226 protein-coding genes, 2 tRNA genes, 1 riboswitch and 5 other annotated features (2 of these 234 running past the window's edge) are annotated in these 230,686 nt (G+C 47.3%); of the genes, 50 read left to right on the top strand and 178 right to left on the bottom strand.

Annotated features, from left to right (window positions below):
- On the top strand, positions 1 to 678 hold the 3' portion of the coding sequence (locus AADZ70_RS08540; RefSeq protein ID WP_342007985.1) for an IscS subfamily cysteine desulfurase. 474 nt of this gene lie to the left of the window's left edge; only the last 678 of its 1,152 coding nucleotides appear in the window; its start codon lies off the left edge, out of view; its stop codon occupies positions 676 to 678.
- Complete coding sequence (locus tag AADZ70_RS08545) at positions 675 to 1,217, top strand: transcription repressor NadR (protein ID WP_016938792.1); 543 nt, start codon at positions 675 to 677, stop codon at positions 1,215 to 1,217. Before AADZ70_RS08540 ends, AADZ70_RS08545 begins: the two co-directional genes overlap by 4 nt.
- A 26-nt stretch (positions 1,218 to 1,243) precedes the next feature.
- Here AADZ70_RS08545 and pheA read toward each other — a convergent pair whose 3' ends face one another.
- From pheA to AADZ70_RS08645, 20 genes are all read right to left on the bottom strand, one after another.
- Positions 1,244 to 2,101 (bottom strand): prephenate dehydratase, encoded by an 858-nt coding sequence (pheA, locus tag AADZ70_RS08550; RefSeq protein ID WP_016938791.1) that lies wholly within the window; start codon positions 2,099 to 2,101, stop codon positions 1,244 to 1,246.
- A gap of 15 nt (positions 2,102 to 2,116) precedes the next feature.
- On the bottom strand, positions 2,117 to 2,560 hold the full coding sequence (gene thrR / locus AADZ70_RS08555; protein ID WP_016938790.1) for a transcriptional regulator ThrR: 444 nt from the start codon (positions 2,558 to 2,560) through the stop codon (positions 2,117 to 2,119).
- 53 nt (positions 2,561 to 2,613) lie between these two features.
- On the bottom strand, positions 2,614 to 3,900 hold the full coding sequence (gene obgE / locus AADZ70_RS08560) for a GTPase ObgE (protein ID WP_016938789.1): 1,287 nt from the start codon (positions 3,898 to 3,900) through the stop codon (positions 2,614 to 2,616).
- 31 nt (positions 3,901 to 3,931) lie between these two features.
- The gene (locus AADZ70_RS08565; RefSeq protein WP_003152664.1) at positions 3,932 to 4,510 is read right to left on the bottom strand and encodes a sporulation initiation phosphotransferase B; all 579 of its coding nucleotides are present in this window, start codon (positions 4,508 to 4,510) and stop codon (positions 3,932 to 3,934) included.
- Positions 4,511 to 4,827: 317 nt separating this feature from the next.
- A complete protein-coding gene (rpmA, locus tag AADZ70_RS08570; RefSeq protein ID WP_003152662.1) occupies positions 4,828 to 5,112 on the bottom strand; it encodes a 50S ribosomal protein L27 in 285 nt (94 codons plus the stop codon).
- A 12-nt stretch (positions 5,113 to 5,124) separates the two neighbouring features.
- Positions 5,125 to 5,466, bottom strand: coding sequence for a ribosomal-processing cysteine protease Prp (locus AADZ70_RS08575; RefSeq protein WP_045926477.1), 342 nt, complete (start codon positions 5,464 to 5,466; stop codon positions 5,125 to 5,127).
- A gap of 2 nt (positions 5,467 to 5,468) precedes the next feature.
- Entirely contained in the window at positions 5,469 to 5,777 is a 309-nt protein-coding gene (gene rplU, locus AADZ70_RS08580) for a 50S ribosomal protein L21 (protein WP_016938787.1), read from the bottom strand.
- Positions 5,778 to 5,790: 13 nt separating this feature from the next.
- Positions 5,791 to 5,864 (bottom strand) — a sequence feature (ribosomal protein L21 leader region).
- Positions 5,865 to 5,924: 60 nt separating this feature from the next.
- On the bottom strand, positions 5,925 to 6,791 hold the full coding sequence (locus AADZ70_RS08585) for a M50 family metallopeptidase (protein ID WP_342007986.1): 867 nt from the start codon (positions 6,789 to 6,791) through the stop codon (positions 5,925 to 5,927).
- Entirely contained in the window at positions 6,784 to 7,587 is an 804-nt protein-coding gene (locus AADZ70_RS08590) for a M23 family metallopeptidase (protein WP_016938785.1), read from the bottom strand. Before AADZ70_RS08590 ends, AADZ70_RS08585 begins: the two co-directional genes overlap by 8 nt.
- A gap of 126 nt (positions 7,588 to 7,713) precedes the next feature.
- Positions 7,714 to 8,517 (bottom strand): septum site-determining protein MinD, encoded by an 804-nt coding sequence (minD, locus tag AADZ70_RS08595; RefSeq protein WP_016938784.1) that lies wholly within the window; start codon positions 8,515 to 8,517, stop codon positions 7,714 to 7,716.
- A 2-nt stretch (positions 8,518 to 8,519) separates the two neighbouring features.
- Positions 8,520 to 9,200 carry a septum site-determining protein MinC gene (gene minC, locus AADZ70_RS08600; RefSeq protein WP_016938783.1) on the bottom strand — a complete coding sequence of 227 codons (681 nt, stop codon included), beginning with the start codon at positions 9,198 to 9,200 and terminating at the stop codon, positions 8,520 to 8,522.
- A 53-nt stretch (positions 9,201 to 9,253) separates the two neighbouring features.
- Positions 9,254 to 9,772, bottom strand: coding sequence for a rod shape-determining protein MreD (gene mreD / locus AADZ70_RS08605; protein WP_342007987.1), 519 nt, complete (start codon positions 9,770 to 9,772; stop codon positions 9,254 to 9,256).
- Positions 9,769 to 10,632, bottom strand: coding sequence for a rod shape-determining protein MreC (gene mreC, locus AADZ70_RS08610; RefSeq protein WP_007408166.1), 864 nt, complete (start codon positions 10,630 to 10,632; stop codon positions 9,769 to 9,771). The genes mreD and mreC overlap by 4 nt, the downstream gene beginning before the upstream one ends.
- Positions 10,633 to 10,662: 30 nt before the next feature.
- A complete protein-coding gene (gene mreB, locus AADZ70_RS08615; protein ID WP_003152647.1) occupies positions 10,663 to 11,676 on the bottom strand; it encodes a cell shape-determining protein MreB in 1,014 nt (337 codons plus the stop codon).
- A gap of 91 nt (positions 11,677 to 11,767) precedes the next feature.
- Complete coding sequence (gene radC, locus AADZ70_RS08620; protein WP_016938780.1) at positions 11,768 to 12,463, bottom strand: DNA repair protein RadC; 696 nt, start codon at positions 12,461 to 12,463, stop codon at positions 11,768 to 11,770.
- A 31-nt stretch (positions 12,464 to 12,494) separates the two neighbouring features.
- Positions 12,495 to 13,064: a Maf family protein gene (locus AADZ70_RS08625; protein WP_342007988.1), complete on the bottom strand. Its 570-nt coding sequence runs from the start codon at positions 13,062 to 13,064 to the stop codon at positions 12,495 to 12,497.
- Between the two features lie 143 nt (positions 13,065 to 13,207).
- Positions 13,208 to 14,209 carry an SPOR domain-containing protein gene (locus tag AADZ70_RS08630; RefSeq protein ID WP_342007989.1) on the bottom strand — a complete coding sequence of 334 codons (1,002 nt, stop codon included), beginning with the start codon at positions 14,207 to 14,209 and terminating at the stop codon, positions 13,208 to 13,210.
- Positions 14,210 to 14,335: 126 nt separating this feature from the next.
- Positions 14,336 to 15,088: a prepilin peptidase gene (locus AADZ70_RS08635; RefSeq protein ID WP_342007990.1), complete on the bottom strand. Its 753-nt coding sequence runs from the start codon at positions 15,086 to 15,088 to the stop codon at positions 14,336 to 14,338.
- Positions 15,089 to 15,227: 139 nt separating this feature from the next.
- Complete coding sequence (locus AADZ70_RS08640) at positions 15,228 to 16,520, bottom strand: folylpolyglutamate synthase/dihydrofolate synthase family protein (protein ID WP_342007991.1); 1,293 nt, start codon at positions 16,518 to 16,520, stop codon at positions 15,228 to 15,230.
- 58 nt (positions 16,521 to 16,578) lie between these two features.
- Positions 16,579 to 19,221 (bottom strand): valine--tRNA ligase, encoded by a 2,643-nt coding sequence (locus AADZ70_RS08645; RefSeq protein ID WP_016938775.1) that lies wholly within the window; start codon positions 19,219 to 19,221, stop codon positions 16,579 to 16,581.
- Positions 19,222 to 19,279: 58 nt separating this feature from the next.
- Positions 19,280 to 19,502: a binding site (T-box leader), on the bottom strand.
- A gap of 171 nt (positions 19,503 to 19,673) precedes the next feature.
- On the opposite strand from AADZ70_RS08645, the gene AADZ70_RS08650 reads away from it, so the two are divergent.
- Positions 19,674 to 19,865, top strand: coding sequence for a hypothetical protein (locus AADZ70_RS08650; RefSeq protein WP_016938774.1), 192 nt, complete (start codon positions 19,674 to 19,676; stop codon positions 19,863 to 19,865).
- Between the two features lie 14 nt (positions 19,866 to 19,879).
- Here AADZ70_RS08650 and ysxE read toward each other — a convergent pair whose 3' ends face one another.
- The 8 genes from ysxE to hemA all read right to left on the bottom strand — a co-directional run bounded on the left by ysxE (position 19,880) and on the right by hemA (position 28,859).
- Positions 19,880 to 20,902 carry a spore coat protein YsxE gene (gene ysxE / locus AADZ70_RS08655; protein WP_029575361.1) on the bottom strand — a complete coding sequence of 341 codons (1,023 nt, stop codon included), beginning with the start codon at positions 20,900 to 20,902 and terminating at the stop codon, positions 19,880 to 19,882.
- Positions 20,903 to 20,935: 33 nt separating this feature from the next.
- Positions 20,936 to 22,477, bottom strand: a complete 1,542-nt coding sequence (locus tag AADZ70_RS08660; RefSeq protein WP_342007992.1) for a LysM peptidoglycan-binding domain-containing protein — start codon at positions 22,475 to 22,477, stop codon at positions 20,936 to 20,938.
- Positions 22,478 to 22,609: 132 nt separating this feature from the next.
- On the bottom strand, positions 22,610 to 23,899 hold the full coding sequence (hemL, locus tag AADZ70_RS08665; RefSeq protein ID WP_016938771.1) for a glutamate-1-semialdehyde 2,1-aminomutase: 1,290 nt from the start codon (positions 23,897 to 23,899) through the stop codon (positions 22,610 to 22,612).
- A 28-nt stretch (positions 23,900 to 23,927) separates the two neighbouring features.
- Entirely contained in the window at positions 23,928 to 24,902 is a 975-nt protein-coding gene (gene hemB, locus AADZ70_RS08670) for a porphobilinogen synthase (RefSeq protein ID WP_029575360.1), read from the bottom strand.
- A 2-nt stretch (positions 24,903 to 24,904) separates the two neighbouring features.
- On the bottom strand, positions 24,905 to 25,687 hold the full coding sequence (locus AADZ70_RS08675; protein ID WP_064777688.1) for a uroporphyrinogen-III synthase: 783 nt from the start codon (positions 25,685 to 25,687) through the stop codon (positions 24,905 to 24,907).
- A complete protein-coding gene (gene hemC, locus AADZ70_RS08680) occupies positions 25,677 to 26,618 on the bottom strand; it encodes a hydroxymethylbilane synthase (protein ID WP_064777687.1) in 942 nt (313 codons plus the stop codon). The genes AADZ70_RS08675 and hemC overlap by 11 nt, the downstream gene beginning before the upstream one ends.
- Positions 26,619 to 26,653: 35 nt before the next feature.
- Positions 26,654 to 27,484 (bottom strand): cytochrome c biogenesis protein, encoded by an 831-nt coding sequence (locus tag AADZ70_RS08685; protein WP_060964634.1) that lies wholly within the window; start codon positions 27,482 to 27,484, stop codon positions 26,654 to 26,656.
- 7 nt (positions 27,485 to 27,491) lie between these two features.
- The gene (hemA, locus tag AADZ70_RS08690) at positions 27,492 to 28,859 is read right to left on the bottom strand and encodes a glutamyl-tRNA reductase (RefSeq protein ID WP_060964633.1); all 1,368 of its coding nucleotides are present in this window, start codon (positions 28,857 to 28,859) and stop codon (positions 27,492 to 27,494) included.
- 196 nt (positions 28,860 to 29,055) lie between these two features.
- Between hemA and AADZ70_RS08695 the strand changes: the two genes are divergently transcribed.
- Entirely contained in the window at positions 29,056 to 29,547 is a 492-nt protein-coding gene (locus tag AADZ70_RS08695; RefSeq protein WP_326351272.1) for a hypothetical protein, read from the top strand.
- 32 nt (positions 29,548 to 29,579) lie between these two features.
- Here the strand turns inward: AADZ70_RS08695 and yihA are convergent, their stop codons facing one another.
- From yihA to ilvB, 13 genes are all read right to left on the bottom strand, one after another.
- Positions 29,580 to 30,167 carry a ribosome biogenesis GTP-binding protein YihA/YsxC gene (gene yihA / locus AADZ70_RS08700; RefSeq protein WP_016938764.1) on the bottom strand — a complete coding sequence of 196 codons (588 nt, stop codon included), beginning with the start codon at positions 30,165 to 30,167 and terminating at the stop codon, positions 29,580 to 29,582.
- Positions 30,164 to 32,488 carry an endopeptidase La gene (gene lon / locus AADZ70_RS08705; protein WP_016938763.1) on the bottom strand — a complete coding sequence of 775 codons (2,325 nt, stop codon included), beginning with the start codon at positions 32,486 to 32,488 and terminating at the stop codon, positions 30,164 to 30,166. The genes yihA and lon overlap by 4 nt, the downstream gene beginning before the upstream one ends.
- 198 nt (positions 32,489 to 32,686) lie before the next feature.
- Positions 32,687 to 34,345: an ATP-dependent protease LonB gene (gene lonB / locus AADZ70_RS08710; protein ID WP_047475531.1), complete on the bottom strand. Its 1,659-nt coding sequence runs from the start codon at positions 34,343 to 34,345 to the stop codon at positions 32,687 to 32,689.
- Between the two features lie 148 nt (positions 34,346 to 34,493).
- On the bottom strand, positions 34,494 to 35,756 hold the full coding sequence (gene clpX, locus AADZ70_RS08715; RefSeq protein ID WP_016938761.1) for an ATP-dependent protease ATP-binding subunit ClpX: 1,263 nt from the start codon (positions 35,754 to 35,756) through the stop codon (positions 34,494 to 34,496).
- A 271-nt stretch (positions 35,757 to 36,027) separates the two neighbouring features.
- On the bottom strand, positions 36,028 to 37,302 hold the full coding sequence (tig, locus tag AADZ70_RS08720) for a trigger factor (RefSeq protein ID WP_016938760.1): 1,275 nt from the start codon (positions 37,300 to 37,302) through the stop codon (positions 36,028 to 36,030).
- A gap of 216 nt (positions 37,303 to 37,518) precedes the next feature.
- Positions 37,519 to 38,523 carry a DNA damage checkpoint antagonist DdcA gene (gene ddcA, locus AADZ70_RS08725; RefSeq protein WP_016938759.1) on the bottom strand — a complete coding sequence of 335 codons (1,005 nt, stop codon included), beginning with the start codon at positions 38,521 to 38,523 and terminating at the stop codon, positions 37,519 to 37,521.
- A gap of 118 nt (positions 38,524 to 38,641) precedes the next feature.
- Complete coding sequence (gene leuD, locus AADZ70_RS08730; RefSeq protein WP_016938757.1) at positions 38,642 to 39,241, bottom strand: 3-isopropylmalate dehydratase small subunit; 600 nt, start codon at positions 39,239 to 39,241, stop codon at positions 38,642 to 38,644.
- Between the two features lie 15 nt (positions 39,242 to 39,256).
- Positions 39,257 to 40,675 carry a 3-isopropylmalate dehydratase large subunit gene (leuC, locus tag AADZ70_RS08735; RefSeq protein WP_016938756.1) on the bottom strand — a complete coding sequence of 473 codons (1,419 nt, stop codon included), beginning with the start codon at positions 40,673 to 40,675 and terminating at the stop codon, positions 39,257 to 39,259.
- A gap of 49 nt (positions 40,676 to 40,724) precedes the next feature.
- Complete coding sequence (gene leuB, locus AADZ70_RS08740; protein WP_342007993.1) at positions 40,725 to 41,822, bottom strand: 3-isopropylmalate dehydrogenase; 1,098 nt, start codon at positions 41,820 to 41,822, stop codon at positions 40,725 to 40,727.
- Between the two features lie 20 nt (positions 41,823 to 41,842).
- Positions 41,843 to 43,399, bottom strand: coding sequence for a 2-isopropylmalate synthase (locus AADZ70_RS08745; protein WP_016938754.1), 1,557 nt, complete (start codon positions 43,397 to 43,399; stop codon positions 41,843 to 41,845).
- Positions 43,386 to 44,414: a ketol-acid reductoisomerase gene (gene ilvC, locus AADZ70_RS08750; RefSeq protein WP_045926463.1), complete on the bottom strand. Its 1,029-nt coding sequence runs from the start codon at positions 44,412 to 44,414 to the stop codon at positions 43,386 to 43,388. Before ilvC ends, AADZ70_RS08745 begins: the two co-directional genes overlap by 14 nt.
- Positions 44,415 to 44,436: 22 nt before the next feature.
- A complete protein-coding gene (gene ilvN / locus AADZ70_RS08755; RefSeq protein WP_016938753.1) occupies positions 44,437 to 44,955 on the bottom strand; it encodes an acetolactate synthase small subunit in 519 nt (172 codons plus the stop codon).
- Complete coding sequence (gene ilvB / locus AADZ70_RS08760) at positions 44,952 to 46,676, bottom strand: acetolactate synthase large subunit (RefSeq protein WP_099744805.1); 1,725 nt, start codon at positions 46,674 to 46,676, stop codon at positions 44,952 to 44,954. Before ilvB ends, ilvN begins: the two co-directional genes overlap by 4 nt.
- Before the next feature lie 119 nt (positions 46,677 to 46,795).
- Positions 46,796 to 47,048 (bottom strand) — a binding site (T-box leader).
- 425 nt (positions 47,049 to 47,473) lie between these two features.
- Here ilvB and AADZ70_RS08765 point away from each other — a divergent pair.
- Entirely contained in the window at positions 47,474 to 47,824 is a 351-nt protein-coding gene (locus AADZ70_RS08765) for a hypothetical protein (protein ID WP_045926460.1), read from the top strand.
- Between the two features lie 37 nt (positions 47,825 to 47,861).
- Here AADZ70_RS08765 and AADZ70_RS08770 read toward each other — a convergent pair whose 3' ends face one another.
- The 14 genes from AADZ70_RS08770 to sdhC all read right to left on the bottom strand — a co-directional run bounded on the left by AADZ70_RS08770 (position 47,862) and on the right by sdhC (position 57,323).
- Positions 47,862 to 48,047, bottom strand: a complete 186-nt coding sequence (locus AADZ70_RS08770; protein WP_045926459.1) for a hypothetical protein — start codon at positions 48,045 to 48,047, stop codon at positions 47,862 to 47,864.
- Between the two features lie 254 nt (positions 48,048 to 48,301).
- A tRNA-Arg gene (locus AADZ70_RS08775) sits at positions 48,302 to 48,375 on the bottom strand.
- Positions 48,376 to 48,499: 124 nt separating this feature from the next.
- Positions 48,500 to 48,573: transfer RNA gene (locus tag AADZ70_RS08780), tRNA-Arg, on the bottom strand.
- A 113-nt stretch (positions 48,574 to 48,686) separates the two neighbouring features.
- On the bottom strand, positions 48,687 to 49,196 hold the full coding sequence (locus tag AADZ70_RS08785; RefSeq protein ID WP_045925261.1) for a metallophosphoesterase: 510 nt from the start codon (positions 49,194 to 49,196) through the stop codon (positions 48,687 to 48,689).
- Positions 49,197 to 49,212: 16 nt separating this feature from the next.
- Positions 49,213 to 49,809: an XTP/dITP diphosphatase gene (locus tag AADZ70_RS08790; RefSeq protein ID WP_099744727.1), complete on the bottom strand. Its 597-nt coding sequence runs from the start codon at positions 49,807 to 49,809 to the stop codon at positions 49,213 to 49,215.
- A gap of 12 nt (positions 49,810 to 49,821) precedes the next feature.
- Positions 49,822 to 50,559: a ribonuclease PH gene (gene rph / locus AADZ70_RS08795; RefSeq protein WP_016938746.1), complete on the bottom strand. Its 738-nt coding sequence runs from the start codon at positions 50,557 to 50,559 to the stop codon at positions 49,822 to 49,824.
- Positions 50,560 to 50,669: 110 nt separating this feature from the next.
- On the bottom strand, positions 50,670 to 51,755 hold the full coding sequence (locus AADZ70_RS08800) for a GerMN domain-containing protein (protein ID WP_049627125.1): 1,086 nt from the start codon (positions 51,753 to 51,755) through the stop codon (positions 50,670 to 50,672).
- Between the two features lie 107 nt (positions 51,756 to 51,862).
- On the bottom strand, positions 51,863 to 52,681 hold the full coding sequence (racE, locus tag AADZ70_RS08805) for a glutamate racemase (RefSeq protein WP_099744728.1): 819 nt from the start codon (positions 52,679 to 52,681) through the stop codon (positions 51,863 to 51,865).
- 7 nt (positions 52,682 to 52,688) lie between these two features.
- Positions 52,689 to 53,129: a MarR family transcriptional regulator gene (locus AADZ70_RS08810; RefSeq protein ID WP_016938743.1), complete on the bottom strand. Its 441-nt coding sequence runs from the start codon at positions 53,127 to 53,129 to the stop codon at positions 52,689 to 52,691.
- Positions 53,130 to 53,317: 188 nt separating this feature from the next.
- Positions 53,318 to 53,542 carry a spore germination transcription factor GerE gene (gene gerE / locus AADZ70_RS08815; protein WP_003152579.1) on the bottom strand — a complete coding sequence of 75 codons (225 nt, stop codon included), beginning with the start codon at positions 53,540 to 53,542 and terminating at the stop codon, positions 53,318 to 53,320.
- 120 nt (positions 53,543 to 53,662) lie between these two features.
- The gene (locus AADZ70_RS08820; protein ID WP_342007994.1) at positions 53,663 to 54,100 is read right to left on the bottom strand and encodes a thioesterase family protein; all 438 of its coding nucleotides are present in this window, start codon (positions 54,098 to 54,100) and stop codon (positions 53,663 to 53,665) included.
- 59 nt (positions 54,101 to 54,159) lie between these two features.
- Positions 54,160 to 54,918 carry a succinate dehydrogenase iron-sulfur subunit gene (gene sdhB, locus AADZ70_RS08825; protein ID WP_045925255.1) on the bottom strand — a complete coding sequence of 253 codons (759 nt, stop codon included), beginning with the start codon at positions 54,916 to 54,918 and terminating at the stop codon, positions 54,160 to 54,162.
- Positions 54,919 to 54,920: 2 nt separating this feature from the next.
- Complete coding sequence (gene sdhA, locus AADZ70_RS08830; protein ID WP_016938664.1) at positions 54,921 to 56,681, bottom strand: succinate dehydrogenase flavoprotein subunit; 1,761 nt, start codon at positions 56,679 to 56,681, stop codon at positions 54,921 to 54,923.
- Positions 56,682 to 56,714: 33 nt separating this feature from the next.
- Entirely contained in the window at positions 56,715 to 57,323 is a 609-nt protein-coding gene (sdhC, locus tag AADZ70_RS08835; RefSeq protein ID WP_016938663.1) for a succinate dehydrogenase cytochrome B558, read from the bottom strand.
- Positions 57,324 to 57,619: 296 nt separating this feature from the next.
- Here sdhC and AADZ70_RS08840 point away from each other — a divergent pair, with 296 nt between their 5' ends.
- On the top strand, positions 57,620 to 58,066 hold the full coding sequence (locus AADZ70_RS08840; protein ID WP_045925253.1) for a YslB family protein: 447 nt from the start codon (positions 57,620 to 57,622) through the stop codon (positions 58,064 to 58,066).
- Between the two features lie 47 nt (positions 58,067 to 58,113).
- Here AADZ70_RS08840 and AADZ70_RS08845 read toward each other — a convergent pair whose 3' ends face one another.
- The 9 genes from AADZ70_RS08845 to AADZ70_RS08885 form a co-directional block, all read right to left on the bottom strand.
- Positions 58,114 to 59,343 (bottom strand): aspartate kinase, encoded by a 1,230-nt coding sequence (locus AADZ70_RS08845; RefSeq protein ID WP_342007995.1) that lies wholly within the window; start codon positions 59,341 to 59,343, stop codon positions 58,114 to 58,116.
- A 125-nt stretch (positions 59,344 to 59,468) separates the two neighbouring features.
- A riboswitch (Lysine riboswitch) is annotated at positions 59,469 to 59,647 on the bottom strand.
- 61 nt (positions 59,648 to 59,708) lie between these two features.
- Positions 59,709 to 61,481 carry an excinuclease ABC subunit UvrC gene (gene uvrC, locus AADZ70_RS08850; protein WP_016938660.1) on the bottom strand — a complete coding sequence of 591 codons (1,773 nt, stop codon included), beginning with the start codon at positions 61,479 to 61,481 and terminating at the stop codon, positions 59,709 to 59,711.
- A gap of 147 nt (positions 61,482 to 61,628) precedes the next feature.
- Complete coding sequence (gene trxA, locus AADZ70_RS08855) at positions 61,629 to 61,943, bottom strand: thioredoxin (protein WP_003152560.1); 315 nt, start codon at positions 61,941 to 61,943, stop codon at positions 61,629 to 61,631.
- 151 nt (positions 61,944 to 62,094) lie between these two features.
- On the bottom strand, positions 62,095 to 63,585 hold the full coding sequence (locus tag AADZ70_RS08860; RefSeq protein WP_342007996.1) for an alpha-N-arabinofuranosidase: 1,491 nt from the start codon (positions 63,583 to 63,585) through the stop codon (positions 62,095 to 62,097).
- Positions 63,586 to 63,799: 214 nt separating this feature from the next.
- A complete protein-coding gene (locus tag AADZ70_RS08865) occupies positions 63,800 to 64,777 on the bottom strand; it encodes an electron transfer flavoprotein subunit alpha/FixB family protein (protein ID WP_045925249.1) in 978 nt (325 codons plus the stop codon).
- A gap of 31 nt (positions 64,778 to 64,808) precedes the next feature.
- Positions 64,809 to 65,582 (bottom strand): electron transfer flavoprotein subunit beta/FixA family protein, encoded by a 774-nt coding sequence (locus AADZ70_RS08870; RefSeq protein WP_342007997.1) that lies wholly within the window; start codon positions 65,580 to 65,582, stop codon positions 64,809 to 64,811.
- A gap of 13 nt (positions 65,583 to 65,595) precedes the next feature.
- Positions 65,596 to 66,375 (bottom strand): enoyl-CoA hydratase, encoded by a 780-nt coding sequence (locus AADZ70_RS08875; protein ID WP_316098343.1) that lies wholly within the window; start codon positions 66,373 to 66,375, stop codon positions 65,596 to 65,598.
- A gap of 13 nt (positions 66,376 to 66,388) precedes the next feature.
- Positions 66,389 to 66,973 carry a TetR/AcrR family transcriptional regulator gene (locus tag AADZ70_RS08880; protein ID WP_014470798.1) on the bottom strand — a complete coding sequence of 195 codons (585 nt, stop codon included), beginning with the start codon at positions 66,971 to 66,973 and terminating at the stop codon, positions 66,389 to 66,391.
- 88 nt (positions 66,974 to 67,061) lie between these two features.
- A complete protein-coding gene (locus tag AADZ70_RS08885; RefSeq protein WP_342007998.1) occupies positions 67,062 to 68,750 on the bottom strand; it encodes an AMP-binding protein in 1,689 nt (562 codons plus the stop codon).
- Between the two features lie 103 nt (positions 68,751 to 68,853).
- Here AADZ70_RS08885 and AADZ70_RS08890 point away from each other — a divergent pair, with 103 nt between their 5' ends.
- Positions 68,854 to 69,531, top strand: a complete 678-nt coding sequence (locus AADZ70_RS08890) for a DUF2711 family protein (RefSeq protein WP_342007999.1) — start codon at positions 68,854 to 68,856, stop codon at positions 69,529 to 69,531.
- Between the two features lie 138 nt (positions 69,532 to 69,669).
- Here AADZ70_RS08890 and AADZ70_RS08895 read toward each other — a convergent pair whose 3' ends face one another.
- From AADZ70_RS08895 to zapA, 5 genes are all read right to left on the bottom strand, one after another.
- Complete coding sequence (locus AADZ70_RS08895; protein WP_003152541.1) at positions 69,670 to 70,074, bottom strand: DUF350 domain-containing protein; 405 nt, start codon at positions 70,072 to 70,074, stop codon at positions 69,670 to 69,672.
- Between the two features lie 16 nt (positions 70,075 to 70,090).
- Positions 70,091 to 72,448: an endonuclease MutS2 gene (locus AADZ70_RS08900; protein ID WP_342008000.1), complete on the bottom strand. Its 2,358-nt coding sequence runs from the start codon at positions 72,446 to 72,448 to the stop codon at positions 70,091 to 70,093.
- A 20-nt stretch (positions 72,449 to 72,468) separates the two neighbouring features.
- The gene (polX, locus tag AADZ70_RS08905) at positions 72,469 to 74,181 is read right to left on the bottom strand and encodes a DNA polymerase/3'-5' exonuclease PolX (RefSeq protein ID WP_016938652.1); all 1,713 of its coding nucleotides are present in this window, start codon (positions 74,179 to 74,181) and stop codon (positions 72,469 to 72,471) included.
- Positions 74,182 to 74,286: 105 nt separating this feature from the next.
- Positions 74,287 to 74,820 carry a CvpA family protein gene (locus AADZ70_RS08910; RefSeq protein ID WP_016938651.1) on the bottom strand — a complete coding sequence of 178 codons (534 nt, stop codon included), beginning with the start codon at positions 74,818 to 74,820 and terminating at the stop codon, positions 74,287 to 74,289.
- A gap of 7 nt (positions 74,821 to 74,827) precedes the next feature.
- Positions 74,828 to 75,085 (bottom strand): cell division protein ZapA, encoded by a 258-nt coding sequence (gene zapA, locus AADZ70_RS08915; RefSeq protein WP_016938650.1) that lies wholly within the window; start codon positions 75,083 to 75,085, stop codon positions 74,828 to 74,830.
- A gap of 133 nt (positions 75,086 to 75,218) precedes the next feature.
- On the opposite strand from zapA, the gene rnhC reads away from it, so the two are divergent.
- Positions 75,219 to 76,160: a ribonuclease HIII gene (rnhC, locus tag AADZ70_RS08920; protein ID WP_342008001.1), complete on the top strand. Its 942-nt coding sequence runs from the start codon at positions 75,219 to 75,221 to the stop codon at positions 76,158 to 76,160.
- Between the two features lie 36 nt (positions 76,161 to 76,196).
- Here the strand turns inward: rnhC and pheT are convergent, their stop codons facing one another.
- From pheT to AADZ70_RS08935, 3 genes are all read right to left on the bottom strand, one after another.
- Entirely contained in the window at positions 76,197 to 78,611 is a 2,415-nt protein-coding gene (pheT, locus tag AADZ70_RS08925; protein WP_342008002.1) for a phenylalanine--tRNA ligase subunit beta, read from the bottom strand.
- Positions 78,612 to 78,624: 13 nt separating this feature from the next.
- The gene (pheS, locus tag AADZ70_RS08930; protein ID WP_016938647.1) at positions 78,625 to 79,659 is read right to left on the bottom strand and encodes a phenylalanine--tRNA ligase subunit alpha; all 1,035 of its coding nucleotides are present in this window, start codon (positions 79,657 to 79,659) and stop codon (positions 78,625 to 78,627) included.
- A gap of 361 nt (positions 79,660 to 80,020) precedes the next feature.
- Positions 80,021 to 80,767 carry an RNA methyltransferase gene (locus AADZ70_RS08935; RefSeq protein ID WP_016938646.1) on the bottom strand — a complete coding sequence of 249 codons (747 nt, stop codon included), beginning with the start codon at positions 80,765 to 80,767 and terminating at the stop codon, positions 80,021 to 80,023.
- A 121-nt stretch (positions 80,768 to 80,888) separates the two neighbouring features.
- Here AADZ70_RS08935 and sspI point away from each other — a divergent pair, with 121 nt between their 5' ends.
- From sspI to AADZ70_RS08955, 4 genes are all read left to right on the top strand, one after another.
- Positions 80,889 to 81,104: a small acid-soluble spore protein SspI gene (gene sspI, locus AADZ70_RS08940; RefSeq protein ID WP_003152527.1), complete on the top strand. Its 216-nt coding sequence runs from the start codon at positions 80,889 to 80,891 to the stop codon at positions 81,102 to 81,104.
- Between the two features lie 62 nt (positions 81,105 to 81,166).
- Positions 81,167 to 82,252, top strand: a complete 1,086-nt coding sequence (locus tag AADZ70_RS08945) for a sugar diacid recognition domain-containing protein (protein ID WP_342008003.1) — start codon at positions 81,167 to 81,169, stop codon at positions 82,250 to 82,252.
- Between the two features lie 98 nt (positions 82,253 to 82,350).
- Positions 82,351 to 83,763, top strand: coding sequence for a glycolate oxidase subunit GlcD (gene glcD, locus AADZ70_RS08950; protein ID WP_342008004.1), 1,413 nt, complete (start codon positions 82,351 to 82,353; stop codon positions 83,761 to 83,763).
- Entirely contained in the window at positions 83,760 to 85,088 is a 1,329-nt protein-coding gene (locus tag AADZ70_RS08955) for a (Fe-S)-binding protein (protein ID WP_342008005.1), read from the top strand. Before glcD ends, AADZ70_RS08955 begins: the two co-directional genes overlap by 4 nt.
- Positions 85,089 to 85,159: 71 nt before the next feature.
- On the opposite strand, the gene cstA is transcribed toward AADZ70_RS08955, so the two are convergent.
- The 12 genes from cstA to AADZ70_RS09015 form a co-directional block, all read right to left on the bottom strand.
- Positions 85,160 to 86,956, bottom strand: a complete 1,797-nt coding sequence (gene cstA / locus AADZ70_RS08960) for a carbon starvation protein CstA (RefSeq protein ID WP_342008006.1) — start codon at positions 86,954 to 86,956, stop codon at positions 85,160 to 85,162.
- 109 nt (positions 86,957 to 87,065) lie between these two features.
- Positions 87,066 to 88,565, bottom strand: coding sequence for an alpha-N-arabinofuranosidase (locus AADZ70_RS08965; protein WP_045925235.1), 1,500 nt, complete (start codon positions 88,563 to 88,565; stop codon positions 87,066 to 87,068).
- Positions 88,566 to 88,583: 18 nt separating this feature from the next.
- Complete coding sequence (locus AADZ70_RS08970) at positions 88,584 to 89,429, bottom strand: carbohydrate ABC transporter permease (protein ID WP_342008007.1); 846 nt, start codon at positions 89,427 to 89,429, stop codon at positions 88,584 to 88,586.
- Positions 89,430 to 90,371, bottom strand: coding sequence for a sugar ABC transporter permease (locus AADZ70_RS08975; protein WP_342008008.1), 942 nt, complete (start codon positions 90,369 to 90,371; stop codon positions 89,430 to 89,432).
- Between the two features lie 39 nt (positions 90,372 to 90,410).
- The gene (locus tag AADZ70_RS08980) at positions 90,411 to 91,706 is read right to left on the bottom strand and encodes an ABC transporter substrate-binding protein (protein WP_342008009.1); all 1,296 of its coding nucleotides are present in this window, start codon (positions 91,704 to 91,706) and stop codon (positions 90,411 to 90,413) included.
- 1 nt (position 91,707) lies between these two features.
- Positions 91,708 to 92,913, bottom strand: coding sequence for a sn-glycerol-1-phosphate dehydrogenase (locus AADZ70_RS08985; RefSeq protein ID WP_342008010.1), 1,206 nt, complete (start codon positions 92,911 to 92,913; stop codon positions 91,708 to 91,710).
- Positions 92,910 to 93,707 (bottom strand): HAD-IIA family hydrolase, encoded by a 798-nt coding sequence (locus tag AADZ70_RS08990; RefSeq protein WP_064777659.1) that lies wholly within the window; start codon positions 93,705 to 93,707, stop codon positions 92,910 to 92,912. The genes AADZ70_RS08985 and AADZ70_RS08990 overlap by 4 nt, the downstream gene beginning before the upstream one ends.
- A complete protein-coding gene (gene araD, locus AADZ70_RS08995) occupies positions 93,694 to 94,383 on the bottom strand; it encodes an L-ribulose-5-phosphate 4-epimerase (protein WP_095241514.1) in 690 nt (229 codons plus the stop codon). Before araD ends, AADZ70_RS08990 begins: the two co-directional genes overlap by 14 nt.
- Positions 94,376 to 96,061, bottom strand: a complete 1,686-nt coding sequence (araB, locus tag AADZ70_RS09000) for a ribulokinase (RefSeq protein WP_099744755.1) — start codon at positions 96,059 to 96,061, stop codon at positions 94,376 to 94,378. Before araB ends, araD begins: the two co-directional genes overlap by 8 nt.
- Before the next feature lies 1 nt (position 96,062).
- Positions 96,063 to 97,556: an L-arabinose isomerase gene (gene araA / locus AADZ70_RS09005; RefSeq protein WP_099744806.1), complete on the bottom strand. Its 1,494-nt coding sequence runs from the start codon at positions 97,554 to 97,556 to the stop codon at positions 96,063 to 96,065.
- Between the two features lie 178 nt (positions 97,557 to 97,734).
- Complete coding sequence (locus AADZ70_RS09010; protein ID WP_099744756.1) at positions 97,735 to 98,700, bottom strand: glycoside hydrolase family 43 protein; 966 nt, start codon at positions 98,698 to 98,700, stop codon at positions 97,735 to 97,737.
- Between the two features lie 143 nt (positions 98,701 to 98,843).
- Complete coding sequence (locus AADZ70_RS09015) at positions 98,844 to 99,929, bottom strand: M42 family metallopeptidase (protein ID WP_016938631.1); 1,086 nt, start codon at positions 99,927 to 99,929, stop codon at positions 98,844 to 98,846.
- Between the two features lie 183 nt (positions 99,930 to 100,112).
- Between AADZ70_RS09015 and AADZ70_RS09020 the strand changes: the two genes are divergently transcribed.
- Positions 100,113 to 100,505, top strand: a complete 393-nt coding sequence (locus tag AADZ70_RS09020; protein ID WP_342008011.1) for a sigma-w pathway protein ysdB — start codon at positions 100,113 to 100,115, stop codon at positions 100,503 to 100,505.
- Between the two features lie 13 nt (positions 100,506 to 100,518).
- On the opposite strand, the gene AADZ70_RS09025 is transcribed toward AADZ70_RS09020, so the two are convergent.
- From AADZ70_RS09025 to AADZ70_RS09060, 8 genes are all read right to left on the bottom strand, one after another.
- On the bottom strand, positions 100,519 to 100,782 hold the full coding sequence (locus tag AADZ70_RS09025) for a DUF1294 domain-containing protein (RefSeq protein ID WP_016938629.1): 264 nt from the start codon (positions 100,780 to 100,782) through the stop codon (positions 100,519 to 100,521).
- A gap of 59 nt (positions 100,783 to 100,841) precedes the next feature.
- Positions 100,842 to 101,201, bottom strand: a complete 360-nt coding sequence (gene rplT, locus AADZ70_RS09030) for a 50S ribosomal protein L20 (RefSeq protein ID WP_007613019.1) — start codon at positions 101,199 to 101,201, stop codon at positions 100,842 to 100,844.
- Positions 101,202 to 101,232: 31 nt separating this feature from the next.
- Complete coding sequence (rpmI, locus tag AADZ70_RS09035) at positions 101,233 to 101,433, bottom strand: 50S ribosomal protein L35 (RefSeq protein ID WP_003152493.1); 201 nt, start codon at positions 101,431 to 101,433, stop codon at positions 101,233 to 101,235.
- 12 nt (positions 101,434 to 101,445) lie between these two features.
- Positions 101,446 to 101,967, bottom strand: coding sequence for a translation initiation factor IF-3 (infC, locus tag AADZ70_RS09040; RefSeq protein ID WP_071543361.1), 522 nt, complete (start codon positions 101,965 to 101,967; stop codon positions 101,446 to 101,448).
- A gap of 58 nt (positions 101,968 to 102,025) precedes the next feature.
- Positions 102,026 to 102,156, bottom strand: a sequence feature (ribosomal protein L20 leader region).
- A 181-nt stretch (positions 102,157 to 102,337) separates the two neighbouring features.
- Complete coding sequence (gene lrgB / locus AADZ70_RS09045; RefSeq protein ID WP_016938628.1) at positions 102,338 to 103,021, bottom strand: antiholin-like protein LrgB; 684 nt, start codon at positions 103,019 to 103,021, stop codon at positions 102,338 to 102,340.
- Positions 103,022 to 103,033: 12 nt separating this feature from the next.
- Positions 103,034 to 103,474, bottom strand: a complete 441-nt coding sequence (gene lrgA / locus AADZ70_RS09050; RefSeq protein WP_016938627.1) for an antiholin-like murein hydrolase modulator LrgA — start codon at positions 103,472 to 103,474, stop codon at positions 103,034 to 103,036.
- Between the two features lie 130 nt (positions 103,475 to 103,604).
- On the bottom strand, positions 103,605 to 104,339 hold the full coding sequence (locus tag AADZ70_RS09055; RefSeq protein WP_016938626.1) for a LytTR family DNA-binding domain-containing protein: 735 nt from the start codon (positions 104,337 to 104,339) through the stop codon (positions 103,605 to 103,607).
- Positions 104,317 to 106,098 carry a sensor histidine kinase gene (locus tag AADZ70_RS09060; RefSeq protein WP_099744761.1) on the bottom strand — a complete coding sequence of 594 codons (1,782 nt, stop codon included), beginning with the start codon at positions 106,096 to 106,098 and terminating at the stop codon, positions 104,317 to 104,319. Before AADZ70_RS09060 ends, AADZ70_RS09055 begins: the two co-directional genes overlap by 23 nt.
- 187 nt (positions 106,099 to 106,285) lie before the next feature.
- Between AADZ70_RS09060 and AADZ70_RS09065 the strand changes: the two genes are divergently transcribed.
- Positions 106,286 to 107,080: an HAD family hydrolase gene (locus tag AADZ70_RS09065; protein ID WP_198697995.1), complete on the top strand. Its 795-nt coding sequence runs from the start codon at positions 106,286 to 106,288 to the stop codon at positions 107,078 to 107,080.
- Positions 107,081 to 107,123: 43 nt separating this feature from the next.
- On the opposite strand, the gene thrS is transcribed toward AADZ70_RS09065, so the two are convergent.
- The 9 genes from thrS to AADZ70_RS09110 form a co-directional block, all read right to left on the bottom strand.
- Complete coding sequence (thrS, locus tag AADZ70_RS09070) at positions 107,124 to 109,055, bottom strand: threonine--tRNA ligase (protein ID WP_029575353.1); 1,932 nt, start codon at positions 109,053 to 109,055, stop codon at positions 107,124 to 107,126.
- Positions 109,056 to 109,465: 410 nt separating this feature from the next.
- Entirely contained in the window at positions 109,466 to 110,296 is an 831-nt protein-coding gene (gene ytxC / locus AADZ70_RS09075; RefSeq protein WP_016938621.1) for a putative sporulation protein YtxC, read from the bottom strand.
- Between the two features lie 65 nt (positions 110,297 to 110,361).
- Positions 110,362 to 111,003 (bottom strand): TVP38/TMEM64 family protein, encoded by a 642-nt coding sequence (locus tag AADZ70_RS09080; RefSeq protein ID WP_045925262.1) that lies wholly within the window; start codon positions 111,001 to 111,003, stop codon positions 110,362 to 110,364.
- A 31-nt stretch (positions 111,004 to 111,034) separates the two neighbouring features.
- Positions 111,035 to 111,970, bottom strand: a complete 936-nt coding sequence (dnaI, locus tag AADZ70_RS09085) for a primosomal protein DnaI (RefSeq protein ID WP_095241510.1) — start codon at positions 111,968 to 111,970, stop codon at positions 111,035 to 111,037.
- Positions 111,971 to 111,994: 24 nt separating this feature from the next.
- On the bottom strand, positions 111,995 to 113,407 hold the full coding sequence (locus tag AADZ70_RS09090) for a replication initiation and membrane attachment family protein (protein ID WP_016938618.1): 1,413 nt from the start codon (positions 113,405 to 113,407) through the stop codon (positions 111,995 to 111,997).
- Between the two features lie 110 nt (positions 113,408 to 113,517).
- Complete coding sequence (gene nrdR, locus AADZ70_RS09095) at positions 113,518 to 113,976, bottom strand: transcriptional regulator NrdR (protein WP_003152473.1); 459 nt, start codon at positions 113,974 to 113,976, stop codon at positions 113,518 to 113,520.
- A 249-nt stretch (positions 113,977 to 114,225) separates the two neighbouring features.
- Entirely contained in the window at positions 114,226 to 114,606 is a 381-nt protein-coding gene (gene speD / locus AADZ70_RS09100; RefSeq protein WP_003152471.1) for an adenosylmethionine decarboxylase, read from the bottom strand.
- 238 nt (positions 114,607 to 114,844) lie between these two features.
- Positions 114,845 to 115,867 carry a glyceraldehyde-3-phosphate dehydrogenase gene (locus AADZ70_RS09105; RefSeq protein ID WP_045925223.1) on the bottom strand — a complete coding sequence of 341 codons (1,023 nt, stop codon included), beginning with the start codon at positions 115,865 to 115,867 and terminating at the stop codon, positions 114,845 to 114,847.
- Between the two features lie 207 nt (positions 115,868 to 116,074).
- Positions 116,075 to 116,461 (bottom strand): winged helix-turn-helix transcriptional regulator, encoded by a 387-nt coding sequence (locus tag AADZ70_RS09110; RefSeq protein WP_045925222.1) that lies wholly within the window; start codon positions 116,459 to 116,461, stop codon positions 116,075 to 116,077.
- Positions 116,462 to 116,644: 183 nt separating this feature from the next.
- Between AADZ70_RS09110 and AADZ70_RS09115 the strand changes: the two genes are divergently transcribed.
- Both AADZ70_RS09115 and AADZ70_RS09120 read left to right on the top strand, forming a co-directional pair.
- Positions 116,645 to 117,844, top strand: a complete 1,200-nt coding sequence (locus AADZ70_RS09115) for an MFS transporter (protein WP_342008012.1) — start codon at positions 116,645 to 116,647, stop codon at positions 117,842 to 117,844.
- Between the two features lie 58 nt (positions 117,845 to 117,902).
- Positions 117,903 to 118,745: an aldo/keto reductase gene (locus tag AADZ70_RS09120; RefSeq protein ID WP_342008013.1), complete on the top strand. Its 843-nt coding sequence runs from the start codon at positions 117,903 to 117,905 to the stop codon at positions 118,743 to 118,745.
- A gap of 38 nt (positions 118,746 to 118,783) precedes the next feature.
- On the opposite strand, the gene coaE is transcribed toward AADZ70_RS09120, so the two are convergent.
- The 10 genes from coaE to AADZ70_RS09170 all read right to left on the bottom strand — a co-directional run bounded on the left by coaE (position 118,784) and on the right by AADZ70_RS09170 (position 130,908).
- The gene (gene coaE, locus AADZ70_RS09125) at positions 118,784 to 119,377 is read right to left on the bottom strand and encodes a dephospho-CoA kinase (protein ID WP_342008014.1); all 594 of its coding nucleotides are present in this window, start codon (positions 119,375 to 119,377) and stop codon (positions 118,784 to 118,786) included.
- Between the two features lie 15 nt (positions 119,378 to 119,392).
- Positions 119,393 to 120,025 carry a sporulation membrane protein YtaF gene (gene ytaF / locus AADZ70_RS09130; protein ID WP_016938612.1) on the bottom strand — a complete coding sequence of 211 codons (633 nt, stop codon included), beginning with the start codon at positions 120,023 to 120,025 and terminating at the stop codon, positions 119,393 to 119,395.
- Between the two features lie 136 nt (positions 120,026 to 120,161).
- Positions 120,162 to 120,992, bottom strand: coding sequence for a DNA-formamidopyrimidine glycosylase (gene mutM, locus AADZ70_RS09135; RefSeq protein WP_016938611.1), 831 nt, complete (start codon positions 120,990 to 120,992; stop codon positions 120,162 to 120,164).
- A 28-nt stretch (positions 120,993 to 121,020) separates the two neighbouring features.
- Positions 121,021 to 123,660 (bottom strand): DNA polymerase I, encoded by a 2,640-nt coding sequence (gene polA / locus AADZ70_RS09140; RefSeq protein WP_064777650.1) that lies wholly within the window; start codon positions 123,658 to 123,660, stop codon positions 121,021 to 121,023.
- 246 nt (positions 123,661 to 123,906) lie between these two features.
- Positions 123,907 to 125,646 carry an ATP-binding protein gene (locus AADZ70_RS09145; protein WP_342008015.1) on the bottom strand — a complete coding sequence of 580 codons (1,740 nt, stop codon included), beginning with the start codon at positions 125,644 to 125,646 and terminating at the stop codon, positions 123,907 to 123,909.
- On the bottom strand, positions 125,639 to 126,358 hold the full coding sequence (locus AADZ70_RS09150; RefSeq protein WP_016938608.1) for a response regulator transcription factor: 720 nt from the start codon (positions 126,356 to 126,358) through the stop codon (positions 125,639 to 125,641). Before AADZ70_RS09150 ends, AADZ70_RS09145 begins: the two co-directional genes overlap by 8 nt.
- Before the next feature lie 215 nt (positions 126,359 to 126,573).
- A complete protein-coding gene (gene mdh / locus AADZ70_RS09155) occupies positions 126,574 to 127,512 on the bottom strand; it encodes a malate dehydrogenase (protein ID WP_003152455.1) in 939 nt (312 codons plus the stop codon).
- 45 nt (positions 127,513 to 127,557) lie between these two features.
- The gene (gene icd / locus AADZ70_RS09160) at positions 127,558 to 128,829 is read right to left on the bottom strand and encodes an NADP-dependent isocitrate dehydrogenase (RefSeq protein WP_016938607.1); all 1,272 of its coding nucleotides are present in this window, start codon (positions 128,827 to 128,829) and stop codon (positions 127,558 to 127,560) included.
- Between the two features lie 160 nt (positions 128,830 to 128,989).
- Positions 128,990 to 130,108: a citrate synthase gene (citZ, locus tag AADZ70_RS09165; RefSeq protein ID WP_016938606.1), complete on the bottom strand. Its 1,119-nt coding sequence runs from the start codon at positions 130,106 to 130,108 to the stop codon at positions 128,990 to 128,992.
- Positions 130,109 to 130,443: 335 nt separating this feature from the next.
- Positions 130,444 to 130,908, bottom strand: coding sequence for a DUF441 domain-containing protein (locus AADZ70_RS09170; RefSeq protein ID WP_007408072.1), 465 nt, complete (start codon positions 130,906 to 130,908; stop codon positions 130,444 to 130,446).
- A gap of 97 nt (positions 130,909 to 131,005) precedes the next feature.
- Here AADZ70_RS09170 and ytvI point away from each other — a divergent pair, with 97 nt between their 5' ends.
- A complete protein-coding gene (gene ytvI / locus AADZ70_RS09175) occupies positions 131,006 to 132,121 on the top strand; it encodes a sporulation integral membrane protein YtvI (RefSeq protein ID WP_342008016.1) in 1,116 nt (371 codons plus the stop codon).
- A 31-nt stretch (positions 132,122 to 132,152) separates the two neighbouring features.
- Here ytvI and AADZ70_RS09180 read toward each other — a convergent pair whose 3' ends face one another.
- The 7 genes from AADZ70_RS09180 to dnaE form a co-directional block, all read right to left on the bottom strand.
- Entirely contained in the window at positions 132,153 to 132,536 is a 384-nt protein-coding gene (locus AADZ70_RS09180; protein ID WP_045926841.1) for an FxsA family protein, read from the bottom strand.
- Between the two features lie 109 nt (positions 132,537 to 132,645).
- Complete coding sequence (gene pyk, locus AADZ70_RS09185; protein ID WP_045926840.1) at positions 132,646 to 134,403, bottom strand: pyruvate kinase; 1,758 nt, start codon at positions 134,401 to 134,403, stop codon at positions 132,646 to 132,648.
- 39 nt (positions 134,404 to 134,442) lie between these two features.
- Complete coding sequence (gene pfkA / locus AADZ70_RS09190; RefSeq protein ID WP_016938601.1) at positions 134,443 to 135,402, bottom strand: 6-phosphofructokinase; 960 nt, start codon at positions 135,400 to 135,402, stop codon at positions 134,443 to 134,445.
- A gap of 191 nt (positions 135,403 to 135,593) precedes the next feature.
- Positions 135,594 to 136,571: an acetyl-CoA carboxylase carboxyl transferase subunit alpha gene (accA, locus tag AADZ70_RS09195; RefSeq protein ID WP_016938600.1), complete on the bottom strand. Its 978-nt coding sequence runs from the start codon at positions 136,569 to 136,571 to the stop codon at positions 135,594 to 135,596.
- Positions 136,556 to 137,428: an acetyl-CoA carboxylase, carboxyltransferase subunit beta gene (accD, locus tag AADZ70_RS09200; protein ID WP_016938599.1), complete on the bottom strand. Its 873-nt coding sequence runs from the start codon at positions 137,426 to 137,428 to the stop codon at positions 136,556 to 136,558. Before accD ends, accA begins: the two co-directional genes overlap by 16 nt.
- 326 nt (positions 137,429 to 137,754) lie before the next feature.
- Positions 137,755 to 138,987 carry a malic enzyme-like NAD(P)-binding protein gene (locus AADZ70_RS09205; RefSeq protein WP_198698009.1) on the bottom strand — a complete coding sequence of 411 codons (1,233 nt, stop codon included), beginning with the start codon at positions 138,985 to 138,987 and terminating at the stop codon, positions 137,755 to 137,757.
- Between the two features lie 139 nt (positions 138,988 to 139,126).
- A complete protein-coding gene (gene dnaE / locus AADZ70_RS09210; RefSeq protein ID WP_342008017.1) occupies positions 139,127 to 142,465 on the bottom strand; it encodes a DNA polymerase III subunit alpha in 3,339 nt (1,112 codons plus the stop codon).
- A 143-nt stretch (positions 142,466 to 142,608) separates the two neighbouring features.
- Between dnaE and AADZ70_RS09215 the strand changes: the two genes are divergently transcribed.
- From AADZ70_RS09215 to AADZ70_RS09225, 3 genes are all read left to right on the top strand, one after another.
- Positions 142,609 to 142,950, top strand: a complete 342-nt coding sequence (locus tag AADZ70_RS09215) for a YtrH family sporulation protein (RefSeq protein WP_016938596.1) — start codon at positions 142,609 to 142,611, stop codon at positions 142,948 to 142,950.
- Positions 142,947 to 143,450 carry a sporulation membrane protein YtrI gene (gene ytrI, locus AADZ70_RS09220; protein WP_016938595.1) on the top strand — a complete coding sequence of 168 codons (504 nt, stop codon included), beginning with the start codon at positions 142,947 to 142,949 and terminating at the stop codon, positions 143,448 to 143,450. The genes AADZ70_RS09215 and ytrI overlap by 4 nt, the downstream gene beginning before the upstream one ends.
- A 105-nt stretch (positions 143,451 to 143,555) precedes the next feature.
- Complete coding sequence (locus AADZ70_RS09225; RefSeq protein ID WP_013353167.1) at positions 143,556 to 143,747, top strand: hypothetical protein; 192 nt, start codon at positions 143,556 to 143,558, stop codon at positions 143,745 to 143,747.
- Positions 143,748 to 143,764: 17 nt separating this feature from the next.
- Here AADZ70_RS09225 and AADZ70_RS09230 read toward each other — a convergent pair whose 3' ends face one another.
- Positions 143,765 to 144,706, bottom strand: coding sequence for a bifunctional oligoribonuclease/PAP phosphatase NrnA (locus AADZ70_RS09230; RefSeq protein WP_016938594.1), 942 nt, complete (start codon positions 144,704 to 144,706; stop codon positions 143,765 to 143,767).
- 115 nt (positions 144,707 to 144,821) lie between these two features.
- Between AADZ70_RS09230 and AADZ70_RS09235 the strand changes: the two genes are divergently transcribed.
- Positions 144,822 to 145,124: a YtpI family protein gene (locus tag AADZ70_RS09235; RefSeq protein ID WP_003152434.1), complete on the top strand. Its 303-nt coding sequence runs from the start codon at positions 144,822 to 144,824 to the stop codon at positions 145,122 to 145,124.
- Positions 145,125 to 145,152: 28 nt separating this feature from the next.
- On the opposite strand, the gene AADZ70_RS09240 is transcribed toward AADZ70_RS09235, so the two are convergent.
- The 14 genes from AADZ70_RS09240 to sppA all read right to left on the bottom strand — a co-directional run bounded on the left by AADZ70_RS09240 (position 145,153) and on the right by sppA (position 157,707).
- Entirely contained in the window at positions 145,153 to 146,469 is a 1,317-nt protein-coding gene (locus AADZ70_RS09240; RefSeq protein ID WP_045926836.1) for a CBS domain-containing protein, read from the bottom strand.
- Positions 146,470 to 146,607: 138 nt separating this feature from the next.
- Positions 146,608 to 147,294, bottom strand: coding sequence for a metal-dependent hydrolase (locus AADZ70_RS09245; protein WP_016938592.1), 687 nt, complete (start codon positions 147,292 to 147,294; stop codon positions 146,608 to 146,610).
- Between the two features lie 60 nt (positions 147,295 to 147,354).
- Entirely contained in the window at positions 147,355 to 148,122 is a 768-nt protein-coding gene (locus AADZ70_RS09250; protein ID WP_342008018.1) for an SDR family oxidoreductase, read from the bottom strand.
- A gap of 135 nt (positions 148,123 to 148,257) precedes the next feature.
- Entirely contained in the window at positions 148,258 to 148,386 is a 129-nt protein-coding gene (locus tag AADZ70_RS09255; protein ID WP_014470818.1) for a hypothetical protein, read from the bottom strand.
- Positions 148,387 to 148,459: 73 nt separating this feature from the next.
- Positions 148,460 to 149,836, bottom strand: a complete 1,377-nt coding sequence (gene argH, locus AADZ70_RS09260) for an argininosuccinate lyase (RefSeq protein WP_016938590.1) — start codon at positions 149,834 to 149,836, stop codon at positions 148,460 to 148,462.
- The gene (locus AADZ70_RS09265) at positions 149,833 to 151,044 is read right to left on the bottom strand and encodes an argininosuccinate synthase (RefSeq protein WP_016938589.1); all 1,212 of its coding nucleotides are present in this window, start codon (positions 151,042 to 151,044) and stop codon (positions 149,833 to 149,835) included. Before AADZ70_RS09265 ends, argH begins: the two co-directional genes overlap by 4 nt.
- A 151-nt stretch (positions 151,045 to 151,195) precedes the next feature.
- On the bottom strand, positions 151,196 to 151,708 hold the full coding sequence (locus AADZ70_RS09270; RefSeq protein ID WP_198698011.1) for a molybdenum cofactor biosynthesis protein B: 513 nt from the start codon (positions 151,706 to 151,708) through the stop codon (positions 151,196 to 151,198).
- A 101-nt stretch (positions 151,709 to 151,809) separates the two neighbouring features.
- Positions 151,810 to 152,997, bottom strand: coding sequence for an acetate kinase (locus AADZ70_RS09275; protein WP_016938587.1), 1,188 nt, complete (start codon positions 152,995 to 152,997; stop codon positions 151,810 to 151,812).
- A 312-nt stretch (positions 152,998 to 153,309) separates the two neighbouring features.
- Positions 153,310 to 154,296 carry a class I SAM-dependent methyltransferase gene (locus AADZ70_RS09280; RefSeq protein ID WP_342008019.1) on the bottom strand — a complete coding sequence of 329 codons (987 nt, stop codon included), beginning with the start codon at positions 154,294 to 154,296 and terminating at the stop codon, positions 153,310 to 153,312.
- Between the two features lie 61 nt (positions 154,297 to 154,357).
- Positions 154,358 to 154,861 carry a thiol peroxidase gene (gene tpx, locus AADZ70_RS09285; RefSeq protein ID WP_007408050.1) on the bottom strand — a complete coding sequence of 168 codons (504 nt, stop codon included), beginning with the start codon at positions 154,859 to 154,861 and terminating at the stop codon, positions 154,358 to 154,360.
- 114 nt (positions 154,862 to 154,975) lie between these two features.
- Positions 154,976 to 155,416 carry a GerW family sporulation protein gene (gene ytfJ / locus AADZ70_RS09290; protein WP_016938584.1) on the bottom strand — a complete coding sequence of 147 codons (441 nt, stop codon included), beginning with the start codon at positions 155,414 to 155,416 and terminating at the stop codon, positions 154,976 to 154,978.
- A 12-nt stretch (positions 155,417 to 155,428) separates the two neighbouring features.
- Positions 155,429 to 156,118: a DUF2953 domain-containing protein gene (locus AADZ70_RS09295; RefSeq protein ID WP_342008020.1), complete on the bottom strand. Its 690-nt coding sequence runs from the start codon at positions 156,116 to 156,118 to the stop codon at positions 155,429 to 155,431.
- Between the two features lie 76 nt (positions 156,119 to 156,194).
- The gene (locus AADZ70_RS09300) at positions 156,195 to 156,686 is read right to left on the bottom strand and encodes an RDD family protein (RefSeq protein WP_045926831.1); all 492 of its coding nucleotides are present in this window, start codon (positions 156,684 to 156,686) and stop codon (positions 156,195 to 156,197) included.
- 13 nt (positions 156,687 to 156,699) lie between these two features.
- Positions 156,700 to 157,707 (bottom strand): signal peptide peptidase SppA, encoded by a 1,008-nt coding sequence (gene sppA / locus AADZ70_RS09305; RefSeq protein WP_342008021.1) that lies wholly within the window; start codon positions 157,705 to 157,707, stop codon positions 156,700 to 156,702.
- A gap of 182 nt (positions 157,708 to 157,889) precedes the next feature.
- Here sppA and AADZ70_RS09310 point away from each other — a divergent pair, with 182 nt between their 5' ends.
- On the top strand, positions 157,890 to 158,696 hold the full coding sequence (locus AADZ70_RS09310; RefSeq protein WP_016938580.1) for an NAD kinase: 807 nt from the start codon (positions 157,890 to 157,892) through the stop codon (positions 158,694 to 158,696).
- Between the two features lie 16 nt (positions 158,697 to 158,712).
- On the opposite strand, the gene AADZ70_RS09315 is transcribed toward AADZ70_RS09310, so the two are convergent.
- The 5 genes from AADZ70_RS09315 to AADZ70_RS09335 all read right to left on the bottom strand — a co-directional run bounded on the left by AADZ70_RS09315 (position 158,713) and on the right by AADZ70_RS09335 (position 164,722).
- Positions 158,713 to 160,308, bottom strand: coding sequence for an amidohydrolase (locus tag AADZ70_RS09315; protein WP_342008022.1), 1,596 nt, complete (start codon positions 160,306 to 160,308; stop codon positions 158,713 to 158,715).
- A gap of 22 nt (positions 160,309 to 160,330) precedes the next feature.
- On the bottom strand, positions 160,331 to 161,917 hold the full coding sequence (locus tag AADZ70_RS09320; RefSeq protein WP_047476885.1) for an acyl--CoA ligase: 1,587 nt from the start codon (positions 161,915 to 161,917) through the stop codon (positions 160,331 to 160,333).
- Positions 161,918 to 162,065: 148 nt separating this feature from the next.
- Entirely contained in the window at positions 162,066 to 162,287 is a 222-nt protein-coding gene (locus AADZ70_RS09325; protein WP_007408043.1) for an alpha/beta-type small acid-soluble spore protein, read from the bottom strand.
- A gap of 80 nt (positions 162,288 to 162,367) precedes the next feature.
- On the bottom strand, positions 162,368 to 163,573 hold the full coding sequence (thiI, locus tag AADZ70_RS09330; protein WP_016938577.1) for a tRNA uracil 4-sulfurtransferase ThiI: 1,206 nt from the start codon (positions 163,571 to 163,573) through the stop codon (positions 162,368 to 162,370).
- A gap of 3 nt (positions 163,574 to 163,576) precedes the next feature.
- Positions 163,577 to 164,722 (bottom strand): cysteine desulfurase family protein, encoded by a 1,146-nt coding sequence (locus tag AADZ70_RS09335; RefSeq protein WP_342008023.1) that lies wholly within the window; start codon positions 164,720 to 164,722, stop codon positions 163,577 to 163,579.
- 193 nt (positions 164,723 to 164,915) lie between these two features.
- Here AADZ70_RS09335 and brnQ point away from each other — a divergent pair, with 193 nt between their 5' ends.
- Positions 164,916 to 166,256 (top strand): branched-chain amino acid transport system II carrier protein, encoded by a 1,341-nt coding sequence (gene brnQ / locus AADZ70_RS09340; RefSeq protein WP_016938575.1) that lies wholly within the window; start codon positions 164,916 to 164,918, stop codon positions 166,254 to 166,256.
- A 112-nt stretch (positions 166,257 to 166,368) separates the two neighbouring features.
- Here the strand turns inward: brnQ and ezrA are convergent, their stop codons facing one another.
- Positions 166,369 to 168,060 carry a septation ring formation regulator EzrA gene (gene ezrA, locus AADZ70_RS09345; RefSeq protein WP_342008024.1) on the bottom strand — a complete coding sequence of 564 codons (1,692 nt, stop codon included), beginning with the start codon at positions 168,058 to 168,060 and terminating at the stop codon, positions 166,369 to 166,371.
- Positions 168,061 to 168,255: 195 nt separating this feature from the next.
- On the opposite strand from ezrA, the gene hisJ reads away from it, so the two are divergent.
- On the top strand, positions 168,256 to 169,068 hold the full coding sequence (gene hisJ / locus AADZ70_RS09350) for a histidinol-phosphatase HisJ (RefSeq protein WP_342008025.1): 813 nt from the start codon (positions 168,256 to 168,258) through the stop codon (positions 169,066 to 169,068).
- Here the strand turns inward: hisJ and refZ are convergent.
- Positions 169,058 to 169,681, bottom strand: a complete 624-nt coding sequence (gene refZ / locus AADZ70_RS09355) for a forespore capture DNA-binding protein RefZ (protein ID WP_016938572.1) — start codon at positions 169,679 to 169,681, stop codon at positions 169,058 to 169,060. The two genes, hisJ and refZ, sit on opposite strands and share 11 nt — an antisense overlap.
- A 126-nt stretch (positions 169,682 to 169,807) precedes the next feature.
- Between refZ and AADZ70_RS09360 the strand changes: the two genes are divergently transcribed.
- Positions 169,808 to 170,290: a GAF domain-containing protein gene (locus tag AADZ70_RS09360; protein WP_016938571.1), complete on the top strand. Its 483-nt coding sequence runs from the start codon at positions 169,808 to 169,810 to the stop codon at positions 170,288 to 170,290.
- A gap of 33 nt (positions 170,291 to 170,323) precedes the next feature.
- On the opposite strand, the gene AADZ70_RS09365 is transcribed toward AADZ70_RS09360, so the two are convergent.
- Complete coding sequence (locus AADZ70_RS09365) at positions 170,324 to 172,072, bottom strand: sensor domain-containing diguanylate cyclase (RefSeq protein ID WP_342008026.1); 1,749 nt, start codon at positions 172,070 to 172,072, stop codon at positions 170,324 to 170,326.
- A gap of 290 nt (positions 172,073 to 172,362) precedes the next feature.
- Here AADZ70_RS09365 and rpsD point away from each other — a divergent pair, with 290 nt between their 5' ends.
- Positions 172,363 to 172,965 carry a 30S ribosomal protein S4 gene (gene rpsD / locus AADZ70_RS09370; protein ID WP_003152406.1) on the top strand — a complete coding sequence of 201 codons (603 nt, stop codon included), beginning with the start codon at positions 172,363 to 172,365 and terminating at the stop codon, positions 172,963 to 172,965.
- 360 nt (positions 172,966 to 173,325) lie between these two features.
- Positions 173,326 to 174,696 carry an aldehyde dehydrogenase gene (locus AADZ70_RS09375; RefSeq protein ID WP_342008027.1) on the top strand — a complete coding sequence of 457 codons (1,371 nt, stop codon included), beginning with the start codon at positions 173,326 to 173,328 and terminating at the stop codon, positions 174,694 to 174,696.
- A gap of 24 nt (positions 174,697 to 174,720) precedes the next feature.
- Here AADZ70_RS09375 and AADZ70_RS09380 read toward each other — a convergent pair whose 3' ends face one another.
- The gene (locus tag AADZ70_RS09380; protein WP_316098219.1) at positions 174,721 to 174,885 is read right to left on the bottom strand and encodes an aspartate phosphatase; all 165 of its coding nucleotides are present in this window, start codon (positions 174,883 to 174,885) and stop codon (positions 174,721 to 174,723) included.
- Between the two features lie 304 nt (positions 174,886 to 175,189).
- Between AADZ70_RS09380 and AADZ70_RS09385 the strand changes: the two genes are divergently transcribed.
- The gene (locus tag AADZ70_RS09385) at positions 175,190 to 175,813 is read left to right on the top strand and encodes a hypothetical protein (RefSeq protein WP_342008028.1); all 624 of its coding nucleotides are present in this window, start codon (positions 175,190 to 175,192) and stop codon (positions 175,811 to 175,813) included.
- A gap of 496 nt (positions 175,814 to 176,309) precedes the next feature.
- Here the strand turns inward: AADZ70_RS09385 and hmpA are convergent, their stop codons facing one another.
- Positions 176,310 to 177,500 (bottom strand): NO-inducible flavohemoprotein, encoded by a 1,191-nt coding sequence (hmpA, locus tag AADZ70_RS09390; RefSeq protein WP_342008029.1) that lies wholly within the window; start codon positions 177,498 to 177,500, stop codon positions 176,310 to 176,312.
- A 231-nt stretch (positions 177,501 to 177,731) separates the two neighbouring features.
- On the opposite strand from hmpA, the gene AADZ70_RS09395 reads away from it, so the two are divergent.
- The 3 genes from AADZ70_RS09395 to AADZ70_RS09405 all read left to right on the top strand — a co-directional run bounded on the left by AADZ70_RS09395 (position 177,732) and on the right by AADZ70_RS09405 (position 178,869).
- Positions 177,732 to 177,905 carry a hypothetical protein gene (locus tag AADZ70_RS09395; protein WP_016938565.1) on the top strand — a complete coding sequence of 58 codons (174 nt, stop codon included), beginning with the start codon at positions 177,732 to 177,734 and terminating at the stop codon, positions 177,903 to 177,905.
- Positions 177,906 to 178,084: 179 nt separating this feature from the next.
- Positions 178,085 to 178,594 (top strand): type 1 glutamine amidotransferase domain-containing protein, encoded by a 510-nt coding sequence (locus AADZ70_RS09400; protein ID WP_016938563.1) that lies wholly within the window; start codon positions 178,085 to 178,087, stop codon positions 178,592 to 178,594.
- Between the two features lie 146 nt (positions 178,595 to 178,740).
- Positions 178,741 to 178,869, top strand: a complete 129-nt coding sequence (locus AADZ70_RS09405; RefSeq protein WP_255034232.1) for a hypothetical protein — start codon at positions 178,741 to 178,743, stop codon at positions 178,867 to 178,869.
- Between the two features lie 15 nt (positions 178,870 to 178,884).
- Here the strand turns inward: AADZ70_RS09405 and AADZ70_RS09410 are convergent, their stop codons facing one another.
- From AADZ70_RS09410 to AADZ70_RS09420, 3 genes are all read right to left on the bottom strand, one after another.
- The gene (locus tag AADZ70_RS09410) at positions 178,885 to 179,640 is read right to left on the bottom strand and encodes an SGNH/GDSL hydrolase family protein (protein WP_045926819.1); all 756 of its coding nucleotides are present in this window, start codon (positions 179,638 to 179,640) and stop codon (positions 178,885 to 178,887) included.
- A gap of 168 nt (positions 179,641 to 179,808) precedes the next feature.
- Positions 179,809 to 180,255 (bottom strand): spore gernimation protein GerQ, encoded by a 447-nt coding sequence (locus AADZ70_RS09415; protein WP_342008030.1) that lies wholly within the window; start codon positions 180,253 to 180,255, stop codon positions 179,809 to 179,811.
- Between the two features lie 159 nt (positions 180,256 to 180,414).
- Entirely contained in the window at positions 180,415 to 181,287 is an 873-nt protein-coding gene (locus tag AADZ70_RS09420; protein WP_045926818.1) for a cation diffusion facilitator family transporter, read from the bottom strand.
- A 220-nt stretch (positions 181,288 to 181,507) separates the two neighbouring features.
- Between AADZ70_RS09420 and AADZ70_RS09425 the strand changes: the two genes are divergently transcribed.
- The 3 genes from AADZ70_RS09425 to AADZ70_RS09435 all read left to right on the top strand — a co-directional run bounded on the left by AADZ70_RS09425 (position 181,508) and on the right by AADZ70_RS09435 (position 183,437).
- The gene (locus AADZ70_RS09425) at positions 181,508 to 182,314 is read left to right on the top strand and encodes a helix-turn-helix domain-containing protein (RefSeq protein WP_016938558.1); all 807 of its coding nucleotides are present in this window, start codon (positions 181,508 to 181,510) and stop codon (positions 182,312 to 182,314) included.
- Positions 182,315 to 182,385: 71 nt separating this feature from the next.
- The gene (locus tag AADZ70_RS09430) at positions 182,386 to 183,117 is read left to right on the top strand and encodes an AzlC family ABC transporter permease (protein WP_016938557.1); all 732 of its coding nucleotides are present in this window, start codon (positions 182,386 to 182,388) and stop codon (positions 183,115 to 183,117) included.
- Positions 183,114 to 183,437, top strand: coding sequence for an AzlD domain-containing protein (locus tag AADZ70_RS09435; RefSeq protein ID WP_016938556.1), 324 nt, complete (start codon positions 183,114 to 183,116; stop codon positions 183,435 to 183,437). Before AADZ70_RS09430 ends, AADZ70_RS09435 begins: the two co-directional genes overlap by 4 nt.
- Positions 183,438 to 183,478: 41 nt before the next feature.
- On the opposite strand, the gene AADZ70_RS09440 is transcribed toward AADZ70_RS09435, so the two are convergent.
- The 3 genes from AADZ70_RS09440 to acsA all read right to left on the bottom strand — a co-directional run bounded on the left by AADZ70_RS09440 (position 183,479) and on the right by acsA (position 187,044).
- A complete protein-coding gene (locus AADZ70_RS09440) occupies positions 183,479 to 183,604 on the bottom strand; it encodes a hypothetical protein (RefSeq protein WP_342008031.1) in 126 nt (41 codons plus the stop codon).
- A gap of 119 nt (positions 183,605 to 183,723) precedes the next feature.
- Positions 183,724 to 184,989 (bottom strand): tyrosine--tRNA ligase, encoded by a 1,266-nt coding sequence (gene tyrS, locus AADZ70_RS09445; RefSeq protein ID WP_016938554.1) that lies wholly within the window; start codon positions 184,987 to 184,989, stop codon positions 183,724 to 183,726.
- A gap of 48 nt (positions 184,990 to 185,037) precedes the next feature.
- Positions 185,038 to 185,270, bottom strand: a binding site (T-box leader).
- 55 nt (positions 185,271 to 185,325) lie between these two features.
- Positions 185,326 to 187,044 carry an acetate--CoA ligase gene (gene acsA / locus AADZ70_RS09450; protein WP_342008032.1) on the bottom strand — a complete coding sequence of 573 codons (1,719 nt, stop codon included), beginning with the start codon at positions 187,042 to 187,044 and terminating at the stop codon, positions 185,326 to 185,328.
- Between the two features lie 158 nt (positions 187,045 to 187,202).
- Between acsA and AADZ70_RS09455 the strand changes: the two genes are divergently transcribed.
- Genes AADZ70_RS09455 through AADZ70_RS09465 form a run of 3 tightly spaced genes read left to right on the top strand, consistent with a single transcriptional unit; the run spans position 187,203 to position 189,667 of the window.
- Entirely contained in the window at positions 187,203 to 187,835 is a 633-nt protein-coding gene (locus AADZ70_RS09455) for a GNAT family N-acetyltransferase (RefSeq protein ID WP_045926814.1), read from the top strand.
- A 24-nt stretch (positions 187,836 to 187,859) separates the two neighbouring features.
- Positions 187,860 to 188,504 (top strand): acetoin utilization AcuB family protein, encoded by a 645-nt coding sequence (locus tag AADZ70_RS09460; RefSeq protein WP_342006947.1) that lies wholly within the window; start codon positions 187,860 to 187,862, stop codon positions 188,502 to 188,504.
- Positions 188,501 to 189,667 (top strand): acetoin utilization protein AcuC, encoded by a 1,167-nt coding sequence (locus tag AADZ70_RS09465; RefSeq protein WP_016938550.1) that lies wholly within the window; start codon positions 188,501 to 188,503, stop codon positions 189,665 to 189,667. Before AADZ70_RS09460 ends, AADZ70_RS09465 begins: the two co-directional genes overlap by 4 nt.
- Before the next feature lie 11 nt (positions 189,668 to 189,678).
- Here the strand turns inward: AADZ70_RS09465 and motS are convergent, their stop codons facing one another.
- The 12 genes from motS to AADZ70_RS09525 all read right to left on the bottom strand — a co-directional run bounded on the left by motS (position 189,679) and on the right by AADZ70_RS09525 (position 201,281).
- Positions 189,679 to 190,368 carry a flagellar motor protein MotS gene (gene motS, locus AADZ70_RS09470; RefSeq protein WP_049627187.1) on the bottom strand — a complete coding sequence of 230 codons (690 nt, stop codon included), beginning with the start codon at positions 190,366 to 190,368 and terminating at the stop codon, positions 189,679 to 189,681.
- Positions 190,358 to 191,173 (bottom strand): flagellar motor protein MotP, encoded by an 816-nt coding sequence (motP, locus tag AADZ70_RS09475; RefSeq protein WP_016938548.1) that lies wholly within the window; start codon positions 191,171 to 191,173, stop codon positions 190,358 to 190,360. Before motP ends, motS begins: the two co-directional genes overlap by 11 nt.
- 68 nt (positions 191,174 to 191,241) lie before the next feature.
- Positions 191,242 to 192,246 (bottom strand): catabolite control protein A, encoded by a 1,005-nt coding sequence (gene ccpA / locus AADZ70_RS09480; RefSeq protein ID WP_342006948.1) that lies wholly within the window; start codon positions 192,244 to 192,246, stop codon positions 191,242 to 191,244.
- A gap of 278 nt (positions 192,247 to 192,524) precedes the next feature.
- The gene (locus tag AADZ70_RS09485; RefSeq protein WP_016938546.1) at positions 192,525 to 193,601 is read right to left on the bottom strand and encodes a bifunctional 3-deoxy-7-phosphoheptulonate synthase/chorismate mutase; all 1,077 of its coding nucleotides are present in this window, start codon (positions 193,599 to 193,601) and stop codon (positions 192,525 to 192,527) included.
- Between the two features lie 234 nt (positions 193,602 to 193,835).
- A complete protein-coding gene (gene ytxJ, locus AADZ70_RS09490) occupies positions 193,836 to 194,162 on the bottom strand; it encodes a bacillithiol system redox-active protein YtxJ (protein ID WP_064777628.1) in 327 nt (108 codons plus the stop codon).
- Positions 194,163 to 194,187: 25 nt separating this feature from the next.
- Positions 194,188 to 194,601 carry a YtxH domain-containing protein gene (locus tag AADZ70_RS09495; RefSeq protein ID WP_016938544.1) on the bottom strand — a complete coding sequence of 138 codons (414 nt, stop codon included), beginning with the start codon at positions 194,599 to 194,601 and terminating at the stop codon, positions 194,188 to 194,190.
- Positions 194,602 to 194,633: 32 nt separating this feature from the next.
- Positions 194,634 to 195,056 (bottom strand): DUF948 domain-containing protein, encoded by a 423-nt coding sequence (locus AADZ70_RS09500; protein ID WP_016938543.1) that lies wholly within the window; start codon positions 195,054 to 195,056, stop codon positions 194,634 to 194,636.
- A gap of 157 nt (positions 195,057 to 195,213) precedes the next feature.
- Positions 195,214 to 196,512, bottom strand: a complete 1,299-nt coding sequence (gene murC / locus AADZ70_RS09505) for a UDP-N-acetylmuramate--L-alanine ligase (protein ID WP_016938542.1) — start codon at positions 196,510 to 196,512, stop codon at positions 195,214 to 195,216.
- 238 nt (positions 196,513 to 196,750) lie between these two features.
- Entirely contained in the window at positions 196,751 to 199,345 is a 2,595-nt protein-coding gene (locus tag AADZ70_RS09510; RefSeq protein WP_342006949.1) for a DNA translocase FtsK, read from the bottom strand.
- A 167-nt stretch (positions 199,346 to 199,512) separates the two neighbouring features.
- Positions 199,513 to 200,118, bottom strand: coding sequence for a YtpR family tRNA-binding protein (gene ytpR, locus AADZ70_RS09515; protein ID WP_016938540.1), 606 nt, complete (start codon positions 200,116 to 200,118; stop codon positions 199,513 to 199,515).
- A gap of 14 nt (positions 200,119 to 200,132) precedes the next feature.
- On the bottom strand, positions 200,133 to 200,942 hold the full coding sequence (locus AADZ70_RS09520; protein WP_016938539.1) for a DUF1444 domain-containing protein: 810 nt from the start codon (positions 200,940 to 200,942) through the stop codon (positions 200,133 to 200,135).
- 15 nt (positions 200,943 to 200,957) lie between these two features.
- Positions 200,958 to 201,281 (bottom strand): thioredoxin family protein, encoded by a 324-nt coding sequence (locus tag AADZ70_RS09525; protein WP_003152373.1) that lies wholly within the window; start codon positions 201,279 to 201,281, stop codon positions 200,958 to 200,960.
- A 197-nt stretch (positions 201,282 to 201,478) separates the two neighbouring features.
- Between AADZ70_RS09525 and AADZ70_RS09530 the strand changes: the two genes are divergently transcribed.
- A complete protein-coding gene (locus AADZ70_RS09530; RefSeq protein WP_016938538.1) occupies positions 201,479 to 201,925 on the top strand; it encodes a YtoQ family protein in 447 nt (148 codons plus the stop codon).
- Positions 201,926 to 201,957: 32 nt separating this feature from the next.
- On the opposite strand, the gene AADZ70_RS09535 is transcribed toward AADZ70_RS09530, so the two are convergent.
- Entirely contained in the window at positions 201,958 to 203,031 is a 1,074-nt protein-coding gene (locus AADZ70_RS09535) for a M42 family metallopeptidase (protein ID WP_065982098.1), read from the bottom strand.
- A gap of 158 nt (positions 203,032 to 203,189) precedes the next feature.
- On the opposite strand from AADZ70_RS09535, the gene AADZ70_RS09540 reads away from it, so the two are divergent.
- Positions 203,190 to 203,507 carry a PepSY domain-containing protein gene (locus AADZ70_RS09540; protein WP_049627194.1) on the top strand — a complete coding sequence of 106 codons (318 nt, stop codon included), beginning with the start codon at positions 203,190 to 203,192 and terminating at the stop codon, positions 203,505 to 203,507.
- Positions 203,508 to 203,562: 55 nt separating this feature from the next.
- Here the strand turns inward: AADZ70_RS09540 and AADZ70_RS09545 are convergent, their stop codons facing one another.
- The 3 genes from AADZ70_RS09545 to trmB form a co-directional block, all read right to left on the bottom strand.
- Positions 203,563 to 205,260, bottom strand: coding sequence for an NAD-dependent malic enzyme (locus AADZ70_RS09545; protein ID WP_326352257.1), 1,698 nt, complete (start codon positions 205,258 to 205,260; stop codon positions 203,563 to 203,565).
- Positions 205,261 to 205,339: 79 nt separating this feature from the next.
- Positions 205,340 to 206,185, bottom strand: coding sequence for an MBL fold metallo-hydrolase (locus AADZ70_RS09550; protein ID WP_342006950.1), 846 nt, complete (start codon positions 206,183 to 206,185; stop codon positions 205,340 to 205,342).
- A 58-nt stretch (positions 206,186 to 206,243) separates the two neighbouring features.
- The gene (trmB, locus tag AADZ70_RS09555; RefSeq protein WP_099744788.1) at positions 206,244 to 206,897 is read right to left on the bottom strand and encodes a tRNA (guanosine(46)-N7)-methyltransferase TrmB; all 654 of its coding nucleotides are present in this window, start codon (positions 206,895 to 206,897) and stop codon (positions 206,244 to 206,246) included.
- A 185-nt stretch (positions 206,898 to 207,082) separates the two neighbouring features.
- Here trmB and AADZ70_RS09560 point away from each other — a divergent pair, with 185 nt between their 5' ends.
- Positions 207,083 to 207,361 carry a YtzH-like family protein gene (locus AADZ70_RS09560; RefSeq protein WP_003152357.1) on the top strand — a complete coding sequence of 93 codons (279 nt, stop codon included), beginning with the start codon at positions 207,083 to 207,085 and terminating at the stop codon, positions 207,359 to 207,361.
- On the opposite strand, the gene AADZ70_RS09565 is transcribed toward AADZ70_RS09560, so the two are convergent.
- The 4 genes from AADZ70_RS09565 to thpR form a co-directional block, all read right to left on the bottom strand.
- Positions 207,362 to 208,159 (bottom strand): phosphotransferase family protein, encoded by a 798-nt coding sequence (locus AADZ70_RS09565; protein ID WP_029575350.1) that lies wholly within the window; start codon positions 208,157 to 208,159, stop codon positions 207,362 to 207,364.
- A 268-nt stretch (positions 208,160 to 208,427) separates the two neighbouring features.
- Positions 208,428 to 209,348, bottom strand: coding sequence for a YegS/Rv2252/BmrU family lipid kinase (locus AADZ70_RS09570; protein WP_342006951.1), 921 nt, complete (start codon positions 209,346 to 209,348; stop codon positions 208,428 to 208,430).
- Between the two features lie 52 nt (positions 209,349 to 209,400).
- Positions 209,401 to 210,333: a hypothetical protein gene (locus tag AADZ70_RS09575; protein WP_099744791.1), complete on the bottom strand. Its 933-nt coding sequence runs from the start codon at positions 210,331 to 210,333 to the stop codon at positions 209,401 to 209,403.
- A gap of 26 nt (positions 210,334 to 210,359) precedes the next feature.
- Positions 210,360 to 210,911, bottom strand: a complete 552-nt coding sequence (gene thpR / locus AADZ70_RS09580; protein WP_342006952.1) for an RNA 2',3'-cyclic phosphodiesterase — start codon at positions 210,909 to 210,911, stop codon at positions 210,360 to 210,362.
- Positions 210,912 to 211,039: 128 nt separating this feature from the next.
- Between thpR and cysK the strand changes: the two genes are divergently transcribed.
- Positions 211,040 to 211,972, top strand: coding sequence for a cysteine synthase A (cysK, locus tag AADZ70_RS09585; RefSeq protein ID WP_047476924.1), 933 nt, complete (start codon positions 211,040 to 211,042; stop codon positions 211,970 to 211,972).
- Positions 211,973 to 212,010: 38 nt separating this feature from the next.
- On the opposite strand, the gene pepV is transcribed toward cysK, so the two are convergent.
- Positions 212,011 to 213,402, bottom strand: coding sequence for a dipeptidase PepV (pepV, locus tag AADZ70_RS09590; RefSeq protein ID WP_264819009.1), 1,392 nt, complete (start codon positions 213,400 to 213,402; stop codon positions 212,011 to 212,013).
- Between the two features lie 95 nt (positions 213,403 to 213,497).
- On the opposite strand from pepV, the gene AADZ70_RS09595 reads away from it, so the two are divergent.
- Complete coding sequence (locus AADZ70_RS09595) at positions 213,498 to 214,802, top strand: NCS2 family permease (RefSeq protein WP_045926428.1); 1,305 nt, start codon at positions 213,498 to 213,500, stop codon at positions 214,800 to 214,802.
- Between the two features lie 33 nt (positions 214,803 to 214,835).
- On the opposite strand, the gene AADZ70_RS09600 is transcribed toward AADZ70_RS09595, so the two are convergent.
- Positions 214,836 to 215,996 (bottom strand): ABC transporter permease, encoded by a 1,161-nt coding sequence (locus tag AADZ70_RS09600; protein ID WP_342006953.1) that lies wholly within the window; start codon positions 215,994 to 215,996, stop codon positions 214,836 to 214,838.
- Positions 215,993 to 216,697, bottom strand: coding sequence for an ABC transporter ATP-binding protein (locus AADZ70_RS09605; RefSeq protein ID WP_342006954.1), 705 nt, complete (start codon positions 216,695 to 216,697; stop codon positions 215,993 to 215,995). The genes AADZ70_RS09600 and AADZ70_RS09605 overlap by 4 nt, the downstream gene beginning before the upstream one ends.
- A 281-nt stretch (positions 216,698 to 216,978) precedes the next feature.
- Between AADZ70_RS09605 and AADZ70_RS09610 the strand changes: the two genes are divergently transcribed.
- Positions 216,979 to 217,200, top strand: coding sequence for a DeoR family transcriptional regulator (locus AADZ70_RS09610; RefSeq protein WP_003152337.1), 222 nt, complete (start codon positions 216,979 to 216,981; stop codon positions 217,198 to 217,200).
- 130 nt (positions 217,201 to 217,330) lie between these two features.
- On the opposite strand, the gene AADZ70_RS09615 is transcribed toward AADZ70_RS09610, so the two are convergent.
- Together AADZ70_RS09615 and AADZ70_RS09620 are read right to left on the bottom strand one after the other, a co-directional pair.
- Positions 217,331 to 218,050, bottom strand: a complete 720-nt coding sequence (locus tag AADZ70_RS09615) for a pseudouridine synthase (RefSeq protein WP_064777621.1) — start codon at positions 218,048 to 218,050, stop codon at positions 217,331 to 217,333.
- 56 nt (positions 218,051 to 218,106) lie between these two features.
- The gene (locus AADZ70_RS09620) at positions 218,107 to 219,744 is read right to left on the bottom strand and encodes a polysaccharide biosynthesis protein (protein WP_342006955.1); all 1,638 of its coding nucleotides are present in this window, start codon (positions 219,742 to 219,744) and stop codon (positions 218,107 to 218,109) included.
- A gap of 205 nt (positions 219,745 to 219,949) precedes the next feature.
- On the opposite strand from AADZ70_RS09620, the gene AADZ70_RS09625 reads away from it, so the two are divergent.
- Complete coding sequence (locus AADZ70_RS09625) at positions 219,950 to 221,215, top strand: NAD(P)/FAD-dependent oxidoreductase (RefSeq protein WP_016938522.1); 1,266 nt, start codon at positions 219,950 to 219,952, stop codon at positions 221,213 to 221,215.
- 167 nt (positions 221,216 to 221,382) lie between these two features.
- On the top strand, positions 221,383 to 222,921 hold the full coding sequence (locus AADZ70_RS09630) for a BCCT family transporter (protein WP_016938521.1): 1,539 nt from the start codon (positions 221,383 to 221,385) through the stop codon (positions 222,919 to 222,921).
- 35 nt (positions 222,922 to 222,956) lie between these two features.
- Here AADZ70_RS09630 and AADZ70_RS09635 read toward each other — a convergent pair whose 3' ends face one another.
- Positions 222,957 to 223,139: a sporulation protein Cse60 gene (locus tag AADZ70_RS09635; protein WP_013353238.1), complete on the bottom strand. Its 183-nt coding sequence runs from the start codon at positions 223,137 to 223,139 to the stop codon at positions 222,957 to 222,959.
- A 202-nt stretch (positions 223,140 to 223,341) separates the two neighbouring features.
- Between AADZ70_RS09635 and AADZ70_RS09640 the strand changes: the two genes are divergently transcribed.
- From AADZ70_RS09640 to melA, 5 genes are read left to right on the top strand one after another with little or no spacing between them, the layout of a single operon-like run.
- Entirely contained in the window at positions 223,342 to 224,367 is a 1,026-nt protein-coding gene (locus tag AADZ70_RS09640) for a LacI family DNA-binding transcriptional regulator (protein ID WP_342006956.1), read from the top strand.
- 41 nt (positions 224,368 to 224,408) lie between these two features.
- Entirely contained in the window at positions 224,409 to 225,686 is a 1,278-nt protein-coding gene (locus AADZ70_RS09645; RefSeq protein ID WP_342006957.1) for an ABC transporter substrate-binding protein, read from the top strand.
- Entirely contained in the window at positions 225,683 to 226,597 is a 915-nt protein-coding gene (locus AADZ70_RS09650) for a sugar ABC transporter permease (protein WP_342006958.1), read from the top strand. The genes AADZ70_RS09645 and AADZ70_RS09650 overlap by 4 nt, the downstream gene beginning before the upstream one ends.
- On the top strand, positions 226,594 to 227,415 hold the full coding sequence (locus AADZ70_RS09655) for a carbohydrate ABC transporter permease (RefSeq protein WP_342006959.1): 822 nt from the start codon (positions 226,594 to 226,596) through the stop codon (positions 227,413 to 227,415). The genes AADZ70_RS09650 and AADZ70_RS09655 overlap by 4 nt, the downstream gene beginning before the upstream one ends.
- Positions 227,416 to 227,437: 22 nt before the next feature.
- Positions 227,438 to 228,736 (top strand): alpha-galactosidase MelA, encoded by a 1,299-nt coding sequence (gene melA / locus AADZ70_RS09660; protein WP_342006960.1) that lies wholly within the window; start codon positions 227,438 to 227,440, stop codon positions 228,734 to 228,736.
- A gap of 36 nt (positions 228,737 to 228,772) precedes the next feature.
- Here melA and AADZ70_RS09665 read toward each other — a convergent pair whose 3' ends face one another.
- From AADZ70_RS09665 to leuS, 3 genes are all read right to left on the bottom strand, one after another.
- Entirely contained in the window at positions 228,773 to 229,261 is a 489-nt protein-coding gene (locus AADZ70_RS09665; protein ID WP_064777616.1) for a GNAT family N-acetyltransferase, read from the bottom strand.
- Between the two features lie 75 nt (positions 229,262 to 229,336).
- On the bottom strand, positions 229,337 to 229,648 hold the full coding sequence (locus AADZ70_RS09670; protein WP_007613212.1) for a rhodanese-like domain-containing protein: 312 nt from the start codon (positions 229,646 to 229,648) through the stop codon (positions 229,337 to 229,339).
- Positions 229,649 to 229,763: 115 nt separating this feature from the next.
- Positions 229,764 to 230,686, bottom strand: the end of a protein-coding gene (gene leuS, locus AADZ70_RS09675) for a leucine--tRNA ligase (RefSeq protein ID WP_342006961.1). The gene runs 1,492 nt beyond the window's last position; 923 of the gene's 2,415 nt are visible here — the last part of the coding sequence; its start codon lies beyond the right edge, outside the window; it ends in the stop codon at positions 229,764 to 229,766.

Genomic DNA, 230,686 nt, shown 5'->3' on the forward strand with positions numbered 1-230,686 from the left:
CGCCTGGCCGCTTTTCTTCACCATCGAAACATTTTGCTTCATTGCGATTGTGTTCAAAGTTTCGGCAAACTGCCGATTAATGCAGATCAGACGGGAATCGACGCCCTTTCCGTCTCCGGTCATAAAGTATACGGCCCGAAAGGCACCGGGGCTGTTTACATTCGGCCCGGCGTCAGCTGGAAGCCGGTTTATCCGCATACCGTGCATGAAAACGGGTTCAGGCCCGGTACCGTGAATGTACCGGCCATCGGCGCTTTTACCGCTGCTGCGGAGTATGCAGTGAAACACATGGCGGAACACCGTGAGCATGCAGAGAAGCTGAGGAAATATTTTTATGAACAAATTCGGCTTCAGGGCCTCCCTATTACATTTTCAGAGGAAGAAACCGGCGGTGAATGCCTGCCCCACATTGTCGGGTGTTTTTTTCACTCCTTTGAAGGACAATATGTTATGTTAGAATGTAATCGTAATGATATTTGCATCTCAACCGGGAGCGCATGTTCCGCCGGCAGTCACGGCCCTTCTTCAGCTATGAAGGCGCTGAGAAAAACCGAACGGGAAGCGCGGCAGTTTTTCCGGATCTCATTCGGAAATGAAACAACATGTGAACAGCTCGATATGCTGATACATACACTTACGGCGCTATGGGAGCAAAAGAAAGGAGAATCAGCAATTTGACAGAAGGAACGAAGCTTACGGGGGCGAAAAGACGCGACATGCTGCTTCAATGGCTGAAAGAAGCCGGCTCACCATTAACAGGGGGCGAATTGGCCAAAAAAGCAAATGTCTCAAGACAGGTGATCGTACAAGATATATCACTCTTGAAAGCAAAAAGCGAACCGATTATCGCAACGAGCCAAGGCTATTTATACATCAGCATGAATGCCGGCGGCGAAAAAAACGCCGAACGGATTGTCGCCTGCCTGCACGGCCCGGAGCGGACGGAAGAAGAGCTTGAACTCATCGTCGATGAAGGGGTCACCATAAAGGACGTCATCATTGAACACCCCGTATACGGCGATTTAACCGCTGCCATAAGAGTCAGCACACGGAAAGAAGTTAAACAATTCATGGATCACATTAACTCGACAAATGCCGCTTACCTTTCACAACTGACAGGAGGCGTGCATCTCCATACGTTAAGCGCACCGACGAAAGAGCGGATTGATCAAGCCTGCCAAGCCTTAGACGCCGCGGGTATATTAATAAAAGATTAAAAAAAAGCCCCCAGAAGGGCTTTTTTTTATATCGAATAGGATTGATATGTTCCCAGAAGCTTGACCCGGCAGCCGAGGGCTTCCATCTCTTGAACGGCTCCGGGAATGAGCACCTGATCCATCGCCTGTTCAATATCAATGATAAAGAAATAGTTGCCGAGACCCGTTTTTGTCGGGCGCGATTCGATCTTTGATAAATTCAGATTTCTCCATGAAAAAGCGGACAGCACCCTGTGCAGTGCGCCTGATTGGTCATCTTGGGGAAGCGTCACCATCATCGTCGTTTTCGATCTTGATGACAGTTTTGCATTCACTTCAAATGAGACGTCTTTTTCAGGCGAAAGAATGACGAATCTCGTGTGGTTATCCTGATAATCCTGAATATCCCGTTTCACGATGCTCAATCCGTATGTAGCAGCCGCCATTTCATTCGCAATCACGCCGATCGGAAGTTCCGGATGCTCACTCACATACTTAGCAGCCGCACCTGTTGACTTCGCATACTCATAAGGAACAGACGAAAAATGCCGATGAAGAAATTTGTGGCATTGCGCAATCGCATGTGAATGAGAAAAAATTTTCTCAAGCTTTTTCCACTCATTTTCTCTCGAAGGGTGAACGAGCAGGTGCTGGTAAATCGGCAGCGTCATTTCCCCCACAATCGCAAGAGGCTGCTCATGAATCAAATAGTCAATCGTTAAGTTAACCGATCCCTCCAGCGCGTTTTCCAAAGGAACAAATGCAAGATCCACTTCTCCCGCAACCGCCGCATCCATGCACGCCGGTATTGTATGATAAGGTGCTTGTGTCACGCTGTTTTGAAAGCAGGAACTGACTGCTAGATGTGTAAATGTGGCTTCTGGCCCTAAATAACCGACTCTCATGTTTCTCTTCTCTCCTTACGCGCCTGACCCTAAGATCTCAACTTTTTCTATAAAATCAAATTTTCTCAGTTTATTCATTAACGTATGAATGTTTTCTTCCATTGCGGATGTGCTGATTGAGAGCGTGACATTCGCCCTGCCCTGAAGCGGAATCGACTGGTGAATGGAAAGCACGTTGCTTCCTGAGTCAGCCACCGCCTGCAAAAGCTGGGACAACGCGCCTGACCGATCCTCCAAATGAAAGAAAAGTGTGATTATTTGTTCTTTAACCATCGTGTAAAAAGGGAAAACCGCATCTCGGTATTTGTAAAAAGCGCTTCTGCTTAAATCAACTTTCTGCACGGCATCTGCAACCGATTCAGCCTTTTTTCTGTCCAGCAGTTTTTTGACTTCAAGGGTTTTCCGCATCGCATCAGGCAGAACGTCTTCACGCACTAAATAAAATGTCTCTTCTTTCACCTGCACCCCTCCCTCTTACATCAGAGAGCCTGCATCGCAAGCTCTCCGTCTTTTTAATCAATAAATTCAAATTCAAATTCCAGAAGCCGGATGATATCGCCATCTTTAGCCCCGCGTTCTCTGAGCGCTTCATCAACGCCCATTCCGCGCATCTGTCTTGCAAAACGCTTGACGGATTCGTCACGGGAGAAGTCAGTCATTTTAAAGAGGCGTTCCAGACTGTCACCTGAAAGCACAAACGCACCGTCCGGATCACGGGTAATGTTAAATGGAATTTCTTCATCTTCCATCGTGTACATCACGCGGTTTTCCGCCAATTCTTCTTCATCATACAGCGGGAATTCAGGCGTTGTTTCCAGCTGGTTGGCGACTTCAAACAGAAGATCGCGGAGCCCTTCTCTCGTCACCGCGCTGATCGGGAAGACAGGATGGTCATCCTTAAGCTTTTCTTTAAACGCTTTAAGATTTTCAGCCGCTTCTGGCATGTCCATTTTATTCGCAACGATAATTTGCGGACGCTCCGTCAGCCGCAGATTGTATTCACTGAGCTCCTGATTAATGGTCACATAATCCTCATACGGATCACGGCCTTCCATCGCTGACATGTCAATGACATGAACGATGACGCGCGTCCGTTCGATATGGCGGAGAAATTGGTGGCCTAAGCCGACTCCTTCGTGCGCTCCTTCAATCAGGCCGGGCAGATCCGCCATGACGAAGCTTCTTCCGTCATCCGTTTCCACCATGCCCAGATTCGGAACAAGCGTTGTAAAATGATAATCGGCGATTTTCGGCTTTGCCGATGAAACGACAGACAGAAGCGTAGATTTTCCGACGCTCGGGAAGCCGACGAGACCTACGTCTGCAAGCACCTTCAGTTCAAGCACGATATAGCGCTCTTTTCCGGGCTCTCCGTGCTCTGACAGCTGCGGTGCCGGGTTAGCCGGTGTCGCAAAACGAGTATTCCCGCGTCCGCCGCGTCCGCCTTTTGCGATGACGGCGCGCTGTCCGTGTTCAGTCAGATCGGCAATGACCTGTTTTGTATCGTCATCCGTAACGACTGTGCCGGGCGGAACTTTAACAACCATATCGTCCGCGTTTCTGCCGTGCTGGTTTTTAGACATGCCGTGCTCGCCGCGTATCGCTTTGAAATGGCGCTGGTACCGGAAGTCCATAAGCGTGCGCAATCCTTCATCAACCTCAAAGACGACGTCGCCTCCATTCCCTCCGTCACCGCCGGCAGGACCGCCTTTCGGCACATATTTTTCACGGCGGAACGCAACCATTCCGTTACCGCCGTCGCCGCCTTTTACATATACTTTCACCTGATCTACAAACATAATATCCTCCGTTCTAAACCGTAAAAAACCGCTAGTTCATTCCAATTTCGGCCACACATTCATGGCCGGTCAGCTCAAATTGCATGACATCAAAGTCCTCATACCGCGATTTGCGAAATTCATCAAACACATCTGCATTCGCAATCGTTCCATGAAAATCGAGATATACAATAAGCTGTCTGTCAGGGTGATCCGTCTGCAGCGATACGGTCAGATGATTTTCACTTTCATTGCTTACCGCCAGACCGAACAGATGAAACAGTTTTCTCATCAGGTTCGACAGCTTTTGATCATATGCCGATAAATCTTTAATTTCTCCGAGCACTTCGTATTCGAGCCTCATATAACGGGACTTCCAATTAAATGTAAGAAAGTCAAACGCCAAGTGCGGGGTTTTCAGGTTTGAGAGCTTTGACTCGTGCTTTGCATCTATGACCATTTCGTCGATTATTTCAACGACCCTGTCATACTTCTGCAAACTTAAGTTTCCTTTTATCAGCTGCAGCTTATTCATCCAATCATGACGGAAATGGCCCATTAATTGGATCAGCTCATTAATCAGAGCCGCATCGCTTACAGGTTCTTCTTGTTTCTTCGATACATCCTTCATTTTCGCACTCCCAATCGTTTAATTTCTTTTTAGGAGTCTTGATAAGTGTGTACTATGAATTATAACAGAGAAGGCTTTGTTAGAAAAACACTTGTTTTTCCTGGTTCATCATGTTCCTTTTTCGGATCGCATGCACTGCGGATGCCAGGCAGAAACATTTTTGGTATCACTGCTTGGGGAACATATCCAGTGGGTATGAGAAGCTGCTGTCCTCATTCAAGGCGGGGTTCACTCACGCATCCTCTGCTTTTCATTCTTGATGTTACTCCGCTTACTGCAAAAAAAACTCCAGTCAACGACCGGAGTTTTTTGTGTCATTATTGAGCTACAGGATATACGCTCACTTTTTTGCGGTCACGGCCGAAACGTTCGAATTTAACAGTTCCGTCGATTTTAGCAAAAAGAGTGTCATCTCCTCCGCGGCCCACGTTTTCACCTGGGTAGATTTTCGTTCCGCGTTGACGGTAAAGGATAGATCCGCCTGTTACGAATTGACCGTCTGCACGTTTAGCGCCTAAACGTTTAGATTCAGAGTCACGTCCGTTCTTTGTAGAACCTACACCTTTTTTAGAAGCGAAAAACTGAAGATCTAATCTAAGCATGTAACTCACCTCCTATATTTGGTTTGCAGTCAACCGTAAGTGTTCACTGTAATCCCGCTCGATCGTTTCAAGAGAAACAATCATGCCTTCAATCAGCAGCTGCGCTTTTTGCAAAGCTTCCTGATCAGCAGCTTCAGGGAATTCAAAGTAGAAATAACCCCCGTCCTCGCCTATATCAAGAATCGGTTCGAGAGGAGCCAGCGCGATAACCGCATTGACCGCCCCGAAAACGACAGCCGTAACCCCGGCGCAAACGAGATCTCGTCCATGTTCAGCAAAATCGGCATGTCCCGTCATTTCAAAGGACAAAATGTCCCCGTCATTTCGGGATCTTCGAATTGTTGCCTCAATCATGCTTACGCGTTGATTTTTTCGATTGTCAATTTAGTATAAGGCTGACGATGACCTTGTTTTTTATGAACATTTTTCTTTGCCTTGTAACGGAAAACAGTGATTTTTTTCGCACGGCCTTGTTTTTCAACTTTAGCTGTAACTGTCGCGCCTGCAACTGTTGGGTTGCCGACTTTCACGCTGTCTCCGCCAACAAACAATACGTCTTCAAACGTCACTGTTTCACCTGCTTCAGCAGCAAGTTTTTCGATGTAAACAGTTTGACCTTCTTCAACTTTGATTTGTTTTCCGCCTGTTTTAATGATTGCGTACATTCTCTGCACCTCCTATTAGACTAAGACTCGCCAGCAACAGGGGGCTTTAAAGCTCTTATCACCTGTCCCGAGCGGTTGTAGCATTGGTGCTACATATCCATAACATTAAAAAATATATCAGACCTAAAGAGATATGTCAATCTATTTCTAGTAAGGCAGCAGCAGGTCTTCCATGGAGGAATCTGTCCGTTTATCGGCAAAATATGCATGAAGCACTTCATTTTCATCAAGCTGGCTGATCTTCTCGCCGGCTTTTTCTATGATAATGGGATGCTTGCAGCCCCGTTTAAATTCGGCCATGACATGCTTTACTTTGGCATCGGCTGCGACAGTCAAAGGATGCAGCATGGCGACATCGCGGTTTTTACCGTAATATCTCTCTAAAAGAAACCTCAGCTGAATATAATGCCGCTTGCGGTATTCATCCCATAAAGAAGCGGCGAGAAAGACGAACAGCACCCATGCGCTGACCTGGAGGGGGACGGCCAGCACAATCCAGCAGCAGAGCAAAAGCGCGGAAACGGCCGATGTCTGCAGGCTGAGGAGATGCGCTTTTTGAAAAGCCATTTGTTTAGAGAAGTATAAAAACACAAACTTTCCGCCGTCAAGCGGCCAGATCGGCAAAAGATTGATGAAAAGAATGGAGAGATTATAAAAGGTAAACATCTCAAATGTCTGCTGACTTGTAAAGCCGGACATAAAAAGGAGCCAGGCTGCCGCCTGAAGCCACACATGCTGGAGCGGGCCCGCCAGAATGACCGCGAATTCCTCTTTAAGCGGCCGGTTTCCGTGCTCCTCCACCTCAACCGTCCCGCCGAAAGGGAGCAGAAAGACGCGTTTAATGCGCCACGAAAAAAACACAGCCAGAGCAGCATGCCCCAGCTCATGAACGGATACGACCAGCAAAAGACACAGCAGCGCTTTAATGTGCCCCGTCAGAAGACCAAGCCCCATGATAATCCAAAGAAAAGGATGGACATGAATTTTGAAGAGAAGGCTGAGCCATTTATTCATCAAATGTGATCACCTGAATCGGATCTATGAATTTATCGCCATCCTGAATCGCGAAATAATACTGTCCTTTACTTTTATCGTTAAGCTTGATCGAACCGATCTTTTTTCCTTTATCGACAAAGTCATACAATGATACGTCAACATCTTTGAGCCGGCCGTAAATGCTGCTTGTATTGTCGGCATGCTGCACCTTCACAGTCAGCCCTGTTTTTTCATCTTTGCTCACTTCCGTAATGTAGCCTTCTTTTACGCTGTCAATGGCTTCACTGGCCGTTTCAACAACGACGCCTTCTCCGTTATTCTGAAAGTTCTGCTGGATTTTCCCCGCGGCGGGAACGGCCATATCCTGGCTGACCGCTACCTGACCGTCCTTCTTTTTCGTTCCCGGGGTGAGAAAAGCGAGCGGGTTTCCGAATGAGGATACAAACCAATGATTCACGGCAGCAAACTGAAATTCTTTTTGAAAGGTTTGTGCAATCGCCGGTTTAATCTGACTCAGCGGCAGTTTGTCAGTTTTATAGGCGATAGCGGAAATCAGTACGAGACAGGCGGCCAGCAGGCATTTCAAAATAATAGAATGAGCGTTGATCAATGGATGCCGTCCGTTAAATTCGGGCGGATGTTCCGTTTGATATTCATAGTCCGGAAGGAGCCTGTGCTTTTCCTGCTCCTTGACCGTCTGCCATGCGGGAGGCTTCTGCGGTCGGGCATTTTGAACGAAAGTCCGTTTTGGTTCAGGGCGCGGTTTTCTCCTTTTGGCCAGTCTTTTTCTAATTTCATCAGCTCTGTGACTCATCGCCATCATCCTTTGCAATCGTTGGGTTTGTACATCCTATGTCTTGTCCATTGCAAATATGCGCTCTTAAAAAACAAAAAAGACCTGATAAGCTGGGCTTTATCAGATCTTTGTATTCCAGTATATTTATGAACGCACGCCGAAAAACGACTTGATTTTCGCCATCATCCCTTTTTGCTGCTCTTCAAGCACCTGCAAAGGAACGGATTCTCCTAAAATACGCCGGGCGATATTGCGGTAAGCAATGCTGGCGCGGTTTTTAGAATTCATGGCAATCGGTTCGCCGATATTTGAAGCTCTGATCACTTCATCATCGTCAGCAACGATTCCGAGGAGATCAATAGACAGATGATGAACAACCTCATCCACATCCATCGTGTCACCGTTTTTCATGAGGTGATTTCTGATGCGGTTGACGATGAGGCGCGGCGGTTCAATATCTTCCTGCTCCAAAAGTCCGATAATGCGGTCAGCGTCCCGAACCGCTGATATTTCCGGCGTCGTCACCACAATCGCCTTATCAGCTCCGGAAACGGCATTTTTATAGCCTTGTTCAATTCCGGCCGGACAATCGATAATGACATAATCAAATTCCTGCTTGAGCTCCTGCACAAGCGATTTGATCTGCTCAGGGACAACAGCCGTTTTGTCGCTTGTCTGGGCAGCCGGCATTAAATGAAGCAGGTCATCAAAACGTTTGTCCTTGACAAGCGCCTGATGCGTCTTGCATCTGCCTTCAATTACATCTACTAAGTCGTAAATAATTCTGTTTTCAAGACCCATTACGACATCAAGGTTGCGCAGTCCGATATCTGTGTCTACCAGACAGACGCGCTTCCCTAAAATGGCTAAGGCGGTACCGAGGTTTGCAGATGTTGTTGTTTTACCTACTCCGCCTTTTCCCGAAGTTATTACGATAGCCTCACCCAATTTCACATTCCTCCCTCAAGCCTTGTTAGATCAGGTCTTAAATGAGCCAATTGTTGAAGGCGTTCAATGACCATATTTCCGTCAGTATCTAAATAAGCACATTCCATGTCGTTCCCTTTTTGAATGTGGTCTGGGGAGCGATTTAACACATGATTGATCCTCAATTGTGTCGGCATCATTTCGGATGCGGCGATCACAGCCCGGTTATTTCCGTTATAACCCGCATGGGCAATCCCTTTTAATGAACCGAGAACAAATATATTTCCTCCGGCTCTGATCGTACCGCCGGGATTCACATCTCCGATTAAAAGCAAATCTCCCGTTACGTGAAGCACCTGACCTGAACGGATGATTTTAGAAACAGAAACAATTTCCTGCTCCTCTTTCATCCGCTGCGCTTCTTCTTTGGCGATGACTTCACTGTCAATTGAATGCACGACTAAATCTTTCTTTGACGCGATCAGATCAGTCAGCTGCTCTGCCTGTTCCTGATACAGATACCGATGCCCGAGTTTGATATGAACACTGATTTTTTGGCCTTTGCCATCAGTATATTGTTCAATCGACAGCATATTTTGAAGACCATCGAGAAGCTCATCAAAAGAACATGCATCATCCAGATGCAATGTTAAGCCGTTTTTTGTTCCTTTTATTGTTACATATTGCTGCTTTTTGGTCTTCATCAATGTTCACCTCAACAACATACTCTTTTCGTCAAAAAAAGATAAAATCCTTTTTACTCATCTCTTAATTCTTTCTTCAGACTTATATAAAACAGCCTAAAGGGCAGGACTAATATAATGGCTCCCGCAATATTCAGCACAGCAGTCGGCAAAAACCGCTGAATGACAAAGTCGTTAAACGTCATTGTGCCGCTGCGGATTAACGTCTGAATGCCGTAAACGTAAAATTCAAGCACACATACGCTCAGCACAGCGACCAGAATGACCATCAGGGCATTTGTCTGCAGCACTTTAAACGCTTTGGCCGCCAGGTAGCATAAACCGGCAAAACCAAACATATAAACGCCTAAAACACCCGTATAATTGATGTCATAAAGAAGTCCGAAAATGAGACCGTAGATCACCGCATGCTTTTGGTTGATATAAGCGGACATAAAAATCAGCGCAAGCAAAAGAAAATGCGGAACGACCTGCTGCTCGTCGGAAACGAAAGGAAAATGCACCAGATCTGTATAGGTGCTTTCCGCACAAAAGACCAAAATCATAATCAAAGGGAGAAGGAAACGTTTCACGATCCTTCCTCCCCTGTTGCTACGCTTCGATTGACAACGATGACATGGTCAAGATCATACAGGTCGGCAGCCGGTTTAACGTAAGCGATTTTCGTCAGGCCGTAAGCATCTGATTCGACATCGGTTACTTCGCCGACCGTCAGCCCTTGAGGAAATACGCCGCCCGTTCCGGAGGTCTCCACAAGGTCGCCTTTTTTCACTTCGCGTTTTTCATCCGGTTCAAGGATGGTCATTTTCAGGGTCTGTTTCTTTTTATCATACCCCTCAATTAAACCGTAGCCTTTGCTTCCCTTTTTGCCGGAGATTTTGGTGGCCACTCTGTTGTTGCGGTCAACATCGCTCAGCAGCTGAACGGCTGATGTGAAACTGTTGAGTCCGCTGCTTTTGATCTTCCCGACAAGCGCACCCTTTTCGTTTGTGACCGCCATGTCCTTGGCCACTTTCTGCTTCGTTCCTTTATTGATCATGATCTGCTTGTACCATTGATCAGGATTTCTGGCGATAACGGTCGCTAAAATCGGATCATAGTCGGAAATCGATTTGACATGTCCGAGTTCATCACGCAGCTTCTTGTTTTCATCTTTGAGTTCTTGGAGCTTCGCTTCATATTGTGTCTGTCCGTCCAGCTTTTGTCTTAAGCGTTCGTTTTCTTTGTACGTGTTTTTCAGGTCTTTTATGTCCCCGAAGAACCCTGCAAAATATTCGGCAGGCGTGTGAAAAATATTTTGAAATACTCCCGTCGTATCACCGATCAGCTTTTCAGGCCAGGTGGTATTACGGCCGTTCTTCAGCGAGAATCCAATCATAGCCACCAATATGATAATACACAGAAGTAATAGCATTAACCGTTTGTTCGGCATCGTGATACACCTCTTCTATTTAACTCCTGATTATCTTGTTTTTCCTTTGAAAAGATGGATGTGCTCCAGTGCTTTTCCAGTGCCGATCGCAACACAATCCAGCGGATCTTCAGCGATAAGTACAGGCATTTTCGTTTCGTCGCTGATGACTTTGTCGAGATTGCGGAGCAGGGCGCCTCCCCCGGTTAACACAATACCTCTGTCCATAATGTCAGCGGCCAGCTCAGGCGGTGTTTTTTCAAGCGTGCTCTTCACCGCGTCAACGATTGAAAGAACTGTATCACGCAGGGCATTTGCAATTTCCGTGCCCGTGATTTCGATCGTTTTCGGCAGACCTGTCAGAAGGTCGCGGCCGCGGATTTCCATTGACGCATTTTCTTCACCGGTTTCTGCTGAACCGATTTCCATTTTAATGGCTTCCGCCGTACGGTCACCGATCATCAGATTATATGTTTTTCTGATATAGCTGATGATTGAGTCGTCCATTTCGTCACCGGCTACGCGGATTGACTGAGACGTGACAATGCCTCCTAATGAAATGATCGCCACTTCAGTTGTTCCGCCGCCGATATCAACGACCATGCTGCCCGTAGGCTCCCATACAGGAAGATTCGCGCCGATTGCTGCCGCAAACGGTTCTTCAATCGGATAAGCGTCGCGTGCGCCCGCTTGTCTTGTCGCGTCAATGACCGCCCGTTCTTCAACGGCAGTAATACCTGACGGCACACACACCATAACGTACGGCTTTCTCGCAAATAATCCTTTATTTTTCACAGCCTGATTAATGTAATATTTCATCATTGTCGCAGTTGTTTCATAATCAGCGATAACGCCGTCTTTCATCGGACGGAGCGCAACCACGTTGCCCGGAGTTCTTCCGATCATGTTTTTCGCATCGTTACCGACCGCAACGATCGATTTCGTATCCGTTTGCAGAGCAACGACTGACGGCTCTCTCACAACAATTCCTTTACCTTTAACAAACACAAGCGTATTCGCAGTTCCCAAATCTATACCAAGGTCTCTTGTACCAATTCCGAACATATGTATGTATCTTCCTTTCTTAAAGCAAAAATACCCTAAAGGGAAAAACTCATAAAATCTATTATATCTTAAATCAACGAAAAAAAAAGTGTTACAAATATCCTTTTTCCTTTAAACTCACAAATTTTTTGTCACCAATGACCAAATGATCGAGCAGCTCGATGCCGATTAAATTTCCGCACTCAAAAAGCCGCCTGGTTACTTCTATATCTTCCCTGCTCGGTGTAGGATCTCCTGAAGGATGATTGTGAACGCAAATGAAGGATGCGGCGGATCGTTTGAAAGCTTCTTTAAACACCTCCCGCGGGTGGACAATAGATGAATTCAGACTTCCGATAAAAACGGTGCGTTTATGAATGACTTGATTTTTAGTATTTAAATATAAACAGACAAAATGCTCCTGGGATAAAAAGCGCATATCCTCCATCACATACTTCGCCCCGTCTTCGGGAGAACGGATGACCCGGTGCTCCCCGGCGGCTGTCTTATGAATACGGCTGCCCAGCTCAATTGCGGCAAGAATCTGAACGGCCTTCACCGTGCCGATTCCGGGAATGCTGGAAAGCTCCTGAGCAGAGGCGCCTTTTAACAGGCGCAGCCCGTCAAACGTCCGCAGCAGCCGGTGAGAGAGGTTCATGACGGACTCGTGTTTCGTTCCCGTCCGCAGCAGGATGGCAAGCAGTTCATTGTTAGACAGATGTTCGGCTCCGAAGTGCAGAAGCCGCTCTCTCGGTTTTTCATTTTCGGGGAAATCTCTTAATTTTAACGGCAGATCACGGATGATCAACCCCTCCTTGTTCCCCTTCCCGGTTTGAACATCAAGCTTTTATATTAAATTCTTTCAGGGCTCTCATTGTTTTAGCGACAGGAAGCCCGACGACAGAATAGAAATCACCGTCTATTTTTTTCACTAAAAGCGCGCCTTTTCCTTGGATGCCGTATGCACCTGCTTTATCCATCGGTTCTTTAGTTTCAATGTAGAGCTGTATTTCGTCTTCACTGAGCGGCCAAAACGTCACTTCCGTCGTGTCACAGAACGTTTCTTTCCGGTCATGCGTCTGAATGCTGACCGCCGTAATGACTTGATGACTTCGGCCGGAAAGCTTCCGCAGCATGTGTGCCGCTTCTTCTCTGTCACGCGGTTTGCCGAGGCACTCGCCGTCTATGCACACCATCGTGTCAGCGCCGATAACGGCTGCATCGGGATTTTCGGCCAATACAGCACCGGCTTTTTGCTCGGCCAAACATTGGACGTTTTCTTCCGGCGAAAGGTTTCGATTTAATTTTTCATCTGTGCGGCTCGCAATAATGCTGTAAGGAATCTGAAGAAGATTAAGGAGTTCTTTTCTTCGCGGAGATTGTGATGCGAGTATTAAGCGTTTTGTCATGATTGTCATCCTTTCAGGGTTTGCTTAAGAAAAAAAGATACTTGTCTATCCTACCAAATCAAACGGGCAACCACAATTTCAGAAAAATAACTTTTTGATGACAAAATAAAAAATCCCGCCGGATGACGGGAATTGAGAGATTATTATTTCACAACGCTTAAAAGCTGTTTTTGGGCTTTCCAGCCGGATTCTGAACCGGACGTTTCCAATTCTTTCAGCGCTTGAAGCACGGCCTCTTTCTGCTTTTTGTCAGCTGCGTCTGCGCCGTCTGCGGCTTTGGCTGCTTCAGCCACATCCGTTTTTGAAATGTCTTTGCCGGTAATCGCTTTGGCCGAGAGCTCAGATGCTTGTTTAAAAGAGCCTTCCAATCCTGAATCGACCGCAAAGCTGAGCTCTTTTCCGCCCCAAGCCTCAAAATCATGGTCTATCAGTGTCTGGCCCAATTGCTGTGATAAACTTTTTTCCGCTGCAAGACCCGCGATCACGTATGTGTACCCGTCTTCTTTTGCCAGAGAGACAGCCGAGTATCCTTTTTCAGTCAGCTGGTCAACAAGCGTTTGCGCTCCTTTTTCTGATGAAAATTTTCCGGCCTGCACCGCAAATGTTTTATAGTTTCCGTCTGACTGTTCCGCGTTTCCTGTGCCGCTTGTTTCTGATTTGTCTTTTGAAACGTCTCCCGCTTTCACCGTCTGTCCTTGTGAACCTTTGTCAGCGGAGGCGGGGGCGGAGGCTTCTTTACTTCCCGACATATTTAAGGCGACAAGGCCGAGGCCGGTGCCTAAAACAGCCGCAACGGCAATTGTCGTGACCGCTTTTTTAACTGGAGATGACGGCTGCTTCTTTTTCGGAAAATGAGGACCCGTGTTTTTCTTCTGGTATGGCGGGACGACTTTCGGATCGTCTTCAAATACCTCTTGATTCTTCTCATCATCCCAATTGAAATCTTCTTCTTTCGGATCTTCATGAGATGCTGCAATCTCCTGCTCCGCCTTCTTTGTTTCTTCCCAATTTGAAAATGTGACGGTTTTCTCCCCGCCTGCATTCACACCTTCTTGTCCATACATCGTTTCTTCTTTTCCGTTAATTGTTACTTTAAGGGCATTGTTTTTGGCTTTGCTGTTCTTTTTGCTTTTCCTTTTTTTCAACGTCTCTTCCCCCTTGCATTCGTCTTGGCCGTACCTTGAACTGATCATGGTTCACACTTTAGCATAGGCGTAAAAAAAAAGAACAAGACTTTTGTCGTCTTGTCCAAAAAACGTTCGCCAAATTTTTCAAGCACCGCCTGAAGCGAGTGTGATGTAAAACGCGAACAGCTCTTCACCGTATAAGTAACTCACAGCGCTCCCGGCTGCGATGGCCGGCGCAAACGGGAAAGGCTGCTTTTTACCAAGCCTGCCCCCCGCTGCGGCGCACATACCGTATACGGCTCCGATTATAACGGAAAGAAAGAATGCAATAAGGACGAGCTTCACACCGAGCGCAAGCCCGATCACTCCAAACAGCTTCACATCACCTGCGCCGATGCCTCCTTTACTGACAAACATGATAAAAACAAGCAGAGCAAATCCGCAAACAGCTCCGGCAAACCCCGCATACCATGAATCCAGCGGAGAAAAAATACGGCCGGCGATAAAAAGCGGAAGAAAAAACAGCAGAACCTTGTCAGGAATCAGCATATATTGCAGATCCGTCACAGTAACAATCATCAGCAGAGACAGAAATAACAGCGCGATTAGCAGCTCTTTTGAGAAACCGAAATGGATACCGGCAGCCGTGAATAAACATGCCGTCCAGCATTCCGCTGCCGGATACATCACTGACAGCTTCGTACGGCAGTGTCTGCACCTTCCTCTTTGCAGGATATAGGAAACAACGGGCACAAGCTCCCCCCAGGAGAGCGGCAAGCCGCAGAACGAACAGGATGAACGCGGCGAAATAACCGAGATTCGAAGCGGAATACGGCATGCGACTGTATAAAAAAAAGAACCGAAAATCAGACCGAGAACAAACAGAATGAAAAGCACTCAGATCACACCTTTTCTATCAATCTGGCTCAGATTGTAGCATAGAAAAATATCATGCCTGAAATGGCTGAAAATGTGTTTTCCTCATAAAAACACCCGGCAAAACCGTAAAATGGCTTGCCGGGTGTTCCAGGGGCTGTCAGATCAGCCGCTTTCTCATTTCTGAAATAAAGTATAGAGAACCGGTAATGATGATGACATCATCCGCTCCGTCTTTTTGTTCTATCCACTCTTTCACACTGTCCGGGTTCTCATCAAAGCTCTTATCCGCAAGACCGCTTGCATTGTAAAGGTCTTCGGCGCTTGCGGCACGCGGAAAGTCAAATGACGCAAAATGAATGGAATCTGCTTCGGTTTCAAGCTTTTTAATCATTTCCTGATACGGTTTGTCTTTTAATGCGCTGAATACGACATGGACGCTTTTATCGGCAAATCGCTGCCTGATCGTTTCTGTCAGCGTATCAACGCCTTCTTCATTATGGGCGCCGTCCGCAAACACTAAAGGGCGGCTTTGAAGCTGTTCAAACCGGCCCGGCCATGAAGCTTTTTTCAGACCGTTTCGCAATGCTTCTTCAGAAATGGCAGTGATTTTCAGGCGATTCAGCCATTCAGCGGCCAATATCGCCAAGGCCGCATTCTGCCTTTGATGAATGCCGATCAGCGACGTTTGAACGTCCTCATAACATTTCGTTTCCGTTTCCAGCGAAAAGCTTTCGCCGGACGGAAGCGCCGCACCATTAAACAGTCTGCATGTTTTATATAGCGACTGGCACGGAGCCTGCTTTTCTTCGGCCTCCGCTTCAATAACGCCGAGTGCTTCCGGCTGATTGACACCTGTAATGACCGGAGTGGCATTTTTAATAATACCGGCTTTCTGCCCGGCGATCTCCTCGATGGTATTGCCTAAAATCGCCATATGGTCATGTCCGATGCTTGTAATGACCGACAAAAGCGGTTTCACAATATTGGTTGAATCGAATGTGCCGCCGAGCCCCGCTTCAAAAATAACAAAATCGATATCATCCCGCTTAGCAAAATATAAAAATGCACACGCTGTAATGATTTCAAATTCTGTCACCGTTCCGGTATCGGTTTTATCAATCTCATCGACTATCGGTTTGATTTCATTAACGAGCGCTCTCCATTCCTCATCAGAAATCGGCGTGCCGTTTACGCTGATACGCTCATTGAACGTAATGATGTAGGGAGATGTGAATGTGCCGACCGTATAACCGGCTTCTTGAAGCACGGAACGGATAAAAGAGACGGTGGAGCCTTTGCCGTTTGTGCCCGCGACATGAATGGCGCGGATGTTCTTTTCCGGATGTTCCAATTTTTCCATCAGCCTTTCCATACGGAGAAGGCCCGGCTTAACGCCGAACTTAAGTCTGCCGTGAATCCAGCTGATCGCTTCTTTGTACGTATTAAACAATGAAATCCCCTCTTTTATACAACAAGGCGGTTTCTTAGGAAACCGCCCCGCTGTTTTATCAGCCTTTCAGCTCTGCGATCCGCTGCCGGACAGCTTCGCGTTTTGCCGTGTAGTCTTTCTCTTTTGCTCGTTCTTCTTCAATGACTTGCTCAGGAGCTTTTTTGATGAATCCTTCGTTGCCGAGTTTTTTCTGAACGCGTTCGACTTCTTTTGTCAGCTTGTCGAATTCTTTTTGCAGACGGGCGATTTCCTCATCGATGTTAATCAGCCCTTCAAGCGGCAGAATCACTTCCGCTCCGGTGACGACCGCTGTCATCGCTTTGTCTGCCGCGGTGATATCCGTCCCGATTTTCAGCGTGCTCGGATTCGTGAAACGCTCAACGTAAGAACGGTTCTTCTCAAGGCGTCCGGCAATATCTTCCGTAGATGTTTTAATGTAAAGTTCAACCTGCTTGCTCATCGGCGTGTTAACTTCGCTTCGGATATTGCGGACAGAACGGATTAATTCAACAAGCAGTTTCATATCCGCCGCTGCCTCTTTGTCCGTATGTTCCGGAACCGGAACAGGCCAAGAGCTGATCGTGATTGACTCGCCTTCATGAGGAAGGTGCTGCCAGATTTCCTCTGTTAAGAACGGCATAAACGGGTGCAGAAGACGCATCGTCTGGTCAAGCACGTAAGCAAGAACAGAGCGGGTTGTTTTCTTCGCCGCTTCATCTTCCCCGTACAGCGGAAGCTTCGCCATTTCGATATACCAGTCGCACACATCGTCCCAGATAAAGTTGTACAGATGGCGTCCGACTTCACCGAATTCATAACGATCCGCAAGCTGGGTAACGTCTTCAATCGTTTCATTCAGTCTTGTAAGAATCCACTTATCAGCAACTGATTTTTCACCGGACAGATCAAGTTCGTCATACGTCATGCCGTCCATGTTCATTAAAGCAAAACGGGAAGCGTTCCAAATTTTATTTGCGAAATTCCATGTGGATTCCACTTTTTCATAGCTGAAACGGAGATCCTGTCCAGGTGAGCTTCCGGTTGCCAGGAAGTAGCGCAGTGAATCCGCTCCGTACTTGTCGATGACATCCATCGGATCAACGCCGTTCCCAAGGGATTTACTCATTTTTCTGCCCTGCTCGTCACGGATTAAGCCGTGGATCAGCACGTCTTTGAACGGGCGCTCACCTGTAAACTCAAGACCTTGGAAAATCATCCGGGATACCCAGAAGAAGATGATGTCATACCCTGTCACAAGCACATCGGTTGAGTAATAACGCTTAAAGTCTTCAGCATTTCCATCAGGCCAGCCCATTGTAGAAAACGGCCACAGCGCGGAGCTGAACCATGTATCAAGCACGTCTGAATCCTGTTCCCAATTTTCGCTGTCCTCAGGCGCTTCAAGGCCGACATACACTTCTTTTGTTTCTTTATGATACCAAGCCGGGATGCGGTGGCCCCACCAAAGCTGACGGGAAATACACCAATCACGGATGTTTTCCATCCAGTGCAGGTACGTTTTCTCGAAACGGTCAGGAACGAAGTGAACTTTCTCTTCTTTCGACTGAAGGTCAACCGCTGCATCGGCCAGCGGCTGCATTTTGACAAACCATTGTGTGGACAGGTACGGCTCAACAACGGCGCCGCTTCTCTCACTGTGTCCGACTGAATGCATATGGTCTTCGATTTTAAAGAGAACGCCTGTCTCCTGAAGGTCTTTGACGAGTTTTTTGCGGCATTCAAACCGGTCCATTCCGTTATATTGCAGCGCTTTTTCATTCATTGTTCCGTCTTCATTCATGACGAGAATCCGTTCTAAATTGTGGCGGTTTCCGAGTTCAAAGTCATTCGGGTCATGGGCAGGCGTGATTTTAACGGCTCCTGATCCGAATTCCATGTCAACGTAATCATCGCCGACGATCGGAATTTCGCGGTTTGTAATCGGCAGAATCACCGTTTTGCCGATTAAGTGCTTGTAGCGCTCATCTTCAGGATGAACCGCGACAGCCGTGTCGCCAAGCATCGTTTCCGGACGGGTGGTCGCGATTTCAATTGAACCTGAACCGTCTGCTAACGGATAGCGCAAATGATAAAACGCGCCCTGTACGTCTTTGTAAATCACTTCAATATCGGACAAAGCCGTTTTTGTGGCAGGGTCCCAGTTGATGATATATTCGCCTCTGTAAATCAAACCTTTTTCGTACAATTTGACGAATACTTCACGCACGGCTTTGTTCAGCCCTTCATCAAGAGTGAAACGTTCGCGCGAATAATCGAGCCCGAGCCCCATTTTGGCCCATTGGCTGCGGATGAAATCAGCGTACTCTTCCTTCCACTTCCACGTTTCTTCAAGAAACTTTTCGCGGCCAAGGTCATAGCGGCTTGTACCCTGTTCGCGGAGTTTCGCTTCGACTTTTGCCTGAGTGGCAATCCCGGCGTGATCCATCCCCGGAAGCCAGAGCACGTCATAGCCCTGCATGCGTTTCATACGCGTAACAATATCTTGCAGCGTCGTATCCCATGCATGACCGAGGTGCAGCCTGCCCGTCACGTTCGGCGGCGGAATGACGACAGAATACGGCTGTTTCGTTTGATCGCCGCCCGCTTCAAAATATTTTCCTTTCAGCCAAAAATCATAGCGGCCTTTTTCAATCGCAGACGGATCATATTTTGTCGGCATTGTTTGTTCGTTTGTATCCATGATAACCCTCCAGCATGTTTAGAAATGGCTGAGCAACTAAAAAAGAGCCTTCATCCTGATAAAGGACGAAAAGCTCTTTCGCGGTACCACCTTTTTTCATGAACAGATTTGTTCATGCACTTAAAACGGATAACGGGTGCGGCCCGAATTTCTCTACTGTATGTTCAAGAAATTATGCTCCCGGGCGACCTTCCAATGAGACGGCATAAGAAGCCTTTCAGCACAGTAGCTTCTCTCTCTTCATGCGTCTTTCTTGTACTCTTCCCGTTCAAAGCAGGTGTATTTATATCAGCTCATGATCTTATTTATTATGTTCTTTATTATAGTAAAAGTGTTTTTGTTTCGTCAATCATCTTTTCCAAAAACCGCTGCCGTCATACATAAATGGGCATGCACCCCGCCCTTTCCCTCACATACGATACAAAGAAAGGCGAATGTAAGGAGGAATTGCCGTGAGAAAAAAATTCAATTCTTATTCGCTCCCCCCGTGGGCCAGACAGGTCCGCCTTGTATCCGCGCAAGTCATTGTACCGATTACGATCTTTCAGGGGATCAGGACGATTTTCTTTCCGACGACTTTTGACGTCCTGCTGCTTGCCATCCTGCTTTTTTTAGCATGCGCCCTGCATTTGGAATGGATATAAAAAAACGAGTCCCGCTATGAAGAGGACTCGTTTTCCGCCTTTCTTTTTTTCTCCTGCTCAATCTGATACACCTTCATGAGAAAAGGTTCAACATTTTTCATCTGCCAAAACGCTCTTAATAACTGCGTGCACTCTTCTTTCTCAGAACCCCTTTGGGCGGTTTGATACCGTTTCAGCACTTTGTACATGCCGCTCGGATAAGCCATATAGCTGAGGAACAGGCTGATTTCCGCTTCACGGAGGGGGAATGATTTGTGATACGTATAAAACCATTCAAGGCACTCCGGACACGCTTTCGGATAGCTTCTGAACATTCTGGAGTAAAAGCCGAGCAGATCATTTTGCGGAGGTCCGAGCCCGGCTTTCTCGAAATTTGTAAAAAAGCCCGTTCCCACATCATTATATAGAAAATGGCGGCTCGATAAGCTGCCGTGATTGATCACCGCTCTCGTTTTGTCATGATCCTTTGCCGCGTCAAACCATTCCTCCAGACGTTCAAGAGCAAAATTAACGGCTGAAACCGTTTCTGTAAGATACGTAACAGCCTGCAATTCAAAAGGAGAAAGGTACCACTCTTTTTCCGCCCGGTCGGCAAATTGTTCATAGACGAGCTTATCATTTTCCCAATCTCTTTTCGTCAGTTCATAAAAGCCGCTGATGTCTTCAGTCCGGATTTGGATGTCCCGCACGGTCGCGGAATGGAGCTTCGCCACCTCTTTAAAAAGGTAAACATGTTTTTGATCCCGTTCTTCTTCCTGATCGTACTGAAGCCAGGGCATTAAATAATAAGACGCCTCCGTCCGGCTTCCCGCAAAAAAATCGCCTGCATGCGTGCGGTAAATCGGAACAAATGAACGGTAGCCTTTCTCCTCAATCTCAATCATATAGTCCGTAAATTCACTGCTGCGGGCCGGCTTGAGCTGTTTCAAAGCAAAAATGCCGTGGTTTGAGTAGACTTTCCATACATGCGGGCTGACAGGCTCAATATATTCGGCCGCCAGCCCGTATTCCTGAAGCACTGATTGGACTGCTTCCATTCCATTCACCACATTTTTACGGCCTCTTTGTGCTTACGCATGGCTGTTATTATATTCAGGTATATACAGAAGCTGACCTTCTTCCAGCTCGTCATCAAACGATAAAGCATTCGTTCTGATGAGCTGCTGGGATGTGATGTCATATCGTTCACACACCCGGTCGATTGTATCTTGCTGCTGTACGATGCAGATTTTCATTCTTGAAAACTTTTCTTCTTCTCTGGTAAATAATTTCGTCAAATAATGAGAGTTGTCATTTTCCTTCTGCTCCGTTTTCGGTGCCGCTTCTTGATTCTCTCTTGCTTTAAGCGGCTCAGATGCCGCCGGTTCCTCAGGAGGCAGTTTGGAAAACTGAAAGGACAAATCAAGAGGCTCCCCGGTTTCCTCCTCCGGCTGCGCCATCTTCCTCACCTCAACTTCAAATCCTTCATCAGCCTGAGCTTCTTCCTCAAGAAACTTAGGTGCGCTGTAAAATTCCTCTTCCCGCGGTTCCGGAACGAACTCGCGATAAGCAGGCGCCTGCTCTTCTCCAAAAACCGCAGTCTCATCTTCGGCTTCTTCCGCCTCCTCTTGATCACTCTGACGGAGAAGCGGTTCGGCCTCAGGCTGCTCTTCTTTTTGAAGGACGGGCAGTTCCTCAATCTCTGCTTTATCGGCATGCGGTGTGAGAGTAAAAGCAGGGGAAAACGGTTCAACATCATTTGCTGTTTCTTCAAGCATTTCCGCTGAATCATCCTCAGATACAGGTTCACTCCTCTCAGCCGCCATGATTGCAGGCTCCTCAAGCTCCTCAGCCTCTTCCGGCTCTTCTTCCTCCAGGATGGCAGCGGGAGGGGGAGGCTCAGTATATGAGACAGGTTCCGGCGCCTCTTCCAGCCTCAGAACAGGGGCAGGTTCTTCAGTTTCCTCAGCCTCCTCTTCTTCCTCCTGCCTGAGTATAGGCGGAGTCTCTTCCTCATTCTCCCCGGCTTCTTGTGCCGCTTCTTCTGATAGAGCCAGGGGTTCTTCAGCTTCAGGCAGAGGTTCTTCATGCCTATGGCGTATCACTAATTCAGGTTCGTTTTCTTCCTCAGAGCGATGGTCAGCCAGATTGATCATTTCTTCTCTGGCAAATTCAGGCGCCACATACAGAGGGATCTCCGGCTCTTCTGGCTCGGATTCCTCAAGCAGCCCTTCAATTGCCAAATCAGCCTGAATGGTTAAAATCCTTGAATCCGTTAACTGATAATCAAAGGCATCAATAAAAACGAAAACGTCATTGAGGTGGCTCACTTTATTTTTCGGAATCGTGATGTCCACCGGGAAGCAATGAAGGAGCTCAGCTGTGCCATCCTCCCTCGCCCTCACTTCCTCTACATGTCTCAGCTCTCTTCCAAGCTCTTCGAATTGACTGCTGTGATCTATGTTGTACTCGCCAGTAAGTTCTAATGATCCTTTAATTGAGACATAATCATTTACTTCCTGCACCCTGATATCAGGGTCTAATGAAATCGAAAGTAATTCAGAAACTTCCTGTCCTTTTTGGAAACAGATTGATTCTTCAACAGAAAATTGCAACCGGTGATTATGCGGCAAGTTCATATCCTCCTTTCATCTAATCCTTACAATTAGATGTCACTAAAGGTGTATGCCGCAATATGGATAAATATGATAAAGGAGGCATTGAAAAAAGCCGATACAAGACTTGCTTGCATCGGCTTTTCGGTATCAGCGGCTGATCGCCTGGAACACTTTCTCAGCGGCTTGAATGGTTTTTTCGATATCCTCCATTGTATGCGCAGTGGAGAGAAACAATCCTTCAAATTGAGACGGCGGCAGAAATACGCCTGCGTCAGCCATCCCTTTATAATATTTGGCGAACAGCTTTAAATCAGATGATTTGGCTGTTTCATAGTTAATGACAGGCTCGTTTGTGAAAAAGAATCCGATCATTGAACCCGCACGGTTAAACGTGTGCGGAATCCCATGTGCTTCAGCGGCTTTTGAAATGCCTTCTTCAAGCATATCGCCTTTTTTCACAAATTCTTGATAAGATTCAGGTGTGAGCTGCTGTAACGTCTCAAGTCCCGCTGTCATGGCAAGCGGATTCCCTGACAAGGTTCCCGCCTGGTAGATCGGACCGCTCGGAGCGATTCTTTCCATGATTTCGGCTTTGCCGCCATACGCACCGACAGGAAGACCGCCGCCGATGACTTTGCCGAGACAAGTTAAATCAGGCGTCACGCCGAAATATCCTTGCGCACAGTTATAGTCCACGCGAAAACCGGTCATAACCTCATCAAAAATGAGCAGCGCGCCATATTGTTCCGTAATGTCACGAAGCCCTTGTAAAAACCCTTCCTGCGGCGGAACAACGCCCATATTGCCGGCTACCGGCTCAACAATGACTCCGGCGATATCTTCACCGTACTCCCGGAATGCGAGTGCAACGCTTTCCAAGTCGTTGTACGGAACGGTAATCGTATTCATCGCAATCCCTTCAGGTACACCCGGGCTGTCCGGAAGACCGAGTGTCGCCACTCCCGATCCCGCTTTGATCAGCAGTGAATCACCGTGGCCGTGGTAACAGCCTTCGAATTTTAAAATTTTGTTGCGGCCGGTATATCCTCTTGCCAGACGAAGGGCGCTCATTGTCGCCTCTGTGCCGGAGCTGACCATCCGCACGATTTCAACAGACGGCACACGGTCAATGACCAATTTGGCCAGTTCGTTTTCCACTTCAGTGGATGCCCCGAAACTTGTCCCGTTTTCTGCTACTTTTTTCAGGCTTTCAACGACGCGGTCATTGGTGTGGCCCAAAATGAGCGGTCCCCAGCTCAGCACATAGTCAATATATTCATTGCCGTCAATATCAAAAATTTTCGATCCTTTGCCGCGCTGCATAAAAATCGGATCCATATCAACTGATTTAAACGCGCGCACCGGACTGTTCACTCCGCCCGGCATCAGTTTCTGCGCTTCTTTAAAAGCGGCTTTTGATTTTTCATAGCTTCTCATCTGCCTCAGCTCCCGTCAAATGAAATCGTTACTCAGCAAGCCATTTTGCTGCGTCTTTTGCATGATACGTCATAATCAGATCAGCGCCTGCACGTTTCATGCTCGTTAAAATTTCAAGCACCATTTCTTTTTCTTTAATCCAGCCGTTCTGGGCTGCAGCTTTCACCATGGAATACTCCCCGCTCACATTATAAGCGACCAGCGGCAGGTGATGGCGGTTTTTCACATCACGCATAATATCTAAGTATGACATAGACGGTTTGACGATTAAAAAGTCAGCGCCTTCTGCGGCGTCTGATTCTGCCTCACGAAGCGCTTCCAGGCGGTTGGCCGGATCCATCTGATAAGTTTTTCGGTCGCCGAACTGCGGCGTGCTGTCAGCCGCATCGCGGAACGGGCCGTAAAATTCACTTGAATATTTCACTGCATAAGACATGATCGGAATATTTGTGAACCCTTCTTTGTCAAGCGCTTCTCTGATCACTGTGACGAAACCGTCCATCATATTTGAAGGAGCGATGATGTCAGCGCCTGCTTTGGCTTGGCTGACGGCTGTCTGAGCCAGCAGTTCAAGCGACTCGTCATTGAGGATTTCTCCGTCTTTGACGACACCGCAATGGCCGTGGTCCGTGTATTCGCAGAGGCATGTATCAGCGATGACGATCATTTCAGGATAATGCTTTTTAATTTCAGCAATCCCTTTTTGCACAATGCCGTGATCGTGAAAAGCCTGTGTTCCGCAGGCATCTTTTTCTTCAGGCACGCCGAAAACGATGACCGATTTAATGCCGAGTGATATCAGCTCAGCCATCTCATCCTTCAATAAATCAAGGGATACATGGTAAACCCCCGGCATGGAAGAAACTTCTTTTTTTCCTTCAAGCCCTTCAACGACAAATAGAGGGTAAATAAAATCTGAAGGGTGAAGACGTGTTTCTCTTACTAAATCTCTCATCGCAGCGTTCGCGCGCAAACGGCGGTGTCTGTTAAATGTTTGATTCATCATTATCTATCCTTTCCCGACATGCTGCACATGACGTCAAGCATGCCTTCAATCGTATAAGTGTCAGGCACATGGGATGAGATCCCGTATTCCAATAGGGCTTTCTCTGTCAAAGGGCCGATGCTGATATAGCTCGCACCGCTGTTTCCCCACGCTTTTTCTCCGTTTCCGACCGCATGCATAAACGTATGCACCGCCGATGAACTGGTAAATGTAATAAAATCAAAATGAGAGCGGGATGCAGCCTGTCTCAGCTCGTCCATGCCTTGTTCATCCTGAATGGTATTGTACAATACCCATTCCCTTATTTGATAGCCAAGCGGCTCAAGCTCCGCTTTTATGACATCGCGTGATAAATTGCCCTTTATCACTGAAATGGGTTCGGCAGCTGATGCGTGCCGTTTTAATGTATCAGCCAGACATTCGGCCACATACTCGTCAGGCATCGCATCCGTCCCGGCTCCCCGCTCTTTCAAGGCGCGCGCAGTCTTTTCACCGACGGCTGCGATTTTTTTCCGTCCGGAAAGCGCAAGACCGTGCCGATCAAGGTAGGAAAAAAAGAACCGGACGCCGTTTACGCTTGTAAACACAAGCCATCCCGGCTCAGAAAGGTCTTCCCGGAGACTGTCCGCGCATTCATCCGGGAGCGCTTCCTGAAAAGCGATCAGCGAAGCGGAAACAGCCGTTCCGCCGAGCGCCTCCACTTTTTTTCGAAACGGAGCGGCCTGTCTTTTGTTCCGGGTGACAAGCACGGTCTTTCCTTGTAAAGGAAGGTCATTTGCCATCCTGATCGAGCTCCTGTTTCACGCTGTCGATTAAGGCTTTGGCTCCTTTTTCAGACATCATCGCCGCACAGCGTTTCCCGATTTCTTCCGGATCATGTCCCGCCGCTGTTTCTTTATAAATCGTCTTTCCGTCCGGAGACGCAACCAGACCGACCAGCTCAACTTCATCCCTGTCATTGACGGACGCATACCCGGCAATCGGCACCTGGCAGCCGCCTTCCATCGCGTGTAAGAAAGCCCGTTCGGCTGCCACCGTGCGCTGCGTATACTCATCGGTGAATTGCGCAAACAGCTTCAAAAGCTCCTCATCCGACTCTCTGCATTCAATGGCAAGAGCGCCTTGGCCGACCGCAGGCAGACAGCGGTCCGGTTCGAGGAATTCAGATACGACATCATCTTTCCAGCCCATTCTTGAAAGACCCGCAGCAGCTAAAATAATCGCATCGTAATCCTCCGTCTCAAGCTTTTGAAGTCTCGTATCTATGTTTCCTCTGATCCACTTAATAGTAAGATCAGGACGCTCAGCAAGAATCTGGGCGCTTCTTCTTAAACTGCTGGTGCCGATAATGCCGCCTTCTTTTATGTCCTCCAGCTTTTGATGCCCCTTCGAAATCAGCGCATCACGCGGATCCTCACGTTTCGGTATGCAGCCGATGACAAGACCATCAGGCAAAACAGCGGGCATGTCTTTCATGCTGTGGACCGCCATATCAATCTCCTGATGCAGCAGCGCCTGTTCAATCTCTTTGACAAACAAACCTTTGCCGCCCACTTTTGAGAGCGTGACATCGAGGATGCGGTCGCCTTTTGTGACAATCTCCCGGATTTCAAAGTTATAGGAAGGATTCAATTCCTTCAGTTTGTTAATCACCCATTTTGTCTGGGTCATAGCCAGCTTGCTCCGTCTGGAACCTACCTTAATCGTTCTCATTTTCTTTCCTCCCGAATCTGTTTGGGCGCGTGACGTTAACTGAACCAATGGAATTGCGACAGGCTTCCGAGCAGGAAGTAATTAATCATCAGCACGAGAAAACATGCTGAATTCCATAACGCCGCCACTTTTCCCTGCAGTTCCTTAATCATTCTGATATATAAATAGTAGCTGTATAAAAGCAGCACAATAAACGAGCCGAGCACTTTTGAATCAAACCAGTACAGCGTTTCCAGAGACACATACGCCCAGATCACGCCTAATATCAGGCTTAACAGCAGCATCGGGACCCCGATGACATTTAAAACGTAAGCCATATAATCAAGTTTTGACAAATCTTCAATTCTCAACAGCCATTTTCCCCATTTTTTCTTCTTTAATAAAGAATATTGAAACTGATAAAGAAGCGAAAAGACAAAAGAAAGGGAAAATGCGCCGTATGAGAGAATCGCCATTGTAATATGAATGACCAAAAGCTCTGAGACCAGCTGGCCGGAAAAGGCGGCCGAATGCTGATCCGTCGGTGAAAATGTATGGATCGCAATCATCGAGAAACCGATGACATTCGTGAAAAACACGATAAAATCAACCCGCAGGATCTGCGTGACAACAAGTGAGAGCGTAACAAGCACCCACGCATAAAAGTAAAGGGCCTCTGTAATATTTAAGACCGGAAATCTGCCCGTCTGCCACATAAAATAAGAAAGATAGACGGTTTGCAGAGTCCAGACAATAGAAAGCAACCAGAAGGCCATTTTCCCAGCCTTCCGGTTGTGTTGAAGAAAATCTATAAAGTAAAAAAGGACGCTTATTGCGTAAATCACAATTGTCGCTTCATTAAGCCTTGCCATTGCTGTATCAATCATACAGCGCTCACTCACTTACAAGCGGACGCAAGCCCGTTTTTGTTTCTGCCTTTTGAAGCGAATGAACCGTCTGGCGGTTATCCAGGCTTTTGTCCAGCTGACGGCCGGCTTCATCCTCAATATCGAAAATCTGCATAAACAGCTTCAGCTTTTCCTCAGAATCCGCTTCAGCCGCAAGCTCTTTCGCTTTCAGAATCGGATCGCGCAGCATTTGGTTAATGATGCTCTTCGTATGTTTGCTGAGAAGCTTTTTCTCTCTTACCGTCAGATGAGGCAGCTTGCGCTCAATGCTCTGCATCGTATCGGACTGGATAGACAGCGCCTTTTCACGAAGCGCCGAAATGACCGGCACAACGCCGAGCGTATTAAGCCACTGCTTAAACTCAACAATTGCCGCTTCAATGAACAGCTCGACTTTTTCAGCGGTTTCACGGCGTTCTTGTAAGTTGGCTTCAACGATTCCTTCAAGGTCGTCAATATCGTACAGAAAAACACCTTCAAGATCGTTCAGCGCAGGATCAAGGTCTCTCGGAACAGCGATATCCACCATAAATAACGGGCGGCCCTTCCGCTGTCTGCCCGCTCTCTCCATCATATCTTTAGACACGACAAAATCACTTGCGCCTGTCGAGCTGATTAAAATATCAGCTTCAGCAAGTGCATGTTCAAGCTGGTTTAAGCTGCGCGCTTCTCCGGAAAAACGGTCAGCAAGTTCTTTTGCCTTTAAAAACGTTCTGTTGATGACCGTTACTTTTCCTATGCCCTGGCCGTGCAGGTTTTCTGCGGCAAGCTCGCCCATTTTTCCCGCACCGAGAATCAAAATGTGCTTATTTGACAGAGAGCCGAAGATTTTTTTGGCGAGTTCAACGGCTGCGTAACTGACGGATACGGCATTGGCGCCGATATCGGTTTCAGCATGCGTGCGTTTACCGACGGTCACCGCCTGTTTAAACAGCTCATTGAAAATGGTGCCGATTGTCTTTTCTGTCTGCGCTGTTTTAAAGCTCGAACGGACCTGGCCGAGGATTTGCGTTTCTCCGATGACCATGGAATCCAAACCGCACGCCACTCGGAACAAATGCTCAATCGCCGCGTCGCTCTCATAAAATTTCAGAAACGGAGACAGCTCTTCTTTCGGCAGAGAAAACCATTCGGATAAAAATGTTTTTATATAATAACGGCCGGTATGAAGCTGGTCGACCACCGCATATATTTCAGTGCGGTTGCAGGTTGACACGATAATGTTTTCAAGAACGCTTTTTTCTTCTTTTAAACGGAGCATCGCTTCTGCAAGCTCATCCGGCTGAAAACTTATTTTTTCGCGTATTTCAATAGGGGCGGATTTATAATCTACTCCCACAACAAGAATATGCATAGCCTTTCATGCACCCCCGTACATCGCATTTTATTTATAATCATTCTAACATAGAATTCATTATTTATAATGATTATAACATAGTTTCTTCGTGAAAATGTGAACAGATTTCAAACATGTTATGCTATAGTATAAAAAGCTTCGTTTCCTCTGTAATCATCATACTAAAAATCCTTTACTGCGGGTAGGTGACAGGATGAAAAAAACATCAATTTTATTACCGGGACTTCTGCTTGCCGCTTCATTATTCGCTTGGCTTCAGAGCGGACAGGTTCACCTGTTTGCAAATCAGGGAGAATGGCCGGTGCTCCTTATGCTTTTAGGCGCCGTACTCTTGTATCAAGGCAAAAAGGAAGCGGCGGGATCTCACGTCCTAATCGGCATGCTTTTGTTCGGTATAGGTTTGCATTTTTTCGCCAAACCTGAACTCTCATGGTGGCCGGGAGATTTTGAAATGCTGCTCTTTGTATTCGGGTTCTCCTTATTTGCGGCTGCCAGAAAAGAATATGTATACGAAGCGGCTGCCATGATTGGTTTTTCCCTCTTTTTATACTTCTTTAAACAAATTACGGCGTGGCTGGAGTCCGTCCACATTCCGACCGAACATTTCAAAACATACTGGCCGTATGTTTTCATCGGAATCAGCCTTTTATTATTGTTTATTAAGCGGAACAAAACTATACGATAAAACCCAAAACGCACTGCGTTTTGGGTTTTTCATTACCGGCTGATCATTTTTTTAATGGCTCCCCATGCCTCATCTTTTCCTTTTTTTGTTTCAGAGGAAAATAAAATCAGCTCATCTTCAGGGTCCATATCAAGCGTCTGCTTGACAACCTTTAAGTGCTTGTCCCATTTTCCTTTTGGAATTTTATCCGCTTTTGTCGCAATGACGATGACGGGAATGCCGTAATACTTCAGGAATTCATACATGTTCACGTCTTCAGCAGACGGCGCGTGCCTGAGGTCGACAATCTGCACGCAGGCTTTCAGCTCTTCACGGGTCGTCATATAAGTTTCAATCATTCTCCCCCATGCTTCCCGCTCGCTTTTGGAAACTTTCGCAAACCCGTACCCGGGAACGTCGACAAAATGCAATTCATCATTGATGATGTAAAAGTTTAAGGTCTGTGTTTTCCCCGGTTTTGATGACGTTCTGGCCAGGTTTTTCCGATTGATTAATGAATTGATAAAAGATGACTTTCCTACATTTGATCTTCCCGCCAGCGCGATTTCCGGAAGCCCCCCAACAGGGTACTGCTCAGGTTTGACCGCGCTGATCACGATTTCTGACTTTGTGACTTTCATTTCTTCTCTCCTACTAAGGCATGTTCCAAAACGTCATCGAGATGAGACACAAATATAAATTTCAGTCCTTCTCTGACGCTTTCAGGAATATCCTCTATATCTTTTTCGTTATCTTTAGGCGCAATAATCGTGGTCAGGCCCGCTCTGTGCGCGCCGAGCGCCTTTTCTTTCAGTCCGCCGATCGGAAGCACGCGGCCCCGCAGCGTGATTTCCCCGGTCATACCGACTTCGCGTTTTACCGCACGGTCCGTTAATGCCGATACGAGCGCAGTAGCCATCGTAATTCCCGCAGAAGGGCCGTCTTTCGGCACCGCTCCTTCAGGGACATGGATATGAATGTCATACTTCTCATGGAATTTCGGGTCGATTCCGAGCTGCTCCGTTTTCGAGCGGACATAACTGAAAGCGGCCTGCGCGGATTCCCTCATGACATCTCCGAGCTTCCCGGTCAGAATCAGCTTTCCTTTTCCCGGTGACAGTGACACTTCGATTGAAAGCGTATCTCCGCCGACCGTCGTGTACGCGAGACCCGTGACAACTCCGACTTGATCCTCGGTTTCCGCCTGTCCGTATCTGAATATCCGTTTTCCGAGATAGTCGGCCAGATTTTTCTCTGTAACGGTAATGCGTTTTCTCTCTTCAGAAACAATGGCCTTTGCAGCCTTTCGGCAAATGGCCGCAATCTGGCGTTCAAGCGTTCTCACGCCGGCTTCCCTCGTATAGTAGCGGATAATGTCAGTAATGGCCTGATCCCGAATCTGCAGGCTGCTCTTTGTGAGCCCGTGCTCTTTAATCTGTTTCGGAAGCAGGTGATCCTTTACGATCTCCAGCTTTTCGTTCTCAGTATAACCTGACAGGCTGATAATCTCCATTCTGTCTCTGAGAGGGCCCGGTATGGAACCAAGGTTATTCGCAGTCGCGATAAAAAGCACTTTCGATAAATCGAACGTCTCTTCAATATAGTGGTCGCTGAATGTGCTGTTTTGTTCCGGATCCAGCACCTCAAGCATCGCCGAAGACGGATCGCCTCTGAAATCAGATGACATTTTATCAATCTCATCGAGGAGAAAGACCGGATTTTGTTTGCCGGCTTTTTTCATTCCCTGGATAATCCGGCCCGGCATCGCTCCGACGTATGTACGCCGGTGGCCGCGGATTTCAGATTCATCGCGCACTCCGCCCAGTGAAATTCTCACAAACCGGCGTCCCATGCTCGTACTGATTGATTTTGCAAGAGATGTTTTTCCGACTCCCGGCGGTCCGGCCAGACAAAGAATCGGCCCTTTCAGCGTTTTCGTCAGCTGTTTCACGGCCAGATACTCCAGAATCCGTTCTTTCACTTTCTCTAAACCGTGATGCTCTTTGTCTAAGATTTCCCCGGCTTTTTTAATATCCAGTTTATCTTCTGTTTCGTCCGACCACGGCAGGGCGATGAGCCAGTCAATATAATTGCGGATAACAGAGCTTTCCGCTGAGCTTGACGGCACTTTTTCGTAACGGCTCAATTCTTTAAGCGCCGTTTCTTTGACACGCTCAGGCATGCCCGCTTCTTCTATCTTTTCTGTGAGGGACTGAACTTCGCCGGTTTTACCTTCTTTGTCGCCAAGTTCCTTTTGAATGGCTTTCATCTGTTCACGCAAGTAGTATTCTTTTTGGGTGCGCTCCATCGAACGTTTGACGCGCTGACCGATTTTTTTCTCAATCTCCAGCACTTCTTTTTCATTATTAATCGAACGGATGACCTTATTCAGACGTTCTTTAATATCCGCCGTTTCTAAAATGTCCTGCTTGTCCTTTAATTTCAGCGGGAGATGAGAAGCGACGATGTCCGCCATTCTGCCGGGCTCTTCAATATCAGTCACAGCCGCATACGTTTCTGCGGAGATTTTTTTAGAAATTTTTATGTACTGGTCAAAATGGTCCAGCAGCGTCCGCATAAGCGCCTCATCTTCGACGTCTTTCGAATCGTCCTCATGCATCAGCTGTATATCGACCGAAGTATAATCTTCTAGTTCGGTGTATTCAAGGATTTGCGCCCGCTGAATACCTTCTACAAGCACTCTGATCGTACCGTTGGGCAGCTTCAGCATCTGTTTGATTTTTGTATAAGTGCCGACGGTGAAAATGTCGTCTTCACCCGGTTCGTCTATCGAAATATCCTGCTGAGTGGCTAAAAAAATCATATGATCATGCATCATTGCCTGTTCAAGAGCCTGAACCGACTTGTCCCGGCCTACATCTAAATGTAAAACCATCGTCGGGTATACCAATAAACCTCTTAAAGGGAGGAGCGGGATGCTGCGTTTTGTATCTTCTGCCATATGACTGACACCTCCGTGACTTTAGTATGAACCATTATAATACATCTTTTTCATCGTTGTACAATTCCGGGATCGGGCTTTCATCGGCTTACCGCCTGCCCAGTATATAAAACAGTCTCTTCGTAGTATACCCTTTCTTTCTGTTCTGAAAAAGGAAAAGATGTCCTCCATAAAAAAACCCCATTATAAAAATGGGGTTTATACGGATTCTTTATTCATTTGGATATCAAACGGTTTTTGTTCTGAAGGCGGATCAACCAATATGGCGTCAAGTACTTCCTGGAACGTTTTTACCGCCTTAATGGTGATTCCGTCTATTCGTTTCAGAATGGACTGCTGATTTTCGTAAGGAATAATGACGGTTTTAGCTCCAGCCTGTTTCGCGGCTTTAATTTTCGGAATGACGCCGCCGATCGGTTTGACAAGGCCCGTCAGGCTGATCTCTCCCGTCATCGCCACCGTATGGTCGATAGGGATGCGGTGAATCGCGGAAAAAATCCCCGCGGCCATCGCGATACCCGCTGACGGTCCGTCAATCGGGCCTCCGCCCGGAAAATTGACATGAATGTCATAGTCCGAAGGTTTGATGCCCATTGTGCGAAGAACCGTCAGAACGTTTTCCACCGATCCCTTCGCCATGCTTTTGCGGCGGATCGACTTCGATTGGCTGCCGATGCTCTCTTCCTCTGCAATCCCAGTAATATTCAGGCTTCCTTTGTCCTGTGCAGGCGTGACATTCACTTCGATTTCCAGCAATGCGCCGCTGTTCGGCCCGTATACGGCAAGTCCGTTCACGATGCCGACTTGCGGTTCATCGGCGATTTTCTGCTCATTTTTAGGTGTGAGCTGACTGGAATGAACAACCCATTCTATATCTTCTGTCGTAATTTCTTTTCTGTCTTCGGTTACCGCCATGCCGGCAGCAATCTGGATCATATTGACGGCTTCACGGCCGTTTCTCGTATATGCGGTCAGTACATCGAGAGCCTCATCAGAAATCTCTTTCTGAATTTTGTCGGCCGCTTTTTTCGCTACGGTTTTAAGCTCATCCTTTTCCAGCTCACGGAAAAACACTTCAAGGCAGCGCGAACGGATGGCGGGGGGAATTTCAGTCGGCATTCTCGTCGTCGCTCCGATCAAGCGGAAATCCGCGGGAAGCCCATTTTGAAAAATATCATGAATATGATTCGGGATTTGCGTATTTTCCTCACTGTAATACGCACTGTCTAAAAAGACTTTCCGATCTTCAAGCACCTTCAGCATTTTATTCATCTGAATCGGGTGAAGCTCACCGATTTCATCAATAAATAGGACGCCGCCGTGCGCATGAGTCACAGCCCCCTGCTTCGGCTGCGGAATGCCCGCCTGACCCATCGCTCCCGCTCCCTGATAAATCGGATCATGCACCGAACCGATAAGCGGATCGGCAATACCCCGTTCATCAAATCGCGCGGTCGTCGCATCAAGCTCAACAAAAACGGCCTGATTTTGAAATGGTGACTGTTTATGCTTTTTCGCTTCTTCCAATACCAGACGCGCCGCAGCCGTTTTGCCGACTCCGGGAGGCCCGTAAATAATTACGTGCTGCGGATTCGGACCGCAAAGCGCAGCTTTTAACGCTTTAATCCCATCCTCCTGGCCGACAATATCCTGAAAGCTTTTCGGCCGCACCTTTTCTGATAAAGGTTCTGATAAACTGATGGCGCGCATTTTGCGAAGCTGTTCCATTTCTTTTTTTGATTCTTTATCTATCGTCACTTTTTGTGTACGCTGGTTTTTGAGCAGATTCCAAAAATATAATCCGATGACTATCCCGAAAAACAGCTGTACAAATAATGCGATCCCTGTCCAACTCATGCTGGTCCCTCCTGAAAACGATTTATGTATCCAATTCATTCCTCTGTCCGCTAGTATCTCCCAGCAAAGCCCGGAATAAACATTTTCAGAAGGGTCAGGACAAGAAAAAAAACCTCCTGATCAATTCGAGTCAGGAGGTTTTGTCATGTTATGCTGATGTTTTATCTTGGCCGACAACTGTGCCGTCTTTTAATACAAGACGAGGCGCTTCACCGTCTGCGACTGTCGATCCGGTAATGACACATTTTTCAATATCATCACGGGACGGCAGATCAAACATAACGTCAAGCATGATGCCTTCAATGATAGAACGCAGGCCGCGTGCGCCTGTTTTACGCTCGATCGCTTTTTTCGCAATTTCAGATAATGCCTCGCCTTCAAATTCAAGCTCGACATCATCAAGTTCTAACATTTTCTTGTATTGTTTGACGAGTGCGTTTTTAGGTTTAGTCAGAATTTCAACCAGTGCCGTTTCGTCAAGCTGCTCAAGGCTTGCAATGACAGGAAGACGGCCGATGAATTCAGGAATCAGACCGAAACGAAGCAAGTCTTCCGGAAGAACTTTAGAAAGCAGTTCTTCTTTTTCCAGGTCTGCCGCTTTATTATCTGAGCCGAAACCGATGACTTTTTGCCCGAGACGGCGTTTGATGATTTGTTCAATGCCGTCAAATGCACCGCCGCAAATGAACAGAATGTTCGTCGTATCGATCTGAATGAATTCCTGATGAGGATGTTTGCGTCCTCCTTGAGGCGGCACGCTTGCAACCGTTCCTTCAAGAATTTTCAGCAGCGCCTGCTGAACGCCTTCGCCTGATACGTCGCGTGTAATGGACGGGTTTTCAGATTTTCGCGCTACTTTATCGATTTCATCAATGTAAATAATGCCTTTTTCTGCTTTTTCCACATCATAGTCTGCAGCCTGAATCAGCTTGAGGAGGATGTTTTCTACGTCCTCACCGACATATCCGGCTTCAGTCAGAGATGTAGCGTCCGCGATCGCAAACGGAACGTTCAGAATACGCGCAAGCGTCTGGGCGAGGAGTGTTTTCCCGCTTCCAGTCGGCCCGATTAATGAAATATTACTTTTAGAAAGCTCGACATCATCCACTTTACTGTTGGAGTTGATGCGTTTGTAATGGTTGTATACCGCAACCGCAAGTGATTTCTTCGCCTGATCCTGTCCGATGACATATTCATTCAGAATCTCACGGATTTCCTGCGGCTTCGGAACGTCTTTAAATTCGACTTCTTCTTCTGTACCAAGCTCTTCCTCTACGATTTCTGTACAGAGCTCGATGCATTCGTCGCATATATATACACCCGGTCCTGCAACCAGCTTACGAACCTGATCTTGCGTTTTTCCGCAGAACGAGCATTTTAATTGTCCTTTTTCCTCGTTGAATTTAAACATTCTTTCACCCCTTAATCTTGTCTCACTTTTTCTTTTACCTGAAGGGCAAAAGAAAACGGTTCTTGCTACGATCGAGTATGTATTGCATTTTACCATACTTTCCAGTAAGACGGTAACAATGTGTTTCGCGCTTGCACATTCTATATGTATGACAAAAAACAGCCCGGCAATGACTATCTTGCCCCAAGAAAAAGAGTTATATCATAATTGTACAAAACAAGGCACGAAATAATCGCGCCCTGTTTCATTATGTCTATTATTATGAACCATATTAACGGTTTTCTACAAGAAAATCAATTGCTTTTCGAACTTTTAAATCTTCTTTCATCGCGTCAGTTGAACCGATTGCCTGCTTGATGTTTTCAACCGGCATGTTGTAAGCTTCAGCCATTTTAGTGAGCTCAGCTTCAACTTCTTCGTCAGTCACTTCAAGGTTTTCAGCTTGAGCGATCGCTTCAAGAGTCAGGTTTGATTTTACGCGTTTTGCGGCATCTTCTTTCATTTGCTCTTTTAACGCGTTTTCATCTTGACCTGAGAATTGAGTGTAAAGCTCAAGGTTCATGCCTTGCATTTGCAGACGCTGTTCGAATTCTTTCAGCATGCGGTCAAGCTCAGTGTCGATCATCGCTTGAGGAACATCAGCTTCAGCGTTTTCAGATGCTTTCAGCACAAGCTCTTCACGCAATTTAGCGTCAGCTTCATTTTCTTTCGCTTCTTCAAGGCGTTTTTTTGTTTTCTCAGTTAATTCAGCAAGCGTTTCAACTTCTTCGTCAATGTCTTTTGCGAATTCGTCGTTAAGCTCAGGAAGCTCTTTCGCTTTGATTTCATGAATTTTCACTTTGAAGACAGCTGGTTTGCCTGCAAGATCTTCAGCGTGGTACTCTTCAGGGAATGTTACTTCAACATCCTTTTCAGCTCCTGCTTCAAGACCAGTCAGCTGCTCTTCGAAGCCCGGGATGAATGAACCTGATCCTACTTCAAGTGAGTAGTTCTCAGCTTTTCCGCCTTCAAATGCTTCTCCGTCAACGAAACCTTCGAAGTCAAGAACGACTGTATCGCCGTTTTCAACAGCGCCTTCTTCTTTTACGACAAGCTCAGCCTGACGCTCCTGAAGCGCTTTAAGTTCGTTTTGTACGTCTTCATCAGTAACGGCAGTGTCATCTTTTTCGATTCCTAAGCCTTTGTAGTCGCCAAGTTTCACTTCCGGTTTTACAGTCACTTTTGCAGTGAAAATTAAGCTTTCGCCTTTTTCGATTTTTTCAACATCGATTTCAGGACGGTCTACAGGCTCAATGCCGGCTTCTTCAACCGCTTTAGGGTATTCTACAGGAAGTAAAATATCTAAAGCATCCTGGTAAAGAGCTTCAACGCCGAAACGCTGTTCGAATAAACCGCGCGGAACTTTCCCTTTGCGGAATCCAGGAATAGAAACCTGTTTTACTACTTTTTTAAATGCATCATCAAGAGCTGTTTTGAACGTTTCCGCATCAACTTCAACCGTTAATACGCCTTCGTTGCCTTCTTGTTTTTCCCATTTTACAGACATGTATTTCCCTCCAAAAATCTATTCAGGTTGTGTCGGTCTTCCATTCTAAAGCAATCCGCGGCTTTGTCAAAGAAAAAACCGCTTTGAATCAGAATCATTATGTAATGAACTGGCAGCCTGTCCAACCGTAATTCTCATTTCAGTTAAACCGCTATACATAAATACAACCACTATATTATAACATAACGCCTATCGCTTTCAACTATATGGCGTGATTTACAAATAAGAAATTTCTTCAATATCCTTAATCATCGTGCAGGCTTCTTCGAGTTCGCGGCTGTCAAACTCGTACATCATATGAAGTTCCTCCGGCTCAATGTCAATGCCGTGCATCTCGTAACCGACCTTATGAAGCGCTGCAGCCCATAAATCAGCGTTCAAAAGCTTCGGCATAAAAGGGTGCAGGACGTACAGATGCCTTCTCCACAGTTCCTCAACGGCGGCGTATAATGTAGGGTTTTCATTGCCCAGCGTTTCATCAAGCACCCGGAGAACGCGGTGCAAAATCGGCGCCGCATCAGGCTGAATTGTTTCACTCGGTATCGCGGTCATTGAATCGCCGAATTTTGTAATATGGACCGGCTTGCTGTAATCGTGCTCCGCCATCAGTGTCAAAATCATCGTCTTGATAAGCGGATGTGCGCCCGGATCTTGCAGAATCGTTTTTAAAAGACCCGTGTGTTTCGCAATATTGCGGTCTTTGAGAGAATGGATCAGGTTCATTTGTTCAGCGGGGCTGTTCAGCACTTTTTCCGCATCAAGAACGTCTTCATATTCCTCCTCCCACACCTCGTCCTGCTGATCGGGATCGGTCATTTTGCGGCTGAATTCGAGCAGCCGGTAGAATTGCTCCGCACTTTCTGCGGGGAGCTGGTTTTCTTCCAGCACAGCTTCAATTGTGCTTTTGACTTCTTCATATTGTTTCAGCTGAATCAAAATGGTCATGTACACCTGCAGCACGGTAAAATAATGGCCGTACCCTTCGTTCAGCATTTTCTCGCAAACTTGTTTTGCTTCTTCCAATTCCCCGAGCTCCAGAAAACAAATCGCCATGCCTAAATGTACGTCGGACTCGGTATCACCGTGGCTTACCGCCTCTGAAAACAGTTCGAGGGCCTCCTGATACTGTTTATCCTTCATGGCGGCCATCCCTTTATCAACCAAGCGTTCTTTCAGACGGGGGAAAGGAATGATATCAGCTTTTTTCTTGTCATGCGTCATACTCTATTTCCTTTCAGGCGCTTATTTTGTTCAAGTGTATCAACACGCGTCATGAAACACAAGAAAGGATGACGCACATGGCAAAAAAAGCCGCCGGATAAATCCCGGGCGGCTTTTTTCAGGCTTGAAGCCAAGAACTTCTTTTCGATTCAAACTGCTGAATGTCGTCCTCCAGCAGGAGTGTTAATGAAATTTCATCATAGCCGTTAATCAGCATTTCCTTCCAGTGCGGATCGACTTCAAATGAAATTTCTCTTCCTTCACTGTCATGGATGAGCTGGTTTTCCAAATCAACCGTCATATTAAGAGACTGATTTTCATATTGACCGGCGAGTTTTTTCCATTGATCATACGGCATACGGATAGGAAGCATTCCGTTTTTAAAACAGTTTTGATGAAAAATATCGGCAAATGACGGAGCAATGATGATTTTGAATCCGTAATCATCCAGCGCCCAAGGAGCATGCTCACGGGATGATCCGCAGCCGAAATTCTCTCCGGCAATTAATATGGACGCGCCCTCATAGACTTTGCGGTTTAATTCAAATTCAGGATCAGGCTCACCGTTCTCAAGGTATCTCCAATCAAAAAACGCGAATCTGCCGTATCCGGTTCTTTCAATTCTTTTCAGAAACTGTTTCGGAATAATCTGGTCAGTGTCAACGTTGATCCGGTTTAAGACGGCCGCTTTTCCGGTATGCGTTTTTAAAGGTTCCATCTTTTCGCACACTCCTTACACAACTGTTTTTTCTTGATAAAACTTTCTTACATCGACGAAATGCCCGTGAATGGCTGCCATTGCGGCCATAGCAGGACTGACAAGGTGTGTTCTCGCGCCTTTTCCCTGTCTGCCTTCGAAGTTGCGGTTGGATGTGGAAGCGCATCGTTCCCCTTCAGGCACGACATCATTGTTCATACTGAGGCACATGCTGCAGCCTGATTCTCTCCATTCAAAGCCCGCTTCAAGAAACACACGGTGCAGCCCTTCTTCCTCCGCCTGCTGTTTCACGCTTTGAGAGCCCGGCACCACAATGGCTCTGACGCTGTCGGCGACTTTTCGGCCTTTGATCATATCAGCAGCCTGGCGAAGGTCGGTCATCCGCGAATTTGTACATGAGCCGATAAACACATGGTCGACTTTAATCTCTTCAATTTTTTGATTCGGTTCAATCCCCATGTATTCGTAGGCACGGATGGCCTCTTTTTTATCGTCTTCAGAATCAATGGTTTCCGGCGCAGGTATTTGGGCATCGACCGGAAGAACCATGCCTGGGTTGATGCCCCAAGTTACCATTGGAGAAATCTCGCTGCCGTCTAACACGATGGAATGATCGTATACGGCGCCCGGATCGGTTTTTAATGCTTTCCATTCTGCGGCGGCTTTTTCAAATTCCTCGCCTTTTGGCGCGTATTTACGGTTTTTACAGTATTCAATCGTCGTTTCATCAGGAGCGATCAGTCCCGCACGGGCTCCCGCTTCTATTGACATATTGCAGACCGTCATGCGTTCGTCCATGGACATGTTTCTGAATACATCCCCGGTGTATTCAATGACATATCCGGTACCGAATTTCACCCCGTATTTTCCGATGACCGACAAGATGACATCCTTCGCGGTCACTCCTTTTTGGAGCGTTCCATCAACGCGGATTTCAAGCGTTTTCGGCCGCTGCTGCCAGAGTGTCTGTGTGGAGAGAACATGCTCCACCTCACTTGTGCCGATACCGAAAGCAAGCGCCCCGAATGCACCGTGAGTCGATGTATGACTGTCTCCGCAAACGATCGTTTTCCCCGGAAGTGTCAGACCAAGCTCAGGTCCGACTACGTGAACGATCCCCTGATCTGCGCTGTGAAGATCCGCAAGACGGACGCCGAACTCCTCGCAATTTCTTTCAAGCGCGGTTACTTGGCGCTTTGCGACTTCATCTTTAATGTCAAAACGGTTGACGGTCGGAATGTTGTGATCCATCGTCGCGAATGTATTCTGCGGCCGTCTGACTTTTCTTCCCTTCTGCCTTAATCCTTCAAACGCCTGAGGAGACGTAACCTCATGAATTAAGTGCAGATCAATATAGAGAAGGTCGGGTTTTCCTTCACCGCTTTTTACAACATGCCGATCCCAAATCTTTTCGATGATTGTTCGAGGCATCATCTTTGTTTCCTCCCTCTACCTATGAACTAAGACCGCTTTCTTTAAAGCGTCACACTATAGATTTTGTATTTGCGCCGGCTATTGCGGCTTTTACTTTTTCAGTAATGTCATGCGTTCCGGCATATTGGCCGTCCCGGGCGATATCACGTGTACGGCTGCCGTCTGCAAGCACCTTTGCAACCGCCTTTTCTACCGCCTGCGCTTCGTTTTCAAGCCCGAAAGATGTTCTCAAAAGCATCGCCGCTGATAAAATCGCCGCAAACGGATTGGCCATCCCTTTACCGGCGATGTCAGGCGCAGATCCATGCACCGGTTCAAACAAGTGAAGACCTGAACTTGATAGACTGGCTGATGGCAGCATGCCGAGCGAACCTGTCAGCATGGAGGCTTCATCACTTAATATATCGCCGAACATGTTTTCAGTTACGATGACGTCAAACTGGTTCGGAGCATAGATGAGCTGCATCGCAGCATTATCGACAAGCATATGTTCAAGCGTCACATCAGGAAATTCTTTTGCGATTTCATCTGCCGTTTCACGCCACAGCCTGCTTGAGGAAAGCACATTCGCCTTATCAACTGACGTCACTTTTCCTTTTCTGCCGGCTGCCATTTTAAAGGCTTCTCTGACAACGCGTTCGATTTCTTCTTTCTTATAAAAGAGGGTATCGACCGCTTCTTTTTCTCCCGCTTCATTGACATACTGTCTGCTCGGCTCTCCGAAGTAGAGGCCGCCCGTCAGTTCCCTGACGATTACAAAGTCAACGCCGCTGATATATTCTTTTTTCAGCGGAGATGCCTCAGACAGGCTTTCAAATACGGTCACCGGACGCAGATTGGCAAACAGGCCGAGTTTTTTTCTGATGCCGAGCAGGCCTTTTTCCGGTCTGAGCTCCGGAGGATTTTGGTCCCATTTCGGTCCGCCGACTGCACCGAGCAGGATGGCGTCAGACCTCTCGCAAAGAGCCACCGTCTCCTCAGGAAGGGGATTTTGATGGGCGTCAATAGCCGCGCCCCCGATCAGCCCGTTTTCAAATTCAAATTCATGTCCGAATTGTTCGGCAACGCTTTTCAATACATCTGCCGCTGATTTCGCCACTTCCGGTCCGATTCCGTCACCGGGAAGCAAAGCAATGCGTTTTTTCAAATCAAACGTTCTCCTTTCTATTACGAGCCGACCGCAGTCTGTCTCTTTAATCCGTCTATATTGCAATCCAGCACCAATTGCCGGTTCACAGCATTCAAATATGCCTTTGCAGAAGCTTCCAGAACATCCTGCGCGATTCCCCGCCCTGATGATTCTTTTCCGTTCACGGTCACTCTGACGTAAACTTGAGCCAGCGCGTCTTCGCCTTTTCGGTTGGATTGAATGCGATAATCTATCAGTTCAATATCTTTATCAATACAGCGCCCGAGCGTGTTATAAACGGCTTCTACGCTGCCTGCCCCTGTTGCCGCCTCTTGCATCAGCTGTTCGTTTTCCTGATTTTTCAAAGAGACTGTTGCAGTGGGCACCTGAGACGTCCCGTAATGCACTTGCAGAGACAAAAATTCATAGCCGATTTTTTTGTCCGTCACTTTTTCTTCTAAAATAAGAGAAATCAAGTCATCATCGGTGATTTCTTTTTTCTTTTCGGTCAGTTCTTTAAACATCGTAAAATATTTATTGATCTCATCGCTATCAAACTGGAATCCAAGCGTATTCAGGCGGTCTTTGAACGCATGGCGTCCGGAATGCTTTCCGAGCACGAGCGCATCCGCTGTCACACCGACAAGTTCCGGTGAAATAATTTCATATGTTGATTTTTCTTTCAGGAAACCGTCTTGGTGAATACCCGACTCATGGGCGAAAGCGTTATCTCCAACGATCGCTTTATTGCGGGGAACGGCCATGCCCGTCAGTTTGCTGACAAGATCACTCGTCCGCTTCAATTCATGAAGAGTGAGAGATGAATCAGCTTGATACGCGTCATTTCTGACATGAAGCGCAACGGCGATTTCTTCAAGCGCGGCGTTCCCGGCTCTTTCTCCTATGCCGTTAATGGCGCATTCAATTTGATCAGCGCCGTTCTCAATTGCCGAAAGTGAGTTGGCAACCGCCATTCCGAGATCATCGTGGCAATGAGCTGAGAGCTTTACCCGGCTGATATTCGGAACGTGTTCCTTCATATATTTAAAGATGTTTCCGTATTCCGCCGGCGTCAGGTAGCCTACAGTGTCCGGCAGGTTGATGACGCTCGCGCCGGCATCAATCACTTCTTCTACGATTTCAGCCAAAAACGGAAGTTCGGTGCGGCATGCGTCTTCTGCTGACCATTGAACGACCGGGAAGCGTTCTTTTGCATACTTCACCATTTCAACCGCTTTTTCCTTAACTTCTTCCCGCGTCATTTTCAGCTTATGCTTCAGATGAATGTCTGAGGTGGCGATAAAGATGTGAATCCGCGGGCTGGCCCCGTCTTTCAGCGCTTCCCAGGCTGCGTCGATGTCACCTTTGACAGAACGGGCAAGCCCTGTTACCGAACAATTTTTAATCGTTCTTGCGATTTCCTGCACGGCTAAAAAATCACCTCGGGATGAAGCGGGAAATCCCGCTTCAATAATGTCCACCCCGAGTCTTTCAAGCTGCTTGGCTATCGCCAGTTTCTCCCGCGCATTAAGGTTGACCCCGGGAGATTGTTCACCGTCACGAAGGGTCGTGTCGAAAACGTTAATTTTGCGCAACGGAGACCACCGCTTCCTTCTTTTTACCTTGTTTGACAAACGGCATCATTTCACGAAGCTGTCTGCCGACCTTTTCAATCTGATGCTCGTTTTCACTTGCATTGATCGCATTGAAGCGAGGACGGTTCACTTGGTTTTCCACGATCCATTCTTTTGCGAATGTGCCGTTTTGAATATCCGTTAATACTTGTTTCATCGATTCTTTTACCTTCTCATCGACTACGCGCGGTCCGGATACAAAATCTCCCCATTGAGCCGTATCGGAGATAGAGTATCTCATGCCCGCCAAGCCTTCTTCATACATTAAGTCTACGATCAATTTCAGTTCGTGCAGACACTCAAAGTATGCGAGTTCAGGCTGGTATCCGGCTTCTGTCAGCGTTTCAAAACCTGCTTTGACAAGCGCTGTTAAACCTCCGCAGAGAACAGCCTGCTCACCGAACAGGTCCGTTTCCGTTTCTTCCTTAAATGTTGTTTCAAGAACTCCGGCACGCGCCCCGCCGATTCCTTTTGCGTAAGCAAGAGCCGTGTCTTTCGCTTCGCCTGATACATCCTGATAGATGGCAAACAATGCCGGTACGCCTGCGCCTTGTTCATATGTTCTTCTGACAAGGTGTCCCGGTCCTTTAGGGGCGACAAGGAAGACATCTACATCAGCAGGAGGCACGATCTGATGGAAATGGACGTTAAATCCGTGTGCGAATACCAATGATTTGCCCGCCGTCAATTCATCTTTGATTTCAGCTTCATATACTTTTTGCTGCTGTTCATCTGGAAGAAGAACCATAATAATGTCAGCCTGGGCAGCCGCTTCTCTTACAGAAAATACTTGATGGCCGTCTTCTTGAGCCTGTGTAAATGATTTGCCTTGTCTGACGCCGACAATGACATCAATTCCGCTTTCTTTTAAGTTCAGCGCATGTGCGTGACCCTGTGAACCGTAACCGATAATCGCTACTTTTTTACCTGCCAATACGTTCTCTTTGATATCACCGTTATAATATACTTTTACCATTTTAATCTCTCCCTTTTTTGTGTTATACAATAGAAATTGTTTTATTGGATGACGCCTTTTGCTGGGTTCCCCTCGCAAAAGCCGTTGTGCCTGTTCTCGCGATTTCTTTAATGCCGTAAGGTTTGAGAAGCTCTATAAGGGCTTCGATTTTATCAGACTCGCCCGTGACCTGAACGACGATGCTGTCCTTTGAGACATCAACGACGGAAGCTCTGAACGGCTCAATGATTCCATTGATTTCCGTTCTGGTCGGCGGTGCAGAAACAACTTTAATCAGTGCAAGCTCACGCTGTACGATTGATTGGTTTGTAATATCCGTCACTTTCAGGACGTCAATTTGTTTGTTAAGCTGCTTTGTCAGCTGCTCAACGTCATTTTCGCCTTCCACATGGACGACAAATGTAATCCTTGAAACACCGCTTGTTTCCGTGTGGCCTACAGTGATGCTTTCGATATTATAGTGTCTTTTTGTAAACAGGCCGGTGATCCGGTTTAATACCCCCGAGCGGTTGACCACCGTTAATGTGATAATGCGTTTCAAGGTTTCACCCCCACCATTTCATGAAGTCCTTTACCCGGCGCAATCATCGGGAATACTTTTTCGCTTTTGGCGACCCGGACGTCAATAACGGCCGGCTCTTTTGATGAAAGCGCCTTTTGCAGCTCTTTTTCCGCCTCTTCTTCTGATGTAATCCGGATGCCTTTAATGCCGTAGGCTTCTGACAATTTGACAAAGTCAGGCTGCGCCGAGAATTTGGATTCAGAGTAGCGTTCTTCATAGAAGATTTCCTGCCACTGTCTGACCATGCCCAGACATTCATTGTTCAAAATAATCACTTTGACCGGAAGATTCAGCTGCCGGATGACATCTAACTCCTGCAGGGTCATCTGAAAACCGCCGTCTCCGAGGATAGCAACGACCGTGGCGTTACGATCAGCCAGCTGCGCTCCGATAGCCGCCGGAAGGCCGAAGCCCATTGTGCCGAGCCCTCCCGAGGTCACCCACTTATCAGCCTTTCGGAAAGGATAAAACTGAGCCGCCCACATCTGGTGCTGGCCGACATCCGTCGCCACAATCGCCTCTCCGTTTGTGAATTGGTGAATATACTCAATCAGCTTTTGGGGTTTTAAGCCCTCTTCACTGTCGTCTGTATACCAGAGCGGATATTCTTCTTTCCACTCGGAAAGCTGCTGTTTCCATTCATCTGACTGTCCCTGTTTTCCGTTTTGCTTCAATAGTTCCTGAAGGACGATTTTACTGTCGCCGACCACCGGGATCTGCGTTTCGATAATTTTTCCGATTTCAGCCGGATCAATATCGATGTGCGCCACTTTGGCCGATTTTGCAAAATGCTTCAGATTTCCGGTCACACGATCATCGAACCGAGCTCCGATGCTGATCAGCAAGTCACAGTGGTAAAGCGCCATATTCGCTGTGTATGTGCCGTGCATTCCCGCCATTCCCAGAAAGAGAGGATGGTCTGCCGGGAAACCGCCCAGACCGAGAAGCGTGTGGGCTACCGGTATTTGCTGCTGTTCGGCATAATTTTTTAAATCTTCTGAAGCTTTACCGTGCAAAACACCCGCTCCGGCTAAAATAACCGGCTTTTTCGCACTGCTGACTGCTTCTACGAGCTTTCGGATCTGCAGATAGTTAGGCTCTTTTACCGGCTGATAACCCGGAAGATTGATCTCATGATCATATCTGAATTCCCCTTCAAATGCTGCGACATCCTTCGGAATATCAATTAATACCGGACCCGGTCTTCCCGTCGTGGCGATATGGAAAGCCTCTTTGATCACACCGGGAAGATCTTCCGGACGGCGGACCTGATAGCTGTGTTTCGTAATCGGCATCGTAATTCCTAAAATGTCGGCTTCCTGGAAAGCGTCGCTGCCGATGACTGAAGTGGCCACCTGGCCGGTAAACACTACGAGCGGCAGTGAATCAATCATCGCGTCCGCAAGACCGGTCACTAAATTTGTCGCTCCGGGTCCTGAAGTAGCGATGACAACCCCCGGCTTCCCTGAGACTCTCGCATACCCTTCGGCCGCATGAATCGCGCCTTGCTCGTGCCGGGGCAGGATGTGAACCAATCCTGATTGATAAAGCTTATCGTAAATCGGAAGAACGGCTCCCCCCGGATATCCGAAGATCATTTCGACTTTTTCTTTCTTTAATGATTCAATCAGCATCAGAGCCCCGTTCATTGTCTTTGTACAATCGGCAGACGCAGTATCCGCCTGTACATTTGTGCCCATTTTCAGTTCCTCCTTTTCAATGTTCCCTTCTAAAATCAAATTCATAAAACGCAGCGCCGGCTGACGCAAATAAAAAAGCCTTCCCACCCACATTCAGCCAAGCATTTCATGCGATAGCCAAAAGGGGCGAAAAGGCTTTGCTTTCCGCGGTACCACCCTTGTTTACGGTCATATGAAGACCGTCTCATGGATAATTACTATCCGTTTTGATAACGAGTAAACGTTGCGTTCACTCGGCCGAGTCCTACTCTTCACATTTCAGACCGGCACTCTGAGGTGAGTTCACTTTGCTTTGTTTTTGCCGGCTCTCAGCGTTACCGGCTCTCTGTAAAAAACTTCTGCAAAGCTACTTATCCTCTTCTGCGCTTTTTATTATGGCGGCTCTTTTATTTAAAAAAAGAACCCTCATTTGTTTGTTTTTCAGTGTTTTATGATTTTTCTTTTTAGTGTGAATCATTTATTTATTTTTGTTTGAACTCATATTACGCCCGTTTGCAGACAGTGTCAACAGCATTTTTATAATTATTAGACAATTTAGATTAATCAATCTACTTTGTATACGCTTTCATTACTGGTACAAAGGGATCTGTAAATGTTAAAAGTTTTTATCATTTTTTTGTTAATCTCTCAAGATTACATGAAATTTTTCCGTTCTTATACGATTATGTCACATTTTATTACACAATTTATCATGTTCTTTCCGGTCTGCTTGTCAGATATTCCGTTCGAATTGAACAGGCTCTTTATACAGACATACGCATACACTGTTCTTATCTCGTGAAGAAATGAGTGATGTCATGAATAAGATGTTATCAGGCATGCAAGGCCTGCCACCCGGATTTCCGCCTTTACCGGTTCTGCCGCCGCAGTCTTATTATCCTCCGGCACCGATGCATACAGCTCCGTTTCAGGGCGGCCCTTCTTTTCAGCAGGGATTTCCGCCATCCGGATACGGACAGCAGACCCCGCAAAGCTCGCTGTCATTCGCCGGGCAGCAATTCGTCCCATACCCTTATACAAGCGGGTACTACGGTCAAACCTTCAGTGATGTCGGCGGAAGCCTCGGCGCAGGGTCCCATCCCGGCGCGCTCGGGGGCGGTTTCAGCGGCCATGCCGGGGGCTTCAGCGCTCCGAGCGGATTCAGATGATATAAAAACCGGTCTCCCACGGCCGGTTTTTTCTTACTTACAATGTATAACGGTCATTCCATTGATTTATTTCCTGCTCCGTATCGTAATCAGCCTTTGAAACCTCAACAATGATTAAACCGCATTGAGTCATTAAAAATTGTTTCAGTTCCTCAAACAGCTCGTCTTTTCCGCAAAAGATCGTTTCTATCTTGTCATTTTTATATGCAAATGCGTACTTCAAAAGCTAATTCCTCCCGCTGTCTTTCTATCAAATATTAACAAAATAAATAATAGAAATCAGATATTTTATCACTCAAGGGCGCCTTAAGTATCTTTATACATATATTTCTTACGGTAAATATTTCATTAAGTTTCATTTATATTAAAATTTCTTTACAATTTTCATTAAATACAGGACTTTTATTTCATAAAACAAAAAAAACAAATACAAAAAAACCTCAAACCCATTGTCAGGGCTTGAGGTTTTTTATTATACGTCCCAGGAGAGATTCGAACTCCCGACCGACGGCTTAGAAGGCCGTTGCTCTATCCGGCTGAGCTACTGGGACATGAAAATCAAATCGTACTGCTGATCATTTTACCATGATGTCAGCGAATTGACAATATGGTCATCCGATAAAAAAGGCCAGCGTCATCAGTTTTCACTCTGATGTCACCAGCTCTTTTTCTGTACGTCCCAGGAGAGATTCGAACTCCCGACCGACGGCTTAGAAGGCCGTTGCTCTATCCAGCTGAGCTACTGGGACAGGTTTTGCTTTATGTATCAGCGACAAGATTTATTATATACAGGTTCATATCATAAGTCAATATTTTTTTAGAAACTTTTGATGGGGGAGAAAGAAATCTTCCCCATCAAAAGTTAAAAGCTGATTGTACTCCCCAAGTCCTTCAATTCCTGACCCGTTTCGTCGTAAAACGTCACAGTGCCTTCACTTTCTGTAAGAGTAAGAATGGCATAGCTTTTCACATTGCGGACTCTCGGAAGGCGAATGCTGCCAGGGTTAATCAAAAGCTTGCCCCGAAGCACTTCACTCCCGGCAATATGCGAGTGGCCGAAGCAGACGATATCCGCCCCAAGCTCTTCCGCCCGGTAAAAAACTGTTAAAAGTGACTGTTTAATGCCGTGAAGATGTCCGTGTACGGCCAGGATTTTCTTTGAACCGGCGTCCAGCAGGAGCTCCTCCTGAAACCCGCCGCCAAAGTCGCAATTTCCTTTCACCGTGTGATACGGCACAAGCGCGGGATGTGCGGCATCAAGCTCTGAATCACCGCAATGAATCATCAGATCCGCTTCGGCTTCGTGCCGCTTTGAGATCGTCTCCAATTCGTCTTCGAGGCCGTGACTGTCACTTATTATCAGCACTTTCATTGCATTACGCTCCCCCTTACGCGTCAAGCAGCTTTGACAGTTTCTTGAGCGCCTCCGCCCTGTGGCTGATTTTGTTTTTCTCAGCGCTTGTCAGCTGAGCCATTGTTTTATCTTTATCCTTTACAATAAAAATGGGATCATAGCCGAACCCGTTATCTCCTTTGGGTTCTTCTGCTATATATCCTTCAACATGACCTTCAACCGTTTTTGTTTCCTGGCCCGGCATGCTGACGGCAAGGGCGCAGCGGAAACGGGCCGTACGCTGCTCTTTTTCGATGCCTTTTAATTCTGACAGCACCTTGTCCATATTCGCCTTATCATCTTTTGCTTCGCCGGCATAACGGGCTGAATAAACGCCCGGTCTGCCTCCAAGGTTGTCCACTGATAAACCGGAGTCGTCTGCAATGACCATTTTGTTTATGGCTTTTGCCACGGCTTCCGCTTTTAAGATGGCGTTTTCTTCAAAGGTATGCCCGGTTTCCTCAATTTCTTCCGTAAATCCGATTTCCGCCAAAGAAGAGACGCTGTAGCCTTTCGGTTCGAGTATTTCCTTAAATTCTTTTACTTTTCCCGGATTGTGTGTCGCAATAATAGCTTCTTTCACGCTGATCAGGCCTCTCTTTCTTTATTTCAGTTCAGGCAATGTTTCTCCCAGCACTTCTTTTTGCTTTTGAATAAGCGTCTGGATTCCTTTTTCGGCAAGGCTTAACAGTCCGTTTAAATCTTCACGGGAGAATGTGGCTTCTTCGCCCGTCCCTTGAAGCTCTACAAAACGTCCGCTTCCCGTCATGATGATATTCATGTCGACTTCAGCCGTTGAATCCTCTTCATAATTCAGATCCAAAAGCAGACCCTCTTCTTTATCCATCCCGACAGAAATGGCCGCAAGATAATCTGTCACGGGAGAAGTTTTGATAACGCCGCTTTTCACGAGTTTTCCGGCCGCAATAGCCATTGCCAAGAAGGCGCCGGTAATGGAAGCCGTTCTTGTTCCGCCGTCCGCCTGAATGACGTCACAGTCGATCCAGATCGTCCGTTCGCCGAGCTTTTCCAAATCAACGACAGCCCGAAGCGCACGCCCGATCAGACGCTGGATTTCCATCGTTCTGCCGGAGACCTTTCCTTTTGAAGATTCTCTTATCGTTCTTTGATTCGTGGCGCGGGGAAGCATGCTGTATTCCGCTGTGATCCAGCCTTTTCCTCCGCCGCGCAAAAATGGCGGCACCCGGTCTTCCACAGATGCATTACAAATAACCTTTGTATTTCCCGCTGTAATTAAAACAGAGCCCTCCGGGTGAGTGATAAAATCCAAATCAAATGTGATAGGGCGCAGCTCATCGTGCTGTCTTCCGTCGTGTCTCATATTTTACCTCCGATTATATGTACATAAACCTTTTGTTCCGGATTGTGAATAAAGAAAGAGGCAGCCCGGAACGCTAACCTCTTTTTTACTAGTATATCAAAAATCACAAATTAAAAACTACCCGTATTCACTTGTGACGGTCTCGAAACGGGTTTTGAAAGGGATTCACCCTTTTCATTCACCAGTTCTGATTTTCCGTTTACTTTTATAGAAACACTTTTTATCGACGGCTGTTCGGTTAATGTGAGAACGATGCTGTCCAGCACGCCCGATGATACCATTTTTGTTTTTTCATCGGCGCTTCCGTAAATAGAGCTGTTAAAGTCAAGTGTAACCCGGCCGTCTTTTACTTCCGGCTTGCTGAGCAGCTTAACATCGTTATTAAAGTCCGTCAAAAGCCCGCTTGCTTTGCCCGGCCCGTCGGCAAGCTGTTCAACGGCAGCGGTGATGTCATTTGTTTCCGAATTGTCAATCCGCTTTGTGACAGGCACGTAATATTCGCTCGTCTCTGTTTCCGCCAGATAGTATACAGTCAGCGGATGGGTGTCTGTCAGATCATTCACTCCGGCGGTTTCAATATTAATTCCGTCTTTTCTGCTTAAGTCGCCCGTAATCGGCGTGCCGCCTACAGGCATTTCTTTCAGTTCATGCCCGTTCATTCTGATTTTGACTTTATCTATGGAGCTGAATTGGGTAAGCGTCCATGTAATCGATTGCAGGATTTTTTGTTCGTCTTCTTTTTTATAGTTTTTAAATTCCTTCGAAAAATCAGCGACGGCGGTACCGTCTTTTTTAATGTCAACATTTACCGTTGTATCCGCAGGAAGCACCGCTCTGAATCCGTTCGGCAGGATTTCTGAGACAGGCCCCCCCTGAACCAAATACTCAAGGGCCTGCTTTGCGGTTCCCTCACTGTTCGGAAGAGGCAGTGTCTGTGCTGCGACATAGCCGTTTTTATCAATCAGATACAGCTCTCTCATGACTGTATTGGCCGGCTGGTCGGCTTTAGACGTGCCGTTTTTTTCTGATTGCTTTGATTTTGCCTGTATCCCCGCTTCACCCTTTACATATGAAATGTCTTGAGGCGGGTCAATTTCCCCGGCTGTTTTATCGGATTGAAACAAACCGCATCCTGATAATACAAAAGCCGAAGTAAGACATGTTGCAGCAATGACTGCAGGTCCTTTTTTCAGCATACTTTTCCCTCCTAAGGCTGTTTGTACTATGATGTATACGAGCCCTGTCCGGGAAATAGACCGGGATGCGCAAAAAAAACCCGCCGTAAACAGCGGGTTTTTTTGATTTATTTTCTGATCGGCTCTTGAAGGGAGATGCTCTCGACATGGCCGATTTCATGGCCGAACCAGTCTTCGGCAATTTTTGCGAAGCCGTTCCGCTCTCCCGTTGTAAGAAACTGATACTCCGGTGCACGATTCGATTGGTTTAACAAACCTTTATAAGACAAGATGGTGCTCACTTCTCTCGCCGTCTCGTCACCGGAGGAAATGATTTTCACATGATCTCCCATATAGTCCTGAATCGGTTCTTTCAAAATCGGATAATGCGTACATCCCAGAATCAAGGTATCAATTGCTGTACCTTTTAAAGACTCAAGCGATGCTTCGACCGCTTCCTCCGCCGATTCCTGCAGAAACCGTCCGCTTTCCACAAACGGCACCAGCAGCGGACAAGCCGTGTTCTCGACTTGAAGGTCTGCATTTAATCCGAGCAGCGCCTGCTCATACGCTCTGCTTTTAATGGTATTTATCGTGCCGATGACGCCGATATGCTGGTTTTTCGTCACCTTTATCGCCGTTCTCGCACCCGGCTGAATGACGCCGACAACCGGAATATCCGTTTTGCGCTGAATATCCTCCAAGGCAATGGCCGTGGCCGTATTACAAGCGATCACGAGCATTTTGATATGGTGGTTTTCCAGCAGGTAATCGGTCATTTCCCATGTGTATTGAAGAACTTCTTCTTCAGGACGCGGGCCGTACGGGCAGCGTTTTGTATCTCCCACATAGATGATATTTTCCTTCGGTAGCTGTCTCATGATTTCCTTAGCAACGGTTAACCCGCCAACCCCGGAATCAATGACTCCTATCGGCTGTTCCAACAAAATCGCCTCATTTTCTTTTCATTTCATGCTGCAGTTTCAATAATGATTTTTCGAAGACGGCTGTTTCTTCTTCGGAAAATGTCTCAAACATATCCCGCAAATATGCCTGCCTTTTTAAAATCACTTCCTGAATAATGCGCTCTCCTTCAGCGAGAAGATGAATTCTGACGACCCGTCTGTCAGCAGGGTCTTTCACCCGTTCGACAAGCTTATTTTTTTCCATGCGGTCTATCAGATCCGTCGTCGTGCTGCAAGCCAAATACATTTTGCCTGATAATTCGCCTATTGTCATATCCCCCAATTCATAAAGCCATTGAAGGCCTACGAATTGCGGCGGTGTAATTGCATATTGGTTAAGGATTTCTCGTCCTTTTTGTTTAATGATCGCAGCGATATGGCGGAGTGATTTTTCGATATCCGCAACATGCTCTACAGATTTTGATGTCATTTGTCCATCCCTCACTCAAGGATCTTTCTGGGCTATTCACGCTCCGTGTCTATTTTCCTTCTTTTTTTAAGAAAATGCAAGACTGACGGAGAAAAAGGAAAAGCAGGGATTTTCATCGCATGCCTATCACCCCGGGCGCCAACACAAATAACCGGCTCCTTCTCGTAAAGAAGGAAAACCGGCAAGAATCAGAGCTCTAGCTCACCCATTCTAAGAAGCTCGACAACAGCTTGCGAACGCCCTTTCACACCTAACTTCTGCATGGCATTTGAAATGTGATTCCGTACAGTTTTTTCACTGATAAATAGCTCGCTTGCAATTTCTTTTGTTGTCTTGTCTTGAACGAGCAATTCGAATACTTCTCTTTCTCTTTTGGTCAGCAGCGGCTTTGATTGAAAATCTTTCTCCTTCAAGTATTGTAACCCTCCTTGCTAAGGTGAGAGCGAATCTGAAACGAATGGGTTTATATAGTCAAGATATCATATGTAAAAGCCGCTTCGGAGGTGACGTCACTTAAAGAAATAGTTATCCGTTCAGGCGAGCAGAATGCCTTTCTCCCGCTCCGTCCAGCTGACCGCTTTGCCGCTTGTCTTTGATACTTGTACCATAACGACGGAACCGGTAAAGCACGGCAGGCCTGACTCGTTTTCTCCAAGGTAATGAAGGGTGACGGACGCATTTCCGACAGAGCTTGCTTTGACATAAATCCGCAGATTTTCATACGGCATCACCTGACGCATATAGTCACACTGCTGGCTTGCGACGACTGTCATCGTTTCCGCATTTTGCGCTGCCATGCCGCGCTGCTTAAAGTAGGCGATCCGGGCTTCTTCAAAATAGATGAAAGGGGTTACATTATTCATATGGCCGAACATATCCGTTTCTGAAAAGCGAACCGATACTTCAGTAAAGAAAGAAAACGACTGTCTCCATTCTTCAAACGGGATGTCAATGTATTGCGGTTGTTTCATCACCTTCAGCTCCTTATAAAAAAACCTCTCCCGTGCGGAAGAGGCTCTTTTTCTTTATCTTATACTCTGTCGCTTCCGAAGAAATTGCGGAATGCTTGTAAGTTGGTATCTCTGTTCAAAGCAGCGATTGAAGTCGTGAGCGGAATGCCTTTCGGGCAGGATTGAACACAGTTTTGTGAATTCCCGCAATCTCCGAGACCGCCGTCTGTCATTAAAGCTTCTAAACGTTCGGACTTGTTCATCGCGCCCGTCGGGTGGGCGTTAAACAGACGCACTTGCGACATCGGGGCAGGCCCCATGAATTTCGATTTGCTGTTGACATTCGGGCAGGCTTCAAGGCAGACGCCGCAGGTCATGCATTTAGACAACTCATATGCCCACTGGCGGCGTTTTTCCGGCATTCTCGGTCCCGGCCCCAAATCGTAAGTCCCGTCAATCGGCACCCATGCTTTCACTTTTTTCAGTGAATCAAACATTCTGCTGCGGTCAACCTGAAGGTCACGGACAACCGGGAATGTTTTCATCGGCTTCAGACGGATCGGCTGTTCCAGCTTATCAATCAGCGCCGTACATGACTGGCGCGGTCTGCCGTTGATAACCATGGAGCAGGCGCCGCATACTTCCTCAAGACAGTTCATGTCCCATGCGACAGGAGTTGTTTTCTCACCTTTTGCATTCACGGGATTTCTGCGGATTTCCATCAGGGCGGAAATCACGTTCAGATTCGGGCGGTAATTGATTTCAAATTCTTCATCGTATGGCGCGCTTTCGGGCGTATCCTGGCGTGTAATGATAAACCGTATCTTTTTCTCACTCATGATTATTTCGCCACCTTCTTCTTCGAGTAGTCGCGTTTACGGGGCGCAATCAGTGATACATCGACATCCTGATATTCAAATTCCGGAGCTTCAAACGGACCGGCATGTTTAGCCATTGTCGTTTTGAGCCACTCATCGTCATTTCTTTCAGGAAAATCCGGTTTATAGTGCGCTCCCCGGCTTTCATTTCGGTTGTATGCGCCGAGCGTGATGACTCTGGCAAGCTGAAGCATATTGGAGAACTGGCGGGTGAACATCGCCCCTTGGTTGCTCCATTTTGTCGTATCATTAATATTGATTTTCTTAAAGCGTTCCATCAGCTCTTGGATTTTATCATCCGTTTTCAAAAGCTTGTCATTGTGGCGGACCACCGTTACGTTGGCCGTCATCCATTCTCCGAGTTCACGGTGAAGTACGTAGGCATTTTCATCGCCGTCCATCTTCATGATGTCTGCCCATTTTTCTTCTTCTTTTTTCACATAGGAATCAAATAATGAAGAAGACAGATCTTCAGCCGATGTTTCAAGTCCGGCAACATATTTCACCGCATTCGGACCGGCAACCATTCCTCCGTAGATGGCGGAAAGCAGAGAGTTTGCCCCTAAACGGTTTCCTCCGTGCATTGAATAATCACATTCACCCGCCGCGAACAGTCCGCGGATGCTTGTCATCTGATCATAATCAACCCACAGTCCGCCCATCGAATAGTGAACGGCAGGGAAAATTTTCATCGGAAGCTTGCGCGGGTCATCTCCCATGAATTTTTCATAGATTTCGATAATGCCGCCAAGCTTAACGTCAAGCTCTTTCGGATCTTTGTGCGAAAGATCGAGATACACCATGTTTTCTCCATTGATGCCGAGCTTCTGGTTCACGCACACGTCAAAGATTTCGCGTGTCGCAATATCCCGCGGCACGAGGTTTCCGTAAGCCGGATATTTTTCCTCGAGGAAGTACCAAGGTTTTCCGTCTTTGTACGTCCAGACTCTTCCGCCCTCGCCGCGCGCCGATTCACTCATCAGACGCAGTTTATCGTCTCCGGGAATGGCTGTCGGGTGAATTTGAATAAATTCGCCGTTAGCGTAGTAAGCGCCCTGCTGATAAACGATTGATGCGGCAGATCCCGTGTTGATCATGCTGTTTGTTGATTTGCCGAATACGATTCCGGGTCCTCCTGTCGCCATAATAACGGCGTCAGAACGGAATGACTCGATTTGCATATTGGTCAGATTTTGGGCTACGATACCGCGGCACGTGCGCTCATCGTCAAGAACGGCGCCGAGGAATTCCCAGCCTTCGTATTTTGTGACGAGACCCGCCACTTCATATCTGCGCACCTGCTCGTCCAGTGCGTAAAGAAGTTGCTGACCCGTCGTCGCTCCCGCGTATGCGGTTCTGTGATGCTGTGTACCCCCGAAACGGCGGAAGTCCAAGAGCCCTTCCGGCGTTCTGTTAAACATAACCCCCATGCGGTCCAATAAGTGGATAATGGACGGCGCCGCTTCACACATCGCTTTTACAGGCGGCTGGTTTGCTAAAAAGTCGCCTCCGTAAACCGTGTCATCAAAATGCTCAAACGGAGAGTCTCCTTCTCCTTTTGTGTTGACAGCTCCGTTTATCCCGCCCTGCGCGCAGACCGAGTGAGAGCGTTTGACCGGAACGATGGAAAACAATTTAACGGCCGTGCCTGATTCCGCTGCTTTAATTGTCGCCATGAGGCCGGCAAGACCCCCGCCGACTACGATAATGCTTGATTGACTCATGATAGCCCCTCTCCCTCTAGTAATCTAGTTCTCTTACACAAACGCAAAAATCGCTTTTAGACCCACGTATGAAAGCGCTAAAAATATAATCAGCGTCACGTAAGTCGAAATTCTTTGAGAACGCGGCGTGACCGTGATCCCCCATGTGACCGCAAAAGACCATAAGCCGTTTGAAAAGTGAAAAATGACTGATAAAACGCCTACAATATAAAATCCGAGCATAAACGGCGAGCTCAGAATATTCGCCATCATATCGAAGTTGACTTCAGCGCCCATCTGTGCGGCAATCCGCGTCTGCCACACATGCCAGCTGACGAAAATAAGGGTGAGAATACCGGTGACACGCTGAAGCACAAACATCCAGTTTCTGAAATAGCTGTAGCGGCCAGCGTTGTTTTTCGCAGTAAATGCTATGTACACACCGTAAACCGCATGATAAATTAAAGGTAAGAAAATAATAAAAATTTCTAATGCATACCTGAACGGCAGACTGTCCATAAAGCCGGCCGCCTTGTTAAACGCATCCGCTCCCCTTGCGGCAAATTGGTTGACGACTAAATGCTGGATCAAAAAGATGCCGACCGGAATCACACCGAGCAAGGAATGCAATCTTCGAAAATAAAACTCTCTGTTCCCAGACATTACTTTACCCCCTGTTTGATTTAAGTGCGAAATGTGCTAAAATCTCTGCCCCCACTTCGTTTCAATTGTAAGCACTTTATTAAAATTTATTGACAATTTCATTTTACTCCTCCCTCAAAAGGGCGTCAAGAAAACGTGTACATAAATTATAATTTTCGGAATTGATTATTTGACGTGAAAATTTTATTTTCCTGCAATACCTTTCTCACTTTTTTTCACGTGTTTTATAGGATCATCCTGTAATCCTCCCCCCTGTTTAAGCTATAATAAACGAAGGAGAGAGGGGAATACATAATATGAAGAATAATTATGAAGCAGTTTTAGAACCTTTAACTGAACTCGGCGTCAGCGCATACGGCTACGAATTAATCCGGGAAATCGTGCTTCCGGATATCCTCGGCCCGGAGCATTCATCCATGATGTATTGGGCGGGGAAACGCCTCGCCCGCAAATTTCCTCTTCAATCATGGGAAGAAATCCCCGCCTTTTTTGAAAAAGCCGGCTGGGGAACTTTGACAAACACAGGATCAAAAAAGCAAGAGCTGGAATTTGAGCTGGAAGGACCGCTCGTATCCAGCAGGCTCAAACACCAGAAAGAGCCGTGCTTTCAGCTTGAAGCCGGTTTTATAGCCGAACAGATTCAATTGATGAACGATCAGATTGCAGAATCTTATGAACAGGTCAAAAAGAGAGCGGATAAAGTCGTCCTGACCGTGAAATGGGATATGAAGGACCCTGTATAATTGAAAAAAGGCGGTGACTCAAAAGTCCCGCCTTTTTGCCTGCCCGTTTATACGGCAGACGGCTGTTTAGAAAGCTCAAACGCATCATGAAGCGCTTCGACGGCTTTCACCATATCATTGTCACTGACAACCGCTGATACTTTTATTTCAGATGTGCTGACCATTTTGACTTGTACATTTTTTTCCGCCAGTACGGCAAACATGTCCGCGGCGACGCCGGGATTAGAGACCATGCCTGATCCGACAATGGATACTTTCGCCAGCTTTCTTTCAGTTTCGATTTTTTCATAGTTCAGCGCGCTTTTATATTCTTCAAGCACAGCGACCGTTTGCGCGGAATCTTCCGTTTTCACTGAGAAAGAAATGTCTGCTTCCCCATTATCCGCTTGTGTCTGAATAATGATGTCAACGTTGATGTTTCGTTTCGCCAGCGCGGTGAAGATCGTTGAAAGTGTTGTCAGCCCGCTTGCAAGGCCCGTGACGGACACCCTTGTAATCTGGTCTTCAAATGCAATTCCTCTGACGATTAAATTCTGCTCCATTGATGATTCCTCCTCAATTAATGTTCCAGCTTCATGTTCCGTGCTTGACCGCACTTCCAAAGGCACTTGATAGTTTTTCGCGAACTCAACCGCCCGCGGATGAAGAACACCCGCTCCGAGATTTGCAAGTTCCAGCATTTCATCATAAGAAATTCCCGCCAGTTTTCTCGCTGACCGGACGTACCGCGGATCTGTCGTAAACACGCCCGGAACGTCCGTGTAAATGTCGCACTTATCCGCTTTTAAAGCTGCAGCAAGAGCGACCGCCGTCGTATCGGAACCGCCCCGTCCGAGCGTCGTGATGCCGCCGTCTTCGGTAACTCCCTGGAAACCGGCGACAACTGTAATCCTGCCTTCTGCAAGCTGCGCCTGAATTGCGGTGATATCAATATCCGTAATTCTCGCATTGCCGTGGACGGCCTCCGTGCGGACACCCGCCTGCCAGCCCGTATAAGAGACGGCGTCATATCCTTTTTCCTGAAGCGCCATGGCCAAAAGCGAAATCGTGACCTGCTCTCCCGTAGACAGAAGCATATCCATCTCGCGTCTGCTTGGCTCAGATGTAATTTCCGCCGCCAGATTGACGAGCGCGTCGGTTGATTTTCCCATTGCCGAAACGACAACAACGACGTCATGGCCCTTTTTCTTTTCAGCAATGGCGCGATTTGCGGCATTTTGAATTTTTTCGGCAGAGCCGACGGAAGTGCCTCCGAATTTTTGTACGATAAGACCCATACTAGACCACCCTTTACATTTTGGTTCGTGCGGGTGAGGAGAAAAGAGCGTTGTGTCCACAATAAAAAAAGCAATGAGAGGAATAGCTCTCATTGCTTTTTCATATCATTACGATTGATTATGAACAACGAGATAGCCCTCCAAGAAAATGAATTCTTGACAGCTTTACATTTATTTAATGCAAAGCCAGCAAAGCACACCGATGGGATGTGTTTCACTTCGGCGAACTCCCCTTTCAGCCTTTTTCGCAGAATCCATCATTCTCCAAAGGCATACTATTGAAGTTCGCACCTCTATCTTCACCATATAACACGATCTTATGAAATTAGTTCACATTCTAGCAGACTTTTCAGAAAAGCACAATACTATTTTTTCAATTTTTCAAACAGCAGCTGAGCGGCCGCAGCCGGCACACCGGCTTTTTTGATATCGTCAAGACTTGCTTCCTTCATCTTTTTGACAGAACCGAAATGCTTTAAGAGCATTTTTTTGCGTTTTTCGCCGATCCCCGGGATATCATCCAATACGGATTGAAAGGCGCTTTTTCCCCGGATCTGTCTGTGAAAGCTGATCGCAAAACGGTGAACTTCATCCTGAATGCGCTGAAGCAGGTAAAATTCCTGGCTGTTCCGCTCCAGAAATACCGGTTCTAGCGGGTCGCCGATCAGAAGGTTGGATGTTCGGTGTTTATCATCTTTCGCCAATCCCGCTACCGGGACATCAAGGCCGAGCTCATTCTCGAGCACGTCGCGCGCCGCGTTAATCTGCCCTTTTCCGCCGTCAATGATGATTAAATCCGGCAGCGGAAGATTTTCGCGGAGCACCCTCGAATATCTTCTTCTGACGACTTCTCTCATTGATCCGTAATCGTCAGGCCCTGTTACGGTTTTAATTTTATATTTGCGGTATTCCTTTTTATTCGGTTTTCCGTCAATAAAGACAATCATGGCCGATACAGGGTTTGTGCCTTGAATATTGGAGTTGTCAAACGCTTCAATCCGGTGCGGCGTGTAAATGTTCAATGCTTCGCCGAGCCGTTCGGCTGCTCCGATTGACCGTTCCTCATCCCGCTCGATTAATGAGAACTTTTCCCGCAGGGCGATTTTCGCGTTTTTGTGAGCAAGCAGAAGCAGTTCTTTTTTCGGGCCTTTTTTCGGCTGATGCACGGCGGTTTCCAAAAGCTCGCTGATCATGTCTCTGTCAACGCTGTCAGGTACCAGAATTTCCTTAGGCAGAAAGTGATTGTTTTTCGAATAGAACTGGCCGATGAAGGTCAGAAATTCTTCATCCGCTTCCTGGTACATCGGAAACATGCTGACATCGCGTTCGATCAGCTTTCCTTGGCGTATGAAAAAGACTTGGACGCACATCCAGCCTTTATCGTACGCATAAGCGAACACATCGCGGTCCAGAAGGTCATTCATGGTCATTTTCTGCTTTTCCATCGTCGATTCGATGTAAGCAAGCTGATCGCGGAATTCTTTAGCCCGTTCAAATTCAAGCTTTTCCGCCGCCTCTGCCATTTTCTCTTCAAGCTCTTTTTTGACCTCGTTATGCCCTCCCTTTAAAAAGCGGGTGATGTCTTCCACAAGCTCGCGGTTTGTCTCCTCGGAAATATCCTTTACACATGGAGCGAGGCATTGTCCGAGATGGTAATAGAGACAGACACGGTCCGGAAGATTCGAGCACTTCCTGAGCGGATAAAGGCGGTCCAGCAGTTTTTTCGTTTCCCGCGCCGCCTGTACATTCGGGTACGGGCCGAAATAGCGCCCTTTGTCTTTTTTGACATTGCGGGTGACAATAAGCCGCGGATGGCGTTCATGGGTGATTTTAATAAAGGGATAGGTTTTATCATCTTTCAGCATGACATTGTATTTCGGATCGTATTTTTTAATCAGATTCATTTCCAAAATAAGCGCTTCAAGATTGGAGGAAGTCACGATATATTCAAAGTCCTCAATCTCCGTCACAAGCCTTTGGGTTTTTGCATCGTGAGAACCGGTGAAATAGGATCTCACCCTGTTTTTCAGCACTTTCGCTTTCCCCACGTAGATGACTGTTTTCTGACGGTCTTTCATTAAATAACAGCCCGGCTGATCGGGAAGGAGGGCCAGCTTTTCTTTCAGTTGTTTATTCATACGTTACCCTTCCTTACATTCATTTCTTGTGTCCATTCAGTGTATCACGAACATTTGTTTTTCTCCATTCTCAGCTTTTGGAAGATCAAAAAAGGCGATCCCTTTTAAAGGAATCGCCCTGCCGTAGCCGTAACGGAAACTTTCGGCTTACAGATGTTTGTTTACAAGCTCTTCAAGGGCTTCTTTCGGTTTGAAGCCGACAGATGTTTCAACCACTTCTCCGTCTTTTAACACAAGAAGTGTCGGGATGCTCATGACGCCGTATTTACCGGCAGTTTCTTGGTTTTCATCCACGTCGATTTTGACGATTTTCAGTTTGTCTCCCATTTCTTGATCAAGCTCTTCAAGAACGGGCGCGATCATTTTACAAGGTCCGCACCAAGGAGCCCAGAAATCAGCTAATACGACACCTTCACTTGTTTCAGCTGAGAACGATTGATCAGTTGCTTTTACGATAGCCATTTGTTATTCCTCCAATGTCAAATGATGATTTTTAGTATAGCATCTCCCATTCGTTCATGCTAATTTAATGCTTATATTATTTTCTCCCGAACCCGCCGAAAATAATCTTATTTATAGAATGTATGATAACCGATCAGCAGGCGTTCAAAACTTAAGATGAACCCGCCGGCAGCGTGATTAATACAACCGCCATCGGAGGAAGCTCCGCCTCCAGGTTTCCGCCCTTCTGCGTAAACCTGGAAAACGGCTTCGGTTTGACGTTTTCCGGGCTGCTGAATGTATTGCGGGCATTCATTTTTTCAGCATGCAGAATCGTCGCGGAAGGCTTCCCTGTCTTTTTCATGCCCCGCAGTTCAATCTTCACGTCAGCTTTGTGCAAATGATCGATATTGCAAATGCTGATATGTATGCCGCCGTTTTTCTGTTTGGACGCCGAAATGCTGACTTGCGGGAGCCGGCCGTCTTTCCATTCGTATTCGGCCGCTTTTGTTTCTGCGGCCAAAAGAGAAGCGTCCTGATGAACCTTAAACATATCAAACACATGATATGTCGGCGTCAGCAGCATATTTTTCCCTTCTGTCAGGATCATTGCTTGAAGGACGTTGACGGTTTGCGCGATATTGGCCATCTGCACACGGTCTGCGTGCTGATGAAAAATGTGAAAATGTGTGGCGGCGACAAGCGCGTCGCGGATCGTATTTTGCTGATACAAAAAGCCCGGATTCGTGCCAGGCTCAGGATCAAGCCATGTGCCCCATTCATCAATGATCAGACCGACTCTTTTTTCCGGATCGTACTGATCCATAATGGCGCTGTGCCTTGTAATCAATTCATCCATATGAGCCGCTTTTTTCATCGTGATGAACCATTCATCTTCCGTAAATTCGGTCGCTGACCCTTTTCCCTTCCAGAAGTCGCCCGGTATTGTGTAATAATGCAGGCTCAGCCCGTCCATGAGATCAGCGGCTTTTTTCATTAATGTTTCTGTCCAGCGGTAATCATCGACATTCGCACCGCCGGCAATTTTATAGATTTCATTCCCGCTGTAATTGCGGACATAGGTTTGAAAGTTCCGGTAAAGGTCGGCATAATACTCAGGATGCATGTTTCCGCCGCAGCCCCAGTTCTCATTTCCTATACCGAAATATTTGAGCTTCCACGGTTTTTCCCGCCCGTTTTCCTTTCTCCAGTCGGACATCGGCGTGCCCGCTTCAAACGTCATGTATTCAATCCAATCAGCCATTTCCTTAACCGTTCCGCTGCCGACGTTTCCGGCGATGTACGGTTCGCAGCCGAGCAGTTCACAAAGCATCATAAATTCATGCGTGCCGAATTCGTTTGAATCAATCGTTCCGCCCCAATGGGTATTCAGCATGGTTTTTCGTTCCCCTACGCCGTTTGCCCAATGATATTCATCAGCAAAACAGCCGCCGGGCCATCTGAGAACGGGAATCTGGAGCTGTTTGAGGGCGGAGGCGACATCCGTCCTGATTCCGCCGGTATTCGGAATATCGGAATCTTTTCCGACCCAGATGCCCTCATATATGCCTCTTCCTAAGTGTTCCGCGAAATGTCCGTATATGTTTTTGTTAATGGTTCCCCGTGTGATATCCGTTTGAATGACTGCCGTATTGTGAGACATACTTGATCATTCCTTTCCCTTAATAAGAATGAAAGCACTACAGCCAATCTATGTATCTGGGATGTATGCTGAAAGGATAATATTGTAAGCGCTTTACAGAAAGCTTATTATATTGGTTCGTACATGTCAATCTGTTATTTTGCCAATGCATAATTTGTGCGAACCAATCATCACAAACCAAAACCCTCTGACAAATGAAGCCAGAGGGTTTTGATTATGAATGAATATTGGCCTTTTTAAATTCCTGAGTCAGGAGCGGAACCACTTCGAACAAATCGCCGACAATTCCGTAGTCCGCTATTTTGAATATTTCCGCTTCCGGGTCTTTGTTGATGGCAACGATCACTTTACTGTTTGACATCCCCGCCAAGTGCTGAATCGCTCCGGAAATCCCGCAGGCAATATACAAATCCGGTGTAACGACTTTCCCCGTTTGGCCGATTTGAAGAGAATAGTCGCAATAATCCGCGTCACACGCGCCGCGCGAAGCGCCCACCGCTGCTCCCAGCACTTCGGCAAGTTCTTTTAACGGTTCAAACCCATCTTTACTTTTTACCCCGCGGCCGCCCGCAACGATGATTTTCGCTTCTGATAAATCCACGCCGTCCGCTGTTTTTTTAACTACTTCTTCAATGACCGTCCGCAAATCTGCCGGCGGGACCGCAAGCTCTTCAATATCACCCGTGCGGCTTGCATCTCTTTCTAATGCCTGAATGTTATTCGGACGGATTGTCGCCAAGATGAAAGGATCGGTTGAAATCACCTGTTCAAAGGCTTTGCCGGAATAGATCGGTCTTGTAAATACGATGTTGTCTCCGGTAACGCTTACATCCGTGCTGTCTGAAATCAATCCCGTTTCAAACCGTGCCGCAAGCTTCGGTGACAAATCTTTTCCCATAGAAGTATGGCCGAAAATAACCGCATCGGGCTTTTCATTTTCGATCAGATCCCCGAGAACCGCGGCATATCCGTCCGCCGTATACTGAGAAAGTCCCGCTGCATCGGCCGTAAATACTTTATCGGCGCCGTACTGAATGAGTTCTGATGCTGCATCAGCCGCGCCTTTTCCCAACAGCACGCCGATGACATCTCCTCCGCCGGAAATGGTTTTGCCTGCGGCTATGGCTTCAAAGGTGACGTTCCGTAAGGCGCCGTCACGAATTTCTCCGAGTACGATCACTTTTTTTCCCATTCTGACATCCCCCAGTTTCTTTAATATCGGTTTATACGACTTTGGCTTCTTTTCTCAGCAGTGAGACAAGCTCCTTCGCCTGCTCAGCGGCTTCTCCTTCGATCAGTTTGCCCGCTTCTTTTTGCGGCGGGAGAAAACGTTCGATCGTTTTGAGCCTCGGGGCAGCATCATCTTCATCAATGCCGAGGTCATCGAGCTCAAGCTCTTCCAGCGGTTTTTTCTTCGCCTTCATAATGCCCGGAAGTGACGGATAGCGCGGCTCGTTTAAGCCTTGCTGTGCCGTGATGACTAAAGGAAGTGAGGTTTTAATGACTTCGGTATCCCCTTCGTTGTCTTTCTCTGCCACAGCTTCATCGCCGCTGATTGTCAGTTTTGTAATCGTTGTGACGCAAGGAATGTTCAACAGCTCGGCAAGCCTTGGCGCCACTTGGCCGGAACCGCCGTCGATCGCGACATTTCCGCCGAGAATCAGATCATATTCCCGGTCCTTGAAATAGTGATATAAGATCGTGGAAATGGAGTATTGGTCGGGATCGCTCAGGTCATCCTCAATATTGATTAACACCGCCTGGTCGCACCCCATCGCAAGAGCGGTGCGCAGTTCTTTCTCCGCATCTTCTCCGCCGACGGTTACGGCGGTAACGGTTCCGCCGTGCTCTTCTTTCAGCTGAATCGCTTCTTCAATGGCGTATTCATCATACGGATTAATGATAAACTCGGCTCCGTCTTCCTGAATCTTTCCTGCTTCAATGACGATTTTCTCTTCTGTGTCAAACGTCCGTTTCATCAGTACAAATAGATTCATATTCTTATCCCCTTTATCTTCGCCCACCGAATTGAGGCTTTCTTTTTTCTAGAAATGCCTGAATGCCTTCTTTTGCGTCTTCTGATGCAAATGCTTCCCCAAAGCGCTTTGCTTCGAGCTTTAAGCCGCCGTCATAAGAATAGACTTTGTTTGAATAAAGAAGCTCAAGCAGGGAAGCCATCGACTGCGGGCTTTTTTCCGCAAACTTGCCCGCTAGCGTTTTCGCCTTTTCCAGCAGCTCCTCTTCATTTTCGGCGCCTATTGTGACAAGCCCGAGGCTGAGCGCTTCTTCTCCGGTCACAGGTTCTGAAGTGCCGATCATCTCAAGCGCTTTCGCCGTGCCGACGTACCGGGGCAGGCGCTGCGTCCCGGCAAAGCCCGGAATAATGCCGAGATTCAGCTCGGGCAGGCCGAGCTTTGCATCCAATGTGGCGATTCTGATATGGCAGGCCATGGCAAGCTCCAGACCGCCGCCGAGTGCAGCGCCGTGAATCGCCGCGATAACGGGCTTCGGAAACCCTTCAATTCTTTCCATCAGCTGCTGGCCTTTATCCGCCATGGCAGAAGACTGCTCAAGATCATCAAGCGACGTAAATTCCTTTATATCGGCGCCCGCCGAAAAAAATTTCCCCTCTCCGCGAATGATGATGCTTCTGACGCTGTCATCTGTTTCATACCGGTCGAACAGACCGGATAATTCAGCTAAAACCGCACCGGACAGCGCGTTGGCCGGCTGATGATTGATGGTGATCACCGCGACAGATTGTTCAACCGCCACTGAAAGGCTGTTCATCCGTCAACCCCCTTTAATTTTGATGAATCCCTGACACCAACAGTTCCAATACCTTGTCTGACAAATCCGGAAGATCATATTTCTGATCGTTCATCACCCATGTTGTCACTGTTTCATCTATCGTCCCGAATATCATCTGCCGGGCGAGGCGGACGTCGAGATTGTCTTTCCATTCGCCCGACTCGATTCCTTCGGTCAAAATGGTGTCCAGCATGTTTAAATAACCTTTTAAAATATCATTGATTTTCAGGCGCAGCTTGATATTCGACTGTCTGAGCTCAAGCTGGGTCACAATCGCGAGGTGGCGGTCATTGCCGAGCAGTGTGAAGTGCTGCTTAATGACGAGAGCGAGTTTTTCTTTTGCCGTCGTTTTTTCTTTCACTTCTTCTTCCATGCGTTCAATGAACTGGCCCATCTTTTCTTTAAAAAGAGAAATGAGTATATCCTCTTTGTTTTTGAAATATAAATAGATGGTGCCGTCCGCAACGCCGGCCTGCTTGGCGATTTTGGACACCTGTGATTGGTGATAGCCGTTTTCCGCTATGACTTCTACTGCTGCATCAATGATCTGCATATACTTTGGCCGTTTTTGGTTCAATGTCATCGTTCCTTCCTTCAATAAATGAATGACTATTCATTCATAACTTCATGATAAAAAGGATTCCCGATTTTGTCAAGTTTTTCTTTTAAGGCACCTTGTTTTCATGGGAAGCATCTTCCTCTTCGACCAGACGCCTTCTTAATATCTTTCCGACGGCCGTTTTCGGAAGCTCTTTTCTGAATTCGTACAGCTTCGGGACTTTGTACGGCGCAAGCCGCTCTCTTGCAAACGCATCAAGCTCATCGGCATCCGCTTCGGCGCCTTTTTTCAAAACGACAAATGCTTTCACCGTCTCCCCTCTATAGGAATCAGGCACTCCCGCTACGACGATTTCCTGAACGGCTTCATGCTCATACAGCGCCTCTTCCACCTCACGAGGGTAAATGTTGTATCCCCCGGCAATGATGATGTCTTTTTTCCTGTCGGCGATGTAGAAAAATCCTTCCTCATCCATATACCCCATATCTCCGGTAAACAGCCAGCCGTCTCTGATGACACGGGCCGTCTCCTCCTGCTTGTTCCAATAGCCTTTCATAACCTGCGGGCCTTTTATGATCAGCTCGCCGTGTTCATACGGCTCCGCAAGCCCGCGTTTTTCTTCTGAATAGATTCCGGCGTCGGTATTGGGCCAGGGACAGCCGATACTGCCGGGCTTATTTTTTCCCCAGATGAAATTTGAATGGGTCACCGGTGATGCTTCGGATAATCCGTAGCCTTCCACAAGCTTTCCGCCGGTCACTTTTTCAAATTTCTGTTTGACTTCGACCGGGAGCGCCGCTGAACCGCTCGGACAGCTTTTTATGGAGGACAAATCATATTGATTCAGTTCCGGATGATGCAAAAGCCCGATGTAAATCGTCGGAGCTCCCGGAAAAACTGTCGGCTTTTGCCTGTCGATTGTTTTCAAGGTATCCAAAGGATTGAATTTAGGAAGCAGAATCATTTCACACCCCTGCATGATGGAAAAATTCAGCACGGCGGTTAATCCGTACACATGAAAAAAAGGGACGATGCCGAGCACTTTTTCGGCTCCCTTTTTCATTTTGTACATCCAGGCGGCGCCCATCTCTGTATTGGCCTGAATGTTTTTGTGCGTGAGCATGACGCCTTTCGGATAGCCGGTTGTTCCGCCCGTGTATTGAAGCACGGCGATGTCATGCTCAGGATCAATATCAAATTCCTCCGCCTTCTCCGCTTTTTCATTTTTTAAAATGTCCGCTAAGCTGTGAATCTGTTCATGTCCGTCGTAATCGATATGCACTTGTTTTTTTTGCGTGAGTGTATAAAGCATATTTTTCGGAAACGGCAAAAAGTCTTTGATACTGGTTGTAATAATGCGTTCAACGATTGACAACGTTTTCATTTTTATCACCTTCGGAAACAGCATATCGAGGGTGATGATCACGCGCGGCGAACTGTCTTGCAGCTGATACTCAAGCTCGTGTTCCGTGTAGAGAGGATTGGTCTGAACGACTATGCCCCCGGCGAACAATACGCCGTAAAATGCGATGACCGACTGCGGACAATTGGGCAGCATAATGGCGGCTCTGTCGCCTTTTTTCAGGCCTGTTTTGCGTAAAAAAGCGGCTAGCTTTAATGAATCTGTGAGAACGTCTTGGAATGTGAGTTTTTTTCCGAGAAAATAAATGGCGGTATGGTTCGGGAATTGAGCTGCGGAGTTTGTCAGATTGGATGGCAGGGTTTGACCGGTAAATTCAAGCTCATGCGGAATCTCTTCGGGATATTGAGAAAGCCATGGCTTTTCAGACTGCATAAAACCTCTCCCTTCTGTTTTCCTATACGCTATTATTATAGCAGAAGGCTGATTGGAATTGGAAAGCGTTTCATGTGATTTTCGAGTTCAGGAGGTGTTGAGTTTGCTGGAAACACTGCATTTTGAAGAGGGAGTTCCTATCCTGCGCCAGCTGCCGAAGCCGTTTACTTCAGCCGCCTTTTTGCTTCATCCCTTTGTCCGAATGCCGGATGGGTGGGAAGCGCAAAAGCGCAAGCGGCCTTTTGAGCATATCTATCCGAGTGATGAGGAGATCATCGCAACGGGCAGACCCGTTTCCTGGAAAACCGCCATGACCATTTGCGGACTGCGCTCTGAAAAAGAGATGGCGCTTCTCCTTATGACCGCTGTCATGGCACTGCGGGATGAATATGCACATCCTGAATCCGCCGAGCTGTTAAATCGGCTTCATCATCCCGATCTGTACTTGCCGAGCGATGATGTCACTTCGCCATTTTTGATACCGGGACTCTTGGACGTGTTTCGTTCAAAAGGCATTGAGCGCTGCACTTTTTATGAGCCGATCGAAGCGGAAGGCCTATTTTCGCTCAAGCAAATGTCGCCTTCGGATGTATGCGGACTGCTGCAGGCTGACATGATGATTGCCGAGGTAAAGCGGCGCGCTGCTTTTATGAGTGTGTACGATTCTTTCACAACACTCTTTCTCATGGAGGATCAAGACATGCTGTCTGTTATCCGCGCCATGAATTGGGAAGCCGTCATTTGCTCTGATACGATGAGCATAAACTGGTATTCTCAATAAAAAAGACTGCCGATTTCAATTCGGCAGCCCTTTTTCAGTATTAAGATGTCATGACCAGATAAATAAGTCCGATGAACAGAAAAATTCCCGCTGCCGACAGCAGCACTTTCGCAAGCTTCTCCATTTTTCCCCGTCCCCTTAAATCCCGGCGGCCACCACAAATGACAGGCCGACTGAGATGACAAATGAAATAAAGCCGACAGCTCTGTTATCTTTTTCAATTTCTTTATCAATTTTAAACCGGGGCGTCAGAAATTCAAAGATAAAATAGCTGATTAAAAGCATAATAAATCCGTATACGCCCCAGCCGATCATTTGCAAAAGCGAATTATGCTGGGCGATGCTGTGCTGAAAGACATTCGCGATACCGAGAATTTTCCCTCCGGTCGCCATTGCCACCGCAAGATTGCCTTTTTGGATTTCCACCCAGTTTTTATAGGATGTCACCAATTCAAACACGGTCAGAAAAATGACGAGACACAAGACGGCCACACTGTAATAAGCCGCGATTTCAACAAGCTCATTTTCCCAAAAAGCATTCATGACGTTTTCTCCCTTTTTATTTTAGTTCGACAATCGTTACGCCTGATCCTCCTTCTCCCGCTTCCCCGAACCGCGCGCTTTTCACGCTGCGGTGGTTTTTCAGAAGATCCTGCACCCCTTTTCTGAGGGCGCCCGTGCCTTTTCCGTGAATGATGGACACTCTCGGGTAGCCGGCAAGCACCGCGTCATCTAAATATTTTTCGACGCGGCTGAGGGCATTTTCGTAACGCTCTCCCCTGAGGTCAAGTTCAAGGGATACGTGATAATCCTTCCCTTTTACGGCGGTGATTGCTTTTTCTTTTTTCGGTTCAGGAGCCGATTTGAGAAACTCGAGATCTTTTTCCTTCACCTTCATTTTGAGGATGCCGATTTGGACGTTCCATTCTTTCTCGCCGGTTTTTTCAAGCAGCGCCCCTTTTTGTCCGAATGTGAGCACCTTTACTTCGTCGCCCGGCTTCAGCTCGCGTTTTTTCTCTGTTTTTCTTTCCGGCTGCTTTGATTTTTCAAAAGCCGGCATCGCGTCTCCGAGACGTTTTTTGGCATCAATCAGCTCGTGTTCCTTAAAGGATCTGTGTTCTTGCTTGATGGACCGGAGCTCGCGGATGATTTGTTCGGCTTCATTTGCGGCGGCTTCCAGTTTTTCCGCCGCTTTTTGTTCGGCTTCTTCCATCATTTTATCTTTTTGGGCGTTCAGCTCAATGATTTGCTGCTGAAGCTCTTTATGCAGTTTTTCTGCTTCTTTTCTGATTGATTCGGTTTCAGAAAGCTCTTCATCCGCTCTTTTTTTGCTTTTTTCAAGCGATGCGATCATCAGATCGACTTCGTTGTGTTCGGCGGTCATTTCTGACTTCGCCTGGCCGATGATATGCTCCGGCAGGCCGAGGCGTCTTGAAATTTCAAATGCGTTGCTTCGGCCAGGTACTCCGATCAGGAGCTTATAGGTAGGCGAAAGTGTTTCAATGTCAAATTCAACGCTGGCGTTCATGACGCCTTGCCGGTTATATCCGTATGCTTTCAGTTCCGGATAATGGGTTGTCGCAAGCACTCTGGCGTTTGTCCGGTGGACTTCGTCAAGAATGCTCATGGCAAGCGCCGCCCCTTCCTGCGGGTCTGTTCCGGCACCGAGTTCATCAAACAGCACAAGGCTGTTTTCAGACACTTCTTTTAAAATACTGACGATATTGACCATGTGGGATGAGAACGTACTCAGATTTTGTTCGATCGACTGTTCATCTCCGATATCGGCAAACACATTGTCAAATACGGCGGCTTCCGATCCCTCATCAGCCGGTATGTGCAATCCTGCCTGCGCCATTATCGTCAGCAGCCCGAGTGTTTTTAACGTAACGGTTTTACCACCCGTATTCGGTCCCGTGATGACGATCGTTGAATAATCTCCGCCCAGTTCAATATCGTTGGCAACGACTTGATCTTGGGGCAGCAGCGGATGGCGCGCTTTTTTGAGACGGATAAAGCCGTCTCCGTTCATGAATGGTTTTGTCGCCTTCATTGCTTTTGCGTATCTCGCTTTGGCGAAAATGAAATCCAATGTCTGCAGTACTTCTACATTTTTAGCGATTTCATGTGTGTGTTCAGCCGTATGCTCCGTCAGCATCCGGAGAATCCGTTCGATTTCCTGTTTTTCTTTTACCTTCGCCTGCTGAAGCGAGTTGTTCATATCTACGATCGCCTGCGGTTCAATAAAAAGCGTCGCACCGGATGAAGATGTATCGTGGACAATTCCGCCGTAGCTTGATCTGTATTCCTGTTTGACCGGAATGACAAAGCGGTCATTCCGAATCGTAACGATGGTGTCAGACAGCATTTTTGAAGCGGAAGATGAACGCAGCATCGATTCAAGACGGTCTCTCACTCTTGATTCAAGCGTCCTGAGCTGCGTCCGGATTCCTCTTAGGGCGGGGGATGCATGATCAAGCACTTCGCCGTGATCGTCAATGCAGGAGTTAATCTCCCTTTCCAAATCGCCCAATGTAATCAGTTCTTCTGCATGGGCCTGTATCAGCGGAATGCTGACGCCGTCATCTGTCATTTGGCTGATAAAGTGCTTCATTTGTTTAACGGCATACAGCAGCCCGGACAATTCGGTAAATTCCGCCGGAGTCAGCACACTGCCGATTTCCGCCCGCCGCAAAGCCGATCTTATATCGGTCAGCCCGCCGAACGGGGCATGGCCTCTTAAGCGCATGACCGCGGATGCTTCTTCGACTTCATCCAGCTGTTTTTGGATGTCGGCGAGATCCGTCAAAGGCTTCAGCTGCAGAAGCTTTTCCCGGCCGAGCGATGAGGCGGCATGTGCGGTAATCTGTTCTTTTACTTTATGAAATTCAAGTGATGATAACACTTTTTGCTGCACGGTTTTATGGTCCTCCTTACTTAATCATTGCGCGTCAGAAATGCTTTGACCTCATGTAACGGCCGGGCGTTTAACACATGCTTTGTTTCAGTCCAGCCTTTGCGCGCAGCGGTCACGCCCGTTTTCATGTCATCGAGCATTTCTATATTATGGGCATCCGTATTAATGACCAAAGTCACGCCTTTTTCGTTTGCTTTGATCAGATGCTCAGTCCGTAAATCGAGACGCGCAGGGTTTGCATTCAGCTCAAGCGCCGTATTTGTTTTGGCTGCGAGCTCAATCAGCATGTCGATGTCGACTTCATAGCCGGCCCGTCTGCCGATCAGGCGGCCCGTCGGGTGGGCGATAATGTCCACGTGCTTATTCGTCAGCGCCTGTTCCAGCCGTTTCATAATGACATGCTCCGGCTGGCTGAAGCTTGAATGAATGGATGCGATGACAAGATCCATTTCAGACAAAACACTGTCATCATAATCAAGCGAACCGTCGGGAAGAATGTCCATTTCTACGCCTTTAAAAATATGAAAGTTTTCAAACTCAGCGTTTAACGCGTCAATTTCTTCCGCTTGTTTTCTGAGCCGTTCGGCCGTTAACCCATTGGCCACCTTTAAATATTGGGAATGGTCGGTGATCGCCATGTACTGATAGCCTTTTGCCATACACGCTTCTGCCATTTCCCTGATGGAAAAAGCGCCGTCACTCCAGGCTGAGTGCATGTGGAGATCGCCTTTTATCGCTTTTTGCTCCACAAGGTCCGTTTCTTCCCGGTACGTGTCGACCTCCTGCCCGCTTTCTCTGAGCTCCGGAGGAATAAACGGCAGACCGAAGTGGGCGTAAAAGGCTTCTTCACTCGGAAACGTTTTGACTTCTCCCGTTTCTATGGTTTCTACTCCGTATTCGCTGATCCGTTCGCCGCGCTCTTTCGCCAGCTGGCGCATCTTAATGTTGTGATCTTTCGAGCCGGTAAAATGGTGCAGTGTGGTCGCAAACTGCTCCTCTGTCACAAGCCGGAAATCCACACTCGTCTCATATTCAAAGGTCAGGATAACTGATACCTTTGTATCCCCGCTCGCTATCACGTCTTTTACGTTCGGCAGGGACAGAAGCTGATCTCTGACAGCCTCCGGATGATCTGTAGCGATAATGTAATCGAGATCTTTAACAGTCTCCCGCGCTCTTCTGAGACTGCCGGCCCGGGAATATTTCTGAATATCCGTCAGCCGGTCCAAATGTTCTTCAATTACTGAAGCAATGCCGAGCGCATAGCCGATCGGAAAACGTTCCGGCTGTTTTCCAGCTTCTCCGAGAGCCTGAAGGATTTTCTCCTCCGTTTTTTTTCCGAAACCGGCGAGCCCTTGCACCTTTTGCTGCTCGCATGCTTCTTTCAGCGATTCCGCGTCATGAACGCCAAGCTCCTGATACAGTTTGGCGATTTTTTTGCCGCCTAGGCCCGGAAGCTTCAAAAGAGGAACCAAGCCTTCCGGGACTTCTTTCTGCAATTGGAGAAGCGTGCTGGACACACCTTCCTGCATATATTCACGAATGACGCCGTAGGTGCCTTTTCCGATTCCGGATAAAGACATCATGTCGTCGATTTCCGACAGGCTGCGGTCATCCTGCTCAAGCGCCGCTGCCGCTTTTCGGAAGGCTGATATTTTAAACGGGTTGTCCCCTTTCAGTTCCATATAGACCGCAATCGTTTCAAGCAGCCTGATGATATCTTTTTTATGCATACTGTTAACCCCCAGTCGTTTCCTGCTTTTCATCATACAAATTTTTCTTCTCCGGCACAACTGACGCAGAGCTTGAAAAAAACTTCTCCGGTCAAGAGAAGTTTTTTATGCCCCGTACTGGGCCCACAGTTCTTGCAGGAGCCCAGACAGATACGGCGTATGATGCGTGATGATATTTGCAAGCGTCGATTGTGCGAGCATATCCTGAAGCGCGCTTACCGGCAGTACGGATGCGACGTATAACAGGATAAACGCAAATAAATAGACTTCCAGAAATCCGAGCACCCCGCCAAGCAGTTTGTTGATCTGTTTAATGACCGGAATGCTTGCGATGATATTAAGCGCCGCTCCGATAATCCGAAGCAGAATCTTTGCAATGATAAACAAAATGACAAACGCGATCGCGTTGTAATAAGCCGTCTCTACGTTTCCTTTAATAAAAGAAAGAGCCGTCTGCCCGCCGGAAAAATCAGGCGCGGGTATAAAACTTAAATGCGGGGCCAGATTTTTGTAAAAAAGCGCCGCAAACGCAATCGAGAGGATGAAACTCGTTAAATATATAAATTGGAGGATAAATCCTCTTTTCAATCCAAGCAATGTGCCCATCAAGAGCAAAACTAAGATGATGATATCTATCATATGGTGTTCATTCCTTTTCTTTAAGCTGCCGCTCCAGTAATTCATATTTTTCTTGCAGTTTCATATAATCATGCACGACATTGACCGCAGTCAAAACAGCGAGCTTATTTATATCAAGATATGGATTTTTCTCATTGATTTCTCTCATTTTATCATCAACCATTCCGGCCACATGGCGCATGTGCGCTTTGCTTTCTTCCCCGATAATGGTGAAGTGCTGGCCGTAAATGTTTACTGTCGTTTTGGTTTTTTTGCCGTCAGACAACGTTTCTCCTCCATTCCGCGAGAATCCTAGTTCCTATCATACCACGATTATCGATTGAATGGAAAGACGAGCCTCAGGCTGTTATGATACACTGGTATATACAGTGAAAAGTGCCAAAAAAGGAGATTATATCGTGTCCCATTCTGTTATAAAAGTATCCGCTTCCGCTATAGAACAAATGAAACAATCCTATGCCGGCTCCCTTACTCCGGCCGTTCCGCAGGGCGCCGTCTTCCAGGCTAAGCCGCCGGGCTGTACCATTACAGCCTACCGTTCGGGCAAGGTTCTCTTTCAAGGAAAAAACGCCGGCACAGAAGCGGCCCGCTGGGGAACGACTGAGGCGCCGAAAGCAAAGAAAACCGTCAAAAAAGCGGCCGACCCGCTCTACGCTCCCCCGGCGGGCATTGCGTCCATGTCGGTAATCGGCTCAGATGAGGTCGGAACAGGCGATTACTTCGGACCGATAACGGTTGCCTGCGCCTATGCCGACAAAACAAAGCTTTCTTTAATGAAAGAACTGGGCGTGAAGGATTCGAAAGATTTAAAAGATCCGCAGATTATTGAAATCGCCAAACTGTTAATTAAAACCATTCCTTACAGCCTGCTTGTGTTAAAAAATGAAAAATACAATCAGATGCAGGAAAAAGGCATGAGCCAGGGGAAAATGAAGGCGCTCCTTCATAATCAGGCGATTTCCAATCTGCTGAGGAAAATGAACGGCGTCAAACCGGAAGCGATTCTGATTGACCAATTTGCAGAGCCCGGCATTTATTTTAAGCATCTTTCCGGGCGGGATATCGTAAAAGAAAAAACGTTTTTCAGCACGAAGGCGGAAGGCATACATCTTTCCGTCGCCGCAGCCTCTATCATCGCGCGGTATTCTTTCTTAATTGAAATGGATAAGCTTTCCCGGGAAGCCGGGATGACGATTCCGAAAGGCGCGGGGCCGCACGTCGATGAAGCTGCCGCCAAGCTGATCATCAATAAAGGAGAAGATGCGCTCAGGACGTTCACTAAACTGCATTTTGCCAATACGCAAAAAGCAAAACGCCTTGCAGAACGGAAAAGGTCATAACAAAAAAGCTTGCAGAGTGATCTGCAAGCTTTTTCTTTATCCTCTTAATACGGCCTGATACGTTTCTTCCAGCGCTTTCAGCACGTTTTCGTGGACTTTTGTCACTTCTTCTTCTGTCAAGGTTTGTTCAGGGTTGACATATTGAAGCGAGAAGGCGACGGATTTTTTGCCCTCTTCCATATGCTCACCTTCGTACACATCAAATACGGTGACTTCTTTCAATAGGGCGCCGCCGGCTTCTTTGATCACGGCCTCGAGCTGTCCGCTTGTGACGGTTTTATCTGCAACAAGCGCAATGTCGCGTGTGACGGACGGGTACTTCGGAATCGCCGTGTACACGACAGGTTCTGTTTTCTCAGTCAGAAGCGCGTGCAGATCAAGCTCGAACACATACGTTTCTTTGATATCCAGCTCTTTTTCCATTGCCGGGTGCACCTGTCCGATAAATCCGGCAAGTGAGCCGTTCAAAAGAATGTTTGCGGTCCGGCCGGGATGCATGTTTTTGCGTTCTGACTGGACAAATTCAATCCGGTCTGACACATTCAATTGATGCAGCAGGCCTTCAACGATTCCTTTGACGACGAAGAAATCAACCGGTTTTTTCTCACCCTGCCATAGGTTTTTGCGCCATAATCCGGTTACGGCTCCGGCAACCCGTTCTTTTTCAACCGGTTTTGTGTTTTCTTCCTTCGTCAGAAATACAGAACCCGTTTCGTATAAAGCAACGGAATCAGTCTGTCTGGCCAGATTGTATGAAACGGCTTCAAGCAGATTCGGCACGAGGCTGTGTCTGAGAATGCTTCTTTCTTCGCTCATCGGCAGAGCAAGCATCGTATTGAATGATTTTTCGATCGCAAAAGCGGCCGCTTTTTTATCATTCGTCAATGAATATGTGGTCGCTTGTGAAAGACCCGCTCCTTCAAGGAAACGTCTCACTTTCCGGCGTTTTGCCTGATACGGTGTCAAGCCGCCTGTCGTGCCGGCCGTTTCCGGAAGCGTGGACGGAATATTGTCATACCCGTACAGTCTTGCCGCTTCTTCAATCAGGTCCTCTTCGATTTTAATATCTCCGCGGCGTGACGGCACCGTTACGACCAGAACATCTTTTGCTTCACCGACTGCAAAACCGAGGCGCTTGTAAATGCTGATGATTTCTTCTTTAGTGATTGTCATGCCGAGCACGGCGTTCACTTTGTCAACAGATACATGAATGTTGTTCGCTTCGATTTCCAGATGGTTTTCTTCGACCGTGCCTGAGAGCACTTCTCCGCCGGCATACGCCTGAATGAGGCTGCAGGCCCGTTCAGCCGCCAGCAGAACGCGTGCCGGGTCAATGCCTTTTTCATATCTGGCGCTCGCTTCGCTTCTCAGCCCGAGGTCTCTCGACGCTTTGCGGACGGTCTGTCCGTCGAAATAAGCGGCTTCCAGTAAAATCGCGGTGGTGTCTTCACGGACTTCAGATTCTGCTCCGCCCATGACTCCCGCAACGGCTTGCGCTTTTTCTCCGTTCGTGATGACCAAATGGCTGCTTGACAGCTTGCGCTCCTGTTCATCCAGCGTCACGATGGTTTCGTTTTCCGCCGCTTTTCTGACGACGACCTCTTTTGAACCGAACCGGTCGTAATCGAAAGCGTGAAGCGGCTGGCCGTACTCAAGCAGGACGAAGTTTGTGATGTCCACAACATTATTGTGCGGGCGGATGCCTGCATTCATCAGCTTCGTCTGCATCCAAAGCGGAGACGGGCCGATTTTGACGTTTTTAATGATTTTTGCGGCATAATGCGGATTGGCCTGCGTATCTTCAATTTTGACGGAAACAGCGTCCGCTGCTTTTTCTGCCGCTTTTTCATATGAAGTCTCCGGAAGCTTTACCTCGGTGCCGAGAATAGCCGCAACTTCATAAGCCACACCAAGCATGTTCATTGCGTCGGCGCGGTTCGGCGTTAAGCCCAATTCTAAAATCGCATCATCAAGCTGAAGGGCTGCCATTGCGTCAGCTCCCGTTTCAGCATCATTCGGAAACACGAAAATGCCTTCCGCATATTCTTTCGCCACGAGCTTGCTTTCAATGCCGAGCTCCTGGAGAGAACAGATCATGCCGTGAGACGCTTCGCCGCGCAGCTTGGCTTTTTTAATTTTGAAATTGCCGGGAAGAACGGCACCGACTGTTGCAACGGCAACCTTCTGTCCTTTATCAACATTCGGGGCGCCGCAGATAATCTGAACGGGTTCCTCCGCACCGATATCGACAAGGCATTTGTTGAGTTTGTCGGCATTCGGGTGCTGTTCACGCTCAAGCACGTGTCCGATGACAACGCCTTTTACGCCTTCCCCTTTATACTCGATACCCTCAACTTCAATACCGGCTCTCGTAATTTTTTCTGCAAGCACGGCCGGGTCGATTCCCTGCAAGTCAACGTAATCTTCTAACCATTTATATGAAACAAACATGTGTATCCTCCTCTTACGCCTGTTTAAACTGCGAAATGAATCTGACATCATTGGTATAGAAATGGCGGATATCTTCAATGCCGTATTTCAGCATTGCGATACGTTCCACACCCATTCCGAAAGCAAAGCCCTGGTATTCCTCAGGATTGAATCCGGCCATTTTCAGCACGTTCGGGTGAATCATGCCGGCGCCGAGAATTTCGATCCAGCCCGTTTTTTTGCAGACGGAACAGCCTTGTCCGCCGCACTTAAAGCAGGTCACATCCACCTCGACAGAAGGTTCAGTGAATGGGAAAAAGCTCGGACGGAGCCTGATTTCACGGTCTTGGCCGAACATTTTTTTGGCGACCAATTCAAGCGTGCCTTTCAGATCGCTCATGCTGATTTTGCGATCCACGACGAGACCCTCAATCTGCATGAACTGGTGGGAATGTGTCGCGTCATCGTTGTCGCGGCGATACACTTTTCCGGGACAAATGATTTTGACGGGGCCTTTGCCTTTATGCTTTTCCATCGTGCGCGTCTGCACCGGTGACGTCTGCGTTCTCATCAGCATTTCTTCTGTAATGTAAAAGCTGTCCTGCATGTCACGGGCCGGGTGCTCCTTCGGCAGATTCAGCGCCTCAAAGTTGTAATAATCCGTTTCCACTTCAGGACCTTCTTCGATGGTATACCCCATGCCGATAAATAAATCTTCAATTTCTTCAATAACGACCGTCAGCGGATGGCGCCCGCCGATGTTTACCTGACTGCCCGGCAATGTGACGTCAATCGTCTGGCTGCTGAGTTTTTTATTCATCTCTTCTTGTTCAAGCTGTTCATTTTTCGCCGTAATGGCTGCTGCAATGCGCTCTCTCACTTCATTGGCGAGCGCTCCCATTTTCGGGCGTTCTTCGGCGGACAGTTTGCCCATGCCGCGGAGAACTTCTGTAATCGGCCCTTTTTTTCCGAGATATTGCACCCGAATGTCGTTAACTTCTTTTAATGAACCTGCCGCTTCTACTTTTTCTGCAGCTTCCAGTTCGAGCTGTTTAAGCTTCTCTTCCATCATGCATCCTCCTTTTATGTAAACCAAACCGTTCTATGCCTTTTTCAGAAAACAAAAAAACCCGCCCCTTGAGAGAAGGGACGAGTTGTGGCCGCGGTACCACCCTTTTTAAGGCAGACTTCATCTGCCGACAGCTTCATTGACATAACGGAAACGATCGTTCCGGTTCACCTTTACGCGCGTTTGGCGCGGTCCCGGTGACAACTCGAGAGGTGAAAATCAATTTCTGTGCTGCGATAAAAATGCTTTCAGTCGGCGGCATTTTCTCCCTGGAAGGCAGCTTGTGAAAAAATTGACGTCCTCTGTCACGGTTTTTACATTATTGCTATCTATTATAGTGAAATTCGCGGCTTTGCGCAACCTATCCTCTGAGATGATAGACGAGGATGGCGGCCGCCACCGCCACATTCAGCGACTCCGCCTGTCCGTACAGCGGAACGTACAGGTTGAGATCCGTTTTTTGCAGAAGGCCGGCGTCCACTCCCGCTCCCTCGTTCCCGACGATTAACGCGAACGATTCTTCAGGCTTCACGCTTTGATAAGCCGCACCGTTTTCAAGCGCCGTGCCGTAGATCGCGACGCCTTGCGATTTCAGCTCATCGGTAAACTCGTCGAGCGGACGTTTCAAAATGGGAATATGAAAGTGAGATCCTTGGGCTGAACGCAGCGTTTTTCCGTTGTATGGATCTGCCGTTCCCTCACCAAGGACAACGGCGTCGATCCCCGCCGCATCTGCCGTTCTGATCATTGTTCCTAAATTCCCCGGATCCTGCACGGCATCAAGCAGAAGCAGCCGCTTCAGCCGGTCAGGCTTCTCGTCCGGCATATGGCAGACTGCGGCAATCTGCTGCGGCGTTTCCGTTTCCGTCACGGCTGAAAACGCATCTTCGCTCAGCACATAGCACGGAATGCTCATGTCCAGATCGGCCGGGATGGCGCTCTCATCTTTTACGAGAATTTCTTTTACCGTTCCCTTTGACTTGAGCGCTTCTTCTGCCAGATGCTCTCCTTCTATCAGAAATGTATTCGTTTTATGTCTCTCTTTTTTTGTGTGAAGTTTTTTCCAGTCCTTCACTTTTTGGTTTTTTGCCGAGTCAATTCGTTTCACTTTATTTCTGCGCTCTCCTTTTTTCATGCATGTTGTTATTATATCTCAAGAACAGCACATAATAAACCGCGTGCGCGGTAAGAATATGCGTATCACATTCAGGAAAAAAGGAGCGGTTGTAATGGATCTTAATTTACGCAACGCCGTTATTGCCAATGTGACCGGCAATAACCAGGATCAGCTGGAGCATACTATCGTTGACGCCATCCAAAGCGGTGAAGAAAAAATGCTTCCGGGTCTCGGTGTCTTATTCGAAGTTCTTTGGCAGCATGCGTCAGACTCAGAAAAAAATGAAATGCTCAAAACACTTGAAGGCGGATTAAAACCTGCGCAATAAGCATGAAACCGGGTGAAGGCACACCCGGTTTTTTTGTATAATAATGGCGAGGGGGATCGCCAATGCAGTTACAGCCGGAACTGGCAAAAAAATTGATTGCCGAAGTCAAACATATGTACAGCCGCGAAGTGATTATTGCCGATACAAAAGGAATGATCATCGCGGGCACCAACGCTGCGCGCGCCGGATGTTTTCATGAAGGAGCTCTGATCTGCGCGCGGGAAAAACGGAATGTCATCATTACGAAAGAAGATGAAAAACGGCTCGAGGGCGTAAAAGCAGGATTAAACCTCCCCGTTTTTTCGGGTCATGAGGTGATCGGAGTATTCGGTCTGACAGGAAACCCTGACGATATCCTGCCTTTCGGGGAATTGCTCAGAAAAATGACGGAACTTTTTATAAAAGAAACGCGCCACCTGGAAGAAGTGCAATGGCGTGAGAGAATGCTTGAATCCTTTATGGTGGATTGGCTGCAGTTAAAAGAATGGTCCCCGGGTTTTTTAGAAAAAGCAAAGCTCCTTGCAGCAGACCTTCATTCGCAACGCCGAATCATACTCATTCAAGGCCGTTATGAGCAATATGAAGCAGAAGAGCTCGGGCGCCTCTGGCAAAGTGAATACCCTGGAGACCTGTTTGTCCGCTGGGGAAATGAACGTATTCTCATTAATCATGAAACAAACTCGGATTCTAAGGAGAAGCTCATCAAAAGAATGAACACTGTTTTTGGGCATCCTGTCACGGCCGGCATCGGACGGATCGTTCCGGGAGAACGCCTGACGGAATCATACGGACAGGCGGAGAAAGCTCTTTCGGCGGGCGCTATTGGTAAGCAGGCCGTCTTTGAAGAAGATTTAAAACTGGATATGTGTCTTGCCGATATTGCGCCCGGCACACGGTCTGAATTTTCACGGCGGGTTCTCGAGCATGTGCTCGGCCGTGAAGAACTTCTGGATACGCTGCGCGCCTTTTTCGACCGGCAGTTATCGTTAAAGCGCACCGCTGATGACATGCATATTCATATTAATACGCTGCGCTACCGTCTTTCCAAACTGGAATCACTGACAAATATGAAGCTTGACCGCCCTGAAGACATAACGGCTTTTTATTTGGCGCTTCGCTTTTTAGATCAACATACAAAAAACACGTGATATCACCATCATTTTTCATCTATTTCTCCATAGTTTACGAAATCATTTTTCTTTACAATTAAATGAAAACGCTTTTCTAATCGGGAGGTTGGGAGAATATGATTTCACGAGAGGCAAAGGAACAGTTCATCCGGGCGGTCGGGAAGGAGAATTATGATGATTCGGCGGCTGGCCGTCTTGTGTATTCGTACGATGCGGCCCCTCAGCTGCAAGCCATGCCGGATGCGGTAATCGCCCCCCGCTGTTCGGATGACGTGTCCCGTATATTAACGATTTGCAGCAGGCATGACATTCCGATCGTTCCGAGGGGTTCAGGCACAAACTTATGCGGCGGCACATGTCCGTCTGAGGGCGGTCTTGTTCTTTTATTCAAACATATGAACCGAATTCTTGAAATTGATGAGGAAAATTTGACGGCAACCGTCCAGCCGGGCGTGATCACGCAAGATATGATTCATGCGGTTGAACGGAAAGGGTTATTTTATCCGCCTGATCCGAGCAGCATGAAAATATCGACGATCGGCGGAAATATTAATGAAAATTCCGGCGGACTGCGCGGCCTGAAGTACGGTGTCACCCGGGATTATGTCCTCGGCCTTGAAGCCGTCTTGGCTTCAGGCGATATCATCCGCACAGGAGGAAAGCTGACAAAGGATGTCGCCGGTTATGATCTGACCCGGCTTTTCGTCGGATCAGAGGGGACGCTCGGTGTTGTGACGGAAGCGACTTTAAAGCTTGTTCCGAAGCCGGAAACGAAAAAAACGCTGCTCGCACTCTATGAACATATTGAAGCGGCTGCAGAATCGGTTTCTGCCATCATCGCTGAAAAAATCATTCCGGCGACACTCGAATTTCTGGATCAGCTGACACTGCAGGTCATTGAAGATTACGCCAAGATCGGGCTTCCGACAGACGCAAAAGCCGTACTGCTGATCGAACAGGACGGTGACAGCGACACGGTCAGACGCGATATGGAAAAAATCGAAGCCATCTGTAAAAACGGAGCCGCCGTATCCGTCCAAACGGCTGAAACCGAGGAGGAAGCATTCGCCCTTACAGAGGCCAGACGGTCCGCACTATCAGCTCTCGCCAGACTGAAACCGACGACGATTCTGGAAGATGCAACCGTGCCGAGATCACAAATTGCCAATATGGTCAGAGCCATTAACGAGATTGCAGAAACATACGGCTTGTCCATCTGCACATTCGGCCATGCAGGCGACGGCAACCTCCATCCGACGTGCACCACCGATATCCGAAATACAGAGGAGATGGAACGTGTCGAAAAAGCCTTTGCCGCCATTTTTGAGAAAGCGATTGAGCTGGGAGGAACGATAACAGGTGAACATGGGGTCGGCATCGTAAAAGCGCCGTATTTAGAAATGAAGCTGAAAACAGAAGGCATCACCGCCATGAAAGCGATCAAACAAGCGCTTGATCCCCAAAACCTGCTGAATCCGGGGAAAATATTCGCCAATTCGTCAAGGAAACGCGTGGTGGTGATGAAATGACAACGGCTAAAGAGCAGAAACAAATTCAAACAGAATTCAAAAACCGCATGGATGAAGGTGAATTGCTGAACTGTATGCGCTGCGGCTTCTGCCTTCCTTCCTGTCCGACCTATATCGAATCGGGATTTCAAGAATCCCATTCGCCGCGCGGCCGGATCGCCCTGATGAAAGCCGTCACAGACGGACTGATCGAGCCGGATGAAGATGTCGAGCGCTCACTTTCGCTGTGTCTCGGCTGCCGGGCATGCGAGCCCCTTTGTCCGGCAGGAGTCAATTACGGACAGCTGCTTGAAGAAGCAAGGGATATCATTCATCAAAATAAAAAACATAAGCCGGGCGTGCGCCTCTTGCGGAAAGCAGCATTTACCGGGCTTTTTCCCCATCAAAACCGCATGCGGACAGCGGCGAATCTTCTCGGTATATACCAAAGATCAGGACTGCAGACCGCCGTCAGAAAAACCGGTATGCTGCGCGTTTTGCCTGAGCATCTGCGTACAATGGAACAAGTGCTCCCGCCCGTCCCGAAATGGAAAGACATGAAGAAACGGCCCCGTTTTCTTCCCGCCTCGGGTCCCGTTCAAAAACGGGCCGCTTTTTTCTCGGGCTGTTTAATGGATACGATGTTTTTAGCAACAAATCATGCGACAACGGCGCTTTTACAGGCGGCCGGATGTGAAATCGCGGTTCCGGAAGGTCAGGCGTGCTGCGGCGCGCTTCACGGGCACAGCGGAGAAAAAGAGACGGGAAAAGAACTGGCCAAGCGGAATATCGCGGCTTTTGAAGCGCTTGACGCAGATTATATCATTACAAACGCCGGCGGATGCGGCGCCTTTCTTCAGGAATATCCGCATTTGCTGAAGGATGAACCTGAATGGGCGGATCGTGCCGAACAATTCGTCCGGAAGCTCAAAGACTTTTCATCCGTACTGGTTGAACTGAAGTTCCATCAAAGGAACCTTCAGGCGCAATCCCCTCATATCGTCACATATCAGGACTCCTGCCATCTCCGCAATGTGATGCATACGTCAGAGGAACCGCGCATGCTTTTGAAAGGCATTAAAGGGGCTGAGTACAGAGAAATGGAAAAGGCCGACAGCTGCTGCGGGTCGGCGGGAATTTATAATATAACAGAATCAGAGATGTCTATGAAAATATTAGACAGCAAGATGAAAGCCGCCGGAAAAACGGAAGCAACCGTCATCGTGACAGCCAACCCAGGATGCCTTTTGCAAATGCAGCTCGGCATTTTGCGCGAAGGATTAACAGACCGTGTCCGCGCGGTCCATTTGGCGGATTACCTTTTGGAAGCGGCGGATTTGTCATAAACGGAAAAAGCAGAGAGACCGAACGGCTCTCTGCTTTTATGATGCTGCAAGTTTTACAGTTCGGGGCAGATTTATCCGGGTATTGAAGCTTCCAATCTGGCACTCGGATCACGCCAAATGTTTGCCCATTTTTTCACAGCCGCCATGATAATCACAAACCCGAGAATGAGCATGATAATGGATAAAACGCCATTCAGCACATTGTATCCCGCCGCTTCGGGATTCAAATACACATACCGCACCATCCAATAACCCGCATAGTTGACGGTCACGTACAAATAAGCGAGAGGAATCAGGCATGTCAGCATATAACGCCGCTTATCGGCTATCTTCAATACGACAGTCGCACCGATGATTAATCCGACGGACGCCATAAGCTGATTGGACACGCCGAACAGCGCCCAAATGGAGCTGATGTCGTCCGAATACAGAAGATAGCCCCACAGCAGGCAGGCGAGCGCGCTTGAGAAAATCGAGCCCGGCAGCCAGTCTGTTTTTTTCAGCGGCTTATACACCTCTCCGAAAAACTCCTGGATCAAGTAGCGGGCGACACGGGTTCCCGCATCAATCGCCGTTAAAATAAACACCGCTTCAAACATAATGACAAATTGAAAAAAGTATGAAGCCAAATGACTGAAAAACGGAATCTCCGTAAAGATATACGTCATTCCGACGGCAAGCGTAACAGCGCCGCCCGTTCTTCCTTCCAGACTGAGCCCGATTTCTTTGCTCAATTCAGGCAGATGGACGACATTCATCCCAAGGGCGCGGAAAATTTCCGGCGTGCTGTTAATGGCAAAATAATCGGCTGGCTCAAGTGCGGCGGCTGCTATGAGCGCCATAATCCCGACGAGACATTCGACAAGCATCGCTCCGAAAGCAACCGGCTTTATATCACTCCATTTATCCAGCATTTTCGGCGTTGTGCCGGAACCGACAAACGCATGAAAGCCTGAAATGGCGCCGCAGGCAATCGTTATTGAAATAAACGGCCAGACAGGTCCCGCGATCACCGGTCCGCCGCCGTGAATGAACTCCGTTACGGCCGGGAATTTAACGGCTGGATTAACGAAAAAGACTCCGACGATCAAAGCGGCAAATACCCCGATTTTCATAAAACTGCTTAAATAGTCACGCGGGGCAAGCAAAAGCCAAACCGGAAGCGCCGCGGCGAAAAAAGCATAGACGGGAAGCGCCACCGCGAGTGTTTTCGCATCCAACGTCAGCATGTCGCCGAGAGCCGTTGTCTGCAGCCGCGGCCCGATCACAACGCCGGCCATTAACAAAAGAAAACCGACAGTTGATGCAAGTTTGAGATTGCCCGTTTTTTTATAGTAGACGCCGACCCCCATCGCGATCGGAATCGTAATCCCCACCGCAAACGTTCCCCACGGGTTTTTCTCAAGTGCGTGCAGCACAACCATGGACAGCCCCGCCATCGTGATCGTAATGATAAACAGCATCGAAAGACCCGTGCAAAAGCCCGCCACCGGGCCGAGCTCTTCTTTGGCGACTTCAGAAAGCGTTTTCCCGTTTTTCCGCATAGATGCAAACAATACGACAATATCGTGCACGGCTCCCCCGATCACCGCCCCGATTAACAGCCATAAAAGCCCGGGCAGATAGCCGAACTGAGCTGCGAGAATCGGTCCGACAAGCGGGCCGGCAGCGGCGATTGCCGCGAAATGGTGGCCGAATGACACCCATTTATTCGTCGGCACATAATCTTTCCCATCCTCAAGCACATGGGCCGGAGTCGGTGTCTGATCATTGATTTTTAATACTTTGACCATCATAAAGGTACCGTAAAGCCGATAGGCGATCGCCAAAATGCATATAGACGCTATGACGATTGTAATCGCATTCATTTAATCCCAGCCCCTTTTCTCTTTTTCTAAATATTATCACAATTATCAGATAACGGGAGATGATTTGTGCGTAAAAAAAGCCGGCGGCGCAGCCCGGCTTTTCGGAACATTATTTTCCTGATAAACGGATGACATTCCATGACAGCGGCGTAAAATGAGCCGTTATCCCTTCAGCGTTTGCGGAAGACGTTCCGTTTGAGTGAGGCATAACTTCTTTTCTGTTTTTTTGATTGGTCGCTTTCATATCCTGATGCTCCAGCACGATATGCTCAATGATGCGGTAATCTTCAAACCCTCTCAGTTTGATCTCCGTTTCTATCGGTTCCTTGCTTTTGTTGACCGCAAAAATGGTCAGGGCTTCATCCTCTTCACGGTAAACGGCTGCGGCATCAACATACGGCACATCCGTAAAATCCGCTGAGTCGTATTTCGGGGAGGTAATCAGCAGCTTCATCGAAGTCCCTCTCCCGTAGACAGAGGCGTGCATGTAAGGATAAAAGATCGGCTGCCTCCATGCTTCTCCGCCCTTTTCAGTCATGATAGGCGCAATCACGTTGACAAGCTGGGCAAGACAGGCGATCTTTAGTCTGTCCGCATGCTGCAGCATCGTAATCAGCAATGAACCGATCAACAGCGCATCTTCAAAATTGTAGATGTCTTCCAGAATCGGCCGGGCCGTAATCCATGGCTCCACTTTTTTATCCGCTTCATTTGAGTGATACCACACATTCCATTCATCTAAAGAAAGGTGAATCGTTTTTTTGCTGCGTTTTTTCGCTTTCATATAATCACATACGGCTGTGACGGATTTGATAAAATGGTCTAAATCCATCGACTTCGCCAAATAGTTTTCAAGATCATTTTCATGGTTGCCGTAATACGTATGCAGTGAGATGTAATCCACATGCTCATACGTATGCTCAAGCACCTCCGCCTCCCATTCGATGAAGGTCGGCATGCCGCTGTTTGAGCTTCCGCAGGCCACCAATTCGATCGTCGGGTCCGTCCATTTCATCACTTTTGCCGTTTCAGCGGCGAGCCGTCCGTATTCATGCGCCGTTTTGTGCCCGATCTGCCAAGGGCCGTCCATCTCATTTCCTAAGCACCACGTTTTTATGCCGTAAGGTTTTTCATAGCCGTGCGATTTTCGTAAGTCGCTCCAGTATGACCCTTCAGGATGGTTGCAGTACTCGACGAGGTTCCGGGCGGCATCGATTCCTCTCGTCCCGAGATTGACCGCCATATTCACTTCGGCGTTCACTTTTTTTGCCCACGTTAAAAATTCATTCGTCCCGACTTCGTTCGTTTCTGTCGTCTGCCATGCCAGATCAAGCCTCCGCGGTCGGTCCTTCACCGGTCCGACGCCGTCTTCCCAATTGTAGCCCGAGAGAAAATTCCCTCCAGGATAGCGGATGAACGGCACTTGCAATTCCTTGATTAACTCCTGTACGTCTGTTCTGAACCCGTCCTTGTCGGCTTTCGGGTGTCCTGGCTCATAAATGCCTTCATACACCGCCCGGCCCATATGTTCTATAAATGATCCGTACATCCGTTTGTCCACTTCACCGATGATATATTCTTTATCTGCTTTAATTCCCGCTTTTTTCATTATGTTTCCTCCCTCTCTCTATCCCTTCACTCCGCCGACTGTCAGGCCGGAAATAAAGTATTTTTGGAAAAACAAGAATATGATAATCACCGGCAGTATCGCAAAAACGGAACCGGAGATCAGCATGTCATAGTTGTTGCCGTACGGACTCAGCAGCCCTGACAGTCCGATTGGAAGCGTAAACATTTCTTTCGACCGAAGCACGATCAGCGGCCATAAAAAGTTATTCCAGCTGTTTAAAGATTGGAGAATGATCATTGCTCCGAATGCCGGTTTCATGAGGGGCGCCATAATTCTGAAGAAAATGCTGAATTCCGTGCAGCCATCCATTCTCGCTGAATCGAGCAGATCCCTCGGAAGGCCGAGTGCGTATTGCCTGAAAAAGAACACGGCGACAGGCGACACAATAAACGGCAGAATCACCCCCGTATAAGAATCAATCAAATGAAGCCCCACCGTCAGTTTAAATAACGGAAGCATCATCACTTCCAGAGGCACCATCATAATGATCAGCACAAGAACGAAAATAACATTTCGGCCTTTAAACTCGTACACACCGAGTCCGTAGCCGATCATTGAGGAAAAAAACAGTGTGAGCACCGTGGTGAGAACGCCGAGCAGCAGGCTGTTAAAAAACCACTTAAAATAAATGCTTCCCCCGTTGAACAAATACGTGTAGTTATCAAGGCTCATCACATCCGGATCAAGACGCAGATTCAGTCCGATGCGCATCAGCTCAGATGACGGCTTTAATGAACCGAGCAATAGGCAGATCATCGGAAAGATATACAGCAGGCTCAGCATGATAAAAAACAAGGTAAACGCGACTCTGTACACGGAAAACATGTGATTGTTACGCACCATCTATCCCTCCCCTTTAAACGAACCGGACAGTTTCAGCGACACAAGGCTGACAAGTAAGATGACAAGCAAAAGGACAATTCCGATGGCGGCCCCGTACCCCATTTCGTTGTACGCAAGCCCCTGCTGATATAAATAACCGACAAGCGTGAGGCCGATATTGCCCGGGGAATTATTCTGCCAAAGCACATAGCTTTCCTCAAACATTCTGAAACCGCCGATAATACTGATCGTTAACACATAAACCGATACCGGCTTTAAAAACGGGAGGGTAATATGCCGGAACTTTTTCCACGTACTCGCCCCGTCAATTTCAGCCGCCTCATATAATTCTTTCGGCACGTTTTGCAATCCGGCCAGAAAATAAAGAATGTTAATGCCCATCCATCTCCATGAGGCTAGCAGCACCATTAAAAACATGCCGGTTCCTTTGTTATTGAGCCAGTTTTGAGGCGATACGCCAAGCTTCATCATCAGCTCGTTTGCCAGCGACGTATTCATTTCTCCGAACATCAGCCGGAATATAATCCCCGCGACGATCGTCGATGTCAAAGCCGGTACGAACAGTGCCGATTTAAACACATTTCTGAATCTGACGAGCTTCGAATTCAGAATCACCGCCAAAAGAAGCGGCACCGGAATCAGCACGATCAGCGTCCAGAAGGTATATTCCAATGTATTAAACAGTGCGGTGTAAAAGGTTGGATTAAGAAGAGAGGTGTAATTGGAAAACCCGACAAATGCAGCTTCTCCCGGCAGTATCCGCTGAAAGCTCATGATAAACACGCTGATGATCGGATACAAAAAGAAAACGAGAAACGAAATGATAAAAGGCGCCGTAAAAAGATAAGGCGCCGCTTTTTTGGAATACAGCACATTGCGCCGGCGCGGCTTCTTCCGGGCTGCGGAAACGGTTTGCGCTGCCTCCGTCTTTACAGGTATCATAAAAGCTCCCCCGCTTTCTCCGTTAAAATGGGCGGCTTCTTATTTTTCCAATTGCTGTGCCGCCTCGTCCAAGGCTTCCTTAGGTGTTTTTTCCTGCGTCTTCAGCGCATCGAACAGCACCTGTCTGACGACGAGATCAGCCGCTTTAGAGAAGTCTTCATGCAAATAAATCGGATTGATCTCATCTTTTACTTCAAGGAGCGTGGAAAAAATGGATGTACCGTTCCGGAAGAAATCCGTGTACTTGTTTTTCTCCTTCAATTCTTTTGAATCCCACACGTCCCAGCGGAGCGGATCAAAGCCGAGCACCGTCCACAGCTTAATATTTCCTTCCTTTGAACCTTTCGCAAATCCGAGAAATTCTTTCGCAAGTTTCAGATGTTCAGCCTGTTTCGGTACGACGGTGGCTGTTCCGCCCAAGCCCGCTGATCTGTCGCCGCCTTTTTTCCAAGCCGGCATAGGGTAAATCGCCATTTTCCCTTTTAAATCAGGCATATAATCGATAAACCGTCCCATGTACCAGATGGGCATCAGCACTGACGCTGCCCCGCCCTGATTCATAAAACCGTAGTATTCTTCACTGTGATGGCCGCCGCCGGGAGCCGGCAAAAGGGTTTTATCATTTACCATGTCCTTTAAGTCATTCAATGTGTCTATATTCGTTTTATTGTTCAGAATCAACTTTCCGTTTTTGCTGAAGTAGCCTGATCCTTGCTGTGAAATCATGGAAAGAAATGTGGCGGAATCATTTGTTTCAACCGTTCCCATCGGTTTCCCCGCGATTTCGCGCACTTTTTTCCCCGCCAGCCGGTAGTCCTCCCATGTCTTAATCGATGCGGGATCAACGCCCGCCTTTTTCATAATATCCATGTTGTAAAACATCACGGTCGTCCCTACATGTGTGTCAAGGCCGTACAGTTTGCCGTTTTTGCTGTATAAGGCCAGGCGCGCTTCCACAAACTTATCGCGATCTTTTTCAATCAGCGGAGTCAGATCGGCAAGCGGGATATCCTTCCCCTTCAGAAAATTCGAGAACCGGCTTAATTCCACGTCGGCAATATCAGGAAGCCCTTCGCCCGCGATCAGGGAAACGGATAGATTATCATGCATTTGTCCATAAGGATAAACAACGGTATTCAGCTTAATTTTGCGGTCCGGGTATTTCTGATTCCATTCTTTGGCCATTTCCTGATAAAACTGTTCGTGCAGTCCGTTAAACGTCCAAAATGTCAGCTCCGTTTCTCCCGCCCTGCCGGCAGTCCGTTCTTGTGAACAGCCGGCGGTAAATAATAAGAACATCATCAGCGCCAAACATACAGCGGTCGTTTTTTTCATGTCATTCCCCCTTCCGCTTCAGGCCGTGCGGCGAATGATGTGCAAAGAGCGCTGCATTTTCATTTATGATGGTTAAGCCGGTATAACGGTCTCGCAGTGTGTGTGCGTGCTTAAGGGCGTCGCTGACAAGGTCCTGTTTTACACCGATTTCATCAAAACTGACGGGACCTCCGGCAGATGTGAGCCACCCGGCAATTGTTTTGCCGTCAGGAAGCCCTTCATATGCTGATTGAACCGCCTCGCGAAAGTGCGTCGGAAGTTCTGCAAGCTTTTCGTGGCAGGCCAGATCTTTGTAAATATCACTCAGCACCACACATGCGCAGCCCACCTTCGCACCGTGGAGAATCGGGGGCTGTTTCGTCTTTAGCAGTTCCATCTCAATCCAATGCGAGATGTGATGCTCTCCTCCTGAGGCGGGACGGGAGTGATCAAGGGCAAGCATGACAAGACCCGAAACGATCAGCGCTTCCATCAGGATGCGAATGCCGGCCTCTGTTCCCATGGCAATGTCAGCACGGTGATCAATGCACTGCCAAAGCGCGTCTTTCACAAGTTTCGCCCCGGCTTCTGAGTACGGCTCATCCGCAAGCCTATGGGAGATCTCCCAATCTGCCAGCGAAGTTATTTTTCCGAGCATGTCGCCGAAGCCCGCGGCTGTCATTGCGCGCGGCGCTTCTTTTAATAGATTCGTATCCGCAAATAAGGCGATCGGCGCTTTCGTCTGAATCGTCGTTTTGATGCCGTTTAATATGAGCGGCGCTCCAGCCGATGTAAATCCGTCGACTGAAGGAGCGGTGGGGAATGAGATAAACGGCAAACCGCGCTGGCAGGCGGCAAACCGCGTAATGTCGTGAATCGTTCCTGACCCGGCCGCAATGATGACATCCGTCTCTTCCGCGATATTGATCAGCGTATAGATCAGTGTCCTTTCATCAGCCGCAGCGGTTCCTGTTTCATGCTCCGGAATGATGATCTTTGCCGCTTTGATTCCGCCGGCCTTCAATTCGTCCGCAAGCATCCCTCCCGCCGCTTCGTCAGTGTTCTGGTCACAGACGATCGCCGGATGTTTCCAGCATTTTTTTTGCAGAAATCTGAAAAGCTCTTCTTTTGCATCCGCCCCGATCACGATATCTTCTATTTGAATCGGTGAGCGGCTGGCCCCTTCCTTGTCAAACTCGGATTGAATGTCCTCAGGAGAACGTTTCATAAAAGGATTCCCTCCTTCGCTAATTCTGTCAGGTCTTTAATAGAGTCGAGCACGATGTCAGGCTCATAGAGACGGGTCTCCCCAAGTTTTGCCGATCCCGTCAGAACCAATACGCTTTTCATCCCGTACAGCCTTCCCATTGCGATATCTGATTCGAGGCTGTCTCCGATTATTGCGCATTCTCCCGGAGAAAGCCCGAGCGCTTCACATGCTGCCTCAGCCATCAGCCAAGACGGTTTGCCGACGACAAGCTCCGTTTTTACTCCGGCAGATGCCTCAATGGCCCCGATCATTCCCGCAACGTCCATAGCATGGCCGCCTTCATTCGGAAACGAGCGGTCCCGGTTCGTGGCGATGATGCGCGCGCCGGAGGAAGCTGCCTGAAAAGCGAGATTCAGATCCTCATAGGTGACAGTTTCATGCAAAGAGATAACAAGCCAGTCTGCCGCCTCCGGTTTTTGCGCCATGGTGACACCCGCTAAAGCGAGTTCATCAGTCAGCCCTTTCTCTCCTAACACCCATACCTTTGACAAAGGATAATGCTTCTTTAAAAATGATGCCGTCACACTGGAGGACAGCACGATGCTCCGTTCATCCGTGCGGATACCGGCACCAAGCAGTTTCTTTTGGCACATGGCTCTTGATAGATTGCCGCGGTTGCTTAAAAAGACAACGGCTTTGCCCAGGGACTGAAGAGTATGAATGGCTTCTGTTGCGCCGTCAATCAGCTCCTGCCCCCTGAATACGGTTCCGTCTAAATCAATCAGAAACCCGGATGCGTCAAGTTTGGCCATAATAAGCATTCGCCCCGTGTTTTCTGTAAAAATGCTTATCATGCAGCACTCTGTCTATCGGGCTGAGCTGTTTGTTCAGCATAAGCGAATGGTAGGCCATTTCCGCCACGGTTTCGAGCACTACAGCGTTATGCACGGCATTCAGCGCGTCCGTTCCCCAGCAGAACGGACCGTGGCTGTGGACGAGAACACCCGGATTTTGTTCATACGATTCATTTTGAAAGGTTTCCGCTATGACTTTGCCTGTATGATATTCGTAATCTTTCACAATTTCTTCTTCATACATTTCCCTCGTACAGGGTATAGCGCTTTCAAAATAATCCGCGTGGGTCGTTCCGAGCGCGGGAATGTCTCTGCCTGACTGCGCCCAGCTCGTCGCCCAGCGGGAATGCGTATGAACGATTCCGCCGATAGCGGGAAAGGCTTTATACAGATAAAGATGGGTCGGCGTGTCAGAAGACGGCTTCAGCGAGCCTTCCAGAATGTCTCCGTCCTCATTCAGGACGACCAGTTTGTCTGCGGTCAGCTCACTGTAATCGACACCGCTCGGTTTAATGACGATTCTCCCGCTTTCTCTGTCAATGCCGCTGACATTTCCCCATGTAAACGTGACAAGATTATGTTCCTCAAGCTTCAGATTGGCGGCGAGCACTTCTTCTTTTAACGCTTCAAGCATGGCGGCTCTCCCCTTTCGCGAACTCACGGTTTTTAATGGCTTTCAGGCGTTTCATGACATTGTTTTCTTTGCCGAAGTAGTGAACGAGCTCTTTGTATTCCGCATATAAGCTGTCATAAATCTCAGCTCTCCCCCGATTCGGGACATAAGAGCCGTCTTTTAATTTCCCCATATGTGCGCAAGCCTCAGCAATATTGGAGAAACCCCCGTTTTCCCGTCCCGCAGCGAGCGCTCCGAAAATCGCGGAGCCCAGTGCCGGCGCCTGCGGAGACCCGGATAATTTAATGTCCATATTTGTGACGTCTGCATAAATTTGCATGATAAATGGATTTTTCTCAGCGATTCCTCCGGCTGCGTAAAGCTCCTCGACCGGAACGCCGTTTTCGCGGAACGTTTCGATAATCATCCTCGTTCCGAACGCCGTCGCTTCAATCAATGCCCTGTAGATTTCTTCCGGTTTCGTGTGCAGCGTCATGCCGAGCATCATGCCCGTCAAATCGGCGTCCACCAAGGTTGACCGGTTTCCGTTCCACCAGTCAAGCGCGAGAAGACCGCTTTCCCCCGGAGCAAGCTCTGCTGCTTTTTCGCTTAAAAGCTCGTGAATATCGATCTGTTTTTCCTCGGCTCCCTTCTCATAGTCTTTCGGAACGCACGTTTTAACAAACCATTCAAAATGGTCGCCGACACAGGACTGCCCCGCTTCATATCCCGCATATCCAGGCAAGATGCCGTTATTGACAACTCCGCACATACCGGGGACGATATGTTCTTCCTCACCGAGCAGCACATGACAGGTGGACGTTCCCATGATCATCAGCATTTTCCCCGGCTCTGTAATGCCGACCGCTGGCACTGACACGTGAGCGTCAACATTGGCGACGGCAACGGCCGTCCCCGGCAAAAGCCCGGTCAGCTCCGCCATTTTTTCGGTCAGTCCTCCTGCCTTTTCTCCGACTGAATAAATGGTTCCGCTTAATTTATCATTTGTAATCGTTTTCATTAACGGGTTGAGCCTTTCGAAAAAATGATCAGGCGGATATCCCGTCTCCTCATTCCAAATTGCTTTGTAGCCGGCCGTGCAGTTGCTCCGCTTCAATGAACCGCACAATTGATAGACGATCCAGTCTGCCGCTTCCACAATCCGATCTGCCGCCTCGTATATATGCGGCGCTTCTTCCGCAATTTGCATGATTTTCGGGATCATCCATTCGGAAGAAATTTTACCGCCGTATCTTTTGAGAAATTCTTCTTTTGTTTCTTCGGCAATCGCGTTCAAACGGTCTGCATGCTTTTGAGCCGCATGATGCTTCCACAGCTTCACATAACTGTGAGGCTCCCGTTCAAATTCCGGAAGCATACAAAGCGGCTGTCCCGCGCCGTCTACCGGCAAAATGGTGCAGGCCGTAAAATCAATTCCTATGCCGATCACATCTTTTGGATCAGCGCCCGACTGCTGAAGCAGGCTCGGAATCGCCGTTTCCAAAACTTCAATATAATCGGCGGGATCTTGAAGCGCCCAGTCACGAGGGAGCTTTTCCCCCGTTTTCGGCAGCGTACGGTCGATAACAGCATGAGTGTATTCTTTGACCGCGGATGCGATTTCTTCTCCTGTCCGGACATTGACAAGCACCGCCCTGCCGGACAATGTGCCGAAATCTACACCAATTGTATACGCCATATCAATTTCCTCCCAGCCGGTATAATGCGTCATTCCACTTCAGCTCTTTTTTCAGCTCGCGTATTTCGGTATTGCGGGAAATAAAGATGCTTTCAATGCCTGCCATTTCAGCCCAGTCAAGCATCTGTTCAGCCGTAAGCCGGAAGGACATACAGGTATGATGAGCGCCTCCCGCCAAAATCCATGCTTCCGCGGCTGTTTTCAGCGATGGCTCAGGCTTCCACAGCACCCGCGCCACAGGCAGATTCGGCATGTCATGTTCAATTTCCATGCCTTCCGCTTCATTTAGAATGAGACGGAACCGCCCTCCGATGTCAATGATACTTGCGATGATGGCTGAACCGCCGATTCCGTTAAAGACCAATCGGGCGGGATCTTCTTTTCCCCCGATTGAGAGAGGATGGACTTCAATTTTCGGCCGATCAAGGGCAATTGTCGGACATACTTCAAGCATATGTGATCCGAGAATCATCGCACGCCCCGGCTCAAAATGGTACGTGTAATCTTCCATGAAGGAGGTTTGTTTTCCGTCCGCCATTATTTTCATCATTCGCACCAAGGCAGCCGTTTTCCAATCGCCTTCGCCGGCAAATCCGTACCCTTTTTCCATGAGACGCTGAACGGCAAGCCCCGGAAGCTGCTTCATTCCGTGCAGCACCTCAAAGGAGGTCGAAAACGCTGTATATCCGCCCCGTTCGAGAAAAGCCGTTAACCCAAGTTCGATTTTCGCCTGTTCTTTAATGGAAGAAACTTTTGCTTCATCCTGTTTCGTTTCGTCGCTGATGACATACAATTTGTCGTATTCTTCATAAAGCGCTTCAATTTCTGCATCGGTGACATTGTTCATCACCTCGGTAAGATCGCCGATTCCGTACCCGTCAACCTGCCAGCCGAATTGAATGTGGGCGCCGACTTTGTCTCCGTCAGTAACGGCTACATTCCGCATGTTGTCGCCGAACCGGGCTACTTTAATATGCCTGCTTTCATTCCAAGCGGCAGCAGTATTCATCCATTGTGAAATGTCACGTTTAACTTCTTCATCATCCCAATAGCCTGCAATGACTTTTCTCGTCTGCCCCATTCTTGACTGGATATATCCGTATTCCCGGTCTCCGTGGGCGGATTGGTTGCTGTTCATAAAATCCATATCAATCGTTTCCCACGGAATGTCGCGATGATATTGGGTATGCAGATGAAGCATCGGCTTTTGAAAGGCGGAAAGACCTTCAATCCACATTTTCGCCGGAGAAAATGTATGCATCCACGTGATGATCCCGGCGCAGTTTTCTTGATATTGGGCTTCCCGCAAAACCTCTCTGATTGTTTCAGATGACGTAACAACCGCTTTATGCCTGATCTTGTATCTTGATGACACCCCGCTGAGACCGTCACATATCCCTTTTGCGTGTTGATCGACAAGCTGAAGCGTTTCCTCTCCGTATAAGTGCTGGCTTCCCGTCACAAACCAAAATTCATATTCTTTGTTCTGAAGCACATTCATTTCCCCTTCCTGTCAAAATAAAGCGCTTGCATTTAAAAATATACGTATAAATTAAAATATTAAACTTTTAACCTTTTATTTGTACGAACAATTTTATTATAGTTAAGGAGGAATCAAACTGTCAATCTTTTATTGCAAGTAAAAAGCCGGACACACATGCCCGGCTGCTCAATTAATAGGATGGCCACCCTGAACTCCAATCGATATCATTGATGAGCATCTTCGGGATTCCGCTGTTTTCGGCATCATACGCATGACGCACTAAAATATTTCCGTTCACAATGTCTTGGCCGCCCGGGCCTTTCCAGCGGTCATTGCCGGAATCAAGAATCGTCCCTCCGCCTTCTGACATGCTTTTCCCGCTTTTATCAAGGTATGGACCGGTGATGCTTTTGGATCTTCCATAAGCAATTTTGTACGTACTATTCACGCCTGAACAGCATTTATCAAACGACACCATTAAGTAATAGTAGCCGTTCTGATAGGTGATGGCAGGCGCTTCCAAAGCTCCGCCGTTATTCGGTCTTGAGGCGATGGAATAAAGGGATCCGGTCGGTTTCATTGTGTTTTTATCAAGCTTTGTCAGCTTAATGCCGCTCCAAAAAGAACCGAAGGCAAGCCATGGATTTCCGTCTTTATCAATTGTCAGCTCCGGGTCAATTGCATTGTAGTTATTGGCGCTTGTTGAACGGATGACGAGCCCTTCGTCCTTCCAGTTTCCCGAACTGAGACTTGTAGATGATGCAAGACCGATCGCGGAGGTATTTTTGCCGAATGAAGAAACGGCATAATACAGCCAATACTTTCCGTTATAAAATTGAACATCGGGGGCCCATTGATTCAGCCCGTAATTCGGCACGTAATTGCCCCACCAAGACAGCGGGGAAGTAAAAATTGATTTCTGAACGGTCCACACGCCGCCGCTGCCCGCCTTTAAGACACGAAGACCCCTCTCACCTTCCAAACCGGTTCCGAACGCATACCACGTGTTTCCTTCTTTCGCCATTGTCGGATCGTGCAGCAATTCATTCGACGCACCCCAAAACGCGGCAGATGCCGGAGATGAAGACAGCAGCAGCAGCCCGGCTGTGACGGCTGCGCACGAAAAGCGGATCATGCGTTTGAATCTGTTTTTCATTTCATAACTCCTCCCTTTTTTTGAAGCGCTTACAAAAATCTTCTGTAAGATATTTCTATGTCTTTTCTTATTGTAGCCATCGTGATTATATTTGTACAGACAAAAAAAGAATCTGCTTGAAAAAAGCAGATTCTTCCGTATCATTATTGATATGTAATACGGTCAACCGTTTCCCGGTCTAATTTTTTAATTACTTCTGTGATCAATTTTACCGTATTCTCATAATCATCCCGATGCAAAATAGCGGCATGAGTGTGAATGTAGCGCGTTGCGATCGTAATGGACAGCGCCGGCACTCCGTTTGCGGTTAAATGAATGGAACCTGAATCCGTCCCGCCTCCGGCAATGGAATCGAATTGATACGGAATTCCCGCTTCTTCCGCCGTATTTACGACAAGGTCGCGCAGCCCTTTGTGAGAGACCATAGATGCGTCATACAGAATAATTTGCGGCCCTTCGCCGATTTTACTTTGCGCTTCTTTTTCAGAAATTCCCGGTGTATCTCCGGCAATTCCGACATCCACACCGAACGCGATGTCAGGCTGGATGGTATGCGCCGCTGTTTTAGCCCCGCGCAGCCCGACTTCTTCTTGAACCGTTCCCACTCCGTATACTTCATTCGGATGATCGCTGTTTTTCAGATTTTTTAATACATCGATGGCAATCGCACAGCCGATACGGTTGTCCCATGCTTTCGCCAATAAATGTTTTTCATTGTTCATCACTGTAAATTCAAAATACGGCACAACCTGGTCCCCCGGAAGAACGCCCCATTCCATTGCTTCTTCACGGCTGGACGCTCCGATATCGATGAACATCTCTTTGATATCGGCGGCTTTTTTTCTGGCGTCAGGCGGTAAAATATGCGGCGGCTTCGAACCGATGATTCCCGTGATGTCTCCTTTTTTTGTCACGACGGTGACGCGCTGGGCCAGCATCACCTGAGACCACCAGCCGCCGACGGTTTGGAAGCGGAGAAAGCCTTTATCAGTGATTTGCGTCACCATAAAACCGACTTCGTCTAAATGCCCTGAGATCATGATTTTCGGGCCGTTTTCTTCGCCGGTTTTTTTGGCAATTAAGCTTCCCAGCCGGTCGGTTGTGACCTCATCGGCAAATGGTTCTATGTATGATTTCATCACTTGTCTTACTTCTCTCTCATTTCCCGGTATCCCTTTTGCGTCCGTTAACGCTTTCAGCATGGTGAGCGTTTCATCTAATTTTGTCATCAATAAACCTCCTTTTTTTCACTACCCTTCTTATTATACAGAACCGATGCAGAAGCATACGATTAATTCGCCTGAAAAACGGGTAAATGTTTTTATCTATTTCTTTTAAAAAAATGAAACCTTTTGTTTTGTTTTTCGTATTACATCAGATCATGACAAAGGTAAGGAGGTGCCTTCACACAGATGGCCATTACAGTATTCAGGATTGTCTTGCTTGCACTTCTTATTTATTTTATTTACATGGCGGTCAAATTCTACGCAAACCCGAAGAGAAGGCTCAGACTGGCACAATCAAAAGAAAATTTTTATTTTGTTGATGAACAGAAAAACACGCGAAAAAATCTCCAGCTTACTTATAAAGGAGTGCTCTTTGAAGGAGAGAAGCATATCCCTTCCAAAGACCATCCGCTGTTTATTCATACGATATTTGTATGGACTGAGACTCCGGAAAAGCTGAGCAGCTTTTCTGCAGATGATTTCGAAGAAGTTGAGAAAAAGGTATTGGAGCGGTACCCGAATTGCAAGATTGATTGGGACCAGCCCATTAAAAAAGCAAAAAAAGCAGGCGGGCGCTGAGCCCTCCTGCTTTTTATTTATCATTCAAATAGATCACCACAAGGGCAGCTTCAACGAGAAAAAGCAGCGGCACCCCGTATAAAAAAGCTTTGTGCTTTGTCTTATGCCTGAAGGTGCGCATGCCGAGCCATACGCCGAGTGAGCCGAACATGGCGGCTGTGAGCCATATCCGTTTCTCTGATATTCTCCATCTGTGCGCTTTCGCTCTTCTTTTATCAGCGCCCATGATCCAAAAGCCGTATCCGTTTATCAATACGGCATAAATGAAGAGAGCCATTAATTGTCACCCTTTACGTAAAAAAAACCGCTCCCGGAAAGAGAGCGGCTTTTTTCAACTTACTTGTCTAACTGAGCTTTAGCAGCATCAGCAAGCTGATTGAAAGCAGTAAGGTCGTTTACAGCAAGATCAGCAAGCATTTTGCGGTTTACTTCGATGCCTGAAAGCTTAAGACCGTGCATTAAACGGCTGTAAGAAAGACCGTTCATACGAGCAGCTGCGTTGATACGAGTGATCCAAAGCTTACGGAAGTCACGTTTTTTCTGACGACGGTCACGGAAAGCGTAGTTTCCAGATTTCATGACCTGCTGGTTTGCTACTTTGTATAATCTATGTTTTGAACCGAAATAACCTTTTGCTAATTTAAGAACCTTTTTACGACGCTGACGCGACACAGTTCCGCCTTTTACTCTTGGCATTATATTTCCCTCCTAATTGTTCCTTGTCCGATTACTTGATGTTAGCAAGCTGTTGTTTGATACGTTTGAAGTCTCCTGCGCTTACAATAGCACCCTTGCGAAGCTTACGCTTTTGCTTTTGGGATTTGTTGGCGAATAAGTGACTTGTATATGCATGAGAACGTTTTAACTTCCCAGAACCTGTCTTTTTAAAACGTTTAGCAGATCCGCGGTGAGTTTTCATTTTTGGCATGGGATTTCCTCCTTATTGCTTTTCGTTTTTCGGCGCGAGCATTAAGAACATGCTGCGGCCGTCCATTTTTGGTTTTGTTTCGACTGTCGCAACTTCCGCACATGCTTCAGAGAAACGGTCCAATACGCGCTGGCCGATTTCTTTATGAGTGATTGCGCGTCCTTTAAAGCGGATAGAAGCTTTCACTTTATCGCCTTTTTCAAGGAATTTAATCGCATTGCGCAATTTCGTGTTAAAGTCATGCTCATCGATTGTCGGACTTAATCTAACTTCTTTTAAGTTAATGATTTTTTGATTTTTGCGTGCTTCTTTGTCCTTTTTCTGCTGCTCGAATCTGAACTTACCGTAGTCCATGATGCGGCATACAGGCGGTTTTGCATTTGCTGCAACTAACACAAGGTCAAGATTTGCGCGGCCGGCGATTTCAAGTGCTTCCTGACGGGACTTGATGCCGAGCTGATCGCCATTTTGTCCGATCAGACGAACTTCACGTGCACGGATACCCTCATTAACCAATTGATCTTTGCTAATAATGAGCCACCTCCATAGTTTCTTCGAATTGATTCACAACGCGTTTTGACTGCATTCTGCAGGCAAACAAAAAGTGCGGGCATGACAACACACCCACACTACGAACATCTGCATAAATAAAAATGTACGGTCAACCTGCCAACTACATGAATGTGTCAATCAGGTGAGAAGCGGGTGCCTCTGCTTGTGATTTATATTCAATTCAATAACTATTCTACACAATACCGGAACGTTAGTCAAGAATGACTTATCCGGATCAACTTTTTCATTCTAACACGGCACCAGAGGAAGCGCAAGGAAAAATGTGAAATTTCGTTCTTTGCCGTCCGCGGATGAGCCGGACAATAAAAAAACCCGGATGTATGATCCGGGTTTATCCACCAATGAGCTGAACGAATACCGGGATGACCAGCACCGTCACCACTCCTACGACGACAACCGCGATACTTGCCATTGCCGCTTCTACTTCTCCCATCTCAATACCGACCGCAACACCGAGTGCGTGTCCGGATGTGCCGAGAGCCAGTCCTTTAGAGATCGGATGTTTCACTTTAAACAGTTTTAAGAATAATGCCCCGAGAGCATAGACAATGACGGCGTTGAAAATGACGGCGAAAGCAGTGATGTCGGTGATGCCGCCGATCCCTTTTGACAGCGGAAGGGCAATTGCCGTTGTCGCCGCCTGCGGAAGCATGCTTTTCATAACGGCCGCGTCAAGATGAATGCCTTTTGCGATCAGATAGACAATCGTGACTGAGCAGATAGAGCCAGCAATGATAGAAGACATGATCTGCCACCAGTATTTTTTCAGCTTGTCACGCTGTTTGTATAAAGGAATGGCAAAAGCAATCGTCGCGGGCTCCAGAAAGAACTTAATAATGTCTCCGCCGCTTTTATAATCTTCATATGAAAAACCGCCGAGCTTCAGAAAAAGAATGCCAAGCACCATCGCGACAAACAGCGGGGTGAAGAGGAAAAAGCCTTTCGTTTTTTTAAATAAATACGTGCCGATGCCAAAGGCCGCAAGTGAAACGACAATACCGAAATATGGACTCATCCGATTTCCCTCCTAATGCTGCACAAGTTCATTTTCTTGATTGGAACGGCGCACCGTTTGTTTATCAGCCGGAGCTGCCTTCTGACGTTTTTGGCTGACTGACAGAATCAGCTGAGAAAAAAGGCCCGTCGCCCCTAACAGAATGATGGTGGCGAGTAAGATGACGAGTGCGATCTGCACGCCGTACTGCTGCATGACGCCAAGTGAATTCATCACGGAGATGCCCGACGGGACAAATAAAAATCCGATCAGTGACGTTAATGATGTTCCCAGCGTTTCTACTTGTTCAAGTTTTATCACTTTCAGGCATAAAAGGACAAATAATAGCACCAAACCTACTACGGAAGCGGGTATAGGAATGGGGACAATCGCTGCAATCCCATTAGATATGAGCATAATGCCGGCAAAAATAAATGCTTGTGTCAGAAATCCGTACACTTTCTTCGCACTCATTTTCTTCACCTCTTTCTCTAAGTTAGGTCCATTATAAAAGAGAAACCGACTTATTAAGCGCTTTCATCACAAACGGCAGAATATTCAATCTGAAATGCAAAAAACGGCTGCTGAAATGCAGAAAGCCGCCTCATATAATATGAAGCAGCTTTTTTAAGTCCTTAGCGTATGTACGGCTGACGGGAATTTTAGAGCCGTCTTTTAAGATCAGATTGTAGGTCGAATTAAACCATGGATGAATTTCCGTAATATGCTCCGTATTCACGATGAACGCGCGGTGCACTCTCAAGAAGCCCGTCTCAGGCAGCTTTTTCTCAATGACAGCCAAGGTTTCATGAACGGAATAAGACGCGGCAAACGTTTTGACGGAAACGTGCCCGTCCTCCATGCCCGCAAAAATAATATCTTTCGTATCTAAAATGACAATGGATTCGCCGGCTGATACCGCAAGCTTATGCGCTCCGGCTGCGGTTTGCTGTTCTGAGACGGCTTCTGCCCTGTCCTGCTTCACTCTTTTAAACTTTCTGATTGTCTGGCGGACTCTTTCTTCATCAAAAGGCTTTGTTAAATAATCGAGCGCATCGACTTCAAAGGCCTTTAAAGCAAATTGGTCATACGCCGTCGCAAAAACGACAGCCGGCGGATTTTTCATGTTTTTCAGCCGCTTGGCAATGTCAAATCCGTTTTCTCCTGACAAATCAACATCTAAAAACAGCAGATCCGGTTTTTGATCCATCATGCTGTCAAAAGCGGATTCAATATTTTCCGCCTCGTTTATGTCATCTACTTCATTCGTCCGTTTCAGCAAATAAGCTAATTCATCCCTTGCCAGCATTTCATCATCAACGATTAACACCTTCAGCATGTTCTTCTCCTTTAGTCATCAGTTTCAAAGGCAGCTCAAATGATACGTCCGTACCTTTTTGGGGCTCACTTTCCAATCGCAGAGCGGCTTCAGGGCCGAACAGCCCGATCAGCCGCTGATTTAAATTGTAAAGTGCCGTTCCCGTTCCTTCTTTAGACGGCAGCGGACGGTTTCCGAGCACGGACAGCAATTCCGGATCAATTCCCCGTCCATTGTCCCCCACCCGCATTAAAACCGACGGGCCGGCGGATACCACGCTGACATTGACGGCACAGCTGTCCTGCTTTCTTGAAAATGCATGGCGAAGCGCATTTTCGACGAGGATCTGCAGCACAAAAGGAGGAATTTCGATGTCCTCCAAACCGTTTTCAATTTCAAGACTGATTTTATATTTCCCGGGAAAACGGGCCTGCTCCAATGACAAATATGCCTGCAGATGGTTCAGTTCTTTAGAAAGCGGGATGAGCAGCTGCCTTGCCCCCTGCAGGTTGGAACGGAAGTAGACGCTGAGCTGCAGCAGAAGCTTTCGGGTTTTTTCCACATCCGTACGGCAAAGAGCAGAAATCGTATTGATTGCATTAAACAGAAAATGCGGATTGACCTGTGCCTGAAGCGCCTTTATTTCTGCATCTTTCAGCAATTTGCTCTGCAGTTCCGCCTCGCCGAGTTCAAGCTGGGTGGAAAACAGCATGGCGAGACCCTCTGCGAGCTCTTCTTCAACCCGGCTTAAACCTGACGGGCTTTTAAAGTACATTTTCAGCGTCCCGATTGTTTTGCCGTTTGACGTCAGCGGCAATACGATCGCCGCATGCAGCGGACAGGGATCGTGCGTGCATTCAATTTCTTCCTTTGATGTCGCTTTCATAATATGCCCCGTTTTAATGACGCGTTTTGACAATCCGGTAATCAGGCTTTCAGACGGAATATGATGGTCGGCACCCGCTCCGACGTGAGCTAAAATCTTTTCATTATCCGTAAGCGATACCGCATCCGTTCCTGTTTGCCTGTGGATGATGGCAGCGACGCTTTTGCATGAGCTTTCATTCAGCCCCTGACGGAAAAACGGAAGCGTCTGGTCGGCAATCATCAGCACCCTGTGGGTTTCAAGAGCTCTTGCCCGTTCTTCCTTCCGGATCATCGATTGAATGATCGAAAGAAAAATAAAAGTCCCTGACCCGTTTACCAATATCATCGGGATGCCAATGATGCTCACTAGGGTCCAAGCGTCAGAAAACGGCTTGGCCATTAAAAGAATGAGCAGCATTTGCAATGATTCCATGCCGAGTCCGACCAGCGCGGCCACTCGCGGTGTCGGCATTGCATAGCGTTTTCTGAAATACCGCCCGATCCAGCCGGACAAAACCCCCGCTAAAACGGATGAGACGGCACAGCTGACTGCGGTTGCGCCGCCTAGTGATAAACGATGCAGGCCGGACAGTATGCCGACACCGATCCCTACATACGGGCCGCCCAAGAGTCCGCCGATTTCAACACCCATAATCCGCGTGTTGGCAATTGAACCGGACGGATTAATTTGAAACACCCAGTCATTATTCATAATTGTATTCTGCTGAATTTCTATTCCCGTATAGTTGCTGATAATACTGAACAGCGAGAAAATTGAAATCAGCACCGCTTTTCCTTTATAGCTCTCAGGCTGCTGGAGCGCCTGCCTGAACAATCTGGTATGAGCCAGAACAAAGCCCAATATGACGATTATTCCGACTCTTTCCAGCATCATAATAATCAAATGCAGCATGCTTTTTCACCTGTTCTTTCAAATTTTATTTTATCACGTTTTAATGCTCGAGACAGAATATGACACAAATCTGCCTGTTTTTTTCAAATCATCTGAAAACAAATCTTTCGCAGTCTATGTATCTATTGTAGAATAAACGGGAGCCTTGCGGCAGAGAGTTTCAGAATATAACAAAGAGGAGAAGATCATGAAAGCCGTATTTTTTGATTTGGACGATACACTGTTATGGGATGAAAAAAGCGTCAGAACAACATTCAGGGAAACATGTTTACAAGCAGAAAAAAAATATGGCCTTGACCCGCACACTTTTGAAGAAGCGGTTCGGAAAGCGGCACGGGAATTGTATATGTCATACGAAACCTATCCTTATACGGTCATGATCGGCATTAATCCGTTTGAAGGGTTGTGGGCGAATTTCTCCGAGCCGGTCAGCGAAGGATTTAAACAGCTGAATCAGATTGCGCCGGAATACAGACGAAACGCCTGGACGAACGGCTTAAAAAGTGTCGGCATAGACGATGCGGCTTACGGCGAATATTTGGCGGAGTTTTTCGCGGCGGAACGCAGACAGCGCCCGTATGTGTATGATGAAACATTTGCGGTGCTTGATAAGCTGAAAGGTGTTTATGAACTGCTTCTGCTGACAAACGGCGATCCCAGCCTGCAAAAAGAAAAACTTGCCGGCGTTCCTGAGCTTGCGCCTTATTTTAATGAAATCGTCATCTCAGGCGCTTTCGGAAAAGGGAAACCCGATGCCGCCATATTTGAACATTGCCTCAGCCTCCTGAAGCTGAAAAAAGAAGATGCCATAATGGTCGGAGATAATCTCAACACTGATATTTTGGGAGCGAAACGGGCAGGCATCACGACGGTGTGGGTAAACCGGACGAATAAGAAAAATGAAACAGACATTACGCCTGATTATGTGATCAGCAATCTTCACGAACTGTTTGCGATTATAGAGAAGCAGAAACAAAGATAAAAAGAACCCCATTCATTCAGAATGGGGTTTTTTGTGTGTCTGGTTATTTTTTCGCTTCGGCTACAGCCTTTTTCACAAAATCGTCCAATGAGACGGTTTCGGATTTCTGCTCGCCGTATTTCCGGACGTTTACCGCGCCGTTTTCAGCTTCTTGGTCACCGACCACAAGCATGTACGGGATTTTTTGCATTTGCGCTTCACGGATTTTATAGCCGATTTTCTCATCCCGGCTGTCAAGCTCGACACGCAGGCCTTCGCGCTGCAGGCGCTCCTGCACTTTTTTCGCGTAGTCAAGATGCACAGACGGTGATACAGGAATGACTTGGAATTGCACAGGCGCAAGCCATGTCGGAAGGGCGCCTTTGTGCTCTTCGATTAAGAAAGCAACAAAGCGTTCCATCGTTGACACGACGCCTCGGTGAATAACGACTGGACGGTGCTGTTTGCCGTCTTCTCCGACGTAAGTGAGATCAAAGCGTTCCGGAAGAAGGAAGTCAAGCTGCACGGTTGACAATGTCTCTTCTTTGCCGATCGCCGTTTTCACCTGCACGTCAAGCTTAGGGCCGTAAAATGCCGCTTCGCCTTCCGCTTCATAGTAATCATGGCCGATTTCATCCATTGCCGCCTTCAGCATGGATTGCGCTTTATTCCACATCTCATCATCATCAAAATATTTTTCCGTGTCTTCAGGATCCCGGTAAGACAGGCGGAATGTGTAATCACTCAGGCCGAAGTCTTCGTATACGTCTTGAATCAAACGGACCGTGCGGATGAATTCTTCTTTAATTTGATCCGGGCGGACGAAAATGTGTGCGTCATTTAACGTCATGCCGCGTACGCGCTGAAGACCTGAAAGCGCTCCTGACATTTCATAACGATGCATCGTTCCGAGCTCGGCGATGCGGATCGGAAGCTCCCGGTAGCTGTGAATGTCCTGCTTGTAAATCATCATATGGTGAGGACAGTTCATCGGACGGAGCACAAGTGTTTCATTGTCCATTTCCATCGGCGGGAACATGCCATCCTGATAATGTTCCCAGTGGCCTGATGTTTCGTACAGGTCTTTGCTTCCGAGAACAGGCGTATACACGTGTTCATAGCCGAGGCTCAGCTCTTTATCCACAATGTAGCGCTCGATCACGCGGCGGATGGTCGCGCCTTTCGGCAGCCAGAGCGGCAGGCCTTGTCCGACTTTTTGAGAGTTGGCGAACAATTTTAGTTCTTTGCCCAGTTTTCTGTGGTCGCGTTCTTTCGCTTCTTCAAGCATGCGCAAATGCTCTTTCAGGTCATCCTTTTTAAAGAAAGCCGTGCCGTAAATGCGCTGAAGCATTTGGTTTTTGCTGTCTCCGCGCCAGTATGCGCCAGCAAGGCTGAGCAGCTTAAATTCTTTAATTTTTCCTGTAGACGGCACGTGCACGCCGCGGCAGAGGTCAAAAAATTCGCCCTGCTCATAAATGGAGACCGTTTCTCCTTCTGGGATGGCATCCAGCAGTTCAAGCTTCAGATTATCGCCGATTTCCGCAAACATGGCTTTTGCTTCCTCACGGCTCACTTCTTTTCGGATGATCGGCAGATTTTCACCGACGATGCGTTTCATTTCTTTTTCAATCTTCGGAAGATCATCCGGCGTCAGCGCCTGCTCCATTTCAACGTCATAATAGAACCCGTTTTCAATGACGGGGCCGACTCCGAATTTCACATCTTTATAAATGCGTTTAATCGCCTGAGCCAATAAATGCGCCGTGCTGTGACGCATGATATTCAGGCCTTCTTCTGTGCCTTCTGTAATAATTTCTACGGCACCGTCCTCTTGAATCGGCGTTCTTAAATCAATTTCCTGTCCGTTCAGTTTTCCGGCTAAAGACTTTTTCTTTAATCCCGGACTGATGGATGCCGCGATATCTTCTGTTGTTGTTCCTTTCGGAAATTCCTTTACCGCTCCGTCCGGAAATGTGATGTTGATCATATCTGACATCTTCGTCACTCCTTTTTTTATGCAAATCAAAAACCCCGCCCCCTATGAAAGGGACGAGGTTAAATAAACGGAATCGTGGTTCCACCCTTTTTTCCGCGCGGCCGGTTTTTTTCGGCACCTGCGGCTCTAAACTCTGTAACGGGAGTTCCCGTCAGCTATTACTGGCGCTTATTCCGGCGTTCACAGCTGAAGTTCAAAGGCGGTAAAGACAATGATCCATAGCTGGAAAGCTTTCAGCCTGGGCTCTCCTCTCTTATAAAGCCGGTATCAATGCTTCATGTCCTTATCAATACGTGTAGCAATCATTAATCTGTTATGTATTATAAAATGTCTGTGAGAAAAATGCAACTCGGTTTTCCGTCTGATTTCGCACAGACAGCCCCGCTGCTGCCGCAAGGCCGTCTGTGCAGCTATCCTTCCGTCTTTTCCGCCGCAAATGCGCCTAACGGAAAAAGACGCACCCGCTCCTGGAACACGTTTTGAATCGTTCTGGACATCATATGCTCCGGTTTGTCCGTATACAGTTCTACCGTCTCAGGCGCGATGGAGATCAGCGGCGCAAGCAGGTGGGAATCTATATACATCGGGTGCTCCCGCACAAACCGTCTGTCTATGTATTTTTTCTGTTCCCGTTCTGACACGTAGCGCAGCTCCCACAGTGTAAAAGCCCGGTCATGTACGATATGGACTTTCTTCATCCGCGGCGGATTGGATGTCACGTAATCTCTCAAAGACTGGATAAAGTTTTGATATTCCTGTTCCATCCGGTATTCATCTATCGCAGCCTCGGTATATTCCCTGAGCCGCTCATAATACCTGCCGAGCCGGAACGTCTGAAACGAACGCACGGAAAAAACACCCGCATCAAGTGAAATCGTCCGGAGCGCTTCTGAAATAAACTGTGTGCGCGGCTCTTTCTTCGGCTCAAACGGATGATCATCAAGCTCCCCTTCCATAATGCTGTGTGCAAGCTGAAGGATTTGCTGCTGTTCATCCTGATCGGTGAAGCAGTATTCGTCTTCAATAAGCGAAAGCATATGCTCGTCTTCTTTACATTCTAAAAAAAATCTGACCAGGATCGGCTCAATAAAGCGCTGGACGCAAAAAGCCGATTCAGACCTTGCGATTCCGACTTTTTTTATGCCTTCACGGACAATAAAATGTCTCCGGTCGTCCGATTGCTGAATGAGATGTAAAAAAGCGGCGGTATCGTGGTCATCTTCAAAGATCACTTCAAGCATATTTGTCCCCCCTTACGGCATCTGTTACAAGTATATGGGGGATGTTTTTAAAATAGACGTAAAGGTTAGCTTTCACCGCCGAACAAATGGCGGACCTTCTTCTTAAAGATGAGGGGAAGCGATAAAAACACGATGTAAAGACAGATGACTCCGAGCACGGTCAGCATATTTCCGGACATAAAGCTCGCGCCAAGCACATTCAGGACGATCGTCCCCGGGATGATGCCTGCTGCAGTCGCCAAAAAATACGTCATCGGCCTGACTTTCGAAAGGCCCGCGGCATAGCTGATCACATCAAAATTTACAGGCAGAATGCGAAGGATAAAAATATAAAAGAAGCCATTGGTTTTCATCTGCTTTTGAATGGCTTCCATTTTTCCGTGACGGCTTTTTTCTTTAAAGGCAAACAGCCCGGCCGCAAAAAAAGACGCGGCCGCAGCGCCCATTGAGCCCGCCAGCGTATACACGGTGCCGAAAAACGGTCCGAACGCCAATCCTCCGGCGACGGAAACGATTGATACGGGAAACAGCACAAAAGGCCTGACGATGGAAATTCCGATAAACACAAGCGGCGCAAAGACACCGAACGATAACACCCAAAGACGGATCTCCTTAGGCGACAGATTCAGATATTTGCGGTTTGCCCACAACAAAAGGCCCGCTCCCGCCGCAGCCGCAGCCCATGTGACAGCCTTCTTATTCCTCATTCCCTCAAATCCTTCCCTTTGGACGCCGGCATTATGGACGGCGGCGGTTTTCCCCGTCAAGACGGACAGGCGAAGCCAAATATAAAATCCGCTCCATCAATCTTGCCGCTTTTACCTCTTCCTTTTCTCCCCGCTGTGAATACGTAAAATGATGCTTCAGCTCGTCAGGTGAAAAATTGGACGAGAAAAACGTGGGAAGCTGCTGGCTCATTCTGTGCTGAAGCACGGTGCCGATGACCTCATCCCTGACCCAGCTTGTCATTGACTCCGCTCCGATGTCATCAAGCATCAGGACGGGCGTCGTTTTGACCATATTCAGTTTCTCCTCCAGCGACTGATCCTGGAGCGAGTTTTTCAGCTCTCTGACAAATTCGGGAACATATACGATCATTGATGAATACTCTTTTTCCGCCAGCTCATTAGCAATGGCGGCTAGAATAAATGTCTTTCCGATTCCGAATTTTCCGTACAGGTACAGCCCTTTGCCTTTGCCCGTTTCATTATAGCTTTTCAGAAAATCCGTCACATGCTGGAAAATGCCGAGTCTGCTCGGATCTGTAATGTCGATCTGCTGAAACGTCGCGCCGAGAAGATCCCGCTGGATATACATGCTCTTCATCAGGGACTTTTGTCTTTTCTGGCGGTCGAGCTTTCTCTTTTCCGGACATTCGTAATATTCAATATCAATAGAACGTCCGTTGATCACAAGCTTCGGATGATAGCCTTCAAGCAGGCTGTTCGTCTCGTTGTCTTTTGAACAGAAGGCGCACTGCTTGCTTTGCTGAACGTATTCGTACAGTTTATTTAACCCTCTGTCAATCATGTTTTGATTAATTGCATCTTTCTGTTCCTTCAAAAAAGCCTGGACGTCTTTGTCGGCCATGACTTGCTGTTGCATTCGTTCCAGGCGTTTTTGAAAGTCAGGTCTCTTCGTCACGCCTTCTAAGGATCGGCTGATCGGTTCCATTCAGTATCACCCCGCTTCTCTGTCTCAGTAGGCAGAGTATTTTTTCAGTTTTTTCATTTCTTCCATCATTTTTTTCTTCTGTTCTTCGAGATCCTCCGCGGAAAGAGCCGGCTGCTGTTCAGACTTCTTCCCGGTTTCTTCTTCTTTCATCCAATCAGGGCGCTTTTCTTCCCGGACGGTTTTTTTGCCGCGCGCAGCGCCGTTTGTTTTGCCGTCCGCCCAATCAAGATACTGCCTGTGCTCTTCTATTGCGAGCTTCATTGCTTCCCGGACCGTTTTTACTTTCTTTCTGGCCCAGTGAGCGGCGATTTTTTGAATATAGTTTTTGGACAGCTTCATATCCGTTTTCAGCATGACATAATAAATCAGCACATTGGTGACACCGGGCTCAAGCTTCTGTTCGAACATAATATCGGCGATAATCTGCAAGTCTGCTTTGGACGGTTCGGTCCCGTCCGCAATGTCCTGAAGAAGCTTTCTCGGTGATATGGTCTCAAGCTGTGCAATGAGTTCGGCATTCAATGAATCGTCCTTTTCCGTCTTGTTTTCCCGCAGACGGACAGGCTGTGTTTTATCAATCAGTTCCGGAAGCTTCCCGCTTCTTTCAATTTGGTACCAGTCGCTGGCCGCTTTCCTCAGCGCTTCGGCCGTTATCGTATCCTGTTCATTAATTGCGGTCATGACGACGTGCTGCATGGAGATAGGATCTATTCCGTATAAATATGAAAGCTTTTTAATGCTCTCCCGCACGTCCTGCGTGATTGATTTGCGCGGTATCATCGTTTCTGACAGTCCCGCCATGAAAAGCTCAAAATCAAACACTTCCTCCGTCACCGTATAGGAAGGCGCTTGTCCGACAGACGCCGTCTCATAATCCTCGGGGAGCTTCATCGCTTCTTCCATATCCGGCGTCATTTTCCATTCGCTCGGCTGAAAAGAGGCAAAGGCGTGATTAAACGGACGCGTAATTTCCCTTGCGTCCGCGCCGACGGAAGGATGCGTGTAAAATTGTCTCAGCTGCTGGTATTTCGTTTTACCGACTCTGTTATAAAGAAAGACATTCAGCATGCCGTCTTCAAAAAAATCATTCGGTCTGAGCGGGGGCAGCAGCTCATAAATAAACATCCGTTCCTTTTGCTCGGACTCCCGGATATACACTTTCAGCAGCCCGATTCCTTCAAGCTTCCCCTGTTCATGATGAATCTTTTTTAAATTTGCCTGCATCATGCCCATCAGCTGTCTGTGCGTGGATTCAGCTCCCCACAAACGGTTCTGCTCAAGCTCCCCCCATAAAGTCATATACAGAGAGAATGCAAATGAACCGATCAGCGGCTGGTACAGATGTGTCAAAACCTGTCTGTCGACATCCTGAAGAAGCGAACGGCTTTTGACCGTATAAGGATCTACAGGCAATACGTCATTCCAATAGTCAGCCATGATTCTCAAACCTTCCGATATGTTTCTACTCTCATTTTACACCGTTTCCGTCATCTATCAAATGCCAATTTTGCTCATGAGAAAAGAGCCAGACATCATCTCTTAGCTCTTTAGCGCTCTTTCTTTATTAAATCTTTCAATTCATCAATAAACACGTTTATATCTTTAAACTGCCGGTAGACCGAGGCAAAGCGGACATAAGACACCTCATCTATTTTCGCCAGCCGGTCCATCACCATTTCTCCGACAAGTTCGCTTTTGACTTCAGATACGCCTTGATTTCGCAGCTCTTTTTCAATGTCAAAGCACATGTCTTCAAGTGTTTTTAAAGGAACGGGCCTTTTTTCACAGGCTTTAATTAATCCGCGCAGCATTTTTTCACGGCTGAATTCTTCCCGGACGCCTTCTTTTTTCACGACGATCAGAGGCATCTCTTCAAACTTCTCAAATGTAGTGAAGCGGTAATGGCAGGCTTCGCACTCCCGCCTTCTGCGGATTGATTTCCCTTCGTCCGCAGGCCGTGAATCAAGTACGCGGGAACCGTTATGCTGGCATGAAGGACATTTCAATTGGATCAGCTCCCATCTGTTTCATTGCTGTAATGCGGTTCGCAAGCTTCCGGTAAATGCCCGCCAACGTATCTAGGATGAGCCTATTGTGTTGGGAGAGCCGATAGACCGGCCTTATCTTTCTCTATTTTACAAAAAAAATGCTTAAAGAAAAAGCAATGCTGTTTTTTTACATAAGAAAAGGAGCATCAGCTTCAAAGCGCGTAATGGCTTTTTCAGCTTAGCTCCCTTGTGTTTGCGTTTTGAAAATTACAGTACTTTCGCTTGTGCCTGTTTAATCTGTACAGGCCCCATTCCTCTCGGTATTTCAATGTTTTCTCTTGTATCTGCATGTAATGCGTCCGCAATGTAATCAGCAGCCACATTAGGATCCAGGTCTCCACAAGTATAAACATCAATGCTTGCATATCCGTGTTCAGGAAAACTGTGAATCGTTAAATGTGACTCAGAGATAATAACGACTCCGCTTACGCCTTGCGGTGCAAATTTGTGAAATGCGACCTCGCGCACTTCAGCTCCTGATTTCAAAGCAGCATTTACAAACGTTTTTTCAATAAAATCCATGTCATTGAGCTTATCAAAATCGCATCCCCACAGCTCGGAGATGACGTGACGCCCCATTGTTTCCATAATCATGGACCCCCCTTAACAAGAATTAAAAAAGTGAATTTCCGAGAACTGACCCGGCCATTTACCACGGGGGAAAGTTAGTCCGGAGAGGTCCTAACCCTTTAAGTAATTCCGAAGCAGTCACGAGCAAGAAGTTCACGAAAGATAGTATACTGTGTTTAAGTTTATTTTGCAAGGAGTGTTTTTTTGCAAATATGGCGTTAAGGGTTTTTTCTAACAAATGTCCATGATCTTTATTCTACACAGCTGACGGGTGTTTCATTCGTGCGGCGACGTGGCGGATAAGATCAACGACCCGGCAGGAATATCCCCATTCATTGTCATACCAGGCGAGCACCTTTACTTTTCGGTCTTCCATCACCATTGTCGTCAGCCCGTCAATGATCGCGGAGTGTGAATTCGTATTATAATCCGAAGAAACGAGCGGTTCATCCGAATAATCAAGAATGCCGTACATTGACGTCTTTGCGGCTCGTTGGAAAGCGGCGTTCACTTGCTCGGCCGACACATCTGTTTTCAGGTCACAGACAAGGTCCACTAAGGACACGTTGGGAACGGGAACCCGCAGAGCCAGGCCGTGAAGTTTTCCTTTCAGATGAGGGAGCACGAGCGACAGCGCTTTAGCCGCGCCTGTAGAAGTCGGAATGATGGATTCTCCGCACGCTCTCGCCCTCCGCAGATCTTTATGCGGATTGTCGATATTTTTTTGGTCATTCGTGTAAGCGTGAACGGTCGTCATCAGGCCGCTCTCAATCCCGAATTCCTGATCAAGCACTTTGACGACCGGTGCAAGACAGTTTGTCGTGCAGGATGCATTTGAAATAATTACATGTTCATCCGGATTGAACTTTTCTTCATTCACTCCCATGACAATGGTAACGTCTTCATTTTTACCCGGAGCCGTTAAAATAACCTTTTTCGCCCCTGCTTCAATATGGCTCATCGCTTTTTCTTTTGAATTAAATTTTCCCGTTGCCTCTATAACGATGTCTATTCCGCACTCTTTCCACGGAAGCTCTCTCGGATCCCGCCGATTGAACAGCATAATATGTTTTCCGTTGACGATCAGACTGTCTTCGGCGGCTTCGACTTCTTGACCGTATTTGCCGTGAATTGTGTCATACTTTATCAAATGAGCAAGCGTTTCCGGGGGATAGCTTGCATTAATGGCTGTTATTTGAATTTGATCATCTTCCATCGCTTTTCTGAACACCATTCTTCCGATTCTTCCAAACCCGTTGATTGCTACTTTTACCTTCATGCCCAGGTCACCCCTTTTTAATATGCCACTCTAATTTAATTTTAATTATATATAGTATAACACATTGAAAGAAATCCGCCAGTACAACTTAATAAAAATCCGCCCTTATACCGATCAATATGTTGTTCAATCGGTTTTTTTGCATATAAAATGATCTTTTTTCCATAAAAAAAGCAGGATCAGCATCTCTGGCTGCCTGCTTTTTTCTTATATTTGTTCCGGATCTTTAAACCTGTCATTTAAAATGCTGTCCTCTAATACGGATGACACCTCGCCGTACCGTTTAGAAATATGCATCGCGCCCCAGTCGCACAGCGCGTTTAAAATTCTTTCCAGGCTGTGGCCGTATTCACTCAATTCGTATTCCACTTTCGGCGGCACCTGATTGTACACGATCCGGTTGATGACGCCGTCAGCTTCCAATTCCCGCAATTGCTGTGTCAGCATCTTTTGTGTAATGTCCGGCATAAGCCGCTTCAATTCGCTTGTCCGCTTTTTTCCGCGCATCAGGTGGCAGAGGATCACACACTTCCATTTTCCGCCGATCACTTCTAGCGTCGCCTCTACAGATATATTGTATTTTTTCTTCAGCAACGGTAATTCCTCCTCATCTATAGGAACTAAAAAGTGCCTATGGCACTTAAAAGTACGTTCTTTTCAATGACTCATCTATCGATCATAATGACATTTGCCGGCTGAAAAGGAATGTACTCTTATACTTATATCGTTTACCCGGCATCATTTCAACCATACATTATCGTTCAAGGAGGAAAACAGATGTCTTCACATCGCCAAAGCTATTTACCAGCACTGCTGGCATTAGCCGTCAGTGCTTTTGCGATCGGCACAACCGAATTTATCAGCGTCGGACTGCTGCCGCTTATATCTCATGATCTGCATATACCTGTGACAACGGCGGGACTTACCGTTTCCATGTATGCTCTGGGCGTGACATTCGGCGCGCCGGTTTTAACTTCTCTTACATCAGGCATGTCGCGGAAAACGCTGCTGCTCTGGGTGATGCTGATTTTTATCGTCGGAAATACACTTGCAGCGAGCGCTTCCTCAATCGGCGTCTTACTGGCGGCACGGGTCATTTCGGCTTTTTCCCACGGCATTTTCATGTCAATCGGGGCAACAATCGCCGCCAATATCGTGCCGGAGCATAAAAGAGCAAGCGCGATTTCCATTATGTTCACGGGGCTGACGGTGGCTACAGTGACCGGTGTTCCGTTCGGGACCTATCTCGGCCAGCAATTCGGGTGGAGAATCGCATTTGCCGTCATCGTCGCGGTAGGAATCATTGCATTTCTCACAAATGCGCTTCTCGTTCCGTCAAATTTGCGCAAAGGAACGAAGACCGCATTTTCCGAACAGATAAAACTCGTCAAAAACGGCCGGCTGCTGCTTTTATTTATTATTACAGCGTTAGGCTACGGCGGAACGTTTGTCGTGTTTACGTATTTATCTCCGCTTCTTCAGGAAGTAACAGGTTTTCAGAAAGAAACCGTCGCGGCCATCCTGCTTGTTTACGGAATTGCGATTGCTATCGGAAACATGATCGGCGGCCGGTTATCAAATCGGAATCCGCTGAGAGCATTGTTTTACATGTTCATTGTCCAGGCGGCTGTGCTGTTTATCTTGACTTTTACCGCGCCGTTTAAAACAGCCGGACTGATCACCATTATTTTTATGGGGCTGTTGGCGTTTATGAATGTGCCGGGGCTTCAAGTATATGTCGTGATGCTGAGTGAACGTTTTGCGCCAAGCGCCGTTGATACAGCATCAGCCTTAAACATCGCGGCATTTAATGCCGGAATCGCAATCGGTTCTTTTGCCGGCGGGATTATAACAGATTCAATCGGGATTATTCATACCGCTTGGATCGGGGCGTTAATGGTGCTCAGCGCGGTCATGTTAACCGGATGGAGCAGAAAGCTTGAAAAGCGGGATCGCACTGTCCTTGAAAGGAGGTGAGTTTTTCTTCAGCGCATTTTAATTTTTTTAACAAACAAACAATAGGAGGAACATATACATGACAACACATTTACAAGCAAAAGCAACATTGCATAACGGCGTAGAGATGCCTTGGTTCGGCATCGGAGTTTTCAAAGTAGAGGAAGGCGCGGAACTCGTCAACGCGGTGAAAACGGCATTGGCGCACGGCTATCGCAGTGTTGATACCGCCGCGATTTACGGAAATGAAGAGGGTGTCGGCGAAGGCATCCGCCAAGGATTGCAAGAAGCGGGATTAAAGCGTGAAGACATTTTTGTCACGTCAAAAGTGTGGAATGCCGATTTAGGGTATGAAGAAACGTTAAAAGCGTTTGACACAAGTTTAGAAAAACTCGGTTTAGACTATTTAGATTTATATTTGATCCATTGGCCTGTCGAAGGAAAGTACATCGATGCGTGGCGGGCGCTCGAAACCCTCTACCGGGATGGACGCATTAAGGCGATCGGGGTCAGCAATTTCCAAATTCACCATCTGAAACATCTCATGAAAGAAACGGAAATCAAGCCGATGATTAACCAGGTGGAGTACCACCCCCGTCTGACACAGAAAGAACTGCACGCTTTCTGCGCCGAACAAGATATTCAGCTTGAAGCATGGTCGCCATTGATGCAAGGCCAGCTGCTTGATCATCCCGTCTTACAGGAAATCGCTGAGAAATACGGCAAATCAGCCGCTCAAGTGATTTTGCGCTGGGATTTGCAAAACGGCGTCATCACCATTCCGAAATCAACTAAAAAACACCGTATTGAAGAAAATGCAAATGTCTTTGATTTCGAACTGTCAGCTGACGATATGAAGCGGATTGATGATCTGAACGAAAATCTCCGTGTCGGCCCGGACCCTGACAATTTTGATTTTTAACCAGAAAAACACCGTTCGGTTTTCCGAACGGTGTTTATTTATGTCCAGCTGCTCAATATTTCCTCCAGCTGATGCTTCGTATAGTCAAGACTGCCGCTGTTATCAATGACGGCGTCAGCTTTTTTTGTTTTGTCTGCTAAAGGCATTTGCGACGTTATCCGGCTCATCGCTTCTTCTTCTGTAAGTGAATTCCGCTTCATCAGCCGTTTGAGCTGAATGTCTGCCGGTACGGTGACGACGAGCACTTTGCCGACCAGATAGTCAAGCCCGCTTTCATACAAAAGCGGTATATCCAAAACGACGAACCGCTCTTTTCGCGCTACGGCTTCATCCCGCTGTTTCATCATTTCCGCACGCACTGCCGGATGAACGATCTGATTCAGGATCAGACGCTTCTGTTCGTCCGTAAAAACGATAGAACCGAGTTTTTTTCTGTCAATGCCGCCGTTTTCCAGCAGAATGTCTTTTCCGAACGCTTCAACGATCTGTCCGTAAGCCGGCATTCCTTTTTCCACCGCCTGCTTAGCGATGACATCCGCATCAATGACTGTTATTTTTTTGTCGATCAGCATGCGCGATACCGTGCTTTTGCCGCTGGCGATGCCTCCCGTTAAACCGATGACCAAGCTCAAAAAGCCCACTCCTTCTTACATTTTCCAAATCCCGATGATAATCAGCAGGATCCCCGGCAAAAATGTCATTTTATCTATCCAATTCCACCTTGAAAGAAAATGCCCGGCGTTGATGCCGAATGACACAAACAGCGAGCTCATCACCCCGACGGTCACGCTCATCATAACCGGAGAAAAACCGAGAATGGCCGCTCCCATGCCTGCGCCAAAGGCGTCAATAGATAAGGCGATACCGAGCAGAAGCGCTTCGACTCCATTAATGGTTCCGGATTGATCAATATCGGCGCTGGTCGGCTTTTTCAAAATGTGAATCACGATGCCGAGCGATTTCACTTCAAGGTTTAGCAGCGTTTTTTCGTGTAATAAGTAATCCGGCTCTTTCGCCGGTTTAAAAAATTGATAGATGACCCATGCCCCGATTCCGATTAAGATCAGCCCGCCCAGTTTCTCCGTGACGGATACAGGGAAAATCTTTGTCAGAAAATGGCCGATCAGCATGGATATAAACATCACAGAGGCTGAACAGCAAGCGATCACGGCAATCGCTTTGAACGGGATTTTCATTTTTCTCAATCCATACGTAAACCCGACTGAAAAACTGTCCAAGCTGACAGCAAAAGCCAAAAGCAGCAAAGAAACAATCTCCATATCCGTTTCTCCCTTTCTCTTGATCGGCAATTGTGACATATGCCTATTGGGTGAATCACAATATATATATGGAGAAAGGTCATCAACTGTGTTAGAAAAAAGTCATTCTGCTGCCGCCTGCTTGAACAGCTTCAGTTTATGATTTTTTTTGGCATCGGGCGCAAAAATGCGTACCCCTTCCGCCGACTACGATTTTAGAAATCATCGTGCCGCACGTTTTGCACGGCTCATCCTTTTTGCCGTATACGTAATGTTTGAGCTGAAACATTCCGATTTCCCCTTGAGAATTGATATAAGACCGGACGGTGCTCCCGCCCGCGTCAATCGCTTCCTGAAGGGTGTCTTTAATTTCTGTATGAAGCGTTTTTATCTGTCCGTCAGACAGGCTGTTCGCTTTTGTCTCAGGGTGAATCCGCGCCCGGAATAAAGCTTCATCGACATAAATGTTGCCGAGACCGACGACCGCTTTTTGATCGAGCAGGGCGGTTTTCACCGCGCGGTTCGTTTTTGCCAGCCGCTCTTTTAAATAGGCGGCGGTAAAGGCTTCATCATCTGGTTCGGGTCCGAGCTGTGAAAGCGGTAATGCATTCAGTTCCTCTCCCGGCGCAAATAAATGCATCGTGCCGAATTTCCGGACATCCCGGTAGCGGAGCTCTGTTCCGTCCGTCATGCGAAACACGACGTGGACATGTTTGTCGTCAGGCTCATCGGCCTGATAAAGACCGTATTTCCCCTCCATCCGGAGATGGGACACCATGACATAATGATCCAGATGGAAAAGCAAAAACTTTCCCCTTCTTCCGATGGATCGGATGGTTTCTCCTGCAATCTGCCGCGCGAATTCCTCCGGCTCGGCGGGTTTTTTGATGATATTCGGCCATCTGATGTCCGCCGATTCAATCGTTTTCCCCTTCACAAGACCGGTCAGAGTGCGCCGGACCGTTTCAACTTCTGGTAATTCCGGCACAATCATCACTTCCTTTTTCTCTGTTTATTTATTTTGCATCGTACCAAGACGGTCCTGAAGCATAATCCGCCTTTAACGGCACGTCTAATGCCAAAGCATGCTCCATCACTTCAGGAACCAGCTTCTCTAATATTTCAATTTCTTCCTTAGGCGCTTCAAAAATCAATTCATCGTGCACCTGAAGCAGCAGTCTTGCCTTCAGTTTTTTCTCCTTCAGCTCAGCTGCCATATCAATCATGGCTTTTTTAATAATATCAGCGGCGCTTCCCTGAATCGGCGTATTCATGGCCGTCCGTTCTGCAAAGCTCCGCAGGTTGAAGTTGCGGCTTGTCAGCTCAGGGATATAGCGGCGGCGCTGCATAAGAGTCGTCACATATCCTTTTTGTTTCGCTTCCTGCACCGATTCTTCCATATACGCCTTGACGCCCGGAAAGCTTTCCAAGTAGCGATCAATAAAAGCGCCCGCTTCCTTCCTGGTAATGCCGAGGTTTTGAGACAGCCCGTAATCACTGATGCCGTAAACGATCCCGAAATTGACGGCCTTTGCCTGACGGCGCATCGCCTGTGTCACTTCATCCTCGCTGACATGAAACACATCCATTGCGGTTTTTGTGTGAATGTCCATATCATTCGTAAACGCCTCAATCAGATTTTCATCTTTTGAAATATGGGCAAGCACCCTTAACTCAATTTGTGAATAATCAGCGGCGAAAATAAGCCAGTCCGGTTCTGACGGAACGAAAGCCTGACGGATTTTCCGTCCTTCCTCCAGCCTGATCGGAATGTTTTGCAGGTTCGGATCAGTTGAGCTGAGGCGTCCGGTTTGAGTCAATGCCTGATTGAATCGCGTATGCACCTTATGAGAATCCTTGCGTGTGACTTTCAGCAGCCCTTCAATATAAGTCGATTGGAGTTTGCCGATTTGTCTGTATTGCAGAATGTAAGCGACGATATCATGTTTGTCTGCGAGCTTCTCCAACACATCGGCTGAAGTGGAATAGCCTGTTTTTGTTTTCTTTACTGGCGGCAGGCCGAGCTTTTCAAACAGAATGACGCCGAGCTGTTTTGGTGAATTGATGTTAAACGGTTCACCGGCGATCTCATGGATTTTTTCTTCGTATTCTTTCAGCTTCGCCCCGAGCTCTTCGCCCATTCGCTTCAGTCTATCAACATCCACTTTGACGCCCATTGATTCCATTTCTCCGAGAATAAGCGCAAGCGGGAGTTCGAGATCTTCATATAATTCAAGCTGATTATTTTCTTCCAGCGCGTGCAGCAGTTTGTCCCGGAGGCTGTTAACGGCAGACGCTTTTCGCGCGAGATGATCGGCAAGCTCTTTTTCAGCCGGAACGGCGCGCTTTGCGCCTTTTCCGTAAACCGCTTCATCTTTCGAAACGATATTCAGGCCGTATTCTTTCGCTACGCTCGCGACATCGTCGTACGAATTGCCCGGGTTTATAATGTAGGCAGCAAGAAGCGCATCAAATTCTGTTCCCTTCAGCTCAATTCCCTGCCAGCGCAAAGCGACAACGGAGCGTTTGCTGTCAAACACCCACTTTTTCTTCGACTCATCTTCAGCCCAGGATTTAAACGCTTCGGACTGGATGGCGGTTTCTTTCGGAATATAATAAAGGCCTGTTTCATTCACGATGGAAAAGCCGAGTATCGGTTCTTCGTGATAGTTATCCCCGATTTGTTCGACGACTAAAGCGGACGGCGAAACGAGCATAGCTTCGGTGATTTCTTCGGCCGTTTCAACATTGATGTCCTCAAAATCTTCTTCCGCCGTTTCTCCGCTATCTTCACCGAGCCGCTCAAGCAGCGTGTTAAAACCGAGGTCTTTAAAAATGGCAACGACTTGTTCACGGTCGAACCCTTGATAATCTAAATCGTCAAGTTTGACTTCAATCGGCGCATTTGTCATAATCGTCGCCAGCTCTTTGCTCATCAGGGCTTGTTCTTTATATTCTTCGAGCTTTTCTTTTAATTTTTTCCCGCTGACTTCATCAATTGAATCAAGCAGTTTCTCAACCGAATGGAACTGCTTCAAGAGTTTAATTGCCGTTTTTTCGCCGACACCGGGAACGCCCGGGATGTTATCGGAGGAATCCCCCATTAATCCCTTCATATCAATGATTTGCAAAGGGGTCAGACCGTACTTTTCTTCGACGTGTTCCGGCGTGTAATCTTCCACGTCGGTAATGCCTTTTCTCGTAATAGCAACGGTCGTTTTCCCGGTTGCAAGCTGCGTTAAGTCTTTGTCTCCGGAAAATACCTTTACTTCAAAGCCGTCTTTCTCAGCAGATACGGCAAGTGTGCCGATAATATCATCCGCTTCGTATTCAGGAAGCTCATAGCGGCTGATGTTATAAGCATCGAGGAGCTCACGGATGAACGGCATCTGTTCAGAAAGCTCCGGCGGCGTTTTTTGTCTTCCGCCTTTATATTCTTTAAACGTGCTGTGGCGGAAAGTCGTTTTTCCCGCATCAAAAGCCACCAGCATGTGGGTCGGTTTTTCATCCTCCAGCATTTTCATTAAAATCATCGCAAACCCGTATACGGCATTTGTATGAATGCCTTTTTCATTGCTTAGAAGCGGTAATGCAAAAAACGCCCGGTACGCCAGACTGTTTCCGTCGACAAGCACTAATTTTTTTCGTTCCGTCATTCAATATCCTCCTAAGAGCAAAAGCTCGTCATTCCTCTGTTTTTTAATCTCACAGCTTCTCTTATTTTAACAAAGTTCAATTTGAAAGGAAAATGAGCGGACCCCGTGAAAACGCAAAAAAGGACGGGAACAAGAAAACACGTTCCCGCCGTCAAAATTGGCTCCTTGGATGAAGGGGTTCTGTTACATCCTAACAAGATAGGTTTAACAGGTCATGAAGAAAATGTTAATCCTTTGTAAAGCTGATCACGCTGCCGGCGGCCGCTTCAGCGTCACAGTGAACACAGTTCCCTGTCCCGGCTCGCTTGTGACTTCGATTTTGCCTTCATGGGCTTCTATTAAGTGCTTTACGATGGCAAGACCGAGCCCGGTTCCTCCCGAGTTGCGGCTTCTGTCTTTATCCACGCGGTAAAATCTCTCAAATATCCTCGGAATCTCTTCCTTCTGAATACCGATTCCCGTATCGGACACTTTGATATCAACAGCGGTTTCTTTCACATTTACCGAAATCGCCACCGTCCCTTTTTCAGGCGTGTAGGTTAAAGCGTTGTTCGCCAGATTCAGGAATACCTGCTTCAGCCTGTGCACATCACCCGTCACAAAAATCGGCTCCTCCGGAAGATCGAGCTGAAAACTGATGCCTTTTTCCTCAGCCTTATGCTGTAAAAGGGCTTCGATTTCATGGAGGATTTTTGCAGCGTCAAAGGATTCTACGCGCATCGTAAAGTTTTGCTGCTCCATTTTGGATAAATCCAATAAGTCCTGTACGAGGGATTGGAGCCGCTCACTTTCTTTCAGAATGATAGACAGAAAGTCTGAAAGCGCCTTTTCATCTTTCATCGCCCCGTCTAACAGCGTTTCCGTAAAGCCTTTAATCGAAGTGATCGGCGTTTTCAGTTCATGGGAAACATTGGCGACGAAGTCCTTCCTCATCTGCTCCAATTTTTTAATTTCCGTTATATCGTGAAAAACGAGAACAATGCCCTTCCATTCATCATCAGGACCCATGATCGGAACGCCGTCAACTTCAAAGTAGCGCCGCTCAATATTGATGGGAAGTCTCAGCAGCTGGCATTTTTTCGTCTCCGTCATAAAAATATCTTCGACGAGCCGAATGATTTCCTCATGCTCAAGCGCATCATGGTAAAGGCGGCGAAGCAGACGTTCAGGCTTTGTATGAAACTGCTTCGTGTACGATCGGTTCACGAGATTAATAAAACCTCTCCCGTCTATTAAAATCAAACCTGAACCGATATTTTCAATGACGGTTAACAGACGGTCGCGCTGCATATCCTGCGTTCTCGTCATTTCCATCAAATCGACTGCCAGACTGTTCATCGCACGCCCGAGGCGGTCAGACCGCCTTGCGTAACCGCTGTAGGAGCGGGCGTCATAATTGCCTTTGGACAGCTCCGTCGCCACCTTCGTCGCGGCGTCGATTGATTTTTTGTAACGGGACGTCATGTTTGTATAAAAGAAAACAATAATGATAAAAGCGGTACAAAGACTTGCTGCCAGCATGCCCCACATTTCTCCGGTAATACTTGAACCGCCGCTGATTTCCGAGGAAACGAGCACATATCCCGCCGTTTGGCCGGCGTCATTTTTTACGGCAGCGCCGCGGATCACTTTGCTTCCCGCCTGTATGGCTGCCTCATTTTTATTGTGAGAAATGAACTCCTTTACGGCTGCATCATCAGCATGCCTGCCGGAATGATAAACGGCGTCACCCTTCTCATTGAGCACGGAGACGTTTATACCGAGGGTGCGGCCGGCGTCGCGGACCACCGTTTCATTGCTTTTATTGCCGATTCGGCCGGTGTCAAGAAGGCCCGCTATGTATACCGATTCCTTTTTCAGCTGATCCGCCGTTCTGTCTTTAGCGGCTGAAGAAATAAGCTGCTGTAAAAAAAGGCCGAGAACACTGAAAACCAATATGATACATACAACGAGTAAAGCGAACAGACGCACACGGACTTTATTCATTCATTTTTGGCTCCTCCAGTTTATACCCCAAACCTCTGATTGTTTTAATATAGATGGGTTTTTTGGTATTTGATTCGATTTTGTCGCGCAGATGGCTGATATGAACGTCAACAATCCGGGTGTCCCCGGCAAAATCATAGTTCCAGACTGCGCTCAGCAGAAGATCTCTCGTCAGCACTCTTCCCTTGTGTTTTCCCAAATAGAGAAGCAGTTCAAATTCTTTAGGCGTCAATTCCAGCTGTTCTGACTTGAAGTACGCTTCGTAATGCTCCGGAAGAATTTTCAGCTCGCCGATAAGGATCTGCCCGTCCTTTTCCTCTTCTCTGCTTTGTGACAGCGAAGAAATGTCAGCCCTTCTTAAAATGGCTTTCACCCGCGCAGTCACTTCCCTCGGACTGAACGGCTTTGTCATGTAATCATCCGCTCCGAGCTCCAGTCCCAGCACCTTATCAAACTCTTCATCTTTTGCTGTCAGCATCAAGATCGGAACCATCATTTTCTGCTGTCTGAGCTGTTTACAGACGTCGATTCCGTCCACTTTCGGCAGCATGACATCCAGTACGATTAAATCCGGATTTTCCTTCTCTGCCTGCTCCAGAGCCTCTTCGCCGTCTGATGCGGTAATGACATCATAGCCGGACCGTTCCAGATTGTACTGTAAAAGAGTAACGATAGATTGTTCATCATCTACAACTAAAATTTTTTTGTTCATGCTGCGCCCTCCGCTGTCTATTTTCCCCGACATCCAATTTTCTCTATTTTATGTGTTGCATATCACTTTATGATTTCATTTTATCCAATACTGCCCGTTCAGACAATTCGCCTTTTTGATCATTTTCAGAGAAAGGATCGTTCAGGGAAAAAGAAAACGCTTTCATTAATTGTAAAAAGAGGAAGGCTTCTGATTCGGAAGCCTTCCCTTTTTTCTTATGACAATACTTTCATCACGTTTTTGACAGATTCAACTGATTTACTCAGCTGTGCTTTTTCATAGTCTGTCAGTTCAAGCTCAATGATTTGCTCTAGGCCGTTTCCTCCGATAATCGTCGGCACGCCTAAGTAAATACCTTCATGACCGTATTCGCCTTCTAAATAAGCGATAGTCGGAAGCACGCGGCGCTGATCTTTCAAAATGGCTTCTACCATTTCTGTCAGTGATGCAGCAGGCGCATAGTAGGCGCTTCCGTTGCCGAGAAGGTTGACGATTTCCCCGCCGCCTTTTCTTGTGCGCTCTACAATCGCATCAAGACGGTCTTTCGGGATAAGTGTTTCGAGCGGAATGCCGCCCGCATAGGAATAACGGACGAGAGGAACCATGTCGTCACCGTGTCCTCCAAGAACAAAACCGGTCACGTCTTTTACTGACAGGTTTAATTCTTCAGCGACGAATGTTCTGAACCGCGCAGTGTCAAGCACTCCGGATTGTCCGATAACGCGTTCTTTCGGGAAGCCTGATTCTTTGTACACCGCATATGTCATCGCATCAACAGGGTTTGTTAACACGACGATAATGCAGTCAGGAGAATATTTCACGATCTCACGTGTGACGCTTCTCATGATTTTTTCGTTTGTAGATACGAGATCATCACGGCTCATGCCTGGTTTTCTCGCAATTCCGGCCGTGATGACGACGATATCAGAACCGGCTGTGTCCTCGTAGTTGGACGTGCCTGTGATTTTCGCGTCAAATCCTTGAACCGGACTTGCTTCGAGCATGTCAAGCGCTTTTCCTTTAGTCGGGTTTTCTAATTGAGGAATATCAACGAGCACAACATCCGCAAGCTCTTTTTGAGCTGTAAGGAAGGCTGTTGTCGCTCCCGTAAATCCTGCTCCGATAACAGAAACTTTACTGCGTGTTTTTCCCATGATTCTCTTCTCCTTTTTTGGCTTCATTAGAAGTCTGCTTTAGGTTCAGTCCATGTTTTTGATAAGCTCTTCACCGAACTCTGAACATTTCACTTCAGTTGCACCGTCCATTAATCTTGCAAAATCGTAAGTTACTACTTTTGAAGCAATCGTTTTTTCCATAGCTTTAATGACTAGGTCAGCCGCCTCATTCCAGTTCAGGTGTTCAAGAAGAAGCACTCCTGAAAGGATAACGGATGACGGGTTGACTTTGTCAAGGCCGGCATATTTAGGAGCCGTTCCGTGAGTCGCTTCGAAAATCGCATGCCCTGTTTCATAGTTGATGTTCGCTCCCGGTGCGATTCCGATTCCGCCTACCTGAGCGGCAAGCGCATCAGAGATATAGTCTCCGTTTAAGTTCATCGTCGCTACGACGTCGAATTCGCTCGGACGGGTTAAGATCTGCTGAAGGAAAATATCAGCGATGCTGTCTTTGACGATGATTTTTCCTGCTGCTTCCGCTTCGCTCTGCGCTTTATCAGCCGCTTCTTTTCCGTCTTTTTCGACGATGCGGTCATATTCGGCCCAAGTGAATACTTTATCTCCATATTCTCTTTCGGCAAGCTCGTAGCCCCAGTTTTTAAATGCCCCTTCAGTGAACTTCATGATGTTTCCTTTGTGGACAAGCGTGACAGACTTACGGCCGTTTTCGATCGCATACTCAATGGCAGCTCTGACTAAGCGGCTTGTTCCTTCTTCAGAAACAGGCTTGATGCCGATTCCTGATGTTTCAGGGAAACGGATTTTGTTAACGCCCATTTCATTTTGCAGGAAGCTGATCAGCTTTTCAACTTCTTCAGAACCTTTCGCATACTCAATTCCGGCATAAATATCTTCTGTGTTTTCGCGGAAAATGACCATATCCGTATCTTCAGGACGTTTGACCGGAGAAGGCACTCCAGTGAAATATCTGACAGGGCGCAGGCACGTAAACAAATCAAGTTCCTGTCTCAGCGCCACGTTCAGAGAACGGATACCGCCGCCTACCGGTGTCGTCAGAGGTCCTTTGATAGCGATGAAGTACTCTCTGATGTCTTCCAGCGTTTCGGCAGGAAGCCACTCACCTGTTTTATTATAAGCCTTTTCACCGGCATAAACTTCTTTCCACGTGATTTTTTTCTCGCCTTTATATGCTTTTTCAACAGCGGCTTCCAATACTTTAGAAGCGGCATTCCAAATATCAGGGCCTGTGCCGTCACCTTCAATAAACGGGATAATCGGATTATTTGGTACGTTTAATACTCCATTAGAGACTGTAATTTTTTCACCTTGTGACACAATATTACCTCCCAGTATGTAATTCATATTTAGAAAACATTTTATTTTTCTTGTATAGAAAATAAAATGATTTTTCTCAAGATTCTATCAAAATTGTAAACCAACTTGGGCTTGATTAACAAGAGGCTAACGACATGAAAATCACCAGCCTCCCGTTTGATCAGGCTCTTTCGTCAATCGGAACAAAAGTCTGCTTATCCGGACCCGTGTATTCAGCGCGCGGGCGGATGAGGCGGTTGTTATCGTATTGCTCAAGAATGTGCGCGATCCATCCGGACATTCTGCTGACCGCAAAGATCGGCGTGAACAGATCGTGGTCAATGCCGAGACTGTGGTACACAGATGCGGAATAGAAATCAACGTTAGGCGGAAGTTTTTTCTCAGATGTCACAATTTCTTCGACACGGATTGACATGTCGTACCATTTGCTTTCACCCGTCAGATTCGTCAGGCGTTTGCTCATTTCTTTTAAATGTTTGGCGCGTGGATCCCCATGCTTATACACGCGGTGTCCGAAGCCCATCACTTTTTCCTTTTTCTCCATTTTGCTGCGGATATAAGGCTCGGCATTTTCCACTTCGCCGATCTCTGTCAGCATTTTCATGACGGCTTCATTGGCTCCGCCGTGAAGCGGTCCTTTTAATGCGCCGATGGCCGCCGTGATGCCTGAGTAAATATCGGATAAGGTGGCGACACATACTCTCGCCGTAAATGTTGATGCATTCAGCTCATGATCCGCATGAAGAATGAGCGCTTTGTTAAACGCTTCCACTTCGATCGGAGAAGGATCTTCACCGTTTAAGGTGTAAAGGAAGTTCTCCGCAATACCGTACTCTTCCTTCGGTTCAACAGGATCAAGTCCTTTGCGGATTCTTGAGAAAGCGGCGACAATGCCCGGCACCTTCGCCTGCAGACGGATGGCTTTTCTGTAGTTCGCTTCCGGATTCATGACATCGGCTTCACTGTCAGTCAGACCGAGTAATGAAATTGCCGTCCGGAGCGCAGCCATTGGATGTACGTTATTGAGGGGATAGGATTTGAAGTGCTCAATGATTTCTTGTGGAACGGCAGCTTCTTTCGCAAGCTGTTTTTTCAGTTCAGCAAGCTCTGTTTTATTCGGCAGGCGCAGATGCCACAGCAAATAAATGATTTCTTCAAAACTTGCATTCTCTGTCAAGTCGTCAATATCGTACCCTACATATGTAAGGGTATCGTCGATAATAGAGCTTACAGATGATGTTGTTGCTACAACCCCTTCAAGACCGCGTGTTGCTGTCATATTCAACCTCTCCTTTTCAATCAAAATTCCCCTTTAAAGAGTACATAAAACATACGGCTTACTTAAAATGAGTCATGTAAACACTCCCTTTCCCCTTTAAGAAAATGCTTACATTTCATTGATTGCGGTTACATAACCGATATGCTTATAGAGGAACATAACAAATTCTTATAAGCTTATTTAAGTTTAAGCCTATTCTTATTATAAACAATAATCAGACATTTGTTAAATGTTTACCTATAATTTTTTTTTCTTTCTCGCACATTTTCTTGATTTTACGCGGTTTTTTCCTCTTTTTCCGCAAAAAAAAAGCGGCTTTACGCCGCTTTTTTACTTTACGAAGTGAATATTTTTACGATCTGCATGGCCAGATAGGCAATTCCGGCGCCGATTAACGGGCCGACGGCGACGCCGCCGAAAAGCGCGACGGCAAGTATCGTGCCGATCACCAGCGCCGTTGTAATATGAGGATCGTTTTCCAATAAGGTGAGACCGTTTTTGGCAATTAAGGCAACGGCGATTCCGGCGCCGAGAGCGATCCACGCATAATATGATTTCATCGCTTCTCCGAGCTGTTTAAAACCGATGTCACCTGTCGCAATCGGCACTAAAACGGCGATTGTAATGACGGTGACCCCCCAGTTGATTCCTTTTGACTGAATCACCGGGAACAATTTCTGGTCAAGACCGACAGCTTTTATCACAATAAGAAAGCCGACGGCAAAAAGCAATGACTGGTTTTTGGCTATCAATGCGATGGCCAGCAATAATAGTAAAAATAAATTCGCCTGTGTAAACATCCTGAAAGCACCATCCTTCATCATAACTGTATTCATATCCTTTTTTTTGACGAATAAACTAATGTAATAGGACGTGCCGACCGAGAGGAGGATCGATGTGAATCCGCACTATGCAACTGTTTTTTTCCGCGCGCTGTTTGTACTATTTGCGGCCGGCGGCGCTTTAGCGGCCGGTTACGCCTCATTTTCGTTAACTTATCCGTTTCTGATCGCCCTTATTCTGTCGTCGGCGATCATTCCCGTGGTTGACTGGCTGGACAAACTGACGGGGCTGCCCCGATCAGTCAATACAGTCATTGTCCTGGCCTTCTTTTTGCTGATTCTTCTTGGCGCGGCGACTTTTCTCGTTGCGGAAATCATCTCGGGAACCGCCTATCTGGCCAAAACGCTCCCTCCCCATATCAGCGCCTTTATAACGTATTGCGAGGAGTTCTTCACTTCCCGCATTCAGCCATTGTACCACGAGCTGACTGTCTTATTTAACGGGCTGGAAACCAATCAGCAGGCATCCATCGTGACGCATATTCAGACTCTCGGTGATACAGCCGCTAAAAATGCGGGGCTGATGCTTTCACACCTTTTAGAGCTGGTGCCGAAATGGATTGCCTTCCTTCCCAATACGGCTGCTGTCTTCGTATTCGCAATGCTGGCGACTTTTTTTATGACAAAGGACTGGCACAAGCTGAAAGCGATGCTTTATTCCATTCTTCCGGAACGCGTTTCGGCAAACGCCAAGGCCGTGTCGGGAGAACTGAAAAAAGCGATGGCCGGTTTCATTAAGGCGCAGGCCGTGCTCATCCTTTTTACGATGATCATTGTCTTTATCGGACTGTTTCTTTTAGGAATTGAGCATGCGGCGACCATTGCCTTTTTTATCGGCCTGGTGGATCTTCTCCCGTATCTCGGCGCCGGATCGGTATTTGTTCCCTGGATTATGTATTTGGCCATTGCCGGTCAGCTTCCCCAAGCGATCGGTCTCGGTATTTTATATATTGTGGTTCTCATTCAGCGCCAGCTGACGGAGCCGAAGATTTTAAGCAAGTCAATCGGGCTTGATCCGCTTGCGACCTTAATCGCCCTGTTTGCCGGCTTTAAGCTGTTCGGAATTTTAGGACTGGCTGCGGGGCCTGCGCTGCTCGTTTTCATTCAGGCCTTTATCACAACGGGCGCTTTAAAAGAAATATGGGCCTATATTACTGTTCAGTCCAAATAAAAACAGCAGCCCTGCAAGAAGGCTGCCGTTTTTATTTGATAATGATCCGCTTGTTTTTTGACATTCCTCTCAGCCATTTGAACAAAAGCGGCTTCATGCGGTTCCGAGTGAACGGAATCAGAAGACAGGCCCCTGCAATATCGGACAAAAAACCCGGAAGCATCAAAAGCAGGCCTCCGATAAAGACGCATATTCCGTCAAGAAGCGCGTCACCCGGCATGCTGCCGTGCTGCAGGTCGCGCATCACCCGATGATATACATCAATTCCCTGTCTTTTTGCCACCAAGGCGCCCAGCACGCCTGTCAAAATGATGAGAAGGACGGTCGGAAAAACGCCGAGCCATTTTCCCGCCAGCAGAAACAAGCCGATTTCAATTGCCGGACACACGATAAACAGTAAGAATAAAAGTCTCATTTTTCTGCCCTCCTGCCCTTCTAAAAGCGCGTCACCGTCCGCATGGGAATAGGAAAATCAACCTAAAGACAAAAGAGAAGGGAGAACCCCCTCTCTTTTTTAAAGCTGTTTAAAGAACGCTTGCGCGGCCTTCATACACAGCGCCGCGGGCAGCGTCAACTGTGATAACCTGTCCTTCTGTTAAAACTGAAGTTGCGTTCTCCAGACCGACGATAACCGGAATGCCCAAGCTTAAACCGACTACTGCGGCATGGCTTGTCAGACCGCCTTCTTCCGTGATGAGCGCTGATGCTTTTTCAAGCGAAGCGATCATGTCACGGTCAGTGCTTGAAGCAACCAATACTGCGCCGTCTGTCATTTTTTGTTCAGCTTCCTTCGCATTTTTTGCAACAACAACCGGACCGAATGCTGATTTGCGTCCGATGCCTTGTCCTTTTGCGATTACGCTGCCGACAGTGTGGACTTTCATCAGATTCGTCGTGCCTGATTCACCGACAGAACCGGCTGTAATGACAATCAGATCACCGTGTTTCACGAGTCCGCTGTCAAGTGATTTTTGAACTGCATCTTCAAGCATTTCATCTGTAGAATTCGCGTTTTGGCCGCTTGCCGGGAAGACACCGAATACAAGGCCGAGTTTGCGTGATACAGACTCATTCACTGTAACGGCTACAATCGGAGCCTGCGGACGGTATTTCGCGATCATACGCGCCGTATGGCCGCTTTCTGTAGGCGTAACGATAGCTGCCGCGTTCAGATTGATTGCCGTGTGCGCAACGGATTGGCCGATTGCATCGGTAATCGTCATGCCGACCTGATCTCTGCGTTTAGACAGAATTTCTTTGTAGTTCAGAGATTCTTCCGTGCGTGTGGCGATGTTAAACATTGTTTGAACCGCCTCAACAGGATATTGTCCCGCAGCCGTCTCACCGGAAAGCATGATCGCATCTGTGCCGTCGAAAATAGCGTTGGCAACGTCACTTGCTTCAGCGCGTGTCGGACGTGGGTTGCGCTGCATGCTGTCGAGCATTTGAGTCGCGGTAATAACCGGTTTGCCGAGCGCGTTGCATTTTTTGATCATTTCTTTTTGCACGAGCGGCACTTCTTCAGCCGGAATCTCTACGCCGAGGTCTCCACGCGCTACCATTAAGCCGTCAGATACTTCCAGGATCGCATCCAGATTGTCTACGCCTTCCTGGTTCTCAATTTTAGGGATGATTTGAATGTCAGACGCGTTATGCTCTTCAAGCAATTCGCGGATTTCCAGAACATCCGTAGAGCGGCGTACAAATGACGCAGCGATGAAATCAACGCCTTGCTCGATACCGAAGACGATGTCTTTAGCGTCTTTTTCAGTAATTCCCGGAAGGTTGACGCTGACGCCGGGAACGTTTACGCCTTTTTTATTTTTCAGCGTGCCGCTGTTTAAGATTTTTGTTTTGATTTCTTGTTTTTCCGGATTTGATTCAATCACTTCCAATCCGATTAAACCGTCATCCAGCAGGATGATAGACCCTGCTGACACGTCGTCTGCCAGGCCTTCATAAGAAACTGAGAATTTTTCAAGCGTTCCCAGCACCTGTTTTGTAGAAACGATAATTTCATTTCCCGCCTGAAGCTCAAGCGCGCCGTTTTCCATATCGTGCGTGCGGATTTCCGGACCTTTCGTATCGAGGAGAATCCCCACGTTTTTACCGAGCTTTTTGCTTGCTTCTCTGATGTTTTTGATTCTTGCGCCGTGCTCTTCGAAATCACCGTGTGAAAAATTCAGACGGGCAACGTTCATACCCGCTTCCATCAATTTTGTCAGCATTTCTACACTTTCACTGGCCGGACCGATTGTACAAACGATTTTTGTTTTTTTCAACTCGTTCACTTCCTTCTGAAATCTTCAGCTTCTTCCGTCTTAAATAGACAGTTCTTTTGAAAGCTGATACATGTTTGGTTCAACAGTATGTTTTGATTCTAAAATTTCTATAATATCATGGTCTACAAGCTTGTTGTTTTGTATACCTACGCAGCGTCCGCCTTTTCCTTTAAGCAGAAGCTCAACCGCGTAAGCGCCGAGGCGGCTTGCAAGAACCCGGTCAGAAGCGCTTGGAGATCCGCCGCGCTGGATGTGCCCTAAAACGGATACCCGTGTTTCAAGGTTTGTTTCTTCTTCGATGCGTTTTCCGAATTCAACCCCGCTGCCTACCCCCTCAGCAACGATGATGATACTGTGTTTTTTACCGCGGTCATGCCCTCTCTTCAGACGGCCGATAATTTCTTCCATATCGTAGTCCGCTTCAGGGATTAAAATGGATTCCGCTCCGCCTGCAAGACCTGCCCATAAAGCAATGTCGCCTGCATGGCGTCCCATCACTTCAATAACGTATGTACGCTCATGCGACGTAGCTGTGTCACGGATTTTATCAATCGCATCAATTACGGTGTTTAACGCCGTATCAAATCCGATCGTAAAATCAGTTCCCGGGATGTCATTATCTATCGTACCCGGTACACCTACACATGGAAACCCGTGTTCCGTTAATTTTTTCGCACCCATGTACGAACCGTCTCCGCCGATAACGACAAGACCTTCAATACCGAGTCTCTTTAAATTTTCGATTCCTTTTTCACGGCCTTCAACTGTTTTGAATTCAGGACATCTGGCTGTATACAGCTTTGTCCCTCCGCGGTGGATGATGTCACCGACCGAACCCAGTTCCAGTTTCTCTATTTTTCCGCTGATTAATCCTGAATAACCGTTATAAATTCCGTAAACTTCTACATCGTGATAGATAGCTTTACGCACAACCGCTCGCACCGCTGCGTTCATCCCCGGGGAATCCCCGCCGCTCGTTAATACTCCTATACGCTTCATTTCCTATTCACCTCAGCAACATATATATGTTAAACATATCATGATCATTGCCCTAAAACAATGAAAAGGGACGCCTGAGCTCCCATGAAACCTTACCTATTATACAATTAAATAAACTGTTTTTAAATAAAATTTAAGGAATATCACAAAAAACACAAAAAATAAACGTGAGCCATAGGCTTCACGTCTATTCAGTTTGCCCCGATATATTGATCCTCAACCGAAACTTTTCCGATGGCTTTGTATTTTTCGTAGCGCTGTGAGATCAATTCTTCGGCGTTCAATGGGAGAAGAGATTTTAATGTTTCTTTTAGGATGCCGTCAATGTAGCCCGCCTGCTGCTTGATGTCATGGTGAGCTCCGCCCTTCACTTCTTTAATCATATTATCTATAATTCCTAATTCTAATAAATCGGGCGCAGTAATCTTCATGGTTTCAGCAGCTTTTTTGGCAAGGCTGGAATCTTTCCACAAAATGGACGCGGCTCCTTCAGGAGAAATAACGGAATACGTCGAGTTCTCCAGCATCAGCATGCGGTTGCCCACACCTAATGCAAGCGCCCCTCCGCTGCCGCCTTCGCCGATGACGATACAAACGACAGGCACTGTCAGGCCGGCCATTTCGAACAGGTTCTTAGCAATGGCTTCACTTTGTCCCCGTTCCTCCGCCGCTTTGCCGGGATACGCTCCCTTCGTGTCGATGAAGCAGATAATCGGACGGTTAAACTTATCCGCCTGCTTCATGAGGCGAAGCGCTTTACGGTAGCCTTCAGGGTGAGGCATCCCGAAATTGCGGACAAGGTTTTCTTTCGTGTCTTTTCCGCGCTGATGACCGATGACGGTGACCGGCATGCCGTGATATTTGGCAACTCCGCCGACAATCGCAGCATCGTCTCCGTATGTTCTGTCTCCGTGGCACTCAAAAAAGTCGGTAAACAGGTATTGAATGTAATCAAGGGTCGTCGGCCGCTCGGGAAGGCGTGCAATCTGCACTCTGTCCCAAGGCTTCAGGTTTTTATAAATTTCATCCTGGAGCTTGCTGAGCCGGTCTTCAAGCCTTGCGATTTCAGCGCTTAAATCCATCTCCGAATCTTGGGTGAATTTTTTCAGTTCGGCGATTTTTGTCTGCAGTTCAATCACCGGTTTTTCAAATTCTAATCTTGCAGCCACTCATGCTCACCTCCTGTTTGGTGCATGTCCAGCAGAAATGCGAGTTTGTCTTTCATGTCGTTTCTGTGAATCACCGCATCAAGCTGGCCGTGCTTTAATAAAAATTCCGCCGTCTGGAAATCTTCCGGCAGTTTTTCTCCGATCGTCTGTTCAATGATACGTCTTCCGGCAAATCCGATCAAGGCGCCCGGTTCAGCGAAATTATAATCACCGAGAGACGCGAAACTGGCCGATACGCCGCCAGTCGTCGGATGGGTCATAACCGAAATAATCAGCCCCTGCTCTTCACTGAACAGTTTCAATGCAGAGCTTGTCTTCGCCATCTGCATAAGGCTTAAGACCCCTTCCTGCATACGTGCGCCGCCGGAAGCGGTAAAGATGATGAACGGGACTTTTTCCTCTTTCGCTTTTTCAATTGCCAGCGTGATTTTTTCGCCGACAACCGAGCCCATGCTGCCCATGCGGAATGTCGAATCCATGATCGCGATCACGGCAGGGAATCCGCTGATGGTCCCTTTTCCGGTAACAACCGCTTCATTCTGCGATGTTTTCTCACGGTCTTTTTCGATTTTTTCTAAGTATCCCGGGAAACCGAGCGGGTTTTCAGATATCATTCCCTGGTTGAATTCTTCGAATGAATTTTCATCCAGGAGGATTTCAATGCGCTGCTTTGCATTCATCGGGAAATGATGCCCGCAGTTCATGCAGACGCGCAGGTTTTTATCTAACTCTTTTGTGAGCATGATTTTTTTACATTTGGGGCACTTTGTCATAATGCCTTCCGGAACATCATGTTTTGCCTGCTCAGACGGCACGGAAGCATATTTTTTCTTTTTTGTGAATATATCCTTTAACAAATGATTACCTCCCTTTTGTGAAGGGTTCTCTTCACTGCATGTCTTCCGATTAGATAGACTTAATAATAACTTTACCGAAACTATTGTACTTTTTTTGTCAAACGGTGTCATCCTCCATTCGACATTTTTTGCTGAAAAGCAGGCGGAAACGGACGGATGACAGACCTTCAAAAGCGTTGCTCAGCCTTATCTGTCAGCGTTTTCAAAAGAAATAAGGATTCTGCTGAAATTTTTTTAAGACCTGCCCTTAAAAAAATGCCAGCAGTCCGTATATTGAACAGCAGCGCGTTGTTTTTCCCAACGCGCTGCCAATTCTTTTTGTGTTATTATTCGCCGATGACCGTAAGCTGTCTTGTTTTTTCAGCCACTTCCTCAGGGTCGACCGTAATTCTGGCGACGCCCGTTTCCATCGCCGCTTTCGCAACGGCTTTCGCAACGGCAGGAGCCACGCGTTTGTCAAATGGAGCCGGGATGACATACTCCGCGCTTAATTCATCCTCTGAAACGAGGGAAGCGATCGCTTCAACCGCAGCTATTTTCATTTCTTCGTTGATATGAGTCGCGCGAACGTCAAGCGCTCCGCGGAAGATTCCAGGGAATGCAAGTACGTTGTTGACCTGGTTCGGGAAGTCAGAACGGCCTGTTCCGATTACGCTTGCGCCGGCTGCGCGCGCGTCTTCAGGCATGATTTCCGGATTCGGGTTGGCCATTGCGAAAATAATCGGATCTTTCGCCATGCTTTCCACCATTTCTTTTGTCAAAGCGCCTTCGACTGATACGCCGATAAAGACGTCTGCATCTTTAATGACATCCTGCAGCGAACCGTCATTGCGGTCTTGGTTTGTAAACTTGGCCACTTCGTTTTTCACCGCATTCATGCCGGCAGGACGCCCTTCGTAAATGGCTCCTTTAGAGTCGCACATCACGATGTTGCGAACGCCGAAATGGTAAAGAAGCTTGATGATCGCGATGCCTGCCGCTCCCGCTCCGTTTGCCACAACTTTAATGGATGACATGGATTTTCCTGATAATTTCAGCGCGTTTACAAGTCCGGCTACGGTTACGATGGCAGTACCATGCTGATCATCGTGGAAAACCGGAATGTTTGTTTCTTTTTTCAGGCGCTCTTCAATGATAAAACAGTTCGGCGCTGCAATATCTTCAAGATTGACACCGCCGAATGTCGGTTCAAGCAGCTTCACCGTGTCGATGATTTTGTCCACGTCGTTTGTGTTGAGCGCGATCGGGAATGCATCCACGCCCGCGAAGCTTTTGAACAGAACCGCTTTTCCTTCCATAACCGGAAGTGAAGCTTCAGGCCCGATATTTCCGAGACCGAGAACCGCTGATCCGTCTGTTACGACTGCTACCATGTTCCCCTTCATTGTATAATCATATACTTTATTTTTATCGTCATAAATCTCTTTACAAGGCTCAGCTACCCCCGGAGAGTAGGCAAGGCTTAAATCGTCCGCATTTCTGACTTCCACCTTTGCTTTTGATTCAAGCTTTCCTTGGTTTACTTTGTGTAAATGTAACGCTTCTTCTCTTAATGACATGCTAAACACTCCTTTTAAGTACTTTGTTACATATTCTGCCGCATAGACTGGTACAATCTCTGGAGGTGAAAAATTTCAGAATCTTTAAATAAGATAGCACAATTGTTTCAATTGTATAACAAAACCATTGTTGTTACCACTATTTTAACACGACGTTTTCGCGGCCCAGCAGCTCTTTTAAACGGTATAACGCCTGATGGTCCGCCTGAATATGAAAGGTGTCGGGCAGCCTGATGGTCTGCTTGTCTTTTTCATAATACAGATAAACGCCGGTTTCCCCTTTATGCTCCAGTAAAATACGCTTCATCTTTTCCAAAAACTCCTGATTGTGCCGGCTGCCTTCGATTTTGATGTAAACAGACGGCGCTCTGTCTGTCTCCGTCTCCTCAAGGAGAGAGGCGGATGACATGATGAATTGGGTCTTCTCCTGCCGCTCTTCCATTTTTCCGGCGGCGAATAATAGCGCGCCTTCTTTTAACAGCGGAGACAGCCTTCTGTATTGGTCAGGAAACACGACGGCTTCCATTTCTCCCGTTTCGTCGCTTAATGTGAGAAACGCCATATGCTGACCTGTCTTTGTCCGAATCGTTTTGATGCCTGCGAGCAAAGCGCCGATCGACAGCTGCCCCTTAGGCGCCTGACGCGCTTTTGCGATCGCTTGCGCACCCCGTTTTTTCAAGAGATCCCTGAAAGCGGACAAAGGATGGCTTGAGAAATAAACACCGAGAGCTTCTTTTTCAAACCGAAGCTTGTCCACGAGCGGAAATTCCTCAGCCTCTACATATTTTGGCTTAATGGAAAACGATTCTTCCAAAAACAATCCCATTTGGTCATCGTCTGCACGAAAAAGTTCAGCGTGCTCTAAAGCGACATCCACGGAGGCCAGCAAGGAGGCGCGGTTTTGATTGAATTCGTCCATGGCGCCAGAAAATATAAGGGCTTCGATTGTTTTCCGATTCACGCTTTTTGCAGGTACGCGAAAGCAGAAATCGAAAAGATCCTCGAACGGTTTATGTGTTCTTGCTTTATAAATATCTTTCACTGCCGAGACGCCTACGTTTTTCACGGCCCGCAAACTGTATCTGACGGCTCCGTTTTCCGGCGCAAACGGAAAACCGCTCTTGTTTATTGACGGCGGAAGAACTTGGATCCCGCTCCCCTTCGCTTCATGCAGATATTGCGATATTTTGTCCTCATTGCCGATGACGCTCGTCAAAAGACCGCACATAAAATATAAAGGATAGTGCGCTTTTAAATAGGCGAGCTGATAGCCGATCATGCTGTATGCGACAGCATGGCTTCTGTTAAATCCGTAGTTGGCGAATTTGACAATCAGATCGTAGACCTCGTTTGCAGTGACTACAGAATACTCCTTTTTTAAGCACCCTTCAACAAAATGGCTTCGCTCTCTGTCCAGAATGTCCTTTTGCTTTTTACTGACAGCCCGTCTGAGCAGATCCGCTTCACCTAATGAAAACCCTGCCATCCGCGAAGCGATCATCATAATCTGCTCCTGATAGACGATGACGCCATACGTGTCGCTGAGAATATTTCTTACATCCTCATGCGGCACTTCCACACGCGCCCGCCCGTGCTTCCGATCGATAAATAATGGAATATTTTCCATCGGCCCCGGTCTGTAAAGCGCATTCACCGCGACAATGTCTTCAAGCCTCGACGGCTTCAAACGCTTCAGCACGCTCCTCATCCCTGATGATTCCAGCTGAAAAATGCCCGTCGTATCGCCGTCTGACAACAGGGAGAACGTTTTTTCATCCTGGTAAGAAATCTCGGAAAAATCAATTTTCGTATTCGTCTCTTTTTCAATCATCGTTTTAATGGATTCAATAAGCGTCAGGTTGCGCAAACCTAAAAAGTCCATTTTCAAAAGACCCAAATCTTCCAAGTGATCCATCGCATACTGCGTTAAATACACGCCGTCATGCCCTTCTTGAAGAGGGACAACTTCAGAAAGCGGATCTTTACTGAGAACAACGCCGGCCGCGTGTGTTGACGTATGTCTCGGAAGACCTTCAATTTTTCTGGCGACCTGAAACACTTTATGAAGAACGGCGGATTCAGACAGCCGCCTGTTCAGCTGAGCGGACTGCCGCCTCGCTTCCTCAAGCGTCATTCCCGGCTTTGACGGAATCAGGCGGGCAATCTGGTCAGCTTCTTTCGGACTGATTCCGAACACTCTCCCGGTGTCTCTTAACGCCGCCTTTGCGGCCAATGTTCCGAAGGTGATAATCTGAGCGACGTGCATGGCCCCGTACTTATTTTGTACATACTGAATGACCTCATCCCTTCTCGTATCTGGGAAATCGATATCAATATCGGGCATGCTGATCCTCTCCGGATTAAGAAACCTTTCAAACAGCAGAGAATGTTTCAGCGGATCCACGTCTGTAATGAAAAGAGAGTAAGCGACCAGCGAGCCTGCCGCAGATCCTCTTCCCGGGCCTGTCACAATACCCTTTTCATGCGCGTACTTCATAAAGTCCCATACGATGAGAAAATAATCACTGAATTTCATGCGCCTGATGACGTCCAGCTCATATTCAAGCCGGCGGACGGCGCGCTCATCAGGAGTGCCGAAACGGAGACGCAGCCCCTCGTGACAGACTTCCGCCAAATAATCATCGGCTGATTTGCCGTCCGGCGCCGGAAAAGACGGAAGGCGTGTCTGTCCGAGGCTGACATCGACCCGGCATTGCCCGGCGATACGCGCGGATGCTTCAATCGCTTCCGGATGCCGCGTGTAAAGCTCCGCCATCTCTTCAGGCGGCCTCAAGTGTAAATCCGGCAGATTTCCGCTCTGATCCTCCCATTTCTCACCGGCTTTAATGGCGCACAGACAGCGGTACGCATCTTGATCTTCTTTCTTGATATAACGGACATCCCCCGCAGCGCAGACTGGGATTTCCGTCTCGGCTGACAGGCGGAGAATATCTTCCGATAACGTCTCATGACCTTTGAACGGCTGGTATCCTAAATAAAAACGGTCTTCTCCGAACAGTTCCCGGAATCCTTCGGCAGCTTTGACCGCTTCTTCAAATTTCCCGGATTGCAGCAGACTTTCAATGTACCCGTTTTCACCGGGCGTAATGGCGATCAGCCCCTCATGATAGCTCTTCATCCATTTTCGCTTCATGCCGCCCTTTGCTATGGATTGCAGTGCACTTGAGATTTTCAGCAGGTTCTGATATCCGGTGTTTGTCTCCGCCAAAAGAACAAGCGGGCGTGCTTCAAGTTCCGTTTCGTCCGTGTATATAGAAGCCGTCAGACCGATAATCGGCTTTATTCCGTTTGACTTGCATGCTTTATAAAATTCAATGGCGCCGTACAGCACATTTTCGTCCGTCAGCGCCAATGAAGAATAACCGAGCTCCTTCGCTTGTGTAACAAGATCTTTTACAGAAGCGGCGCTGTTTAACAGGCTGTAGCCGCTATGTACTTGCAGATGAACAAAAGACAATGCCGCCACTCCTTTCCGTATACGTTCATTTTGCCTTTCTACATTATAAGACGGGTTTTCTTAAGAAACAAATGTTCTTTTTTGACTCATCATCATACTTGTCCGCTTTGCTCAATATGATAGAAAAGTGAGGTGGTGTATATATGGATCAGGAAGCCGGCTTTATGGCGAATTTTATCAGCAGTTATTTTATCGCCCTCGGCGTTTTGCTCGGCGGAGCGCTCATCGGCGGCGTCGGAGCTTATTTATCAGGCGAGCCTCCGCTTACGGCGATTACAAAATTGGCGAACAGGCTGAAGATCTGGGCGCTTGTCGCGGCCATCGGAGGAACATTTGACGCCGTATACAGTTTTGAGCGGGGGCTGTTTGAAGGCAACACGCGCGACATCTTCAAACAGCTTCTATTAATTATTTCAGCGATGGGCGGCGCGCAGACCGGCTGGCTGATTGTGTCATGGCTGGCTCAGGAGAATATGCCTTCATGAGAATTCCCGAGTATTATAAAAAACCGGGATGGCAGCGTTTTTTTGCGGGAATGATGTGCGGAGCAATCGTCAGCTGGCTGTTCTTTCTGTTTACATACGGAACGTTTCAGGAAGAACAGGTGACGTTAATTGAAAAACAGCGGGAGCACGCACGGGATTTGAAAAACCAGATCTCCATCTATCAGAAAGATCTTCATAAATTAAATGAGGATAATAAACAAAGACTGCTTATCCAAAGTGTTGATGTGAAGCTGATCAATGGGGAAAAATACAGAATCGCCCAGCCTGATAAGATGAAATTTGAAGAACAGGTGAAAGATGATATTTCTGAAGTCATCACAAAGGATATTGAGAGCGTGTATAAAACAAAGGAGCTTTTAAAACGGACGATTGAAAACAAGGTGTACACCATAAATGAAAAGGAATATAAAGCTCAAGTAAAGGAACTGACGATTTATACGAGATTGTCTGTCGAAATTCATATTTCTTTTGCGACGTAATTATGTCATTTTTAAAAAATTTCCATAGATCTGTCGCTTTTTTCTCCGCTTTTTTATAAACTGTAAATGAGACATTTTCAATGATTCTGAAGGGAGGAAGGGAAAATGGAGGTTTTTAGTGAACGGCGCCTGGCAAAAGATCATGCAGACCGAATCAGAAAAGGCTATTCCGCATATGCAGAAACAGACACACTCGCTTCCCTCATAAAAAAAGAACTCCAAATCTGTAATCTCCGCGTCTACGAAGACCTGACTGAATTCGGCTGCTGGTTCATCCCCGTGACAGATGAACACTAAGAAAGAGGGTCTCCCCTCTACTTGTGTTCGTTACATATCTCTTCAAGATCAGCAAGAATCGGACCGGTTTCATCCCAGCTGAAGATGGATGCGCCGGCTGCAAGCGGATGTCCGCCGCCATTGTATTTCCGGGCAATTCCGTTGATGACCGGGCCTTTTGAACGGAACCGGACTCTGATTTGGTCGTCTTCTTCTACGAAAAACACCCAAGCGCGAATACCCGAAATGTTTCCGAGTGTTCCGACGAGCTGCGACGCTTCAGAAGCGGTGGTTCCATATGTCTCCAAAATGTCTTTTTTAATGAAAACGGAAGCGACGCCGTTTTCAGACAATGACACATTTTGATAAATAAAGCCATTCAGCTTCACCACATTTAATTTCGTTTCATACAATTGATTAAACAGCTCTGACGATGAAAATGGGAACTCAATGAGCTCTCCCGCGTATTTTAATGTCTTTTTTGTGGTGTTCGGGAATAAGAAGCGTCCCGTATCACCGACGATACCCGCGTAGATCAGCTCAGCTGCTTTCGTATTCAGCTTCCAGCCGTGCTGCTTTCCTTCCAGGTACAGCTCATAGATCATTTCGCTTACGGAGCTTGCATTCGTATCGACCCATAACAGATCGCCATACGGATCTTCATTTGGATGGTGGTCTATTTTCATGAGCTTTGCGCCGGAATGGTAGCGCTGATCGTCGATCCGTGCTTGGTTTGCGGTGTCGCACACGATGACAAGAGCATCTTTGTAGGTTTCGTCACCCACCTCATCGAGGGAATATAAGAAAGACAGGGACGGCTCAGGCTGTCCGACGGCAAAAATATTTTTTTCGGGATACGTTTCCCGCAGGATTTCCGTAAGGCCGCACTGTGATCCGTAAGCGTCCGGGTCAGGCCTCACATGTCTATGTAAGATAATGGTGTCATATAATGATATGGTTCTGATCAATTCGGATTTCATCGTTTTCTCCTTTTGTTTTTATTCATTTAATCATACTCTTTATCCATGGAAAAGGAAAATCTTTCAGCAACGGTATAAACGGTTTTGCAAACTCATATAATGGAGGATTTCATTTATGCTGGTTTTTGTTTTTCTCATCGGGCTTTCTGCCTGCTTTTACGTGTATTACAAAGTAAAAGGCATCCAGACGAAACGGGCGCTGGAGAAGGAATGTTTTTCGGCTAAATCAAGTATGGCGTTAGGCGCGCTGGTGCTTTTGTACGGAGTAAACCAAATGATTCTGTTTCACTCCGTTCTGACCCTCGTCATCGGCGGCGTCTTCATTTTAATCGGAGCAGGCAGCGCATGGGCCGGGTATAAAGCCTATAAGCATTATGAACCTATCCATGCAAAAGAAGCGGAGAGAGACCACGCATAATGAATGTCAAGGGACCGAGATGCGTCCCTTAACTTCTCTCCATCAGCTGCACCATGAGCATCGCTTTTGAAACGATGCCGCTTTGGCTTGACACTTCCACTTCCATTTTTCCGAATTTCCGGCCCGCTTCTAAAATGCGCGGCTTTACTTCAATGACCGATTCCATCTGAACGGGCTTTAAGAAGAAAATCGTAATGCTTTCAATGACCAGCTCGCCGCGTTTGCGGGACCGTAAAAATCGGCTGGCAGCCTGAGTTAAAATCGTCGTAAACACCCCGTAAGAAATCGTCCCGAGCTGATTGGTCATCTGCGGCGTGACTTCATATTGATAAACAGCCGGCGTTTTGTCATCTTCTTCTTCTTTAAATCCCCTTGAAACGATATCATCAAGCTTTTCCCCGACCTGAGGCTGCTTTTGAATCATTTGCAGCGCTTTTAAGACGTCCTGACGGCTGATCATGCCGATCAGTCTGTGGTTCCCGTCTGTCACCGGGAGCACTTCGATTCCTTCCCAAACCATCATTTGAGCCGCTGAGGCGACAGACGTTTTCCCGATGACCGTGACAGGGTTTTTGGTCATTACTTTTTCAATCGGGACTGACCGGTCATGTCCGGCGATATCTTTCGGTGTGAGAATCCCGTGGATTTTCATTTGCCCGTCAATGACAGGAAAGCGGCCGTGTCCGGTTTCATCGTTTTTTTCGTACCATTTCTCCAGCTTATCTTTAGGAGACAGCGTCACTGTCCGATCGGCGGGAGTCAAAATGTCCTCCACGAGCACAATCTCTTTTTTTATGAGCTGATCATAGATCGCCCGGTTGATCATCGCGGCTACCGTAAAGGTATCATAGCTTGTGGAGAGAATCGGAAGCTCAAGCATATCGGCCAGCTCGATAATGCTGTCGTCGGTATTAAATCCTCCGGTTACCAAAACAGCCGCGCCCGCTTCAAGCGCCTGGCGGTGGGCATTGATTCTGTTTCCGACGATTAACAGGTTCCCAGCCGCCGTATAACGCATCATCGCGTCAAGCTCCATCGCCCCGATCACAAACTTATTCAGCGTTTTATGCAGACCGGCTTTTCCGCCGAGCACCTGGCCGTCTATCACATTGACAACCTCGGCGTATGTCAGCTTTTCGATATTTTCCTTTTTCTTCTGTTCAATCCGGATGGTTCCCACACGTTCAATAGTGGAAACGAACCCTTTATTTTCGGCTTCCTTAATGGCTCTGTAAGCCGTTCCCTCACTGACTTTCATTTCTTTCGCAATTCTTCTGACCGAAATTTTTTCACCGACAGGAAGCGAATCTATGTACGATAGGATTTGTTCATGCTTTGTTGCCAAGCGTTTCACCTCTAAGGACAGTCTTCTGCTTTTATTATAAGGGCACGGGGGATTCATTCGCAATGAGACGCCCGAAAAAAGGCGTCATCACAAAAAGACCTTCTGAACGTTTGGTTCAGAAGGTCTTTGACACATATGTCAGGCAAGCTCAATGGTCTCGCCGACCGCCATGACTTTACCGACGCCTCCGGGCAGACTTTCAGCGAAAGCGTCAGGGTCCTGTTCAATGACAGGGAATGTATTGTAATGAACGGGAACGACCTGTTTCGCTCTCAGCCATTCAGCCGCGAGTTTTGCATCTTCAGGCCCCATGGTGAAGTTATCACCGATCGGCAGAAACGCCAGGTCAATGTGATTCAGTTCCCCGATCAGTTTCATATCTGAGAACAGCGCCGTATCGCCGGCGTGAAAAATCGTTTTGCCGTCAATCGTTAATAAAATCCCGGCCGGCATCCCCGTGTATGTGATGGTTTTGTTTTCTTCATCAGTGACCGCCGATCCGTGGAACGCCTGTGTCAGTTTCACTTTGCCGAAATCAAATTGGCGCGCCCCGCCGATATGCATCGGGTGGACGTTTAACCCTTTAAAGCCGAGATAAACGGCCAGCTCGTTCGGCGCAATAACGAGTGCGTCGTTTTGTTTGGCGATCTGCTCTGTATCTCCGACATGATCATTGTGTCCGTGAGTAAGCAGAATGACATCCGCTTTCACTTCTTCCGGCTTCAGATTTGTCAGACTGTTTCCGGTTAGGAACGGATCAAAAATAATGTTATGGGTTTTCGTTTCCACTTGAATGACAGAATGTCCGTGATAAGTCACTTTCATCGTTTTCACCTCATAAAAAATTAATATTTATCAAGTTCCCTTTTTGACAAACGAAAAAACTTACAGGGATTGATGCCTGTTAATCACATTCAGCCCGCCTGTTGCTTCTATGACCGTTCCGGTGACAAGATCGGAATCCTCTTCACATAAGAAGGCGATGATTCTTGCAATGTCTTCTCCGGTTCCGGACCTCCCGATCGGCGTGTTTTCTTTCCCGATTTTCCGTCTTGCTTCTTCTATAGACGCTTCTTTCATATCTCCTACGATATCACCCGGGCAGACCATGTTGGCCGTGATGCCTGATTCGGCTTCTTCAATCGCAATGGTTTTCGTTAACGAAGCCAATCCGACTTTAGCCGCTCCGAAAGCGGAACGGTGAAGCCAGCCGGGGGCATGATCTGCGCCTTGGAAGCCGTATGTAATAATCCGGCCGAAGCGCTGCTGTCTCATTACCGGGATAACCGCTTTAAACAGATGGAAAACGGCGCTTAAATTGCCTTCAAGCATGCCATACCATTCGTCATCGGAGTAATCGGCAAGCTTTTTGCGCTCAAATATGTACGGCCCGGCGTTGTTAATCAGTATGTCAATTCTTCCAAACCGCTGAAGGGCTGCATCGACGATCCGCATGAGATCTTCTTTTCGGGTTACATCGCCCTTAACGAATTGCAATCTGTCATGGCACTGGGGATAATCAGCCTTCAGACAAGCGACGGCTTCTTCGTCCTGTCTGTAATTCACTGTGACCGAAAAGCCTTTTTCCAGCAGCATTTCAGTCACTTTTCGGCCCAACCCCTTCGTGCCGGCAGTGATTAGAGCATGTCGCACATTGAATACCCTCCCCAAGCAACGTTGCCGCTTCAATAAAATAAAGTCGTTTCTCCCTCTACTTTACTATAAACAAGCGGCAATATCACTTTTTTGCACTTCATCCGCACGAAAAAAGCCGTCTTTACAGACAGCTTAATTTTCCGAAGGGGCTGAGGCTTCCTCCAGACCGACATAACCGCTTTGGTATGCCTCTGAGATGAGCCGGGCCGTTTCTTCACTTTCTTTTTCATCATAGATGTAACGGTCTTGTTCTTTGCGCATTCCTTCTACCTCCCATCATTATAGATGTAGCGTGTCTGATATGACGGGAAAATATGAAGGAAATTTTAGCAAATTAAACGCCGGCGCAGGCTTTTGCTTTTATGAGCGCCTGTTTTACCTGCTGAAAGCCCGTTCCGCCGGCGCTCATTCTTTTTTCAACCGCATGATGCGGATCGAGCACGGTATAGATATCTTCTTCAAAGAGACTGCTGGCTTGAAGGAATTCTTCAAATGCCATATCACTTAAATAGATTCCTTTTTCAATACAGCTGTACACAAGCTTGCCGACCACTTCGTGCGCTTCTCTGAACGGCATGCCTTTTTTGGCTAAATAATCGGCAAGTTCCGTCGCGTTTGAAAAATCTTGTTTTGTCGCCTGTTTCATGATGTCTTTGTTTACGGTCATCGTTTCAATCATGCCCGTAAAAATCTGAAGGCTTCCTTCAACGGTTTTCACCGTGTCAAACATACCTTCTTTATCTTCCTGAAGGTCTTTGTTGTATGCGAGCGGGAGCCCTTTCATAATCGTGAAAAGCCCCATCATATCACCGTATACGCGTCCGGTTTTTCCGCGGATCAGCTCCGCCATGTCCGGGTTTTTCTTCTGCGGCATCATGCTGCTTCCCGTTGCGTACGTATCATCCAATTCAATGAATCTGAATTCCTGCGAGCACCATAGAATGATTTCTTCCGAGAAACGTGAAAGGTGCATCATCAGCATACTGCTGCTGCTTAAAAACTCGAGAATAAAATCTCTGTCGCTGACCCCGTCAAGACTGTTCTCATAAATGGAGTCAAAACCGAGCAGCTCCGCCGAATAGCTGCGGTCTATCGGAAACGTCGTTCCGGCAAGCGCCCCGCATCCGAGAGGCGATATGTTAATCCGCTTCAGCGCGTCACGGAAACGCTCTTTATCCCGTTCAAGCATCCAAAAATAGGCGAGCAGATGGTGGGCGAAAGAAATCGGCTGGGCCCGCTGCAAATGGGTGTACCCCGGCAGAATGGTCTCGACATTGGCCTCTGCTTTTTCGATCAGCGCTTTTTGGAACTGTTCAATCAGCCCGATGATATGGGAGACATGATCTTTCAAATATAGATGCATGTCTGTCGCCACTTGGTCGTTCCGGCTTCTGCCTGTATGGAGCTTTCCGCCGAGCGGTCCGATTTCTTCAATCAGCATTTTTTCAATGTTCAAATGAATATCTTCATAATCAACAGAGAATTCAAGCGTTCCTTCCTCTGCTTTTTGCAGGAGGGTCTGCAGCCCTTGACGGATGGCGCCTTCTTCTTCCTCCGTCAGAATGCCGCATTTTTTCAGCATTGCCGCATGAGCGAGAGACCCTGTAATATCCTCTTTGACTAAGTTTTGGTCGAATGTGATGGATGCGCCGAACTCATCGACCCACTTTTCCGGTGTTTTTTGAAAACGGCCTCCCCAAAGCTTCTTCATGCTTCAATCTGCTCCTTCTTTTTCACAATGCTGTTTACTTTTGTCGGCAGTCCCCAAAGCTCGATAAAGCCGATTGCCGCATGATGGTCAAACGCATCGTCTTTTGTATATGTCGCCAGTTTTTCATCGTAGAGAGAATATTCCGACTTGCGTCCTTCTACAATGGCATGGCCTTTAAACAGCTTGACGCGCACAACGCCGGTGACGTGCTTTTGGGTTTCTTTCAGGAATGCAAGCAGCGCGTCTTTTAACGGTGAGAACCATAAACCGTTATAGATGATTTCAGACAGTTTTTGTTCAATTGCCGGCTTGAAATGAGCCACTTCTTTCACTAAAGTCAGATCCTCAAGCTCTTTGTGAGCCGTAATCAAAGTCATTGCGCCCGGGCATTCATAAACTTCACGGGACTTAATGCCGACCAGGCGGTTTTCGACATGGTCAATCCGGCCGATGCCGTGTTTTCCGGCAGTCTCGTTCAGCTTGAGAATTAAATCAGCAAGCGGGTAGGATACACCGTCGATTGAAACCGGCACACCGGCTTCAAATGCGATTTCGATGATTTCAGGAACGTCCGGCGTATTTTCAAGAGATGCTGTCAGGTCATATGCCCCTTCAGGCGGCGCCGCCCACGGGTCTTCTAATATACCGCATTCATTGGCGCGGCCCCACAGATTCTGGTCGATGGAATAAGGGCTGTCAAGATTGATCGGAATCGGTATGCCGCGGCTTGCGGCGTATTCAATTTCTTCTTCACGCGACCATTGCCACTCACGGACCGGAGCGATGACCTCCAGATCAGGGTTTAATGATTTAATGGATACTTCAAAACGAACCTGATCATTGCCTTTTCCTGTGCAGCCGTGCGCCACGGCCACTGCGTTTTCCTTTTCCGCGACTTCAACGAGTTTTTTCGCGATTAACGGACGGGACAGTGCAGATACGAGCGGATACTTCCCTTCATACATTGTATGAGCCTGCATAGAAATAAGCGCGTACTCTTGGGCGAATTCTTCTTTTGCATCAATCACGTACGAATTTACGGCGCCTACTTCCAGCGCTTTTTGCTGAACGAATGCCAAATCCTTTCCTTCCCCTACGTCTAAGCAGCATGCAATAACATCGTATCCCTGTTCTTGCAGCCATTTTATCGCTACAGAAGTATCAAGACCTCCTGAGTATGCCAATACAACTTTTTTCTGTTCTGCCATGTTAAAAGCTCCCTTTGTATAAAAATTAGTTTTAATTAATAAAAATGCATTTTGTATGTATACACTGTAACAAGTAAATTCTGTTTTTTCAAGCTTTTTATAAAAAAAACTCCACCCATTTTTTTGAGCGGAGCAAAGCTTTTTTATACATTTATAAGTCTTTTCGGATCTCCCGGAGCACATGGGGCAGTTCAGGAATAATCAGTTTCTTCATTGCAAGCTTGACGGCGCCTGAGGAACCCGGTGTGCAGAAGACTGCGGTATTTTGGATCACGCCCGCTGCCGCTCTGGACAAAATGGCCGCGGAACCAATGTCCTCCGTATAGCTCAGCATGCGGAACAGCTCGCCGAATCCCGGGAGCTCTTTTGAAAACAGCGGCGTGACCGCTTCAATGGTGACATCCCTTTCGGCAATGCCCGTCCCTCCGTTTAACAGCACCGCATCTGTATATTCATCCATACAGCCGGATAAAACGGCTTTCTGCAATTCACCTTTCTCATCTTTTACGATGTCATAAGCGACCGTCTCAAATCCCGCTTCCCTGATGAAATCCATCATGACGCGCCCGCTTTTATCGGTTTCTTTCGTTCTCGTGTCGCTGACTGTAATCACTTTGCAGCGCACCGCTGACGGGGCCTTCTGTTTATGTTCATGCACACTCATTGTTTCACCTCATCATTTATGTACTAAGCATATCGTAACGTTTGGCGCTTCGGCATTCAATAGAAAAGCACATCCTTTAAGGATGTGCTTTTTGTCGATCATTATTGTGCAAGGCGGACAACGTCGCGCGCGATCATGACCTCTTCATCAGTCGGAATGATGATGACTTTGACAGGAGAGTGCGGGTAGCTGATAAACGCTTCCTCGCCGCGCACGTTGTTCAGCGCAGGATCCCAATAAACGCCCATGAATTCTAAGCCGCGAAGCACGCGTTCTCTGACTTCAACGCTGTTTTCACCGATACCGGCAGTGAAAATAATCGCGTCAACGCCGCTCATTCTCGCAGCGTAAGAACCGATGTATTTATGGATTCTGCTTGCGAACACTTCAAGCGCCGTTTCCGCTCTTTCGTTGCCTTCTTTTGAAGCTTCCACGATATCGCGAAGGTCACTTGAGAAACCGGATATGCCAAGCAGTCCGCTCTTTTTATTTAATGTATTTAATACTTCATCAGCCGTCTGATTCGTTTTTTCCATAATGTACGGAATCAAGGCAGGGTCAATGTTCCCTGAACGCGTTCCCATCGCAACACCCGCAAGCGGTGTGAAGCCCATTGACGTATCAATTGATTTTCCGCCTTCGACTGCTGCGATACTTGCTCCGTTACCCAGGTGGCAGGAAATCAGGCGCAAGTCTTCAAGCGGACGGCCGAGAAGCTCAGCTGCGCGCTGTGTCACGTATTTATGAGATGTGCCGTGGAAACCGTATTTGCGGATGCCGTATTTCTCGTAGTATTCATACGGAAGGCTGTACAAGTAAGATTGCTCAGGCATCGTTTGGTGGAACGCCGAATCAAATACTGCAACCGCAGGTACATCCGGAAGCACTTCTTTAAAGGCTTTAATGCCGACGATGTGAGCCGGGTTGTGAAGCGGCGCAAGTTCTGAAATCTCTTCAATCTCACGGATTGTTTCATCCGTAAGCAAAACAGAATCGCTGAATTTTTCTCCGCCGTGAACAACACGGTGGCCGATTCCGTCAATTTCATTTAAATCCTTTATAATACCGAATTCAGTCAGCTTGTGAAGCAGCATCTTCACCGCGACCGCATGATCCGGAATATCTGTCACTTCTGTATTTTTTTCGCCGTTAACAGAGATTGTGAAAACGCTGTCGGCGATACCGATTCGTTCTACTAAACCTTTTGTTAGCACCTTTTCTGAAGGCATTTCGAATAGCTGAAATTTTAAAGATGAGCTTCCTGCGTTAATTGCAATAATTTTAGACATAAATGACGCTCCTATCAAAATTCTTCTTCGTTTGTTTCGTTCTTTTTTCCCAGACCGTAACTGCAATCCAAAAAATATCTGACTTTTCCATTTAAACATTGTCAACTCAGCATTTCAAGTCAACATCCATATTGGTACCGCTTACAAAATGAAGTCGTTATTTTCTGATAAATCCGTACTGTGCCAAATGGACGGCTCAGTCTTACGGAATGTTATGTTCTTTCCTTAAGTTGTGTCAGCACCCTGATATCCATTCATTTTCAAAAGCAAAAAGCAGTGCGGGATTTTGCGTCCCACCCTGCTTTTTCGCCATTATTTTTCTTTTTGAATCCATTGATCCAATTTTGCCATCATCTCACGCATCGCCTGCTGGTTCGCGAAGGAAGGAAGATTGGCCAGAAGCGTTTGTTTCGGCGGCTTTGCGCCATCGCCTTTTTTCTGCAAAATTAAAATGCTCTTTGCCTGCGCTTCGTCTTTAAACAGAGTAGCAGGCAGCTGAAGAAGGGCGTTGATATACACTTTTTCCGCAAAAAACCGCTTCAGTTTATCGCTTTGGGCGCTGTCAAACAGATGGTTCGGAATCATAAAAAATAAGTATCCGCCCGGTTTTATATGCTTGACGCTCTGCTCAATGAATAAGTGGTGGGCAAATGAGTGGCCTTCATCCGCTTTCAGCTCAAACGCTTCTGCGCCTTCGTCATTCGGATAATAGCCGACCGGCAAATCGCAGAGGACCGCATCAGCCGGTTCGATAAATAACGGCTGAAGACTGTCCTGGCAGAACAGCTCCATTTCTTTTTCCTGCAGATTCGCCTGGGCATAAGCGATCTTCAGAAGGACATCATCGATTTCAATGCCAAAGCTTTTTGCCGCTTTGTCAGAAAGCTGGTTTGCCGCGGTCAATAGAAGGTTTCCGGTGCCGCAGGCGGGGTCCAGCAATGTCAGGCCTTTTTGGCCGCCCGTAAATTTATTCACGAGGTAACTGATGAAAAGGCCGATCGTATCAGGCGTCATCTGTCTGTTCGGATGGGATTTATCTTTCAATCCTTTTAAAATGGCGAGCTGGAACGCCTTGCGGATCCATTCAGGCTCCCATTGTTTGAAGTCTGCTTTCGCAAGCAGGCTTTTAAGCTGTTCGGTTTGTTTTTCATGAAGCCGAAGCTGTTCGGCCGTTTCGAGAAAATACATCTCTCCCGCTTCCGCAAGCCCCTCAATATAAGACAGCTGAAGGCCTTCTGCTATTACTTGGGCGGCTTCATCTAAAAGTTCATAAATCTGACCGACATGGTCGTGTTGCATGCTGTTTCCTCCTTGCCATGAAAAGAGCTCCGCGGCAGCACCCGGAGCTCTTTTTCTCTCTTTACTTGATTAACGCTTTTGCAGCTTCGATAGGCTTTTCATAATTCGGGTGGTTTGTCGCTTCGCTTACGTATTCCGCATAAACGACTTTTCCGTCCTGATCAAGAACGAATACGGAACGCGCCAAAAGACGAAGTTCTTTGATGTAAACACCGAATGCTTCACCAAATGACATCTCTTTATGATCCGATAATGTTTCAACTTTGTCGATTCCGTTCGCTCCGCACCAGCGCGCTTGTGCAAACGGGAGGTCGGCGCTGATAGTATAAACGTTCACATCGCCGAGTTTTGCTGCTTCTTCGTTGAAACGGCGCGTCTGCGCGTCACACACGCCTGTGTCAATGGAAGGAATAACGGATATGATCGTTACTTTCCCTTTCATATCTGCTAATGTCTTCTCTTCTAATCCGTTTGTCAAAACCGTGAAGTCAGGAGCTTGGTCACCCGGTTTCACTTCTTGTCCGATCAGCGTCACGGCTCCGCCTTTAAATGTAATCTCAGCCATTCTGATTCCTCCCTTATCTATGTATAGCTCTATCATAGTCGAGTTTTATGCAAACTGCAAAGGTTATGCCGCATCGTAAAAAAAGCTAACTGCGGGCGGCAGTTAACTTTTCTGTTATAAATCAATATCCGTTCTTTTTTGGTTCCGGCCTTTTTCATTTTTTTTAAACATATGCTGGATGCGTTCAATCGTTTGAGGCGCGGAGTCTAACAGTTTATCAATCAAATGGGTGTTCTCGTCTAAATGAAGCATACGCACGCCGTTTGTTCCGACAATCAGAAACGCAATCGGCGTAATGGATACTCCGCCGCCGCTTCCGCCGCCGAACGGGAGCTTCTGCTCTTTTCTTTCGTCGTCCTCGGTTCTTTTTTCAGCCGGTTTTGCTCCAAACTCGCTTCCGCCCGCCGCAAATCCGAAGCCGACCTTTGAAACCGTTAAGATTACGCTGCCGTCAGGCGTTTCAACCGGATCACCGATGATTGTATTCACGTCGATCATTTCTTTCAAATTTTCCATAGCGGTTTTCATTAAACCTTGAATGGGATGGTCTGCCATGTGCGCTCCTCCTTAAACTGATGAATCATTCTTTGAAGCAGCCGGAACCGGCTGTTTCTTTCGTATGATAGAAAGTCCGTTCCGCCCGTATTTGAGCAATTTGAAAGCTGCACCTATAAGATGTCCAAAACGAAAAAAGAATATACACTGCAAATGCGTCTTGGATGCAGGCACTTGAAAAGAAGGAATGACTTCGCACACCGGTTTATGTATAAAACGCAGATGGTCATACAGCAACGCCGTAATGCCTCCCTTTACGGCCCACAAGCCGCCGGCAGCGATTCCCGTAACGGCGGCGTCCTTTATTCCGATAACCGTCACCCATTCGAACTTCGTCACGCGGACTCCCGCAAGAAATGAGGCGCCGATTTGACGCATTCTGACGACCTGATGCAGAATCATTTCTATTCTGTGAATGGTCTGTTTGACATCTTCATATGTGATTTTTTTCTTCTCTTTTTGCTGACCCTTTATTTTAGATTTTGTGTCTTGCTTGACATCAATTGACGCATCTTCGCTGTTTACTTTAATAACGGGCAGCGTTTTTTTAAAACGGATCAGCCCGTATAAGGCAGAGAGTTTAAACGTCATTTTGTCGTTATCTTTATCATGCAGATATTCGAAAGTCAGATGGATTTTCATCCTCATGAGCAGCCAGAACAAAATGAGAATGAGAATAACAGCTGCTGCGGCATATCCCATAAGCTTCACTTCCTTAGCTGCATTATCGCCAAAACCAAAAAAAATAAACCCGGATGTTTATCCGGGTTTATTGCTTTTATTTGCGGTACAGTGCTTCGTGAATCACCGTTGTGTCAGCAATAAGATCATGAATTCCCTGCTTCTTAGGCGTAAACGCAATGACAATATAAAGAATCCAGATTTTATCGATATAACGCCCCACTGCTTCCCTGAAAATGACGGTGCCCCATGTCAGCGGTTTTCCGGGCGTCAAAGAAGTGACCTTTAACCCGAAGACCATTTTGCCGAGTGTCTGATGAAACCATTTTGTCATGAACACAAAATAGGCGAGGTAGACGATCAAAGTCGTGACGGAATAGGCTGAGATTGTAAACATTCCGCTTGTTTTCGGTAAATTCATCAGCGTGAACACCGGTGAAACGATGAGATGGTTAAGCCCCCAGATCACCAGCCAATCGAGAAGAAACGCCCAAAACCGGATCCAGAAGCCCGCGTAAGCCGGGTCGAGCGTCCCCTGTTGCTCGGCTTCCTCTTCCTTACCGTGAAAGCCTTCGTAAGTTGCGTCCATTCTTTCTTCCCCCCTACTTTGCATAGAGATACATCATCCGCGGCGAACCGGATTGCGAAATGAGCTCTTTCATATTCAGAAAATCAATTTCGCTTTTAAACATTTTCGCTGCGCTCATGGAAAAGAGCGAGCCTAATCCGAATCCTTCCTCATACGTGATGACTGAAGCGTTTTTCATATTTTTATGGTCCTTTTTCATCGCGCTGATCGTATCATCGTAAAAACCGAGATCATCAACGAGGCCGATTTTTTTCGCTTGTCTGCCGTCGTAAACACGGCCGTCGGCAATTTTTTTCACATCCGCTTTTGACATATGCCGGCCTTTTGAAATAACATTGACAAATTCTTCATAAGAATCATTGACCATCGTCTGCATGATCTTTCTTTCTTCCTTCGTCATGTCGCGGGTCGGTGACATGATGTCTTTATGCGCGCCGCTTTTGATGGTTTCAAACTTGATGCCGAGTTCATCAGCGAGCTTAGAATAATTAACGCTTTCCATGATGACGCCGAGTGAGCCGGTGAGCGTTTCCGGTGAAGCATAGATTTTATCAGCGGCCGTTGAGATGTAGTAGCCTCCCGATGCCGCCATGGAGCCCATGGATACATAAATCGGTTTCTTCGTTTCTTTCTTTAGTTCTTCCAGTTTTTTATGTATTTCCGCGCTTTCGTACACGCCTCCGCCTGGGGAATTGATTTTCAGGACAATTCCTTTGACGCTTTTATCTTCTTTCGCACGCTCTATTTGTTTTAAAAATGATCTGTGATCATACCCGCCTGAGCTGAGCAGGCCTGCGGACTCCCCGTTATCCTCAATCGTGCCGTCCACTTCAAGCACGGCGATTTTACTGCCGGGGCTTCCCTTATCAAGCGTCACTTCCTCTGTGTCATCTGTCAGGGATGCAAAGTCAGACCCTGTATCTCCGACATTTTTCAGCACCCCGACAGTCACACTTGCAATGACTGATACGCCGAAAATGCCGATGGCGATGACGAGCGCAATCCATCTTTTTGCATTCATTTGTTCTGCCTCCTTTTCTGTCACTATTCGTACGTTTTCCTGGAAAAAAAGATTCACTTTTTTCATGAAGCGCTTTCACTTAACGGATAAACAGGAAACATGTTACACTATTGCCACAGGTATTTTAACACAATATCTGATGGGAGAAAAACGTAAATATGACAGCAAAGGGGAATGGAGATATGACCGATCTTCGCCGCAATGTTTATTTTTTTCACAAACAAGACAACGAAACAAAAGAACAAGTCAGCTCTCTGAAGCAGCTTGCCAAATCGCACGGTTTTACAGTTGCGGCCCAACCGGAGGATGCCGGGATTATCGCCAGCATCGGCAGCGACGGCTCATTTCTGCAGGCCGTCAGAAAAACCGGATTCCGTGATGACTGCCTGTATGTCGGCATCGCTAAAAAAGGAAAAGCCCATTTGTACTGTGATTTTCACAGCGATGAGCCTGAAAAAATGGCGGACAGCATGACCGCGGAACAACTTGAGGTCAGAAAATATCCGCTCATTCACGTAACAGTGGACGGCAGCAATCATTTTCACTGTTTAAACGAGGTTTCCATCCGTTCAAGCATTATTAAAACGTTTGTGATGGATGTGTTAATTGATGATCTTCACTTCGAGACCTTCAGGGGCGACGGCATGATCATTTCCACCCCGACAGGCAGCACCGCCTACAATAAATCCGTTTCAGGCGCTGTTGTTGATCCTTTGATTTCCTGCATGCAGGTATCCGAACTGGCCTCTTTGAATAACAACACATATCGCACCCTCGGATCTTCGTTTATTTTAAGCGCGGACCGGAAGCTGACACTGCAGGTGGTGCAGGACGGCAATGAGCATCCGATTATCGGACTTGATAATGAAGCGCTCAGCACGAGAAATGTCAAAAAGGTTGAGATTACACTATCCGATAAAAAAATCAAAACGGTCAAACTGAAAGACAACTCTTTCTGGGAAAAAGTAAAGCGCTCATTTTTATCATAAAAAAAGAGGACGGGCATTAACGCCTGTCCTCTTTTTCATATACGATACGGCCGCCGACGACGGTTTTGACAGCTTCCAATTCATGAAGCTTTTTCGGGTCCGTTTTAAACGGATCGCCGCTGAGAACGGTAAAGTCGGCATCATAGCCGGAAGCTATCCGTCCGCGGCTATGTTCTTTATGGATGATTGCCGCGCTTCCCTCCGTGTAAAGCTGAATGGCTTCGTACACGGTCAGGCACTCTTTTTCATAATAGGCCGGACCTTCCGGGTGCTGCTTGCTTGTACGGAGCACAGCCGATTGAATGCCCAGAATGGGATCTGCCGGTTCTATCGGGGCATCTGAACCTCCGGCGCACAGCAGCCCTTTCGACAGCAGGGTTTTCCAGGCAAAAGCGGTTTTCATCCGCTCTTCTCCGAGCCGGTCAATCACCCACGGAAAATCACTGGCCACAAAATGCGGCTGAAGATCAAGGCCGATCGGAAGCCGGGCAGCTCTTTCCATCAAACCGTGATCTAATACTTGCGCATGAATGAGCCTGTCTAGCTGTCCGGGCTTTGCCGGGTATCTTTCGATCACATCGAGCACCTTTTCAAATGCAAGGTCGCCAATCGCGTGCACGGCGATCTCCATCCCTTTCTCTCTCGCTTTATAAACAAGAGCGGCAAGGGTTTCGTCATCGTGCACCTGAACGCCGGAAACAGACGGATCATCATGATAAGGCTTTTTCAAAAGAGCCGTTCTGCCGCCGAGCGCGCCGTCTGCGAAGATTTTCATCGCTCCGTATTCCAGATAAGGCCCTGTCGTTTTGTCCAGAGCGCTCCACCTGTCGACGGCTTCGTGATGAACAAGCAGATGTGCCCGAAAAGGGAGCAGGCCGCTGCCTGTTAATGACTCATACGCGGCAACGGGAACGGACGCGTCTCCGTAGTATGCCAGATCCTCGGAATGCCCGCCGGTCAGGCCTTTTGTCCAGCAGTCCGTGATTGCCGTTTGAAGAGCGCGTTTGACATAGTGAAGCGAGACGGGCGGAAGAGCCTGAGTCACAAGCTCTTGGGCTTTATCCAGCAGAAGGCCTGTCGGACCGGCACTGTCCCGGACGATAATCCCGCCGTTTGGATCAGGTGTATCGTTTGTAATTCCCGCCGCGCGCAATGCGGCCGAATTGACTGCAGCAGCGTGCCTGCATACCCGTTTCAGCAGGACGGGGCGATCGGGAAAGAGCGGGTCAAGGTCATGCTTCGTTACGTAAACCGGCTGTTCAAACAGATTTTCATCCCAGCCTTCGCCGATCAGCCATTCGCCATCTTCCAATTCACGCTCTGCTTCTTTTGCAGCCTGCAGTATCGCTTCTTTTGACTTCAGCTGTGACAAATCAAGGCGGAGCTGTTTTTCACCGTGTCCGATCAAATGCATGTGACTGTCTGTAAAACCGGGAAACATGACAGCCCCATGTAAGTCGATTTCCTCCGTATCAGGCGAACCGTATGTCTCGCAGAGCTCCTGAAAGCTGCCCGTCTGTCTGATGATGCCGTCTTCGGTATAGACGGCTTCAGTGACATGGTTTTCGTCAAGCATTGTATAGATGGTGCCGCCGTGCCAAATCGCTTTCATCCCCGCTCACCCTTTTTCTGTATTAAGCTTTTTTATCCGCCTTCAGCCGTTCTTCACGCTGTCTCAGCTCCACCCGTCTGATTTTTGCGGATGCCGTTTTCGGCAGGCTTTCGACAAATTCAATTTCTCTCGGATATTTATAAGGCGCCGTAATCGTTTTTACGTGGTTTTGCAGTTCTTTAACAAGTTCGTCACTGCGCTTCTCATCGTTTTGTAAAACGACATAAGCTTTTACGATTGAACCTCTGATTTCATCCGGGCTCGCCACGACGGCGCATTCTTTCACTTCCGGATGCTTGACGAGCGCGTCTTCCACTTCAAAAGGCCCGATTGTATATCCGGAGCTGACGATAATGTCATCATTGCGGCTTTCAAACCAAAAGTAGCCGTCCTCGTCTTTTTTCGCGCGGTCGCCTGTCAAAAAGTAATCTCCGCGAATCTGCTTCTTCGTTCTTTCAGGGTCTTTATAATATTCCTTGAATAAGGCCGGTGTGCTCAAGTGCACGGCGATATCGCCCGTTTCGCCTATTTCACATATTTCGCCTTCATCGTTTATAATTTCTACTTGATTTCCCGGTGTCGGTTTCCCCATGCTTCCCGGCTTAATATCCATATTCTTCAGGACGCCGACTAACAGAGTGCTCTCTGTTTGGCCGTAGCCGTCTCTCACTTTAATGCCGAAATGTTTCCGGAAGATGTCAATGACTTCCCGGTTTAAAGGTTCACCCGCAGAAACTGCGCTGTGAAGGGCAGAAAGGTCATACTTGTCCAATTCCTCCACCTTGGCCATCAGGCGGTATTCAGTCGGCGTGCAGCAGAAGACATTGATCTGATGGCGCTCAAGCATCTCCAGATACGTCTTAGCGTCGAATCTGCCGTGATAAATAAATCCTGTTGCGCCGCTTCCCAGAACGGCAAGCAGCGGGCTCCACACCCATTTCTGCCAGCCGGGCGCCGCGGTGGCCCAGACTGTATCGTCTTCAGAAATATCCAGCCATGCACCGGCGGATGTTTTTAAATGGGCAAAAGCCCAGCCATGTGTATGTACAACGCCTTTAGGCTGGCCGGTCGTTCCTGAAGTATAGGATAAAAACGCCATGTCCTCTCTAGTTGTATCAGCGGTTTGAAAACTGTCTCCGTCCGCTTCAATCGTTAAGAGGTTTTTCCAGCCGGCATCATTTTCACCAATGGCCAATGTCACGAGCTGATCGGTTTTCACCTCATCAAACGCGTTTATAAATGAAGGATAAACGATAACGCCTTTCACTTCGGCGTGTTTAATGCGGTAGTCCAAATCTTTGGCGCGAAGCATCTCCGAGCAAGGAATGACGACCATCCCCGCTTTTAAGATCGCTAAATACACAGCATACGCTTCAAGCACTCTCGGAACCATGACAATCAGCTTATCGCCTTTTTCAAATCCGAGACCTTTCAGGCGGGCTCCGATTTTATTCGTTTCTTCCATCAGTTTTTCATATGTCCAGACTTTCTTACTGCCTGTTTGATCTTCCCAAATAAGCGCGTTCTTCTCTTTGGAACGGCTGAACTTTTCGATTTCATTTACTAGGTTATAGTTCTTTGGGGCGATTAAATCTTCTCGTTTTAACACGAACAACTCCTCACTTTCTTTCCCTATTATACATAAACATAGGACGTAACAATAAAGATATGCATAAATTGCTTCATGCCTTCTAGCTTTATTCATGAAAAAAGAGCGGGGAATTCCCCGCTCTTTTAGCCATTATGTGAAGTTGTGATTAAAACTGCTGCTGGCTGCTTCCGCCCATGCTTTGCTGAGCAAAAGAAACAAGACGTTTTGTGATTTCTCCACCGACAGAACCGTTGGCGCGAGAAGTTGTTTCCGGTCCAAGGTTTACACCGAATTCAGAAGCGATTTCATACTTCATTTGGTCGATAGCTTGTGCAGCTCCTGGCACTAAAAGCTGGTTGCTGTTTCCGCTGTTTGATTGTTGTGACATGTGTATCACCTCCTTGTGAGTATAGAATGTGATAAAACACATGTCCTCATTCAAAAAAACTTTGGTAATTGTATACAGTTCTAAAACAGGCCGGCAAATTTATCGTGAGCTTCTTGTTCCGAGTAAACAGTAATGGTTTCAATACCGGCTGCCGCCTCTGCAATCAGCGGTTCAAAATCAACAAAGCTTTCGAAATGCTCGATTTTTTCTTTTTTCGGGCGTGTTTTCGGACTTGGCGGCGTAAAGATGGTGCAGCAGTCCTCAAACGGCTGAATGCTTGTTTCATAAGTGCCGATTTCTTTTGATTTCTCGATGATTTCTGTTTTGTCCATTCCGATCAGAGGACGCAAAATCGGCGTTGCCGTAACGGCATTGATCGCATACATGCTCTCAAGCGTCTGGCTTGCCACTTGGCCGAGGCTTTCCCCCGTAATGATCGCAAGCGCTTTGCGTTCTTCTCTGATTCTGTCCGCGATCTGCAGCATGAGACGCCGCGTCGCCGTCATCGTATAGTTTTCCGGGATTTGTTTTTGGATGAGCTCCTGCGTCTTTGTAAACGGTACGATATGAAGCGTCATACTGCCTCCGAACTTTGCGAGGCATCCCGCGAGGTCCATAACCTTTTGCTTTGCCCGTTCGCTCGTATACGGCGGACTGAAGAAGTGCACGGCCTCCACTGATAATCCCCGTTTCATCGCGTAAAATCCGGCGACCGGACTGTCAAAACCGCCGGAAAGCATCAGCATCGCTTTACCCGCAGAACCGACGGGAAGGCCTCCGGCGCCTTTTTCATTACGAATGGTCAGGAATGTCGCTTCCTCCCTGATTTCAATCCGAAGCGGAATATCGGGATTCTTCACATCGACGGTTAATCCATCCGTGTTTTTCAAAATATGGCCGCCGATCTCAGCGTTCATCGCGTTCGTATCTAATTCAAACTGCTTGTAAGCCCGTTTGGTCTCGACCTTAAACGTATTCCCCGGCTTATATTGGCCTTCCATCGCGGCTAATGCCGTTTTTTTAATCTCTTCAAGCTTGCTTTCGCATTTAATGGCGAGACTGAAGCTCTGAATGCCGAATATATTCTTTAATAAGGAACAAATTTCCTCCGGGTTTTCTCCATTAAGTGTAATTGACATCCGATCCCGGTTTGAAAAGTATTTTACCTTTTTATAATCCTTTAATACCAGGCGGATATTCTGTTTTAATCTCTCAATAAAACTGCGTCTGTTTTTTCCTTTTGTGGATATTTCACCAAAACGGATTAAAATATGATCGTAATTCATTTGCTACCTCATCATTTTTTTTAGTTTTTGAACAGCCGGCGCCAGCGCGGCCATAAACGGTTCTGTAATATCAGCCGTGTGGCTGAAGTTCAGGCTGACTCTGATGCTGCTTGATGCAATCTGTTCGCCTTTATTCATTTGCAGAAGAACACGGCTCGGCTTGTGCTCTTTTGCCGAACATGCCGCGGTCGTTGAAACATATATTCCTTTTTCCTCAAGCATGTGCAGCAGCACTTCCGCCTTGACGCCCGGAACGGAAAAATTAATGATATGCGGGGCGCTGTTTTTTACGGGGGTGTTGATGACGACCCCGTCCGTCCCGCTCAGCCTTTCCATCAGCGCATTCTTAGCCGCCTCCATAGAAGAAAGCCGCTCATTCATGTCACGTGCAGAAAGATTGACCGCTTTTGCAAGGGAAACGGCGCCTGATGTAGGTTCTGTCCCGGCACGGATGCCTTTTTGCTGGGAGCCGCCCGTCATAAGCGGAATGAGCCGCGTTCCCTTTTTGACGATAAGCGCCCCGGTTCCTTTTAAGCCGTGAAATTTATGCCCTGAAATGGTGCAAAGGTCGATACCCGCTTCTTCTATAGACAGCGGGACTTTATGAATGCCCTGTACATGATCAACATGAAACAGAATATTCCGGTGCTGTTTTAACAGCCCTCCGATTTCTTTTACGGGCTGAATGGAGCCGACTTCATTATTAACATGCATAACACTGACGAGTATTGTGTCCGGCCTGATGGCCGCTTTTACATCTTCTAAAGAAACGATGCCGTCTTGGTCGGCCGGAAGATATGTGACCTCAAAGCCAAACAGATCTGTCAGCTGATCAAGCGTTTCCGTCACGGAAGGATGCTCAATCGCTGAAGCAATGATATGTTTTCCTTTACTCATGTTTGCCCAGGCGGCTCCCTTTAACGCAGCGTTGTTCGCTTCAGTCGCGCCTGATGTAAATACAATATCATAATTTTTCAAACGCAAGGTTTTTTTTATTTGCTGAGCGGCAGCTTCAAGGAGCTGTTCCGTCTCAGTTCCTAATCGGTGCAGGGACGAAGGATTGCCGAAATACCGGCTGCTCGTCTGTTTGTACACATCCAATACCTCTTCATACGGCTCGGTAGTTGAGCTGTTGTCTAAATATATCATTTTTTTTACTCCTTTTATGAAAACGGTACATCGTATGATATTTATGCTACCATAACAAAAGTAAATATAAATTCGCAATAAATCGAGTATTGACTTCTCTGTACATTGCCATATAATAAGTAATGTTCGTTTTGTTATATTGTCTGACAATTAATTGACAGAATATTTCAACATAGTATTTAGGAGGACTTTTATGAAACACTCACTACCTGTCAAAGATACCGTTATTATCGGTTTCATGCTTTTCGCACTTTTTTTCGGGGCAGGAAATATGATATATCCGCCGGAGCTTGGACAAGCGGCTGGGCATAATGTCTGGAAAGCGATGGGCGGTTTCTTACTGACCGGCGTTGGTCTGCCGCTTTTGGGTATCATCGCCATCGCATTAACGGGTAAAGATGCAAAAGGGCTTGCCGATAAAGCTCATCCGGTATTCGGCACTATTTTCACCGTTGTGCTTTATTTATCAATCGGACCGCTTTTTGCGATTCCGAGAACCGGAACCGTTTCATATGAAATCGGTGCAGTTCCGTTTTTGCATGGTGTTCCCGAAAGACTGTCGTTATTTGTTTTCACGCTAATCTTTTTTTCCATTACGTATTATTTAGCTCTTAATCCTTCCAAAATCGTGGATAGAGTCGGAAAGATTTTGACTCCTATTAAATTCGGTATTATTTTAATCATCGTCGTAAAAGCCATTGTCACTCCGATGGGCGGACTGGGCGCCGTACATCAGGCATATTCCGGAACGCCGGTATTCAAAGGATTTTTGGAAGGCTATAAAACAATGGATGCGCTCGCTTCGATCGTCTTCGGTGTTGTTGTCGTCAACGCTGTTAAAAGCAGGGGCGTCACCCAGCGTAAAGCGCTCGCGGCCGCTTGTATTAAAGCGGGTCTTATAGCAGCGGCAGGTTTGACATTCATTTATTTATCTTTGGCCTATTTGGGAGCGACAAGCACGGACGCTGTAGGGCCGCTCGGCGAAGGCGCAAAGATTTTATCAGCTTCATCTGATTACCTGTTCGGTTCACTGGGCAACATCGTTCTCGGCTCTGCCATCACCGTTGCGTGTTTAACGACAAGCATCGGGCTTGTTACATCTTGCGGCGAATATTTTTCAAAATTGATTCCCGCTTTATCATACAAAATGGTGGTTACGATTGTCACGCTCTTCAGCCTGGCGATTTCAAATTTCGGGCTTGCTGAGATCATTGCATTTTCAGTTCCTATTTTATCAGCCATTTACCCGCTGGCGATTGTCATTATCGTCCTTTCCTTTATTGATAAAATCTTTAAGGAAAGACGGGAAGTTTATATCGCCTGCCTGATCGGAACGGGGCTCTTCAGCATTCTGGACGGCTTGAAGGCAGCCGGCATTCCGCTCGGATCATTAGATTCATTCTTAAACGCAAATCTTCCGCTTTACAACATGGGAATCGGCTGGGTGCTTCCCGGAATCGCCGGAGCGCTCATCGGCTGCATTATCACGCTTTTTACCAGCCCTCCTATCGAATTAAATAAAGTGAAATCGTAACATTCAGCGTCTGCGGCTTGACGATATCAGCCGCAGGCGCTTTTTATATTCCGTGAGAAACAAAAAAACTGCACCTCTGATGTACATCAGGGTGCAGTTTTTGCCTGTACGGCTATGAAGCGGATTGATCAGCTTTAATTTTTTTCACGGCGCCGGGAGCTGCTTTTTCAACAGCTTCTGCCGCCATCTCATAAGCTTCATTATAGCTGTAAGCGTAAAACAGCCGTTCAGCTTCTTTCAGCTGTTCAGATAAAATGTGATTCTGGCTTCGGAAGCGATTGCCGTACTGAATGATCCGCTCAATAAGCTTTACCTGAATGACAAGTTCCTTCGCCTCTTCGCTGACTTCTTCAACCATCTTTTCGGCTTCGGTGAGGTGTTTGGCGGCTTCCTCCATGTTCAGCGGCAGCTCTTCCAATTGGCTGACGGTTTCTTCTATATGATGATTTGCCGTCTCCAGCTTGTCCTTGACCTGCTCGGGAATCCCCGGCACATTGCTTTTTTGCAGCATTCTGGCCGTATCAGAAATGGTTTTCCGAAGATGCGTCAGCGTTTCCCGCGCCTGCAGTTCTTCTTTTCTGAGCGCCTGCAGATTTTCACGGTATTCGGCATGTTCTTTCTGAGCCTCTTCCATCTGTTTTTCGATGGCTTCGACTTCCTCAATCAGCAGTGAGTAAGCGACATGCTCACCGTCGAGTTTTTCTCTCGCCTGCTCAAGAAGCCGGCCGATTGTTTCCATCTGTTTTTCGAACGCGTTCTGTCTGCCGATTTCTCCCGCCGTCAGCTGATAGCTTTCCTTGACGAGCTCTGTTTCGGTTTTTGTGCGCTCTTTTTCGTCCTCAAGCTTCTCATACGCGATGATCAGTTCAGGCATTTTGCTTAAGACGGACTGACCGGCTTCCACTTCGCCTTCCAGCTGTTCATACATCGATTGAATGGTTTCATCAATCAGCTGAAGAATGGCGGATGCTTCGTCGACATCCAATTCTTCCAAAAGCGCGTTTTCGGCCCGTTTCACTTGATTTGTGAGTGTTTCCAGCTCTTTTTCGATTTGAATATGCTCCAGTTTGTAGCCTTTTTCCGTCATTTCCCGGTAGCCGTCTTTCAGCTTGGCAATTTGGTTCGGCACGGTCTGTTTACAGTCCGCGAGCAATTTGGGAACGTCATTTATGTATGTTTGAAGCTGATCCAGCCTGCGATCCTGTTCAAGCAGCACTTTTCTCGCTTTGATGTAATTGCCGCCTTCCGTCTCTTCTTCAAACTCTTTTATGCCGCTCCAAATTTCATCGAGATCCGTCTCCAGGCTGTTATAAAGCTCACCGTAGAGATGGCTGTACGCCAGAAGGTTTTTCCGCGCTTTTGAATACCGCTCACGCACCTGTTCAATCTCTCCGCGGCTTTTTTCCTCGCTCGTCACAAGGTCGCTGATCCCACGCAGTATGCCTTCTATATTTGATTCAGCGGCGGTGAGGAGGTCGTCAATGTGGACAAGCACCTGATTCGCTTTTTTAAACCGGTATTTGTCGGCGTTCTCTTCGGCATCATAAAGGAGCTCTTCTACTTTCGGCAGATGGGCTGTGACTATTTCATCCCACTCTTCGCGCCATCTTTCAAAGAACTCTTCCGTCTCTCCGGTCATTTTCAAATGTTTGATCTTGGACATTTCTTCCACTATCGAACGGTTTAAAATTTCAATCTTCCATGACTCCAGCCGGTCAATTTCCGTATAAATTTTTTTCCTGAAAAAGTAGCCCGCCGCAAAGAGCGCGAGCAGTATAACCAATAATCCGATGACTAACTCCATAATGAGCCCCCTTGTTGTTCTCTTAATCTGTCAGGGTGTTTTATGTATTCAGAAAGATTTCAATATATGTATTGAGAAAATCTGTCGTTTTCATTGTTATTATGATACCATGTAACCAACATTTTTTGACCAGAAATCAAAAACTTTTTGCATAATTTCGGCAGGATTCTGCAATTTTTTAATGGAGTGACACAAATGGAAAAACGAGACGCTCATATCCACACGCCTTTTTGCCCTCACGGCTCGGAAGACACGCTGAAACAATATGTCGAAAAAGCCCTGAAAAAAGGCTTTGACTCGATCACATTTACAGAGCATGCCCCCCTTCCCCCGTCTTTTCAAGACCCTGTACCGCTTCAAGACAGCGCAATGGATCTCAGACAGATGGAAGTTTATTTGGAGCGGCTGTCACAGCTGAAAAAGGAATACAAGGGGCAGATCAGCATTCTGACTGGGCTTGAAACCGATTTTATCACAGGGTATGAAGAAGAAACCGCGGCGTTTCTTAACACATACGGCCCCTCACTGGATGACGGCATTTTATCCGTTCATTTTTTGAAGGCCGGTCCGTCTTATATATGCCTTGATTTTGATGAGCATGCGTTTCAGCAGCTGGCCGCGCACTTCGGCAGCGTTGAAGCCGTATATGAGCAATACTACAAAACCGTGTATTCTTCCATTGTAACACCGCTCGGACCATTTAAGCCAAAACGGGTCGGCCATATCACGCTCGTCAAAAAATTCGCGCGCCTTTTCCCTTACAGCATGTCATCTCAAATAAGAGAGCTTGCGGCCCGCTGTCTTGACGCCGTGAAAGAGCATGGAATGGAGCTGGATGTGAATACATCCGGACTCAGAAAGAAGTTTGCCGGGGAAGTATATATAGAGGATTGGATGGCTGAGACAGCGAAGCAAAAAAAAATCCCGCTCATATTCGGGTCGGATGCCCATCAAGCGGAAGATATCGGCAGTTCCTATGAAACGTACAAAAGCATCGTCACTTCATAAGCGCCGCATCGGGACGGCGGAACACGCTTTCGATCCAAATCTTCACCTCTTCAAAATACCTTTTATAAAAGTACGGCTCATGAGGCTGCATATAGAGCACCTCCGTAATATATTGAGGCTGGAGATACGGCATCATCAAGAGGGATTTCAATTGCAGAATAAAATGCGGCACGGGCAGCGTCAGCCGTTTGTGGCGTGACTGCCCTTCTTCAATCACCAGCTGGAAAATATATTTTTCTTTCATTAAGTAAGTAGACATAATTTCCCTGATAAGCACGGAATCAATCGTCACTTCCCGATACACAAAACGTGTTAATTGACGATGATCGTGCTGATAGGATAAAATATCGAAAATCACCCGCAGGATGCGTTCCTGCGCGTCTTCACCGTTCACACTGCCGGCGGCTTTTTCCAGCGCTTCAGTATAGCCTTCGTAAAACTCGGAAACTAAATGTTCCATTAATCCGCCTTTCCCTTTAAAATAGTAGGAGATGTGCGCAACATTTACATCAGCTGACTTTGCGATTTCACGGACGGACGTGCCGGAATAGCCTTTTTGGTTAAACAGCAGAACAGCGGCGTTAATAATTTTGTCTTTGGTGCTTACTTTCATACGGCTCACCCCTTTATGTGTTTACAATTCAAGCAGAAAGGCGCCGTTCCTGTAAGAACTTCTCGACAAATGCCGGCAGAACGGCCGGAACTTTGTTTGATATTATAGAAAAAGTGAGGGTTTTCCATGTTTCATGTCGAAAAACAGTCCGGAGATAAAGAAAAAAGTTATCAGCTTCTGCTTAAACAGCTCGAAGCCATGACAGAAGATGAAACGGATGCGATCGCAAATTACGCGAATGCGTCAGCGCTTTTATACCATTCATTACATGAGGTCAATTGGGCGGGGTTTTACTTCGCTAAAGAGGGCGAGCTTGTACTCGGACCGTTTCAAGGACTTCCTGCCTGTGTGCGCATTCCGTTCGGCAAAGGCGTATGCGGCACTGCCTACTCCAACGGCGCCGTGCAGCGGATTGCCGATGTGAATGCGTTCCCGGGACACATTGCCTGTGACGCGGCTTCCCAGTCAGAAATCGTCCTCCCGATCCGCGTAAACGGAGAAGTGATCGGTGTGCTGGACATTGACAGCCCCGTGAAAAACCGTTTTGATGAAACGGACGAAACCTATTTAGCAAAGTTTGTTGAAACGCTTGAAAAACGATTAGGATAAAAAAGGAGTTCGGCCCGCAGGCCGGCTCCTTTTTTACGTCGCCGTGCTGTTTTGATGGATAATCAGCCGGTTTTTACCGCTCCGTTTAGCGATATAAAGCGCCTCGTCCGCTTGCTGAACGAGCATTTTCAACGGCTTAGGGCCAGTCTTTGACCAGCAGGAAACGCCGCAGGAAATCGTTACGCGCGGCTCGGTGTTTTCCCGGATGGCACGGACGAGCCTTTTGGCAATGCGCTCTCCGGATGACACGTTGATGTTCGGCAGATAGACAGCCAGCTCTTCGCCTCCCCATCTCGCAGCAACATCGTGCTCCCGGATATGGTTTTTCATAACGGAGGCCACCTGAATGAGGATCGAATCTCCCGTTTGATGTCCGTATGTATCATTAATGTGTTTGAAATTATCGATATCAACAAGGATAAATACACCCCGTTTATGGATTTTCATGCTGTATTGAATTTTCTCATCCAAATAGGTTCTTGAATACAGCTCCGTCAGCTGGTCTGTCTGAACAAGATGCTCAAGCCTGTCGCGCAGCATGGAGTTCGTTACAGCCAATGTCGCATGGTGAATGAGCGCCTGAAAAAGCTTATACATTTCAAACGTAAAAGCATACAAATCCTTTTTCAATAAAATCGCAAATCCGAAGACGGTGTCATTTTCGATCATCGGCACCGCCATCAGCGAACCGTAGCCATTTTCGCCGAATACGGTCTTTCCGCTGCCGATAAACACACCCTTTTCTCCCTCGAACAGCTTTTCTTTCACACTGCTGATATACGGGTTAGCGCGTTCTGTCTTAAAAAAGGCGGTATGTCCGGGAAGCAGATTTTGCGTCTCAAAATGATCAATATGAAAAAAAGCCACTTCTTCGGCGTAAAACGATTGGGTCATGATGGCGGCGAGCTCCCGCATCGTATCAGTGAGCCTGAGACGCTGATTCAGCTGGCGCGATGTTTCATTAATGAGCTCCAGATTCGCAATGCTTTTTTTCGATTGCTCATACAGCTGCGCATTTTCAAATGCTTTTCCCGCCGCGCCCGTAAGCAGCAGCATTTCACTCAGCGTGCTGCACGAAAGCGCGGCGTCCTGCATTCCCTCCGTCTTCAGAACCCCGTAAGTCCCCTGCTGGCCTTTGATCGGCAGGTAAGCAGATGACCTGCCTTTCCTGAGCATTCTGCCTGATAAAAACACCTGCAGGGCAAACTGATCGGCGTCTTCTCCGTCCATATGCAATTCTTTTGCGGGGAGCTGTCTGTCCGTATCCTGGTCCTGCGAGATGAACAGTGAAAAACGGAAAGACTGGAAAGCCTTCCTCAAACTCGCCTGCAGTTTTTCCAATACTTCATCCTGATCTAAAAGCGAATGGAACATTTCTGTCATTCTGTGGATTTTCCGCTGATGCTTTGTTTTGTCAAACAGCCCGCTCTGTCTCACAGATTGATTGATAAATTGAGTAACGAGCTCAGGCAATGATTCCGGGATCGGCAGCCCGCCTTCCGTGCGCAGATAAAAGGATCTGCCGGACGTCTGATTCCTGATCATAAAACGGCCGTCACTTTCTTTCAGCGGAGCATAATTCGGTTCCTCTTCTGTTTTTATGGTGAAACGTGCTGATTCAGCCGGTGAAAGGGTCAATGAAAGAGATGTAAAGCAGGATTCTAGAGCTGAGGCCAGCCATAACAGCGAGTCGGATAATGAGACGGATTCAGATTTCGTTAAGAAAAAAGAAAGCATTTTCTGATGAAAGGCCGTCACTTCATCGATTGTTTGTTTTTTCATTTTTATCACCTAAACATGTACTACTCATTTTTGTACATTATATCATAAACCGGCAGTCTTCATGGAGAAATGGTTGACGGCGGCGGAGAAAAATCATATAATGTTCTTTGTGTGAAATATTGCAGCCTTTTTGTTCAGCTTCTGTGTTTGCATTTTGTTCCTTAGCTGTAAGGTGTATCGTGTAACTCTCTGCTGCTGGAGCGAGGATACATGAAAACAAAATGTGCACGGTCGGATCGAACAGACGGTTTTTATTTTCCACAAAATAAAACCAAAGGAGGAGTCACATTATGGCTCGCTATACAGGTCCATCATGGAAACTGTCCCGCCGCTTAGGAATCTCTCTTAGCGGTACAGGTAAAGAATTAGAAAAACGCCCTTACGCACCAGGTCCCCACGGTCCGGGACAGCGTAAAAAACTATCAGAATACGGTTTGCAATTGCAAGAAAAGCAAAAACTTCGTCACATGTACGGTGTAAACGAACGTCAATTCCGTACATTGTTTGACAAAGCTGCAAAAATGACTGGTAAACACGGCGAAAACTTCATGATTCTTTTAGATGCACGTCTTGATAACGTTGTGTACAAGCTTGGTCTTGCGCGCACTCGCCGTCAGGCACGCCAATTAGTTAACCACGGTCACATCCTTGTTGACGGAAGCCGCGTTGACATTCCGTCTTACCAAGTAAAACCTGGTCAAACAATCGGTGTTCGCGAAAAATCAAGAAACCTTTCTATCATCAAAGAATCTGTAGAAGTAAACAACTTCGTTCCTGAGTACCTTACTTTCGACGCTGAAAAGCTTGAAGGTACATTCACTCGTCTTCCAGAGCGCTCTGAGCTTGCTCCGGAAATTAACGAAGCGCTTATCGTTGAGTTCTACTCTCGTTAAGTAAAATGCTCTTTAAAGAGCATTGGATTAAACCCCGGACATGTTGTCAGTGACAATGTTTCCGGGGTTTTTCTTTTGGGCTGTCAGAATGGTGGACAGATGCTCCCTCTCTTTATTAAAAAAAGCCCCTGTCCAGGGCTTTTTTTATGTGCCAACTGGCTTTTCAGCTACATGTACATTAGAAAACCCCATAATGCCTGCAACAGATAATGCCGCAAAAAGAATTCTCTTTTTCATCAAATTCCTGCCGCAAACGCAGAAATGAGTTTGTTATTTTTTCTGACACACCATAAGCATTTGACAGGCAGGAACGATTTTTTACATAATGAATCATCATACCTTATAAAAAGGAGAGACGGAATGAACAGCATCCCCTCTATCGTCAGCAATCACAAAACCTATTTTGCAGCGGGACATACGAGACCGCTTGAATCGAGACTGAACATTTTGCAGAAGCTGAAACAAGCCGTCAAAACTCATGAAGCCGATCTAATAGCCGCTCTCTACCAGGATCTCCACAAATCTGAGCAAGAAGCGTACTCAACAGAAATCGGAATCATCTTGGAGGAAATCAGTTTTGTGATGAAGCGGCTGGGAAAATGGATTAAACCGAAACGAGTCAAAACGCCTCTGACTCACCTAGGCTCGAAAAGCATCATTATCCCTGAGCCATATGGAACCGTTTTGGTGATTGCGCCTTGGAATTATCCCTTGCAGCTGGCGCTTTCACCCTTGATTGGAGCCATTGCGGCCGGAAACACAGTCATTCTTAAACCGTCAGAATATACGCCGGCGGTTTCCGCTGTTCTTTCCAAACTCATCAGCAGCGTTTTTCCGACCGATTATGTCGCTATGGCGGAGGGCGGGCCCGACGTCAGCACGGTGTTATTACAGCAGCCCTTTGACTATATTTTCTTCACAGGAAGCGTTGCCGTGGGAAAAATCGTCATGGAGGCCGCCGCCAAACAATTAATTCCCGTTACCTTGGAGCTCGGCGGCAAAAGTCCCTGCATTGTCCATAAGGATGCTGATATACAGCTTGCCGCCAAACGCATCGTCTTCGGGAAATTTACAAATGCAGGGCAAACCTGCATCGCACCTGATTATTTATTTGTCCACCAAGATATCAAAACGAAGCTCACAGAAGAAATAAAGCGTGCGATCAGTGAATTTTACGGCCCTCAGCCTGAACAAAATCCGCAGTACGGCAAAATCGTCAGTGAACGCCACTATCAGCGGCTGCTCAGCTTTCTGAATGATGGCGTCCCGCTTACAGGCGGACAATTTAATCCTGATCACCATAAAATAGCGCCGACGATTCTAGATCAAGTGAAGGATGACTCTCCAGTGATGCAGGAGGAGATTTTCGGGCCGATTCTTCCGCTGTTTACATACGGCGATATCGATGAAGTCATCGAGAAAGTCCAATCACGCCCAAAGCCGCTCGCTCTTTATGTCTTCACAACAAACACAGGAATCGAGCGAACTGTTTTAGAGAATCTGTCATTTGGCGGCGGCTGTGTCAATGATACGTTAATGCACGTCGCGACACCGTATTTGCCATTCGGCGGTGTCGGAGAAAGCGGCATCGGCAGCTATCACGGATTTGACAGCTTTAACGCATTTACGCACAAAAAAAGCGTCGTCAAACAAACGAACCGCTTCGACTTCGCTTTCCGTTATCCTTCTTCCAAAAACGGGCTGCGAATGATTCGGAAAATACTTAAATAAAAAAGCGCAGAGTATCTGCGCTTTTTATAAATCCTCTATACACCAATTAATCGGTTCGTCTCCCATTTCATCTAAAAGCGGTTTGATCTCTTTAAAATATCTCTCAGCAGACTCAGCGTCTTGTTGTTTTATCGCGATATACCAATCATTTAATATATTTGCAACACATTCAGAAGCCAGTTTACTCATACGATAATTCCCTATTTCTGAAAATATTCTAGCATACCTTTAACAAAAAATGTAATTAACAGGAGTTTTTTTTCGACATCGCGCAATTTCAAAAAAAGGCTATTTACCCACTTTTTCAGAACGGTATTATAGCAGACTATTTCTCTCTATTGTCGAATCTACACTCCGCTGTCCCCATTCTTAAATAATAACAAGTCCGATATAATTTGGATCGTAATGAATATACAATAGGGAGTGTGATTATCTGAAGAAATTCAGGTCAGCTTTACTATTGTTTTTGGTCACTGCATTGGTTGTAGGTGTTATGCCTAATTTTAAAGCCCAAGCAGAAAGCAATGAAATGTTGGATACCCCTGCATCAATGTCAAATGATCCTGTAGGTGAGCATGTTTTTGAGATTGATGGGGAAAAGTATGTCTATTCTTACGACTTTACTGACCCTGCTGTGAATAAAGGTAAAGTTACTGAGGAAAATGGGGCAGTTACAAAATTTGAATACAACAACGAAACAAACACACTTTATAAAAACGGTGAGGTCGATTTTAACCTTACTATGGAGGAAGATGGAGTTTTTTCTTCTTCTAATATGTCAACTATGAAGATTCCGCCCGGTGGAAAATACATGGGGAAATACAATTATAAATACAATTTGAAAGGCGTTTCTGTCGGTGTAGCAGCCACAGCTATTTCAACATTAACAAAAACACCTTACAACGTAATATTCGGTATTGTAGCATTTTTAGCAGGTACCCAAACAACTGCATACTATACAGTATTCCAATATCGTTATGCCTTTAAATGCAGTGCATACCCTTATGCTAATAGAACAAAATTCTACGAAGACTCTAAAAGAAAGAAAGTCCTTAAAACGGCAGACAGTCCCAAATTCTTTGGAAGCAGACCAATCCCATCAACTTGCCGACCATAAAAACGAGGTGAGAAAATATGCAACAAGAAAAGACGACGTCTAATATTAACAGGATATTAAAAAGATATATCCTACTGTTTCTTGTATTATGTGCATGTTATTTTGTATACATGGGCGTTTTGGGTAATAAATTCACTCCAGTCCCATTGATTATTTTCATCGCTGGATCAATTATTGGGGAGTTAATCAGAATAGGAAGAATGAGAAGATAGGGGGTTACATCCTCCTATCTTTTCATTGTCCATGAATTACCCATATATTTATTATACTGTGCAACTGCCTGAAACGCCGTTAGCCCTTTCCCCTACTGTTTTCAACCCCTATGCCAATGTTTTTTTCAACGTGTGTAGGTGGCTATATCATCCAAGCCGACATACTCAGCGGCAGCCATCGACGGGACAACCCGCTCTAATTCCCTGTTCGTTCTGTTATCTAGAATAAAAAAGCACCCAATCCGGGTGCTTCATGCATTAAAATCATCGTCTTCCTTCTTCAATCACACCATACTCAGCTGCGGTTCGAATAATTCATAGTGAATGGATTCCGGCGGTGTATTGAATTCAGAAATCAGCTTTTTCATTTCTTTAATGAACGACGGTGATCCGCACAGGTAAAAATCAGCATCTTTATCTGTCATCACTTCTTCTAACAGCTGTTTGTCAATCCGGCCTTCCCGAAAACGAATGTTTTCTGAACGGTCTTGTTCGGACGGCTCACTGTAAATAAAGACGGTGTCAACAGATGAGTGTTCCGCGGCTTCTTCAGCTTCATGCCGCAGCGCATGATACTCGCCGTTCCTTGCCGCATGGATAAAGAGAACGTTTCGCTGCGGCTGGGCTTTGGCAACCGTCTTTAACATGCTGATCATCGGGGTAATTCCGACACCGGCACTGATGAGAACAAGATTCTTTTTGGAAGCAGGGTCTAATACGAAGTCACCGGCCGGAGCGCTGATCTCAATTGAATCTTTTTCATGTAATTGGTCATGCAGATAAGAGGAAACAACCCCTTCTTTTTTCACGGAAATCCGGTAATAATCCTTACCGCACACATCGGATAGGCTGTACTGGCGGATATGTGTATAACCCGTATCCGGAATGTATACTTTTACACTGATATATTGTCCCGCTTTGAATTCGGGGAGAACTTGTCCGTCTTCCGGTTTTAAATAAAAAGACATGATCTCTTTGCTTTCTTTTACTTTTTTATCAATTTTAAACGCCTTATCGTCTTTCCAGCCGCCTTTTTGTGTTTCCGCTTGTTCATACATCTCCTTCTCAATACCGATAAATGCGTCTGCAATGACGCCGTATGCTTTTTCCCATGCCTGAATGACCTCAGGAGAAGCCCCGTCTTTTAACACATCCTTTATCGCGATTAACAAGTACTTGCCAACGATTGGGTAATGCTCGGGCTTAACTCCGATACTCCGGTGTTTTTGGCTGATTTGTTTAACGACGGGAACGATGTTTTCCAAGCGGTCAATATTGGCGGCGGCCGCGATCACAGCATTCGACAAAGCTGTACGCTGGGTTTTTTTCTTTTGATTCGTCTGATTAAAGACATTCAGCAGCTCAGGGTGATGCTGAAACAGCAGGTCATAAAATCGTCCTGTGATTTCTTCACCGTGCTCTTTTAAGACCGGCACTGTGCTTTTAACGATTTCAATTGTTTTTTCATCGAGCATTCAGAAATCCCTCCAAAGATGTCAGCATCTCGTTGAACTGAGAAAAGAATTATGTTGAATTCTTTTTTATAAATTTCCCTGATTAAAAAGCGTTAACCATCCCAATTTGAAGCGAATTCAGGAAAAACCATACAGATACTATCCGCCCCTTATTGCAAACTTCAAAATGTGGACTTGCCGTGGTGTACTTGTCCGTTGTCAGCATTTAATAAAGTACGGGAGGTGAGATGAATGGGTAAAAAATCGAAAGTATATTACTGTGACCCTAAGTATATTGTGACTGACACGTATACTGACAAAGAAGTGGTTTACGTATATCAGAAAGAAACAATTCATGAGGTTATTGATCCGGGCGATCCTGGGAAATGCGGATGTAAAAAGCATAAAAAAAGACACAAAAAGTAATTGGTTCGATTTCTTGCCTTATCTCAGGTTAAACACGCAAGTTTCAGCAGACCTCCGTACCTTTTGGCTCCTCTTTTTCAGAGGGGTCTTTTTTATGCTTATCTTCAAGCAAATACGTTGAGAGAGAGCGATTTGCCTGATATCCTTGTCATATACAAACTACACAGGAGGCATGACGTATGAGCAAAAAAATCGCAGTTCTGATAACAGACCAATTCGAGGATATTGAATATACAAGCCCGGCAGAAGCATTTAAAAAAGCAGGCCACAGTGTGGTGACCATAGATTTGGAAGCAGGAAAAGAAGTGACCGGCAAGCACGGTGAAAAAGTAAAGATCGATCAAGCGATCTCAGACGCAGACGCCGTTGAATTCGATGCGTTATTAATTCCTGGAGGCTTTTCACCGGATCTGCTTCGCGGAGATGACCGCCCGGGTGAATTTACTAAAGCATTCGTGGAAAATCAGAAACCCGTTTTTGCGATCTGCCACGGCCCGCAGCTGCTGATTGATACCGACCTTCTGAAAGGAAAAGATATCACGGGATACCGCAGCATCCGCAAAGACTTAATCAATGCCGGCGCAAATTATAAAGATGAAGAAGTCGTTGTCAGCCATAACATTGTAACAAGCAGAACACCTGACGATTTGGAAGCCTTTAATCGCGAATCATTGAATCTGCTGAAATAAGCGAATAAAAATGCACAGACCAGTTCAGTCTGTGCATTTTTTTATGGATTTATAAAGAAACACCAATAGTTAGACCTATTCTCTCCCTCATCCATAATAAGTAAAATAAAGAGTGGGTTTTTCAACACTCGACGGGAGGTTCGCTTATGTGGATAATCATTTTTCTGCTTATCATTTTAATCGGTTTTACCGGAAATATCGTCTCGCTTTTAAGAGCGCAACGGCGTGCAACTCAAAGAATGATTGAGCTTTTAGAAGAGAAAAGCCGAAAATAACCTTTCAGTGCTGTTTCATCCGTAATAATAATAAAAATTTCGGCAGATTTCCTGAAAGATAATTTGATGCCCTGTCTCGTTCGGATGAAGGCCTTCTGACATGCACATTTTACGGAAAGCGGGATTATACGGGTCGATGAGATCTGTATCAAATAGGTCGGCATACGGTACAGAAAGCAGGGTGCAGGCTTCTTTCTGGGCTTTTACATAGTCAGCCAGCTTCAAACCCAGTTTATTTTTATCAGTATCACGGCGGACGATTTTTCCGTTTGACATTTTCGCTTGTTTCGTCGGGGTCACTGCAATGATGCTCGCGCCTTTATTTCTGCTGCGGAGCTGCTGAATGACTTGGCAGAAACCTCCGTAAAATGAAGTGATATCTTTTTCATCTGTGCCGATGGGGATGTGGCCGCACCAATCATCATCTGTTCCCTGCACGATAATGACATCTTGTCCCGACGTTTTCAGCGATTGCTGATAAATGTTATCGTTTCCGTTGTTACTCATATTGACGCCGCTGACAGACAGATTGGTGATTTCGGCGTTTGTCCGGTCTTTCAGAATGTCACCAAAGCTGTATTTCGCACGCAGCCCCCGGGCGACGCTGTCACCTAAGATCGCGATTTTCGAAGCCTTCCGCAGCCTGCTTATGCTGATGAAGTCAACGCTGATATGCCCGCTGTCCGTAATATGCAAAAGCTTGCTGCTGATATCCTGCGAATAGATTGTTTCTCCTTCAGAGTCTTGATACATTTCCTCATTCAGCTTCATTCGGCGTCATCCCTTCCTGTTTTATCCTTCGGCATGTTGTTCAAAAATCAAAAACGGACACGAACAAACAGCGTCATGTTGTCAGTTCAGTGTCCGCAGGTGATACTGGAGTTTTTATCCAGTCCCTTTATTGCCATTATAGCAGATCATATATCATCGTTTCTACAGTCAGCATTTAAAACAGCGTTTGCGGGAAGAGCGTCGTTTCTGATGGGACCGTCTTGTGCGATGTGTCCGTTTTTGGCTGCGTGAACGATGTGTCCGGTGCGTCCGTTTTTTGCTGCGTGAACGGTGTGTCCGGTGTGTCCGTTTTTTGCTGCGTGAACGATGTGTCCGGTGTGTCCGTTTTCTGCTGCGCGAACGGTGTGTCCGGTGCGTCCGTTTTCTGCTGCGCGAACGGTGTGTCCGGTGCGTCCGTTTTTGGCTGCGTGAACGGTGTGTCCGGTGCGTCCGTTTTTGGCTGCGTGAACGGTGTGTCCGGTGCGTCCGTTTTTGGCTGCGTGAACGGCGCTTACTTTTTCTGGAAACCGGTTCTTGGTGCAAATACTCCCCTAACCCTTCTCTATGAGCAACGGCGACTCCATGTTCAATTTCTTTAACAGAAATAGCGTTCAATCGTATTCACCTCCCTTTTTCTTTACACCATAAGGTATGAAATGAAAGTCTCTCTTGTATAAGCTTCTCTCTCAATCCGTGATAGAAATAGTCATTTACATAACAAAAAGACCCGTGTAAACGGGCCTCTCTGTTAAAACGCAAAATACAAGAACAGATTTATTTCTTCCTTTCACTCTCCGGCTCGGGATGAATCATCACCTGTGCTTGTTTAAATTCATCCGTAATATCCCTTTCAATGCGGTCACACAAGTCGTGCACGTCTTTAATCGTCACGTGAGACGCCACGACCATGTGAAAATCAATATACTCCTGCGGGCCGGACCGCCTTGTGCGAAAATCGTGAATTTCAATAAATTCGTGATGGAATGTTTCGATAATCTCTAAAATTGTTTTTTCTTCCTCCTCTGACAAACGGGTGTCAATCAGCGGCGGAAATGCTTCTTTCATTAATTTAAACGCTTCATATATGATATACACCGCCAGCACCATACCTATAATCGGATCAAGTATGTACCACTTCGTTAATGTAACGACCAAAAGGCTTGCCGCTACGCCTAATGATGTGTACACGTCAGTCAGTAAGTGCAGGGCATTTGATTTCATTGCCACGGAATTAACCTTTACAGCTTCTCTTTTTACTAATTTCGAGACGATCAAATTAATAAGAGCTCCCGCAAGCATCACAACGATTCCCAATACCGGCAGATGAACAGGCTCCGGGTTTACCAGTTTTTGAACGCATTCATATATCATCCAAATCCCCGCCGCAAAAATCAGCATTGTTTCGATCGTTCCGGACAGATTCTCGACCTTCCCATGGCCGTACGGATGCCCTGTATCAGCCGGCTTTTTTGAAATCCTGACGGAAATAAACGCGATGAAGGCGGCGATCAGATCTAAAAAAGAATGAATGGCTTCGGAAAGTATTGCGACAGACCCGGTTACCATGCCTACCGCTATTTTGAGCATGACGACCAGAGAATTGCTTATCACTGATAAAAAAGCGATTTTAGAGGTGTTTTCCACCATGATCCTCCTCTTTTTGACTTTCTTGGATTTATCGTATCAAACGGCATCCGTGTGGGTCTACAGCAACGTTTTTCACAAGAGCCATACAAGTAACTCGCCCCAAAATAAGTTGGAAAGCGACAACACGGGCGAATTGTTCTTTCAGCACTCAAGTCCCATTGACAACATACAACCGCTTACATTATAGTAGTTTCATGAATAACCACTATGGAGGATGTTTATGGAGGATGTTCTGAAAGAACTGCAGAAATTCGGATTTTCTCAATACGAATGCAAAGCATATATCGGCTTGTTGAAACACTCGCCTGTTACCGGATATGAAATCAGTAAAAGGTCAGGCGTCCCCCGCTCAATGATCTATGAAGTATTGGGGAAATTAGTTGATAAAGGCGCTGTCCATATTGTGCCGTCTGATCCGGTTACATATGCCCCGCTTGCCGGAAAGGAATTAATCGACCGGCTGCGGCATGACTTCGAGAGCTCCTTCGGTTATCTTGAAGAGAAATTATTGGCGCTTGAAAGCGAGCAGGAGATGAATGTTATCCGCCGCATCAGCACAAATGATCATGTCATCAATGAATTGAAGGATATGATTGAAAAAGCCGAGGAAGAGTTGTGGCTGTCTGTCTGGGAACAGCAGATTCCCTTTATTCAAGAGGCCGTTAACAAACGCGCCGCCGAAAAATTACCCGTCTTTTCGATTGTGTTCGGCCCTCCGGAAGTGAAGCTCGGAAATACGACACATCATAATATGTCTCCTGAAGTGGCAGAAAAACGCATGGGCGGAAGATTAACGATAGCAGCACGGGATAATAAAGAAGTCTTAATCGCCAATTTTTCCCCGCAGACGAATGCCTGGGCCATTAAAACAGAAGATCCCGCTCTCGTTCTCGTGGCCATGGAATATATGAGGCATGACCTGATGTTTGCGGAGCTTGTGAAAGAAGTCGGAGCTGAAAAAGTTGAAGGTCTGATGAAACAAAACCATTCTTTATTTCATGTCGTCACCGGAAATCGGTTCATTTAAATGTGAACCGTATTTTCTTTGATTTTTTCATTAGTCGTTATTATTATAATCTCTAAGGAAGGAGTATAAAAATGATTCAGACAGAAGTGCAAAAAACCGCCGTTTCCCGGGAAATGAACGATACGTTTTTACAGGGGGTGCGGGATTGTGTGCCTACACTGCTGGGCTATATGAGTGTCGGTTTTGCTTTTGGCATTGTTGGCGTTGCCTCACACCTCAGTATTCTTGAAATTTGTTTGTTATCCTTGTTGGTCTATGCCGGCGCCGCCCAATTTATTATTTGCTCACTCCTTGTTTCCGGGAGTCCGATTTCTGCCATTATTTTAACGACGTTCATCGTCAATCTGCGGCACCTGCTCCTGAGCCTGACCATCGCGCCTTATTTCACAAAATACTCTTTGGTGAAGAATATCGGCTTCGGTGCTTTGCTTACTGATGAATCTTTCGGGGTAGCAGTGAACAAGGCGGTTCAGAACGGCAGGCTGTACGATAAGTGGATGAATGGCCTCAATATAACCGCCTATGCGTGCTGGGTTATTTCTTGTGTGATGGGCGGGCTTCTCGGACAATGGATATCTGATCCTTACGCCCTCGGTCTGGACTTTGCTTTGCCCGCTATGTTTGCGGCGCTTTTAGTGCTGCAATTGCAGTCGTCCGCATCGGAAAAGCTGAAACACAGCCTCTCCCTTATTCTCTATATGATCATTTTTATGATCTTGTTATCGTATTTCGTCCCGTCACACATCGCGGTCATCGTCTCAACCGTAATTGTGGCAACAATCGGGGTGGTGACGGACAAATGAGCATCAGCACGCAAATGATCTGGATTATACTCGGCTGCATGATTGTTACGCTTGTGCCGCGCATTGTTCCTTTTATATTTGTCCGGAACATTCAGATGCCGGAATTGGCTTTAAAGTGGCTCTCCTTTATTCCGCTTTGTATTTTGACCGCCTTGGTAACGGAAAGCATGATCGTAAAAACAAACAGCACTTTGACCTTTGATTGGAAAGCAATGATCGTCCTCATCCCGACATTGCTTTGCGCAATGCGGACGAAAAGCTTATCCATCACGGTTATTACAGGTGTTGTACTGATGGCCGCCGTCAGACTGATATGGTGACAAACAAAAGCCTCCATCCCTTGGGAATGGAGGCTTTTGTTTTATGAGGTCGAGTTTTCTTCTTCCGCCTCAGTTTCTTCGGCTTTGACTTCGGCGTTCATGCTTTGCTGCTGTTCCCAATGATCCCGCTGCAATCTTTCTTTCGCAATGGTAAACATGAAATTCACGGCGCAGCGCCCCTTCCCTGTTTTGCTTATACTACGTACTGTACTCATTTCCCGGTGCAGTATTCGCAAAACATAAAAAAGCAGCCTGCCGCATTGAGCGGCCGGACTGCTCTTTATTTTCAGTATGTGATCAGGAAGTATTTTTTCTTTCCGCGGCGCAGTACGGTAAATTGATCTTCGATGCGGTCTTCCGCCGTCAGCAGATGACCGATATCCGTCTGGCGCTCTCCGTTAATGTAAACAGCCCCGTTTTGAATGTCTTCGCGGGCCTGCCGTTTTGAAGGCGACAGCTTAGATTCCACAAGCACGTCTACTAAAGACAGTTCTTCAGAGCGGTCTTTTTCAAGTGAAGGCACGTCTTTAAAACCTACCTTGACGTCTTGAGCGGAAAGCTCTTTAATATTGCCGCTGAACAGCGCCTGAGAAATATGAACGGCCTGCTCAAACGCTTCACGGCCGTGTACAAGTACAGTCACTTCTTCAGCAAGGCGTTTCTGCGCTTCCCTTTTCTCTGGAGCCGTCTCCGCTTTTTCAGCATAAGCTTCAATTTCCTCTTTTGATAAGAAAGTAAAGTATTTTAAATATTTGACGACGTCACGGTCATCTGTATTGATCCAGAATTGGTAGAATTCATACGGCGATGTCTTTTCTTTATCAAGCCAAATCGCGCCGCCTTCTGTTTTGCCGAATTTCGTGCCGTCAGCTTTTGTGACGAGCGGAATGGTAAGGCCGAACGCTTTCGCCCCTTCTTCTTCCGATTTTCTGATCAGTTCAAGACCTGCCGTGATGTTGCCCCACTGGTCACTGCCTCCGATTTGGAGTTTGCAGTTCTTTTCTCTGTACAGATTCAGAAAATCGTAGGATTGCAGGATCATGTAGCTGAATTCCGTGTAAGAAATTCCGGTTTCAATTCTTGAGCTTACAGTATCTTTCGCAAGCATGTAGTTGATTCCGAAGTTCTTTCCGACGTCGCGGAGAAAATCAATGATGCTCATTTTTCCGATCCAGTCAAAGTTATTCGCTATGACAGCTGGGTTTTCTCCTGCATCGAAATCTAAAAATCGGGAAAGCTGATTTTTAATTTTTTGCGACCATTCGACAACGATATCCTGAGTATTTAACGTACGCTCCGCTTTTTTACCGCTCGGATCGCCGATCAGCCCCGTCGCTCCGCCTACAAGCGCAATCGGATGGTGGCCTGCAAGCTGGAAACGGCGCAGTGTCAATATCGGCAGAAGGTGTCCGATGTGCAGGCTGTCCGCCGTCGGGTCGAAACCTGAGTATAAACGGATTTTTTCTTCGTTCAGCTGTTTATTCAGTCCTTCTTCATCCGTCATTTGCTGGATTAAGCCGCGGAATGATAAATCTTCTAATAAGTTAGTCATTTGTCTGCTCCTTTTTTATGGAAATAAAAAACGCCCCTTCGTTTAAAACGAAGGGACGATATAATCGCGGTACCACCCTACTAATAAAAGCATAAAAAAGCTTTTATCACTCTTTTTGATAACGGACCGTGTCCGTTCTTCCACTACTGAAAGCCTTGGAAGGGCTTTGTTCGCAAAAGCGGTTCATGAGTGTATTCGGCATATCTTATGTGCTGATTTTCACCGGCCATCAGCTCTCTGGAACAATCAGATATCCTACTTGTCTCAATCAAAACCTTTTCGTATGAAGCTTACTCATTTTTAACATAAATAAGATGTGATGTCAACGCCGTCTCTTTAATCTTCCATTGTGGACAGGTCGCCTGCCGGCAGGTTCAGCTCCCACGCCTTCAGCACACGTCTCATGATTTTTCCGCTCCGTGTTTTCGGAAGTTTATCTTTGAATTCAATTTCCCGAGGTGCGGCATGGGCGGCAAGCCCTTGTTTTACAAAGAGGCGAATGTCCTCCTTCAGCTGATCGGATGGCTCATGCCCTTCTCTGAGCGCGATAAATGCTTTAATAATTTCTCCCCGGACAGGATCCGGCTTTCCGATGACACCGGCTTCAGCAATCGCCGGATGTTCAACAAGTTTGCTTTCGACTTCAAACGGGCCGACGCGCTCGCCGGATGTCATAATGACGTCATCGACTCTGCCTTGGAACCAAAAATAACCGTCTTCATCCATATAAGCTGAATCTCCGGAAACATACCAGCCGCCCGGCATGAAATAAGATTCATATTTTTCTTTGTTATTCCAAATGGAATCCATCATGGACGGCCAGCCCTTTTTAATGGCGAGGTTCCCCATTCGGTACGGCGGAAGCTCATTCCCTTGGTTATCAACGATCGCCGCTTCCACTCCCGGAATGGGTTTCCCCATTGAACCCGGCTTGATCTCCATGCACGGATAATTGCAGATAAGCTGCCCGCCTGTTTCCGTCATCCACCACGTATCGTGAATGCGCTTGCCGAATACTTTATGTCCCCACTTAATGACCTCCGGGTTTAAAGGTTCTCCGACACTCAGGATGTGACGAAGTGAAGTCAGATCAAATTTGGACGCCATTTCATCTCCGGCGCCCATAAGCATTCTGAAAGCCGTCGGAGCGCTGTACCATACGCTTACACCGAGCTTTTCAATCGTGCCGTACCAATTTTCCGGACTGAATCTGCCGCCGACGATCACATTCGCCGCTCCGTTCAGCCACGGCGCAAAAATCCCGTACACCGTCCCGGTCACCCAGCCCGGGTCCGCCGTGCACCAATATATATCGTCCTCTTTAAGATCAAGCACCCACTTGCCGGTCTGGTATTGCTGAATCATGGCTTCATGAACGTGAAGCACGCCTTTAGGCGTTCCTGTTGACCCTGATGTATAGTGAAGCAGGTAGCCGTCTCTTCTGTCCATCCATTCAATATCAAGTCTCGTGCTTTCTCCTTCAGCCGCTTTATCATAATGAATGATTTTATCTCCGGCTTCTTTGCTGCCGCCGACAATGAAGATATGCTTCAGGTCGGGCAGGCTGTCCGCCGGAATCCGTTCAGCCAGTTCAGGTGTTGTCACGACAACCTTGGCCTGACTGTTCAACAGGCGGTCTTTCACGGCGCCTTCCATAAATGCTTCAAATAAAGGGCCGGCAATCGCACCGATTTTAATTGCGCCGAGCATGATAAAATAAAGCTCCGGCGAACGCGGCATGAAAATGAAAACGCGGTCCCCTTTTTCAACGTTTCCATACCGTCTCAGCACATTTCCCGCCCGATTCGATTCCTCCATCATTTCTTTAAACGTGTATTTTTCTTCCCGGTTTGCGTCCTTGTAATACAGCGCTACTTTGTTTTTGCGAAATGATTCGGCATGACGGTCAATCGCTTCGTACGCGGCATTCAGCTTTCCGGTCTGATGCCAGGAAAACTCCGTCTCGACTTCTTTCCAATCGAAGCTGCGGTATGTTTCCTCATAATTTTGCAGATGATAATTCCCCTTTTCCGCTGGCAACGTTTTCAAATTCATGCAACATCCCCCTTTGCTTATCTATAGACTAATTATAGTAGATGTTCACAGTTTTCTCAATTTTTAAAATATAAATTACCGTACTATTGAAAACGCTTTATATTTTGTTATGCTTAAAGGAGATGTGTTTTTATTAAGAACCGACAGGCGGTGAATCAGTGAAACATCATAAAACGTACCATTCTTCATCTATTCAGACAGCAGCCGGCCCTCTTTTGGTAGAAGGGCCCGTTCCTCCAGAGAACTTAGCACAGTATGAGTTTCATGAAGGCCTGACAGCCTTTCGCCTTCCTCATGAACAGCACAAAGCGTTAGTCGAAATAGCCGGGCTTCCCGAAGGGCGGATCATCATCGCCAGGGACGGAGAGACGATTATCGGCTATGTGACGTATTTATATCCTGATCCGCTTGAACGGTGGTCTGACGGAAATATGGAAGATCTCCTTGAACTCGGGGCGATCGAGGTCGCTCCCGGCTACAGAGGCTGTTCTGTCGGAAAAACTTTGCTGACTGTCAGCATGATGGATGAACAGATGGAACGGTACATCATCATGACGACAGAATATTACTGGCATTGGGATTTAAAAGGGATGAAAAAAGACGTGTGGGAGTACAGAAAGATCATGGAAAAGATGATGAATGCCGGAGGTCTTGTCTGGTTTGCAACGGATGAACCGGAAATCAGCTCTCATCCGGCCAATTGTCTGATGGCCCGCATCGGCAGGCACGTCAGTCAGGAGTCAATTGAACAGTTCGACAGACTTCGTTTTTATCAGCGATTTATGTATTGACTGACATACAAAGGGGATAAAAAGATGATTGCAGAACAAATCATGAAACGGGACGTCATCACCGTCACAAAAAACGACTCCATAGAAACAGCCGTACATAAAATGAAGGCATATCATATCCGCCATCTCCCTGTCATCGACGAAGAACTGCACGTTAGCGGCATCGTCACAGACAGAGACATTAAACAGGCAGGCCCGGGCAGCTTTAAACAAGAAGACCGCGTCGTGTTTCTGACAAACAAAGTGGAAACCATTATGAAACGGAATGTCATCTGCGCCCATCCGCTTGATTTCGTAGAGGAAATATCGGCTTCTTTCTATGAGCATGGCATCGGATGTCTGCCGATTACGGTAAATCATAAGCTGACGGGCATTTTAACCAAAACCGATGTACTCCGGACCTTTGTCAGCCTGACAGGCGCAGCCCAGCCGGGATCACAGGTGGAAATTTTGGTGACGGATATGACCAAAAGCCTTGCTGATCTCAGCTGCATGTGCCGCGATCTTCAGCTGCAAATCTTGAGCGTGCTCGTTTACCCCCATGATTCCGCCGGGGCAAATATACTCGTCTTCCGGGTGAAGACGATGAATCCGCTCCCTTTTATCCGCAGCGTTCATGAAGCCGGGTATAATGTCTTGTGGCCGAAACAATTGAGGGATCAGTCATGAGAGACAGCGTTTTTGTTTACTCGCCTTCTTATCAGACGTATCAATTTCACCAGGATCACCCGTTCAATCAGCAGCGCGTGCTTTTGACATACGAGCTGCTTCAGGCGGCGGACGCGTTTGAAGAGGGAGATATCGCCGCTCCGCGCATGGCTTCTAAAGAAGAGCTGGCACTCGTTCATACAGAGGATTACATACAGGCGGTTGAACTAGCGGGGGCGGGCCGGCTCCCTGCCGCAGAAGGAGAAAGCTACGGGCTCGGAACGGAAGACACCCCCGTTTTTGCCGGCATGCATGAAGCTGCGTCGCTTCTGGTGGGCGGCACCTTAACAGCGGCTGATTATGTCATGACGGGACAGGCGAGGCATGCCTGCAATTTAGGCGGGGGCCTTCACCACGGCTTCCGCGGCAGGGCATCGGGCTTTTGTATTTATAATGACAGCGCCGTGGCCATCCAATACATTCAGAAAAACTACGGGGCAAAAGTGTTATACATTGATACCGACGCTCATCACGGCGACGGCGTTCAATTTACGTTTTACGACAGGTCAGATGTCTGCACAGTTTCATTTCACGAAACCGGGCGTTATTTATTTCCCGGGACGGGACAAGTGCTGGAAAAAGGAAGCGGGCAAGGCTACGGCTATTCTTTTAACATTCCGCTGGACGCTTTCACAGAGGACGATTCCTTTCTTCACGCTTACAAAACGGCCGCTTCAGAAATCGCGGCTTTTTTTAAGCCGGATGTAATCCTGACCCAGAACGGAGCGGACGCCCATTATTACGACCCATTGACACACCTGTCCACTACCATCTCCATTTATCAGGAAATCCCCCGGCTCGCTCACTCATTAGCCCATCAACATTGCAGCGGCAGATGGATCGCGGTCGGCGGAGGCGGATACGATATTTGGCGAGTGGTTCCTAGAGCATGGAGCCGTATATGGCTTGAGATGAAAGGGATTGATCCCGGGGAGCGCATACCGCAGGAGTGGATTCATAAATGGCAGAAACACTCGCCCTATACCCTGCCCGCGTTTTGGAGTGACCCTGAACAATTATATCCTCCGATTCCCCGAAAAGAAGAAATATCAGAAAAAAACGCCCAAACCGTGGAAAAAGCGCTTTTTGCCATCCGGTCTGAACAGCGGTATAAAACAAAATAAAAAAACGACCCTTACGAGGAGGTCGTTTTTTTTATGACAATTTCCACACGGCGGTTTTCATTCATATGACCGGGGCTTTTGTTGTCCTTCACAGGTTTCGTATCCGCGTATCCGACTGAAATAAACCGTTTGGCGGAAAAGTCTTCTTTCGCGGTAAAATACCGGATCACACTCGCCGCTCTTGCAGACGACAGCTCCCAGTTCGACGGGAATTGATAGGTGGAAATCCGGCGGCTGTCCGTATGGCCTTCCACTTGAATGTCATTCGGAATTGTTTTCAAAAGCACTGCGATCTGATGCAGGACTGGCTCGGCGTTTTTCAGCACATCCGCTTTCCCTGTCTGAAACAGAACGGCCTCCTGCAGCACAAGAACCACTCCGCGCTCATCGCGCTTCGCCGTTAATTTGGAACTCAAATGGTGCGATTTTATGTATGTTTTCACGTTCTGCAGCAGCAAATCCTGTTCTTTATTTTCGTTTGCTTTGTCTGATGACGCCGGTTCACCCCCGCTGCCGTCTGTATGAATCGATGAAACGGCTGATTGAAATTTTTCCGCGTCTATTTGCGACATCGAAAAAAGCAATATAAAGAACACAAGAATGAGCGTGATCAAGTCAGCGAACGTTACCATCCATCTTGGTGAACCGCCGGAATTTTCCGGTTTGTTTCTTCTTTCAAAACGCTCTCTTCTAAGCTTCATGGACAGCGCCCTTTTTCTTGTTCGCAGGCTGCTCTTTACGCCAGTCTTCTCTTGAGCTGAAAACGACGAGCTGACTTTCGAGGTTGCGGGGATTTTTTCCCGATTGGATGCCGACAACCCCTTCGATCATAACTTGTTTGATGAAAATTTCACTTTCCGTTTTTTCTTCAAGCTTTGCCGCGATAGGGATAAACACGAGATTGGCAAGCAGCGCGCCGTACAGCGTCGTCAATAGCGCAACAGCCATGTTCGGCCCGAGGGTATGCGGGTCATTTAAATTTTTAAGCATGAGCACGAGTCCGACAAGCGTCCCGATCATTCCCCAGGCGGGCGCGAAATCACCGGCTTTTTCAAAAACGCGCCTTCCTTTTCTGTGTCGTTCTTCCATCGCGGCGATCTCAGAATCCATCACCAGCCGGATCGTTTCTTCATCCCAGCCGTCAATCGCAAGCAAAAGCCCTTTTTTCAAAAACGGATCCTTGATCTCGCGCGCCCGGTCCTCCAGAGACAGAAGCCCCTGTCTTCGCGCCTGCTCCGCAAGGCTGACGAATACTCTGACAAGGTCCTTTACATTGTCATCCTGACGGGAAAATACCTGTTTTAAAACAGAAGGGGTTTTCTTTAAATCGCGAGGCGGAAAGCTGATAAAGACCGCCGCGGCAAGGCCGCCTGTGACGATTAAAAAAGAAGTCAGATCTAAAAATGAACTGATTCCCGCAAGTCCCGTTCCTGAGAGAATTCCGATTGCGACAATAATACATCCTAACATAAATCCAACGGGTGTCAGATAATCAAAACGTTTCATATCTTCTCCTTACTCAAGTAAAAAAGCAAGATTCCACTCCTCAGAGTGAAGCTTGCTTTTCCGTTTTTTTATGACTTTGTTGATTGTCTTAATTCGATGCGGTGAGGCAGCTCAACGATATGCTCTTCAACCGGCTCTTTGTTCATCAGTTTTGTCAAAAGCCTCATCGCCACGGCTCCGATATCGTAAGTAGGCTGCACGACTGTGGAAAGCTGAGGGCGGACCATCAGGCTCAATCTCGTATTGTCAAAACCGATAATATCAAGATCGTCAGGAATCGACAGACCTTGATCCTGAGCCGCATGAATAATGCCGAGCGCCATTTCATCCGTTGCAGAAAGGATTGCCGTCGGCTTCCGCTCAAGGCCCATTAAGCTTTGAAGCGCCTCCATTCCGGAATCATAGGTGTAATCGCCTTCCGCTACGAACTGCTCATTAAACGGGATGCCCGCTTCTTCAAGCGCCCGTCTGTACCCTTGCAGTTTTTTCGAGCGGTTGATCGGCTCTGCCATCGGTCCGGAGACAAATGCGATATCGTGATGCCCTTTCTCAACGAAAAGCTTAACGGCATCATAAATCGCCTGTTCATAATCAATGGCGACAGAAGGCGTCTCTGCCTGTTCTTCCACTGATGCCGCCAATACGATCGGCACAGGAGAGCGCTTAAATTCTTCGACATGCTCGTCCGTAATGTTGCCGCCCATAAATACGATACCGTCCACTTGTTTGCCGAGCATCGTGTTTAACAGGTGCAGTTCCTTCTCGAGGTTTTGGTCCGAGTTGCTTAAAATAATATTATATTTGTACATCGTCGCGATATCTTCAATTCCCCGGGCAAGTTCCGAGTAGAAAATGCTTGAGATATCAGGGATGATGACGCCGACCGTTGTCGTTTTTTTGCTTGCCAGTCCTCTTGCCACCGCGTTCGGGCGGTAGCCGAGCCGGTCAATGGCTTCCAATACTTTTTTTCTGGTCGTCGGTTTTACATTCGGATTGCCGTTTACGACGCGGGAAACAGTCGCCATGCTGACATTTGCTTCTCTGGCCACATCGTATATCGTAATGTTGCTCACTGAAACCACTCCTTTTACTGGATACACTTATCCTTATCTATAGCATAAACACTTTATGTAAAGAAATGTCGTGCGTTTTCGCATTCTGTCGTTTATGGTTGTAAGCGTAAGTCAGTAGTGTACATTATTTTTCATTATTCATCAAATTTAAATACTTCTCATGAAATTATACACGTTTTTCCCAGTGATGAAAACGTTCACTTCCATTTTATAATTAAATAAAATGAAGAAACGAAAAAGGGCCGCACGAGGCGGCCCTTAAAGAACGGAACACTTTATTATGCTTTTACTTTCACCATCGGCTTTAATTCGTTCAGCCATTTCTCGAATTCAGGTATATCCATCTGCTGCGCAGAGTCTGAAAGGGCAACGGAAGGATCAGGGTGAACTTCGGCCATCACGCCGTCAGCGCCGATCGCAAGCGCCGCTTTTGCTGTCGGAAGCAGGAGATCGCGGCGGCCTGTTGAATGTGTGACGTCAACAAACACCGGCAAGTGAGTTTCCTGTTTCAAAATCGGCACGGCAGAAATGTCAAGCGTGTTTCTCGTTGCTGTTTCGTACGTTCTGATTCCGCGCTCACAAAGAATGATTTGGTCATTTCCTTGTGACATGATGTATTCAGCTGCATTGATGAATTCTGAAATCGTTGCGGCAAGACCGCGTTTTAACAATACCGGCTTTTTAACCGAACCGGCGGCTTTCAGCAATTCAAAGTTTTGCATGTTACGTGCGCCGATCTGAATGACGTCAATGTAATCAATCGCTTGCTCAATGTGGGCAGGCGTAACGATTTCACTGATCACCGCGAGGTCATATTCATCAGCGACGCGTTTGAGGATTTGCAGGCCTTCTACGCCGAGACCTTGGAAATCATACGGGCTTGTGCGGGGTTTGAACGCACCTCCGCGCAGGATTTTAATGCCTTGTTTTTTCGCAGCGGCCGCTACTTCCGCAACCTGCTCATAGCTTTCTACGGCACAAGGACCGACGATGAATCTCTGATCGCCGTCACCGACTTTTTCGCCTTTAATGTCAACGATCGTATCTTCTGCTTTTTTCTTCCGGGAGACGAGCAACGCTTTGCTGTGATCCTCTTCTTGAAGCTCAAGGCCGGCTTTGAAAATTTCTTTGAAAATATGCTGGATTGTTGAGTTTTCAAACGGGCCGTCATTGCTTTCAATAATGCGGTTAAGCATTGTACGCTCTCTGACGGGGTCAAATCGGTTGACACCCTGTGCTTCTTTGGCTTTACCGATTTCTTTTACAACGGCTCCGCGTTCATTGATTAATTTAAGGATTTGTAAGTTTAGTGCGTCTGCCTGCTGTCTTAGGCTCTCTAATTCCTTGTTGCTCATCTTTTTCATCCCTTCTATGCTATGTTTTATTTTAATGGTTAACATGCATCTTACTATAGTTATGCGAAAATAGGAATATGAAACAATAAATTTTTTCACATTTTACTTTATTACCGAAACGCTTTTAAGCTTTTATGCATTGAAGTAACGTATATTGATATCCTACATGATATGGCTGAAATGATCAATAGTTTTTTTCAAAAAAAACCGCCGGTATCATCGGCGGTCAGTAAATTATGAAAGGTGCTGCTCTATTGCGTTTTTTGTGATTTTGGAATGAGACGCGTGCCATTTCACTTCGCCGTTTGTAATGACGAATACTTGCGGGCTTTCATGTTTCACGCCGTATGTCTCGGCAATATAGTTTGAAAGCGGCCGGCTGTCCTGCACCTGCAGGTAATAAGAAGGCACTTCTGAATGCTCCGATGCAAAGGCGTCAAACTCCTGAAACGCCGCTTGGCTGATCGGGCAGGTTGTGCTGTGTTTCAAAAACACGAACGTGCTTTCTTTCTCAGCGGCATTTTTGAACTCTTCTTCTGACGATATCAGCTGCTTTGTCATGTCTGTTATCTCTCCTTATTGAAGATCAGCGATTTGCCTGACCGGCTTTTTCCCCTGCATCTTCCGCTTCGGCTTTGATACTTTGGGCCGTGTCCTGCATTTCGCTTCTCGTCTCTTCGGCTTTCTCGGTTAGTGTGCTCTTAGAACGGTCTTTTAAATCCTTCACTTTATTCATAATCTGGCCTGACTGATCAGCTACCAGCTGGGTGATGTTAGATGTTTTGTCCTTGGCGATGCTGACATATTGAGAGCCTTTTTCTTTCGCGTCGGCCGTCATTCTGTCCGTCCTATCTTTCAATGCAGAAGCCTGGCTGCCGAGATCGTCGCGCAGCTCCTTGCCTGATTTAGGCGCCAAAAACAATGCCGTTGTCGCGCCGATAATTCCCCCGATCAGCGTTCCGATTAAAAAATCCTTACTATTGATTCCATCTTTGCTCATTATGATTCCTCCTTAGTGGATTTTTCTTATGATTAAAGCGATGTTTTTTTCTTTTGCTTCCACTTGTCCCATATTTCCATAGCGGCCTGGCTCCAGGTGACAACCTGACTGATCTTATCCTGGTTCTCTCTGACAGAGGCCGAAACGGAACCGGCTGCCTGCTTTATGGATGTATTAAACTGCTGGACGGAAGTTCCCACTTCCTGCACAGCATGGACAACCGTATTTAATTTCTCTGATTTTTCCTGAATGTCTTCCGCGAGACGGTTTGTCTTATGTAACAGCTCAGTTGTCTCTGCGGTAATGCCCTTCATCTGCCCTTCAAGGCCGTCTAAAGTCGACGCTACGTTTGTTAAGGTCATCTGCACGGACTTTAATGTTTTTGACAGATAAATGACGAGGATGAGAAATGCTACGGCAATGAGTGCGACGCTTAAGTAAAGAATGATAATCATCTAATACCTCCTTATTGCAGGATATAATGGTATATACCCAATTATTAAAATGATAAACATATATGAAAGGGGCTGTATGTATACTATTTCTCCGTTTATCGGTAAATCCCTTTGCAGCACGCGCAAAAAAGCAGTGAGAGCCCCACTGCTTTTTTTGTTACGCTATGACGTTTTCATAGGCCCTCATATATTTTTGAATGTCTCCGGCGCCCATAAAGATCAGCACTGCGTCTTTATGCGCTTTTAACACGGATGTGTCATTCTCTTCAATGAGTTCTGCGTTATCGATTTTTTCCTGCAGATCCGTGATGGTGAGTTTGCCGACGTTCTCGCGGGCAGAGCCGAAAATGTCGCACAGATACACACGATCGGCCGCGCTCAAGCTTTCTGCAAATTCATCAAGGAATGATTGCGTCCGTGTAAACGTATGCGGCTGGAATACCGCGATGATTTCACGTTCTGGATATTTTTGGCGCGCCGCCTCAATGGTGACTTTAATTTCAGTCGGATGGTGGGCGTAGTCGTCTATCAGCACCTGGCTGCCGATCACTTTTTCATTGAATCTGCGTTTGACGCCGCCGAATGATTCAAGTCCGCGCTTAATCATGTTCACGTCTATCTCTTCATAGTGGCAGAGCGCAATGACCGCTAATGAATTGAGGACATTGTGATGGCCGTATGCCGGGATGTAGAACGTATCGTAAAACGTATTGCGGACAAAGACGTCAAATGTCGTGCCTTCCGTATTTTTTACGATGTTTCTCGCTTGAAAATCGTTTTCTTCTCCCGTGCCGTAATAAACGACAGGCACATTGGCGTGAATTTTCGGCAGATACTCGTCATCACCGCAGGCAATGATGCCTTTGTTGACTTGAAGCGCCATGTTTTGGAAAGCATCAAACACATCGTCAATGTTGGCGAAATAATCAGGGTGATCAAAATCAATATTCGTCATGATCGCATAATCAGGCTGATAGCTTAAGAAATGACGGCGGTACTCGCAGGCTTCAAATACAAAGTATTCGCTGCTTTCATTTCCTCTGCCCGTCCCGTCTCCGATAAGAAACGAAGTCGGCTTCGCCTGCTGCATCACGTGTGCCAAGAGACCCGTAGTGGACGTCTTGCCGTGTGCGCCCGTAACCGCGACACTTGTATATTTTTTCATATATTCAGCTAAAAATTTATGATATCTGATAACAGGAATTCCTTCAGCGAGCGCCTTTGCGATTTCCGGATGAGAATCAGGGAATGCGTTTCCGGCGATTACCGTTAAGCCCGGTTTGATGTTATCGGGGCTGAACGGATAGATCGGGATATTTCTTTTTTCAAGGGCAGCCTGAGTAAAAATCTGCTTCTCGATATCCGATCCCTGCACCTGATACCCTGTATCATGCAGGATTTGAGCAAGCGGGCTCATACCTGTCCCTTTTATTCCAACAAAATGATAAACAGTCATAATCGTACCTCCAACAAACGTCTATCTGTTCCCCAGTATATGACGCTCATTTCATTTTGCGACCGCCGCGGGCAAAAGCCCGCACAGCGGCGCTTCCATTTATTTTTACGTTATCGTCAGTATCTGTAACTTTCTTTTTGATTAAACCTGCCGCATGATATTTCAGCGCGTGACAGTGATGCTGTTTGATGGTCCATCCATTATCATACCATGTTTGTGAGAAAAATGAACGATATTCTTATTCTTGAGTAATGTCAGCAGCCGTAATCAGCACTTCGCGGGGTTTGCTGCCCTTTGCTTCTGAGATCATGCCTTCAGCTTCCATCATGTCAATCAGCCTCGCCGCACGGTTATAGCCGATCCTGAACCTTCTTTGAAGGCTGGAGGTGCTGGCGCTGTTTTGCTCCACGACAAATTGGCACGCCTCAGGAAAAAGCTCGTCCTCTTCCTTGAGGGCGGTTCCCTGCCTGATCAGTTCTTCCTGTTCAAACAAATAAGAAGGCGGGAGCTGCTTTCTGACATGAGAGACGACGCGGTCGATCTCGCTGTCTGACACAAAGTTGCCCTGCAGACGCACCGGTTTTCCGGTACCGTTTTCCCAGTAAAGCATGTCGCCTTTTCCGAGCAGCTTTTCCGCCCCCGCCATGTCGATAATCGTTCTGGAATCGACCTGACTTGAGACGGAGAATGCGATCCTCGTCGGGATGTTCGCCTTGATCATGCCGGTAATGACATCGACAGACGGACGCTGTGTCGCGACGAGGAGATGAATGCCGCAGGCTCTCGCTTTCTGCGCGATTCTGGCAATGCTTTCTTCCACATCGTTCGGCGCGACCATCATTAAATCGGCAAGCTCATCAATAACGACTACGAGGTACGGGAGCTTTTCGCCTGTCTTATGCTCGGCCGTTAATTCATTAAAGCGGCCGATATCTCTCACACCTGAATGGGCAAACAGTTCATATCGCCGTTCCATCTCTTCCACAACCCATTTTAACGCCGCGGTTGCGGCTTTGGCGTCCGTGATGACGGGGCTGACTAAATGCGGAATTTGGTTATAAGGCGCAAGCTCGACCATTTTCGGATCAATCAAAAGCATTTTGACATCGCTCGGATCTGCCTTATAAAGCAGACTGACCAAAATGGTATTGATGCAGACGCTTTTTCCCGATCCTGTCGCACCCGCAATCAAGCCGTGCGGCATTTTTTTCAAATCAATGACGACCGGGTTGCCAGAAATATCGACACCGAGCGCGGCTGTAAGCGGAGACGGATTCGTCCTGAAAGCGGCGCTTCTGATCATCTGCCGTAAATCAACGACCTTGCTTACGCGGTTCGGAACTTCAATGCCGATCGTGTTTTTGCCGGGGATCGGCGCCTCAATCCGAATATCCTTGGCAGATAAACTCAGCTTTATATCATCTGCTAAGTTTGTAATTTTGTTTACTTTCACTCCCGGCTCAGGATGCACTTCAAATCTTGTGACGGACGGGCCTTGTGTGACATGAACGACTTGGGCGCGCACATTAAAGTTTTTCAGCGTGACGTTTAAAAGCTCGCGCTGTTCTTCAATCCATGATTGGTCGTCATGTCTCTGCGCCGGCGGTACGTCCAGAAGCGACAGATTCGGGAAAACATAGCCCGCTCCGCCCTCTGGCGCCTTCGTCTGCTTGTGTTTATCGCTTTTGAGCATCATGACGTTAAACGGAACACTGCGCTCTTTCGGCCGCTCCGCCGTTTTTACGGGCTGTTCGTAATTCTTCGTTTTTTCTTCGGCAGGCGGGGCCGGGGCTTCGGCCGGATCGATGACTGCAGATTCAGGCTCCGGTTCAGAATGCTGAGGGGCTTCGTTGAACTCAGGCTGTTCATCTGCTTTTTGTTCCGCGTCAGCCTCAGGCGATTCAGACTGCGGCTGAACTTCCTCTTCATTCCCCGGTTCTGAGTATGTATATACCGGTTCCCCAGCGGTTTCAAAAGCTTGAGCGGCTTCCGTCTCAGACTGCTGATACTCCTCCTGCTGCGGCGCTTGTTCTTCCGTGTGTTCAGACGGCCGGGACGCTTCATACTCAGTCTCATTTAAAGGCTGCGGCTCGGTTTGTTCCAGCTCTTGTTGATCTGTATAGCCGGCAGGTTCCGTGCTTTCCGGCTGCTGCAGGTCTTTAGCCTGGCGCGGTTCTGATGCACTGTACACTTGCTCTTTTGCATTCTCAGCCTCAGTGTGCGGCTGCTCTTTTTGGGCGGCCTGGAATTCTTCCGTTTCTTGTTTCACAGACGGTTCCGGCCGGGTGTCCGTCTGTTTTGTCATGCCGGATGCTGTGAATGCGGGCTCTTTTTCCGTTTCCTGACCGGACTTTGGCGGAACAAATTGCTCCTCTGACAGCAATGTCACGCTCTCTTCACGCTGTTTTTGCGGATTAGGCGTTTTTTTAATGCTGTGCTGAGATTGAAAACCGTAGACCGGTGAAGGAATGGAGGACGGTTTAAAGGGCTTTTTCACCGGCTCCGGCTCTTCATATGTATGCTGCTTCCGCTCCCGCTCCGTATGCTCCGTCGCGGCGGCATATCCCCGGGACGGCTGGCGGCGGCGTTCATGCCTTTCCTGCTGTCTTTGTTCCGTTCGCTTATAGCCGTCCGGAACGACAGGAAAGCGGAAATTCCCTTTCGGATATTCGTAATATATTTTAGGATCTTCCATGCGCGTTAATTTGCCTTCTGGCTGATCCGGTATCTGCTGTTTCGGGATTTGGGCATGTGTGTTCGGTTCATGTTCATGTTCATGCTCTTCTTCTTTTTCACCTAAAAATAAGTCAAAAAATTTATTCAGCCAACTCATGTTTAATCACTCTCTAACTCCCTTATTAGTAGTCTGGGACGATATTTAGTATACCACTGCCGGGCGGCTCAGAAAAGATTAAGCTCCCAACTGAAGAAAGCCGTTAAGCAGGCCTGCTTAACAGCTTTCTCTCACATCATTCGATTCTGTGCACTTATTTATGGGAGTTAGAATTGAAATGCTTCGCCGGCCTCGCGGCTGTCTTCAAGAACGAGAATGCCTTTTTCCGACGGTGCATCCGGCAAAGCGAGTTCTTTCGCGGAACAGATCATGCCGCTTGACGGAACGCCTCTTAATTCAGCGTCTTTAATGACAAGTCCGCTCGGCATCACTGCGCCGACTTTAGCAACGACGACTTTTTGTCCTTTGTCTACGTTCGGCGCGCCGCAAACGATTTGAAGGGTTTCCTCTCCCACATTCACTTGGCAGATATTCAGTTTATCCGCATTCGGATGTTTTTCTTTCGATTCAACATGACCGACAACAAATTTCGGAGAAAGGTCAACTGTCAGCGTTTCTGAAACGCCGTTTCTGTTCAGTATTTCATTCACGTCCTGAACGAATGTCTCAGACAAAGCGACAGGGCCGTTGTCCTCAATCTGTAAATAAGAAGATACGTTAAAAATATTAAAGCCCGTCGTTTCTTTTGTTTCTTTGTTAAAGATTCTGACGACATCGCCTTCTCTTTCATAGCCGATTTCTTCACGTGCTGCATCTTTAAGAGAGATCAGAAGCGTATCTCCCACACCTTCTTTATTGTAAAAAGCGTTCATAAGAAAAATCCTTTCTAATCCTTTTTCGGCCGGCTTTTCGCCATGATAAACACAGGTTCCAGTCTGCCTTCATTATAGAGAAATGAAAGGGCCGTAATCGGCACCGTGCCGCTTGCAAAGAAGCTCATGGACATTTGCCCTAAAATATCATAACCCGATTCATTTCGAATGTCAGCAAGTATTAATACATCCTGATGCGGGACAGAAATCGCTAATTCGCCTTCAGCGGCCTGTTTGTATTCATGAAGAATCGAATCATTGAGAATCCGGCTGGCGTCATAGCCGTCATTCGCTCTGAAAAAATAAAAATAATTGCCCGCAACCGTATCCTGTTTCACGACCGAAGGGAGCGAGCGGAGATTGAATGATGCCGTTTCCCTGATCCGTTCTTTTGTCCAGTTTTCTTTCTCAAGCATCCGGCTGTCAATTAAGCGGTACGTCTTGCCGAGGTCAAGAGCGTAGTAGATTCTGGTTTCGGCGGTATGGTCATCATACACGAGCGGAATGCCGTCGCCCGTTTGATCAGGAAATGACGTGGAGCGGATCACCGGATAAATTCCGGCTTCCTTTCCGGACATCTCCTGTCCGCTTCCTCCCATCGCCTCCATCGCTTCTGACACATAGTAGACGATCTCGTCGATCGCTTCTTCTTTTTTCGTCTCCCACTTGGCGATGATCGGCGGAAGTTCTAATGTGATGCCTTTTTTGGTCGTTTGATCCTCAACACGGAGGGTGTCTTTTTCTCTGTCAAAAAAGAAGGATCTGTTCTCGTGCTGCAGGCGCTGTTTTAATAGATCCGACAGCTTCCTCGACGTCATCTTCAAAGCCCGTGGCCTCCTTTATGCTTTAGCAAGGGAATCGGTTAAAAATTGCTCGATTTCTTCTTTTGTTTTGCGGTCTTTGCTGACGAAGCGGTTTACTTCTTTTCCTCCGTTAAATACCACAAAACTCGGAATGCCGTAGATTTCCCATTCCGCACATGTATCGATAAATTGATCACGGTCTACGTAGTAATAAGTGAATTCAGGAAAGTCCGCTTCCAGCTCAGGGAGAAACGGCTCCACAAAGCGGCAGTCCGGGCACCAATCCGCTGAAAACATAAATACCGCCCAATCGTCCTGTACCGCTTTTTGCAATTCTTCCGTGCTTTCAATCTTTTTCATTGTCATTCCTCCATCTGGATTTTGAGTTTTTTTGTATGCTGATGTTTATCCAATTGGATCATACCAGACTGTTTACAGCAAGACCAACTATATGCAATATCATTATCATATTTCATTTGCATTATCAAGCAAGTTTCGTTTACCATTTTGCTTATAGCCGTACGAAAATCTGAATATGGAATAAGGAGGAGCAAAAGATGCAGTTTGTCGTATATTTAGCCGGTGAAATCCACAGCGATTGGCGGAACGAGATCAAGAACAAAGCAAAAGCGCTGCACCTGCCGATTACGTTTGTCGGACCGATGGAAAACCATGAGCGCTCAGACAATATCGGAGAAGAGATTATGGGCGAGCAGCCTGATTCTGTTTTAAAGGACGCCAGAGCTTCTGATATCAACAATTTCCGTACAGAGGTGCTGATGGAAAAAGCCGATTTTGTGATCGCCCTGTTTGGCGAGAAATATAAACAGTGGAATACCGCAATGGATGCTTCTTATGCCATCGCAAAAGGCAAGCCGCTCATTCTGATCCGTCCGAAAGAGCTGCACCATCCGCTGAAAGAGCTTTCCGGCAAAGCGAATATTACGGTGGAAACCGTCAATCAAGCGATGAAAGCACTCTCTTATTTATTTGAAACAGAATAAGCAGGCCGCCTTATGCGGGCCTGCTTATTTTTTCACACATTTTCTCTGATCGTTTCAACCGTCTGCTTGTCACTTGCCATGACCAGCTTAATGAGCATTTCTTTCGCCGCGGCATAATCATCGACATGGATGATGGCGGCATTTGTATGAATGTATCTTGAACAAATGCCGATGACGGCTGACGGAACCCCGCTGTTTGATATGTGAACCCGCCCGGCATCCGTTCCTCCGCCGGAAGCGAAATATTGATAAGGGATATTGTGCGTTTCCGCCATATCAAGGACGAACTCTCTCATCCCGCGGTGCATGACCGTCGTTCTGTCGAGTATGCGGAGCAGCACTCCCTCACCGAGACGGCCGAACAGCTCCTTATCGCCGCTCATATCATTTGCCGGGCTTGCATCAAGCGCGAAGAAGAGATCAGGCTGAATCATGTTGGCCGCTGTCTGCGCCCCTCTCAGGCCGACTTCCTCCTGAACGGTGGCCCCGGCGTACAGGTTGTTCGGCAGCTCTTTTCCGTGCAGCTCTTTTAATAATTCAATGCTTAATCCGCATCCGTAGCGGTTATCCCACGCTTTGGACAATATTTTCTTCTCGTTGGCCATCGGAGTGAACGGGCATACCGGCACGACCTGCTGACCCGGTCTGATCCCCATTCTGACCGCGTCCTCTCTGTCATCTGCACCGATATCAATCATCATATTTTTGATCTCCATCGGCTTTGCGCGCTGGGCATCCGTTAAAATGTGGGGCGGGATGCTTGAGATGACGCCGATGACAGGTCCGTTATCCGTCTGAACCTCGACGCGCTGGGCCAGAAGCACTTGACTCCACCAGCCGCCGAGCGTCTGAAATCTCAGCATGCCGTTATCCGTAATCTGCGTTACCATAAATCCGACTTCATCCATATGGCCTGCTACCATAACAGTGGGCGCATCTTCAGCACCGCGCCTTACGCCGAAAACACTTCCGAGTCTGTCCTGCACGATGTCATCCGCATATTTCGCAAGTTCCCGTTTCATAAAGGAGCGGACCTGATGTTCATTTCCCGGTGCGCCGGGAAGCTGCGTCAGCGTCCGGAAAAGCGTTTTCGTTTCCTCATTCATATTTTCCCCTCATTTCTATGTAATGCTTTTATTTTATTAGAAAAACAACTGTTTTCCAAGCGGTCAGATTGAATGGGCTGCAAAACCGCCGCTTTACTTAACACCGTCTGGCATCTTCTGTATAATAAAAACTACGACATAATTGGAGGTGCTTCATATTGAAATTACGTCATTTTCTCTTAGGTGCAGGAGTCGGATTATTCGCTGCCATCGCAGTGAAAAAGTATGCGATGAAACCTTATATCTCTTCAGAAAAAGCGCTCCGTATCGTGAAAGCGGCTTTTAAACAGCGCGGACCGATAGACGGATCGTGGATTTACACAGAGCCTGAGCCTTACCAGGTAAACGGAGAAACCATCCAGGTATACAAAACCGGTGTGACACGTTCGGCTTTCGGCGAGCTGGAGCAATATGAAGTCATGGTCAATGCAAAAACAGGCCAGATTGTCGATGTCATTGATTCTGTCGCCTCATAATTCGGACAAGCAAAAAATAAAGCCCAAAACCATCAGCGTTTTGGGCTTTATTCGGTTACATCGGCCGAATCCGTTTGTATACAGGGTGCCACATCTCGTCTTGCACCGTTTGGATCAGATCCTCGGGCTCCGTTTCCGCTACACCGTCCTGGATGGCCGCTTTCGCTACGGCTACCGCTACAGTTGCCGATACCGTTCTGAGATCTTCCACTTTCGGGAGCATCGGCGCCCCTGGCTTGCCGACATCCACCATACCGGCGATGGCATTCGCGCAGGCGACGAACATATTGTCCGTAATGAGCTTTGCCTTTGTCACAATCGTGCCGAGTCCGAGTCCCGGGAATACGAGCGCGTTGTTCGCCTGGCCGATATGGTACGTCACGCCGTTATACTCAACAGGCGGGAACGGACTGCCCGTCGTGACAAGCGCGCGGCCCTCCGTCCATTTAATTAAGTCTTCCGGTTTTGCTTCTGATAATGTGGTCGGATTTGACATCGGCAAAATAGCGGGCCGTTTGACATGTGAGGCCATTTCTTTGACGATTTCTTCCGTAAATGCGCCTGATACAGTAGATGTGCCGATCAGAATCGTCGGCTTGGCCTGACGGACCGTCTCCGCCAGATCAATTGATCCGCCTTCACCGCTGCGGCTGTACTCTTTCACTTCATCGGCAGGCCGGGCGTACGGAACCTGAAAATCACGCAAGTCTTTCATGTCATCCGTTAACAGTCCGTTTCTGTCGATACACCAAAAGCGGCTGTATGATTCTTCTTCGCTTAATCCGGCATGCACCATTGCTTCACGCAGCTGCTCAGCAATTCCGATACCGGCCGTTCCCGCGCCGAAGACGACGACTTTATGTTCTTTTAAAGGCACTTTTGATGCTTTCGCGCAGGCTAAAACAGCTGCAAGCGACACCGCGCCCGTTCCTTGAATGTCATCGTTAAACGTACAGACTTTATCTTTATACCGTTTCAATATGCCGCGGGCGTTAGCCGTGCCGAAATCCTCCCAATGAAGCAGCGCATTCGGGAATGTTTCCCGGGCAAGCGAGACATACTCATCAATAAAACGGTCATATTTCTCGCCGCGCACTCTTGAATGCTGGTTTCCGACATAAAACGGATCATTTAAGAGGCTTTCCTGATTCGTCCCCGCGTCCAATACGACCGCAAGCACCCGTGACGGATCAATCCCGGCCGCTGCCGTATACACCGCAAGTTTTCCGACAGAAATGGCGATGCCGCCGACGCCCCAATCACCGATTCCCAGAATGCCCTCGGCATCTGTCGCAACGATTAAATCAATGTTTTCATTTTTTCCGAACTGCTGAAATGCGGCGCGCATTCCCTCAGGATCATCTATCGACAAATACAGACCGCGGGGTTTTCTGTACTCATGGCTGTAACGCTGGATCGCGGTGCCGACTGTCGGCGTATATACGATCGGCAGCATTTCGCCTAAATGATCATTTAACAGCCTGTAAAATAATGTTTCATTCCGGTCATGGAGAGCAGTTAAGTACACATTTTTGCTCAGCTCGTCAGGCTGCGAACTGAACTGTTCGTAAGCCCGCTTCACCTGCTCTTCGATTGTCAATACCTTCGGCGGCAGAAATCCCTCGAGTCCGAGTTCCTTTCTTTCCTCTTGTGTAAAGGCCACCCCTTTATTTAAAAAAGGAGTAGAAAGAACTTCTAATCCGCGCAGAGTTGTTTTGATTTCTCCATCTTTTGTCACTTGAAATTGATTCACCTGTCTCTTCCTTTCAAAGCAATTTGTCTTAGGTTTGCTTTTATTCCCGAAATTCATACAGGTAAATCATTTGATCCGCTTATTTTTTCTCCCGTTTGACAGACGCCGCCACTTCGCCGTCTTCGCCCCATTTTACGGCTCTGTAAATCGTGTCGTGATAGAAAATCAGCCAGGCGTCTTTCTCTGCCGCGAACGCCTGCCATTTTTGCTTTTGCGGAATGGAGGTCATCGGATAGTCATCATATGCCAGCACCCATAACGGATTTTTATGGGCGTTTGTCGGCATCAGGTCGGCAAAATGCACAGCCGTTTCCCCTCCGTCTTCTAACACAATGACACTGTGTCCGTCACTGTGGCCGCCGGCGTGGTGCATCGTAATGCCTTCTGTGAGCTCATACGCGTTCTCAAAGGTTTCGACCTGATCTTGTACAGCCTCCCAATTTTCTCTCCAGTATGTATTTTTCGATCTGATATTAGGGTTTTTCATTTCTTGCCACTCTGTCGCAGAAGTGATAATGCGGGCGTTCGGGAAAACAGAGACAAGCTCCTCTCCGCGGTATTCCGTCAGGCCGCATGCATGGTCAAAATGAAGATGGGTCATTGCCGCAATATGAATGTCTTCACAGGAAAGCCCGAGTTCACTCAGAGATTTTTTCAGATTGGATTCCTGCGTTACACCGTAATTCCTTTTCTGCTTATCGGAGAATTTCCCTCTGCCGATCCCCGCGTCAACCAATATATTCAGGCCGTTTTTTCTGATCAGAATCGGGTCTGTTCTTAATTCAATCTGGTTTTTGTCGTTTACAGGGTATTTTCTCGACCATAAAGGCTTCGGGACAACGCCGAACATCGCTCCTCCGTCCATATGCGTTACACCGCCGTCCAGCCATGTTAATGAAATATTGCCAATATTCAATGTCTCCATCTTGATCCCTCCTGATGTAATGGTAGCAAATGGAGGCATAAAAAAACAGACTCCCGCATCAGAGTCTGTCTTTTGTTCTCCATTCAACTTCAGCCCGGTAAATCGGCTGGCCGAGCGCGGAGAATTTTTCTTCGTATTCTGTCATAATATTGTCTTTCGGATCGCTGTTGTGCAGATCGAGACTGACTTCCTTCAGGAGCAGGCCGTATTCGGAAAAACTTTTCAAAGAGTATTCAAACAACCCGCGGTTATCGGTTTTGAAATGAATCTCACCCGTTTCGCCCATGACTTCTTCGTATTTTTTCAAGAACGCTTTAAAGGTTAAACGGCGTTTTTCGTGACGGTTTTTGGGCCAAGGGTCAGAAAAGTTTAAATATACGCGCTTGATTTCTCCCCGTTCAAATACGTCATTCAGTGTTTCCGCGTCTATATTTAACAAACGGACATTGTGAGCCCCGCTGTCCTTTACTTTTTGGACGGCAGTGACGATGACACTTTTAAACAGCTCAATTCCGATATAGTTGATATCCGGATTTTGCTTGGCCATTCCTGAAATGAACTGCCCTTTTCCCGTACCGACTTCAATATGGATCGGGTTGTCATTGCCAAAGACCGTGTTCCACCGCCCTTTATACTGAGCCGGATCACTGATGGCGATGTCAGCGTTTTCTGCCAGAAAATCATTCGCCCAAGGTTTATGGCGCATTCTCATATGATTGACACCTCTATCTATAATTTCGAGTAACAACATACCATGAAACAAAAAGAGCCGCAAGCGCCTTTTAAAGGCTCCGGCTGCATAAAAAAAGAGGCTCCCCGGTCCGGAACACTCATGTGATGCATAAAACCGCACCGCTTTGCACAATGTATGACACAGAAAGGATGTGTATATGAATCATGGGCTTAACAAGCGAACATCAGGTCCGGTTATTAAAGGACATACTGGCCGACCACCAGTTGGATTGCTGCGGCACGGTTGCCGAGTATGAACAGCTCGAGCGCGTCATCAAATCACTGATGGCCAACACCGGCCTTGATTCAAATATAAAAAACGTGCTCGAGGATGTATACCGCTACAGCCAGTCAGGCATCACGGCCGATTCTATCGACACGCATATTCAGGAGCACCAAAACCATTTGTCCCAATGGGTGGAGCAGATGGATTCGTACTCCTGACTACTTGACAATCCGCTTCATCAGGGCATGAAGCTCTTCCATGGCATCATGATACGCTTTGTCATTCCCTTTTGATTTGTGCCAGGCGATGAAGGTGATGGTCTCTGATAACATGTACCACGCCATCCGCAGCCGAAGCCCTTCCGTGAGCTTCATGCCGTACATCCCAAGCCAGCTGTCCCACGCTGGCTCTTCGACGTAATGATACAATAAAGGGCCAAGATCCATGGCCGGATCAGCTATCATCGCGCCGTCCCAATCTATTAAATACAGCTGGTCGTTTTCAGACAAAAGCCAGTTATTATGATTCACATCACAATGGCAAACGACTTTTTCACCGAATTGCACCTGATCCACATGAGCTTCCAAATAAGCAAGGCCTTCCTGAATAAGCGGCGAAAATTGCCGCACAGCAAAGACGGCCTGCTTCAGCTGCGACAAAAGAGCGCCCGGATCGAGCGGTTCTTTCCCCAATCTTTTCAGCATGTCAAGCAAGGCTTTAGATGTGTGGATTTTGCGGAGCAGCTCAGCCACCGGGCGTCCGCTCATATCCTTCGGCTTCAGCTCTCTGCCCGTCATCCAATGCTGAGCCGTAATAACGTCTCCGTTTTCCATCCGTTTCGTCCAAACCAGCTTCGGAACAATGCCTTCGGCGGATAACACGGCTAAAAAGGGCGAGCTATTACGTTTTAAAAAAAGCTGTTGGCCGTTATGTTTCGCATAATATGCATCTCCTGTAGCTCCTCCGGCGGGGAAGATCTCCCAATCGCTACCTAGTAATTGTCCCAACCAGTTCATATCAATGTTCAACCCATCATTTCTTAAAATATTTTAGAATAGGCCTCCAGCCTTTCTCTTTCGGCGGAGCAGCCTGTCATAAACAATTTCTTGAGAATAAAAAAGACAGCTATTGAGAGTCTCATATGCTAATCAATAGCCGTCTTATAAATTTTAGCGCTACAGCACAAACTTCGTCAAGCAAAACTAGCAAGAACACCTGTGAATTCTGAAGATTTATGCCGCAAACGGTTCTTTGCCGAGAAAGATTTGACGGGTTTTATTTTTATCATGTTTTTATTTTTAACGGCGCTCCGCCCGGCATCAGCCGAAACGGCGTCGTTCCGACCAGTTCGCCGTCAGCGTGAAACGGAATTTTCCCATCTGTTTCAAAAATGAATTCCTTCCCCTTTATCACCGTCACTCCGTCCATTTTGATATGCCGGCCAAAGCTCATCGCCCATAAAAAACGATACAGCGAGAAAAAGGACAGGTTTTCCGCAATGACAATATCAAAATCGTTTTGGCGGGGATTTGCAGAAGGCGCCGCTTTCATACCGCCTCCGTAATAAGGATGATTAGCCGCAATGACAAACCAGACATTGCGGAATTCATGCCTTTGGCCGTCTGCCGTGCATGCAAACCGGAACGGCTGAAATCCCGAGGCCGTATGTATATGCGCAAGCGGGTAAATCACAAAGCCGAGACGCAGAAACCGAAGAACACGCGAAAACGGAAACTCCGCGGCTGCCTTCGAAACCGACCCTACAGACAGGTGGTTAATAAAATAAAGAGATTGTGCTTTGTCATGAAAAAAGTTGATGCTTCCCCCGAAAAATTTCCGTGTGAGCGGGCGGTGCAGACCTTTGATTTCATGGAGGAGCGCCGACTTCTTAACACCGAGGCCTTTGGAAAAGTCATTGTACGAACCGGCGGGCACAAAGGTCAGTTCAATCTGATCCATTCCTTTCAGTCCGTTAATGACTTCATGCATCGTGCCGTCGCCGCCGATGACAAAAAGCCGCTTCAGCTTATGATCCTGCATCGTTGAAATCTGTCTCGCCAGCACTTCCGCATGTCCGGGATGTCCGGTCAGAAAGGAGCGGTGGCTGACACCGCGTCTGGTCAGCTCTTTTTGAACCGATTTCCAGACACGCCGCCCCCTCCCGCCTCCTGAGACCGGATTAATAATAAAAAACCATTGACTCATCGTTTGTTTTCACCTGCTTCATTGAAGAAGAGACAGCCTCCAAACGTCCGTTTTAATCAAGCCATTCCTGTCTCCGGCTTGAATCGCTTAAGCCGTAAGACAAAAGTGCCTTCGCCGCCTTCAGCTGATGGTGCTTGATCGGCGCCGTATTTTTCCGCTGCTTTTCCAGCCACTCTGCGGCGGTCCGTTTATCGGCTATATCCAGCCCGAATGGCGGCTCCGGGTAATCAAAATAAGACGTTCTGCTGAGCAAAAGCTTTCTGACGGGAATGTCGGCCTGCTTTTCTTTCACGATTTGCGAAACGACCGAGCCCGTGCGGTTCAGGCTGAGAGACGGATTTAATACTTGGCGCGTGCTGCCGGAACCCCTCTCTTCCCAAAAACGATGTTTTGATCCGATATATACGCTGTCCTCTTCAGCTTCCATAAAAGCAGCGCAGAAAATCTCCAGCGGGGAGATGATGATGATGCTCAGCTCGACGGACGCCTGCTGGATTTGAAGAACCGGATGATACATGACAAAATAGGAATCGGGCAGCTTTTGAGCCAGCATTTTTAATATCCTGTCCCTCTTGACCGCCTGCGAAAGCTCAGACTTTTGAGAAAGCGTGGAGCTCGCCCATTTTAATTGAAAGTCATACAGCTGTTCTTTGAAAAAAGACGCGAGCTCAGACTTTTGAGACGGAAGATGTCCGAACAGCGCCTCTTCTTCCTCCGGCTCATCAAACCATTGGTGCCTCTTTTCATTTATATCGGCCGTTATTTCTTCTTTTCTCTTTTTTAAGAAAAATTTTTTTCGGGCCGGCGTTTGGCCGGTTTCACCGCCTTGAGCCGTTTCTGTTTCTTTTTCTTCCGTTTTCCGGTCAAACGCTTCAAGGAGAGCCTCCCAGCGTTCTTTCTTCAGCCGGATAAACTGGTTCATATAATGATATGGATCAAGCTCATATCTTGAAATGCAATCGTGTATTTTGATGATCTGTGCCATGTGATTTCCCCACTCCGAATATTTGTTTATGTCAATTGAAACTGTGCGATTTCTTCGTATTTTGGCGACCGGTCAAGGTGGGTCTGAAACAGGGAAAACCGGCTGACGGCGCTTTGCACCCTGCCGCTTTCAAACGGCACATCGTCCGAAAACGGCCGGTCTCCCGCCCACTTCCGCGCCATCGTCATATGAGGATGATACGGCCGTTTTTCCACTTGAAAACCGGCTTTCAAAACAGCCTGTTTTGTTTTTTCCCGCAAATCAAAGAGCCGTTCATTCCGTTCAGGTTCTAGGTGAAGCACTCTCGGCTGTCTGCGGTCGCCGAAAACATCCAGATGCTGAAACTGTACGGTAAACGGCTGCGCTTTCGACGCAACATATGTGAGCAAAGGCAATAGTTTCGCAAGCCGGGCTTCATCCGCAGCCCCGAGAAAAATGAGTGTAATATGATAGTCATGCGGATGCACCCATTTTTTGAATGTTAACGCCGGCTCCTTTCTGGCTGCTTCCCAAATCGGTTCAGCAATGTCAGCAGGAATCGGAATGCCGATAAAATAATGCGGCAATGAAGCTTTCATATGAGGATCTCCCCTCTTTTGTTATGGTGTTATTATAAAACGGATACGCGGAGAGGAGAACCCTGTCCGCTTATTATGATAGGATATTATGTACCGAACGTTTTTATACAGAAAGGAATGAGCCGGTCTTGAAAATCGCAAACAGCACGGCGGAGCTGATCGGCGGCACACCGATCGTAAAGCTCAATCGCCTTCAGCCAGAACATGCAGCTCAAGTCTATTTAAAATTAGAATCATTTAACCCAAGCGGCAGTGTCAAAGACAGAGCGGCTTACAATATGATCATTGAAGCGGAAAAAAGCGGGCATTTAAAACCCGGCTCTGTCATCATCGAACCGACAAGCGGCAATACAGGCATAGGTCTGGCGATGAACGCGGCGGCCCGCGGCTACAGAGCAATCCTCGTCATGCCTGACACGATGACGAAAGAACGCATCAACCTGCTTAAAGCGTACGGCGCCGAGGTGGTATTAACGCCGGGGGCTGAAAGAATGCCCGGCAGCATCAAAAAAGCGAAAGAACTCGCCAAACAGATTCCGGGAAGTTTTATCCCGATGCAATTCGATAACGGCGCAAATCCGGACGCCCACCGAAAAACGACCGCGATTGAAATCTATCAGGCCGTTCAGCAGCTCAACAGGCCGCTCGGTGCTTTTGTTGCAACGGCGGGAACAGGCGGAACCATTACCGGAACCGGAGAAACGCTGAAGGAGCTTTTCCCTGATATGATTGTTCATGTCGCCGAACCCGCGGGATCGCCGGTACTGTCCGGCGGAAAACCCGGCGCTCATAAGCTGGTCGGGACAAGCCCCGGATTTATTCCCGGCATATTGAATCAGGACGTTTACGATGAAATCATGAAAATATCTGATGAAGATGCGTATACGACAACACGGCGCCTGGCCCGGGAAGAAGGTATACTCGTCGGCCCGTCTTCAGGCGCCGCCTGCTTTGCCGCCATTGAAACCGCAAAACGCCTCCCTTCCGAACAGATCGTCATCTGTATGACGGCCGATACGGGAGAACGTTATTTATCAACGGATTTATGGTCATTTGAATGATAAAAAAGGGATGCCGCTTTCGGCGTCCCTTTTTGTGATCACTTGGCAAGCTCATAAATGGCTTCGGCGTATAAAGCGGTTGACCGGAGAAGGTCATCAATTTCGATGTACTCATCCTTTTGATGCGCGCTGTCAGGCCGGCCGGGAAACAGCGGTCCGAACGCCACGCCCGCCGCAAGGGATCTCGCATACGTTCCTCCGCCGATTGAAATCAAATCCGCTTTCTTTCCCGTCTGTCCTTCGTAAACCTTTTGAAGCGTCTTTACGAGCGGGTGATCGGCAGATACGTGGTGCGGTTTGCTGTCTTTAAATTCTTCAAGCCGAAATTCAGCAGCGGACATAAAGGCATCACGAATCACTTGGCTGTCCGAAGTGACGGGATAACGGATGTTGATGCCGAGTTCTCCGCCCTCACCCTTTCTGTATGTAAAGGTGCCGACATTCAATGTAAGCTCTCCGCTGATGTCATCCCTGCAATCAATTTTCAGCTTTTTGCCCCGTGTATCATTTGAAAAATAGTCACTGACGGTTTTGACAAAGTGTTTTCCGGCTTCATCCAGTTCCGTTCCGTTAAGGCATTCAGCAAGCTTTAAGCCGGCATTGACACCATTATTCGGTTCCATCGCGTGGCATGATTTTCCGAACACCCGAAGCGTCAGTTTTCCGTTTTCCGAAACCGCTTCACCTTGTGTTTTTGACTGCTCCAGCCAGTTGCTGAAATATGCGTGCACGGCATCCAGGCCGGCCCCTTCAATGACCGCTTCAGCCGCATCCGGCACCATGTTCAAGCGCAGCCCTGAACGGAATGACAGAAGCGCGTTTTTTGCGTCTTTGTCAGAAGTTCTTTTTGCAATACGCAGTGTGGCATCTATCATTCCTTTTTCCGCGTTAATGATCGGAAAATCGGCGTCAGGGGCAAATCCGATGTCAGGCATTTTTTCGTGTTTGAAATAGTGGTCCACGCATCTCCAATCACTCTCTTCATCTGTTCCGATGATGATTCTCACGCGTTTGGATAAAGGCAGCTGCATGTCTTTGACGATTTTCAGCGCGTAAAACGCCGCCATTGTCGGCCCTTTATCATCAATGGCGCCTCTGGCATATATCCGGCCGTTCCTGATTTCGGCTGAAAACGGATCGCTTGTCCAGCCGTCTCCGGGCGGAACGACATCGACGTGGCACAGAACGCCGACAATTTCGTCACCCGTCCCCCACTCAATATGGCCCGCATAGCCGTCAAGATTTTTGACGGTGAAGCCTTCTTTTTCGCCGAATTCCAGCAGTGAAGTCAGGCTGGCATTGACGCCTTCCCCAAACGGCCGGCCGGGGCCGGCTGTTGATTCGTCCATCACGCTGTTGATCTGTAAAAATTTCTGCGTGTCACGGATGAGATCTTCTTTGTTTCGAATAACTTCAACTTCCCAGTTCATCACAAATCCCCTTTCTTGATAAAGACTTGCAAAATGTTCATAAAACGAATAATATAGATGATGTTTTGAAAAAATGTTCGTCATTGGAGGTACTTATGTTTCATCTCGACAAGCATCAAACGACAATAAAAAGAGAAATTACCGCGGGACTGACCACCTTCTTTACAATGGTGTATATCATTGTCGTCAATCCGGTGATCCTTTCAAATGCGGGAATTCCGTTTGACCAGGTGTTCACCGCCACGATTATCGCTTCCATTGTCGGAACTTTATGGATGGCTCTCGCTGCGAATTTTCCGATTGCTATTGCCCCCGGCATGGGCTTAAACGCGTATCTCGCCTTTCATGTCGTCGGCGCAGGCAGCGGCATTTCGTATCAGACGGCTTTCAGCGCCGTATTTATCGCGGGAGTCATCTTTATCATTTTATCGTTAACGCCTTTAAGAAAACAACTAATAGAAGCCATTCCAGGCAATTTAAAATACGGCATTACGACCGGCATCGGCTTATTTATCGCATTTATCGGTTTGCGCCAATCCGGTATCATCACAGCTGATAAATCTAATTTAGTCGCACTCGGCGACCTTCATTCACCTGCCGTCATTTTAACGCTTATCGGGCTTATCATCAGTATCGTGCTGATGGTGCTGAATGTAAACGGGGCTCTGTTCATCGGTATGGCGCTGACCGCTGTCATTGCCTTTTTGACCGGTCAGATTCACTTTACAAAAGGGTTCATGTCCTTCCCGCACCTGCCTGAGGGGCTTTTAATAACAAATCCGTTCGGAGCCCTCGGGGATGTCGTGCACCACGGTCTGTACGCCGTTGTGTTTTCTTTTCTTCTCGTTACGATTTTTGACACGACCGGCACCATGATCGGTGTCGCCGAACAGGCAGGATTGATCAAAAACAATCAGCTGCCGAATGCGAGAAGAGCGCTTTTGGCTGATTCGACCGCTACGACGGTCGGAAGCATTTTCGGCACCAGCCCGACGACCGCGTTCGTTGAATCTTCAGCAGGGGTGGCCGCCGGTGGAAGAACGGGCCTGACGGCGCTGACGATTGCCGTTATGTTTGCCGTTTCCATGTTTTTCAGTCCGCTTGTCAGCGTCTTATCAGAAGTGTCCGCCATTACGTCACCGGCTCTGATTATTGTCGGCAGCCTGATGATGGGAGCGGTGTCGAATATCCGCTGGAATGAGCTTGATGAAGCATTCCCGGCCTTTCTCGTCATTTTGGCGATGCCTTTAACATCCAGTATTTCAACCGGAATCGCGCTAGGCTTCATTTCATACCCGCTTGTGAAGCTCGCTAAGAAAAAATGGCGCGAAATCCATCCTTTAGTCATCATCTTTGCGGTGCTGTTTTTTATTCAGCTTTTTATTTTGAACGGACATTAAAAAAATCCCTTTCCTTTTTCGGAAAGGGATTTTTCACATATAAAGGGCGGAAAAAACCGCCGCAATGAGGCACCATCCGGAACAGATGATTTGAATGAGGGTTAATACGCTGTTTCTCGCCCGGAAATAGTCATCACTGTCTCTTTTGATACCGCTTAAAACCGGTTTGTCCGTGATCCGGTCAAAGAGAAGCGACGCAGCATATCGGCTGACCAGTGTAAATAAAATGAGGGCTGCCGGCTTCAGCAAAAGCGGAAGAACGAGAATAAGAGCCGTAAAAGCCGCGGTTAAAAGGTAAAGCTGCCGGAGATACCCGCCGTTTCGGATCAGCACTTTAAAAAACAATTCTTTCCACGCCGTATACGCCGACCGTTTTGTAAAGATGTGCTTTGAGCCGGGATATAAAAACGGCTTGCTCCGCCCTTTCTTTTTTACATTCGGCAGCTGTACATCATGGCTGAGCATCAAAACAGAGGCGGCGAATGAAAGCTTGCGCCTGTTCTCCTCAAGCACTTCTTCCTCAAAAGCTGATAAGGACTCCGCTTCTTTCCAAGTCAATAGAACGGAGCAGATGAACAATATACATCCTGCCGGCCAAAGCCAGTACCACTCGGCGGCAAACCGGATCATGAAACACGCGCCCGCCAACAGAACCGCCGCTTTCAGCCAGCCTGCCGCCTGATGTCCGAATGTCTGCCGTCTGATTTTTCTTTGCCGATGCACTGCCAATATCGCAGCATGAAAGCCGGACAGACAGCAAAAAATGCCTGAATATGCCGAGAAGGTGCAGTCACCGTACTGGCGCCATAAGGGAAATAACAGCACGGCAAGCACGCCCCATTTGATAAGTGAAAGGAACATCGAATACAAAAGCGCGTACCGTTTCATCTTTTTCATCAGATATTTTGCATGCACCAAAAACACATGATCCGCTTCCAGCAAAAAGGTATGAATAAAACCGGTGCATAACAGCAGGACACTGAAGACATACAGCCAGCCCCAGCCTAATACTCCGGCAGCTCTATCAAGAAGCCCCCTGCCGTTCAGCCATTCAGCATATTGATAAACGGCCAATGCGGCAGCAGGAAGAACGATATACAGCGCGACCGTCCAATCAATGACCGTCTGAAACACCTTCCATTGATACCGCCAGAAATGAAACATTCTTTGAAAAAACAAAGCCCGCCCGGTCATCGCTGACTGCTCCGAACCGCTGAATAAAAGCAATCTAACAATGAACGGCTCCCCGTTTTTTCTTGAAGCTCCGCTAACGTGCCTTGAAGAAGCAGAGCGCCCTGATCCAGCAAATAAAACCGGTCGCAGATTTTTTCGGCGGTATCCAGAACATGGGTGCACATCAGAATAGCCGCGCCCCTTTCTTTCTCAGCAATCAGCATGTCGGTAAACAGCTTTGTTGAGATCGGATCAAGTCCGATAAACGGCTCATCAATGATGTAAATATCCGGCTTCGCCAAAAACGCCTGTATGAGCATCAATTTTTGCTGCATCCCTTTTGAAAAACCGGAAGGCAATTCATGTTTTACCGCCGCCAATGAAAATTCATCAAGCAGCCGCCCGGCCCGCTCACGGCACTCTCCGGCTTCTATCCCCCGCAATGACCCTGTGAGTTCAAGATGCTCCCAAAGCGTCAGTTCTTCATAAAAACTCGGACGCTCCGGTATGTAAGCATAGGATGAATCATTCCATTCAATTCCGCCTTCTATATCCCTGCACAGCCCGAGAATTGCCTTAATCACCGTACTTTTCCCCGCTCCGTTTGCCCCGATTAACCCGGCAATTTCCCCCGCGTTGACCGACAGAGATACATTTGAGATCACCTTCGGCCTGTCAGCATAACCGGCGCAGACGATGTTTGCATTCAATAAGTCTCCCAAGCTTTCTCCCTCCCCCGTTTTCATACGGACACGTATAAAAAAAGTTTCAGTTTCCATAATAATAAAAGCGGGCCGGGCATAGTAATGCACCAAGGCGGCGCTCAATTGGTAAAAATTATCTGCGCTTATTCCTAGATTCATGTCCGCCATATCGTGTATAATGGAGGCAGTTAAAAGAGAAAAAACAGAATGTCTGCCTTTGTTGCTTATTCGTACGAAGTTTTAGAGTCGAAAGTTGTGGTATATCAAGTCCATCCGATCTTATGATAGGGAGTGGTTTTTTGAAACCTTCAACAAATCGTATGCTGACTCGGATTAAATCAGTTTACATGTTCATCCAGGAAAAAGGTCTTGTGACAACACAGGAACTGGTTGATGAATTCGGCATTACACCTAGAACCATTCAGCGAGACTTAAATGTGTTAGCATACAATGATCTTGTTCATAGTCCTAGCCGAGGCAAGTGGGAGACAACACGAAAAAAAGTAAAAATTACATCTTAAGCGAACAATTACATAAGGCCTTTTTCGGCCTGACATGCTGCAAGGCAAAGCAGCGTCTTTGCCTTGTTGTTTTTTGTTCCTCTATATAAAAAGCCCAAAACAAATCTGTTTTGGGCTTTTCTGATATCGATTACACTTCAGTATCTTTCAGCGCTGCGAGCTCTTCTTCAGTCAGCTCGCGAAATTCTCCCGGCTTAAGCTCCGGATCAAGAGAAACAGCCCCCATCGAAAGCCGTTTTAAATAAGCCACTTCATTTCCGACAGCCTTTGCCATCAGCTTCACCTGATGATACTTGCCTTCTGTAATCGTCAAATGAATGACCGTTTCATCCGGGCTTTCAGTGATAGTTTCAACAGCTGCCGGCTTCGTCTTATAGCCACCTTCAATGACGACGCCTTTTTCCAGATTGATGATGTCTTCCGGTGACAGAGGTGAGGTTAACCGGACCTCGTATGTTTTAGGCACGTGCTTTTTCGGAGAAAGCAGACGATGAGCGAGCTGCCCGTCATTGGTCAGAAGCAGAAATCCTTCGGTATCCTTATCAAGACGTCCCGCCGGAAACGGTTCGAATCTCTGTTCTTCGGGCGTCAGCAGATCAACCACCGTTTGCTGGCGGCTGTCTTCTGTAGCGGACAGCACTCCTTGCGGCTTATTCATCATGACATAAATAAATTCCCGGTAGTCTGCCGGCTCTCCGTATACCGTGATGTCCTGTTTATCCGGATCGACATGGGTTTTCACATCTTTCGCCGGCTCTCCGTCAATCATGACAGCCCCTGCCTTGACGATTTTTTTCACATCTTTTCTTGAGCCGAATCCGCTGTTTGAAAGCAGCTTATCAAGTCTCATCCTGATCCTCTCCTTTAAAAAGAAAAGTCCGCAATAAGCGGACTGTTCATTATTCCTCAATGGGCGGAATGCCTGCCTCTTCTTAAAACCCGCGGCAGACGGTTTCCAAACATTTTCTGCAAAAATCCGATTCGGTACGCGGCATACATGTACACCGCACCGCCGACAGCGGCACAGACAAAGACGACAATCGCCGCATGCAGCTGGCCGCTTTGGTACGTTACGAAGAAACTGAGCAGCCATTGAGTCAGCTTGACCGCGACTCCCATTACAACGGATAAGACCGCAATTAAAATGACCCGCTTCATAAGCACCGTATACGAATAGCCCGCATGGCGCTTAATCATAATAAAACCGTACAGAAGAGAAGCGATATAACCGAGCGCCGTTGCCAATATGGCGCCGTCTCCCTGAAACAGTTTGATCAGCGGCACGTTCAACACCACTTTTATAATGACGCCGATGAAAAGGCTCACGACCGCAAATTTCTGCTTATTAATCCCTTGCAGGATCGCGGCGTTTACTGTAAATAGAGAAAACAAAATCGCAACAGGCGCGTACCAGAACAAAATATCCTGTCCGATATCCGGACGAAGGCTTTCAGAACCGTAGAAGAACGTATAGGCCGGCCCTGATAACACCGACATCCCGACAACGGCGGGGATAACCAGAAACAGAATGATCTGCATCGTCTGGTTAATCTGCTGGTTCAAAAGCTTATAATTCCTGCTCGTAAATGATTCGGTTATCGTCGGGATCAGCGTCAGACCGAAAGCGGTCGCCAGAGAAACCGGAATCATGACAAGCTTCGGCACATAAAGGGTGACAATCGCCAGCATGTCCTGGCTGATGTCCTTATGGCCCGCCGCAATCATCGCTTTATTAAACGTATTCGTATCGATATAAGAATACAAAGGAATCGCCAGTCCGACAAAAACGTAAGGAGCGGCATAGCTGAAAAGCTCAATAAACATTTTTTTATAGCTTAAGTTCGCTGACGGGACGAGGTTCGGCTTCATCGCCAGAAGATCGCCCTTCCGCTTATTCCAGTAAATATAAAGGACGACAAGCCCTCCGAATGATCCGATCAGCGCTGCGAAAGTCGCATATCCGACTGCGATGACAAGGCCGCCGTTAATCACTCTTAAAATCAAATATGTTGCGCCCAATAAGAAGATGATCCGGGCAAGCTGCTCCACAACCTGAGAAACGGCTGTCGGCCCCATCATCTGGTGGCCTTGGAAAAAACCGCGTACAAGACTCATAATCGGCACAACCAAAAGTGCCAGACTGACCATCCGGATGACATAAACGACGTGGTCAATCGTAAGGCCGTTGTTACTTGCGCCGCCGAGAGATGTTTCCGCAAAAAACGGCGCCGAAATGTAAAGAATCGAAAAAGCGATCATCCCGGTAACGAGCATAACCGACATTCCCGCTCTCAGCATCCGCCTGCTCGTCTCATAGTCTCCTTTGGAATTATATTTCGAGACAAACTTTGAAACCGCGGCGGGAAATCCCATCGTGGCAATGTTTAAAAACAGTGTATATTGATTATATCCGTATTGAAACAAAGCTCCGCCCGTCGCTCCGACCATCGCTCCGAACGGGATCAGATAAATCATCCCTAAAATCCGCGATATATAGGTGCCGAGCGTCAGCACGAACGTGCCCCTTAACAATTTGCTTGACATGTTTCCTCATCACCATTTTCTACGAAGATTCAACTTTTCTATTTTAACACAACTGGGCAAATAGACGGTAATAATTACAGCGGGAAACTTTTTGGGAAGCCCTAAAAAAACAAAACACGTTTAAGGATTCCCTTTCTTTCGCTATAATAGCAGGAAGCGGACATTTCCGCCTATTATACGCGAAAAAGAAAGTTGTTGATGAAATATGAAACATTATGACGTGATTGTGATCGGCGGCGGCCCGTCCGGTTTAATGGCTGCCATTGCCGCAGGTGAAGAAGGGGCAGATGTTCTATTAATTGATAAAGGAAACAAGCTGGGACGGAAGCTGGCGATTTCCGGCGGCGGGCGCTGCAACGTGACCAACCGCCTCCCTGTTGAAGAGATTATCAAACACATTCCCGGCAACGGCCGCTTTTTATACAGCGCGTTTTCCGAATTTAATAATGAAGATATCATCGCCTTTTTTGAAAACCTCGGCATTCAGCTGAAAGAAGAAGACCACGGGCGCATGTTCCCAGTGACGGACAAAGCGCAAAGCGTTGTCGATGCGCTTTTGAACCGTTTAAAAGAACTGAATGTCACCATCCGCACAAATGAAAAAATCAAAGAAGTGCGGTACGAAAATGGCAGAACAGCGGGCATTACGACAAACAATGACGAACACATTAACGCACGCGCCGTCATTATCGCGGTCGGCGGAAAATCAGTCCCCCATACCGGCAGCACCGGAGACGGCTATGCATGGGCGGAAGCTGCCGGCCACACCGTAACTGAACTCTTTCCGACAGAAGTGCCGGTTACGTCGTCAGAGCCGTTTATTAAGCAAAAAACCCTTCAGGGGCTGTCTCTTAGAAACACGGCCGTCAGCGTCCTGAATAAAAAAGGCAAACCTGTCGTCACACATGTGATGGACATGCTGTTTACCCATTTCGGCTTGTCAGGCCCGGCCATTCTCCGCTGCAGCCAGTTTGTCGTCAAAGAACTGAAAAAGCAGCCAGAGGTCAAGCTCCGCATCGATCTGTTTCCCGGCATCACCGAGGAAGAGTTATTTCAGCGGATGCACAAGGAGCTGAAAGACGCGCCGAAAAAAGCGCTCAAAAACGCGCTCAGACCATGGATGCAGGAACGGTACCTGCTTTTCCTTCTGGAGCGGAACGGCCTTGATCCTCAGATCAGCTTTACGGAGCTGCCGAAGGATCAATTCAGGGCGTTTGTCAAAGACTGCAAACAATTTACGGTTTCAGCAGACGGAACGCTTTCTTTGGACAAAGCGTTTGTCACGGGCGGCGGTGTTTCTGTAAAAGAGATTGAACCGAAACAAATGGCGTCTAAAAAAATGGAGGGCCTATATTTTTGCGGGGAAATCCTTGACATTCACGGCTACACCGGAGGCTATAATATCACGTCAGCCCTTGTTACGGGCCGTCTCGCCGGCTTGAATGCAGGACGTTACTCACACTCGCTGTAAAATAGTTTTAAGCACATTAACGTGAGCGTCCCCACCAAAAATATGATAGAGTTTTCTGCGTTTTGTTTCACCTGATTGAGGGAATAGGAAGAAAGGAATGACCTGCAATCGTACGATCATACTAAAGCAAATGGCGTATTGAAAAAATAGTCAGAGGGTGAGAACGTTTGAAGAAAAAGAATATCTCCAGTGTTTTTTGGATTGTGATCGTTATCACAGCCGCTGCGGTTTTATGGGGAGTTATTTCACCTGACAGCCTGCAGCAAGTTACAGATACGGCACAACGTTTTGTTACGGATTCTTTCGGCTGGTATTATCTGCTGGCCGTATCAATATTTGTCGGTTTCTGCCTCTTTCTCATCGTGAGTCCGATCGGCAAAATAAAACTCGGAAAACCCGGGGAAAAACCGGAATTCGGCTTATTATCATGGTTTGCCATGCTATTCAGCGCAGGTATGGGAATCGGTCTGGTATTTTACGGGGCTGCGGAACCGATCAGCCATTACGCGATCAGCTCTCCCTCAGGTGAAACAGAAACGCCCCAAGCTTTTCGTGATGCGCTCCGGTATACGTTTTTCCATTGGGGGCTGCACGCTTGGGCCATATACGCCGTCGTCGCTTTATGTATCGCATATTTTCAATTCAGAAAAGATGCACCCGGTTTGATCAGCAGCACACTGACACCGATTTTAGGCGATAAAGTGAACGGTCCGATCGGCAAGACGATTGACTGTATCGCCGTATTTGCAACGGTTGTCGGTGTGGCGACAAGCTTGGGGCTCGGCGCGACTCAGATCAACGGCGGTCTGCATTATTTATTCGGCATTCCGAAGACATTTTCCATTCAGCTGATCTTGATCGTTGTCGTGACCGTGCTTTTCTTAATTTCTGCGTGGAGCGGCATCGGCAAAGGAATTAAATACTTAAGCAATACCAACATGGTGCTCGCGGGTATATTAATGCTTTTCATGCTCATTGTAGGCCCGACGGTGCTGATTATGAACTCATTTACCGATTCTATCGGGCAGTACATCCAAAATATCGTGCAGATGAGCTTCCGCTTGTCACCGAATGATCCCCAAAAACGCGAATGGATTAACAGCTGGACCATTTTCTATTGGGCCTGGTGGATTTCCTGGTCTCCGTTTGTCGGCATTTTTATCGCCCGTGTATCAAGGGGCCGGACCATCCGGGAATTTTTAATCGGTGTGTTAGTGACACCTTGTATATTGGCCTTTTTATGGTTTGCGATTTTCGGCGTATCTGCAATGGATCTTCAGCAGAAAGGCGTCTTCAATGTCGCCGGATTGTCGACGGATACGATGCTGTTCGGCGCTCTCAGCCACTACCCGCTCACAATGGTGACATCCGTGTTGACGCTTGTTCTGATCGCTGTATTTTTTATTACATCAGCCGATTCAGCGACATTTGTGCTTGGAATGCAGACGACTTACGGCTCGTTGGACCCTTCAAACCGGGTGAAAGTCACCTGGGGCATTATCCAGTCTGCCGTGGCAGCGGTTTTATTATATTCCGGCGGCCTTGCCGCACTGCAAAACACAGCCATTCTCGCTGCGGTTCCGTTTTCAGTCGTAATCCTTCTGATGATCGTGTCTCTGTACAAATCATTAGCGAGTGAAAGAAAAGGAATCAAACAAGCGGAGAAATACCAAAAGCCGAGAAGTCCCCGCGTCAAAAAAGCATAATGCACAGTGAAGCCCAGCCATTCGTCCGGGCTTCTTTATTTCCGATATAAAATGAGAGCGGAAAAACAATAAAGCTGCTCTCCTTCCGGATCACAGGCTGCCGCTACCGTATATTTGATATCAACGAGCTGTTCTTCAGAAATCCCCTTTAAAAATGAATTGACTTCAGTCTGCAAATCCTTTTCATGCTCCTCATCAAACACAGCTATCTTCAGCACGTCATCCTCTCCTTTCCCTATCAATTTATTCCGGTAGAAATGAATTATGATAGAGAATAAACAAGTTTTTCTTTTTTACTGATCTTTACTAAAAATAACCGAAAATCGTTATTGAAAACGCTTACTGACATGTGATAATATCATTTTAATCATAACCAGTTCGTTTCTATTTAGTAAATTTTTAGTAAAAAGGAGATGCAAAATGGTCCGCCTCAAAGATATTGCCTTACAAGCATCTGTATCCAGTGCGACAGTATCAAGAATTTTGAACAGAGATGACTCTTTGGCCGTGACTGAAGAAACAAGAGAAAAAGTCCTGCGGATCGCCGATGAGCTGGGCTATCAGCCGGCGGCAAAAAAACGAAAGAACCGCAGCCGCAGCGATTCAGCGCCTCTGATCGGCGTTGTCAGCTGCCTGTCACCGGAGGAAGAACGGCAGGATCCTTATTTCTCAGCGATCAGAAAAGGCATTGAAGAAGAATGTTTTCATCAAAAAATCTTTATCACTTCTTCTATCCATCTCGGTTCTTTCCAAGAGCAATTATTTCACGATTTGGACGGTGTGATCGTAATCGGCAGCCTCCAAGACGAGGCGCTTACGAATATCTGCGCCGCTTTCAAGCATGCGGTATTTATCAACGGCACACCCGATCCCGCCCGCTACGACTCCGTCAGCGTGGATTTTTATGCCGCAGCGCAAAAGGCGATAGAACATCTGCTGTCACTCGGCTATCAGCGGCTTGGCTATATTGGCGGCCGTGAACGGGAGCATACCGTCATAAATGGTGTAAACAGCAATCAAACGATTGAAGATAAGCGTCTGACCGCTTTTTTACAAATGGCCGGCGCCGAGCCGGAGCATGTGCTGGTAGGCGAATACAGCATGCACGAAGGTTTCCGGCTGATGAAGGAAGCCATCAAAAGCGGGAGTCTGCCTGACGCTTTCTTTATCGCAAGTGATTCAATGGCCGTCGGCGCTTTAAAAGCCTTGCAGGAGGCCGGCCTTCAAGTCCCGCGTGATACAGCGATTGTCAGCTTCAATGGCATTGATGAAGCAGAATACGCCAGCACGCCGTTATCAACGGTAAAAGTATACACGGAAGAGATGGGCCGGACGGGCGTCAAACTGCTTCTCGACCGTTTAAATGGCAGAACCGTCCCGCTGGCCGTGACGCTTCCCACTTCACTGATTGTCAGACAAAGCTGCGGTTCACAAGAAAGGAGGTGACGTTTCCCGCAGCGTTTATATCATATTTAAAGGAGGAAAAGATGAAACGCTTACTGGTTTTGTTTCTTTCTTTTACTTGTATGGTACTTACCGGCTGCTCGGCAAAAGAGAGCAGCTCAGGAGAAAAGCAGAAAACCTTGACAGTCTATTCCACCATTTCCTCAGACAGCGAACGCACCGTATTCAGAAAATTGGCTGATGCATTCCAAAAAGAACATCCGGACATTCACGTAAACGTTCATTTCCCAGGCAATGACTACGAAAATATGATGAGGGTCCGAATGGCGGCCGATGACATGCCCGATCTTTTCGACACGCACGGCTGGGCCAAAATCCGCTATGGAGAATATACAGCCGATCTCAGCGGAATGTCTTGGACGAAGCGGCTCGATCCGAATTTAAACAGCATGCTTAAGGACGCCAAAGGCAGAATATACGCCTTCCCTCTGAATCAGGCAAAGGACGGACTGGCCTACAACCGTACGTTGTTGGAAAAGTACGGCATTAAACCGCCGGAAACGATGGATGATTTGATGAAGGCACTGAGACAGATTAAAGAAAAAAGCGGCGGAACAGTCACCCCCTTCTGGTTTGCCGGTTATGAAAAAAGTTCATTTGCCCAATATTACGATCAATTCGCCGCACCGCTTCTCATCACAGATCCCGCTCACCGTTACAAAAAACAGCTGTTAAACGGAACCTTCCGCTGGACACACTTCACCTATTTATCTGACAAACTGAAAGAGATGCAAAAGGAAAACCTGCTCAATATAGATGCCGTGACGGCAAAACGGTCCCAGCTCATCGAACTGATGGCGCAAAACAAAATCGCCTTTACGCTGCAGGGGGGCACCCTCGGCCAAGATGTTGCGCAAATCAATCCGAAGGTAAAAGTCGGCATCATACCGACCCCGGCTATCCACAAGGGAGACGCACCGGTATGGATCGGGGGCGAACGTTATACGCTTGCGGCATCCATGGATTCCCCGCGGCTTGAAGAAGCGAAACAGTTTATCGCATTTATGGCCCGTCCCGAAAACGCAAAATCAATTGCCGAAGCGACCTCGCTCCCGGCCGGATTAGTGAATGTGCAAACAGACATTTTCTATGCAAATGACTATAAGCGCTATCAGCATATTAAGGTACAGCCTTATTTCGACCGCCTTTATTTGCCGAACGGAATGTGGGATGTGATGGGAACAGCCGGACAGGAGCTGATGGCTGATATTTTAACTCCTGCTGAAATTTCGGCGAAACTCGGCAGAGAATATAAACGGCTCCGTCTTCAGTCTGATTCACAAGGAGCTGAAAAAGAATGAGTAATCTTGCAAGAGAAAACGCCGGATATCAAAATAAGAAACCTGTAAAACCCGCGTCACTATGGTGGATGTACGTCCCTGCTCTTGCCACGGTTTTTATTTTTATGATTTTTCCGTTTGTCAAAGGCGCTTTTATCACATTTACAAACTGGAACGGTTTTTCGCAGACATATCAGTGGGTGGGTATCACTCAATATAAAAGGCTTTTTACAGACCCGGACACGTGGCTCGTTGTGAAAAACACTTTGCTTTACGGACTCGGAAGCACTTTTTTTCAGAATATGCTCGGACTTTTATATGCTTTGCTTTTGAATCAGAGCTTAAAAATGAAGGCGATCACAAGAACGATCGTCTACCTGCCCGTCATTATCAGTCCGCTGATTATGGGATACATTTGGTATTTTATTTTCTCATATGACGGGGGCGCGCTGAATGATGTGCTTGGCGCGCTGGGAGCCGGTTCTGTCAATGCCCTGGCAAGTCCGTCGGCGAACCCTTGGATTATCGTCATGATTAACACCTATCAATACGCAGGCATTGCGATGATTGTGTATTTGGCAGGGCTGCAAAGTATTCCGAAAGATTATTACGAAGCGGCAAAAATGGATGGCGCGGGCGGTCTTCAGCCGTTTTTCACCATTACCCTGCCTTTATTGATGCCGGCTGTCACAATCAATATGATCATCAATATCATCGGGGGGCTGAAACTGTTTGATGTCATTTTCGCGCTGACCGCAGGCGGGCCGGGCAATTCTTCTCAATCAATGTCGACGTTTATGTATGATTTATATTTTAAACGGCAGGATGCGGGATATGCCGCCGCCCAAGGTGTGTTTATGTCCGTCATTATTCTCGTCATCAGCTTTACGGCTCTCGTGTATTTCAAGCGAAAGGAGACGGAAATGTCATGAAAACAGCCCGAATGCGGATCTTTACCCTGTTGGCTGCCGTCATCTCATGCGTTCATATTGTCCCCTTTTACATTCTGCTGACCACGTCCTTAAAAGCAAAAGGAGACTACAGTTCAAAATGGTCGCTGCCTTCCGCTTTTTCTTTTCAGAATTTTCGTGAAGCATGGGAGCGGGCCTCTCTCGGGCAATCCTTTCTGAACACGATCATCATTACGGCCGTTTCCGCCGCTTTGTTAATTTTCATGGGTTCGCTTGCCGCATATCCGCTTGCAAGAAGAAATACGAAGCTGAATAAAATCGTCTTCGGTCTTTTGATTTCAATTATGATTATCCCGCCTTTGACTTCCATGGTTCCTTTATACAAGATGGTCGCTGATGCGGGGCTGATCAATACGCATGCCGCAGCCATTCTCATTAATACGGCTGCATATATGCCGCTGACCGTTTTCTTATATTCAGGGTTTATCCGCTCTTCCATTCCGAAAGAGCTTGAGGAAGCGGCCCGGATGGACGGCGCGGGATTGATCAGGACTTTCTATACGATCGTGTTTCCCTTGTTGAAACCGATTACCGCAACAGTCTGCATCATTTCCTGCGTGTTTATCTGGAATGATTACCAATTTGCGATTTTCTTTTTACAAGATCAAAAGGTGCAGACATTGACCGTGGCTATGGCGGGATTTTTCGGCGAAAATGCGAACAATCTTCACTTAGTCGCCGCAGCCGCGATTATGGCGATGCTGCCGATGGTCATTTTGTTTTTGGCGCTTCAAAAATATTTTATTGCAGGGCTGTCCTCCGGGGCGGTTAAAGGCTGAAAAGAAAAGGGAGGCTTTTCTGTTGAAGAAAATTACGTTTATCGGAGCCGGAAGCACGATTTTCGCAAAAAATGTGCTGGGAGACTGTTTACTGACTGAAGCTTTAAACGGATTTGAATTCGCGCTTTATGATATTGATGCTGTGCGGCTGAAAGAATCCCAGCTCATGCTTGAAAATATGAGAGACCGATATAATACAAGCGTTTCTATCATCTCTTACGATGACCGAAAACAGGCGCTTAAACACGCCGGCTATGTGATAAATGCCATTCAGGTCGGCGGCTATAAACCCGCAACGGTCATCGACTTTGACATTCCGAAGCGGTACGGCCTCCGCCAGACGATCGCCGATACTGTCGGAATAGGCGGCATTTTCCGCTCCCTCCGCACCATCCCCGTTTTATTTGATATCGCAAAAGACATGGAGGAAGTCTGTCCGGATGCATGGCTGTTAAACTATACAAATCCGATGGCTTCTCTGACCGGCGCGATGCTCAGACATACAAATGTGCAAACGGTCGGCCTGTGCCACAGCGTGCAGGTCTGTACGAAAGATCTGTTTGACTCACTCGGCATGGATCACGAAGGTACGGAAGAACGCATTGCCGGCATCAACCACATGGCTTGGCTCTTGGAGATCAAAAAAGACGGAATTGATCTATATCCGGAAATTAAAAGACGTGCCCGTGAAAAGCAAAAGACGAAACATAAAGACATGGTTCGATTTGAGCTGATGGATAAGTTCGGCTGCTACGTCACGGAATCATCTGAGCATAATGCCGAATATCACCCGTATTTTATAAAAAGCCGATATCCGGAGTTGATAGACGAACTCCAAATTCCGCTTGATGAATATCCGAGGAGATGCACAGAACAAATCAAAAATTGGGAAACGATGAGAGACGGCATCATCAACAATCAAAACCTGACGCATGAACGCTCGAAAGAATACGGTTCGAGAATTATAGAAGCGATGGAGACGGGGCATCCGTTTATGTTCAGCGGCAATGTGCTGAATACGGGGCTGATACCGAATCTGCCGGCGAAAGCGATCGTAGAAGTGCCGTGCGCCGCCGTCAAAAACCAAATGATGCCGTGCTATTCAGGCGAACTTCCGGAACAGCTCGCGGCGCTCAACAGAACGAACATCAACACACAGCTTTTAACCATTGAAGCGGCCGTCACTTTAAAAAAGGAAGCTGTCTATCAGGCGGCGATGCTTGATCCGCATACGAGCGCCGAGCTTTCCATGAATGACATCATATCTTTGTGCGATGACTTATTTGAAGCGCACAAAGACTGGCTTCCGGCTTATCATTGATCTACGCGATCCGGCCCTTGAGGGGGCCGGACGGCTTTATATGTTCAGCACCAGTTTGACCGTCTGTAAGGTGTGTCCTTTAAAGTCTTCTTCAAATTCACATACCCATTGAAATCCTTTAGCCTGATAAAAGGACAAGGCGTGGCCATTCTCTTTTTCTGCATGGACATAAAGCTCTTTTATCCCGCCGGACTGTCTGATGCATTCTTTAAGAAGTGCCGTGCCTATCCCGCTTCCCTGACAATCCGGATCAATATAAATGGCGGCGAGCTCCGCTTTCCCGTCTTTTTGAACCGGGGTGGCATTTGCAAAACCGAGATGTTTTCCCTCTTTTTCTTCTGCCACAAGGAACAGTGAATGACGAAGCCGGCGTTCCATCATCTCATCCTGATAGGCGGATTCGAGAAACTGATCCTGAATGTGTCTGGGGATAATCCCTTCATACGTATGATGCCAGCTTCGTTCCGCGATTTGCCGGACCTGTTTGATATCACTTGCTTTCATAGCGCGTATGACCGGTTTCACCTGATCGCCTCCCGTTTTTTTCTATAAAAAAAGAAGAAAAGACGTGCATCCCTTTTCTTCTTTCACTTCAAAACGTTATTTCTTCGGCTTTGTTTCGCCTTCCCATTCCAGCATTCCGCCTTCAACATTAACCGTACGGAAGCCTTGCTCATGTAAATACATACAAACGTTCATGCTTCTTTTTCCGGAACGGCAGATAAATACATATTCCTTGTCCTTGTCTAACGCATCCATCTTTTCTGGGATGTCCCCCATGCGGATATGAACAGCCTGCGGAATCATTCCTTCGGCGACTTCTTCATCTTCTCTGACATCAATCAGATACAGCTCTTCTCCCGCTTTTAATTTTTCTTCAAGTGCGGCTGTGCTGATTTCATTTATTTTCAATATGTGACACTCCCATTCATCTTTATGGTGTAAGTATACCAAAGCCCGCGGTGCGATTTCTATGATAGAGGCCTGATAAAAAAGCCCCTCTCTGCAGGAGAGGGGCTTCGTCCGGTCAGTTTGCGACGATATTGACAAGCTTGCCCGGTACGGCAATGATTTTTCGGATCGTTTTTCCTTCAAGCTGCTCTTTTACTTTTTCGTCAGCTTGTGCGAGCTGTTCTAATGCTGCTTTATCAGCATCAGCCGGAACCATTAATTTCGCTTTTACTTTTCCGTTCAGCTGGACGACGATTTCCACTTCATCATCCACCAGTTTTGATTCGTCATAAGCAGGCCAGGCTTCGTATGCAATCGAACCTTCGTGGCCGAGTTTTTCCCACAGTTCTTCCGCCAAATGCGGCGCAACAGGAGAAAGCAGCTTCACAAAGCCTTCGACATATTCTCTCGGAAGTTCATTCGCTTTGTAGGCTTCATTAATGAAGACCATCAGCTGAGAGATACCCGTATTAAAGCGAAGAGCTTCGTAGTTTTCAGTCACCTTCATAACCGTTTCATGATAGACGCGCTCAAGAGTCTCGCCCGCGCCTTCTGTCACTTTGCCCGTCAGCTCGCCGTTTTCCTCGATAAACAAACGCCATACACGGTCAAGGAAGCGGCGCGCTCCGTCAAGACCTGATTCAGACCAGGCGATAGATGCGTCAAGAGGCCCCATAAACATTTCGTACAGGCGGAGCGTATCTGCTCCGTGAGACGCCACAATTTCATCCGGATTAACGACATTTCCGCGGGATTTACTCATTTTTTCATTATTTTCCCCGAGAATCATTCCTTGGTTATACAGCTTTTGGAACGGTTCTTTCGTCGGTACGACACCGATATCATAGAGGAATTTATGCCAGAAACGCGCGTACAGAAGGTGAAGCACGGCATGCTCCGCTCCTCCGATGTAAATATCGACAGGCAGCCATTTATCCAGTTTCTCAGGTGAAGCGAGCTGATCCGGATTTTTCGGGTCGATAAAGCGAAGGAAATACC

Origin of the sequence: Bacillus sp. YBsi01 (genome assembly GCF_038406745.1) — a bacterium.
Taxonomy (GTDB): domain Bacteria; phylum Bacillota; class Bacilli; order Bacillales; family Bacillaceae; genus Bacillus; species Bacillus siamensis.

Bases quoted from the DNA above. Each gene is read 5' to 3' on its own strand.
- pheA (WP_016938791.1), bottom strand. From the start codon at position 2,101: ATGAGAGTCGGTTATTTAGGGCCAGAAGCCACATTTACACATCTAGCA.
- obgE (WP_016938789.1), bottom strand. From the start codon at position 3,900: ATGTTTGTAGATCAGGTGAAAGTATATGTAAAAGGCGGCGACGGCGGT.
- AADZ70_RS08565 (WP_003152664.1), bottom strand. From the start codon at position 4,510: ATGAAGGATGTATCGAAGAAACAAGAAGAACCTGTAAGCGATGCGGCT.
- rpmA (WP_003152662.1), bottom strand. From the start codon at position 5,112: ATGCTTAGATTAGATCTTCAGTTTTTCGCTTCTAAAAAAGGTGTAGGT.
- AADZ70_RS08575 (WP_045926477.1), bottom strand. From the start codon at position 5,466: ATGATTGAGGCAACAATTCGAAGATCCCGAAATGACGGGGACATTTTG.
- rplU (WP_016938787.1), bottom strand. From the start codon at position 5,777: ATGTACGCAATCATTAAAACAGGCGGAAAACAAATCAAAGTTGAAGAA.
- AADZ70_RS08585 (WP_342007986.1), bottom strand. From the start codon at position 6,791: ATGAATAAATGGCTCAGCCTTCTCTTCAAAATTCATGTCCATCCTTTT.
- AADZ70_RS08590 (WP_016938785.1), bottom strand. From the start codon at position 7,587: ATGAGTCACAGAGCTGATGAAATTAGAAAAAGACTGGCCAAAAGGAGA.
- minC (WP_016938783.1), bottom strand. From the start codon at position 9,200: ATGAAGACCAAAAAGCAGCAATATGTAACAATAAAAGGAACAAAAAAC.
- mreC (WP_007408166.1), bottom strand. From the start codon at position 10,632: ATGCCGAACAAACGGTTAATGCTATTACTTCTGTGTATTATCATATTG.
- mreB (WP_003152647.1), bottom strand. From the start codon at position 11,676: ATGTTCGGAATTGGTACAAGAGACCTTGGTATAGATTTGGGAACTGCG.
- AADZ70_RS08625 (WP_342007988.1), bottom strand. From the start codon at position 13,064: ATGACAAAACGCTTAATACTCGCATCACAATCTCCGCGAAGAAAAGAA.
- AADZ70_RS08645 (WP_016938775.1), bottom strand. From the start codon at position 19,221: ATGGATACAAACGAACAAACAATGCCGACAAAATATGATCCGTCTGCG.
- ysxE (WP_029575361.1), bottom strand. From the start codon at position 20,902: ATGGAAGCAGTCCAATCAGTGCTTCAGGAATACGGGCTGGCGGCCGAA.
- hemL (WP_016938771.1), bottom strand. From the start codon at position 23,899: ATGAGAAGCTATGAAAAATCAAAAGCCGCTTTTAAAGAAGCGCAGAAA.
- hemB (WP_029575360.1), bottom strand. From the start codon at position 24,902: ATGAATCAAACATTTAACAGACACCGCCGTTTGCGCGCGAACGCTGCG.
- AADZ70_RS08675 (WP_064777688.1), bottom strand. From the start codon at position 25,687: ATGGCAAATGACCTTCCTTTACAAGGAAAGACCGTGCTTGTCACCCGG.
- hemC (WP_064777687.1), bottom strand. From the start codon at position 26,618: ATGAGAACGATTAAGGTAGGTTCCAGACGGAGCAAGCTGGCTATGACC.
- AADZ70_RS08685 (WP_060964634.1), bottom strand. From the start codon at position 27,484: ATGATTGATACAGCAATGGCAAGGCTTAATGAAGCGACAATTGTGATT.
- hemA (WP_060964633.1), bottom strand. From the start codon at position 28,859: ATGCATATTCTTGTTGTGGGAGTAGATTATAAATCCGCCCCTATTGAA.
- AADZ70_RS08695 (WP_326351272.1), top strand. From the start codon at position 29,056: ATGAAAAAAACATCAATTTTATTACCGGGACTTCTGCTTGCCGCTTCA.
- yihA (WP_016938764.1), bottom strand. From the start codon at position 30,167: ATGAAAGTCACAAAGTCAGAAATCGTGATCAGCGCGGTCAAACCTGAG.
- lon (WP_016938763.1), bottom strand. From the start codon at position 32,488: ATGGCAGAAGATACAAAACGCAGCATCCCGCTCCTCCCTTTAAGAGGT.
- lonB (WP_047475531.1), bottom strand. From the start codon at position 34,345: ATGAGTTGGACAGGGATCGCATTATTTGTACAGCTGTTTTTCGGGATA.
- clpX (WP_016938761.1), bottom strand. From the start codon at position 35,756: ATGTTTAAATTCAACGAGGAAAAAGGACAATTAAAATGCTCGTTCTGC.
- tig (WP_016938760.1), bottom strand. From the start codon at position 37,302: ATGTCTGTAAAATGGGAAAAACAAGAAGGCAACGAAGGCGTATTAACG.
- ddcA (WP_016938759.1), bottom strand. From the start codon at position 38,523: ATGACGCATGACAAGAAAAAAGCTGATATCATTCCTTTCCCCCGTCTG.
- leuD (WP_016938757.1), bottom strand. From the start codon at position 39,241: ATGGAACCTTTAAAAACGCATACCGGAAAAGCGGCCGTCTTAAACCGG.
- leuC (WP_016938756.1), bottom strand. From the start codon at position 40,675: ATGATGCCTCGAACAATCATCGAAAAGATTTGGGATCGGCATGTTGTA.
- ilvC (WP_045926463.1), bottom strand. From the start codon at position 44,414: ATGGTAAAAGTATATTATAACGGTGATATCAAAGAGAACGTATTGGCA.
- ilvB (WP_099744805.1), bottom strand. From the start codon at position 46,676: ATGGGCACAAATGTACAGGCGGATACTGCGTCTGCCGATTGTACAAAG.
- AADZ70_RS08765 (WP_045926460.1), top strand. From the start codon at position 47,474: ATGAATAAGATGTTATCAGGCATGCAAGGCCTGCCACCCGGATTTCCG.
- AADZ70_RS08785 (WP_045925261.1), bottom strand. From the start codon at position 49,196: ATGAAAGTGCTGATAATAAGTGACAGTCACGGCCTCGAAGACGAATTG.
- rph (WP_016938746.1), bottom strand. From the start codon at position 50,559: ATGAGACACGACGGAAGACAGCACGATGAGCTGCGCCCTATCACATTT.
- AADZ70_RS08800 (WP_049627125.1), bottom strand. From the start codon at position 51,755: ATGCTGAAAAAAGGACCTGCAGTCATTGCTGCAACATGTCTTACTTCG.
- AADZ70_RS08810 (WP_016938743.1), bottom strand. From the start codon at position 53,129: ATGACATCAAAATCTGTAGAGCATGTTGCGGATATCGAAAAATCACTC.
- AADZ70_RS08820 (WP_342007994.1), bottom strand. From the start codon at position 54,100: ATGAAACAACCGCAATACATTGACATCCCGTTTGAAGAATGGAGACAG.
- sdhB (WP_045925255.1), bottom strand. From the start codon at position 54,918: ATGAGTGAGAAAAAGATACGGTTTATCATTACACGCCAGGATACGCCC.
- sdhA (WP_016938664.1), bottom strand. From the start codon at position 56,681: ATGAGTCAATCAAGCATTATCGTAGTCGGCGGGGGTCTTGCCGGCCTC.
- sdhC (WP_016938663.1), bottom strand. From the start codon at position 57,323: ATGTCTGGGAACAGAGAGTTTTATTTTCGAAGATTGCATTCCTTGCTC.
- AADZ70_RS08840 (WP_045925253.1), top strand. From the start codon at position 57,620: ATGAAGAATAATTATGAAGCAGTTTTAGAACCTTTAACTGAACTCGGC.
- AADZ70_RS08845 (WP_342007995.1), bottom strand. From the start codon at position 59,343: ATGGGTCTTATCGTACAAAAATTCGGAGGCACTTCCGTCGGCTCTGCC.
- uvrC (WP_016938660.1), bottom strand. From the start codon at position 61,481: ATGAATAAACAACTGAAAGAAAAGCTGGCCCTCCTTCCCGATCAGCCG.
- trxA (WP_003152560.1), bottom strand. From the start codon at position 61,943: ATGGCTATCGTAAAAGCAACTGATCAATCGTTCTCAGCTGAAACAAGT.
- AADZ70_RS08860 (WP_342007996.1), bottom strand. From the start codon at position 63,585: ATGTCTCACAATACGGCAGTCATTCAAACGGATATCACACGGGGAACC.
- AADZ70_RS08865 (WP_045925249.1), bottom strand. From the start codon at position 64,777: ATGGGAAAAAAAGTGATCGTACTCGGAGAAATTCGTGACGGCGCCTTA.
- AADZ70_RS08870 (WP_342007997.1), bottom strand. From the start codon at position 65,582: ATGAATCTATTTGTACTGATGAAACGGACGTTTGACACAGAAGAGAAA.
- AADZ70_RS08875 (WP_316098343.1), bottom strand. From the start codon at position 66,375: ATGAACAGCCTTTCAGTGGCGGTTGAACAATCTGTCGCGGTGATCACC.
- AADZ70_RS08885 (WP_342007998.1), bottom strand. From the start codon at position 68,750: ATGCAGTCTGAAAAGCCATGGCTTTCTCAATATCCCGAAGAGATTCCG.
- AADZ70_RS08895 (WP_003152541.1), bottom strand. From the start codon at position 70,074: ATGAATGCTTTTTGGGAAAATGAGCTTGTTGAAATCGCGGCTTATTAC.
- polX (WP_016938652.1), bottom strand. From the start codon at position 74,181: ATGCATAAAAAAGATATCATCAGGCTGCTTGAAACGATTGCGGTCTAT.
- AADZ70_RS08910 (WP_016938651.1), bottom strand. From the start codon at position 74,820: ATGATAGATATCATCATCTTAGTTTTGCTCTTGATGGGCACATTGCTT.
- pheT (WP_342008002.1), bottom strand. From the start codon at position 78,611: ATGTTTGTTTCATATAAATGGTTAGAAGATTACGTTGACTTGCAGGGA.
- pheS (WP_016938647.1), bottom strand. From the start codon at position 79,659: ATGGAAGAGAAGCTTAAACAGCTCGAACTGGAAGCTGCAGAAAAAGTA.
- sspI (WP_003152527.1), top strand. From the start codon at position 80,889: ATGGATCTTAATTTACGCAACGCCGTTATTGCCAATGTGACCGGCAAT.
- AADZ70_RS08945 (WP_342008003.1), top strand. From the start codon at position 81,167: ATGCAGTTACAGCCGGAACTGGCAAAAAAATTGATTGCCGAAGTCAAA.
- glcD (WP_342008004.1), top strand. From the start codon at position 82,351: ATGATTTCACGAGAGGCAAAGGAACAGTTCATCCGGGCGGTCGGGAAG.
- AADZ70_RS08955 (WP_342008005.1), top strand. From the start codon at position 83,760: ATGACAACGGCTAAAGAGCAGAAACAAATTCAAACAGAATTCAAAAAC.
- cstA (WP_342008006.1), bottom strand. From the start codon at position 86,956: ATGAATGCGATTACAATCGTCATAGCGTCTATATGCATTTTGGCGATC.
- AADZ70_RS08965 (WP_045925235.1), bottom strand. From the start codon at position 88,565: ATGAAAAAAGCGGGAATTAAAGCAGATAAAGAATATATCATCGGTGAA.
- AADZ70_RS08970 (WP_342008007.1), bottom strand. From the start codon at position 89,429: ATGGTGCGTAACAATCACATGTTTTCCGTGTACAGAGTCGCGTTTACC.
- AADZ70_RS08975 (WP_342008008.1), bottom strand. From the start codon at position 90,371: ATGATACCTGTAAAGACGGAGGCAGCGCAAACCGTTTCCGCAGCCCGG.
- AADZ70_RS08980 (WP_342008009.1), bottom strand. From the start codon at position 91,706: ATGAAAAAAACGACCGCTGTATGTTTGGCGCTGATGATGTTCTTATTA.
- AADZ70_RS08985 (WP_342008010.1), bottom strand. From the start codon at position 92,913: ATGAAACGTTCTCCTGAGGACATTCAATCCGAGTTTGACAAGGAAGGG.
- AADZ70_RS08990 (WP_064777659.1), bottom strand. From the start codon at position 93,707: ATGGCCAAACTTGACGCATCCGGGTTTCTGATTGATTTAGACGGAACC.
- araD (WP_095241514.1), bottom strand. From the start codon at position 94,383: ATGCTTGAAGCGTTAAAAGAAGAAGTGCTCGCCGCCAATCTGAAGCTT.
- araB (WP_099744755.1), bottom strand. From the start codon at position 96,061: ATGGCGTATACAATTGGTGTAGATTTCGGCACATTGTCCGGCAGGGCG.
- AADZ70_RS09010 (WP_099744756.1), bottom strand. From the start codon at position 98,700: ATGAAAAACAGATTCAAACGCATGATCCGCTTTTCGTGCGCAGCCGTC.
- AADZ70_RS09015 (WP_016938631.1), bottom strand. From the start codon at position 99,929: ATGACAAAATTAGATGAAACGCTCACCATGCTGAAAGCGTTAACGGAC.
- AADZ70_RS09020 (WP_342008011.1), top strand. From the start codon at position 100,113: ATGGCCATTACAGTATTCAGGATTGTCTTGCTTGCACTTCTTATTTAT.
- AADZ70_RS09025 (WP_016938629.1), bottom strand. From the start codon at position 100,782: ATGGCTCTCTTCATTTATGCCGTATTGATAAACGGATACGGCTTTTGG.
- rplT (WP_007613019.1), bottom strand. From the start codon at position 101,201: ATGCCAAGAGTAAAAGGCGGAACTGTGTCGCGTCAGCGTCGTAAAAAG.
- rpmI (WP_003152493.1), bottom strand. From the start codon at position 101,433: ATGCCAAAAATGAAAACTCACCGCGGATCTGCTAAACGTTTTAAAAAG.
- lrgB (WP_016938628.1), bottom strand. From the start codon at position 103,021: ATGAGTCCATATTTCGGTATTGTCGTTTCACTTGCGGCCTTTGGCATC.
- lrgA (WP_016938627.1), bottom strand. From the start codon at position 103,474: ATGAGTGCGAAGAAAGTGTACGGATTTCTGACACAAGCATTTATTTTT.
- AADZ70_RS09055 (WP_016938626.1), bottom strand. From the start codon at position 104,339: ATGCTGAAGGTGTTAATCGTTGATGATGAAATGCTGGCAAGGGATGAA.
- AADZ70_RS09060 (WP_099744761.1), bottom strand. From the start codon at position 106,098: ATGCTGCATTTGATTATTATGATGCTGGAAAGAGTCGGAATAATCGTC.
- AADZ70_RS09065 (WP_198697995.1), top strand. From the start codon at position 106,286: ATGAAAGCCGTATTTTTTGATTTGGACGATACACTGTTATGGGATGAA.
- thrS (WP_029575353.1), bottom strand. From the start codon at position 109,055: ATGTCAGATATGATCAACATCACATTTCCGGACGGAGCGGTAAAGGAA.
- ytxC (WP_016938621.1), bottom strand. From the start codon at position 110,296: ATGCTTGAAGTGATCTTTGAAGATGACCACGATACCGCCGCTTTTTTA.
- AADZ70_RS09080 (WP_045925262.1), bottom strand. From the start codon at position 111,003: ATGAGGAATAAGAAGGCTGTCACATGGGCTGCGGCTGCGGCGGGAGCG.
- dnaI (WP_095241510.1), bottom strand. From the start codon at position 111,970: ATGGAACCGATCAGCCGATCCTTAGAAGGCGTGACGAAGAGACCTGAC.
- AADZ70_RS09090 (WP_016938618.1), bottom strand. From the start codon at position 113,407: ATGGCTGACTATTGGAATGACGTATTGCCTGTAGATCCTTATACGGTC.
- speD (WP_003152471.1), bottom strand. From the start codon at position 114,606: ATGGAAACAATGGGGCGTCACGTCATCTCCGAGCTGTGGGGATGCGAT.
- AADZ70_RS09105 (WP_045925223.1), bottom strand. From the start codon at position 115,867: ATGAAGGTAAAAGTAGCAATCAACGGGTTTGGAAGAATCGGAAGAATG.
- AADZ70_RS09115 (WP_342008012.1), top strand. From the start codon at position 116,645: ATGTCTTCACATCGCCAAAGCTATTTACCAGCACTGCTGGCATTAGCC.
- AADZ70_RS09120 (WP_342008013.1), top strand. From the start codon at position 117,903: ATGACAACACATTTACAAGCAAAAGCAACATTGCATAACGGCGTAGAG.
- ytaF (WP_016938612.1), bottom strand. From the start codon at position 120,025: ATGGAGATTGTTTCTTTGCTGCTTTTGGCTTTTGCTGTCAGCTTGGAC.
- polA (WP_064777650.1), bottom strand. From the start codon at position 123,660: ATGACGGAACGAAAAAAATTAGTGCTTGTCGACGGAAACAGTCTGGCG.
- AADZ70_RS09145 (WP_342008015.1), bottom strand. From the start codon at position 125,646: ATGAATAAAGTCCGTGTGCGTCTGTTCGCTTTACTCGTTGTATGTATC.
- AADZ70_RS09150 (WP_016938608.1), bottom strand. From the start codon at position 126,358: ATGAACAAAAAAATTTTAGTTGTAGATGATGAACAATCTATCGTTACT.
- mdh (WP_003152455.1), bottom strand. From the start codon at position 127,512: ATGGGAAAAACACGCAGTAAAGTTTCTGTTATCGGAGCAGGATTTACG.
- citZ (WP_016938606.1), bottom strand. From the start codon at position 130,108: ATGACAGCAACACGCGGTCTTGAAGGGGTTGTAGCAACAACATCATCT.
- AADZ70_RS09170 (WP_007408072.1), bottom strand. From the start codon at position 130,908: ATGTTTACACAGGCGAATTTATTTTTACTATTATTGCTGGCCATCGCA.
- AADZ70_RS09180 (WP_045926841.1), bottom strand. From the start codon at position 132,536: ATGAGACTTTTATTCTTACTGTTTATCGTGTGTCCGGCAATTGAAATC.
- pfkA (WP_016938601.1), bottom strand. From the start codon at position 135,402: ATGAAGCGTATAGGAGTATTAACGAGCGGCGGGGATTCCCCGGGGATG.
- AADZ70_RS09205 (WP_198698009.1), bottom strand. From the start codon at position 138,987: ATGTCATTAAGAGAAGAAGCGTTACATTTACACAAAGTAAACCAAGGA.
- AADZ70_RS09215 (WP_016938596.1), top strand. From the start codon at position 142,609: ATGGATCAGGAAGCCGGCTTTATGGCGAATTTTATCAGCAGTTATTTT.
- ytrI (WP_016938595.1), top strand. From the start codon at position 142,947: ATGAGAATTCCCGAGTATTATAAAAAACCGGGATGGCAGCGTTTTTTT.
- AADZ70_RS09225 (WP_013353167.1), top strand. From the start codon at position 143,556: ATGGAGGTTTTTAGTGAACGGCGCCTGGCAAAAGATCATGCAGACCGA.
- AADZ70_RS09230 (WP_016938594.1), bottom strand. From the start codon at position 144,706: ATGAAATCCGAATTGATCAGAACCATATCATTATATGACACCATTATC.
- AADZ70_RS09235 (WP_003152434.1), top strand. From the start codon at position 144,822: ATGCTGGTTTTTGTTTTTCTCATCGGGCTTTCTGCCTGCTTTTACGTG.
- AADZ70_RS09245 (WP_016938592.1), bottom strand. From the start codon at position 147,294: ATGAAAGTGACTTATCACGGACATTCTGTCATTCAAGTGGAAACGAAA.
- AADZ70_RS09255 (WP_014470818.1), bottom strand. From the start codon at position 148,386: ATGCGCAAAGAACAAGACCGTTACATCTATGATGAAAAAGAAAGTGAA.
- argH (WP_016938590.1), bottom strand. From the start codon at position 149,836: ATGAAGAAGCTTTGGGGAGGCCGTTTTCAAAAAACACCGGAAAAGTGG.
- AADZ70_RS09265 (WP_016938589.1), bottom strand. From the start codon at position 151,044: ATGGCAGAACAGAAAAAAGTTGTATTGGCATACTCAGGAGGTCTTGAT.
- AADZ70_RS09270 (WP_198698011.1), bottom strand. From the start codon at position 151,708: ATGAGTGTGCATGAACATAAACAGAAGGCCCCGTCAGCGGTGCGCTGC.
- AADZ70_RS09275 (WP_016938587.1), bottom strand. From the start codon at position 152,997: ATGTCTAAAATTATTGCAATTAACGCAGGAAGCTCATCTTTAAAATTT.
- AADZ70_RS09280 (WP_342008019.1), bottom strand. From the start codon at position 154,296: ATGCAACACGACCATGTCGGTCAGATTTATGAACTTTTAGATGAAGCC.
- tpx (WP_007408050.1), bottom strand. From the start codon at position 154,861: ATGGCTGAGATTACATTTAAAGGCGGAGCCGTGACGCTGATCGGACAA.
- ytfJ (WP_016938584.1), bottom strand. From the start codon at position 155,416: ATGGCAGACCATCCCATTCAAGGTTTAATGAAAACCGCTATGGAAAAT.
- AADZ70_RS09295 (WP_342008020.1), bottom strand. From the start codon at position 156,118: ATGGGATATGCCGCAGCAGCTGTTATTCTCATTCTCATTTTGTTCTGG.
- AADZ70_RS09300 (WP_045926831.1), bottom strand. From the start codon at position 156,686: ATGGACGCAACTTACGAAGGCTTTCACGGTAAGGAAGAGGAAGCCGAG.
- sppA (WP_342008021.1), bottom strand. From the start codon at position 157,707: ATGAATGCAAAAAGATGGATTGCGCTCGTCATCGCCATCGGCATTTTC.
- AADZ70_RS09310 (WP_016938580.1), top strand. From the start codon at position 157,890: ATGACCGATCTTCGCCGCAATGTTTATTTTTTTCACAAACAAGACAAC.
- AADZ70_RS09315 (WP_342008022.1), bottom strand. From the start codon at position 160,308: ATGAAAGCGATTTGGCACGGCGGCACCATCTATACAATGCTTGACGAA.
- AADZ70_RS09325 (WP_007408043.1), bottom strand. From the start codon at position 162,287: ATGTCACAACAATCAAACAGCGGAAACAGCAACCAGCTTTTAGTGCCA.
- thiI (WP_016938577.1), bottom strand. From the start codon at position 163,573: ATGAATTACGATCATATTTTAATCCGTTTTGGTGAAATATCCACAAAA.
- AADZ70_RS09335 (WP_342008023.1), bottom strand. From the start codon at position 164,722: ATGATATATTTAGACAACAGCTCAACTACCGAGCCGTATGAAGAGGTA.
- brnQ (WP_016938575.1), top strand. From the start codon at position 164,916: ATGAAACACTCACTACCTGTCAAAGATACCGTTATTATCGGTTTCATG.
- ezrA (WP_342008024.1), bottom strand. From the start codon at position 168,060: ATGGAGTTAGTCATCGGATTATTGGTTATACTGCTCGCGCTCTTTGCG.
- hisJ (WP_342008025.1), top strand. From the start codon at position 168,256: ATGGAAAAACGAGACGCTCATATCCACACGCCTTTTTGCCCTCACGGC.
- refZ (WP_016938572.1), bottom strand. From the start codon at position 169,681: ATGAAAGTAAGCACCAAAGACAAAATTATTAACGCCGCTGTTCTGCTG.
- AADZ70_RS09360 (WP_016938571.1), top strand. From the start codon at position 169,808: ATGTTTCATGTCGAAAAACAGTCCGGAGATAAAGAAAAAAGTTATCAG.
- AADZ70_RS09365 (WP_342008026.1), bottom strand. From the start codon at position 172,072: ATGAAAAAACAAACAATCGATGAAGTGACGGCCTTTCATCAGAAAATG.
- rpsD (WP_003152406.1), top strand. From the start codon at position 172,363: ATGGCTCGCTATACAGGTCCATCATGGAAACTGTCCCGCCGCTTAGGA.
- AADZ70_RS09375 (WP_342008027.1), top strand. From the start codon at position 173,326: ATGAACAGCATCCCCTCTATCGTCAGCAATCACAAAACCTATTTTGCA.
- AADZ70_RS09380 (WP_316098219.1), bottom strand. From the start codon at position 174,885: ATGAGTAAACTGGCTTCTGAATGTGTTGCAAATATATTAAATGATTGG.
- AADZ70_RS09385 (WP_342008028.1), top strand. From the start codon at position 175,190: ATGCCTAATTTTAAAGCCCAAGCAGAAAGCAATGAAATGTTGGATACC.
- hmpA (WP_342008029.1), bottom strand. From the start codon at position 177,500: ATGCTCGATGAAAAAACAATTGAAATCGTTAAAAGCACAGTGCCGGTC.
- AADZ70_RS09395 (WP_016938565.1), top strand. From the start codon at position 177,732: ATGGGTAAAAAATCGAAAGTATATTACTGTGACCCTAAGTATATTGTG.
- AADZ70_RS09400 (WP_016938563.1), top strand. From the start codon at position 178,085: ATGAGCAAAAAAATCGCAGTTCTGATAACAGACCAATTCGAGGATATT.
- AADZ70_RS09405 (WP_255034232.1), top strand. From the start codon at position 178,741: ATGTGGATAATCATTTTTCTGCTTATCATTTTAATCGGTTTTACCGGA.
- AADZ70_RS09410 (WP_045926819.1), bottom strand. From the start codon at position 179,640: ATGAAGCTGAATGAGGAAATGTATCAAGACTCTGAAGGAGAAACAATC.
- AADZ70_RS09420 (WP_045926818.1), bottom strand. From the start codon at position 181,287: ATGGTGGAAAACACCTCTAAAATCGCTTTTTTATCAGTGATAAGCAAT.
- AADZ70_RS09425 (WP_016938558.1), top strand. From the start codon at position 181,508: ATGGAGGATGTTCTGAAAGAACTGCAGAAATTCGGATTTTCTCAATAC.
- AADZ70_RS09430 (WP_016938557.1), top strand. From the start codon at position 182,386: ATGATTCAGACAGAAGTGCAAAAAACCGCCGTTTCCCGGGAAATGAAC.
- AADZ70_RS09435 (WP_016938556.1), top strand. From the start codon at position 183,114: ATGAGCATCAGCACGCAAATGATCTGGATTATACTCGGCTGCATGATT.
- tyrS (WP_016938554.1), bottom strand. From the start codon at position 184,989: ATGACTAACTTATTAGAAGATTTATCATTCCGCGGCTTAATCCAGCAA.
- acsA (WP_342008032.1), bottom strand. From the start codon at position 187,044: ATGAATTTGAAAACGTTGCCAGCGGAAAAGGGGAATTATCATCTGCAA.
- AADZ70_RS09460 (WP_342006947.1), top strand. From the start codon at position 187,860: ATGATTGCAGAACAAATCATGAAACGGGACGTCATCACCGTCACAAAA.
- AADZ70_RS09465 (WP_016938550.1), top strand. From the start codon at position 188,501: ATGAGAGACAGCGTTTTTGTTTACTCGCCTTCTTATCAGACGTATCAA.
- motS (WP_049627187.1), bottom strand. From the start codon at position 190,368: ATGAAGCTTAGAAGAGAGCGTTTTGAAAGAAGAAACAAACCGGAAAAT.
- motP (WP_016938548.1), bottom strand. From the start codon at position 191,173: ATGAAACGTTTTGATTATCTGACACCCGTTGGATTTATGTTAGGATGT.
- AADZ70_RS09485 (WP_016938546.1), bottom strand. From the start codon at position 193,601: ATGAGCAACAAGGAATTAGAGAGCCTAAGACAGCAGGCAGACGCACTA.
- ytxJ (WP_064777628.1), bottom strand. From the start codon at position 194,162: ATGACAAAGCAGCTGATATCGTCAGAAGAAGAGTTCAAAAATGCCGCT.
- AADZ70_RS09495 (WP_016938544.1), bottom strand. From the start codon at position 194,601: ATGAGCAAAGATGGAATCAATAGTAAGGATTTTTTAATCGGAACGCTG.
- AADZ70_RS09500 (WP_016938543.1), bottom strand. From the start codon at position 195,056: ATGATTATCATTCTTTACTTAAGCGTCGCACTCATTGCCGTAGCATTT.
- murC (WP_016938542.1), bottom strand. From the start codon at position 196,512: ATGACTGTTTATCATTTTGTTGGAATAAAAGGGACAGGTATGAGCCCG.
- AADZ70_RS09510 (WP_342006949.1), bottom strand. From the start codon at position 199,345: ATGAGTTGGCTGAATAAATTTTTTGACTTATTTTTAGGTGAAAAAGAA.
- ytpR (WP_016938540.1), bottom strand. From the start codon at position 200,118: ATGAACGCTTTTTACAATAAAGAAGGTGTGGGAGATACGCTTCTGATC.
- AADZ70_RS09525 (WP_003152373.1), bottom strand. From the start codon at position 201,281: ATGAAAAAGATTGAAAGCACGGAAGAATTGCAAAAAGCGGTACAGGAC.
- AADZ70_RS09530 (WP_016938538.1), top strand. From the start codon at position 201,479: ATGCAGTTTGTCGTATATTTAGCCGGTGAAATCCACAGCGATTGGCGG.
- AADZ70_RS09535 (WP_065982098.1), bottom strand. From the start codon at position 203,031: ATGAATGAGGAAACGAAAACGCTTTTCCGGACGCTGACGCAGCTTCCC.
- AADZ70_RS09550 (WP_342006950.1), bottom strand. From the start codon at position 206,185: ATGGAGACATTGAATATTGGCAATATTTCATTAACATGGCTGGACGGC.
- trmB (WP_099744788.1), bottom strand. From the start codon at position 206,897: ATGAGAATGCGCCATAAACCTTGGGCGAATGATTTTCTGGCAGAAAAC.
- AADZ70_RS09560 (WP_003152357.1), top strand. From the start codon at position 207,083: ATGGGCTTAACAAGCGAACATCAGGTCCGGTTATTAAAGGACATACTG.
- AADZ70_RS09565 (WP_029575350.1), bottom strand. From the start codon at position 208,159: ATGAACTGGTTGGGACAATTACTAGGTAGCGATTGGGAGATCTTCCCC.
- AADZ70_RS09570 (WP_342006951.1), bottom strand. From the start codon at position 209,348: ATGAGTCAATGGTTTTTTATTATTAATCCGGTCTCAGGAGGCGGGAGG.
- AADZ70_RS09575 (WP_099744791.1), bottom strand. From the start codon at position 210,333: ATGGCACAGATCATCAAAATACACGATTGCATTTCAAGATATGAGCTT.
- thpR (WP_342006952.1), bottom strand. From the start codon at position 210,911: ATGAAAGCTTCATTGCCGCATTATTTTATCGGCATTCCGATTCCTGCT.
- pepV (WP_264819009.1), bottom strand. From the start codon at position 213,402: ATGAACTGGGAAGTTGAAGTTATTCGAAACAAAGAAGATCTCATCCGT.
- AADZ70_RS09595 (WP_045926428.1), top strand. From the start codon at position 213,498: ATGTTTCATCTCGACAAGCATCAAACGACAATAAAAAGAGAAATTACC.
- AADZ70_RS09600 (WP_342006953.1), bottom strand. From the start codon at position 215,996: ATGACCGGGCGGGCTTTGTTTTTTCAAAGAATGTTTCATTTCTGGCGG.
- AADZ70_RS09615 (WP_064777621.1), bottom strand. From the start codon at position 218,050: ATGAGACTTGATAAGCTGCTTTCAAACAGCGGATTCGGCTCAAGAAAA.
- AADZ70_RS09620 (WP_342006955.1), bottom strand. From the start codon at position 219,744: ATGTCAAGCAAATTGTTAAGGGGCACGTTCGTGCTGACGCTCGGCACC.
- AADZ70_RS09625 (WP_016938522.1), top strand. From the start codon at position 219,950: ATGAAACATTATGACGTGATTGTGATCGGCGGCGGCCCGTCCGGTTTA.
- AADZ70_RS09640 (WP_342006956.1), top strand. From the start codon at position 223,342: ATGGTCCGCCTCAAAGATATTGCCTTACAAGCATCTGTATCCAGTGCG.
- AADZ70_RS09645 (WP_342006957.1), top strand. From the start codon at position 224,409: ATGAAACGCTTACTGGTTTTGTTTCTTTCTTTTACTTGTATGGTACTT.
- AADZ70_RS09650 (WP_342006958.1), top strand. From the start codon at position 225,683: ATGAGTAATCTTGCAAGAGAAAACGCCGGATATCAAAATAAGAAACCT.
- AADZ70_RS09655 (WP_342006959.1), top strand. From the start codon at position 226,594: ATGAAAACAGCCCGAATGCGGATCTTTACCCTGTTGGCTGCCGTCATC.